Raw genomic sequence first — 230,686 nt, 5'->3', positions numbered from 1 at the left:
TAACACAGTTTAACTTCTTTATCTAATTGTATAAAGTGAAATATTTTTCATCATTTCTTGTCTGAAAGGGCAGCAATAAATGCATAATAAAAGGTTATATTTTTTTATCTTTGACCATCTAATAAAAATTGAAGATGGTAGGAATTATTATGGGCAGCCAAAGCGATCTGCCAATCATGGAACAGGCTGCAAATTTTCTGAAAAGCCTTGATATTCCATACGAACTGACAGTAGTTTCGGCACACAGAACTCCTGAAAGAATGTTTGATTATGCGAAAACAGCAAAGGATAGGGGTCTTAAAGTAATTATAGCAGGAGCAGGAGGAGCTGCACACCTTCCGGGAATGGTCGCCAGTTGCACAACATTACCCGTGATCGGAGTTCCTATTCTATCGAGTAATTCTATTGACGGATGGGATTCTGTATTGTCTATCCTTCAGATGCCGGGTGGAATTCCTGTGGCAACAGTAGCCTTAAACGGAGCTTTGAATGCGGGAATATTAGCCGTGAAAATCTTAGGAAGTGCAGATGAAGTGATTGCTGAAAACCTTCAGAAATACCAGGACTCTTTAAAAGATAAAGTATTGGGAACGGTGGATGATATTAAAGCAAAGCATCCTAACCAGTATGATAAATAGGGGCAATTGTGAATAGTCAACTGTGAATTTTTTAAGTCACGTGGGTTACTATTATTTGGTCAACAGAAATGAAATATAAAAACGCTCCGGATTTGGAGCGTTTTATTTTATTCCTGGATCATATTGTCTCTGGTATTTTTCTGAACGGAAATGGCACCGAAGAGAGCAAGGAGAAACGCAAATGCATAAAATCCTTTTTCACTCGGAAGGATGGTGGCATTCCAAAGTCCTACAGCCAGCAGCACAATGGAAGACAGGGTAGCAAACCAGCATATTCCGTAATAAATATCTGTTACCGGAATGTTTTCTAACCGGTCACGAACTGCTTTCTGCAAAGAAACTACGGCAAACAGACCATACAGCAGTATGGTAAAATAGTATCCTTTTTCATTTAGCTGCATTTCTGCTCTGGCAAGACCTACGATAAAACCTATCATTCCTGCTCCTAATGCTATCCAGGATGCGGCTACGAATGCATTCGAGACTTTTTGTTTTTTCATTGATTATGATGTTTTTGTTTAAGGGGCTAAATATATTCATTTTTTAAAGAATTAGCCGCAATACAGTGAAAAATATGGGTAAAATACGGAGAATTGCCGATGTGTGATTGCCGTCTTAGCCCCGATAGGAGCGGTTACCCCGCAGCAGAACGGCTGGGGTTGGGCGCGAGGAGTAAGAGCGGATAGCGGGAAACAGCTCCTTAAAAAAGAACTGATTAGTAAAGAAATATTTTTTGACGCAAAGGGTTTTATGAAAGACAGCTCTTATTTTGAGAAAGCAAAGAGTAAGGCTACGCCGTGATTAAGCAACTGAAATAGAGCGTCCGCTTAACTGAATCAACTTGTTGATTCCTTCTTTGCTTCCTCAAATTTACAACATAATATTGGTCCTTTGCGTTAAAAAATAGCAGAAAAAATAAAAGACTTTCCAGAAACCTGAAAAGCCTTTTATTATATTAAGATTAAAAAATATTAGTATCTGTAGTATTCAGGCTTAAATGGCCCTTTTACATCTACACCAATATATTCAGCCTGTTCCGGAGAAAGAGTTTCCAGTTCAACGCTTAATTTTTTAAGGTGTAAAGCAGCTACTTTCTCATCTAAATGCTTAGGAAGCATATACACTTCATTTTTGTAAGCAGCAGAGTTGTTCCAAAGCTCAATCTGAGCCAAAGTCTGGTTAGAGAAAGAGTTCGACATTACGAAACTTGGGTGTCCTGTTGCACATCCTAAGTTAACAAGTCTACCTTCTGCAAGGATAATTACTTCTTTACCTTCGATCGTATAGATATCTACCTGAGGCTTCACTTCAGATTTTGTAGAACCGTAGTTTTTGTTTAACCAAGCCATATCGATTTCATTATCGAAGTGACCAATGTTACAAACGATTGCCTTGTCTTTCATTTTAAGGAAATGCTCTCCTCTTACAATGTTGAAGTTCCCTGTAGTAGTGATGATGATATCAGCATTGTCTACCACTGTATCCAGTCTCTTTACTTCGTAACCGTCCATTGCAGCCTGAAGCGCACAGATTGGATCGATTTCAGTAACGGTAACAATAGAACCTGCTCCTCTGAAAGATGCAGCAGTACCTTTACCAACGTCTCCGTATCCGCAAACTACCACTCTTTTTCCGGCAAGCATAACGTCTGTAGCTCTTCTTACAGCATCTACTGCAGATTCTTTACATCCGTATTTGTTGTCGAATTTAGATTTAGTTACTGAGTCATTTACGTTGATGGCAGGCATTACCAGAGTTCCGTTCTTCATTCTTTCGTACAGTCTGTGTACTCCTGTAGTGGTTTCTTCGGAAAGCCCTTTGATATCTTTTGTGAATTCAGGGTATTTATCAAACACCATGTTTGTTAAATCTCCACCGTCATCCAAAATCATGTTCAACGGCTTTCTGTCTTCACCGAAGAATAAAGTCTGCTCAATACACCAGTCAAACTCTTCTTCGTTCAGACCTTTCCAGGCATAAACAGGAATTCCGGCAGCAGCAATAGCAGCAGCAGCATGGTCCTGAGTAGAGAAAATATTACAAGAAGACCAAGTAACTTCAGCTCCTAAAGCCACCAAAGTCTCGATAAGCACAGCAGTTTGGATCGTCATGTGAAGACATCCTGCGATTCTTGCTCCTTTCAGAGGTTGGGATGGTCCGTATTCTTCACGGATAGACATCAAACCTGGCATTTCTGCTTCGGCAAGGGTAATTTCTTTTCTTCCCCATTCTGCTAGGGAGATGTCCTTCACTTTGTAAGGAACGTATTGTGTTGTAGTACTCATATGTAATGAATAAATTTAAATTCAGTTGATAACGAAATGCAAAATTACAATTAATAATTAAGATAAAAAAACGGCGGATCAAGTTCAAATGATGAGATTAAACAGTTATTAATATTATTTAGTCTTAATATAAATAACTATGTTTGTTCGGATAAAATTTTATATTATGAACCATACCCATACTCAGGAAGAAATTAACAGAAAAGCAAAGCCGGTAACTCCAAAAGTAAAAGAACTGATAGAACGTACCGGAAGTGTGATTTTGGCTACGGTAGATCCGGAAGGAAACCCTAATTCCAGCTATGCCCCTTTTGTACAGATAGAAAATACACTCTATATTTTGGTTTCTTTTATGGCAAAACACACGAAAAATCTTGCTGACGGAAGAAAAGCTTCAGTGATGTTCATCGAGGATGAATCGGCTACCAAACAGATTTATGCCCGTGAAAGATTAACCCTTGAAACAATACCTTCACAAATAGAAAGAGATTCGGAAACCTGGAATACAGTTGTTGACAAACTAAAGAAAACTCACGGAAAAGTCGTTGATGTTATTGCTGAAATGGGGGATTTTATCCTAATTGCTTTGCAGCCGGTAAAAGGTTCTTATGTAAATGGCTTCGGAAGCGCCTATTTTGTAAATGAGAATCTTGAGATCCTTGAGCATAGAAATGATGTGAATCATCAGTCGAAATAAAAAGAAGGAAGAAGGGAGACGGATGCGGGAAGATGGAAGTTTATAAAGATTAAGCTAAGGAACTTCTGTTTTTTTGATAAAAAATTCTATTAATTAAAGTCTAAGGTTGTTTTGTAGGCTGTAGGGAATTTCCATCTTCTGCATCCGTCTCCAATCCCTTTCAACTTCCACATCTTTTCACTACTTTTATCGAATAAAAAAACGATGCCCCTTTACCGAGATTTTTCAGATGATAATGCCACAATCCTCGTATGGAAATATGATGACAGCGAAGAACTTGATATCCACGAGCTCCTGGAACCTGAAAATGCCGAAAAGGTAAAAGATTATCATCCTAAAAAACTTCTGGAAGTATTAATGGTGCGTAAACTTTTAAAAGGTTTAAAGCCGCATTCAAAAATTTTATACAAAGAAAGGGAACCGTTCCTGGCTCCTCAAGATGCAGAGATTTCCATTACCCATTCATTTCCTTTTGCTGCGATTGCCATTTCCAAAAATAAAATAGGGATTGATATCGAAAAATTCAATCCTAAGATTTTAAGGGTTATCGATAAATTTACCTACGAAAATGAAAGAGGTTTCATTCCTGAAAATAATTCTGTGACGTTTTATACTATTATCTGGAGTGTAAAGGAAAGTATGTATAAGATTCATCACTCGAAATACTGGTCTCTGAAGAAAAACTATGAAGTAAAGCCTTTTGAGCTTAAGCACCTTCATAAAATAAGCTGCAGGGTTTATGATGAGCAGTTTTCAGACGAGTTCAAAGCGAGAGTGGAATTTTTTGATGATTACTGCTTTACGATTGTGGAGGAGTAGGATCGGTTTCGTTTTTGTATTTTTCGATGACTTTTCTCTGTTCTTTAGCCACATCATAGATCAGCTCCAGAATATCATGGATGTTTTTAAGTTCCGTTAAATGTGAAATTTTATCCGGATCTCTTCGGTCAACAACATCGTTTTCCTCTATTTCCGTTTTTCTTTTCAAAATCATGTCTTCAATGGAAGAATCTTCCGGTTCGAGACGGCTTTCCATTTTTAACGCTTCATTGATCTCATTCCCGTTCAGCAAAACAGAGGTCTGCTGCATTTCTGCTTCTATCTTTCTGCTCCAGCTTTCAGCATCTATCTCAGGATATTTTTCATTGTTTTTAGAATACTGGGATAAAGATGCGGTGTAGGCTGTAATCAGATGCGAAGTGGCAACAAACTGATGTACCACTTCCAGTTTTTTCTGCTGATTTTTAGGCTCAGAGATCATTCTCTGGAAGTTATCAGAGAGGTTGGCCAGGGAAATGATGGCATTTTTCCGCTTTACCTTATAATCTTCAATATCAAAATTTCCATCTAAGAATTTGGAGATCACACTTTCAAAATAGATCAGGTTATCTGCCGCAGATTTCTTCATCAGATCCAGATTCTGAGTATGCTCCCACACCGGAAGAACAATATAAGACACGGCAAAAGCAATCACACCGGCAATGAAGGTATCAAGAATTCTGTCTTTAAAGATCACATTTACATTTCCGGGATTTAAAAAATTAAAACTCAGGAATACGTAAATCGTCATGAACAGGACCGCCCAAAAGTAACGGCCTTTCAGAAAACTGAAACACATAATCATGCTCAAGAGCAAAATAGAAAATAATAGCCCCTTGATATCAATAAAATGTAAAATCGCATAGGCAATAACAGCTCCCGCAATGGTTCCGTAAAGCCGGAGAAGGTTCCGCTTTTTGGTAATAGAGTAGGCGGGCTTCAATATGGCGGTAATGGTAATAAGTATCCAGTACGTATGGCCAAGTCCCAGGAAATCGAACATCGAGAAAAGATATCCTACCAGCAGGGCTGTGGTAATCCTTATCGCGTGCCTGAAATGGGATGATGAAAGCGATATATTATTCCTTAAAACCTTAAAATTCAGCTTCTCCTCATTAGGCATGAACTTTTTTAAATCTAGCCCTGTGGAAAGACTTTTTGCCAGCTTTATATTCTGTGAAAATACTTTATAGATCTCGTTGATCTCCTTGGTGATTTCATTAATTCGCATCAGGATCTGGCGCAGGATCATGAAGTTTTCCAGATTATCAGGAGTCAGCTGTTTGTTGCGGAGTTCAAAATAATGATAGTTGAGGTTTTTCAGTTCAAGCTCCAGATCGGCCATAGGTTTTGCTCTCGTTCCTATCTGAAGCGAAATCCCGATATTGGTAATTTCATCAGCAAGCAGGTTGAGGTAATCATGGATGTTGACAAGGATCATACTGTCTTCAAAGCTCTGCTGCAGCTTCTGGTAATCACTTTCCGAAGTCATCAGCTTTTCATGAAGGTCCATGGAATTCAGGAACATCAGCATTAAAAGACGGCTGGTTGTTGTAGATTCGTTAACAATGGTTCTGGTCTTGAAAACGGTTTCCCTAGTTTCTTCCTGAAGGTTTTTAATTCCGACCTGCTTGGCAATAACCTGGATGGTCAGCCTGTCGAAGTCCGGATTTTTCTGATAATAATTGGCTTTTATTTTTAAAAATTCAGCAAGCTGAAGGTAATTTTCACCAATCATCTGGCTGGCAAGTTTGTAGGGCTGAATGGTAGTAACTACCAGGAAAATCAGAAGGAACCAGGTACAACCGGATGCAAAAATGAGCAGGCTCTTAAAAATATTACTTCCGGTGAGATGTCCGTCGATAAAAATAGCCAGCACGACAAGAGATAATGATCCCACAGCGGCAAGCCTCTGCCCATAAACACCAATGAGGGAGAAAAACATTCCGAATATTATGATTTCCAGAATGACCAGCACTTTAAAGTTCATGACGAGACTGGCAATAAGCGCTACAAAAACAAAACAGAAAATAGCAAATGTAAGTGCGTTTCTTCTTCTGATAAAAGGGCCGGGCTGGTCACAAAGCGCCACAAAGCTGGTTCCCAAAGGAAAAAGAAAATATTCTTTAAGGATCCCGAAATGGGCGAGGACTAAACAGGGCAGAACGGTTGCCAGCGTAATTCTGATCGCAGAATATACATATTGGCTGGTAACGAATTTTTTGAGTTCTGCTGAATAGTTCATCCTACAAAATTAATTATTGAAAATAAGAAAAGCCTTATAAAAATAGGACTTTTGCAAACTTATATATTATATTTCTGTAATCAATTGTTAATGGGTAATTGAAACGAATGGGGTAATACAAATTTAATGCTGAAATTGGAATGTTTGCCGTTTGAAAAGTGAATTGTGAATCTTGCTTCGCAAGTGAGTGGTGAATTTAGGAGATTAGGTTTACATTAAAATTGATATGATGGATTGTACTATTTGTTTGTTAAGGTGAATAGTGAATTTTGCTTCGCAAGTGAATAGTCAATCTGGAAGAACATAAGCGGTTTATAACTGAAATAAAATTATTGATTATTGTCCATTGATCATTCACAATGTAATTTCTATTTTACAGATTCACTGCGAAGCAAACTGACAGCGTAGCTCATTCACTATTGACATAAAAAAAGCCTCATCAAATGAGGCTTTTTTTATATTGTATAATATTCTTAATAATCTACATTGGATGTTTCATCACCAATGTTCCAGGTAAGACCGAAACGAAGGGTGTTATCCAAAGCAGTATTTACTTTTGACATATTGATCAGATAAGAAATATCAAGTCCGAAAGAACGGTATTTTAATCCGATACCTGCTGTAGCGAACTGTCTTGCTCCCTGCTCTTCACTTTCGTGGAAGTAACCTGTTCTTACTGCAAACGCATTGTCATAAGAATATTCCAAAGCACCGCTGTACATGATACTGTTCTTGTTTTTGAAAGATTTTCCGATTCCGGCCATTACACCTACGTTAGGAATTTCATATCTCGGCTGTCTTGTATTAGGGTCTATTCCTACATACTCGGATCCCGGAACCAGGATTTTTGAACCTTCTACACTAAGACCGATTTTGTTCAAATCATCCAGATACATATCATATCCAATACCTAATCTGGCCATTGTAGGAAGATAAGATCTTGATTCTTCATTTCCGGTATAGTCTAGTTTAGGACCTAAGTTCTGAACAGCAAAACCGGCATTTACTTTACCGTCATATCCTCCGAAACTTGAGAATTTTGGAGAGGTATAGTATCCTGAAACGTCTACTGCAAAACTGTTGGCAGCTTTAAGGGTGGTGTCTGTATTGAAACCTCCGGCTAAATCTGAACGGATGAATCTACCGGTAACGGCCATGGAGTACGAATCGGAAAGTTTCAGACCGTAGGCAACGTCGATGGAGAATTCATTAGGTTTTGAGGTACCCATAGAAGTTACTTCTGAACCTACCAATTGGGTTAGGTCTACTTCACCCATATTGAAATAATAGATACTTGCAGAAATTGTAGATCTTTCTTCCTGTCCTAAAAATTTATGGAATGCACCATATAGTAAAAATACATCATTGGTAAGTTTTCCCATATAAGGCGTGTAGTTAAGACCAATGGAAGAACTTGTTCTGCTAAAAGGATATTTTGCCGCATTCCAGAATTGTGAAAATGCATCCGGTGATGTTACCACCCCTTGGTCTCCCATACCTCCAGATCTTGCATCTGGCGCAATTCTCAGGAAAGGAGCCCCGGTTAATACTGGATTTATTTTACTTAAATCTTGCGAATAGCCTAAAAAACCAGCACTTAAACCAAATCCCAAAAGCAGTTTAGTAGTTAAATTCATATGTTGTCTTTTATATATTATCAGTTTTTTATAACAATTATTGTCTATGTATTATTTAATTTATTTCAAAAGTACCATTTTTTCTACAGCTGTAGCACTTCCTTTGCATTTTTCTTGATTTTGACTTTTTGCAAATATCTTAAAAATATACGTACCTTTTGCAACAGTTGCCCCAAAATCATCTCTTCCGTCCCATTCTATTGCCTGACGTGGCGTTCTAAAGCCCTGTAGGAATGGTTCTGCAACTACCGGCTGAGATAATGTTCTTACCAATTTTCCTGTAATTGTATAAATTTGAACATTTACATCTAGAATATCATCGCAGTTGTGCTCAAACTGGATGTAGGTTTTATTGGTAAACGGATTCGGCCAGTTCAGCGGTCTGTTGATTATAAGATGCTGGTCGGTCTCGTCCTTAACTTCAAAGTTTAACGTAGCAGTTGTCGAATTATTGTTTATATCCCAAACTTTAAATGTTAATTGGTGCTGGCCTATCGCAAGGTTCCTGAAAGGGTAGGTCACATTTCCTTTCTGATAGTCTGCAAGGCCCGGGTTCAGACATCCGTTTCCTTCACCTGAAGCAAAGAAATCATTCAAAACAACCGTGTTGATAATCTGCCCGTCAAGATAAACCGTAATGTCGTGGCCTACGCCGGATCCGGTAGAGTTTATTCCCGTATCATCGGTAACGCAGGCTAAAAGCATCGGATTCTGGTTGGTAATTCCGCCATCAGCAAAGTTGGTGTTATTCATATACAGCTTTACTTTTGGAGGTTCATTATCATTGATTCCGTTCGGGTTGATATCACCTACCTGTACCGGCTGGTTATTGAATACATCGGTTACTCTATTGTCTGCATATCCAAGTATTCTTCCTTGCCCCACGGCATAGTTGATGTCTTTAGGAACATAAAATTCTACAGTGAATACTCCGTTTACCGCTGTTCCGGAAGCTTTAACAATAGCACTTCCTTCTTCCGTGTAATCCATAACCGGAGCTAATACGCCGTCGTTATTCAACGTTTTTTTGTTTAATCTCTTATCAAAGATATTGATGGAAACCCGTCCGTTGAATGTAGTGTTCACCGTTCCGTTCGGATTGTTGATGTGTCCTTTTACTTTAATAAAATCCAGACCTCTGATCAGTCCCGGAACCGGAGATTCAATATTGTCTATCACAAGCTGTCTCTGAGGTCTGCTCAGTTTCATGGCAGGATCCCCAAGGAAGTTTACCTTCAGGTGGTCAATGCTGGCTCCCTTTTGCTTTTTAGCATTTAAATGGGCATATCCTAAAGTTTCAAAATCATCAGCGGTCAGCTTGAAAATATTTTTAGTGTAAAGATCCGTAAAGTTACGTCCGTAATCCACCCCGATAGCACGGCTTGAAGTGATCATAGCAGCAGCTCCTCCCTGTTTAAGCTTAATGAACTGTTCTCCTGCAGAAGAAGTATTCGGCTCATCCCATAATGTGAATTCACAGGTAATGGTAGATACAAACGGGAATCTGCTGTATACATTGGAAAAATTATTGGAGTTCTGAATCTCAGTACTTGTTAAGACCCTTTCCTGTGCCCATCCGTTAATACCTCCATGCCCGAAATAGAATAGGTAAAGGCTGTTACCGATATCATTGGAGATCGCCTGGGTCACCTGAGGGAACCTTTGTCCTGCTGCCGTACTTTGAGCCGGAAAAGCATCCAGATATAATTTTCTGACATTATATTCTTTCAGATCCTGTTGACCCGGAACCTCAAAAATATTGACAAGCGTATTATTGGTCACTTCGTGGAAAGGGCTTCCGCCGTCTTTATCATCGTCCACGACAAAATCAAGCTTCATTCGCCATTCTCCGAAAGGGGAGGACTGTCCCGGAAGGGCATTGTAATAAGCCAGCGTTTTACTGATCATGTTCCCTGCTTCCGTTACATTGGCTGCAGGAATTCTGCCTACAGGAATATCCGGAAGGTTGTTTTCAATGGTAGATGCTGTTTGCGGCTGTGTCATTACAATATAATCGTCCGTTACAAAAGAACCAACGAAATCTGCCGAGTTCTCACCCTGGTAACCGGAAACGATATTGGAGTTGCCGGAAATTCTGTTTTTATAATCATAAGAAGCATCTCCTAAAATGAATACATATTTAAGTCTTCCACTGTTGTTAAGCTTAGTGACGAAATCCCTTATTGCAGTAAGATCCCTGCTTCCGCTTCCGAATTCATTATAAATTTTAGCTGCGTCTACGATTTCTACCGTATAATTGTTTTTGGTCTGATGGTAGCTGGCCAGTCTCTGTGCCTGTCCCATCATTTCAGGAACCGTAATGATCAGGTAATCTACATTCTGAAGTCCGGAAAGATTCTGATTGGCCACTCTTTCCACAAACTGTGGATTATAAGCTGCATCAGCACGGAATGCTACAAACTCATTGTTGAAATTCGGATCAGAAGTAATATAACCGAAATTGAAGCTGCCAGCGCCTGCTTTGTTTACCCTTCTGTTGGCATTGGTAATGTCCGTTACATCCCATACCTGCTCAAGGTTTGCAGCATTGGAAATGCTGAAGCCGTAATTGGTATTGGTTCCGCTGGTAAGCGAAAAGTCTCTGAAGCTAAGCTGTGAACCATTAAAAGTCAGGTTTTCTTTATACTGTACCTCTGCATAATCAAAATGAAAAACGCCATTTGGATTTACAGAAATATTGGGTGCATAATTAATGGTAATCTGATTTCCGCTCAGGTTGGATATCGTTCCGTCATACTTCAGCTGATAAAAATCAAACCCGTAAGTAGGAGTATTGGCCGGGACAGTCTGGGTGACCGGATTTTGGTTGTTGATCTTAAACTCAATAGTATTCTGCTGGGCTCTGTAACCTACGACCTGTGTTCTGTATTTTATAACATCTCCACCCTGTATTGGTGAGTTGGTAGTGAAGGTCACTGCTTTATCTGTTGTAAAAGGTGCTTCTTCCACCCAGATTCTACCTACTTTTAAAAGATTCTTCTGATCGTTGTTGATTACCTGATAATTATCAAACCTTGTGATCAGGTTACCGGCAGGCAGGTTTACATCAACAGGCTGTACTCTTTTACCTAAACCTTTATCAAAATTGATGAAGTAGTAAGAGAAATCATCATATATATTTTTAAGATTGTTGCTTCTGTCCGTTCTTGTGTCGATTCTTTTAAACCCGTTTCCATTGGACGTATCATAAAGATTGTATCCGTTCGGTCCCTGAGCATAAAACAAGGCATAGTCACCGTCGTTCCATACGCCATCTTCTTCACCTACCACCTGAATGGCATTTTCCTGAAGCGCGCTGTATTTCGTATCCTGATTATGTTCCGGAAGCATGATACCGCCATTTCCATAAATCCTGAAATTTTTCGGATTTACAGAAGCCGGATTAATACCGTTATCTTTTAAAAACTGGGTGGTGATTTTAAATATTCCCGATCTGTCTACTTTAATCTTATAAAAGTTGCCGCTCGAAAGGGGATTGGCAGTAGTTCCCACTTTATTGGCATTTCCCGATCTAAAATCGTTGGGAGCTGATGTTTCAGAAATATTAAATGAAGAAAGTCTTTGAACACGTCCTTTTACATTCTTAAACAAAGCAACGCTGATGCTGGCATATCTTTCTCCTTCCAATGTATAATAAGCAATATCTGCAATTTCATAATCCGGCAGTCTGCCTTTGTCCAGATCATACAATTCCTTGCCGGAAACGCTTTCCCAGGCCAGATCCGAAACTTTTAGCTGCTTTTCTCCTATTTTTTGTTTAGTTATAATAAAAACATTATTTTGGCTGAACGAAAAACCTTCATTTTTGAAATTTGGAAGATTTAATTTTGTGTCACCAAAATCTTGGATTTTAGAGCCTTCCCATTCTATGGCTTTTCTCTGAGCCCAAAGTGTTGATACAAAAGAGATTAGTAATAAAAAGGTGATTTTTTGTTTCATGTTTATTATTGAAATTTCTGAATTACAAATAAAATGAAAATTTTAGAATTAAATTGTGATACAATAAAATTAATTTGTTAACGTTTTTCAAAAAAATCAAATGTTTACTTGATTTATTGAATAATTTATTTTTTCTTTGTACTTTGAAAATATTTATATCGACTATGAAAAAACTAAAGTTGTTTTCATTAATAGCATTAAGTTCTACACTTGCATTAACCAGCTGTGGCGGATCCGGGACCAGCAAAGGAGGCGGTACTAAAAAATTTGTCAGCAAGACGGGTTGGAAACCAAACGAAAAACAAGGTTGGTTTTTTGCAGGAAAGCAACAAAAACAGAAGGGGTGGCCAGGAATGGTATATGTAGAAGGTGGAACTTTTACAATGGGATTAGTGAAAGATGATGTTATGCATGATTGGAATAACACGCCGCGCAGAATGCAGGTAAGTTCATTCTTCATCGGAGAAACAGAAATTACTAACTACGAATACCGCGAATACCTGACATGGTTGAAGTATGTATTTCCACCAAGTGACCCTAGCTTTAAGGAGATCTATAACGGCGCTCTGCCAGATACTCTTTTATGGGACAACAAATTAGCAAGAAACGATTATAATGAAACGTATCTTCGTTCTCCGGAATTCGATTACTACCCGGTAGTAGGCGTTTCCTGGACTCAGGCGAACAGATATTGTGAATGGCTTACAGACAGAGCAAACGAAAAAGCTCTAATGCAGGCCGGAATTATTGCCAAAGATTTGTATATCAACGAATCCAATAACCAGGGCGGAACTGCTTTCAACATGGATAAATTCAAAGCGAATGATCCGGAAATGCAGGGATATATCAACGAGAAGAGAATGCAGCAAAAATCTGGTATGAAAACAACCAACCAGAGACTTCTTTCTGCAAACAGAGCTCCAAATGCTTCAATGGTTCAGAAGTTCAGACTTCCTACCGAAGTGGAATGGGAATATGCAGCTCTTGGTATGGCTAAAAACAGAGAATACAACCAATACCTAGGTAAAAAACCTGAAATCGAAAGATTAAGAGGTACCAAAGGAAGAGATAAAGGAATGTTCCTTGAAAACTTCAAAATGGGAAGAGGTGACTATTCAGGTATTGCAGGATGGAAAAACGATGGAGCTGCACAAACAGCAGACGTAAGACAATATCCATCTAACGACCTTGGAATCTACGGTATGTACGGAAACGTGTCTGAATGGACCGCTGACGTTTACAGACCAATCATTGATGAAGATTTTAACGACTTCAACTACTATAGAGGAAATATGCCTCAGGCTATTGTAAGAAACGGTGACGGAACTTACAAAATGATCGACGAAGGTTCAATCAAATATGATACTTTAGCAGACGGAAGATTAGTTTATAAAGGTTTACCTGGACAGTTTGAAAGAGAAACCGTTGCTGATCTTAGAAACTTCAGAGATGGTGACAGACAGTCTTCTTTAGAATATTACAGAGCTTCAGACTCAGCTTCTTCATTTGATATGTACAATTCTCCTAAGAGAAGGTTTGTTGTAGATGGAAGTGGAAGAGTAAAACTTCAGAAAGATACGAGAGACAGAACTTCTGCAGTATCTAATGATGTAAGAGTTGTAAAAGGTGGTTCTTGGCAGGATACAGCATATTGGCTGGATCCGGGACAAAGAAGATACAAAAACCAGGACAGAGCTTATGGATGGATCGGTTTCCGTGTTGCACAGGATGCCAGAGCTAACGATAAGGGCAGAACTAGAAGATAATATTATCAAAAAATACTTAAAAAAACCTTCCGGATTTCCGGAAGGTTTTTTTATTTTTGACGTATGAAATCGCTTTAGCTAAAGAGCCTAAAAAACATTTGTATAGATTTGGCGATTGCATGTGACTTTTAAAAAAAATATATATTTCCACATGAATATAGAACAGTTTTATCCTTTATTTTTACAGTCAGATAAAGTGACTATCGACAGCAGAAAAGTTGGCAGGAATGATATTTTCTTTGCCTTTTCCGGTGAAAACTTCAATGCTGCCACCTTAGCAGAAAAAGCTGCAGATGATGGTGCTCTTGCCGTAATCGTAGAAAAGCAGGAGTTCGAAAATAAAGGCAGAAATATTTTCTATGTTCCTTCCACACTGGAATTTCTTCAGCAGCTGGCCATTCATCACAGAAACCAGCTTAAAATTCCTGTGATAGGACTTACAGGAAGTAACGGGAAGACAACAACCAAAGAAATTATCCATGCGGTACTTTCAGAGAAATTCAATGTGCAGTATACTTCCGGGAACTTAAATAACCATATCGGTGTTCCTTTAACTATCCTTTCCATAAAACCGGAGCACGAAATGGCTGTGGTAGAAATGGGAGCCAATCATCAGAAGGAAATTGAATTGCTATGTACCATTTCCCAGCCTGATTTCGGATACATTACCAACTTTGGGAAAGCTCACCTGGAAGGCTTTGGCGGGTTTGAAGGTGTAATCAAAGGGAAATCCGAACTCTATGATTACCTGAAAAGCCACGGTAAAACCATTGTCGTTAATGAAAATGATCCTATACAGGCAGAAAAGACCGAAGATTATACTCCCAAAATCACTTTCGGGAAAGAACATTCGGATTATCATTTCGGACTTCTTTCCGAAGAACACTTTGTAGGACTGGAATACCAGGGAATACAGGCAGTTTCAAAACTGACAGGTGAATATAACTTTACCAATTTATGCGCAGCAGCCAGCCTTGGCCTGTACTTCGGAATCAGCTTTGAAAAAATAAAACATGCTGTCGAAAATTATACGCCAACCAATATGCGTTCGCAGGTTGTAAAAAAGGAAGGGACTACATTGGTTTTAGATACCTACAATGCCAACCCCAGCTCTATGAATGCCTCACTGCATAATTTTGCCACTTTTGAGGGGCAGAAAACCGTCATCATCGGCGATATGCTTGAGTTAGGGGAGGAGAGTGGAAAAGAGCATCAGAATATCCTGAATTTGGCCCGTGAGCTGGCATTTGACCAAATCATTACAGTCGGAAAATACTTTAAGGCTGTTAATCCTTCATCACTTTCCTTTGAAAATACTGCGGAATTAATAGCTTATCTTCAGGAGAATAAAATTCATTCCGAGAATATTCTTTTAAAAGGTTCACGCGGAATTGCGCTTGAGAAATCCATCGAATTTATTTAATAACTTCTTTGAAAAAATAAAGAAGTCTGAAGCTGGAAGATAGAAGTTATTGAGCTTATAAGAACAACTATATTCCAGCTTTATGATCAATTTTTTATGGGGAACTGCCGGAGGTGGAAGGTCTGCTATAGCTTCCAGTTTCTCTCTTCCAGCTTCCAACTAAATATCCTATTTAGAATTCCAGAACTCTTTTACAATCAGTTTAATATTCTGGAAAGTGCTCGGGAAAACTTCATCTTCAATCTGCGCTGTGTTTTTCCAGGCTACTTCAGTAATTCCTTCTTCTATCTGTGGTTTTGAAGTGTCTTCACCATTAAAGTTCATTTCAAACCAATGCGTGCATTTAAGAATTTTTTCACCGTTTCTTTCAATATAAATATGATAGGTGGTATTGATAAATTTTACTAGCTCTACATCTTTTAATCCGGTTTCTTCCTCAATCTCCCTCACAGCCGATTCTTCACGGGATTCGCCTTTTTCCATTTTACCTTTGGGAAGATCCCATTTGCCCAGTCTTTTAATGAAAAGCAAATCTCCCTCAGGATTATTGACCAGGCCGCCGGCAGCTTCTATGATCCTGAAAAGCTTTTGGAACTCGTCCCAGATTTCTTCAATATTCTCACCAAAAACATTCAGTTCTTTTACCGAAGTGTTCTCCAAAAGATCCAATGCAATCTCTAAAGTTGTGAAACTTTCGTACCTAAGCTCTTTTTCAAGATTCTCAGGATGCTTAGACACTAATAATTTTTTTCGTTCACAAAAACTTTATACATTTGTAAGAATTAAGAATTTAAATACAAAAATAAAAAATGAATTTAGAAGGACGAAAAATTATTGTCAATAAATCATCTAAAGAGCTGGCTGAAATATTGAAATATCCAGAAAACTACAAAGATTTTATGCCGGACGGTCTTCAGAAATTTGAAACAAGAGATAACGGCTTTAAATTCGGACTTCAGGGAATGCCGGAAATTGCTTTGAAAATAGATGAAGTAGATGAGCAGAAAGCAGTTTTGAAGTCAGCAAGTTCAAGCCTTGATTTTTCATTAACTGCTACTTTAAACCCGGTTAGCGAAAATCAAACTGAAGTTCAGATGCTTTTTGAAGGAAAATTCAATCCTTTTATCAAAATGATGGTAGAAAAGCCGCTTCAGAACTTCATCAATACCTTAACAGACAAGATCGAAGCCTACAAATAATCAAAACCTTCAGAAATGGAGGTTTTTTTATGCCCATACCCCTGAACAGTGATCTTCAGTACTGCCGGTTGCAGAAGAAAGGACATTGATCTCGTTGTTCATCCTTAAAACTCCCATAAAGGCAAAGATCAGTGCTTCTTTATGATCAACGATCTGCTTCTCAGGTATGATAATCATGGACGCTGTTTTTTCTCTGATCTTTTCAATAAGGCAGGTATTGTAGCTTCCTCCTCCGGTGCAGAGAACTTTTTTAAACCGTTCTGATTAATGACATTGGAGATCTGCTGCGCCACATGTTCTGTAAAAGTGGTAAGGGCATCCTCAGCCTGAATATTTTCCAGAAGGGGAAAACAAATTCATTGCACCATTCAATTCCTAAAGATTTGGGATGAGGCCGGCTGTAAAAATCCAGGGTATTCAGTTTTTCTAAAAGTACATCATTAAGTCTGCCTTTCCTTGCAAGATCACCGTTTTCGTCAAAATTTTTATTGAATTTCTGAGCAAGCCTGTTTAAAACAATATTGGCAGGTGCGATATCAAAAGCTATTCTTCTGTTATCCTGTTTCAAAGAGATATTGGAGAAGCCTCCCAGATTCAGGCATGCATCATATTCGGAAAAAAGCAGTTCGTCCCCGATTGGAACCAGAGGAGCTCCGTTTCCTCCCATCAGTACATCCTGGCTTCTGAAATCGTAGACCACAGGAAGTCCCGTTTCTATTTTTATGGCTCTGCCATCACCAATCTGCAGCGTAAATTTCTTTTTTGGCTGGTGAAAAACAGTATGGCCGTGAGAGGCAATGAGGTCAATATTCTGAAGATGGTTACGGTCGATAAATTCCCTGACTTTCTGCCCGAGATAAAAACCATAATCCGAATGAAGTTCCAGTAATTCTTCTGATGATAAATGAATGGAGTTTCTGAGCTTTTTTCCCATTCCTCCGGATAAGAAATGGTCTCGGCATGCAAGATCTGAAAGTTCCACCCATTGTCTTTTTCAAAGGCGGCAAAACATATATCCAGACCGTCCAGACTGGTTCCGGACATGAGTCCGATAGCCTGAACTCTCATATTACTGTGGTGTTTTTTCTCTTCGAGCCTTTTTGTACTGAAATCTCCTGAATTATTAAAGAAAGTATATTCCGAGAAATCATCCTTTGCCGTCATACCATTGGCGCCAACCAGTGTAGACCCGTCTTCCATGGTAACGTATACCGTATCTTTCGTAAAAATCCTGTTCTTTTTCTGATCCCAGTAAATACTCTGCATTGCGAATCGCTGGCCTTCATTGGTGGTAATTCTTACATCACCTTTAGCTTCGTAGAATTTTTTATATTCAAAAATGCGGGCATATTTAGCGGTAATTTTACCCGGTACCTTTGGCTTCTTTTTATCGTAAAACTCGATCATGATGCCTTTTCTGGCTACAATATAAGGGCTGTCTATCAGCTCATACTTTTCAATGATCTTAGCCTTGGCTTTTAATGATATAAAACCGGAATCCCGCTGTATAATATTGGCATTATTAATGATCTGTGAAGGGAAGTTCTTGCTTTTGTTGCCGTTGGCTTTGGTAAGATCCTCTTCACAGGAGGTCAATATAAAAAATATAGCACAACTAAAAAGGCATGCTATAATTTTATATGATATTTTATTTGACAAATTCATTTTAGTTGTACAGAGCCTTTCTGAACCATCTGTCAGCAAAATTAAATCCTACTTTCAGGTTGATGTAATTCTGATTGATCAGGTTGTTTTTAAGCGTTCCTCTCTTTCCAACTTCAATGCCTAATTCCAGACCGCTCATCCTCGTAATGCTGCTTGTTTTGAACGGAAGCAATACTCCTCCGGAGATCCCGAACTTATTAATGCTGGTTCCGTTTATTTTAAGACTTCCTCTTTCGTAGAAAGCTCCGTATCTATAGGTTACCCTTGAAAAATAGCTTCTGAAGTTATTATAGTTTGGCAGATACCATCCTCCGGCAGAAATTCTGTACGTATCCTGGAAGTCAAATGTCTTCCCGAAATAAGAAATATCTTCTCCTTTTTTATAATCAAGCTGTCCTGAAAAGAACCAGTGGTTCTCACTTCCGTATCCAACTCCAAGAGATGCCTGTAACGGAAGAAGGTTTTTAGAACTTGTGCTTTTTTGATCTATAATGGTTTCAAGAGCTTTAACCGACTGTGCAGCATCAGAATATACATAAGTACTGTTGACGTAATCTGTAGTCATGTTGCTGGTATTCCCAAATGTAGCTGTAGCACCAATAGTCAGTTTCTTGTCTGTACGGGTATTCAGACTCTGGTAGCTACCCCCAAGGGTGAAGTTAAAGTTTTTAATGCTGTTTTTGGTTTCATAACCGTTGATATATTCAGCGTTGAGAACTTTATCTTTATCTAGAGTTGTAAGCTCATTACGGTCATAAAGATTTCCAAAGTAAAGATTAGCTCTTAAACCTACGGCAAAATTCTGATTGATTTTATAAGAAATAGCTGCCTGGGCAGTATTCAAAGTTCCACTTCCTTTAAAATGGTTTACATTATATCCGTCTAATGTTTTAACACCATCTACAATGCTGTATCTTTCAGTAGTATTTACAATATCATAGCTCTTGGAGCTGTAAGGCTGATAGGAAAGACCCATCTTCACTTTTGGAGACAAAGGAAAAGCTAATGATATATTGGAAAGATACGTAGAATGTTTGGTAGACTTCGTATTGTTGTAATCTGTTTTGAAGTAATTGTTTTCGTTGGTAGCTTCCAGCTTGATGCTTGTAAGCTCGAAATTAGAGTTATTCGCAGGGTTTGCGAAATTGAAGCTGCTTGTGAAATCACTGATATAAGCAGTAGATATACCACCCATAGAGGCAGTCTCAATCGTATTATCATATTTTACATCTCCAATTCCATAAGTTGCATACGGAGAGTTACTTATACTCTGTGCATTTAGGAAGTATCCAACTGATATGAATGATACCGCAAAGATTTTTTTCATTCTTTATTTTTAAAACAATGCGCAAATATCTTAAATATTAATGAATTGTAAAAATTATATGTGGTTAAAGTTTGTTAAGGGGGATGGATAGCCATAATTATGATGATTTGATAATTGTCAGTATGCTTTGCCTGCATTTTATGATCTTTATAAATTATATTACTAAAATTCACAACTTACTTGCGTAGTAAAATTCACATTTCAGAAATCATCCGTTCTAAAAATTCTTTATCTTTGGAGCATGAATTGGGAGAACATCGCCGGACAGGAAAATCTGAAAAAACTTCTTCGTGAGAGTATTGCTGAAAACAGAGTAAGCCACGCCCAGCTTTTTTAGGAAAAGAAGGTTATGGGACATTTCCTATGGTTTTAGCTTATGCCAAAGAAATCTTTAGCCGGGAAAATGAGCACGCCGCTTCCAAGGTGGAGCATTTGAATCACCTGGATTTGCACTTCAGTTTCCCTGTTTTTACCGATAATAAAAATTCTTTAAGCAAAAATAAATTTGAGGATTTCAGGGAAATGATCCTGGATTCTCCTTATTCAAGTTATGATGACTGGACTGCCTTTCTGGAATCTGAAAATAAGCAGCTATTCATTTCTGCTGATGAAATTGACGAGCAGAACCAAAAATTTGCCCTGAAAAGTTTTGAAGGCGGAACCAAAATTCTGATCGTTTGGCGGGCAGATAAGATGAATATTGCGGCAGCCAATAAATTCCTGAAATTTCTGGAAGAACCGCCGGCCAAAACCCTTATTCTCCTTACAGCCGAAACAGCGAATGATATTCTCCCTACCATTCTTTCCAGGACACAGATTGTAGAAGTTCCGAGAATCAGCGATGAAGACCTGGAAAACTATTTTAAAAAGAACTTTCAGATTTCTGAGGGAAAAATAAGAGAAATTGTTCATGAAGCACAGGGAGACCTGAATGAAGCCCTGAAAATTTTAAATTCCGGACATAAAAGTGACGAATTTGAAAAGCTTTTTATCCAATGGGTAAGGGATGCGTTCATGGTGAAAAAGAAGCCCCAGTTTTTGAAAAGTATTATCTTCTGGGCCAGAGAAATTGCCGGCTGGAATAGGGAAAAACAGAAAAACTTCCTGAACTACTGTTCGGAGATCTTCAGGCTTGCCCTTCTGCAGAATTACCAATCCGATAACCTGGTCTATAAAAAGATCAATGCAGAAGGTTTCAACTGGGACGGATTTTCTAAATTCATAAGCGGAGCCAATATTGAAAGTATTCTGGAAGAAATCAATACGGCAGACCTTCACCTGACAAGAAACGGAAACCCGAAAATTGTCTGGACGGATCTTGGTATCAAGCTATCGCGCTATATTCATAAAAATTCGTAGTTTGAGTAATTCAATCGTTGAAATTTATAATATTTAATAAAATGAAAGTCCGGATCTGTTCCGGATTTTTTCGTTTAAGGTTCAGCACTGGTGAAATTGATTCTTATTTATTAAGTTTTATTAATTTTTTACAATTCTAATGGTGTTAATAATCAGTGATTTACATTAGCAAATATTAAAAGAAGATTAAAAAATCAATCAATCGTTTGATTTTTTAAAAATCTTGTGTAAATTTGCGCCCTGAAAAAGAGAGATGCTATGGTTTCAAAAGAAGAAAATATATTATTTGCTGCAGAAAAACTTTTTGCTGAAAAAGGTTTCGAAGGGACTTCCACCAGGGAGATTTCCAAGGCAGCAAATGTAAATATCTCTATGATTTCTTACTATTTCGGTTCAAAGGAAAAACTGTATGAGAAGTTGGTGGAATATCGAATGAATGAAGGACAGTTTTTTTCAAAAGACATTCTGGAAAGAACAGATATCAACGAGTGGGAGAAAATAGAAAAAATTGTAGACCAGTTTTTGGGAAGGGTAAGACATCATAAATGTTTTTACAGGATCATGCAGAGAGAGCAGCTTCATACGGAAAATCCTCAGATCGTGGAATTTCTGAAGCAGACTAAAATGGGCTTTATCTCCATGTATTCACAAGTCCTGGAAAGCGGACTGAAAAAAGGGATTTTCACCAAAAAACCTCCTATCTATTTACTTCATGCCACCGTAAGCGGGACTTTATTTTATGCATCCAACGCCAAAGAAATGTATAAAGAATTCCTTAACGATACTACGGATGATGAAGTTTTTGATGAAAAATACTACACAGAACTTAATAAACATATAAAATATTTACTAAAAGACCTTTTAGGTTATGAAGAGAATAAATAATTCGGTGTTCGCATTATCCCTGTTTATGGGAATTGCAGCCATAAATGCTCAGGAGAAAAAACAGCTCACCCTCGATGAAGCCGTGCAGCTGGGAATCCAGAACAGTAAAAGCCTTAAGATAGATGCCGCTAAAATTGAAGAAGCAACGGCAGATCTTTTGGAAGCCAAAAACAGACAGCTTCCGGAGCTTAAAGTTTCGGGAAGCTATATGTACCTTCCGCTTAAACCCAATGTTGATCTGAAGCTTCCGGGTGTTTCAGCAGCAGGTGGTCCGGAAGTGCATCAGGTTGCTTATGGATCGGCTAATCTTAGCGTTCCTATCTACAGCGGCGGAAGAATCAGATACGGGATCCAGTCTGCAAAATACCTGGTGGAAGCATCAAAATTAAGCACTGAAAATGATAAAATAGCAATTGCTTACAATGTGGCTCAGGCTTATAATAATTTGTTTAAAGCCAACCAGGCTATCAAAGTTTTAGAAGAAAATCTTACCGCTTCTCAAAAAAGGGATGAAACTTTTCTGAAGCTTGAAAATAATGGGGTTATCGCAAGAAACGACCGTTTAAAAGCAAACCTTCAGACATCCAATATCGAGCTGCAATTGTTGGAGGCTAAAAACAACTACAATATTGCCAACATCAATATGGACCTGTTACTGGGTATTCCGGAAACTACGGAAATTGAAGTAGACCCTAATTATATTGACGAAGGTTCTGAAGTAAGAACGGTGGATTATTATGTGAATGAAGCTAAAGAAAACCGTAAAGACTTACAGGCTCTGGCTCAGCAGAGAAAAGCAGCAGAATTGGGAACAAAATCGGCAAAGGCTGAAAATCTTCCTTCAATTGCATTTACAGGCGGATATGTGGCAGCAGACATCCCGAAATTTCTTACCATATACAATGCCATAAATGTAGGAGTTGGAATTTCTTATAACCTATCCAATATCTGGAAAGAGAACTCTTCATTGAAGCAATCCCAGGCAAGAGAAAAGCAGCTGGCGGCCAACGATGAGTTGCTGAATGACAACATTAAGCTTGACGTGAACAGGGAGTACCAGAATACAGATTACTCTAAAAAGAGAATCGCTGTGTATGAAAAAGCAGCTGAACAGGCCAATGAAAATTACAGAATTACCAAAAATAAATACGACAACGGGCTTGCCACGATGACAGAACTCCTCGATGCAGATGCTGCCCAGATAGCAGCTAACGTAGGCGTAATCAATGCAAAGGCAGATGCAGCTTTGGCTTATAGAAAACTATTACAGACAACAGGAACTTTAACAATTAAATAATCAGACTCAAACCAAAATGGAAAATAATAATACACAAGCAGAACCTAAAAAGAAAAAAAGTTTAGTTTTTCCCATCATCTTAGCCGCTGTAGTAATCGGCGGAGGGATCTACGGATACAGAGCTTTTACTTACGGACAGTATCATGAAGAAACCGATGATGCACAGATTACTTCCAATATGGCACCGGTAATTTCTAAAATTTCCGGATACGTAGCAGAAGTAAAAGTAAAGGATAACCAGTTCGTAAAAAAAGGAGATACTTTGGTGATCCTGGATAACAGAGATCAGAAAATGGCTCTTGAACAGGCTCAGGCTGCTTTATCAACAGCTAAAAGCAATATCTCAAATGCAGAAGCAACTACAACCGCAACTTCAAAGAACATCAGCTCTTCCCAGGCGGCGGTAACTACAGCCAACGCACAGATAGAAGCAGCAAAAGTAAACGTTTGGAAAACCTCTCAGGATCTGAAAAGATATGCTAATCTTGTAAAAGACCATTCTATTACGGAACAGCAGTACGAGCAGGCTTTGGCCGCTAAGCAGTCTGCAGACAGACAGCTTCAGGTTTTGGTTGACCAGAGAAACCAGATCGCACAGCAGACTACCATTGCCTCTTCTCAGACTGCAGCCAGTTCTCAGCAGATCAGTGTGGCGGGTTCTGTAGCAAAACAAAGAGAAGTAGATGTAGAAAATGCCAAATTAAACTTGTCATATACCGTAATCCTTGCTCCGGAAGACGGATATGTTGGAAAAGTTTCTACTCAGCCGGGACAATATCTTCAGGCAGGATCACAGCTTTTTGCTTTGGTTAAAAACGATCAGAAATGGGTGGTGGCCAACTTCAAAGAAACTCAGGTAGATAAAATGGTGGAAGGACAGAAAGTGAAAATTGAGATTGATGCTTTCCCTGACCAGGAGTTTGATGGAGTAGTGAGTTCATTCTCACCTGCAACAGGAGCTACTTTTTCCATATTGCCTCCGGATAATGCCAGCGGTAACTTCGTAAAAGTGGTTCAGAGACTTCCTGTAAAGATCGATTTTGTAAATCTTGACAAGAATATTGCAAAAAGACTGAGAACAGGAATGAACGTGAAGGCAGAGGTATCATTGAAATAGTATGAATGTATTCACGTACAATGTATTGATGAATGACTGATTGAAAAATTGCAGAATTTAAAAATTTAAATCTTCAATAGAGCGGGCTTTAGCCCGCTTACTTAAAACAATTACCCATTGGCTTTAGCCAAATTCAGTTTCATGAATACATTCTACATTTTACATTAATACAAACTATTCGTACAAAATATTATGCAAGATTCATTAGTAGAATATGGAGCCCGGAGAGTGATCATTACGATCACGGCGATCCTTTGTGCTCTGCTTGAAATTGTGGACTCCACGATCGTGAACGTTGCCCTGAACGAGATGAAGGGGAACCTTGGAGCCACACTTTCTGAGGTAGGCTGGGTGATCACAGCTTATGCAATCGGTAACGTAATTATCGTACCGATGACGAGCTGGCTGTCACAGCAGTTCGGACGTAGAAATTACTTCGCGGCTTCCATTATCATATTTACCGTGTTTTCCTTTTTATGCGGAAATGCCACCAATATCTGGGAGCTCGTATTTTTCAGGCTGATGCAGGGGATAGGCGGGGAGCGCTTCTCGTAACTTCACAGACGATCATTACCGAGTCTTATCCTATTGAGAAAAGAAGTATGGCGCAGGCCATCTATGGTCTGGGAGTAATTATCGGCCCAACCTTAGGCCCGCCATTGGGAGGATATATTGTAGATAATTTCAGCTGGCCATATATTTTCTATATCAATATTCCGATTGGGATTGCCGCAACGCTGATGACTTTACAGTTTGTAAAAAGTCCGAAATATGCAGAAAAACGAAAAGTTTCGGATGTAGACTGGATAGGAATAGCTTTACTGGCGGTTACAGTAGGATCTTTACAGTTTATTTTGGAAAGAGGCCATGAAGAAGACTGGTTTGAGAGCGGAATGATCGTAACCTTTACCGTATCGGCTATTTTAGGGTTTATACTGTTCCTCTGGAGAGAGCTTACCTTCAAATATCCTATCGTGGAACTCAGGGTGCTGAAGAACGGAAACCTGAGGATCGGAACGGTAATGTCCTTTGTTTTAGGATTCGGGTTGTATGGATCTACATTTATTGTACCGCTGTATACCCAGAGTATTTTAGGATGGACAGCCTTACAGTCGGGAGCCCTGATGATTCCTGCGGCGCTGACGACAGCCTTTATGATGCCGATTATCGGCAGACTGCTTTCAAAAGGGGCAAAACAACAGATTCTGGTGTCGTTGGGACTGTTCATCTTCTTTATCTACAGCTTCTGGGGGTATAAGATCCTAACTCCGGATACCAGTAAAGATGCCTTTTTCTGGATGCTGATCGTAAGGGGAGCCGGTTTGGGACTTCTGTTTATCCCGATCACTTCACTGTCATTAAGTACACTGAAAGGACAGGAAATCGGTCAGGGGGCAGCATTTACCGGGATGATGAGACAGCTCGGAGGTTCATTCGGGATTGCAGCAATTACTACATTTATTGCCAATGCAGGCCAGAAATACAGGCTCAACCTGATTTCGCACCTTGATGAAAACAGTTTTGATGTTCAGCAGCGTCTGAACGGGTTAAAAGCCAGCTTTATCGCAAAAGGTATGACTCCCGATGCAGCGATGAATGCAGCTTATAAAATGCTGGATCTGTCGGTAACCAAGCAGGCTACGGTACTTTCATACATGGATGTCTTCCTTTATTTAGGGGTTATCTTCCTTGTGTGTATCCCGTTCATTCTTTTCATTAAGGAAAGAAAAAGCAAAGAAAAAATAGATTTGAGTGGTGTACACTAAACTGATCTGAATAAATACAAAGCCTCCGGAATTTCCGGAGGCTTTTTTGTGGGAAATGATTTCTGAAAATTAAGCCTTATCATAAATGTCATGCTGAGCAGAGTCGAAGCATCTCAACTTAATAATCTTAAAAAACTTAAATCCCCTTACTGGTTCAAAGTTGCACTCCACTCAATCCCGCTGATATCAATCAGCTTTATAGTATGGATTTTTTCTTTTTCCGTTAAAATACCATTAAGGCTCACCGTAAGATCAGCCTTTGAGCCGAGTGGAATAACCAGACTGTGTTTTCCCGGCTTCACTTTGGCTACATAATGATTGCTGATATTTTCTTTCGGGAACTCCGAAAGTTCTTTGTGGTTAAGCTTTTTTAAAATATTCCCGTTCTGATCCAGAATATGGATGCCGATCAGGAAAGAACCGTACACATCTGCACCTTCAGTTCTGTATACTTCAAACTTTAAATCTGACTGATCAAGAGAAATATTTGAAATTTCAATCTTAGGTTTTACAGATTTGTTGTGCAATTTTCCCCAAACGCCTCCATGAAAGTATTGGTTGGTATACAGCGTAAGTCCGAAAATAAGTACCGAACCCGCCAATACAACGATTTTAGGTTTTAATAACGGAAGAATACCCGATGCTAACCATAAAAACCACTTTTTGTGGACGAAATTTTTATTATTCTTAATGAAATAATGATCTAAAGAAAAAGGACCGCTTCCCGTAAGGAATAAAACAAATCCTCCCGCGATTCCCAAAACCCCAATCTGCCATTCATCAAGGCAGGTTGTTCCTATCCAGCCTGAGCCTAGTAGAATTCCCAGGGCAAGACCAAAAATTCCTATACTCATTAACCTTGTCAATAGTCCTAAAATGATGAATAATCCTACAACGGCCTCAACGATTGTAAAAGTTATCATTGAAGTTTTAAGGATATCCGGATGAGTGACCAGATATTCAATGAGAGGTTTTATGCCTAAAGCATTGGGCAGGAAATGATTGAATTTTTCCCCGATATATCCTGCTTCCTCAGGAATAAGCTTGTTTTCGAGAACGAGTCTGCGCCAGAAAGCTGAAAAATAAGTCCATCCGATCACAAGACGGAGTGATAAAGTATATAACCCGGCCAGATCATAAGACCGGCTGTCAGAAGTATGTTTCATTGAAATTGTATTGTATTAAAAGACTTTGTTTAAAATGGTTCCGGTTAAAACCTTAAGCCGGACTCAGTTTCAGTCTTTTAAATAGAATATACTTTGGGGGCTGCTTCCGGAAGTATGTCCGGAATATTTATTGAATGTAATTTTTAGCTCTGAGAAACTGAGAGCTGTATCTGAATGGAAAAGAAAACCTTTGTTTTTAAGCTTTACCTCTGCTTTTGAAATACGTATTCCTGAAGATGAGGTTTCATCTGAGAAAGTACAGGATGCAGTACTGGTGGTGGTTTTTACTTTATTTAAACCACTGATGTGCTGAATGTCAAAAATACTGAGAAAATCTCTTTTTAAAGAGCATGGTGATAATGAAAATGCCAATACAAACACCAGAAATAGTGCTTTGTAATTTTTTATATGGATTCCCGATATAGGCATTTTTACAAAACTACACTTTTATTTGAGAGATAAATTGATGAATTGCAGAAATTCCTTCTGCTGATCTACGAATAAATAATGTGAACAGTTGTCTATCAGCTTAAAATGATCTTTCCCGACTATATTTTTTATATCACTGAGCTGTTTCGCCGAAAATATTCCATCATTTTTTCCATAGACAGCGAAAATAGGGACGCCTGCTTTTTTGATTTCTTTTAACACGGCAGTATTATCAAGATTGTTCTGATTTTCATTCTTATAAAATTTTAAAGGTGATTCCGGATTTCTGAAATTAACAGTATAAAATTCGCCGGACTCATATTCGGATCTTAGTTTCTGGCTTTCCGCTGTAGGTGAAGGCATGCTGAATAATTTCATATCGCTTGCTAAATTGTAGCATCGTTTCCTGTAATCTGCTGAGTTTTTACTTAAATGTTCAATCTCCGAAATCTCTGCCAGTTTTGAAGGATTATTTTTAAACTTTTCTTTGGCCTGTTTTAAAATATGATCGTAGGTTTCCTGCTGGGAAAATAAAGCTCCTGCCAGAGTTAACGAGCTTACTTTTTCAGGGAATTTTTTTGTGAACAATGTTCCTATTATTCCTCCAAAGCTGTGAGCAATAAGGTTAGCTTTGTTAATCCCGTAGGTTTTATAGATTCCGTTAAGGTCCTCAAAACTTTCTGTGAAAGTCATGGAAGCGTTTTCGTCTTTGGATCTGCCTTCACCGCGCCTGTCGTATACAATTACATAAAATCCTTTATCTGCGAGTTTCTGAGCTGTGGTTGCTTCAAATAAAGTGGCATTTCCGCTCGGTCCGCCATGAATGAAAATTATAGAAACGTCTTTTGGATTACCGTAAGCCTTGGAATATATTGTCTGAGCATTAAAGGAGATAAAAAGCAGGACAAAAAGAAAAGAAAGAAAATGTTTCATGTATGGGTATCTTGAAGGCTCTAATTTATGATTTTATAAAATTCTGTAATTAAAAATTTTAAATTAAAAGGACTACTGACAAACAGTTGTCACGATATTGATTTATCTTTAACCTGAATATCTGATATTAATGACAAAAGATGGATCAAAATAACTTTGATAAGATTATAAAGCGCTCCCTAGCAATCAGGGAAAAGTATCATCAGCTGGAAAAACAGCATCATGGTTCGGAATGGACCTTGGAAGAAGATGCTCTTGCCTACCTTACGGATGCCGGATTAGTAGGAAGAAATATCATGTCGCATCAGAAAAGATGGCTGAAAAAAGATTCTGCTGTGGAGCTGGAACATAAATTGGGCGAGAATATCTGGTGGCTTACTGTATTGGCAGACCGTACAGGGATTGATATTAAAGAAGCTTTGGAGAAATTTTTAAACAAAACAGAAAATTTATTTAAATGAGTTATTGTTCAGCAATAGAAGGAATGAAGCCTGAAAGCAGGAAGGAACTTCATAAACACTACCACGATAATCATTACGGATTTCCGATCCATGATGACAATGAACTTTTCGGACGGCTGATCCTGGAGATCAACCAGGCAGGGCTGAGCTGGGAAACCGTATTAAAGAAAGAAGAAAGCTTCAGAAAGGCATACAGCAATTTCGATATTCAGGCTATTGCTGCCTATACGGAAAAAGACCGTGAAAGACTGCTGAATGATCCCGGAATTATCAGAAATCGCCTGAAAGTGAATGCTGCCATTGAAAATGCTAAAACCGTTATAGCCCTACAGGAAGAATTCGGCTCATTTGAAAGATGGCTGGAGCATCACCATCCGAAAACGCTTCAGGAATGGATGAAACTCTTCAAAAAAACATTCAAATTTACCGGCGGGGAGATCGTGAATGAATTTTTAATGAGTACAGGATATCTGAAAGGGGCGCGTGCAGAATATTGTCCTGTTTATAAGGATGTTATAAAGCAGGAACCGCTTTGGATGAAGTAGGTGCGGTCTTAGCTCACTAAAGTTACAGATTAATCCTGCATATTAAAATAAACCAGAAAATTATTTTCCTCCCCTTCAATATAAAAATAGCCAAAATAGATACCCAGCTGATATTCATAATGCCCTTCATTCACATTCTGAAAGTGATAAATCCTTTTTCTTTTGGTCTCAGATGCTAAAGACTGATAAAAGCTTTCTACATATTCCGTATTTTCTGAAGGGTTTGTATTGGCATTTTTTGAACCTTCACATTCAAAGAACCAATGATATATGGCTTTTTTGAATTCAGATTCGCTTATTTCATGTACAGTCAATGTATCGTTGTATTTTAAATGAAAATGGGTTCTCATAAAATCCGGTGCATGGATAGAAGTGTCAAAAGGGACGATTTCAAATTCATAGTAATAGTTTGCGGGAGGGTTATTTCTGAATGCCTGGGCCGATAAAATTTTCCTTAACGAATCTAATGTAGCCATCGTTGTATATTTTTAATAGTGAATAAGAGTTAGTTTTTAGCTAAATTGAAAATGGGGATGCTTCGAAACCACCCCGTCAAAAATTCATAGAATTTTTGCCACCCCTCCAAAGGAGGGGAATACTACCTGTTCAGGATAATAATCCTTTTATTTTAATAGGTTTGATGGCTTTTTGTTATTCTTTTTCCGGTTTATTATTTCTCATTATTTCCTTATGTTCTTTGCCCCATTTTTCAAATTCCAGGATAATGGGTTTTAGTTTATAACCGATTTCAGTAAGTTCATATTCCACACGAGGCGGAACTTCTGCGTAAACAGTCCTGGTAATGATTCTGTCTTCTTCCAGCCTGCGGAGCTGCAGCGTAAGCATCCGTTCCGTGATATTGTTTAACTTTTTTCTAAGTTCTCCAAATCTTAATTTTCCGTTGATCAGATAGCAGCAGATCGCCAGTGCCCACTGTCCACCAATCGTATTGGAGGTATAGATCTCGGGGCATTCGTCGGCCAGGGCTTTTTTATTGGCAAAATTGGTTGATGTTTCTTTTATTTTAGTCATTACTTACATTTTTTATAGTACCATACAATTGGGTATCAATGGTAGAAATGTAAGTTACGTATATTATTTTTGCTGAAGAAATTTAAAACAAATGAAAACATTAATTATCATTATTCACCCGGAAATGGAAAAATCGGTGATCAATAAAAGATGGATGGAAGAATTGAAAAAGTATCCTGAAAAATATACCGTTCATTCGTTATACGATGCTTATCCGGACGAAAAAATTGATGTAGCGAAAGAACAGCAGCTGATAGAATCTTATGACAAAATTGTTTTCCAGTTTCCGTTTTACTGGTTCAGCAGTCCGCCACTTCTGAAAAAATGGTTTGATGAGGTGCTTCTTTACGGCTGGGCTTACGGAAGTAAAAGCGGCTTCAAAGCAGGAGGGAAGAAAATGACATTAGCCGTTACAGCGGGAATTGACGAAGAAGGGTACAGCGCTTCCGGAAAATATAAATACACCATGAATGAGCTTTTCCGGCCTTACGAACTGACTTTCGATTATATCAGGGCAGAGTATAACGAACCTTTCGTCTATTACGGAATCGAAAACGATCCTTCAGAAGAATGGGTGGAAAGGAGTGTGCCGATGTATCTGGAGTTTTTGGAGACATTATAAATTAATAGGAGTTATCTTTATAAATTAAGCCCTGATAACTTCCAAGATTTCTTTTAATATCCAATACTATTCCCGGAATATAGGTGTAGCCGTCTTCAAAAAGATGTTCCATTATGCTGCGGTTATTTTCACTTCCGTTAAGGTAAGATTCCAGATGTTTCCATGTACTTATCTGCATATTCGGATCATTTCTACTATCAGAAATAATAAAGTTTTCTTTGATATCCTGTTGGCAAGGATCTTTTTTGTATCCGGCAATATTAAAGCATAATACAACAAGGTAATCGATCATCAGCTTTACTTTCCGGGTATTCAGATAGGATAAATCATTGTACCATTCGAAATCTGTGGAATTTAGAAGCGGTAAATAAAAATCCCTGATTCCGTCATCGGTAAGTGCAAAAAATATTGGAACTTCATATCGTATATTAAGGTTTCCGATTCTAATCAGACCATGTTCTGCAAAAATATTTTCATCACCCTGATGTTTATCCTGATAATACCAGGTAAACCAATCAAAAATGGCAGAAAACTCATGATGTTCCAAAGTGAATTTCTCTGTCTGAAGCTTTTTGAGAACGGTTTCATAGGAAGTATTGAGGTAATCCAGGTTATTTTTGTGGTCGATCAGATAATTTTGAAAGGTTCCGAAGCTTGTATTTAGATTGTTGTTGTATATTTCAGGAAGGGCTGTATCAGAAAGTTTGGGATACAGTCTTTCTTTGATTTTGGTTTTATCGATTTTGTAAAGTTCTATGAATCCGCCCATAGTAAGTTTTTTATTCTTTATAATCTGTATTTTCAATCTTCCAGCTCATTAATGTTGAATCACTTTTGTAAATCAAATGCAGATAGGTGATTGAATCAATCATGTTTTTCTATTCTCAAAATTCCTTAACCTACCGTTTTCGTATCCTCCTCCTTCAGAATCTTTTTCTCCTTCATCGAAAGCATCATTCTTTCATACTTATATTTTTCCCAGTCAAACTGATTCAGGAAGTCAAGCGCAGCCTGAAAGCCTCTGTTGAAAAGATCCTCTTTTTCTTCTCTTTTCATGAAGAAATTCAGCCAGCTGCTCGTTCCGCAGTTCACGGTCTGGATACTGTAAAGACGGTAAAAACTGTGTTTGGTCAGAAAAGATTTATCATTAAAGCCTTTTAAAGTACTGATGATATTTCCGGCATATGAAAAAGGGGTTTTGAGAATTTCTTCACTGGTTTTTCCTTTTTCTGAAAGAAGATCCGAATCGCTCGTAAGCTGCACCCCGAAAAGTGGCATCCTGGGATAAAATACATCGCTTGCGTGAAAAATATCAATCGGAAAATTGGAAATACTTCCGCCATCGATAAAAAGTCCGGCAGGGTAGATGCCTTCCGGTTTCGTATTCATCCAGAATTTCCAGGCATATTTCACAGAATCATCATCCTTATTAATCCTCTTCTGAAATGGTTCAAAAAAGAACGGAACGGACATGGATGCTCTGACAAATTCAGCAGGACTGATGTGCTTCAGTTCCTCTTCCGACCAGTATAAATTGGCCATGGTAGGAAGCTCAACCTTGATCTTGGCATTAATATCGGTAGTAATCACAACATATTCCGAACGGAGCTGGTAAAAAGGATTGTTCTTGTAATAATCGTTACCCACAGCACTTTCATAGAATATCCTGTAGCTTGTCTGATCAATATGCTCAATATTTTTATCCTTGATGGCTTCAATGCTTTTCAAGGCAATCGTATAATATTCCTGGTTGTTTCCGTAGCGGTAATTCAGGTTCAGGTCATATTCTTTCTGGATAAATTTTTCATTAAGATTCGCCACTGTTTTGATTCCGAACCCGTCCAGGACACTTTCCATCGTATGCAGGAACGTATTTCCGGGATTGAATCCGCTGTTTTGCTTTCTGAAATCATTATAGAACTTTTTGATGCAGAAAAAAGCAATGATGACAGGAATTAAAGGAACCAGAAAAAGCAGCTTGGCATTGAGTGTCGTTTCCGGCCGGGCAGCAAAAGGAATAATCACCAGAATGATCATGATAACGGCCAGAATGATGGCATTGATCTTAAAGAAATTCTTATTGTTAAGAATCGCATGAATGGTCGTTTTCACATAATCTTTTCCATCCATGAAATCAGCAAAGTTCCAGCTGAAGAGAATATCTTTGATGATTTCACTTTTAGCTTCCTCCTTCGTTTTGCAGGCGGCAATAAGCATGGTGTTGATGGCTCCTGCACTGGTTCCTGCCACTTTCAGAAAACGGATTCCGAATATTTCCAGCCCGTAAAGATAACCAACCAATGCGCTTCCCCAGACACCGCCTCCTTCCTGAACAAACTCTACATACTGATTTCCACTGGCATCCAGCAGGTCGGAGAATTCCTTGGAAGAAATATTTTCATGCAGTGCCGACAGTTTTTCTTTAGACGCTCCGGAAAGTACATTTTCCTCAAGGATTTTATCTAAAATTTCAGTTTTCATGGTGGTTGGGTGTTTTAGCTGGTTTAATTAAATGTCAGGATCCAAAGGTTTACTTTTTATTGTCAGAATCATATAAATATTCAGATGCCTTTCTGTTATCAACAACATTACCAACTTTTTCCCGGTGAATGTCTTCCGGGAGTTACCACTGCTTACGTCTGGCATAAATAAAGGTGCAGATCACTACCAAAGCCATAATGCCTAAAGTTATAAAATAGCCGTATTTGTGATGAAGTTCCGGCATATTGTCGAAATTCATTCCGTAAACACCGGCAATAAAGGTGATAGGTAAGAAATAAACCGAATAAATGGCAAGCACTTTCATCACCTGGTTGGCCTTTTGGTCCGAAAGCGCCAGGAACATCGAAATAAGGTTGGTAATCTGGATATTCAGATGATCAAAATCTGCCACTACATCCTTATGTTTATCTTTTAAATCGACTATTTCGGAGTCCTGGAGGTTTAACAATTTAAATTTATCTACAGCATCCGTGGAAATCGTCAGCACCCTTGAATTCAGCCCCGATTTTCTTTTCAGCTTGTACAGCCTTCTGATCTGGTTGGTATGGTTGGTGTTTTTAAGAAAGATCTCATTTTCAATATTGTCCATAGTTTCCATAAGGCTGATGGATTCATCATCAAAGCTCTTCATAATCAGAAGGGCAATGGCCAGAGCTATTTTTGAAGGCGGAATATCTGCCTGCATCGAAGAGACCTGTTTCTTCGTCTCTGTAATGCTTCTGGTCTTCATCCTGTGAATGGTGATAATCGTATGATCCACCAGGAAAATCCCGATTTTAGTACTGATATCGCTTATCGTATTGAGATTTTTCCGCTCCAGTTCTGTACTTTCACGGAGGAGATAGAATTTGATGTTGCCATCCTCTTCATACTTGGGAAGGTGGTTCGGATCCATCGTATCTTCCAGAAGAAGATTGTTGATTTCATATCTTTCGTGAAGAAATTTCAGGTCTTCCGCTGTGGGAGCCTCTACATCTACCCATTCACATTGGGAGTCTCTGTATATCGTGTCGATTGGCATACAATAAAAATACTAATATTTTGAAAAACTATGTGTTAAATAATTTTATCTTTGCCAAAATTAAAAAAACTATATGATTAAAAGTACAATAAAAGGGATCGGATTTTATGTTCCAGATAATGTTGTTACGAATGATGATTTAGCAAAACTGATGACCACCAATGACGAATGGATTACGGAAAGAACAGGCATCAAAGAAAGAAGACACAGAAAAAACAGAAATGATTCTCAGGAAACCACTGCTTATTTAGCATTTAAAGCTTCTGAAAAAGCTCTTGAAAAAGCGGGTCTTACCGCTCAGGATATAGATTATATTGTTTTTGCAACACTTTCTCCGGATTATTATTTCCCGGGCTGCGGGGTATTGCTTCAGGACATGTTGGGCTGCGATACTATCGGTGCTCTGGATGTCAGAAACCAATGTTCAGGATTTGTGTATGCAATGAGTGTTGCCAATGCTTTTATCAAATCAGGAACTTATAAAAACATTCTTGTGGTAGGAGCAGAAATTCATTCTTTCGGACTGGATTTTTCCGATGAAGGAAGAGGGGTTTCCGTGATCTTTGGAGATGGGGCAGGAGCGATCATACTTTCTGCTACTGAAGATGAAAATGCAGGAGATATTTTAGCCGTAAATATGCATTCGGAAGGGAAATATGCAGATGAACTATGTACCCAGTTTCCCGGTTCCAAATTCGGATGGAGCGACAGGATGAGAAAAGAACCTGAAAATGTAACGAATAAAGAAGTGTATCCTATCATGAACGGTAATTTCGTCTTCAAGCATGCCGTGACAAGATTTCCTGAAACAATGATGGAAGCCTTGAACAAGGCTGGAAAAACAATAGAAGATCTTGATATGTTTATTCCTCACCAAGCCAATCTTAGAATTGCCCAGTTTGTACAGCAGAAATTCGGACTTCCGGATGAGAAAATTCATAATAATATCCAGAAATACGGAAATACAACGGCAGCTTCTATTCCTATCGCATTAAGCGAAGCAATTGAAGAAGGGAAAATCAAAAGAGGTGATCTTGTTCTTCTTTCAGCTTTCGGAAGCGGATTTACCTGGGGAAGTGTGTTGTTTAAATATTAATGTTTTTCAATTATTAGTGAATAAAAGCAGGTGGTTTTCTACCTGCTTTTTGTTTTTAATAATATTATTTTGATTTTATTAAAAAAACATGAAAAAAAAATAAATTGTCTTTCTTAATTCATTAACTTTGAGATGCTTAATTTATAAAACAAAGAAAATGAGAAAAGATTTATTACTCGGGACTTTACTATTTCCCTTAATTATCTGTGCCCAAGTAGGCATAAACATTCCGATGCCTGCGGCAACATTAGATGTGACTGCTAAAAATGCTACAGGAACAACCACTGATGTTGATGGGTTACTTGTCCCAAGAGTTGATCGTCAGAGAGCCCAAAGTATGACCTCAGTTCCGACTTCCACATTGATTTATGTAAACAGTATCGCTACCGGAACACAAACCGGAACTGCTGCCGGCATAGATGCCATTGGATATTATTATTTTGATGGTACAGTGTGGACGAAACTCAATTTGCCTGTTAATATCTATACTTCTAATGGTACCCTTGCAGGAACCAGGACAGTTACCACTGCAGGAAATTCACTTAGTTTTACAAACGGAGCAAATATTGTAACAATCGGAACTACGGGTACTCAGGGGATTGTTTCGGCAACAGGTTCTACAAGAGGAGCATTTCAGGCGACTGGAGGGGCAGGTATTTTAAGTATGTTTGTGGATAATGCTTCAACAGCTCAAATTACTACAACAGGAAACACTACAGGGATGAACTTGACTACGATTTCTGCAAATCCTATCAACCTGCTTACTAATGGTGCCAATAGAATGACTTTAACCGGAGCTGGTAATGTAGGGATAGGAACTACGACTCCGCAGAAACTTCTGCATGTGAACGGCGCGTTACAGGTGACCAATGAGATCAATGTAGGAGGTAATGCTACTACAGCAGGAAGTGCTGGAACTACAGGACAGATTCTTACCTCCAACGGAGCAGGCACTGCACCTACCTGGAAAACATTGAATACCTCCAGCGGAACTATTTCTTCAGCCAACTATGTGCAGGGAACTACTGCAGCGACTATTAACTCAGGAACTACCGGAGATGTTCCGGGAGCTGCCATAACCTTAACGGTTCCTGCAGGGATAACTCAGACTTTTTTGTTTACCATTTTAGGATATGCTGTCCTTCTTGATGGTAATTCTTCCCAAGGAGTATTTTCTTTATTGCAAGACGGGGTTAAAATATCTTCGGCTTTTGCTTCTAAGGCTGGAAATTTCCCTGGGGGAACTACTTTAAGCAGTATGCCGGTTCCGGTGACTTTTCTTAAGTCTGTTACTTTACCTGCCGGAACATATACTTTTAAGGTACAATACAGTGCATGGAGTGGAAATGCAACAGTGAACTTTGTTCCTTCTACTTATTTAGGATATAACGGCGATACGGAAGCGATGCTTACCAAAATGCAGGTTTTAGTATACAATAACTAATAGACAGTATATATAGTTAAAAAAAGAATCGCCAGTTTTTACTGGCGATTCTTTTTTGTATTAAAGACTCTTCAACAATTTCTCAGTATCCGTAGAATCCTGACCAGTACTTTTAGCCAGCTGAACAGATTTTTCAGCCCAGATCTTGGCATTCTTTTTATCGCCTATTTTGTTGTAAAGATTGGCTAATGTATCTGTATTCGCATAGTTTTCATCTTTCTTTACAGATTCCTGGGCCCAGCTTACTGCTTTTTCCAGGGAAGCTTTATTGCTTACGTTTTCAAAAAAGTTCCACGCCAGGGAATTTAGTTCTTCTGAACTTGCTGCGGAATAATCTTTATACAGCTCCAGCGTCAGTTTCTCATAAGTTGGGATATCTTTATTCTTTAAAGCTCTGTTTGCTTTTGCTCTTTTCAGTGTTTTTTCAGCTTCGTCTTTAGACATGAATTTTTGTGACTCTGTAAGGAAGTAGCTGTCGTTCCATGATTTGGTATCTGCATTATAAGACTTCTTAAGAACAGTATTCAGTTGTATACTCTTGTCTACCTTTGCATATCGGTCTTCCGGCAGAATTTTGATGATATCGGCTTTTCTTGACTGGAAGGTCTTGTATAACGGACTTTCCGTGCTTTGTATTCCTGAAAGCAGCATTTGTATATCTTCCTGGTCCATTACGGTCTTTTGCTGGAAATAACGGTCAAGTACTTTACCTGCAAATTCGGAATCGTTGTAAATGGTAAGGCCTGCAAGGTTCTTCAGAAATTCAGGATCCTTTTCTCCGTTTTCAAATTTTTGCTTCAATGCGGTAAGTCTTTTACTTGGATCTTCAGCATCTTTGGCAAACTGGATAAAATCTTTTTCCTCTACATAACCTAATGTTCTGTGCACTTCTTCTCCGTCACCATTAATGAAAAGATAGGTTGGAAATGCTTTTACATTGTATTTTTTGGCAAGACCAATTCCTTCTCCTTTTTCCATATCTATTTTTGCATTGATGAAATGGGAATTGTAAAAATCTCCAACGGTCTGAAGCGGAAAAATATTTTTCACCATCAGTTTACAAGGACCGCACCATGATGCATATGCATCTACGAATACAAGTTTATTCTCCTTTTTGGCTTTTGCCAATATCGCTGAGAAATTACTGTCTTCAAATTTAATTCCCTGTGCCAATGCCAGAGTTGCTATAAATAAGGAAGAGAATATTGCTAATTTTTTCATAAAAACTTTTTATTGATTACAAATGTAATAATTATGTTAACAATAAGTCGGCATGGAAAGAAAATAGTTACGGATATTTTATTTTAATATGTAATAAATATATTTAAGATAAAACCACTTTATGGATATGTTATTAAAATAAATGAAATTTGTTTTTTTAGTTAAAAAAATTAAATAATAAAAGAATGTTTTAATAAAATATAAAATATTAGTAGCTTTGTAAAAACAAAAAGACAACCCATGAGAATGATGAATTATTATAAAATAAAAATAATAATTTACTTTTTTATGTCTAGAAGTCTACTAAAACTTTTGTTTTTGTTCATTACTGCTGTGCCACTTCTGGCCCAGAAAAAATATAATTTTGACCAGATCTGTGAAAGAACATCCGTTCAGGTAGACCCAAAAGATATTCCCCAGGCCCTGAAAACAGCAGATTCATTATATATGAAGGCACAAAAGCCTCTGGATAAAGTGAAGAGCCTTTTACTTTCTGCAGAACTGTATCATTCGGCAGGTGAATTCAAAAAATCTCTATGTTATGGAGAAAATGCCCACTCCCTGCTCAACCAGATTGATGATGCAGAATGGCAGTCGCGTGTCAATGGTTTTTTAGCCAAAGAATACCGGCTGGTAGGTCTTTTTGAAAGATCAAAAAATATACGCTGCAGAGTATGGAAGCAGCAAAACGAATTAGTGATATTCAGGAAAAAGGAGAAATACTGGGACTGCTGAGTCAGGAAATGGCTTATTATGAAATTGAGCAGAGCAGCTACCCTGAAGCGGTAAAGTATATTGAACAGTCATTGGGTTTCTTTGGAAAAGATGATCAGGATAATAAACGGGCAGTGGCCGCCTCTTACCAGATTCTTGGCGATATATATCTTAAGCTTAAAGATTACACGGCTTCCGAAAATCATTACCGGAAAGCAGAATCTCTGCTTACAACCCAATGCTGTGTTCTGGGCCTGGTCTATAACGGGCTGGGTGGAATCCGTCTGAAACAGAAAAACTGGAAAGATGCTGAATTCTACCTCAGAAAAGCTGAAAGTATAGCCGACAGTTCGAGGAGTCTCAAGCTGAAAAAAGCAGTATATTCCAACATCAATGATTTTTATGAGGGAACCGGGGATAATTTTAAAGCTTCCCTGTATGCTGTAAAATATGTAAGGGCCTATGACAGTCTTACAGCAAGAAACCGCGAGTTTGTTCTTAAAAGTCCTGAAACAGCAGTAAAGCCAAATAAAAAAAGTGCCCGGATCAGCATTGTTAAAAATACAGCAATTGTTGTACTGCTTGCAGCCTTAGTTGCCATCCTTGTTTTCTTTAGAAAAAAGCAGAAGAAACAACGGGCCAAATTCAGAAATATTATAAGAACCCAGCTGCAGATGATCGGTTCCCGCAGTCAATCGCTTCCTTTAAAAACAGAAATTCCTGATTTCTCAAATATCTCTGTTGAAGAGGTGGATGACAGGGCAGGAGAGGACGACAAAAGAAAAGGTGAATCCCTGATGACCTCCGAAACAGAGTCGAAGCTTCTGGAACTTCTCGAAGAGTTTGAGAAGGGAGAGCTGTATAACAATAAAAATATGTCTTTATCGTTCCTGGCTGCAGAACTTAACACCAATACAAAATATCTGTCTTACGTCATTAACCGGCATAAAAGCTCGGATGTAAAAACCTACGTTAACCGTTTAAGGATTAATTATATTGTAGATAAACTTATCAATGATGATAAATACAGGCAGTATAAAATAAGTATTCTGGCTGATGAATGCGGTTTTTCCTCGCACAGCAAATTTGCTTCCGTATTTAAGGCGGTGACTGATTTTTCCCTTCAGCCTATATTAAATATCTCGACTCTGGAAACCAGTCAGATAAAAGTACTCATTTTCACGAAAACAATTAAAAACAGCCTCTTTTTTAGCATTCTGTCTTTTCATTTTCATGAAAATGGCTAACCTATTGTTTTACGTAAGACCTTCACATCTATATCTTTGCGGCAGCTTTACAGTAACAGGCATACTGCATGTGTCACTCTTTTAATCTTTGATTTCTGTAAAGCAGAACAGCGTTCACATTTAAATGCAAATCACTAACCGTATAAAATACTGCAGTTATTTTATGCAAACCATGAAAATTTTTATTTAGTTAATGATGAAGGGGTCGTATCGGCATATGCTTTTTCCAATACTGCCTTTTGGAAAGATAATGATCAATGCAGCAGTGCCGATTGCGACTTTACTCCGAAGGATCATGAAAAATTTGTGATCAGGATTAATATTTCCTGATGCAATAGTATAGTACAATCGGGGTTGATTGCCCGGTTTTTTTCAGTCAAGTTTTTTAAGTGCAAATCCGCAGCTCTGCTGCGGATTTGCTTTTTATTTTGCTTTTAAAGTATCGGCTTTTATTTTAGAAGAATCCTGAACTGTTGCGGCTGGCTCGGAATTGGCTACTGCTGAATCTCCCATTTTATTCCTCAGGGAATCCTTATTGTGTTCATCCTTGAATTCTTCTCTTTTTTCTTTATTCTGGGCACAGCTTCCTAAAAACAAAACTCCCAGAACAGCCCCTATCCATAATTTTTTCATAATAATTAATTTTGATGTTTATGTAATCAAATATAAAAAATATTAAGCTCTTTTTATAGATGTATAGTATATATTCTGATAAAATTCTTGTTCTATTCAATATCTAAATTGAATTGTTAATACAATAAAAAAATCCGCAGAGCTTTCATCTGTGGATTTTCCATTTTTAGATTAAACTTATTGTATCTATTTTGCCGGAGGTGTGGTTGCCATTGAATCCACTTTCATCTTGATCGTATCAGGGTTGGTCACCTTCACAGAGTCTGTTGGAGTTACGGTTCTGTTCGGTGTCGCGGTTCTGGTAGTATCTACTGCCGTTGAATCGGTAGTACTGGATGACATGGAAGATTCCTTGGTTCCGCAGCTCACAACTATGATTCCTAAACCTATGGCTGCTATCAAAAACTTTTTCATAATACTTTATTTTGGTGTATTTATTAAAGTTCAATAATTATTCCTAAGTAATATTCAAAAGTATTAAAACATAGATAAAGTTTGTTAAAAGGTGTTAGGAGATCAGGTGGCAGATTGCAGGTAACCGGGTTGCAAGTTTTGGGTTTCGGGTTTCCTTGTTTCGGGTTTTGAAAAATAAAATCGATATTGTTCTTTTCAACATCGTCAACTCTACACCAGAAAAAATCCCCGAAAACTATGTTTTCGGGGATTTTATAATTACTCATTGCGCATTACCGATTACTCATCATGAGCAAGATTATTATCCTAGATACGGGTATTTGTAATCTTTTGGAGAAACGAAAGTTTCCTTGATACTTCTTACAGACGTCCATCTTAACAAGTTCATTTTGGAACCTGCTTTATCATTCGTACCGGAAGCTCTGCCTCCTCCGAATGGCTGCTGGCCTACTACTGCTCCTGTTGGCTTGTCATTGATGTAGAAGTTACCGGAAGCATTTTCAAGAGCTTTGAAAGCCTCGTTGATTGCATAACGGTCTTGTGCAAAAACAGAACCCGTTAATGAATATGGAGAAGTGGAGTCTACCAATTTTAAAGTTTCTTTCCAATCCTGATCTTCATAAACGTATACAGACAGGATAGGGCCGAATATCTCTTCAACCATGCTTTCATAATGAGGATTAGTTGTTTCAATTACGGTTGGGTGTACGAACCATCCTTTAGAATCATCATATTTCCCACCGATTGCAACTTCAGCTTCACCGGAAGCATTGGCTCTGTCGATATATCCTCTGCATTTCTCAAAAGAGTTTTTATCAATTACTGCATTCACAAAGTTAGACGGATCTTCAGGAGAACCTATTTTAATAGAATTCATCTGGGTTTCCATTACCTTTTTCACATCAGCCCAAAGAGACTTAGGAATATAAGCTCTTGACGCTGCTGAACATTTCTGTCCCTGGTATTCAAAGGCACCTCTTACCAAAGCAGTAGCTACAGCTTCTACATTAGAAGAAGGGTGAGCAATAACGAAGTCTTTTCCGCCTGTTTCCCCGACAATTCTTGGATAAGTTCTGTAGTTATGGATATTATCACCGATCATTTTCCACATTCCCTGGAATACTTTCGTAGAACCTGTGAAGTGAAGACCTGCAAAATCAGGATGTGCCAATACTTTTTCAGCAGTTTCTTTTCCGTCTGTAAAGATCATGTTGATAACCCCGGCAGGAAGACCCGCTTCAGTTAATACATCCATGATTACTTTGGCAGAATAAACCTGCTTATCAGAAGGCTTCCAAACCACAACGTTCCCAAGCATGGCCATACAAGTTGGTAAGTTTCCGGAAATCGCTGTAAAGTTGAACGGAGTTACTGCAAAACAGAAACCTTCCAATGGTCTGTACTCCACACGGTTCCAGATTCCGGCGTCAGAAACCGGCTGCTCAGAATACATTTCAGTCATGAATTCTACGTTGAATCTCAGGAAATCTATGAATTCACAGGCAGAATCAATTTCAGCCTGGTGAACATTTTTAGATTGACCGATCATCGTTGCTGCGTTGATCACATCTCTGTAAGGCCCTGCCAAAAGATCAGCCGCCTTTAGGAAGATAGCTGCACGCTGTTCCCAGCCAAGCTCGTTCCATTCTTTTTAGCTGCCAGTGCCGCATTGATAGCGTCATCTACATGCTGCATAGTACCTTTATAGTAAAACCCGAAATCATGAGCATGATCCTGAGGAGACTGAAGCTGAACTTTTTCAGCAGTTTTCACTTCCTTTCCATTAATGATCATTGGAATTTCCATCTTCTCAGCCCACATCTTTTTGTAAGTAGCGATCAGGCTTTTAACTTCTGGAGAACCCGGTACATAAGAATTTACCGGTTCGTTTACTGCAAATGGTACTTGCGAAATTGCTTTTGACATATTATGTTGTATTATTTTAAAAATTAATCAATATGTTGGTATACAAATTTACAATAATTAACGCAAAGAAAAAAACTGCTCATCCCTATCAAGTGAAGAGCATTACTTATTAATATTTAAAAAAACAGGACTTTGATTATATTCTATACTATATCTGGCTAATTTTTCATCAGACTTTATAAAATTCGCAAAAAAGCTGCTTTAAAATAATCAGTTGAAAAAGAACAAATAGTGTTCTACCATTAAAGGAAGGGAGAAATGGGATAAGCTGATCCTCAATATCTTCGAAAAAGCTAAGAATTGGTAATTCAAAAAGCAATCAAAATAGAAAAATTGTTACCCTATTTTCGTTTTATATTGTCGCTACATCTTTTCGTTCTCCAGGATTTTCAGTACCAGTTTTTCTTCATGGGTAAGGCCGGCCTTTCCATCGTTTTCCTCGATCTGTTCCAGCTCATCAAGGTATTTTTTGATCGTATTGTTTTCGTATAGATTAATGACCAGCGGATGTACATAATATTTCCTGCAGACCGTACTGGTATTTCCAAGGTGTTGCGCAACAATTTCCAGGGCTTCTTTTACCTTCTTTTTATACTGGCTGTTATTTTCAGCATAACCGATTTCTTTAAAAGCGATCAGGGCACTTACCGTTCCCGACCATGTTCTGAAATCTTTTGCGGTAAAATCTTCACCGCTTATCTCTTTAATGTATTCATTCACCATCCCTGAATCTACGGAATGACGGTTTCCTTCATCATCAAAATACTGGAAAAGCTCTTTTCCGGGAATATCCTTGCACTTCTGCACGAGCCTCGATAGTCTTCTGCTTCGAAGGTCAATAGTATGCATAATCCCTTTCTTGCCTTTAAATGAAAAGGTGATCTTCTGACCTTTGATTTTTACATGCTTATCTTTTAAAGTTGTAAGTCCGAAAGAACCATACAGCTTTTCATATGCATTGTTGCCGATGCGGATGTTGGTATGCTGCATTAAACTTACGATTAATGCCAGTATTTTTCTTTTCTCAAAATTCCTCAGAGCCAGATCCTGCTCTACTTGAAGCCGTATATTGGGCAAAGCATACCCGAACTGAAGCATTCTGTAAAATTTGGTGTGGTTTCTTAAAGCGCTCCACAAAGGATGATAGCGGTATTGTTTCCGGCGTTTTGCATCAAACCCTGTGGCCTGAAGATGGCCGTTTTCCAGGGCGCAGATCCATACGTTTTCCCATGCAGGAGGAATAACCAGCTTGTTGATGCGGCTGATTTCATCCTTATCCTTAATTTTCTCGCCTTCCCTGTAATAAGAATACTTCTTTCCGGTTTTCTTACGGGTAATCCCCGCAGTTTCCGCATCGGTGGTATAAATAAGATGTACCGCCTTTGCGGAGGCTTCGGGATCCTTCATGATCTTTACAATTTTTGAAGGCTTTAAGTGGGAAATAATTTCCAGGTCAGTATTCTTCTCCATAAAAAATGGTTAAGAGTTCTTACCCCTCGAAAAGATCAGAAAAAGGATTACTACAACTGCAACGACTAGGAGAATTCCCCACCACATTCCAGCCTTGAAAATGGTTTCTATTGCTTCACAGCTTGTTAATGTTAACAACGTGAACAGGGTCATACTGTATAAAGTCAACTTTTTCATGATATAAATATTTTGGTGTTATATTAGATTCTTTGGTGGTCGGCTCTCCAGTTTTTGATGGAGCGCTTTATCTCATCGCCGGAGATGTTTTCGTGAAGTGCTTTGTACAAAAGCTCTTTGAATTCATCATCATAGGCAAATCTCAATGCTGCGATCTGGTCAAATTTCAATTTATCGGCAACTTCATCAGACCTTTGTCCGAAAATTTCAAAATACCGCTGTTTAAATTCAAGTACTACCATGCGGTTTTGAAGTCCAAGGGCATAATGCTGTCGCGTCATAAAAGCCAGATAGAAAAGCAGAAATATGACGATAGAAAATAGTATCCAGACCAGCCGGTTTTCCATATCATCCCAGATCTTGTAAACTCCATAAATTTCCAGCAGGATTAGCAGCGGAAGATAAATGAAATGATGCGGCGGATAAAACTTTCTGTGGTTTTTGTAATTCTGCTCTCTCATACGGTGAATAGTAGCAATAATCTTTCCAAAACTTTATATGTTTAATGATAATATTGTTTTTGTGGTATGTAAATCGTTATTGAAATTGATAATGCAGATTATTTTAATTAAATCGTAAAGTTCAAAGAACTTATTCAAACTCCATCTTAGCAATTGGGAAATTTGCTTGTGTGAAACTGTTTGTGAAGAAAAAATAACAGATTATTAACGAAAATACGCTTCGGATTTCACTTCTGAACCTCAATTTTTTGTAACTTTCGGTGTTTAAAAAAAGAAAGAATGACTTCAAAGGAAAAAGTGGCTGCGCTTCGTGAAGAAATGCAGAAAAATAATGTTGATGCATTTATAATATATTCTGCAGATCCGCATATGAGCGAGTATTTGCCTGAAGAATGGCAGGAAAGAGCCTGGCTGTCGGGATTTTTAGGTTCTGCAGGTTTTGTGGTAATTACAAAGGATAAAGCAGGACTCTGGACAGATGGAAGGTATTTTACCCAGGCAGCTCTTGAACTGGAAGGTTCAGGAATCGATCTTTTCAAAGACGGCATGGAAGGAACTCCCAATTATATAGACTGGATTATTTCCGAAATTCCTGCCGGAGGAAAAGTAGCCGTTAATGCTGTTGCCACTTCAAATGCCAATTGGGAATTGCTTTCACAGAAATTGCAGTCAAAAAACATAACCCTGGTTGATCTTCCGCTCTTAAAAGAGATCTGGAAAGACCGCGGAACCCCTTCAAAAAATCCAATTTTTGTACATCCTGTAGAAAGAGCCGGAAAATCTGTTACCGATAAGCTGGCAGCGATCCGTCAGAAAATGGAAGACCTGGGAACTACCGTTCATATTGTATCAAGCCTTGATGATGTAGCATGGACCCTGAATTTAAGAGGAAGTGATGTACAAAGCAACCCGGTGTTTTTAGGATATGTAGTCATTACCAAAAATGATGCAGTGCTTTTCACCGATCTTGAAAAACTGGAAGTGGAGGCAAGAAAACAGATGGATGATTCCTTTGTGAAAATGATGCCTTACGAAGAGTTTTACAATTATCTGAAAACGTTCAGAAATGAAAATATTTTGGTTTCTCCCAACAGTAACCAGATGATTTTCGAAACCCTGAAAGAAAACAATCAGTTTACAAAAGCTCCGGTTCCCGGCAACCTGATGAAAGCCCAGAAAAATGAAGCTGAGCTGGAAGGCTTCAGAACCGTAATGGTAAGAGACGGTGTCGCTATGGTTAAATTCCTTTACTGGCTGACTCACAATGCAGGAAAAGAAAGAATGAATGAATACGCCATCGGGGAAAAGCTGAGAGGCTTCCGTGCAGAAGGGGAAAACTTCGTGGGAGAAAGCTTCGGAAGCATTGTAGGATACAAAGATAACGGTGCTATTATGCATTACTCTGCCAAAAGTGAGGGAAGCAAAGAGGTGACCAATGAGGCTACCATTCTGGTGGATTCAGGAGGACAATACCTTGAAGGAACTACCGATATTACAAGAACTTTGGCCTTAGGAGCAGCTTCTGAAGACTTCAAAAGGAATTCTACACTGGTGCTTCAGGGTCTGATCCGTTTATCGATGGTGAAATTCCCGAAAGGCACAAAAGGAGTTCATCTTGATGCTATTGCAAGACTTCCTTTATGGATGGAAGGGAAAGACTTCAACCACGGAACAGGTCATGGAGTGGGAAGCTTTATGAATGTTCATGAAGGACCTCAGAACATCAGAAAAGATATTAACCCGCAGGATCTTCTTCCGGGAATGGTATGCTCCAATGAACCGGGGTATTATCTGGAAGGGGAATACGGAATCCGTCATGAAAATCTAATCGCTGTAAAAGAAGCCGAAAAAACAATCCACGGAACCTTCTACGAGTTTGAAACCCTTACTTTCTGCCCGTTCTTTAAAGATACAATTGTGAAAGACATCCTTTCTGAAAAAGAAATTGCATGGCTGAACGACTATCATAGAACCTGTGAAGAAAAAATAGGACCGTACCTTGAAGGAGATGTTAAAGCTTGGTTCCTTGAACTGGTAAGTCCGCTTTAAAAATGTAATGTAAGTAATGGTCAGGCTATAATAATTGCCTGGACATGAATATTGAATTTAAACTCAAAATTGAACATTATAATTGTTAGATAAATTTTTGAAGCCCTGCAGAGAAATCTGCAGGGCTTTTTTTGTAAATGCAACCGTATTTTTACGGAAATAATTGTAGGGATTCCCCTGACAGCAGATTGTACGGCACCTTATATCTTTGTATCAACAAAACATCATTCATATCTTCATATACTTAGTAAATTCAAAGCAGGTAAAACCATTTCGTTCTGAAGTGGTTTTATTTTTTCAACGAATCATTCAAATAATAATCTGATTATATTTTAGTTTTACTTAAATACAGATCCCCAATGTTTGCAATGAACTTTGTATTTGTTTATTTTCGCTGAAATATTCAGAATTCCAGTATAATTTGAAATATGATAGAAAACTATTTCCGAAGTTTTAATATATTCTCAGAAAATGAGATCCGGGATTTCCTACAGCTTTTTGAAGCCAGAAAAGTATATAAAAATGATTTTTTTGTGCAGGAAGGTGACAAATGCCGTGAAATAGCATTTATTGTATCCGGGATTTTTCGTTCCTATTATATTTCAGATACGGGAAAGGATATGACCTATTGTTTCAGGTTTCCCGATCAGCTTATGGCGGGTTATTCTTCTTTTATTTCAGATTGCCCAAGCAGAGAAAATATGCAGGCCATAACCGATGCCGATCTGATGGTTTTAAAAAAGGATGTTGTGGATAGTCTGGTAAAAGATGATCTAAACTGGACCAAGTTTTTAAAAATAATTGCAGAACAGGAATATCTAGAACTTGAAAAAGATTTTTTCAGCTCCAGAGAGACAGCGCAGCACAGCGGTATGAGGCTTTGCTTGGCCATCAGCCTGACTATGTTCAGAAAATTCCGCTGCAATACTTAGCTTCCTATTTAGGAATTACCCAAAGACACCTGAGCAGAATCAGGAAAGAAATTATCATATAACTCATCGAGAGGTAAAAAAACATATCTGAGATCTCCGTTTTAGACATTTGTCCTACACTACCGTAATGGGGCTCTATAATTTTGTAAAAAATATATGGAGCACAATATTCTGGTCGTTGGAGGGAACGGCCTTGTAGGGAAAACAATCATTCGCATTCTGAAATCAAGAAACCCGGATGTCAATATTTTTATTGGCGGAAGAAAAGGAGGGACAGGTAATCATCTTAAAATCAATGTAAACGATCCGGGTACTTTTCAAGTAATTAAGGAAAAGGAAATTGATCTGGTTATTCTTTCCGTGAATGATAAAGAAGACCATATTCTTCGTTTCGTTATAGAAAATAACATAGATTATCTGGATATCACAAAACCAACTCCCGATCTTGTAAAAGCCTATGCCATTGCAAAAAATAAAACCATCAGGAGCAGGATTGTATTCAGTTCCGGATGGATGGGAGGTATCGTCAATGGTCTGGTAAAAACGCTGGCTGGCAATATGCAGGATATTCAGGAGGTAAAACTTTTTGTGTATTATTCTGTAAAAGATCTTGCGGGAGAGAGTTCGGCTCACTTTATGGCTGAAAATGTGGCGAAGCCTTTCATCAGATATGAAAATAACCGGTCGGTTCCTATAAAACATTTTTTAGATTCGGAGGATTTTGATTTTTCTTTCGGGATCGGGAAAAGGGAAGCTTATAATTTTGATGTGCCGGATTTATATATCCTTAATCAGATTGAAAAAATTCCCAATGTGAGCGTTAAGATGACGTACAATTCAAAATTTATAACATGGCTTTTGGGTGCATTTCAAAAAATCAGGCTTTTTAATATCCTGTCTCTGAAAGAACGAAGAATGATTTTCGGATCAAGTGGGAACGGTGACCAAAGTGTATTTGAGATTATCATTAAAACTAAAAGTGGCAATGAAAAGTTAAGTTTACAAAGTGCAAGAGGTCAGGCTGAACTCACGGCCCTTTCTGCGGTACTTCATACGGAAGAACTCTTGAAAAAGCCCCATGAGAATAAGGTATATTTCAGTCATCAGCTGCATCAGCCTTCTTCTCTTCTGGAAAAGCTTAAGGCTTATGAAACCATTAATATAAAATCATCACGATGAAAAAAATAGCCGTTATCAACGGGCATCCCAATAAAAGTTCCTTCAATTTCGGAATTGCGGATGCCTACAGAAAAGGAGCTGAAAAATCAGGAGCAGAAGTCAGAGAAATTATAATAGCTGAACTGAATTTTGACCCTATTCTGCACTTCGGATACCAGAAAAGAATGGAGCTGGAACCCGACCTGTTGAATGCATGGGAAACGATACAATGGGCAGATCACCTGGTATGGATTCATCCGGTCTGGTGGGGAGGGATGCCTGCGCTGATGAAAGGGTTTATCGACAGGCTTTTTCTTCCTGGATTTGCTTACCGTTACAGGGAAAATTCGGTTTGGTGGGATAAGCTGCTGAAAGGTAAAACAGCTCATATCATCACAACCCTTGATCAGCCGGGATGGTATTACCGGCTTTTTTACGGAAGGCCTAGTATTAATCAGCTGAAAAAATCAACTCTGGAATTCTGCGGGGTAAAACCGGTAAAGATTACTTATGTGGGTATCATAAGAGGTTCTACAGAAATTCAGCGCTCGAAGTGGCTTCAAAAAGCAGAAGAATTAGGAAGGAAGCAAAAATAGACTTCAATTTCTGAGGATAAAGTGATGAAGCAACCTTTATTTAAAATCCCACAGATTTCACGAATGACACAGATTGTTTTTAAGAAAAAATTTAATCAACTTTAAAATAGTTATTCATTGAGATTGCTTCATTGTTTATCCTTTATTATTTTAAATTTTTACGCATCGAAAACCTTCAATCGGAAGCATAGACAATGTGTATAAAAGACTCCTTCAGAAATTAGTATGAAAAAGCGTAAATTTGCACCATGAATAACGATACGATTTGCGCACTGGCTACGGCCAATGGAGTAGGAGCTTTAGGAATTATCAGAGTTTCAGGGAACGATGCTTTACCGGTTGTTCAGAGAAGTTTTCCTTCCAAAAAACTGGAAAAGCAAAAGTCTCATACCATTCACTACGGTTATTTTATGGATGGTGAAGAAGCTATTGATGAAGTCATGCTTTCTATTTTTCTGGCTCCGAAAAGCTTTACGACAGAAAATTCTGTGGAAATAGCTTTTCACGGTTCACCGCATATCGGAAAACGTATTCTGGAAACGCTGACCAAAAATGGGGCTAGAATGGCAAAAGCGGGAGAATTTACCCTTCGTGCCTTCATCAACGGGAGAATAGACCTTTCGCAGGCAGAAGCGATTGCGGACGTCATTGCTTCCGAAAATGAAGCCTCAAGAAAAGTAGCGATCAATCAATTGAAAGGTGGAATTACCAATGAAATATCAATTTTAAGAACGGATCTTCTGAATTTCGTTTCCTGATCGAACTCGAGTTGGATTTTGCTGAAGAAGATGTGGAATTTGCAGACCGATCGGCTCTTAAAGGATTGCTGGATAAAATTGAGTTAAAATTAGAATCTCTTATTGAAAGTTTCCAATATGGAAATGCCATCAAAAACGGAACTGCGGTTGCCATCATCGGGAAACCGAATGCCGGAAAATCTACCCTGTTAAATGCTTTACTTAAGGAAGAAAGAGCTATTGTCAGCAATATTGCAGGAACAACAAGAGATACGATTGAAGAAGTGCTGCATATCAAGGGGCATGCATTCCGTCTGATTGATACAGCCGGGCTTCGTGAAACCCAGGATGAAATTGAGGCTATCGGAGTGAGAAAGGCCAAGGAAAAAGTAGATAACGCCAATATTCTGGTTTACCTTGCAGATGCTGCTACAGAAGATTATTCTGAGGATATTGAAATGATAAAATCTTTGCAGAGAGACGATCTGAAGCTGATCATCTGCGCTACAAAAATAGATGAGGTGCTTCCTCCAAAATATGAAGCAGTAGAAGATATTTTCAGAAAAGAAATTGAACAGGATTTTGATTTTATCAGGATATCTGCAGTGGAAAACCAAAATATCCAGGACCTTAAAAACGAACTCTCTTCCTACGTTGAACAGCTAAAGTCCCAGGAAAATAATGTGGTTATTACCAATCAAAGGCATTTTGAAGCTCTTCGTAAATCTTTAGAGGCAACCCATAAAGTGAAAGAAGCCATTTCTTTCCAGATTTCTACTGAGCTGCTTGCTTATGAACTAAGAAATGCCCTGGAGCATCTTGGTGAAATTTCAGGCGAAGTGACGAATGATGAGGTTCTGGGGAATATTTTTTCTAAGTTTTGTATCGGAAAGTAATTTATATTTGAGTAATAAACTCTAGTAGTTCAGGGATATAGAAAGATAGCTCTTTCAAACAAGTGATACTTCCAAAATTTAATCGTACCTGATGAATCTTTTGTTGTATGCAGTAATTATCTTCTTAAATACTCCCTTGCTTTAGCATTAGAGGGATTTATTTTTAAGCAATTGTCAAAATTTTTCATTGCTTCTTTTGAATTTTTTATACTTAAGTATACTTCCCCTAACTTGAGATATGCATTTTCACTCTCAGGATAAAGGAGAGTATTAAGTGTATAAATTTCAATTGCCTGTTTGGTTTTCTCTTGCTTCATCAAGTCATCTGCAACATCATTAACGAGCTTTTCGTTTATCCTGAATCTTGGAAAGTTTTGCTTTGCTTTATTGACAAGTTGCAGTAGCTCGCCGCTTGTCTCATGTGACATTTCATCTTGAATACCCCTTAAAGTCGCAGGATAAGTAAAAAGCTTGCCAACAATGTCATAAGCGACTTTAATTCCTGCATCATTGCCTTTGTTGCTTATTGCGATTATTGTAAAATTGCCAATTCGTTGTAAGGAAGTTGAGAAGTCAGTAACACCACCATCGTGATAGAAACGTGGGTTTTGTCCAATCGAACTGAGATCCCAGCCCAAGCCATAATTACTATTTGGTGCCTTTGTTAATATTTCCTTTCTAATTTTATCTTTGAATAAAACATCGGAATCAAATACGTTTGCCCATTTTAATAAATCATTTGCAGTTGAGTAAAGCCCACCAATCGCAAAAGAGTTGTCCATATTTATATTAAATGTGTTTACAAATAAACTGTCATTTACCTGATGATAACCAGATGCCCGATTTATAATCAAAGTCTCTTTTTTGTCGACCCCGGTATTTTTTAGTTGCAAAGGAATAAAAAAATTGTTCTGCAAATACTGTTCGAGAGGACTTCCAGACACTTTTTCAATGATAAGACCTAGCAAATAATATCCTGAATTATTGTAATTATATTTTTCCCCAGGTGCAGACTCTAATTGTTTTGTCCTAAAGAGATCGACAATTTCTTTCGATGTATGTTCCAATAGAAGGAAATTTCCTTTTGCTTCTGGCAAACCCGTAAAGCTAACGATCCCCGAGGTATGTGATAATAGTTGCCTTATAGTTATCTTTTCCCAAAATGCTGGACAATCATCTAAGTATTTGCAAATGGAAGCATCCAGATCAATTTTATTTTCCTGATATAATTTCGTAATGGCAGCAGCAGTAAATGTTTTACTCACTGAGCCAATTCGAAATTTAGTATCCAATGTATTTGGCACTTCTAGTTCGTAATTAGCCATGCCGTATGCTTTGGCAAAAACTTTTTTCCCATTATGGGAAACCAAAACAACACCACTAAAATTGTCAAATTTTACTGAAAAACCCATGTAGTTTTCTACCCATATGGCTATTTCCTTATCAGATAATTTAGAGCCGGTTTGAGATAAGGCAAAGCTGTTTAGCCCCAAAATTAAAAAAGCAATTAAAAATAACATCCTTCTCATCATTCTGAGTGAATTTTGCTGAGAGCTTATGTATCTGCATATAAATCTGCTCTCTTCGGATTCATTTAATATCCACGCTGTATTTTCTGTGTTAAGTGATTTGGTATCGTCAATTTCGGGATGTGCTAAACCGTTAGCAACCAACATAAGGAAAAATGAGGTCGTTTTAACCATGGTGTAATTTTGTTAGTTTTAAGTTATTAAATTACACTTTTTTATAATTTGTTCACTAATGGAAAAAGTTTAATATTGAATTTTATAATAGAACCTATAGTCAACTTTAAGACATACCAGGTCATAATAGAAGTTTTGATAAATTTATATGCAAAAACGTTTTGTTCGTTCTGCAACAGGATTTTAATAAGCACTTAAGAATCAGTACAATTCAGTTTCTGTATCGGAAGTAATGTAAATTAAATGCTGTAAATCAGTTAATTAAGTGGATTTACAAATTTACAACATACAATTAGAATCATAAAGCTTAATTCCGCAATTTTTGCTTCCCAATTTATAACTGAGGTTGAAATATTCCAAATTGTTATATTTGTACTTTGAAATAAGTTTTTGAATTAAAAAAACAATAAAGATATAGCGTTTCGCTTTAGATCCTGTTACGGAAATACGACCAATTTTTTTAAGTAACACCAGGAAGATAAAGTAGAGATGCCTGCAATTCTCGTGGGCATTCCTTTGCTTTGTGTTGCTGCCTTTGGTCGGGCTTCCGTAACATGCAAATGGAATTTAGCCCACGTTTTTATGTAAAGGTCCGATGAATAATGTTGGATATGATAACGGCTATTTATCCACAAAGCTTTGCTATTAAACTTTAAAAGTACCTTGGGATGAAAAATTTGATTTACTTCATATCTAATACTGTTTCTTATTTAGGGACTGATAAAGATACCTCGAGCACAGCCGATAATGATTCTATTATTATTTTGAATCAGTATATTTTTCTATTATGTCTTATATTTCTATTGCACGACATCTATAGTCTGATCTTTATAAGAGATCTGCCAACCAATATTCTGCTTTTTGCTATTTCGTGCGTATTTTTTCTTTGCCTCTTTATTCCCGTAGATATCAGGCTGAATAAATATTTTATTTCCTTTTTCTTTATGCTCCTAACCTCTGTGATCACTTATTATTCTTCTTTATGTGGAGCTGAAAGCGGAGTATTTCTTTTTTATTTCTCCTTAATCCCTGCATTACAAATTTTTTTTCGTGGAAAAAGCATAGATTCTTTATTTTATTCATACTGTTCTTTATTCTTTTACAGCTATATGTGTCGGCAAGCACAGGTTTTAAATTGGTGAATAATGGCAGTAAGTACATCAATTTCAGACATGCATTATTGTTGATGAATATCAGCTTTCTTTTGCTAAGCATGGCCCTTAATTCATTCTTTTTTTACAGAAAAATAAAAACCTATTATTTTATTTTAAATAGGGACGTGCATAAGAATATGCAGATCGATAATTTGAATCAGGAAGTTGTCCGGTTAAAAAGGCTATTAAATAAGGATGTATTTTCTGAAGAAACTTTAAAAGATCTTGTGGACTCGATCCAATTGAACGATACTGTCTTTCTTGAAAAATTTGAAGTATTTTTTCCTGGTCTTTTTGATAAAGTTCAAAAGATCAGCGAAAACCCTCTCACAGGTTCCGACCTTAAAATGTGCGCTATGCTCAAGTTGGGTTTTACAGCTAAACAAATTGCTATCTATACCAATTCTTCAATCAAGTCTGTAGAAGGAAAAATATACAGACTAAGAAAGAAATTGAATATCAGTACTGATGAGGATTCAAAGGCTTGGTTTATAGCATTATAGCTTATTTCTGGTGTTGTTCTGAAACCCCTCGATTTTCCCCGCGAGTGTTTTCGAGGTCAGAATTTTCTGCTTTTTTTTTGATTTTATGTCTTTTTGCATACTTAAAACTGATACCACAAGTTCAGTCTGAGGATCTAAAAAGCAAATGATGAGAAAAGGGTGCAGAAGAGTCAAGAAAATTATTTTTCTTTTTACGAACAGTGTAGTAACACTGTTCGGACTTATCTGCTATTTCTTCCCGGTTTTCCTCACTGCACAGGTTTATATTTCAGATAATGTACAATTAAATGTTAGCGAGCATACTCAATTCTATACCGGAGGAGAAATAATTAAATCTGAAAAAGTATTTGTAGCGGACGAGGCTACCGTCATAGGTGGGTTTAGCAGAGAGAAAAAACATATTCGCTCAGCCCGGATCACGAAAAAGGAAAGATCGATAGCCCGGAATCCAAAGAAAAGGGAAAAGAAGAAAGAAAAAATAGTTTCTAAACAAAATAGTCCTCGTTTTACATTCCACATCATTCCGGAAGAGCCCGGCTTATTTATGGTCAGTATCTCTAAGCGATGTTCATTTAGCATTCCAGGTGTTTATGTTTATAAAAATATCTATGCAGGTGGTCCGCTTCGAAATATAATAGCATACTTTTTTTCAAAAGAAAAGAAAATCACTTATGTATTTTATCGCTCGACAGAAAACTACTGGAAGGTGCATACTGAACGTGGGCCGCCATTAAATAGACATATTTAAAATGTTATTTACCCTATGTAGCTTCTGACAGCTCCTGAAGCGGGTGATGCAAAAACACAATCAAATTTAAACACAAACTTATGCATAAAACTTTATACGGTAAGCTTACTATGCTTTGCCTGCTTACTTTTTTACCCGTTTCTGTATTTTCACAGACCAACTATTATGTAAAATCGGGAGGAACCGGCAGTGGTACTTCCTGGGATAACCCTTTGGGAGCCATACCTGTTCTTGGTCAAATACTGAATAATGTTCATATTTATGTTGCTGAAGGTGATTATAATTTAGGAACAACCACTTATTCCTATACAGGGAATGATGTTCTTTTTCAGGGTGGGTTTCCAGCTGATGCCACAGGAACAGACCTCACAGGATACAACCCGGAAATGTATATTTCCAGGATTATCAAACCTGCTAATGACGGACTATTTGCCATTGGAACCACATCTGCCACTTTTAATGTAAATAAATTGACTATAAAAGGAATTTATTATACTAACACAGGAACCGGAAGTGCCGGTAATTTTTTCTCTGCTGGTGTAAATGGAAATTATCAGTTAAAAATTGAAGACTGCACGGTTCACGATGCAACAGCGACTGCCGGTTTTATAAGAACAGATACATTCACTTCTACAACTACGCCGGTTACCCAATGGATACACAACAACAAGTTTTACCGTAATACAATGGGAAGCACAGGTGTTATTGCTTATTCTGTAGTTAATGGAAATATTAAAGTTGTCTTCAGCAATAATTTAATTGGAGAAGGTAACTCAACCGATGGAACAGGATTTTATGCGACAACTGCCGGAAGTACAGCTACAAGCCAGGCACGCTTTTATATTATCGGGAATATATTTTCATGCGGAACGGCCAACTCTACAACCGGAGGGATTTATTTTACAACAGCCGGAAATCTTGTTGCTAAAAACAATGTTTTCCTCGGTGTAAGAGGAACGAATTATGGTGGAGCAATATTCCTGACAGCATCAAGAGGATTCCAAATCGATAGCAATTATTTTATACAAAACTACACCAGTAATACAACCGTAGGTGCCGGGGGAGCTATAGCCATTGAAGGTGCCATTGACGTTGGGAGTATGATCACCACCAATTATATCAAGAATAATTTCTTTTTTGAGAATAAGGTCAATACATCAACTAATGGGGGTAGCGCAATTTCCCTTGCAACAGCAACAGCGAGTACGACAGCAACGGGAGCGGTTGACATTACCGGGAACATATTTGCTTATAATTCAGCTCTTGCAGGTACGGGCACAAACCGTCAGGCAACTATCCAAACCCGCGGAAATAATATAGGAAATATTTCCAATAATGTATTTTATGGTAACCGTAACAGTGGCGGAGATCAGGATATTTACGCGGAGATAAGGGCTACTAATGCTTCTAATATAACAGGAGTTATTGACAATAATAAATTCCAGCTGCCCAATGCAGTAGCCTATACCGGAAACAATCTGCAACTGAAAATAGTCGCAGGTACAGGAAATACCTTCGGTACAACCAAAGCAGACATCGCAGACGTCAATGCAGGCGATTTTACAATCGATTGTTATACAGGAAGTGTGGGCTGTTTCAAAATAGACGACAGTGATGCCGCTACGGCAAAAATCTCAAAAATAGGCATATCCACCTTCAAATCCCAATCAAAAAGCTGGCCTCAAAAAGATATGGATGGCAATGATATTAATAGTGGTATTATGGTCTTAGATTCAAATACAAAACCATTGGTAGTTACAAGAGTAAAGAACCCTGCTAAAACACTCGGAACAGATGCATCATTGAAAGGAGCTGTGGCTTATGACACTGAAAGAAAATGTCTGATGCTCTTTGATGGTGACAAATGGGACTGCCTTGCCAAAGGCTGTGACAAGTCTATCTATGACGTCCTGGAAAGTATAAAAGCACAATTGGGAACCCCTTAAAAACTTAATAGTTATGAAAAAAATAATAGCATCAATATTGGTTACTGCAAGTTTTTCAGTAAAATCCCAGGTCATCATCGGTGATAATGCGGGCTCAGTACCGGCAAACAGCAATGCCATCTTGTCCTTTTCCTCAGAAAATATGGGAATTGTACTTCCTATCATCAATTCTGCAACGGAAACCGCATCATCCAACAATGTAGTGAGAGTTCCGGGAACGCTTTACGTCAGCCGTGCGGATAAACAGATAAAAGTTTATATGTTACCAACCACCCAAAACAGCACAGGGCTTTTACCCCTTACTCCAACGTTACCGGCAGCAGTTACTTTGCCTACCGCCAATACTGCAGCAGAATCCACACAAAATGCAGGAGTCATCATCGGGGCACAAACAACCAGCCAAAAAGGAATTCTTGTTTTGGAAAATGACAAGAAAACACTCGTTATGCCTTCGATTGGTACAAGAACTAATCCCCCTCATAAAGCTATAAAATCTCCATATATAGGTACAATAGGTTTCGCAGAAACCGATAATGTAGTTTTTCCGACCACAAAACCCAGTAAAAAGCTTTTATGGGTTTTTAACGGAGGGAATAAGAGCATTAACGGTGCCGGGCAGTGGCACTTATGGAGAGCCGGAGCTGAATTGCCACCAACCGGAGTTATAGACCAGAATTACCTGGATAATTTACCATAAAGGATGATTGTATTGATAAAGCCGGAAGCCTGACCAGCCCTTTGTTACAGAACGCGGAAGACTTTAATTAATCTATTTCTGCGTTTCTGTAACTTTTATTCTGTTCCTGATAACCGAATAGTTGCAGTTCATCGATCCGGTAATTTTTTTGAAAAATAAAATAGATAACCATGTCAATTAATCATGATAGATAGCTGACATTTATTTTGAAAGAATATAGCCAATAACAAGTCTGATCCAAGACCAGTTTTGTATAGAATAACATAAAAATAATTATAATGGGGTTTGCTAAAAAATGCTCTGTTGACTTAAAATAATGGAGTTCCTTTTATTTAAGACCACTATGATGAAAAAGAAGAAATATTAATGGACAATTATAAGAATATTCATCTAGGAAGCTTGATCAAACAAGCTATTGAACATCAGGAAATAGAAATGTTCCGTATTTGTAATTTTTTCAAATGTTCTGAAAACGAAGTAATAGAAATGTGTCAACAGGAAAGCCTCCCTACAGATGTTCTGCTGAGATGGAGTAAATTATTGGAATATGATTTTTTCCGGCTGTACAGTCAGCATTTGATTCTTTATTCACCTCCGGCTCGTAATAATCAGTCTGAGAGCCCGAAGAGCAAATCAAACAAACTACATCGTTTCCGCAAAAATATCTATACCAAAGAGATCATAGATTTCATTTTAGAGCAAATTAGTACAGGAAAAATGACCCGGGCACAGATAATAGAAAAATATAAAATCCCAAAATCAACGCTTTATAAGTGGATCAGTAAATACTAACATCTGGTTACAATCATAAATAACCTGATTCTTTTTTAAGATTAATCTGTTATAAAACAGGCTCATACAATATTTTTTAACAAGTTACAGTATGGAAAATAAACTCAATACACCAGATTATAAACAAATATTTATAGATATTATAGAACAGAAGTTTCCGGATAAAAACGATGAGTATGTTTCTGTTTTAAACAAAGAAAAATTCTCTGTTATGGACATCATTGAGATCAACAAAAAGATATTCGGAACTAACGAACAGAATTTGATATTTAACCAGAAACAACGTTCCTACAGCAAATCTGATATTCTTAAAATTTTGGATTATCAAAAAAAGAACCGATTAAACAATACCAAACTGGCGATGCATTTTAAATTAAGCAGGAATACGGTTGCTAAATGGAAGAAAACGTTTTTAGTATAATATTAAAGGCAATGTTTCTGTGCTTCTTATTCGTTTTCCAATATAATAAACGGGTTCACACTGATCTCAATCATCAGATTTTCAAAGTAAAAATAAAATCCGAAAGTATTCCGCATTTTTTTAGGAACGCCTTCAATCCTTAGATATGGTTCATCTTTAATCTTATGATAGATTTGGTGTACAGCATTTTCATCTTCCTGATAAAATCCAATGTGAAAGTTTTTCGGATAATCCGGTATTTTTTCTTCATTGTTCATTACCTGTCCCCAGATTACCAATGCGAAATTTTTATTATTTTCCATAACGGCCATTTTACTATTGCGATTGGTAATCAGCTCAAAGCCTATATGTGTTGAGAATAGTTCAACAGCTTTATCTACATCTTTTACAACCAGATTAATGTGATTTAATTCCATTTTTTGAAGTATTTCATTTTTTACAAAACAAAATTACTTATCAGATAATGTTGTCAATTGGATAAATCGGTCATTATCATTTTTTCTAAGGATATTGGGTTTTGAACCGGAAAATTTCTTAACTGCTCTGATAAAGTGGGACTGGTCCGCATAGTTCAGTTCAGGATAAAAATTTCCTTTTTTTAGCTGCTTAAGTGAATTGCAGAATTTGATGATATCAATATAGGATTTTAAAGTTATTCCCAGCCATTTTCTAAAATACCGATTAATTCCTCTACTGTTCCATCCGATTTCTGATGCAATTGCTTCAACTTTAATTTCTCCCTTTGAGCGGTTGACCAGATCAAATAGTAATATTTTACGGTTATCGATTGGTCCAGTCAATACCGACTGTATGGTCCGGCATGCTTTCTTGTAGAAGGCGTCAAAATCCTGCATATCCTCTCTGCAGAATTCCATAAAACCTGGTGGCAGAATAATTTTTTGATTAAGGGAATCAGCAAATGAGCGCTTAAATACATATTCCGCAGCTGTAGGATAAAAACTTACGGCAAACATTACTGATTTAGGAAAAGGTTGTTTTAGTATCGGTTCATTACAAATACCGCTTATAAAAATTTCGAATTGGCCCTCCTGATCCAAAAAAGAAAAAGATCGATCTTTCCGTCCGGAAGAACAATTGCTTCCACGCTTTCTTCAGAATGATTTCGTACCATCCATATGCTTTCAATAAGATGGCTTAAACATTCTTGCGGCGGCAAAGAGATATATTCCAGTTCAGTTTTCAAATGACACGATAAAATATATTAACAATTATCTTTTTCACTAACAAATATAGTGAATCTGCGAATCAGGTATATTTATTAAATAGTTTGTATTATATTGTTGATCAGTAGTTAATTTTTATTGCAAAGTCAGCTGGCTGCGAAGTGAACCTTTTTTTATCAAACGAATAATGTGAATGTAAATATAATGTTTCACTTCATTTTTTCTATTTTTAATGGCGTATAAAAAGGTGGATGTTATAAAAACCGTCCACCTTTCAATAAAGTCATAAAAATATACTTTCCAGAAGCTTAACTAGTTATTTCCAAACAATGCCTTTTTAAGAGCCAATGCTCCCTGCTCTGACGAAAACTTTACCGCTTCAATATGATCCAATGGGTTTAAAAGTCCATAATCATGGATAAATCCGTTATAAGTTTCAATCGTTGTCGGAACGCCGGCTTCATCCAGCTTTCTTGCGTATGCCAGACCTTCATCGAAGAGGATATCATTTTCGGCGAGCTGAACCAATGCAGGCGGAAGACCTTTAAGTTTTTCCAATGGTGCATTGAATGGGGTAGCATAGTATTCTTTACGTTTTTCAGGGTCCGGAAGATAATTATCCCACATCCATTTCATTAACGGAGCCGTAAGGAATCTTTCTTCTGCATATTTTTGCCACGATTCACGGGTAAAATCTGCGTCAGTCACCGGCCACAACAGCAGTTGGAATTTTATTTCCGGTCCGCCTTTATCTTTTGCCATCAGACAAAGAACTGCAGTCATATTTCCACCCACACTGTTTCCGGCTGCCGCCATATTTTTACCGTCAACACCAATTTCAGCACCATTTTCCGATACCCACTTTGTAGCGGCATATATTTGATTGATTGCTACCGGATACTGTGCCTCCGGAGAAGGAGTGTAATCAGTAAAAACTGCTGCTGCTCCGCTATGGACCACTAAATCCCTTACCAATCTTCTATGCGTCGGATAATCACCCAATATCCATCCGCCACCATGGGTAAACATGAATACCGGAAGGTTTTCGGAAGACGCATTGGCCGGTTTTACGATGTGGATGTTTACCGTAATTCCATCCTGTGTAATTTCTCTTTCATCTTCAACAATGCCGGAATAATCTACTTCAACGGAATTTTGAGCATCTACCAAAACCTGTCTGGCTTCCTGAGGAGTTAACGTTTCCAATGGTTTGCCGCCGCTATTATTTAAGCCCTTTAAAAATTCTCTGATGCCTGAAAGGATCTGCGGATCGTTTTCAGCTTTAATGTTGTTTGCCATAATGAATATGTTTATGATTTAAGAATGATTGTATGTCCTTTCGGATTATTTATTTTTTTCAAGTTCTTCAATAACCACCTTTGCCATTTCTTTTGAACTGAACGGGTTCTGGCCTGTAATCAGATTACCATCCACAACGACATTAGATGTCATAGGAATAAAGGCTTTTTTGAGATCGGCACCGCGCTCTTTAATGGCTGCCTCAAGATTGAATGGCACTTCCCGTTTTCGTCTGGCAATAGTTTCTTCAAACCAGTCAAAGCCGGTCATTGATTTTCCTTTGATCAGATATTCACCGTTACTAAGCTTTACATTCAATAATCCACCGACTCCATGACAGATTGCAGCAACCATTTTCCCACTTTCGTATTGTTTCCTGATGATTGGCTGGATATTCTCATCATCCGGAAAATCGTACATCGTACCATGGCCTCCGGCTAAATATACCAGATCATATTCTTGTTGACCAAGTTCAGATAAGCGCTTGCTATGGGCAAGCAATAACCGAAAGTCATTCTCATTCCAATATTGTTCAGAAATTTTATCCAGTGTAAAATACTTTAAGCTTTCAGGATCAATGGGAACGTTGCCACCTTGCGGACTTGCAATAGTAATATCATAACCTTTCTCTTTAGCAGCATGATAGATATGAGTAAGCTCACTAAGCCATAAACCTGTCTTCAGATTACCACTAGCATACATACCAATATTGGTTACTATAATTAAAATTTTCATCATGCCCATATTTTTTCTTTTGATATAACAAATTTGATAAGAAACCACCGACCGGGAGTAACTGAATTACGGGGAGTTGTAACCGAATCTCTGTATTTAAAAGTTTCCAGTAAAATAGAATAACTTAATTTAATGAGGATCTGAACTCTAATGGTGAAAGAGAGGTACGGCTTTTAAAAAGACGATGAAAAGACTGCGGATGCTCAAATCCAAGTTGATAGGCAATTTCAGAAACCGACATGGAGGTCGTGGAAAGTAATTCCTTTGCTTTTTCAAGCACCCTGTACTGGATATGTTGTTGCGTTGTTTGTCCTGTTTGCACTCTTAGCATATCGCTCAGATAATTGGCACTCAGATGCAGCTGTTCGGCAACGGAATGAACTGTGGGAATACCGTTGATAGTTAATTGGTCATTTTTGAAATAATCATCCAATAACGACTCCAGCTTTGAAAGAAGGTCACTATTTACTTTCTTTCTGGTCAGAAACTGGCGGTTATAATACCGGTCGCAATACTTTAACAGCAGATCAAGATTTGAAACCAGCAGGTCTTGTGAGAAGGTGTCCATGTTCCCATCTATTTCGCCTCCTATGTTATCGATTATATCAAAAATTGTTTTCTCTTCTTTTTCAGAAAGATACAATGCTTCATTCGCAGTATAGGAAAAATAGCCGTATTCTTTAATCTCGGATGCCAGTGCATATCCATGCAGGAAATCCGGATGTACCACCAGGACAAAACCTTTTACTCCGTTCAGAAGAATATCTTCAAACTGAAGGACCTGATGTGGGGCAGTAAAATACATAATTCCTTCATCAAAATCATAGTATTGCTGGCCATATCTGCACTTTCCCCCAGCACAGTCTTTCTTCAAGGCAATGGCATAAAAGTCTGTAATTATGGCACTGAGGATCGTTTCCGGTTCCAGTTTGACATCATCAAAATTAAATACACTGATCAGCGGATTCGCAGGTTTTTTCAAGCCTAAGAATTGATGAAGCATATTGATTGACGATATTTTCTCCGGAGTTTTCATATTCTGATTTTCGGATTTATACATGACTAATTTACTTATTTATTTTGTTCCCTGAAAGCTGTTCGTCTTTTATAATACCAATACCTTGTTTATACGTTGTGACCTGAAAATCGGGAAATTTCTTTCTGAATTTTGAATCATCAAATATATTTTCATGCTCATACCTGGGAAGAAGCTCCAGTAATTCCTTTACACTTTTGTTGAAAAATGAACCTATTTTAAACATCAATTTTGGTACTACGGAATATTTCAGATCTTTGCTGTAAATACCTGACGCAATTCCTATAAATTCTTTATAAGTGGGATGGCTTTTATCTACTGGAAGATGCCATGTCTGGCCGAATGCGTCGGGCGTGTTCCCGATCAAAGCAGTGGCTCGACTCGCATCAGGGGTCCATATCAGGCTTCTTTTCTTATTTGCGCTCAAAGGAACCTTCAGCTTTTTATTTTCTTTGATGTTATTAAAAATCAAGGTATTGGTAATGCTCTGAGTTTTACCGGGGCCATAAAATTCGGGGGCACGACAGATTACGGCTTCAAGTTCACCTGATTTAATTTCTTTCAGCACCATTTCAGCCATCTTTCTTCTGACTCTGCCTTTTCTTCCCACAGGCGCAAAAGCTGTTTCTTCTGTCAGAACACGGCCATCCTGGGGATACATATAGGTATTGTCGAAGAATACAAGTTTTGTTTTGTTCATCTTACAGGCATCAATCACGTTGCGGAGGATAAGCGGAAACTGTTTCTCCCAGAGATCTGAACTGATCGGAAGACCTAAGGTGAAATAGGCAATTTCGCTGCCTTTTACCGCTTCAATTGCTTTTTCACGAATTGACAAATCCGCAGAAAAGACTTCATCAGTATCATTTACTTTTTTTGCATCCCTGCTGACAATTCGTATAGATGAAGTAAAATTTCTCTTGAGCTCTTTTGCAAGCTCCTCGCCAATCTGTCCGTTGGCTCCTAATATTGTTTGCATATTGTAGTATTTTTTGAAACCGGCTGTATAAAGTTACATCACCTTTTTCAGCCAGTGCATTTTTTTATCTGTATAAGGAGGGTATTTCCAGTCCGGTTCACCCCAGTTTGTTTTTTCGATCACTGATTTCTGATGGGAGAATGTAAGAAAACCAAATTCGCCATGATAGTTTCCGATACCAGAGTTCCCGATACCTCCGAAAGGAAGATAATCGCTGGTAATGTGCATCAGGGTATCGTTGATACATCCACCACCGAAAGAAACCCATTTTAAAAGCTTATCTTTTTCTTCCTCATTATTACTAAACAAATAAGCGGCCAGGGGTTTTTCACCACCGATTATTTGATGAAGAACATTATCATAATCGCTATAGGTTATGACGGGTAAAACAGGACCAAATATTTCCTCCTGCATCACCGGGTCTTCCCAGGTTACACTATCCATGATGGTAGGTTCAATGTAAAGCGAATCAGCATTATATTTTCCTCCAAATATTACTTTTGACTCATCAACAAGGCCAAGAATACGATCAAAATTCCTTCTATTAATGATGCTTGTATAATGCTCCGCACCATCTGAATAATTGATTTCCTGAAGTTTTTCTTTAATCAATTGCAGGAGTTTTGGTTTTACAGATTCCTCTACCAGCAGATAATCCGGTGCAATACAGGTTTGTCCGCCATTTAGGAATTTTCCCCACACCAGCCTTTTTGCCGCAATATCAAGGCCTGCACTTTTTGTGACTATGGCAGGAGATTTTCCTCCAAGTTCCAATGTAACGGGAACCAGGTTTTTTGCAGCTGCCTCATAGACGATTTTCCCAACTTTTGGGCTCCCCGTGAAAAATATTTTATCAAACCGTAATTTTAAAAGCTCTGTTGTTTCAGAAATACCTCCCTGTACGACAAACAGATAGTTTGACGGGAAATGATCATTAATAAGATCCGCTAACAGATTCATCGTATTTTCCGGAAGTTCACTGGGCTTTATGATACAGGTATTTCCTGCTGCAATGGCGCTCACCATTGGGCTCAATGTCAGTTGATAGGGATAATTCCATGCCCCAATGACAAGTGTAACTCCTAAGGGATCGTAATGAATATAACTCTTTCCGGGTTGTAAACTCAGTGCTGTTTTAACTTTTTTAGGTTTGCTCAGCTTGTCCAGATTTTTAAGAAAAAATCTATTTCGTTGTATACCAGATTGAGTTCCGTCAGAAAGGTATCAAATTTTCCCTTGCGAAAATCTTTATAGATCGCGTCATAGAGCTGCTCTTCATTTGCTTTTAAAAGATTTTTTAGTTTTATCAGAGTTTCTTTGCGGAATGCAACATTTTTTGTCTGGTGCGAATTAAAAAACTCTTTTTGCGACTGAAATATTCCTGCAAAATCCATTGTAATAGTATTTAAAGATTCAACCGTTATTTTTTCGTGCCTTCTACCGGCTCAGGGGTATACAATGCAGCCTGAAATTCCGGCTGGTAATCGTATCTCATCAGCTTTCCCAAATCCAATGATTTAATGAATCTGGATAACGGACCCTCGGTTAGATTAAGTTTCACGTCTTCTTTCTTTTTACTGGTTGCTTTTTTCAGTGCCCGTACATCAGTATAGCCGTGGGTCAGTTTTCCGTTTTTATCCAGATTGATGAAATTGGAACGAACTATTTCAGGTTCTGTAGTCTCTATATCCAATTTCTTTCCACCTATCGAGAAATCCGGCTTACCTGATTCATCATAAAAAGTAAAATTTACAGAATCTCCTTTATCACTATAATCCATCGGGATCAGCCATTTAGGCAGGTTATATCCAACTACACCGCGAACTCTGGCAAGTTCTGTATCTACAGGAAGTTTTAAAACATATCCCCAAAGACTTTTATTTTTTATTTCTCCCAATAAAGAAAATACCCCCCAGTTTCCTGCATCTGGTTGGGTAGTGACAATGGAAATCGATAATTCGTTATAGGAATCATTATCACAGTAATGATAGGCATAAGCGGTTATGGCAATAAGACCTCTTCCAGGTGTGATGGAAATAGGTTTCACAATATCACGAACTTTGGCTGGAATAAGATTCTTCAAAGTTTTCATATCAGCGGTATAAATTGCCGTGATACTGCTGTTGCTGTAATAAAAGTTGGGAGAATACGTTGTAAATCCAACGTCTTTCCTCTGTTTTTGGATCGTTTTGAACCAGCTGAGATCAATATCCGGTCTTTCTTTTTCAATAACAGAAAGTGGCGGGTTTGAACGGAACCGATCATAAAGCCCATCCTTTAACACAGGAACCTGGTGTCCTGCAAGATCAATAATTGTCTGTTCAGGTTTGATAGTGTCCATAATTATCTGATTTTTTTGGTGTACAATTACAGTATTTGAATCAAAAGATTTTTGATAGGCAGCATTATCTAAACTGCCTGCTATCGCATGTGAGTACATACCTGCAAGCCCTGCTGTCATTAATATTTTAAAAATGTTCATCTTTTTTTATTTCTATGACAAAGTTCAGAACTATGAACACAAGGAAAGTAGCTGGATCAGGGTAAGTTGTAACAGAATCTCTGTTCTTACAAATCTAAATAACTCTGTTTGCTTTTTGTTTGTTTTATAATTTACTTAAGTTTGTAATAGTTTGTGGGATTCTGTTACCCATTATCCCTCGAAAAGTATAAATAAATGTTTATCAGGATAATTTACTTTTTTGTACCGGGAATAAATATATTTATTTAACCAAATCCATAAATAAACACTTTTGTATTTCTAAAGGCTAAAATAACAGCGATGTTTAAAAAGAAAAATATAATTACCATACAACATCCGGAATCCATTCATCATAAAAATGGTATGATTGGTTCCTGGACAGATTGGAAATTAACGGAAGCAGGAATTCAGCAAGCTGAAAATATTGCTGCCAATTTGAAATCGGAGTTTCAGAATACGAGCTTTTCATTGTATGCATCACCACTTAGCAGAACGCGCGAAACTGCTGAAATAATTGGAAAGAAAATAAATATAATTCCCCAATTCACTACGGCTCTAAAAGAAAGATATCTAGGAAGGGCGGTGGGCCAGTCCGTACTTTGGCTGAAAGAAAATATCGAGAACGAAGAATTAACTGTATACGATAAATGTTTTAGCGATGCTGAATCCAGATTTGATGTATGGCAAAGGTTGTGGACTTTCTATGAAAGCATTGTAGACAGTGAGGAAGAAAATATTATAATTGTCTCGCATGGAGACACCTTAAGTGTTTTTAATGTGATGTGGCTGGGTCTAAATGTGGAAATGCTCAATACAATTGATTTGTACGGAGTAAGTGGAGGAGTATCCTTTTTACAGCAGACAATTCATGGAAAAAGAATTATAAAGAAGATGAGCGATACGTCATATAAAATGATCAATGCACAAAAATTATTGTAAATCTAAAATAAATATTCAGCAAAACTTCAGAATTTTGAGTAAATCAAATACAACCAATGTTTGCCATTGGCAAACATTGGTTTACTAACATAATTAATATTAAACTTGATATTTTACGATCAATAGTCTATTACTTATTAAATAATCCTTTTTAATGAAATTCCGATAATAGTATTAGATGCTGCCGTGTTATAAGGGGAGTTGGTAGAATATGCTACAATTGACATCCTGTAATATTTTCCGTCAGGAAAAAGTATTTCCACAAGATCCTGCTCCATATATTCATTACTTGTAAATAACCAGTCATCTCCATCAATTTTTGTACTGTAATAATCAGGTAGGATAGTCATATTGGGAGAGTTTTGTAATGGATTGCTTGTAGACAATGTGGCAAAAGACATAATAATATTAGAATTGGTAGTGTTAAAAAATCTTGGTCTTAAAATACTATCATCACCACCCAAAACATCAATCCTTATTCCTTCAAAAAAGGAAGTTCAGAAACATTCACGAATTCAGAAAGAGCTTTTCTTGCTATTGTTCCTACATCTGAAGCATTTCTTCCGGTCATTTGTTTTTTATTCGTATTTCCTGAGCTGTTTTGGAAGGTTCCCGGTACTACAAACCGATACCCTCTTTCTTCTCCCACCTGGAAATTTCCGCTACCATCAGCAATACTTAATCTTGTCCACTTACTGCCATCCCAGTAATAATATCCTTTAGTTGATAAACTTCCTGCGCCAGTATTAAAAACCAAAAGTCCTGTGGCCGGATTCGGAATAGTTACAATATCTGTCACGGAGTTAAGATTTATCCTTGGAGGCAAAAAACCTTTGTTGGAAGCTTTTAAATCTAATATAGCCGACTGATCGGGACTGGCTGTCCCTATCCCTACACCTTGTCCAAACAGGGCTGCCCCTGTTAAAGAGGTTACTAAAAACAATATTTTTCTCATTTGTATTTTTTAGAATGCAAATTTCAATAATCTAAAAAATCAGAATATCTGCAAAAAGCCCAAATGAGTATTGTTAATAAGTTCAATCATCTTATATAGCCATGTTTACCACTGATAATGATGAGCAGCCATTATTAAAACGTAAGTAATAAAGGTGAATTATAGGATTTTGGAACCCATTGCCACTGATCCTGAAATCTGTCAATGTATCCTATTCCCGGCCATGGAAGGTGGGATGCGCAAAACATAATGTTTTGCTCATGGCATTGTTCCAGTATATTCTTTCGGGTGTTGATGCCCATTAAAAAATCAGCATCCCATTGCGTACCCCAGGCCGGATTTGAGATCAGCAACGGACTGTGTACCACATCCACCAGATGCGTAATAAGCAGTTTGCCTGAGTAAACCGTAAATATGATGTGTCCAGGGGTATGTCCCGGAGCTGCCTGAGTTTTAATACAGGAGAATAACTCATCACCTGCATCGAATATTTCTAAACGGGAGGTAATAGCACCTAATATTTGCTTAACCATGGAAATAGAATTATGACCCAACTCTGGTCTCCGGCTTCTGGAAAAGTCTGGCTGCTGTTTAAACCAGAATTCCAGCTCGGTTCGTGAAATATAGAACCTTGCATTCGGAAATACCCAATTACCCTCTTTGGTTAATATGCCTCCAATGTGATCACGGTGGGCATGGGTAATCAATACATCGGAAATATCGCCTGCTCTGAATCCGGCACTTTCCAGGCTATATAATAATTTGCCTGCATTTTTTTTATCATAAAAGCCTTCTCCTGTATCTACAAGTATGAGTTGTTCATTTTTCCGGATAAGCATTACATTAATAGGTGCTTCGTAAGCATCCGAAGGTAAATGAAGCCGCTTTAGCTCTTGTTGGATTTCTATAGGGGTTGCATCAGTAGCAATAATAGGCTGGTAAGATCCGATATCAAAATATCCATCGGAAAGAATGTAGATTTCTAATTCGTTGAATGGGATCTTAAGATAACCGTGCGCGGTATTTGAATTCATAGATTTATGGCAGGTACTAATGAAATTGTTTTTATCAATGATTTCCTTGTATTGTTCTTTCAATGTTATCTTCCTGTCGCTTTATCACCCCTCAAAGTCATGACAGTGCTTGTTACCACAGCAGCTTTTTTGCCGTCACTTCGAAAAATCTCACATAAATAATGACTTAAGTTTTTTCCACTGTGTAAGGGTGATGCTTTTGCAGTGAGCACATTATCGAAAACCGGTCTGTAAAAATTGATTTTCAATTCTACGGATGTAAAAGTTTCGCCTTCCGTAATAACGGTTGAATGTGCTGTACCGATTGCTGCGTCTGCCAATTCGCAAAGCAGGCCTCCATGAATGGTTCCCTGCTGGTTACTGTGTTTTTCCTTTGTTGTATTGATCTGTACAGTTGCTGTACCTGAACCGACTTCTATAATGTTTATGCCCAATGTCTTCGATATCTGTGTCGGGTAATTCATATGGGTATACATGCCGTCGGTAATTTCTCCTTTGATCATCTTATTCAGGTACTCCAGTATTGATAGTTTTGTCATAGGTATTATTCTGGTTATTTGCTAAGAAGTTTAGATCTTGGTATCTGTTGCTTTTTTAAGCTTTTAATAAAGACTGTGGTTTACTTCTTTCATTGATATAATTTCTAAAGGTTATTATTTATCCAATCATTGGTAGGTATTATCCACTCGTCCAGAGCCCTGAAAAGGAAGCCATGTTCCATACCTGTGTTCAGTGTAATTTCCTTAAAGGTTTTTAAGTTAGAATTTTTAAACCTGAGCTGTCTTGACAATAACTGGGCACCCACGTCGGTTTTTTCGTTAATTGACAGGATCTTCCCATATAAACGAAACTTTTTATCCTTATTCATCGAATCATTTTTAAAGCTAGAACCAATAAAAACAAATTTCAACATGGGATTTTTGGCATATCGGGATATATATTGGGCGATATAACCACCCTGGGAAGTTCCAACGATAGAAATATGATCAAAAGGTACTCCACATAGGTTTAAGCTGTCAATTTTCAGAATAATCTTTTTTGCATAAATTTTTGGATCTGTATCAGGCTTTCTCTTTTCAGCGATTATTAAAGTATTCTTTGATTGAAGTTTTTCTAAAATAGCTGTATAGGCTGCGATACCGTATTTAGGATGTGGTGCATCCAGTGAATGTCCCTCCAAAAATTTATTATGCAAAAAAATACATACTCTTTTTGGGTGGTATTTTGAGCACTAATGGCTAACGGAAGAAATAATAGATGAAGAAGTATTAACCTAAAAAGCATATAATTTAAATGAGCTTTGTTTCTTTTATTTTTCAGACAAATGTCAAATTTATTTTTTGTCCTGAAGAAGTTGATTCGAGGCGGCCAGAGCATAAACCATTGGAATCTTATTACCTAAATGAGCAATTCTGAACTTACCTGGTTCAGATTCTACCGAATGATTGAAATTATTGTACGGCGAATAATCAAATTCTTCAAAATAAGTTATTCTGAGCCCGTTTTGTATCAGGCTGTTGATTACTTCGCCCAGACTGTGGTTCCAGCCAACTGTTTTGACTTCTAATTCCGCTTCTTTATCTGCATACGTTCCTTTCTCTGATTCTATAATGGCGCCGGAATTAAAATAGCTGTATTCAATTTTCTTAAACCGGGCATCATACATCCATACAACAGGATGAAATTCCGCAAAAACAAATATACCGCCAGGTTTTAAAAATTTCGAAATGATCTCCGCCCAACGATTCAAATCCGGAAGCCATCCGATAGTACCGTAACTTGTAAAGACAATGTCAAACTGACGATCCAAATGATTGGGCAGGTCATAAACATCACTGCAAATAAACTCTGAAGAGGAATGAGTCTGTTTTGCCAATTCCCGGGCCTGAGCTATCGCCACATCGGATAAGTCTACGCCGACTACGTCAGCTCCCAGACGGCTTAAAGATATGCTGTCCTGCCCGAAATGGCATTGTAAGTGCAGAACAGATTTGTTGGACAGATTTCCAAGTAAATTCAGCTCTATATCATTCAACGAATTTTTGCCCTTTAAAAAACCGTCTAAATCATAAAAATCAGAGTTGATATGAGTTTCTGTTCTGGCATTCCACGACTGGCGGTTGATTTCTAAATAATTATCCTCGATATTCATTATTTCATTTTGATGGGTTGAATTCATTTTTTATCCATTCCTCGTAACTCAGGACTCCAAGTTCCGGCCTGCCTTCGCCTTCCAAAACATAGATAAACTCCAGCTGGTTTCCGTCCGGATCGTCAAAGTAGAGCGCGAGTGCCGGCATCCACGCAAAAACCATAGGTTCATTGCTGCCGTTTTTCAGAAAATTATAGGACTTTAACCCATTTTTTTCTAAAAAATATTTGCGTCTTTTAGGATAAAATCTTTGGAACAGCTGAATGCAAAATGCCTCTTGTGGATACTGCCTGACTGCTCCCACAAACCAAGCATTGCCTTTTTATTTTCCCCGATCCAAAGAAATGCAATAGGTCTGGTTTCATCATAATGTGCAAATTGTAATCCCAGTACTTCGGTATAAAACTGAACTGCGTTTTCCAGGTTACTTACCTGAATGTGTGTTTCATATAATCCTTCAATCATTTTTTATATATTTAGTTACTAATTATTATAAAGTAAAGATAAAATAGACATTTTTTTACTTTAGCATGTGAATAATAGGATAATTTTTGCCTGAGCCATCTTTCTCTGATCTCCCTGCTTTTCTGAATCCCAATTTTTCATAAAAGCCAATAGCCTGATGGTTCTGTTCGTTAACGTCGACCTTTGTAATCCTTTCCGTTTCATCTATGAAATGAAATAATATCTTTCCATAACCTTTATTGCGGTAGTCATTGTAGACAAACAGCATCTCCAGGTTTCCTTCTGATGCCGATGCAAATGCTATTGGTTGATCCTGCAGTATAAGAAGATATACGGTCAGCTGTGGGAGGTATTCAGTCGGGATGGCGCGTTTAAAATAGGAAAGGTCTTCCTCAAGCAGAAAATCGTGAGTTGCCCTTACAGAGGATTCCCAAATTTCCATGATTCTCGGATAATCTTCGGAAGTGGCGAGCCTGATTTGTTGTGACATAATTTTAAAATTGATATTACTTACTTAAATATTGAGTGATGGTCTTCCCGATGCAATGGTATAGGCTTCTTTCAGCACCTCTGAATAAGTTGGATGAGCATAGCAGATTGAGGCCATATCATTTGCTGTAACTTCGTATTCTAAGCCAACTACTGCCTGTGCGATCAGGTCTGCCGCTCTGGCACCTATTATATGTACACCTAAAAGTTCGCCATATTTCGGATCAGAAAGAACTTTGACAAAGCCTTCGGTTTCCATACCCGCCCTTGCCCTTGCATTGACTGCAAACGGAAATTTACCGATATTATATTCCAACCCCTGCTTTTTTAATTCTTCTTCTGTTGCCCCTACAGAAGCAACTTCCGGCCAGGTATAAACAACTGATGGGATGCGGCCATAATGTATGTGAGGCTTTTGGCCATTTATTCTCTCTACCACAAATACAGCGTCTTCTTCTGCTTTATGAGCCAGCATAGCACCCCCTATGACGTCACCAATAGCGAAGATATTGGGAGCGGTAGTCTCAAGTAGTTCGTTTACTTTGATGGTACCGTTCCCATTCAGCTCGACGTCTGTATTTTCCAGACCGAGATTAGCGACATAAGGCTTTCTGCCCACGGCTACCAGAATATAATCGGCGGTTAGTTCCTGTTCAGTGCCTTCCTTATCTTTAAAATAAACTTTGGCTTTGTCACCAAGATTCTCAGTCTTGTAAACCGCCTCGTTAAGCCTGATCTCTACGCCTTCTTTCGTTAAAATCTTAGTTAATGCGGTTCCTAATTCATGATCCATATTGGCAATCAGATTATCGGCATACTCTAAAATGGTCAGTTTTGTACCGATTCTGTTAAAGATTGAAGCCATTTCAACACCAATTACACCTCCGCCAATGATAACCATACTTTCTGGCTTCTCTTTCATAACCAATGCTTCAGTAGAAGTGATGATTCTTTTTTATCTATGGAAACGCCAGGAATAGTTGCCGGTTTTGATCCGGTAGCAATAATAAACTTACCTGACCTGATGACAGTTTGTGTCTGATCATCGTGTGTAACCTTCAACGATTCATTGTTGAGAAAAGCGCCTGTGCCTTTTATAACTTTGATCTTGTTCTTTCTCATCAGGAAGTCCAGGCCCTGTGTATTTTTAGCTACCACATCAGTTTTACGCCTAAGAACCTGTTCAAAATTGAGTCGAAGATCGGCAAATTCGATACCATGATTTTCAAAACTCTTAACTGCATCTGCATAATGATGGGTGGTATCCAACAGCGTTTTTGTAGGAATGCATCCTACATTGGTACAGGTACCGCCGAGTGTGCTGTATTTTTCGACCAGAGCTGTTTTATAACCCAGCTGGGCACTTCTGATTGCTGCTACATATCCGCCAGGACCTGATCCGATAACGGTAATATCAAATTCTTCCATTTTGTTCTTTTTCTAATACAATATTTATAAAATAAACCAATCGGTCTTTTTTTAAGCAAAAAAAATTATACTCCGAGATTTTTAATTAATTTTTCCAGGAATGACATTGCTATTTTGAGTTCTGCCATATGATTGTTGACCTTCGCCTGCATAAAGGCTCCTTCGATCATTGAAATCATGATCACTGCAATTTCGGTTGGGTCGGTATCTTCCTTTATTTCCTTTCTTTCTATACCGCGTTTTATCTGGTTTTCAATGGATGTCTTCCAAAAAATCAGTGCCTTTTGTACCCGATCTTTTAGCTTTGGATGCGTATCATCCGCCTCTGTAGCGGTATTTAAAATGGGGCAGCCAGCCTGTAAATAGGGATATCTGAAGTAATTTTTATACGTTTGGGGGTAAACCAGCAGTCTTTCTATTGAACTCTCCGTGGCTAAGATGCGTTCTTTCATATGCTGTGTCACCATACCGAAGTTGTGATCGAAAACGCTCAATGCGATTTCATCTTTGTTCTGAAAATTACCATATATGCAACCTTTTGAAAGCCCCGTGGCATCCATTAAATCATTTATTGATGTACCCGCATAGCCTTTCGTATTAAAAACTGATGCGGTTTTCTCGATAATCAACCGTTTGGTATTTTCAGATTTCGTCATTTTATCAACCGGAAATTTAATCCGTTACAAAATTATACAAAAAAATAAAACGATCGGTCTTTTTTTAATATTTATATTGAAAAGAATATTTTATTTAATGGATAGCTTGATTGATGTTCAGTTAGTACGATAGAGTCTGTTATTGTTTTTTAAATCCGTTTGAATGTTTGGATGATGGGTTGCATATAAAAATGGATAATTTGCATACGACAATCATGGATTTGCATACATCCGGGTTTAAATTTCTGCCCAATTTTGTATCAGTAAAAATCAACGATATGAAATTAAATCAGGTTAAATTAGGAAGTCAGGGATTATTGGTTCCCAATATTGGTTTGGGATGTATGGGAATGACGGGTTTCGGTGGTGCAGACATGTATGGAAAAACCGATGAGAAAGAAGCTGTTGCCACCATTCACCGTTCTCTGGAGTTGGGTGGGAATTTTCTGGATACTGCAGATTTATACGGCCCTTTTAAAAATGAACAGCTGATTGCAAAAGCTATTGAAGGTAATCGCGATCAGTATATTATTGCAACAAAATTTGGCTGGGAGATTGATGACAACGAACAGGTCACCTGGAAAATCAACGGAACAAAAGACTATGTAAAAAAATCGGTGGAACGTTCTCTGAAAAATCTAAAGACAGATTACATCGACCTTTATTATATGCACCGTCTTGATAAAAATACACCTGTTGAGGAAACTGTCGGAGCCATGAGTGATCTTGTAAAAGAAGGAAAAATCGGTTATATCGGTTTGTCGGAAGTGTCTTCTGAAACGGTGAAAAGAGCCCATGCAGTACATCCGGTTTCTGCAGTACAAAGTGAATATTCTCTTTTTGAAAGAACGGTTGAAGAGAAAGGCGTTATCAGGACATTAAATGAGCTGGGAATTGGCTTTGTAGCGTACTCACCTTTGGGCAGGGGATTCCTGTCAGGGAATATTAAAACTATCGATGATTTACCGGAAAACGATTTCAGAAGGGGAATCCCCCGTTTTCAGGAGCAGCATTTTCATAAAAATATTGAATTGGTGGAAGCGATTGAAGCTTTGGCCGGCGAAAAGAATATGACTCCCTCTCAACTGGCCTTAGCATGGATTATCAGTAAAGGAATTCTTCCTATCCCTGGAACGAAACGCAGAAAATACCTTGAACAGAACATTGAAGCGGCAGGAATTCAACTGAATGAATCTGAAATCCGGAAACTGGAAAGTATTGTACCTTTGGGAACAGACACGGGAGCAACCTATGATGAATTCGGGATGGGATTATTGGATTATTAATTTGTAATTTTAATTCATTAGGATGAAGATCAGCCTCATGGGTTGCCAGAACCCATGAGGCTACATCTAAAACTTAATAGGGTTGCCATCTAACTTGAACGGAATTCTTTTTGTGTAGATAAAACGGACAAAAAGTGGAGGAGGTGAATTATACAGGCACTAAAAAAATAAAAGTTTAAAATTATGAACACGATACAATCTATTTCAGCATTTCACAAGTTGCTTTCTCTTCCCGAGCCAAAGCATCCTATGGTAAGCGTGGTGAATCTTTTTGAAAGTGTTTTCATTGAAGATGAGGTATGGAAAGGCTTTGTGAGCAAGTACTATTGTGTCGCCCTGAAACGCAATGCAAAAGGCAAAATAAAATATGGCCAGCAGCATTATGATTATGACAAAGGAGTGTTAAGCTTTACTGCCCCCAACCAGGTTCAGTATCTGGATCTGAAGACGATGGATTGTGAAAATACCGGTTATCTGCTTATTTTTCATGAAGATTTCCTGCTCGGGTATTCTTTGGCGAAAACCATTTCATCTTATGGATTTTTCTCATACGCCGTGAATGAAGCTCTGCATTTATCTGAAGACGAAGAAAATGATCTGCTTGAAATTCTGCAGAAAATAGATAAGGAGTGTCAGCGTATCGACCATCATACTCAGGAAATTATCTTATCGCAGATTGAATTGCTGCTGAACTATTCTAAACGTTTCTATGAGAGGCAGTTCATCACCCGGAAAAGTGGCAGCCATCAGATTTTAACAAAGTTTGAATCATTTTTAAATGACTATTTTGACAAGAAAGTATCTGAAAAAGGTCTTTTAACCGTTCATCAAATTGCAGAAGCAATGAATTTATCTCCCAATTATTTAAGTGATCTTTTGAGGATTCATACCGGCCAGAATGCGCAGCAGCATATTCACGAAAAACTTATCAGCAAAGCAAAAGAGAAACTTTCGACGACAGAGCTTTCCATCAGCGAAATTGCATACGAGCTGGGATTTGAGCATTCGCAGTCTTTCAGCACATTGTTTAAAAAGAAAACCAATATGTCGCCATTGGAATTCAGGCAGTCTTTCAATTAAATGCAGTCAGATAAATTCTTGGAAATAAATTTTGGTTTACAGTATTAGGGGAGTTTAGCTGTAATTTAATTTTAACCAATCAAAAGCAATCTATATTCGCTATTTACTTCAACAGAAGCTCTGTGAATGCAAGACAAGACCTTTTCAATAGTTTACAACTTAATTGAGAGGGATTTAAGCTTTATTCTGTAAAGGATTATTAGTAGTAATAACAAACATAATCAAAGGCTCATCTCCTGTATTCTCAATAGAATGATAACCTATAGAGCTGATGGCTGTAATATCTCCTTTTTGAAGTATTTTTTTACGTTCCGGCCCATGGGTTCCGGTTCTTTCACGATACTCGCCGGTTCCATGAATAACGACATATAATTCCTCTTCATTTCTTTCGTTGTGAGTATGAAACCCGGATTCATCGCCTTTGTTCAATAAAACCATATAAGCACCCAGGCGATTATTGGTCAGCTCATTTTGATCGAACATTTGAATCATGTATACAGTTCCGTTTCCTCCGTACATATTTTCACGTTTATCGATGCGTGTAATGGTTCGTTCTTCTTTTTCAAAGGCCATTACATACAGGTGAATGTATTTTGAAACCTCATTTATAACGTGATCGAATTCTGTTCCTTCAGTTAATATAACGGTATCAGACATGTAGGTTAAGTATTAATTTATAATGTATTTCAATTGATCAAATTTATATAATGTGGAAGTAAATAGTACTTATTGAAGAATCGGTAATTAGCAAATCAACAATAATCTATATTCACCATCATTTTCAACAGGTGCCCTATGAATACAAGGTAAAGCCTTTTGAGCCGGATGATCTACTGCCAGGCGCCAAAGGTGTCCTGATCCTAAATTTACAGGCATTGCACCGGGTTTGGGCTGATAATGCAGGTCAAAAAAACAGTCTTTCAGGAAAGTTTCAAACTCAGTTTCCGGACCGTCGTGTAATTCTCTCAGTTTTTCACGGATTTCAGGGATCAGAACTTTTTGTTCAGCCTGGCTATTAGGCAGGATATCGCTTGCAGCCCCGTGATAGGTACATAAAAAAGTATCGGTTCCAATAGGTGACCGGTCCACATGATACGAATATACATCGGTGGAAATAAAATCAAACTCCTCATCCCGCTCGTAATTTTTAAGTAAATTGAGTGAAGGTAAGGCTCCGAAATCAGTTAATAACTGTAAATCATTGAAGATAATTTCCCTCGCCATATTACCTTCCCGGGATAATTGCAGCGCCGAAAGATCATCAACCGAAACTTCTGTAATATTCTCTTTCAACTGAAGCTTAGACACAATTTCTTTAAAATCTCCAGTTAAATTTCTGTGCCAGCAAATTGCATTCATAGCACCCTGGAAACCGGTATTTACCAGTTCGGTAAAAGTAGAGACCTTACAAATTTGATTGTTGCCGGGAAATTTATCGCACATAATGTAGAAGGAGAATTAGAGTTGCTAATTCTCTGCAAAAATAAGAAATACGGCAAAACATAGCAGTATGATAATTAAATTACTCAATGAAAAATAAGATAAGATTTAACATGAATTAATTTGATTTTCATGATGTTAAATAAGGGTAATGTGTTGGTTTAAAAATGATTATGACAAATTTTCATGAAATTTTGTCACTTTTTCTGAAAAAATTCACATTTTCACTGACGGTATTTTTTTTGATATTTATGCTATACAGCTGGCCGGCTGACGAGTTATTAAATAATTGTTTAACGTATTTAAAAAGACATTACTATGAATCTTATTAAAAGAAATTGGAATAACAGTTCGGCTCTTCCAAATCTCTTCGATGATTTTTTTAATCGTGAGCTTTTTAACTGGGGAAACAGCAATTATTCATCAACCAGTACTACCGTTCCATCGGTTAACATCAGAGAAAATGAAGACGCCTATGAAGTGGAAGTTGCTGCACCTGGCATGGAGAAGAATGATTTTGAGATTAAACTGGATGGTAACCTTTTAACAATCTCATCAATGAAGAAGAACAAAAGTGAAGCGAAAGAAGAAAACTTTACCCGCAGGGAATTCAGTTATCAGTCATTTCAGAGAAGTTTTGAGCTTCCTAAAGATGTTGTTGACCAGGATAATATCAATGCAAAATATGAAAACGGACTGCTTTCTTTGGTTATTCCTAAAAAGAAGATGCCAAACGTAAGCCTCCGCGACTTATTGAAATATCATAATACAGAAATGACTGCTGTCAGGCAGTCATTTTTTTGCTTAGCTGGAACATCTGGTTGAAAAAGTATGAGACGGATGCCCTTAAACCATACAAAGCAGCTTCATGGTTGAAAATGAGGCTGCTTTTATTCAGTATTCTCTTGATCTGTCATTCTGATGAACAGTCGGAAAAAATAAGTAAATGCTTTTAGTCTACTGGGTTTTGCACATAGCATCCCAGGTTGTCCAGAAATGGGCATTAATAGCTCCTGGAGCAGGGTTGATGCTGTCCGCAACGATCCCTACCATAGAAGCGCAGTTGGAATTGCAGCCTATTTCATTATAGCTTCCGGCCTGCGGAGGAATTTGTCTCCACGTACCGGTAGAGCCGCTTAATAATTCTACCTTAATCTCGAAGATTCCTGAAAGATTAGGAGTTTGAATTTGTTTGGTCGGATTTTCGCTTGAAATAGAATCGCTCCAGTTGCCCTGCGAGAATGTAACACGCCATGTAGAAATCATTTTGGCTGTATCGTTTTGTGGTGAAAGGTAAACCCAGAACTGAGCACCTCCGCCCAATTGAAGCTGGCCGGATGAATTCGCGGTTCCGCTTACGTTTGTTGTTTCCATGTTGAATTTATTTGGTTGGTTAGTTTTTGCTTGCTTTCCAGTGTGCCGGTTTAAGGATTAGCCTTTATTGATGGCACTTATTGGTAGTTCAAAGTAACAAAGAAGGATGCATTTCTTCTAGAGTATAAATGACCAATTACGGGTTTGGGTAGAAATACCTAATCAGCTTGTATCATAGAGATGTGCTGTAACGGATGAAAAGTTTTATCTTTGTTTTCCGGGGTTGATGATAAATATGAGCCGGAAATGCCTTTATGAATAATAATAGTTTCTTACCTTCTGCAAAAGGAATCCTTATTGCAGCCTTTCTTTCCTTTAATACAATGATGTATGCTCAGAAAACAGCAGATATATCAACCATTTCAGAAAAAACCTTAAGCAGTATTCTGGAAAAAAACAGAACCTATTACACACAGGGCAAGGTAGCCGATTATATTCCTGAATTGGGAAAAATGGATGCTAAGGCAATTGCTTTTTCAGTGGTAGAAAAAAATGGGAAAGTGTTTAATGTAGGGGATGTTCACAAAAAATTTACCATGCAGAGTATCTCCAAGATCATTGCATTAATGATTGCTGTCGCAGAGAAAGGGGAGGCCAATGTTTTTGATAAAATGGGTTATTTTGGAACCGATAAGCCTTTCAATTATTTTTCCAACCTCGAAACTACAGGTAAGCCGTTGAATCCAATGATGAATGCCGGAGCCATTCTTACCACCTCTTTAATTTCCGGAGATGGTGAAAAGCCATTCCTTAAAATACTGGATATGGTTCGGTATATTACCAAAAATCAGACAATTGACTATAGTACATCCGTTTATCAATCTGAAAAATCTACCGGGCACCGTAACCGCGGGATGTTCTATCTGATGAAAAATAACGGACTTATTTCAGGCAATGAAGATCAGCTGGATAATTATTTCAAACAGTGCTCCATTGAACTGACTGCCGAAGATTTGGCTAAAATAGGGTATTTCTTTGCTAACGAATGTGTACGTTTTGACGGAGATGCCCAATATAAAAACGCAGAAATGTCAAGACTGATCCAATCTCAGATGCTGATTGCCGGAATGTATGAGTTCAGCGGAGAATATGCCAGAACCGTAGGTCTTCCCAGCAAGTCAGGTGTTGGAGGTGGAATTACCGTAAGCGTTCCCGGGAAAATGGGAATTGGAGTTTTCAGTCCGGTCCTGGATCAGCATGGGAATTCTGCAGCCGGCTATCACATGATTCTGGATCTGGCCAAACAGTATGATCTGAGTCTATTTTAAAGAATAAGTTTTGCGTATCAAACCAGGCATCACACTATTTTATTTTTCAGATCTTTATATTTTGAGCGCCCTACAGGCAATACTTCACCTGTTTTAAGCAATGCTCCATACCGTGTTCCGGGATTGATAATGATTTTTTCAATCTGCTGAAAATTGACAAGATAAGACTTATGAATACGCTCAAACCTTTCAGGAAGAAGCTGCTGCAAATATTCAAGAGATTTATCATGCAGCTCACTCAGCCCGTTATTGAGATGGAGTTCTGTATAAATGCCCGCTCCTTTGATGTAGATTACCTCGGAAATATTGATCAGACGAACCTGTCCGGCCCTTTTTACGGCCAGGTATTTAATGCCTTCCTGTGGTTTCACTGCTGGGTTTATTAATCTTGTCAAAGCCTTAAAAAGCCTTTCCTGATCAAAAGGTTTGGGAACAAAATCAAGAACTCCATACGCAAAAGCGGTAATTGCTTTATCAGTATTGGCAGAAACAATGATCGTATGAAAAGAGGAGGCTACCATCTGCTCCAGGAGTTCAAAACCATTATCTCCGTTCAGGTTAAGGTCCAGCAGCACAAGGTCGGGAATCCGGCTTGAAACCTGGTCAAGTCCCTTTTGCAATGAGTCACAGATGATAATTTCATTAGGTTTACCTGTAAAGAACTCCGAGGCCATACGCTGCAAACGACGGGCAATTCTGGCCTCATCCTCTATAATTACTATATTCATGACTTTAAAATTTGAATGGTAGATATCCAGCCGTTTTCTGTAGGGCCCGATACAAGTTTCCAGTTTTGACCATAACTTTCAGTCAGCCTTGCTTTGATATATTTAAAGCCGTTTCCGCCTGCACGGTCAGTCATCACCGGCCGGTTCTTCGCAATAGTTTCAAAAGTATACTGATGAGCATCTTTTAACGATGTATAATGAAGTATAAATCGAATTGTATTTCCGGACTGTGGCTCGCTGTGGGTAATGCCGTTTTCCAGCAGGGTGTGAATGATCGCCGGAGGGATCAGCTGTGCTTCATCGATTCCTTTTTGTTCCCAGATATAATTTATTTCCTTCCGAAAACCCATGACCGACAAATGTTGGCGGCATAGCTCCAGCTCTTTTGTAACAGGGATCAGGGTCTGTTCAGAGATCTCGTTCATAATATCAAATTCTGTGGCCAGCGCCTGGATGAAGCGGGCTCCATCCTTGGGAGATTCTTCCACCCAATCCATCATCGAAGTCAGCGTATTTCTTAAAAAATGAGGCTGAATATTCTTTTTAAGCAATTCCAGTTGCAGCCTTGACGAAAGTAAAACAGCATTTTGATGCTCTGCCTCAATGACACTGGTACGGATAGAATGCAGATAAAGCATGGAGAGTACGATAATGGTAAAACTGATGAATAATCCATAATCATAAACCACAAGCCTGTTGACCAATGCACTCGCCAAAAGAGCTGCCAGAGCAATAAAGCCGCCTTTTTCCTTTTGAAGGATGCCATTCAGAACCACAATGAAGGCAGTTATCAGCATGGCCAGGCTGTAAAGACGGGCAGTCAGATCGTAGTGACCGTAATTGAACCAGTAGAGTCCAAGCAGTGTCAGCAACAGAGCCGACATCAGCCATTTTCCATATCTGAAGTTAAATTGGATAATAAAATACCATGGAACCAGCAGCGCATTGGCAAATGTCAGCCATCCGATGATTTCGAGGCGTACGAAGAATTCAGAATAGGGGAGCATCACATGGAACTTCAGATATTCCATGATCAGCAGGGTAAAAAAGAGAAGGCATATGGTTGCAAATATAAGGATGTCTTTCTGTCTTCTTTTGCTGTTCAGGTAGAGGAAGAAATAATAAACGGCTGCGATCAGAAAAGCTCCGGCCATCAGATTCATATAGGCCATTGTGATGAGCGGGTTTGTGAGTAATGTTTCGTAATTATTGATGGTGAAGCCAATGCTGCGCTGTACATCCGGATAAAGGGATTGGGAGCTGCGCATAGCAATAGTATGAAGACCAGACGAGATCAGATGGTTAGGGATTCTGTAATAACTGCATTCGGTTCCGGGTATTTCCGGTTTTCCATTTTTCGGAAGCTGTCCGTTTCTGCCGATCAGTATGCCATCCCAGTACACTTCAAAAGCACCGAAAGAATTGATCTGAAGGCCAAGAGGAACGAGTTCGTTTTCCACCGGGCGCAAATCAACATGGGTACGCGACCAGAATATTTTATCCGAAGTATTACCTCTGGTTTCAGACCAGTCCTTATCATTGTAATTCTTGCTCATCCAGGCCATATTGTCTCCGGTTTTATAAACCGGTACCGGGTCTTCATTGCGGATAACAGGGATGGCCAGCAGGTCAAGCAGTGTTAATAAAAATATTAAATAATGCATAATGTAAATATACAAGCTAATTTGAAAAACCGGATGTCATTGGAAAGCCTGTGGAGCAGTTCAGATGTTTCTTCTGTGAATGGCTGTTTCTTCAATTTAAATTTACATCATGAAACAATTAGCCATCATTTTTTTGATCATCTTTTCTGTTCAGTGTTCATTCGCACAGAAAAGTCGGATCACCGGAGTTATTCAGGAAAAACAGGATATCCCGATATCTTATGTAACCGTAACATTAAAGGACAGTGATAACCGGCCGAGTGCCGCCGGTATTTCAGATGCTAAAGGAATATTCAGGCTGGAAAGCATTGCTGCTGGAAATTATACCATCAGTTATGCTCTTGCGGGCTTTCAGACAATCAACAGGCCTGTAGAGATTAAGGCAGATGAAATGGTCAATGTAGGAACGGTTGTTTTAGAGCCTGATGCAAAACTATTACAGGAAGTGTCTGTCACAGGGCAGCGCTCATCTGTCAGCTTAAAAATCGACAAAAAAGTCTTTGAAGTTGGTAAGGATGTTCTTTCGCAATCAGGTACGGTAACGGATCTTCTCAATGTTGTTCCTTCTGTAAGTGTGAGCCCGGGGGAGAGATCAGTCTGCGGGGGAATCCTAATGTATTGGTATTAATTGACGGCCGCCGGACCGGGCTTACCCAGAGCAATGCTTTGGAGCAGGTACCTGCCGATCAGGTAGAGCGTGTGGAAGTGATCACCAATCCTTCTTCCAGATTTGATGCCGGCGGTTCTGCAGGGATTATCAATATCATCCTTAAAAAAATAAGAAGGCAGGATTCAGTGGGCAGCTGCGTCTGGTAGGTGGTATCCCCAACGAAACCCGAATCAGTTCCAGTCTGAATTATAAATCGGAAAAATTGAATTTGTTTGCGACTTATGGTATTCGATTGTCGGATTATGTGGGTCTGTACACGATGAAACAGTCAACCGTACTGTCGGGTGAAAGGGTTGATCTGGACCAGAGACAGGATGAGGACAGACATGATGATGCTAAGTTGCTCTATTTTGGGGCAGACTTTAAGATTAATGATCATAATACCATTACTGCGGCTTTCCTCAGAAATTCAACTCATGACCACGACAAGACCCGGCTTAATTATTTGTATTCAAATAAAAACGGATCTCTCGACAGCAGCCTCACCAGAAAGGGTGAATCTTGGGAAAGGCGCAGCTATAACCAGCTCGAATTCAATTATACCAAAAGCTTCGACAAAGCAGGCAGGAAGCTGACAGTAGATATGCAGTATGATTTCTGGGATAGTGACAAAGACTGGAACTTATCAACCAGCAAAGTATTTCCGGCTGCTGTAGATTTACCCATGATTAAAACAGGTTCAATGGGTGCAAGTAAGGATTTTATGATCAAAACAGATATGGTGCAGCCATTGGACAGTGCTTCCACCCTGGAATTCGGGTTGAAACTGGAAGACCGGAGAGTAAACAGTGACTTTATCGCGGAGCAGCAGGCTTCAGCGGGCTGGGAGATTATTGATCAGATTGATAACCATCTGTTATATAAAGAATTGATTGGAAGTGCTTATGTTCAGTTTTCCGGAAAAACCGGAGCTTTAAACTATCAGGCCGGTTTACGCGGCGAACTTACCCATATCGGAATCGAAGACCGTGCAGGCACTTATACCGATGAAAAAAATTATAACCGCCTGTTTCCAACATTAAATATAAGCTATCGTTTCAATGAGCGGACAACTTTGCAGGGAAGTTATAGTAAAAGAATCAACAGGCCAAGACTGGGCATGATTTATCCTTTTAATGAATTGACTGATCTGAGCAGTCGGTATTTTGGAAATCCGGACCTTAATCCTTCATATGCCAATGTATTTGAACTTGCTTTTCTTAAAAGCTGGAAAACACTTACTTTTAATCCATCCCTTTATTATCAGAGAAATACCGGGGTGATAGAAGATTATACGTTCCGTAATCCGGAAGGGTTTTTTATCACAATGCCGGTTAACATAAGCAGGGAAACCCGGCACGGTTTTGAGTTGTCGTTGCTTTATAATCCTGTCAAATGGCTGCAGGTTAATACAGAGCTTAATCTGTTTCATTATGCTGAAAAAGGCAGTTATAAGGATCAGAGCTTCGATTATTCCGGGAATACCTTAACCGCCCGAGTAAGTGCCCAGCTGAAACTGAAGAACAAGCTTTCCTTTCAGACGCTTTATAATTTCAGGGGAGCCAATGCTACCGCCCAGACGCATACAGATGCCCTTCATAGCATTGATTTTGGACTCAGTAAAACTTTTTTAAAGGATAAAGCAACAATTATGTTTGATGTAAGCAATCTGTTTGGATTAAGAAAATCCACGAGCAGGACTGTAGGAGCGGATTATGAAATCGAGCAGACTAACATTCCCAATGCTGCCCGCTATCGGTTGACACTGGTTTATAGATTCAACCAAAAAGATAATCAGTCGGTACGGCAAGCCAAAAGTGGAAACAGGGATTAATCTTGGATGGTCGGTTGTATGATTTTGTCCAATTAAATATAAAATAATTCTATAATTTACTTATTATCATAACGTTGCTTTCGGGTAACGTTATTTTTTTATTCAAATTTTATACAATTTTTGCCGCTCTTTTTTTGAAAATCTGAATTTCTGATTATTTTTTTACTGGATCTGAATATTCAGATTTTATAGATTTTATACGCATTTTAAGGTATGTTATATTTTTTTAATATTGGAAAAATAATTCTCTTATTATTGATTTATTATATTTTTTATTTCTATATTTGTCTCATGATATTCAATTATAAACATTTATAATTGAATTAGTTTAATTGTGCTGTCTCGTTTCTGAGAATGAAAACTAAACTCTGTTTTTTAATTTTATTTAAATTCATAATAACTTATTGTTAATAATTTATTATTAAATTTAATTTATGATTGAAAATATGGTATATATTTATTATTTTTATTCCATCATATTTTAACAAACACTCATTATGCCGTAAGGTTTGTGTCTTGTAATGTGAATTTCCCAATTATCATCAATATCATGAATGCAATGAAAAACTTAACCATTATTGGATTGACACCCTTTGAAAAGCCGGATGTTAAACTTATGCAAAAGTTGCACGGGGCGGGTGCATTTCCCATCTTAAGCTTAGGCCATGACTTGGCAGCCGCACAGACAGCGCTGGATCAAATTGCCCGGACAGACATCCCTTCTTACGGGATCTATCTGCCCAACGACAAATTTATTTCCCTCCAAATCCCTGAAAAAGTAAAATTTGCGATCCTTCCATCCGGAGTTTCTCTGAATATTGTGCCGGATCTGCCGGTGATCTATCAGGTAACCAGCTTGGATGAAGCCAGACTTGCCTGGCAGTCCGGAGCCGAAGGAATTATCATAAAAGGAAATGAAGCAGGAGGCCTGGTAGGCTATGAATCAACTTTTGTATTGTTTCAGCGCGTTATCAGAGAAATCCAGAACATACCCGTATGGGTGCAGGGCGGAATAGGGCTGCATACCGCTGCTGCTGTAAAATCTTTGGGAGCAGCCGGAGTTGTACTCGACAGTCAGCTGGCATTGTTCCCGGAAAGCTCGGTTCCTCAGGAAATCAAGGATTTAGCCTCAAAACTGAACGGTACCGAAACCAAAATTATAGCCAATCACAGGGTATTGGTGAGACCCAATTCACCTGCATTACCGGAAAATGTCGATGCAGAAGAGCTGAGACAATATTTCACCGATTTTGACCTGAACAATAGTTATATTCCGATGGGACAGGATATTTCATTGGCGGTAGACCTGTATGAAGATTTCAAAACCCTGAAAAAAATGATTTTTGGGTTCAAAGAAGCAATGTATGGTCACCTGAAGCAGGCTAAAGCGCTTAAAGTGATCAGCGAAAATAATGTGATGGCCCGGAAGCTCGGATTACGTTATCCTATCGCACAAGGTCCCATGACCCGCGTCAGTGATGTCCCTCAATTTGCCAATGCGGTAGCAGATGCGGGTGCCTTGCCATTCGTCGCTTTATCTTTACTTAAAGGAGAGCAGGCAAAATCTTTGGTCATGGAAACCAAAAAGCTGGCCGGTGAAAAAACATGGGGTGTAGGTATTCTCGGATTTGCACCTCAGGAATTAAGGGAAGAACAGACGTCATACATATTGGAAGCCAGGCCACCTGTGGTACTTATTGCCGGAGGAAGGCCTGCGCAGGCTAAGGTATTTGAAAAGGCAGGTATCACAACCTTCCTTCACGTTCCTTCACCTGCATTACTGGATATTTTCCTGAAAGAAGGTGCCACCAATTTCATCTTTGAAGGCCGTGAGTGCGGCGGTCACGTAGGTCCGCTTTCAAGCATGGTTCTTTGGGAAAAACAGATTGAACGTATTTTAAAAGAAGAGCATCCTGAAAAGATCAGTGTATTTTTTGCAGGTGGGATTCACAATGCATTTTCAACAGCATTTGTCTCTGTTATGGCAGCTCCTTTAGCAGCCAGAGGCGTAAAAGTTGGAGTATTGATTGGAACAGCCTATTTATATACAGAAGAAGCAGTAAGAACCGGAGCTATTCAGGAAGAATTCCAGGTTCAGGCTATGCAGGCAAAAGACACCGTTTTACTCGAAACGGCACCGGGACATGAAACACGTTGTTTGAATACAGCTTTTGCCAAACATTTCAGCACCGAGAAAACCAGGCTTCTGGCAGCAGGAATGGATAAAAAAGAAGTCTGGGAACAGCTTGAAAAATTAAATGTGGGCCGGCTTAGGATCGCTGCCAAAGGAATCGATCGGCAGGGGGATAAACTGGTAAATGTTCCTAAAAATGAGCAGCTGGATCTTGGAATGTACATGATAGGCCAGGTAGCCACAATGCAAAACCGTGTAATTTCCCTTGCATCACTGCATCAGAACGTAAGTATTGATAATTATAAATACATTGAAGAGGCGGCTTTACCGGAACAGCCGGTATCTACGGAAAAACCTCTGGATGTAGCCATTATCGGGATGGAATGTATTTTTCCTGGCGCTAAAAATCTTGAAGAATACTGGCGGAACATCATCCTCGGAAAAGACAGCGTTACAGAAGTACCTGATGAACGCTGGAATAAAGAACTGTATTACCATCCGGATTCAGAAGGACCGGATGTATCTCATTCAAAATGGGGCGGATTTATTCCAAAGATTGATTTCGACCCATTGGCCTTCGGAATTCCTCCACAATCCCTGGCCGCTATTGAGCCGACACAATTGTTGACCTTATTGGTGGCCAAACGTGCCATGGAAGATGCAGGCTATGGGGAGAAACACATCAACAGAGAAAATATTTCTGTCATTATAGGCGCTGAAGGGGGTAATGATCTCGCCAACAGCTATAGTTTCAGAGGATATTATAAACAGGTTTTCGGAGAACTTCATGAAGAAGTAAAACAGGCATTCCCACATACGACGGAAGATTCATTCCCTGGTATTCTGGCTAATGTAATCGCGGGGAGAATTACCAACCGTCTGGATCTTGGAGGAAGGAATTTCACGGTAGATGCGGCTTGCGCTTCCTCTTTGGCAGCTATTGATCTGGCTTGTCAGGAGCTTGTATTAGGAAAATCGGATATGGTTCTTGCCGGCGGTGCGGATTTACATAACGGAATCAATGATTATCTGATGTTTTCCAGTACACACGCCCTTTCCAGAAAAGGAAGATGTGCGACATTCGATGATGAAGCTGACGGAATTGCCCTTGGGGAAGGAGTTGCCATCCTTGTTTTAAAAAGATATGAAGATGCCGTTCGAGATGGTGACCGTATTTATTCTGTCATCAAAGGAGTGGGAGGATCAAGTGATGGAAAGGCATTAGGTCTTACAGCACCTAGAAAAATAGGGCAGGTCCGTGCATTGGAAAGAGCTTATACTCAGGCTGGTATCAGTCCTGCATCAGTTGGTCTTGTGGAAGCTCACGGAACCGGAACCGTCGTAGGAGATAAAACCGAACTGAGCGCGCTGACCAATTTATTCAGCCAATCAGGAGCCATACCGGGACAGACCCATTTAGGTTCTGTAAAAACGCAGATCGGGCATACCAAATGTGCGGCTGGATTGGCGGGACTCATCAAAGCTTCACTGGCAGTATATCATGGAGTGAAACCACCAACAATTCATTTACAGCAGCCTAATGCTTACTATAATGCCCAAACCAGTCCTTTTGCTTTTTATACGGAAAGTGGATTGTGGAGTGAGAAAAACCGGTATGCCGGAATCAGTGCTTTTGGATTTGGGGGAACCAATTTCCATACGGTTATTGCCAATCACCCTAAAGAAGATGATTCTGCCGTATTGCAATCGTGGCCGTCTGAATTATTTGTATTCCGTGGGGAAACGTATGAGGATGCCAGAATTCAATTGAATCAAATCAAATCTTTATTAGAGGTAAATGGTGATATTCCGTTAAAAGATATGGCTTACAGCCTAGCGGTTGGATCAGAAAAACCGATTCAGTTAACCATTGTTGCTGATACTGCTGAACATTTAATGATGAACATCGAGCTGGCCTTATCCGGCATTGAAAGTAAAGACACTTTTACAGTAAATAAACGCGACGGTAAAGTAGCTTTCCTTTTCCCTGGCCAGGGTAGCCAGAGAATCAATATGGCTCGTGATCTGTTCGTCGCTTTTCCGGCCATGCGTAACCTGATTGAAGGCTACCCTGAATTGGAGAAAGTGGTTTTCCCTTCAGCAACATTTGATGAAACTTCCCTGAAACAACAGAAAGAAACCATTAAAGATACCCGTCTGGCTCAACCTATTTTAGGTATTGTTGATCTGGCTTTAGCGAAATTCCTGAAATCACTGGACATCGTTCCGGATATGATGGCAGGGCACAGCTATGGTGAATTACCGGCCCTGTGTTTTGCCGGTGTTTTTGAAGAAGAAAAACTGGTTGATCTGAGTATTCAAAGAGCCCAGGCCATTCTGAATTCAGTAGAAGGTGGAGATCCGGGTACTATGATTGCGGTAAGCGCGACAAGAGAACAATTACAACCGGTATTAGACAAGACAGAAGGATGCTATCCGGTTAATTATAATGCTCCAACCCAATGTGTGGTGGCAGGAAGTACGCCGGCCATCAACAAATTAATGGAGATCCTTAAGCAGGAACGCATTTCTGCAAAGAAATTAGAAGTAGCCTGTGCATTCCACAGTCCTTTATTGGCCAAATCCAAAGGCTTATACGATGAGGTTTTAAAAGATATTCCTTTTAATGAAATGCAGATTCCGGTTTGGTCGAATACCACGGCGGAGATCTATCCCACAAACCCATCAGAAATTAAAGAGAGACTGACAGATCATCTGGTACAACCTGTGAGATTTGTAGAAGAACTCGAGGCGATGTACGCAGACGGAGCCAGAATATTCATCGAAGTAGGTCCAGGAAAAGTATTGACCGGACTGACGAATTCCTGCTTAAATAAAGATCAGATCACCCTGTATGCAGAAGACAGCAGCCGTAATAAAATGAGCCACCTTCTTTCTATGCTGGCCCAATATCTGGGAACAGGCCGGAGCTTCAGCATCGAAAAGCTTTTCGAAGGCCGCAATGCCCGATTGATCCAGATTGATCAGCCTGAACTGTATAAGAAAAATCCAGCCATCTGGCGTGTGAACGGACAAATGGCCCATCCAACTACAGGTAATCTGCCGGCTAATGGTGCATTACCAATATTAAATCCTATTCCAATGAACAATTTTACTAATAACCAACCAGCCCCTGCAGCCGAATCTCAGCCTGCTGCTGAACGCATGCTTCAGGAATATTTAAATACCATGAAACAGCTGATCCAGGCGCAGCGTGATGTGATGCTTTCTTTCCTGGGACAGAATCCACAGATTAATCCTGCTCCTGTTTATGCTGCGCCAATACACTCACCTGTAAATGATCGTTTGGTAGAGATTCCTGCACAACCTGTTAATGCAGATAAACCAGCTGCTATTACAGTAAAGCAGGCTCCTGTAAAAGATATTAAGACCTTATTGTTACAGGTAGTCAGCGATAAAACAGGTTATCCTCACGAAATGCTGGGAATGGAAATGGATCTGGAAGCTGATCTGAGTATTGACTCTATCAAAAGGGTAGAAATCATCGGAACGCTTCGCAGCGAACTGGGAGCGCTTACATCAGATCATGCCAATGAAGACACAATCATGGAGAAATTAGCATCCATCAAAACTTTAAGCGGTCTGGTTTCCTGGTTGACAGAATTTACAGGTAATCCGGCAGCTGCTCCTGAAAAAAACGAAACTACAGCAACACTACCATCAGAAGCACAAAGCAAATCTGCATTTTCTCTTGAAGAACTTCAAAATGTAATTCTGAATATCGTTAGTGAAAAAACAGGTTATCCGAAAGAAATGTTGGGTCTGGATCTTGATCTGGAAGCAGACCTGAGCATCGATTCTATTAAAAGAATGGAAATTATCGGCGATCTTAAAACCAAAATAGGTTTCGGGGAAGATATGGACCAGGCTGATGATCTGATGGAAAAACTGGCTGCCATTAAGACATTAAAAGGATTAGCCTCATGGATCAGCGAGATGAGCGGGAACACCGATGCTGAACCGGTACAGAACTTATTGTCACGTCTTCGTTTTGATCTGACTCCAACCGATATTTCTACAGAACAGAATACAGAAATCATAAAGGGAAAACGTTTTGCCATCACTCAGGACAACAGTCCGCATACGATGGCCATCAAAAACGCTCTTGAGAAGCATGGTGCTGTTGCAGAATTGGTCGATACAGAAAAAGATCTTAAGCATTTTGACGGGCTGATCATTCTGGACTTGTTCTCTTCACCTGTAAAGCACAGCATCATTGATCACGTGGATCAGATCAAGAAACTGGATCTTGATAAAACCAGATGGGTTTACCTGATTTCAGATATTCCGGCTCATATCCAGGAACTGACCGATACCCGTCTTTTACGCCATTACAAAGGTTATCCGGGACTTTTCAAAAGTCTGGCAAGAGAATTTGAGCAAACCTCCTGCAGGCTGATCAGTCTGAGCACACCACAGGAAGTTGATCAGATCACGGAAATTGCTTTAAAAGAAATCTTAACTACCGATAAACCTGCCGAAGTTGTTTACAAACATGACCAAAGGCATAAAATAGATATCATCCCTTCTCCATTGTCAACCAGTCTTGAAGAAGCGCATATCCAGCTGGATCAGGAATCTGTAGTCTTGGTACTCGGAGGCGGGCAGGGAATTACTTCTGAACTGGTGAAGCATATGTCCGGAGCGTATCCGTGCACCTATATTCTTGTAGGAAGATCGGCAGACCCGAGAGATTCGGCAGACTCGAAAGACGTAGAAGCTATGAAATCCAAGGACGAAATAAGAAGCTACCTGATTAAAACCGGAACATTCACTTCTCCTGCTGAAATAGAAAAAGAGACGGTAAGAATTTTCAAAAACAACCAGATCCTGAGAACCATCCGTGATATGGAGCAGCTTGGAAATAAGGTATTGTATCAATCCTTAGACCTTTGTGACGAAGAAGGATTATCAGATCTGATTAAAAATATTTACGAACAATACAACCGTTTGGACGGTGTTATTCATGGGGCAGGCCTTTTGGAAGATAAGTTGTTCAGACACAAAACATCCAGCTCATTTGAACGGGTTTTTGATACCAAAGTGAAGCCGCTTCGTGTACTGGCAGAACAGCTTCGTGCCGATTGTCAGTTTGTAGTGCTCTTCTCAAGCATTGCCTCAGTGTATGGAAATAAAGGCCAGACCGATTATGCTGCAGCCAACTCCGTACTGGATGATTATGCGAAAGCTTTAAACAAAAAATTAAAGGGAAAAGTAATCTCCATCAACTGGGGGCCATGGAAAGGTGCCGGAATGGTTTCATCAACACTGGAAACAGAATACGAACGCCGCGGCATTTCTTTAATTCCACTGGATCAGGGGAAAGAAATTTTTCTTAATGAGATCAGATACGGAACCGAAAGTCAGGTATTGATCATGTCAGGAAACAACTGGTAAACCTCTGTATACACTAATAACTATGAAAAAAACAGATGTTGCTGTTATTGGCTTATCCTGTGTCTTTCCAGGGGCACAGGATGCCAATACTTTCTGGCAGAATATTATCAATAAAGTAGATTCCACCCAATCGGCTCCTGCTGACAGGATTGATCCGGTACATTTCAGTGATGCTGCCAATCCCGTCGACAGATTTTACTGCCAACGCGGTGGATTTATTTCAGATTATGAATTTGATCCTACGGCTTTCGGGATTCTTCCGTTAGCAGTAGAAGGTACCGAGCCGGATCATTTGTTAACCCTCGATCTGGTGCAGAAAGCCCTGGAAGATGCCGGTGTGTTTCAAAAGGGAACATCTCTGGAGAAAACAGGAATTATTATCGGTAAAGGAAACTATACCGGTCCCGGAGCAACCCGCGCCATTGAAATCGTGCGTACCGGAGAACAGATTTCTTCATTATTACAGGAATTGCTTCCCCAGGTATCTTCAGCAGATATCGAAAAGGTGAAACATGCTTTCCAGGAGCGGAAAGGCCGTTTCGCAGCAGATACAGCCATGGGACTGATTCCTAATCTCGTAGCCTCATTAGTAGCCAACAGGTTCAATCTCGGAGGCGCGGCTTTTACGGTAGATGCGGCCTGTGCTAGTGCCCTGATAGCAGTAGACCACGCCGTTCAGGAACTGAACCGGGGCCGTTGTGATATGGTGATCGCAGGAGGTGTGCACACCGGACAGAATGCTGCTTTCTGGAGTATTTTTGCCCAGTTGGGAGCTTTGTCGCATCAACAGCAGATCAAACCATTCAGTACAGATGCAGACGGATTACTAATTGGGGAAGGCTGTGGTTTTGTCGTGTTAAAACGACTGGAAGATGCAGTCCGTGACCAGGATAAGATCTATGCTGTAATAAAAGGAGTTGGAGTAAGCAGCGATGGTAATGGAACGAGTGTGATGAGTCCGTCCGTTAAAGGTCAGCTTAAAGCTTTACAACAGGCCTGGATCAATGCAGACCTTGATGAAAAACAGATCGGTTATCTTGAAGCTCACGGCACAGGAACACCACTTGGAGATAAAACGGAACTTCAGACCTTAGCGCGGTTTTTTACCAAAGAAGAAACAACCCAGGCTGCAGGAATCGGATCAGTAAAATCCAATATCGGACATGCCATGCCGGCTGCCGGAATCGCAGGTTTAATCAAGACTTGTCTAGCACTTCATCATGATACTTTACCACCTACATTATATTGCGAAAACCCAATTGCAGATATGGAGCAGACCCGTTTTGCTCCGGTACAGGAACCGAAAAGCTGGTCAAAGACAGGCTTGCCGAAAGTAGCGGCAGTCAATGCCTTCGGATTTGGAGGAATCAATGCGCATGTTGTTCTTGAAGGCTATGATATGCCGAAAAAAGACCGCGTTTTGGTATTGGCAAGGCCTACTCATGAAGAACTTCTTTCTGCTTTAAAAAATAACGACAACAGAGTAGGAGACGGGGATTACCGGATTGCTTTATTCGACCCGACCCCTGAAAGAATAGAAAAAGCGATTAAAATTGTAGCTAAAGATAATCCCTGGCGCAATAAACAGGATATCTGGTACACCAATACGCCTTTGCTGAAGGACGGGGGCAAAATTGTTTTCGTATTTCCGGGGCTGGATGGCCTTGCCAAGGGTGAAGTGGACAGTGTAAGCCGTTACTTTGGACTAACCCAACCCATCGAAACAGAAGGAGAAGGTTTATTAAGCGATGCACTGGGAATTTTCAACAAATGCAGCATCCTTGATAACGCCCTGAAAAAGCTGGGAATTGTTCCCGATATGAACGCAGGACACAGCCTGGGAGAATGGCTGGCAGGATATTCCTCTGAACTGGCAGAAGTAAATTCTGTGAAAGCTTTGATCGATGTTCTTAACCCGGAAACCTTTGAATTAAAAGACTCCAGGTTTATTGCCATCGGAGCGGGGATTGATGCGGTGAAGCCTTTTATAGATACCATTCCTAATCTTTATATTTCCAATGACAATTGTCCTAATCAGGTGATCCTTTGTGGCAGTAATGCTGCTTTGGATGAACTGGTTCCATTGTTAAAATCAAAACAGGTCTTTCATCAGATTCTGCCTTTCCAGTCAGGTTTTCACTCACCATTTATCGCAGATAAGCTGGATGTGATTTTAGCAGGAATGGAAAAAGCACAGTTTCAACAGACGAAAATCCCGTTGTGGTCTGCAACGACTTTAGAACCGTATCCTGCCGATCAGGATGCCATCAGAAAACTAAGTGCCGAGCATTTGGTGCAGCCGGTCCGTTTCCGTGAACTGACGGATAAACTGTATGAAGAAGGAGCAAAATTCTTTATTCAGATTGGTACCGGAGGACTAATCGGATTTATTGATGATACTTTGAAAGGAAAAGCGTTCAGTACGATCGCTTCCAGCGTGGCCACAAGATCTGCATTGGCTCAGCTGCAACGTGTAGTAGCCGCATTATTCGTGGAAGGGAAAACCGTAGCTCTTGACTTTCTGGAAATACAAAGCCAATCTAAAAAACCAACAGGAAAAGGAATCAAATTACAATTAGGTTCGCCGATCATTCGTGATTTTAAAGAGATTCAGAATCTGGCTCAGTCTATTGATCAGCCAAGACAAAATACGGTTTCAGCGGCGGTAGCTAAGACCGGCCATCCTCTCGTTCAGGCTTTCCAGGAAAATATCACCGATATGATCCGGATGCAGGAAGAAGTGCTGACGCTGTTTCAAAACCGTCCGGAAATTGCACTTCCAAGACCTGTGGTTTCCAAACCTCCTGTCAGTAAGAACTTCTCGAAGCTTCTCTGTGTTAATTTAGATACTCATCCTTACCTCATCGATCACAGCCTATTGAGACAGCCGAAAGGATGGACCAATGTTTCTGATATGGAGCCGGTGATCCCGATGACCATGATCTTTGAGCAGTTAGCAGAAATCGCACAGGCGGAAATACCCGGGACCCGTGTTCATAAAATCATGAATGTGAGTGTGTTTCAATGGATGAATGTGGCCAAGCCTTTTGAAAAAACCGTCAAGGGAGAATGGCGATCCCCCAACCACGCTTATCTTGATATCGAAAACTTTGCCAATGCAGAAGTCTTACTGGCTTCATCTGCACCTGCTGTTCCGGCTTTTAATCTGTCGATCGGGGATCTTCTGCCAATCGAAAGAACACCTGAAGAGATCTATGACAAACATATGTTCCATGGGGAACTCTACCAGGGAATTACAGAAGTTTCAGCAGTAGGAACAAAAGGAATTATAGGAAAAATTAAAGGAAATGGCGGAAAAGGCTCCTTGCTTGATAATGCCGGACAGTTATTCGGGTTGTGGCTGCAGTTAACCCTGACCAAAGACCGTATTGCTTTCCCTGTGAAAATCAGGGATATTGAATTTTTCGGAAATATGGAAGATCAGGACGGCCTTTTTGAATGTACCTGCATCCTTACCGAACTCAATGAAGAATTTGCCATTGCAGATATCATCCTGAAAAGAGACGGAAAAGTATGGTGCGCCATTACAGGCTGGCAAAACCGCCGTCTGGAAATTGATGAACCCCTTTGGAACGTTTCCATGTCGCCTTTGCACAACCGTCTTTCGGAAGAAATAGCTCCCGGGATATTTTTCTTTCATCAGGCATATACCAGAGTGGCTTCGTGGGATTTTATCCTCAAAAGATATTTCAACCAGACCGAAAAAGAGTATCATCAGCAACTGCTTCCCAACAAGCGGAAAGAATGGATGGTGAGCCGTGTAGCCGTGAAAGATGCCGTTCGTAACCTTCTCCGTGACAAGAAAAATCATCCTTGCTTTCCCATCACTTTTGAAATCGGGAAAGAAGAGAGTGGAAAACCTTATCTGATCGGTGATGTTACGGAAGATATCCATATTTCTTTAGCCCATAAAGAAAAAGATGCGGTCGGTATTGCACGACAGGGCGGCCCGGTGGGCATCGACATGGAGATCATGGAAAAACGCAGCTCCGGATTTTATGACATGGTATTTACCGAACATGAATTAACCTTATTAAAAGACAGAGATCAGGCAGAATGGACCACCAGATTCTGGGTAGCCAAAGAAGCCTACGGAAAGTTTCTCGGTACCGGGCTGAAAGGAAATCCAAAAGCCTTTGAAATCACCCGTATTGAAGGAGATTATGTATGGATCAATCAAACTGAAATAAAAACTATTAAACATAAAAAATATATTATCGGATGGACACTATAAACAACACATTAAAACTGAATCACGAAGAATTGTTCACACTTTTAAAAGGTTTTATTACGGAAGTGATAGGCGCTGAATTTGTAGAAGAAATGGACATCACGCCGGACAGTTCATTCACCAAAGACCTGGAAATGGACAGCATAGAAATCGTTTCTTTTTCCGAGAAGATCAAGGCGCATTTCGGGGACCAGATTGATTTCACGGGATGGCTGTCTTCCATGGACCTGGACGAACTGATCAACCTTGACCTCCGTATGATCATCAATTATATCTACGAATGCCAATAATCAATGTAAACCATAAGCAGGTTCATATTCAGGAACTCAATAAAGGAGCTGAACAGACGGTGGTGCTTATCCACGGGATGTTCAGCAACCTCTCCATTTATTATTTTAATATTGCCCCGATTCTGGCGAAGCATTTCCATGTGGTGATGTATGATCTGAAAAGTCATGGTATGAGTGAGCGTTTTACAGACGGTTACGATCTGGAAAGTATGTCTTCTGATCTGCTGGCTCTGATGGACGTTTTGGAACTTAAAAAGTACACCTGGCCGGATACAGTTTCGGAGGACTTATTGCTCTGAAAACCGCATTGAAAGCACCGGAACGTGTCAGTCAGCTGGTGGTCATAGAAGCACCGGACCCGCAGGATGAAAAAGCCCGTAACATCATCGATGAGTACAGCAAAGAATTCCTCGAGCATTATGTGGCCAATTTTACAGATACTACCAAAGTTCAGATGGGTAAAAGGCAAATGGAGAAAAATCACCGGATGTATGAATTCCTGTTCGAAAAAACCAGCATCAAAGCAGATATGATCAGGGAAAAACATTTTCTGTGGGAAGCCAATTTTGCAGAACTTAATACTCCCACACTTTTGCTTTACGGATCAGAATCGAACTGTAAACCTACAGGGGAATGGCTGAAAACACAGATCATTTCATCTGAACTGGAATTGATCCCCGGCGATCACAATGTCCCGATACAGGAACCTGTTCAGATCGCAGAATCGATCGTTCATTTTTTATCTCAATCATTATCTAAACCATTAACACAAAATCATGGCTAAATTTGTATTTGTTGTTCCACCATTGACAGGCCATGTCAATCCAACCTTAAGCATCGGTGCAGAATTACTGCAACGTGGGCATAAAGTGGCCTGGATCAGTCTTGACCAAAATTTAAGTACAAAACTTCCTGTCGGGGGAGAACTTTTACTCATTCAATATGACCAGACCGACGAGGAAAAAAGAGAAAGTGAGAGCTATCTCGATATTATTTCTAAAAAAGTAGTGTATGGTATCGACAGCATCAAATTTCTTTACGATGACGTACTGATTCCTTTAAACAGACATTGCTACAGCGGGATCGTTACCCTGCTGGAACACTATCAGCCTGACATGGTGATTGGCGACCATCAGCTGTTTGCTGCCGCTATTGCCGCTAAAAAACTGAATCTTCCCTACAGCACCTCCGTTACCGCTCCGGCAGCCATTAAAATGATGGACGAATTGCCTAAAGTACACGAATGGGAAGTCAACAAGATCATTGAACTGCAGAAAGAACTGGGGATAACGGAAAACCGGTCATTAGCCTCTTCCGATCTGTTAACCCTTGTTTTAACCTCAGAATATTTCTTTGGCGAAATGGATCTGCCGGAAAACTATCAGTTCACGGGACCTGTTCTTACGGAACGCCGCATCTCCTGTGAATTTGATTGGGACAGATTGAAAAGCAGTCCCAACAAAAGAATTTTGGTAAGCATCGGAACGACTTTCGATCATGATCATAAGAAAGCTTTCTTTCAAAAGGTGGTGGATGCCTTTAAAGATGAAGACCTGACGGTTGTACTGGTTTCTGATCCGCAGCTTTTTGACAGCTGGCCGGAAAACTTTATGGTCTATAATCAGGTTCCGCAACTGGATCTGCTGCCTCATCTGGACGGAGTTGTATGCCACGGCGGTCACAATACCGTTTCCGAAGCACTTTCCAACGGTCTTCCGCTGGTTGTCATCCCGATTGCATATGATCAGTCGCATGTGGCAGGTCGCGTTGTGCGTACCGGAGCAGGAGATAGGCTTAATTTTAACCGGTTTAAATCCAATCACCTGAAAGATGCTGTGAACAATATTTTAAACAATTCAGAATATAAAGAAGCTGCCGAAGCGGTTCGCAGATCCTTCACCGAAGCCGGAGGTACAGCCACTGCTGCCAATTTGCTTGAAAAAGCATTAATTCCATCAAATAAAACAATAAAGCCAGGGTCTAAATTTTTATTTGTGATCCCGCCGTTTTTTGGACATATCAGCCCAACCTTAAGTGTGGGAGCCAGTTTGATTGCCCGCGGACACGAAGTAAAATGGTTTGGAATTACTCCGTTGGACAGCAAACATATTCCGGAAGGGGGAAGCTATTTTTATCCTGAAGAAGATTTGAGTCCTTTTCAGGAAGATATTCAGCGTATTTTAAAAAGACAGGACGACGGGCCGGCCTGTTCAGGACCTGAAGTGATGAAACTCGCACTGGAAGAAACCTATGTTCCGTTTGCCAAAATGATGATGCCCGGGCTGGAACGTCTTGTACAACAATGGAAACCTGATGTTCTGGTGAATGACTGTATCACTTTCGGAGGAGCTCTTTTTGCCCACAAACACAACATTCCATGTGTAACAACTACGCCTGTTCCTCCCGATGTAATGGGCGATACCGCGACTCATGCACCTAAAATATTCGAGTGGCAGCAAAACCTGATCAAAGACCTCCAAAAAGAAGTAGGGATTAAGGATGAAGGTATTTTTATCCATTCCAACAAGCTGAATCTGGTATTCACTTCGCAGTCTTTTGCCGATTTTGAAACCGTTCCTTCCCATATGAGATTTGTAGGCCCGGTAAAAGGACGTCCGAATCCTGCTCCTTTTGACTGGGAAAAACTGGAAGCCTCTACGACACCGAAAATATTTGTATCACTCGGAACCCTTTTGGTAGATATCCGGAAAGCCTTTTTTGAAAAAGTGATTGCCGCATTTGCGGACCAGCCTGTAACGGTTATTGCAGCCACTCCGCCGGAAATATTTGAGGAATGGCCTTCTAATTTTATTGTAAGCGGTTTTGTCCCGCAATCTGCATTAATGCCTCATATGGATGCGGTGATCTGCCACGGAGGTTTTAATACCGTTAATGATACCTTCACCAATGGATTGCCGATGCTCATCACGCCTATTGCCTACGACCATTTTCATATTGCCAAATTAATTGAAAAGGCAGGCTGCGGAATCAGCATCCGGTACAAGCGGTTACGTGTTGAAGCCCTTCGTGAAACTGTTTTTGAATTACTGGAAAATCCTGCCTACAGAAATGCAGCGAAAGAAGTTCGGGCCAATCTGCTGAATGCAGGCGGTAATGACCGTGCAGTGGAACTTCTGGAAGATTTTGTACAACAGCATCGTTCAACCTTAGTTACAGTATAAGCCTATGAGACGAAAATTGTTATTTGGCGAGCGTATGCTTTTAGGGGACGGAACAGAACCTTTCAATGCCGTGATTCCGTTCCGGCTGCGCGGTACTTTTCAGGAGAAAAATATCCAGAATGCCCTGGATCAGCTTCAGAGAAAACATCCATGGCTGAGAGCGTTCATCAATCATGATGAAGATGATATTCCCTGGTTTGAAGTACCGGAAACTTATCCGCCGATCCCGATACGGATCGTTTCCAGAAAAGGGGAAGACGACTGGCAGGAGGAATCCAGAAGGGAGTGGCAGACCTTATTTGATTTTGGGCAACAACCTCTTCTCCGATTCATCTGGATCAGAGGGGAAGAAGTATCAGAGATGCTTTTTTCTTTTCACCATTGCTTATGCGATGGGGGTTCTGCTATGGCTTTTTTATATGAATTTTTAACAATATTGGATAATCCGTCAGCTGAAATCGGGGTAGAACATCCTATCCTGGGAATTCATGATGTGGTTCCGGAAGCAATTCTGACAAACCGTTACCAAAAACTGAAAGCGAAAGTAATCGGCAGGGTGGCGGCAACGGCCATCAAATGCATTCCTGTCAGTAAGAAAGCCATTGAACGGCAAAATGATTACCTGATCCACTGGAAATTTGACAAAGAAACAAGTAAGGAACTGATAGCTTATTGTAAGTCGCAGGAGGTTACCGTTAATACATTTTTAAGTGCCGTGTTACTTCGTGCCTTTAAAAAGGTAAGAGGGGATGCCGCTTTCAATAAAGTGTCGTGCCCGGTAGATATCAGGCGTTTTGCGCCACAGATTAAAGACGATCATATCTTTGCTTTCGGGTTGATGATTGTACTTTCATCTGACGATAAAGTGAGTTTTTCAGACAATTTGTGGATGATGCAGGAGTCTGTAGAAAAGAAAACCTCCAAACTGAATCCTTACATTACCATGATGGTGATGGAGTCTGCTCATGATGCCTTGAAAAACTTCACGAAGCTGTTAAAGCATGGTAAATCTTCCAACGACTGTATGTTTTCCAATCTTGGACGCATTCAGATTCCTCATCAATACAAAGAATTTACACTGGAAACCATTTTCAGCCCGTCTGTGATTGGCCCTTTGGGGAATACCACAACGATGGTAACGTCAACGTTTCGGGGTGAAATGGATTTTTCATTTGTAGGAAGCGAAGGCTATTTACCGTATGCGGAAGCTTTGGCTATTCGTGATGAGGTGATTAAAACGGTGAAATTACAATTAGACCCCATAGCAGTATTATGATCAGGCGAAATTTAATGATGGTGGAGCGGATCATGTATGTTGATCCCGAAACTCCTGTCAATTGTGTATTTACGGCAAAAATAAAAGGGAATATCCCGGAGGAAAACTTTAAGGCTGCTTTAGAAAAAATCCAGCAGAAACATCCTTTGCTGAGAACCAGGATTGATAACACCAGTGAAAAGCATCCCTTTTTTATAGAGGAAAAAGACATTGAAATCATTCCGCTCCGTATTGTTGAACGAAGAACGGATGAAGACTGGTTGAAAGAATCCGAAACTGAATGGTTCCGGCTGTTTAAAGATGAAAAAAAGCCGCTTGCCCAATTGGTCTGGATCAAAGGACAAAATGTATCGGAAATCCTTTGGGTACTGCCTCATTGCATCTGCGACGGAACTTCTCTTGTCACCATGATGACGGAACTTCTTGCTTTACTGGATGATCCTGCTCTGGAGTTGCTGCCTTATGAGGTATTCAGTTCTGTGGACGATTTCCTGCCTTTGGATTTCGATATGAAAAGAAAGAAGCGCAAAGCCCGTTTTTATCTGATGATGGGCAGACTCTTTTTTCTCATGCAGCGGAAAAGTAAGACCAGAAACCTTGGTAGTAATTACGTTGTCCACTGGAAGCTGAATGCAGATACAACTGCACAAATAACGGAAAAATCGAAAGCTCATGGTGTTTCTGTACACGCTTTGCTTTGTTCTTCGTTTATGCAGGCTTTCCAGGATGTCCAGGGAAAATATGCAAAAGGGAAGGTGATCAGTCCAGTGGATGTGCGTCATTTTATTCCGGAGATCAGACAGGATCATGTATTTGCTTTCGCTCCAACCGTTGAATTGTCCTTAAAAAAAGAAACCCGGATCTACTGGAGAATGCCAGACATATCAAAAAAGATCTTACAGAAAAAATAGGAAAAATGGAAGCCAGGGAGCTTCTATGGATGGGTGAGCAGATGCATCCCGTTGTTGAACGTATGGTTTCCATGCTGAAATCCAGTAAAGGCGGTCATGATGTAACGCTTTCCAATATGGGAAGAATCAATATCCCGGGCGATTATAAAAATTTTAAAGTAGAAACCATCATCAGCCCTACGGTTGCCTTTCCATGGCTGAATTCGAATACTCTGGTCGCAACAACGTATAATCAGCAAATGGATTTCACGTTTATGTCCAATGAGCAATTCCTGCCCAAAGAAAAAGCCATAAAAATTAAAAACAAAGCCATTGAACTCCTGACCTCGTCGCTATGAAATTTAAACTGAAGCCGCCCCCTCCTAAAAAACTCAGGAAAACCACCCTGAAACGCTTTCTCATCAGGCGGACGATTTACTATGTCCTTCCGAATGTATTCTTCAACTTCATTATTGCTTACGCCAGTTTTCAGGAGTTAGGATACACACACTTCTTTTCCGGAACCCAGAATCTGGCCCGGCTTACCTTACCTATGGCCATATTTCTGCCCGTAGTGCTTACCATCGATATTATCAACAGGGTCATCATTGCTTCCGAACAGGGTGCCATTGAGTTCACTGTAGATGAACAGCTTAATAAAAAGAAGCTGATGACGAAACTGAGTATTTTGCACGGGATTATTACCGGATTGCTGGTGCTGTCTGTTTTACTTTTAGCACAATATAACTGGTCCGAATATTATAAGCTGGATGCTACGGCCATGGCTGTAGTGGTTGGGGTGCTGGCGGGGGTACTGTCTGTGGTGTTTGTGTATTTGCCGGTGTGGAGGTTGAAGAGGTGGATGGGGAGGAGAGCTCAAACGGTAATAGTAGATAAACATTAGATTCAATATTCATTCACTTATAATTTAATACATTACAATAAAGGCTTCAACATTACATAAAATTTCCGGTCCTATTCTTTTCTTTTTAATCTAAAATAAAATATCTTTAAAGCTTTTAATTAAGGATAAAATGTCAGAAGAACAGAAACGTCAGTTGCAACAGCAACTTTGGAATATAGCAAATACTTTACGAGGTAAAATGGATGCGGATGAATTTCGTGATTATGTTTTAGGATTTATCTTTTACAAATATCTTTCAGAGAAAATACATTTTACTGCTAATAAAATCCTATTAGATTCAGGAGAAGATGTTGATTATAATGACGTTGACGAAAATTCTGAATCTGGAAAAGAAATTGTTGAAGCCATCTATGAAGAAGTTGTTGAAGACTTAGGATATTTTCTTAAACCTTCAGAACTTTTCAGTAATATTGCTAAAAAAGGGTATCAAAAACAAGAAGGAAAATCCAATTTTATCTTAGCTGAGCTTTCTAAAATTCTTAATAATATTGAACAGTCTACGTTAGGAACCAGTAGTGAAGACGATTTTGAAGGATTATTTGATGATCTGGATCTTACTTCGTCCAAATTAGGAAGAACAGAAGACGAGAAAAATACATTAATTTCCAAAGTTCTTTATCATTTGGATGATATTGATTTTAATTTATCTGATACCAATGCCGATGTTTTGGGAGATGCTTACGAATATCTTATCGCACAATTTGCAAGTGGAGCTGGAAAAAAAGCAGGGGAATTCTATACTCCGCAACAGGTTTCTACTATTTTGGCAAGAATTGTGACGAGCAGAAAATCACAATTAAAATCCGTATACGACCCGACATGTGGAAGTGGGTCGTTGCTTTTGCGTGTAGCGCGTGAAGCAAAAGTAAGTGATTTTTACGGTCAGGAAATGAACCGTACAACTTACAATTTGGCCAGGATGAATATGATTCTTCACGGTGTCAATTACAGTAATTTTGATATCCGTCAGGAAGATACCCTTGAAAAACCTCAGCATCTTGATAAAACATTTGATGCTATTGTAGCCAATCCCCCTTTTTCTGCAAAATGGAGTTCTAATGAACTTTTTTATTGGATGAACGATTTTCACAATATGGAAAATTAGCACCTTCTTCAAAAGCAGATTTTGCTTTTATTCAGCATATGATTCATCATTTGGATGAAAACGGAATTATGGCAGTTGTAATGCCTCACGGTGTTCTGTTCCGTGGTGCAGCCGAATTGGTTATCCGAAAATATCTGATTAAAGAGAAAAATTATTTAGATGCTGTAATTGGTTTACCTGCCAATATTTTCTTTGGAACAAGTATTCCTACGTGTATTTTAGTCTTTAAAAAATGCCGTGAAGCAGATGAAGATATCTTATTTGTAGATGCCAGCAAAGAATTTGAAAAGCAGAAAAATCAAAATGTGTTGCTTAATGCTCATATCAATAAAATTGTTGATACTTACCAAAACCGTACGGTAACTGAAAAGTTCAGTCATAAAGCGACTTTACAGGAAGTAGCAGATAATGATTACAATCTAAATATTCCTCGTTATGTGGATACTTTTGAAGAAGAAGAGGAAATTGATATCCAGGCGGTAATGGCAGAAATTAAAGAGCTTGAAGCAAAGCGTTCTCAACTGGATGCCGAAATTGAAGTGTATTTGAAAGAATTGGGCTTAGTCAGCTAAAAAAATTTGCTTGTTAAAATCCTTAATGTTTATAGCTATAACAATAGATGACTAAGATGACAGAAGAAAATAAAAGTGTAAAGAATTTTCCTAATTTACGATTTCCGGAGTTTGAAGGGGATTGGAAAGTGAAGAAACTTCAAAATATTGTGAAAATTAATCAAGGTTTACAAATTCCTATATCAGAAAGATTGACGACCCCAATAGATGGTGCATATTTTTACATTACAAACGAGTTTTTGAAAGAAAATTCTGAAAAGAAATATTACATTAAAAACCCACCACTTTCAGTTCTTTGTAATAAAGAAGATATACTAATGACCAGAACAGGTAATACTGGAAAAGTAGTTACCAATGTGGAAGGTGCATTTCATAATAATTTTTTTAAAGTTTCTTATCCGAAAAATATTTCGAAAGGATTTTTGTATAATTTTTTAAAATTAACGAGCATACAAAATCAAATTAGTAAGTTAGCCGGAACTTCTACTATTCCAGACTTAAATCATTCAGATTTTTATAATATTAAGCTTTCCTTTCCCTCATTTCAAGAACAATATAAAATAGCAGAATTTATAGCCCTCTTAGATAACAGAATATTATCACAAAAGAAAATAATTGAACAATTAGAAACCTTAATGAAAGCAAGTCGTGAAAAGATATTTTCTCAGAAACTAAGGTTTAAAGATGAACACGGAAGCGATTTCCCGGCTTGGGAAAGAAAGAAAATAAAAGAAATATTAACGATAGGTAGCGGAAAAGATTATAAACATTTAAATGATGGTGCTATTCCTGTTTATGGGACAGGAGGAGTTATAACTTTTGTAGATTCTTTTCTTTATGATGGTGAAACAGTTTGTATTGGAAGAAAGGGAACTATAGATAAGCCATTATATTTCAATGGAAAAATTTGGACTGTTGACACATTGTTTTATACACATTCATTTAATAATTCAGTTCCTAAATTTATTTTTAATATTTTTCAAAATATAAATTGGAAAGAATATAATGAAGCTTCTGGGGTACCAAGCTTGTCTAAAAATACCATTGAAAAGATTGAAATATCAATTCCTTGTTTAAAGGAACAATATAAAATTACAAATTTCCTATCCTCCATTCAAGAAAAAATAGAAACTGAAAAACAAATTTTAGAAAAATTAGAGCGTCAGAAGAAGTTTCTTTTGGCTAATTTGTTTGTTTGAAAAATGAAGCCTTGTAATGGTATTGAACCTTTATGAAGGCTAATTAAAACTCCAATTCTCTAAACAAAAAGGTTTTGCAGTAAAAATTTTTTCTGGTTTTCGTATTGAGCAAGTAAATCAGCTTCTAAGTTGATTTTTTCATCAAACTTAGACAGAAAATGAGCTACTCTAGTTTGTTCTTTCAAATCAGGAAGATTAATTTTTATTCTTGAAAAATTTTCATAAAATAAATAATCTCTGACACCTCCTTCTACATTTCTTAACACTTCTTTTCTAAAAATATCAGTTCGGAGATACTGAAATAAAAACTCGTCATTGACTGTGTCTATAGTTTTAAAACAGACGTACAAGGAACTAATAATAATATTTTCCAAATTTCCACTATAACCTATTGAACCAACATTGATTCTTGCAGGATTATAGGCAAAGGTTTCTTTCTCTATTATTTTGTATAACGAAATATCATAACCTCTCTCATCACTATCAATTCCTTCAAACTGTTCAGACTGACTTATAAATCCCCTTTTATTGTTGATTGAATAAACTGGTAGTTTTAGGTTTTCCTTATTTTTTTTATTTACGATATAGGTTAAATCCCCTAATTTTTGGAAATTTCTTTTTTTGGATTCTGATGAGTTAAATCCTTCCTTGAAGAGTTTAAAAGATATTTCTTTTTTTGTTATTTGTAAATCCTCAATTATTTTCTTTTGGGTTTGGATTCTTTTGTCTATAAGTGATAAGAAAGATGAGATTTTTATTTGCTCTGCAATAGAAGGAAATATTATGGTTAATCTCCCTATTTCTTTTAAAGACAAAAATGGTTGTGCACCTCCAGATGTTAATTGATTAAATATTTTTTTGATTTCTTTCTTTGTACTTGTGCTAAAAAGCTTCCATTAATTATATTTTTATTTGGTTTTATTAAAGCTACATTCTTAAGACTAAACTCATAATCTACAATATTTAAGGCGCAAGTTCCAGTTCCTGCACCAATATTAACTATTAATAAATCATTTTTTTCAGGATTACATCTTTTGAAAATAGTATTATGTATTTCTTGTTCGAGGTAATAACAACTTTCATAATCCACAAACCCATCTTTAATATGAATTGCTGTAAGAAATGGAACACCTTTTTCAACAGGCTTCGGAGTATCGTGAGTACCATCTGTTATTTTCTCTGTAATTTCTCCCAACTTTTTCAATTCCCAATCCTTAAAAAAGCCATAAAATCTTAGCCTTGGTAATAAATTAGGAAAGGCAAAGATTGATTAAAACTCAGGTTAAAGCTCAATAACTATAAATCCCCAATGTTAATTCATAACTTTTGAGATTAGTTAGAAAATCATTTAAAAAATCAAAAAAATTATGACAAGAAAGAAGACATTGGCAGAAATTGCTGAACTATGGAAGAATGATAAAAAGATGTATGTGAAAAAATCAACCTTTTCAGCTTATGTGCTGTTGCTGGAAAATCATTTATTGCCTGTATTTAAAGACTATTCTGAGATTGTGGATGATGAGGTACAGAAGTTTGTATTTCAAAAACTTGAACAAGGATTAAGTCAGAAAAGTATCAAAGACATTCTCATTGTTTTGAAAATGGTGTTGAAGTTTGGTGCAAAGAATAAATGGATTGAGTTTATCAATTTTGATGTACAATATCCTACGGTTCGAGAAACGCATACGATTGAGGTATTGAGCAGAACGCATCAGAAAAAAGTAATGAGCTATATTCAGGAGCATTTTACCTTTAGAAATTTGGGTGTTTATATCTGTCTTTGTTCGGGAATGCGGATTGGTGAGATTTGTGCATTGACCTGGGAAGATATTGATACGGATAACGGAATTATCAATATCCGAAAAACCATCCAAAGAATTTACGTGATTGAGGATGGAGAACGAAAAACAGAATTGTTGATTGATTCCCCTAAAACCAAAAACTCTATCCGTGAAATCCCGATGTGCAGGGATTTGTTGAGAATGCTGAAACCTTTCAAGAAAATTGTAAATCCTGCGTTTTATGTATTAACCAATGATTCCAAACCCACAGAACCTAGAACTTACCGAAGTTATTATAAAAACCTGATGAAGTTTTTAGAAATTCCTGATATCAAGTTTCACGGTCTTAGACACAGTTTTGCAACCCGATGTATCGAAAGCAAATGCGACTATAAAACAGTGAGTGTTTTGCTCGGACATTCCAATATCAGTACAACTTTGAATTTGTATGTTCATCCTAATTTGGAACAGAAGAAAAAAGCTATTGACCAGATGTTTAAAGCACTAAAATAATTGTCGTTATCACTGATTATTTCTTACATTTGGGAAAACTATCAACGACTTTGTCAGAATTCATACTTCTGACAAAGTTTTTTAACCAAAACTAAGCACGAATGTCAAGTCAGCCGGAATATATTCTTGAACAAAAATTAGTGGAACAGTTACAACAGTTAGGTCATAAAAAAGTAGCAGTATATAATGAGGCAGACCTTATTAAAAATCTAAAGATTCAGCTCGAAATTCACAATAAAAAAACATTCTCAGATACTGAGTTTGAAAAAATCCTCAATCATCTTTCCAAAGGAAATGTTTTTGAAAAAGCTAAAATATTACGTGACCGTTTCCATTTTTTTAAAGATGACGGAACTTCAGAATGGATTGAATTCATCAGCCAAGACCATTGGTGTCAGAATCAGTTTCAGGTAACCAATCAAATTATTCAAGAAGGGAATTTTAAAAACAGATATGATGTAACCATCCTAATCAACGGATTACCTTTGGTACAGATTGAATTGAAACGTCGTGGTCTGGAAATGAAAGAGGCTTTCAATCAAATCAACCGTTATCACCATCAGTCTTTTAATTCTGGAAGTGGATTGTTTAATTATGTTCAATTGTTTATCATCAGTAACGGAGTTAATACAAAATATTACTCCAACAACGCAAAGCAGACCTTTAAACAAACCTTCTTTTGGTCTGATGAACATAACAATAATATAACGCAATTAGAGCATTTTGCACAAGCATTTTTAGAGCCTTGTCACATTGCTAAAATGATTACCAAGTATATCGTTTTAAATGAAACGAATAAATTACTGATGGTTTTAAGACCTTATCAATATTATGCGGTTGAGAAAATTGTTGATAGGGTAAGAACTACAGATAAAAATGGTTTTATTTGGCATACAACAGGTTCAGGAAAAACATTGACTTCCTTTAAGGCCAGTCAAATTCTAAAAGAAATTCCGAAAGTTGAGAAGGTTGTTTTTGTGGTTGACAGAAAAGATTTGGATTATCAGACCCAAAAAGAATTTGATGCTTTTGAAAAAGGAAGTGTGGACGCCACTGAAAATACAGCACATCTGGTTAAGCAACTTTCAGATAATACAAAGCTGATTGTTACCACTTTACAGAAGCTAAATACTGCGATTACCAAGGAAAAGCATGGCAATAAAATTGAGAAACTGAAAGATAAGAAAGTGGTTTTTATTTTCGATGAATGTCATAGAAGTCAATTTGGAGACACGCATCAGAATATCAAAAAATATTTTAAAAATTCCCAAATGATTGGCTTTACAGGAACTCCGATTTCTGAAAAAATTCAATTGGGAAAATAGATGGTGTTCCCGCAACAACCAACAGATTATTTGAAGATTGTCTGCATAAATATGTTATTACAGATGCTATTCGGGATGATAACGTTTTGAAGTTTTCTGTAGAATACGTTGGAAGATACAAGGAAAAAGAAGGAACTAACACTTACATTGATACTGATGTTGAAGCAATCGACACCCAAGAACTTCTTGAAAGCCCAAAACGTCTTGAAAAAATTGCAGATTATCTTATTGCAGAATACGGAAGAAAAACGCACAGCAGTACTTTTAATGCAATGTTTTGTGTAAGCAGTATTGATGTTTTACAAAAATATTATGACCTTTTCCAAAAGAAAAAAGAGGAAGGTCGACACAACTTAAAAATTGCAACAATTTTCAGTTACGGAACTAATGAAGAGTCCAAAGATGCGGATGGAATTTATGAAGAACCCGAGCTTGAAATGGTTGCAGAACCGAAGGCTCAATACGGAGATTCTCACAGTAGAAATGTGTTGGAAAGATATATCGGACATTATAATGAAATGTTTGGAACGAACTTTACAACCAAAGATAGCCAGAGTTTCTACAATTACTACAATGATATTGCTAAAAGAGTCCGCAATAAAGAAGTTGATTTAATTATTGTAGTCAATATGTTTTTGACAGGATTTGACAGTCCACAATTGAATACTTTATTTGTCGATAAAAACCTGAAGTATCACGGATTGATTCAGGCATTTTCACGTACCAACAGATTGTTAGGCGAAAAGAAATCGCAAGGAAATATTGTTTGTTTTAGAAATCTGAAATCTGCAACTGATGATGCTGTGACTTTATTTTCTAACAAAGAAGCAATTCAAGAGATTATTATTCATCCAATTGAAGATTATATTGAGCTTTTCAACTCTGCTTTGAATACATTAAAGATTGTCGCTCCTGAAATTAACAGTGTCAATAGTTATCAAACCGAGCAGGAAAAGTTTGAATTCATCACTGCTTTCCGTGAAGTAATGCGTGTTCTGAATGTCTTAAAATCATTTGCCGATTTTGAGTTTGATAAACTGGAAATGACTGAATATGAATTTGATGGGTACAAAAGCAAATATTTGGATATTTGGACTGATTTAAAAGGAAAAACAGGAACAGAAGGGAAAGCTAGTATTTTAGATGATGTTGACTTCGAACTTGAGCTGATTCATCGTGATGAAATTAATGTTAGCTATATTCTATCACTTTTAGCTAACCTTACTGACTCAAATCTGAAAGGCGATAAATTAGAGAAAAAGAAAAAAGAAATTCGTGATATTCTTTCTGGGGACGCCAAACTTCGAAGTAAAAAAGAACTAATAGAAAGATTCATAGAAGAAAACCTTCCACACATTTCTGATGGTGATAACGTCAACGAAGAATTTGAAAAGTATTGGAACAAAGAAAAGAACTCAGCCTTTGAAAAAATTGCAACAGAGGAATCATTAAATAAAGACAGATTCAGAGATGCTATTGACGACTTTCTTTTTACTTCCAAAACTCCTAAAATAAGTGATACACTAAAACTTCTTGAAATAAAGCCAAAGCTTACTGAACGTAATAATATTGGAAGAAGAATTATTCAGAAAGTGCAGGATTTTGTGGATGTGTTTATTGATGGAGTTAACGCCTAATCCAAACAAAGGTTCAGTAATGGGCTGAACCTTTGTTTGAAATTTCCTTCTCACTTTCAAAAACCCTATCTTCGCAACAATAAAAAACCTGACAAATGAAAAAAACAATATTCCTCCTTTCTGCTGTTCTAGTACTTAATTCCTGTGTAGTAAGAACTGCAACAAAAGTAGTGACAGGAGTTGCCAAAGTAGGCTATAAAGCTGTAAAAGGTACCGTAAACGGGATCAGCTGGGCCGTAAGCAAAGCCAAAGGAAAAATAGATGAAGACCGTGTAGACGGAACCTGGAAAGTGGTAGGCGTTTACAAAGGCTCTTTTGAAGAATTTTCAAACGATCAGAACCCGGAAAGTTCGTTCACTTCCGACTGTGCGGACGGCTACGACCAGATTGTTTTCAAGGCTAAAAAATCCAAATTCAAGCCCGTACACTGCAGCTCCGGCGATGAAGACTGGGTAAAATATTCTATGGAATTCGGGAAAAATCCTGTAACCAAAGAAAAGGAAAACTATATAGAATACAACTCCAACAATTATATTTCAGTAATTGATGTCAACAACAAAACGATGGTTCTGGAAGGAAACCTGATGCCTAAACTGGCTTTTTCCGGAGCTAAACTGTATCTGCTGGAAAAAGTAAAATAATGAGTTGTTTTTTATCAATTGTTCTTTTGTCTTGAAACAAAAGAACCAAAAATTCAAGGCTTGGAATCTTTCGCTAAAAAATAAAATTTGCTCCTAAAATTCCCAAAACTCGTGCGGATTGAATGTTTCTCCTTCGGCTCAATGTTCCGTCCGCACTCAAACAGTGGGAATTTTTTAACGGATCAATTTTTATTTTTTTTAACGCTACAGCTTCCCAGGCCGATAAAAAATGGACACCACGATCAGAACGAGGCATTCCTCTAAACTTAAACGTCAATCATAATACTTTAACAAACATTGTAATGTCCCTTCGATAAATTTTTGTTCTTTTGCAAAATAGTATTAATTTTAAATCATTCCATGTCGAAGTTCGATGAAATCAGGCCTTTTTATGATCATGAAGTAAATGAAGCATTGCGGGGAATCGCCCGTGATCCTATGATGACGGCACTGATGGGGTTCACCTTTCCTGATGTTGATAAGCAGGTCTGGAGGGAACAGTTTAAAAATATTCATTCGATAAGCGATTTCCAGCATCAGTTTATTGCCCACACAATTCGTCAGATCCTTGCGAAAAGCTCTGAGGGTTTAACGACTTCGGGATTTGAAAAGCTGGACCCAAATACACCCTATCTTTTCGTTTCCAACCACAGGGACATTGTTTTGGATACCTCGTTGCTGAATCTGGTGCTGCTTGAGAAAGGGTTTATCATGACCTCGTCCGCAATTGGGGACAACCTGGTTCAGAAAACATTTTTACACGTACTGGCCAAGCTTAACCGTAACTTTTTGGTCCAGAGAGGGCTTTCCATCCGTGAGCAGCTGAAGAGTTCCCAGACCATGTCCGAATATATCGAACAGCTTTTACATGTTGAAAAACGTTCCGTCTGGATTGCCCAGCGGGAAGGCCGTACAAAAGACGGAAACGATGCTACCCAGCAAGGCGTTTTAAAGATGCTGGCCATGGCAGCGGGCGACCTTTCTTTGACGGATTATTTTAAAACACTCAAAATAATTCCCATATCCATTTCTTACGAATATGATCCTACCGACTCCTTAAAAATGCCGCAGCTCCTGGCCAGGCACAGGGATGAGGAATACATAAAAGGCAAGGATGAAGATTTTATGACCATGCTGAGCGGAGTATTGGGGCAAAAGAAAAGAATCCACATCCATGCAGGAAACTTACTGGATACGGAACTGGACGACATAGCGCATCTTGAGAACAAAAATAAGCAGCTGCAGGCGATTGCCCAGATGATTGACGATTCCATCCTGCAGAACTATAAACTTTGGCCCACCAAGTTTATTGCTTATGATCTTCTCCACAATACCAATACCTATGCTTCGGAATATACAGAACAGGAAAAACAGCTGTTTGTACGCAGGCTCGAAATGAGAATTGACCCGTCCGATGCCGTTTCCAAAGAATATTTCCTGGCCATGTACGCCAACCCTCTGATGAATAAAATGAAATCCGGACAAAAATCCCTGGAATAATGTCTCACAGTAAACCAATCTACATTTAGCACTCTTATTAACCATCGGTAATATCAACGCTTCATCAGATCAACGAAGTTGATCCATCTTTGCTATCCTTAAAATAGGAGGCAACGTTAATCATTCTTTGCGTTAAAGAAAATTAATAATAAAAATGATTCGTAAAAAAGTAGATAAAAGAATTTTCTGTCTCCATAATATAGCTGATCTCACTGTCATAGCTCTGTCTGCTGGGATCTGCATCTGTCCCATACACATACTGAACTTCGCCGTCCAAATAAGTCTCTAATTCTAAACGGACCTTCCAGCGTATTTCAAAATCAGCAATTTTTTCTGCCATTGATTCCTTATCCCTCAGGATAATTTCCGAATTCTGTATATCAAACTCATCCGATCCTGAAGCTGCCATGGCCGAAATAATAAAGGAATGAATGTCCGGAATTTCACTTTTCCGGACTTTGATAAGGGTAAAAACAATTTCATCCTTATTGAAAACAGTTTCCACGATGTCTTTTTTCAGGATTAAAAAATCGTGGTCCCGCTTCTTTAATTTTTCCCTTAATATAGATGGATCAAATGGCATTTTTTTAATTCTTGCAATAAATATAAAATTAATATATTTATTAAGCTGAAACTAAGGCTGTTTTGTGGAATTTAATGTTGGAGCGGCAAGATAGTTGTAGTGAACTAAAAACCACACAAATTAAAACATATGAATTTACAGTTAAAACCACATTCAATGGTTGAGGACCGTCATGCCGGCAGTTTTCGTTCCGATGTCATGAATGGCTTAAAAAGCATTCCGAAAAGGTTATCTTCCAAGTATTTTTATGATAAAACAGGAGACCGCATTTTCCAGGAAATTATGGCTATGCCTGAATACTACCTTACCCAATGTGAACTTGATATCTTTAAAAATAAAACCTCAGATCTCGCCAGCCTTATCATCCCGGAAAATGAACCTTTTGATCTTATAGAATTAGGAGCGGGAGATGCTATGAAATCTACTTTTTTACTTAGATACCTCGTTGAAAAGAAAACCGATTTTACCTATATGCCCATCGATATTTCAGGTAATATTCTTTCCATTTTAAATGAAAAACTAAGCCGGGAATTACCAGATCTGAAAACAGTTGCCCTGGAAGGAGAGTATTTTGAAATGCTTCAGAAGGCATCCTCATTATCAGACAGAAAGAAGGTAATTCTGTTTCTGGGAAGTAATATCGGCAATATGGATATAGCGGAAGCTGAAAATTTCCTTTATCATTTGAACCAGAACCTGGCTTCAGGCGATAAGCTGCTGATTGGTTTCGATCTTAAGAAAAATCCTCATACCATCTTAAATGCCTACAACGATAAGAACGGAATTACTGCAGCTTTTAACCTTAACCTGCTGACCCGTATCAACAGAGAGCTCGGTGCAGACTTTGATCTTGAACAGTTTCAGCATTACCAAACTTACGATCCGGTAAGCGGAGCCTGTAGAAGTTTCTTGGTAAGCATGAAGGATCAAATGGTAACGATAGGAAAAGACCACATCTCATTTGAAGAAAATGAACTCATTGACATGGAAGTTTCACAGAAATTTTCCACAGAAAAAATAGAAGAACTGAGGGGAAAATCAGGTTTTAAAAGGGTAGGAGAAATCAAAGATTCAAAAAAATGGTTTGTAGACACCGTCTGGGAAGTAAAATAAATAATAAAAATCTCCCACAGATCCATCAGATTACACAGATTCATCCATTCTTGTAAAATCTGCTCAATCGCCTAATCTGCGAGAGCAAAAAAAGAAATAAGATCTCCCACAGATCCATCAGATTACACAGATTCAACCATTCTTTAAAAAATCTGCTCAATCTGCTTAATCTGCGAGAGTAAAAAAATAAATAAGATCTCCCACAGATCTATCAGATTACACAGATTCAACCATTTTTAAAAAATCTGCTCAATCTGCTTAATCCGCGAGAATGAAAAACATAAGAATCAATCATAACGTAACTACTAAAACTCAACAAAATGACTCCAAACATAGCAACATCAGATTTAGTAAAACAATATACCGATATCCGGAAACATTCCGAAGAAATATGTGCCCCTCTGGAAATAGAGGACTATGTTGTACAGCCCATTGTAGATGTAAGTCCTCCGAAATGGCACCTCGGCCACACCACCTGGTTTTTCGAAACGTTTATTTTGGAACCTAATTTTCCCGATTATAAAATTTTCGATCCGCAATATAATTTTGTTTTTAACAGCTATTACGAAACCATTGGAGCAAGAGTAATCCGTACCGACCGTGGGAACTTAAGCCGGCCTTCCGTCTCCGATATTTATAAATACCGCAGGTATGTGGACGAGCATATGAAAATCTTTCTTCAAAGCCGGTTTATGACTGAAGCCGTTGAACCGCTTTTAGAACTGGGTCTTAACCATGAACAGCAGCATCAGGAACTTTTAATTACTGATATCAAATATATTCTGGGACATAATCCGCTTTTCCCTGCTTACAGATCTGAAATGATTACACCGAAAGCTGGTCCCGGGAACATTGAAATGATTAAGTTTTCCGAAGGAGTTTATGAAATAGGCTTTAATGGGGAAGGCTTTTGTTTTGATAATGAGCTTGGCAGGCATAAAGTATATCTTCAGGATTTTGAAATTGCAGACCGACTGGTTACCAACAAAGAGTACCTGGAATTTATGGAGGCAGGAGGGTATACCGATTTCAGACACTGGCATGCCGAAGGCTGGGACTGGGTGAAGCAAAATAACGCTCAATCGCCGCTGTACTGGCATTATATTGATGGTCAGTGGATGACTTATACCTTAAACGGCTTACAGGAAATACACCTGAATGATGCCGTTTGTCACATCAATTTTTATGAAGCCTCCGCCTTTGCATCCTGGAAAGGAATGCGCCTGCCTACCGAGGCCGAATGGGAGACTGCTTCAGAACACTTCGATTGGGGAAGCCGTTGGGAATGGACCAATTCCGCATACCTGCCTTATCCCGGTTTTAAAAAAGAAGCCGGAGCAGTGGGAGAGTACAACGGAAAATTTATGGTTAATCAAATGGTTTTACGTGGTGCTTCGGATGCCACGCCTCCCGGTCATAGCAGGAATACCTACCGTAATTTTTTCCAGACCAATTTGAAATGGCAGTTTACAGGAATCAGGCTGGCCCGATAATTTACACCTATGATTACAGTAGAATCAGTTTCAAAGAATTTTAACGGAAAACCGGCAGTTGACCATATTTCCTTTCATGCCAATGATCAGGAAATTCTGGTGCTTCTCGGAACCAGCGGTTGTGGCAAAACGACAACGCTTAAAATGATCAATAGACTCATAGAAGCAGATTCCGGGAATATTTTCATTGACGGCAAAAATATCCGCGATCAGAAACCGGAAGAACTTCGAATGGGAATAGGCTTTGTGATGCAGCATTCCGGTTTGTTTCCTCATTATACCATCGGACAGAATATTGCGGTAGTTCCCGAACTCCTGAAATGGGACAAAAAAAGACCCAAAACAGGACCTTTGAACTTCTGCATAAGCTTCATCTTTCCGAAGACGTACTTTCGAGGTTTCCCGATGAGCTCAGTGGTGGACAGCAGCAGAGAGTAGGAATTGCCCGGGCTTTGATTGCCAATACTCCTGTTTTGCTGATGGATGAGCCTTTCGGAGCGTTGGATAATATTACCAAAGCTGATATTCATTCTGAATTTAAATCCCTGGAAGAGCTTAAAAATAAGACAACCATCCTTGTTACCCATGATGTGCAGGAAGCCTTTGAGCTGGGCCACCGGATTTGTTTAATGGATAAAGGGAAAATTATTCAGACCGGAACGCCAAAAGAAATGCTTTATCATCCTCAAAATGATTTTGTCACGGATTTTTTTGCTGAAAACAGGCTTTTACTTGAATATAAAATAGCAACATTGAAAGATACAGGTACTGTCCCAAACTCAGAATTGGGTTTTAATGAAAATACAAGTGTTTGGAATGCCCTTCAAAAATTAAGTTCGGATCATAAAAATACTCCGTATTACGAAAACCTGATCAAGGCATTTAATGATTACAGAAAATTACAGATTGTATGACGCAGCAAAGCCTTTGGCAGTTTATTATTGAACAGCAGGACAAACTTCTCACACAGATTGTACAACATCTGGGACTTACTTTTTTGTCGCTGGTTCTGGCCATTATCGTCGGTGTACCTTTGGGAATTCTGATTGCCAGGAAAAGAAAGCTGTCCAGCCCTGTTCTGGGGGCAGCCGGAATTCTGCAGACTATTCCAAGTATTGCCTTGCTGGGCTTCATGATTCCTGCTTTTGGAATCGGGGCTACACCTGCTATTGTTGCATTGCTTATCTACGCTCTTTTACCCATCATCCGCAATACCTATACAGGAATCACAGGCGTTAATCCAACCGTTATCGAAGCTGCAAAGGCAATGGGAATGAACAGGAGCCAGCTTCTTTTAAGGTGGAACTTCCATTGGCAATGCCGGTGATCATTGCAGGGATAAGAACTGCAGCCGTCATCAATGTCGGAGTGGCTACCTTAGCTTCGTTTGTGGCTGCAGGGGGGCTGGGTGAATTTATTTTCGGAGGAATTTCATTGAATAATACCAATATGATCCTGGCAGGGGCAATTCCGGCAGCATTACTGGCGGTTTTGCTGGATCAGAGTATTGCTGTGGTGCAGAGATCAGGATATCGCCTGTTTCGGAAATTAAAATATATTATCCCTGCCTTATTAATCCTTATTGGAGCAGTCTATCTGTTCAAATCTGTTTCAGGGAATAAAATTAAGGCTGGTTTTACTCCCGAATTTATGGGAAGGCAGGATGGAGACCTTGGCCTGCGGTCCGTGTACGGGCTTAATGTAAATCCTGTGGTGGTAAACGATGCTATTATGTACAAAGCAGCCTATGAAAAAGAGCTGGATCTCATCAGTGGATATTCTACGGACGGCAGGATCAAAGCCTTTGATCTGTATGTTTTGAATGATGATAAAAAAATATTTCCGCCTTATTTCGCTGCTCCGGTTATTAAAACCAAAACCCTGCAGAAATTTCCTGATCTGGAAAAAACACTGAACCTTTTGGAAGGTAAATTCAATGATTCCATCATGACCGATCTGAATTATAAATCCGATTATCTGAAACAGACCCCGGAAAAGATCGCAAAGGATTTTTTAGTTAAAAATAAACTCTATAAACCTTCAAGGAAAGGCAATTCAGGAACAGTACGCATTGGGTCAAAAATCTTTGGAGAACAGTACATTCTCACAGAAATGTATAAAATGCTGATTGAAGGCTATACCGATTATAAAGCGGAAACGAAGACCGGGCTGGGAGGAACCAAAATCTGTTTTGATGCTCTGGTGAATGACGCCATCGATTTTTATCCTGAATACACAGGAACCGGGCTTCTGGTGCTTTTAAAACCTACACCGGAAACGCTTAAAACAGTGACCCAAAGTGCTGATAAAACCTACCAATACGTCAACTCTGAATTCCGGAAACAATACGGAATTCAATGGTTGAAACCACTTGGATTTAATAATTCCTATGCACTGATGATGCGCAGAAAACAGGCTCAGGATCTTAAAATAGGAAGTATTTCAGATCTTAAGAAGTATTTCAATACAAACTGATGATTGTATAGATTATTGATAAAACAGTATTGGCTTAATGCAGAAAAGCTTTGTATTGCTTTGTATTTTACATCCAGCCAATACAATAGAATAATGGATTTTTACAGTTGAAGATCGGGCCATTTACTTAAAACAGCATCGATTGGGGAAGTCAGACCCAATCCGCTTGTAGCACCGGCTCCATAAAGTACACCGATCATTGTGGAATCACTTGTCTTAAAGACTGCTGCCCCTGAATCGCCCGGTTTTGAAAAAGCTCCTGCATCGCCTTTTATGGTAATGACATTATGGGCAATAACCTCGCTCCCGTCAAAATTTTTAGCTTTTAAGGACTCGGTAATACTTCTTACTTCACCTGTTGTAATTTCAGAGGTAATTCCACTCTTCATTACTTCTTCACCAATCAGGGCAGCGCTGATCTCTGCAAATCCTGTAATGGTATTGCCAACACCGTATACTTTTCCTATATCAGCATTCCTGAAATATCCTTTTCTTGCAATTGCACAGTCCAGCCAGGCATCTATAGTGACGGAATTTCTGTCGAAAAATACGTTTTCATAATAATATTCCTTTAACGAAGCGCAGTCATGGCAATAGTTTAAAGTCGTTTGCCACTTAGACTGCTGGCATACATCAGAATCCAGTTTGGTAGTGGTCCCAACCAATACGTGGGCACAGGTAACCATATAAGGATTTTTGTCTCCCTTTTTATTGACCATAACTCCCAGCGTGCCGTTACCCGCAATTGCCTTTCCGCCCTGCATCAGTTCTCCATTTGCTGAGATACTGATTCCGCCGATCAATGGATCTGTTTTTTCATTTCTGGTTGCATCTGCCACCATATCAGGTGTAGCCAGGTGATTGTCCTGAATTTCAAACTCAACTACATCTGTAGGAAATCCAAAAAGGGTAGAAGGAATAGCATTTTTAACCTGTGAAAGAGGAAGTTTCTTTTTACCCCGAAAGTGTAGCTTAAACTGTTGATTAATTTATCATTAACAGTCTTTAATGAAACGCCCAAAGAGGTTATTTCCGGTCTTTTGAAATATTCTTCAACAAGCTCGGGTAACTTTTCTGCCATTTTATCGTGCAGGATGATGTCTTCTTTACTTAGTTTCATGATTTTGTTGTTTATTGGTTGATAGATAAGTGATTAATCAATTTGTGAAAATTCGGAACGGCAAAGCCGTTCCGAATTTATTTCCTCACCAACTTAATATTAGTTCAGTTTAATAGTCCCCGAAGAAGGAGCTCCGCCACCAGCAGGAGGAGGACCGCCGGCAGATGCCTGATCAGCCAGCATACGATATTGTGCAGTACCTTTTTCAGTCTTGATTGTTCCTGAAACCGTATACAGATACAGATCTCCGGAAACTGCATAGTCATTAGCTGAATTATTAACATAGAAGTCAATATTTACAGTAGACATCTGCTTAGCTTTTTCAAGAAATGCATCCATTAATTGAGTGATCTGTTGTTCTGTAAGCCCCTTTGACTTCATTGTCTCTTTGGTTTTTTCATAAGAAGCAGAAGCCCCGCCGCCGCCGAAAAACCAGGTCCAGACAGATAAATTGGCACTGGCAGAAGTTTTCTCATACTCTTTTACCTGCTCTTTATAACTGGCATCCAGCATACCCATTGCCAGGTCATTTAGATTTTTCACATCCTGGCTGGACATGGCAGATACCTGAAGAGATGCAGTGATTCTTCCCTGAGTGAACGGAGGTACAGTATAAGATAATCCTGTAAGCTGCCCTTCACCTGATACTTCAATAGAATAAGATTCTTTAGATTCTCCTCCTGCTTTTTCAGAAAAAATAACGCGTTCGAACGGATCTTTGAATCCTACTTCAGTCTGTGTAATTTGAATTGTTTCCATGGGTTTTGTTTTTGGTTGTTTTTTGAAATTTTTTGTTATTGAACAATCCAAAGGAACGAAGAAAAAGAGATGAATTTTAGAGTGTAAATAACCAAATATCCCTTACAGTATAAATACGGATTATGTTTAAATTGCTGTTTACTAGATGATTGTATTTTTTACATTAAATTTTTACATTGCTGCAATATCGACATAGGAAACTGTAGCGTTAAGAAAATGAATCCTGTGAACGTTAAGAAAATTCTACTGTTTGAGTGCGGCACAAATATAGAACCGAAGCAACAATATTGAATCCGCACGAGTTTTAGAATTTTTAGAGAACAGGATTCATTTTTAGCAGAAGTTTCAAGTCCTCAACTTTTGATTCTTTTGTTTCAAGACAAAAGAATATAAGTCTCTCGCAGATTTTACAGATAACGCAGATTTTTGAGCTACGGGTTTTAAGGATCAACACAGATGTTTTGAGAATAATTTTTACATTGCTGCAATATCGACATAGGAAACTGTAGCGTTAAGAAAATGAATCCTGTGAACGTTAAGAAAATTCTACTGTTTGAGTGCGGCACAAATATAGAACCGAAGCAACAATATTGAATCCGCACGAGTTTTAGAATTTTTAGAGAACAGGATTCATTTTTAGTGGAAGTTTCCAAGTCTTGAACTTTTGATTCTTTTGTTTCAAGACAAAAGAATATATTTAAGTTTCTCGCAGATTTCACAGATTACACAGGTTTTTGCGTCAAATATTTATAGGACTGACACAGTTGATGAAGCTTTTCAACAGCGGCATATCGACATAGGAAACTGTAGCGTTAAGAAAATGTATCCTGTGAACGTTAAGAAAATTCTACTGTCTGAGTGCGGCACAAATATAGAGCCGAAGCAACAATATTGAATCCGCACGAGTTTTAGAATTTTTAGAGAACAGGATTCATTTTTAGCGGAGGTTTCCAAGTCTTGAATTTTTGATTCTTTTGTTTCAAGACAAAAGAATATAAGTCTTTTGCAGATTTTACAGATAACGCAGATTTGTATTCTTATGGTTAATAATTGAGCTTTAATAAATTAAGATCTAAAGAGAGAAAATCAATTGAGAACAAAACCTACTAATCATAGGAAACATCTATATTTGTCCGATGATTTTCTTTACAGAGGAAAAAATGGCTTCCAGAGATATTTTTAACTAAATGATTACAAGATGATTCCATTCCACGAACTCTTATTTTTTATCCTTGCAGCACTGATATTAGTGATAAGCCCCGGCCCAAACATGATCTATCTGATTTCCAAATCGATAACACAGGGAAAAAATCAGGAATGATTTCGCTGGCCGGAATAGTTTGCGGTTTTCTCTTTCATATCATTATGGTATCATTCGGGCTTACGGCAGTATTGCTGGCTGTCCCGCTCGCTTATACAGTTTTGAAAACACTTGGAACGGTTTATCTTTTGTATCTGGCATATCAGGCAATTAAGCCTAAAAGCAAGAATATATTTGAAGTCGATAAAAACGGTTCACATGACAGTTCCAGAAAGCTTTTCACAGTTGGTTTTCTGACGAATGTACTGAATCCGAAAGTTGCCGTATTTTACCTGTCTTTTTTCCGCAGTTTATTAAACCTGAATACGGTTCGGTACTGACTCAGAGCTTAGAACTGGGAGTGATCCAGGCTTTTGTGAGCTTCAGCATCAACTTTATCATCGTACTGACTGCAGCAAGAGTTGCGGCATTTTTTGCAGGAAATCCTTTTGGGTTAAGGTTCAGAAGTGGTTTATGGCAAGTGTCTTAATGTTTTTAGCGGTAAAAATGGCCTTTTCAAAAGCTAAATAAACTCAAATCAGGTAATGAAGCAGACCATCCCAACATATGATTTAAGCGGCATTACCCGGCATGGCATCCTGGTCGAAAGAATTGAGAAACGGACCATCAGCACGGAGGATAATCTGTTTGATAAAGGGATTCACCGGGACAGTCATTATATTTTTACTTTTCTGGAAAGTGGTGTGGCCAAAATGATGGTTGATTTTAAGATGATAGAAGCACAGGATAAAGCTGTTTTCTTTCTGCTGCCGGGACAGGTTCACGAAGGTATTCTTATGGAAAACGTCACCGGATGGTTTATTGCTGTGAAAGCAGAATTGCTTCCGGATTCTGTAAGATCTGTTTTTGAGGAAACTCTGGTCGATATCCAGCCTATTTCAATTGATAAAAACTGGACTGAAAAGCTCAGTGCATGTGCCGGGATGCTTCAAATGTCCTGTACAGAAGAAATGCTGGGAACCAAAGAAGGTTTTTTAGTCATCCGGTCTTTAATAAATGCTTATACAGGGATGTATGCGATGATTTTTTCAGCTGAAAAAATTCCGGGATATCCGGTGAAAGCCGGACGGTTCAGCTAGCAAGGAAATTCAGGGTTCTCGTAAGGAAAGAATTTAAAACCATGAAAAGTCCATCATCTTACGCAGAAGCTTTGAATATTTCCCGCGGCCATCTTACTGATGTCATCCGGGAAGTCACAGGAAGATCTGCACAATACTGGATTCATCAGGAAGTTTTAATTGAAGCTAAAAGGCTTTTATCTTTCACTCAGCTATCAGTGAAAGAAATTTCTTATGACCTCGGGTATAGTGATCATGCCTATTTCTCCCGATTATTTTCTAAGGCTGAAGGTTGCCCGCCGTCAGAATTCCGTAACAAAAAAGTGAATAGAGGATAACCCGCGAATTGTCCAACTAATTCCCTGAAACAGCTATCGGTTCATTTTCATTTTGAAGCTTCCTTTGTACTAAAATTTTTTTATGCCAAGCTTACCAAAATGGATCAATGATACTTTAGAAAATGTCATGTCCTCGAAATTTAAAGAATGTGCTGTTATCCATACCGAAAATATTTCAAAAGATCTTCGGCTTGTCCGTTTTGCTTCTGATCTGGAGGATGTCGCCTTTGAACCTGCTTATGCCATTGGAATGAGAGTTAACGAAAGGGATTACCGTAATTATTCACCTTTTAATTTTAATAAGCACGAAGGATTTTTCGATGTGCTTTTCCATCTTCATAATACCGATTCTGTTGGAAGCAGTTTTGCGTATCATCTCTCAGAAGGGGATGTTACGAAAATTTTAATGCCCCGGGGAAAACGTTTTTTTGAGCCGAATGCAGAAATTCATTTTTCGATAGGTGATGAAACTTCGCTTGGAAGTTCTCTGGCCATCAAAGAGGCAGCGGAAGAAACGGGAGGTTCATTTGCCTGTCTTCACGAACTGGAAGAATCTTCAGCCCTGAAAAAGCTTGGATTATATGGTTATCATGCTCCTAAAAATGATATACAGAACATTATAGAAGCTTTAAACGACTTTTTGAAGGAAGAAAAACAAGCCGTCCACCATAACGAAGCGGTTTTCTATCTTACCGGAAACGGAAATACAATGTCTGTAGTCCGGAAATTCCTCAAAACAAAGGGTGTGGATGCTAAGTGTATAAGATCGCAGGCGTATTGGATGGAAGGGAAAAAAGGGTTGTAACAGGATTTGGAGCTTATGAAATACAGATACTATTTAACCTTTTATGGAAACTATGAAAAGGGGGAAGGTACTTTATGCGTGGTTTTGTTGAGAAATTACGTTTTCCCGTAAAGAAGAGTTATATATTTTTCCTATCATTGTGGCTTAAAACAATACGAATGAAAGCATCATCCGCTAATTTATTAAGCGTTATTAAAGGGCCGAGGCAATTTGTGATCCCTATTTATCAGAGAACTTATAGCTGGCAGCTCACCCAATGTGACCAGCTTTTGAAAGATATTTTGAGAATCAGTAAAGACGATCAGCAGCAGGGCCATTTTCTGGGTTCTATCGTTTATTTTCAGGAAGATATTCATACGATTTCGGATGTCCCAAAACTTTTGGTCATTGATGGGCAGCAGCGTTTAACTACAGTTTCTATTCTGATGATGGCGTTGGCTCATTTTCTGAAGAAAAATAAGGTGGATATTGATACAAGTGCTAACAAACTTTTTAATTATTATTTACTGAATGCGGATGAAGATAATGATCTGCGCTACAAACTAATGCTCACCAGAGGAGATAAACAGTCTTATATTGATCTGCTGAATGAAGTTCCGCAGGAAGATGTTTTTAACAGGGTTGTAGAAAATTACAAATTTTTTGTTTCTAAAATTAATATAGATAATGTTAAAGATATTTACAATGGGGTACTTAGACTGTTTATTGTAGATGTTGCTTTGGAAAAAGATAAAGATAATCCACAATTAATTTTCGAAAGTATGAACTCTACAGGTCTGGATCTTTCCCAGGCAGATCTTATCCGTAATTATGTGCTGATGGGGCAAGAGATCACTTTACAGAATAAACTTTATGAAAATTATTGGTTTCCTATGGAGCAGGCGTTTGGGAATGAATATGCTTCAAGGTTTGACGGATTTATGAGAGATTATTTATCAGTAAAAACGGGCAGGATTCCTCGTATCAATCAGGTATATGAAGAGTTTAAGCTGTATGTGAATTCAGATAAATCTACAAACGATATAGAAGAGATTATTAAAGATCTTTTCATATATACCACTCACTATGCAAAAGTGGTTCTCAGAAAAGAGAAAGATAAGGACCTGCAGATTCTGTTTAATAATATATTAAGGCTCAGAGTAGATGTAGCCTATCCTTTTGTGCTGCCGGTATACAATGATTTTGTTCTGGGTATTCTTAGGAAAGAAGAGCTTATTATTATTTTGAAACTGGTTGAAAGTTATGTATTCAGAAGAGCTATCTGTGGCATTCCGACAAACAGTTTGAATAAAACCTTTGCTAATCTTTACAGATCGGTAAATAAAGAACAATATGTTATAAGCGTTCAGGCAGCATTCCAGTTACTGGATTCTTATAAACGGTTTCCGGATGACACTGAATTTAAAAAAGAAATTGTATCAAAAGATGTTTATAATTTCAGATCTAGAAATTATCTGCTAAGTCAGCTTGAAAACTACAAACGTAAAGAGTTTGTCAATGTTGATGAATATACCATTGAACATATTTTACCCCAAAATCCTAATCTTTCATCTGACTGGAAGAATATGTTGGGAGAGCATTGGAAAGATATCCAGAAAAACTATTTACATACATTAGGTAATCTTACTCTTACAGGCTATAACTCTGAATTGAGCGACCGCCCTTTTGCTCAGAAAAAAGTATAGACGGAGGTTTCGATGATTCTCCACTCCGATTAAATTCTTATTTGAGATCTGTTTCAACCTGGTCTGAAGGAGAAATTAACGAAAGAGCGACACAACTAGCTGAAAAAGCCTGTAAAATATGGGATTCTCCCGGACTGGATGAAAATATATTAAATACTTATTTGAAAACATCCGAAAAGGAACTTGTTCATTACACCAGAGAGCATTTCACTTTTTTACAGGGAGATGTATTAGAGCTGTATGAAGCTTTAAGAAAGCGCATTTTAAATATAGATTCATCCGTAAAAGAAGAGTTTAAAAAATTATATATAGCCTACAAAACGGTGACTAATTTCGTAGATATTGAACCTCAGAAATCAAGGTTGAGATTAATGCTCAATATGAAGTTTGATGAAATTAATGATCCTTTAAATCTTTGTAAGGATGTTACAGGATTAGGAAGATGGGGCAATGGAAATGTAGAAATCACAATTTCAAATATTTCTGAAATAGATGATGTAATGGATCTTATTCAGCAGTCATTTGATATACAGCTGGTAGAACAATAAATTTTTTATTTATTTCATAGATGAACTACACCATAGATGAGTTGAGAGAATCTGTTAATTCAATTCCTCAATTTATTTTTGATAAAGAAAAAAACATATTTGATATCGGAACCAGAGGCTTTTACGAGAACCCTTTTACTGATGTTTTAGCTTATATTCTGGATTCAAGATCTGAATATAAGGGACGAAGTTTATTTCTTAAATATCTTTTAAAAGATTCTTTTTCCCAAGAAATTGTTGATAGCTTTATTGATCAATGCAATACCACTACACAGCATACAACAAATCTGGGAAACCGTATTGATCTGATACTGTATAATAACAGGTATTTAATTCTGTTCGAAAATAAAATATTTCATACCCTAAATAATCCTCTGGATGATTATGCAGACGATATAAATTCAAAATATCCCCATCTGGAAAAGTTTTTTGTAATCATGTCTTATAAAACTGAACATGTACCCTCTGGTTGGAAGTACATCAATATTCAGTATACATTTTATAAGATACTGAATAATCCCTTGGTAAAACTAAATGACAAATGGGACTTTTTTGTAAATGATTTTTTATTACAATTCTCAGACAAAAATAAATTGAAAATGGAACAGAACATTACAGAATTCATTGAAGAAAATTTTTCCAGGATTTTAGAGGCTAAAGACAGACTGGATCATTATATTGAAGGATTGGCCGAGCAGATCAAAAGTGAAACGGCTATCAGAGGCTATCACATTAATAATAAGAATTGGGCCAGAAAGGAAATAGCGATCAGGTTTTATCCTTTTCCGGATGAAGATAATGTCACACTGATATTTCAGGCTGATGGAAAACTGAATGTATCATTATACTACTATGTAGATTTTACACAATACAGTGCAGATATTCATGCTTATTTGGGGTTGCATAAATTTACATTGTGGAAAGAAGGAAATATTTGTTGCTTTGCTCTTTCAGAAAATTTAAGATATAAGACCATACAGGATGCCATGTCGGAAGTGCTGGAACAAATTAAGAGCATGAGGACTTATTATGCAGATAAAATGCCTGAAAAGCTGTATTTTACAAACTGGTAGATAATAATCAAAACGAGCAATGGAAATCTCCATTGCTCATTTTTTGAAAATAATATATCAAGCATTTAATCCTCCAGAACCATTTTTTTAGAACCTGTAATTTTTCCGTCTGTCATCATGGTATACACATAGGTGCCGGATGGAAGATCCGAATTTGAAACCGTAACTGCTCCGCTCCCTTTTTCACGAAGCGGGAGAGATCTTACCAGCTGCCCGGAGATATTATAGATCTCAATAGAAGCTGTTTTTGTATTTTTTGGCAGGTAATAGCTGATGCTTGTTCCGTTTTTGGTGGGATTGGGAACATTCTGAGCTAACTTGGCTACATCAGCTGATGATATATCGGTTGATGAAATACCTTTATTCAGTAACAATTGCTTCAGCTCTTCTACCGTATTTTCAAGGTTTTTAATACGGTCTTCCAGTTTCAGGATGGTTTCATCAGGAGATGCCATTCTGTTAAGGGCGGTATTGGAAACCATTACATTTCCGTTGGGATCTACTACCAGGGCGCGGCCGCTTCCTGTAGGCAGGTTTTCATGTCTTACAGTTCCTACCGTATGGAAATTGGCGGTAGGAGTGAGTGTAAGAATACCCACACTTTTATCTTTGATCAGCATCGTTGATGTAGTCGATAACCCAAACATAATTGATAAAGGAATGTTATTCGTAAGCTTTACGCCTCCCGTTCCGGAGCCTATTACAAAAGAACGGTTTCCTGTAGCGGCAAGGTCAATTCCGAATCCGCCGGAATAAACATCTTTAAGGTCTATACCTACTCCCAATGCAAACTGGTTATGGTTTCTGATGATGTTTTTCCAGCCCAGAGCTACAGATTTGCTTGATCCATTCAGCACGGCGTTGGCCTGGCCGCCAATAACATTGGCACCTCCACCGTTAGCCAGATCGTTTTCCCAGCCGGCTACCAGGGAGCTTCCGGCGTTGCCCCCAAGAACATTGGAAATTCCTACAACGATGCTTCCCTTTGCTTTAGAGACGTTGGAATTATTCACGGCATCTACGATAAATGAGCCGGGTTCGTTAAGGATAGCCTGTCCCGGATTAGCTGAAGCTCCATTGGTTCTCAGGTAAAACGCGATCGGATCTGCTGTTCCTGCATAATTGGCCGGTGTGATACCTGCGTTTCCGTTGATGTCCCACTGTTGGCCACTTGCAACACCTGTTAAAAGGACCATAGCAGCAGCCAGGCCATTTTTCATGGATAATAATGATGTTTTCATAAATTTTGAATTTTGATGGTTTTAGTTATCACTAAAGTATGAAATATTTGTATTAAAAATGCATTTTAATCACGATAAAGTGATTTTAAAATGATGGTAATGGATTTAAAATCAATGATAAAGGGGTATTTTGAATTATTTTTAATATCTATATATTTTATTTGTTTGATCTAATTATTCCAAAAGCCTTTTTAATACAAAGGTTTCAACTTATTCAAGCTAAATTCTTTCAAACTGATAAAAATCCGTTTACGGTTTTCCGTAATTTTTCTTTCGGGGTTGTTTGTAGTTTCGGGCATTATAAAACGAAAACAAACAAACTCAATTATTATGAATAAGAAAATAACTCCTGCAGACCTCTTTTTGGGAATCCTTGCCTTGCTGCTCATCAGCGTAAGCTTTTACCAGACATGGCTCGGGCTTCAGCAGATCTTCGGCCCTGCATCATTCGTTATTGCTCTGGTATTATCCCTTTTACTTTTGTTCCTGTGCTGGATGCTTCGGAATGCCAAGCTTGAAGGGAAACCCACCGGAAGCCTTGTCGGAATCTACGTATTTATTGCTTCTTTTTGTTTCATTGCCAATTTTAATGCCCTCTATACCAGGTTTATGAAAACAGATATTTATACCGATGAACTACGGGATATTAATAAAAGCTTTATGGCTCTCGAAAACGATGTGGAATCCAAGCTGAGCTATAAATACAATAAAATCACCACCCAGAATATCGAGATCAAGAAAAAGCAGCTGATGGAACAGATCAAAGATCCCGGAAACAAAGGAATAGGAACCCGCGCCCAGTCATTGATCAGGGATATTGAAAAACTGACGGGCCAGAAAATAGATTTACTGACTCCCGTTGGAAATGATTACGAAGATCTCTCCGAAAGAATGGGCCATCAGATCGACAATATGATCTCTGACCTGTCTCCTGAAGAAAGAGCATTGAAGACAGACCTGAATAATGCCTCTTTAAAATGGAATAAAAACATTCAGGATTTGCTTCTTTTGTCTAAAAAAGAAAAAGATGACCTGTCGCAGGGCATTATCGATGAATCCCTTGCCGAATACAACAAATTGGGAAGCCGGGCACAAACCGTTTTGGGTAATGAGAAAATTCATTTTGAACCTTTGGTTTCCCAGACTCAGGAAGTGGGAAAGATCGGTTTTGCATTTGAACATGCCATCAAACACTTTGGAATGTATCAGTTTGTAGTACTTGCAGGATGTATTTTGCTGGATTTCATTATTGTGATTATCATCCTGCTGGTTACAAGCCCCGATAATAACAGAAACAACCGGGGAAGTGTTTTCAATAACAAAAGAAGCGGAAATACCTTAATTCCAAATAATTAAACAATGGAAAATTTTAACGAAAAATTTAAACCCCTCTCTTTTGATCAGGAAGCAGAAGAAATGCTGAAACCGCTGTCATTTGATCATGACCAGCAGATACAGGATGATTTCGTTCCCATTGCCAGAACCATTTCCAACGATATTAAAAATAAGGACAGCAACTTTGTATTCTTTTTCGGAACAGCAGATTCAGGAAAGTCTGTGATTTTATCCTCCATGCTTTACTATCTGAAATCTCATGCAGGGGTACTGAGGCCGAAACTTGGAACTCCCAACAGTAAAGAGGCTAACGTACTGCTGTCCGATTTTTTTGAAAACATACGACAAGGTATTTTACCGGGCCGGTCAACAAGAGATCAGGTGACCCGACTGGATCTGGTTTTCGAACCTAACAATAAATCAAAAAAAGTGGTTCCTATTGACCTTACCTTTCTGGAAACTTCAGGGGAAAACCATAATGAGATCAGAAGAGGCGGAAGCTATCACAGCAGTATAGAATCCTTTCTGAATGCCAATGTGCCGCTTACCTTTATTATTGTTACCAGCTACGATTCTGCCCATAAAGAAGACAGCCTGATCAATGAATTTCTGGATGAGCTGGAAAGAAAAGGGAAGAACCTGAAATCTGTAAATGCCGTACTGGTGATTTCCAAATGGGACAAATCGGGAAGAATGGATGTGGAAAGTGCTGAAGAGCTGGAAGGCTTTATTTCCGACCGTCTGCCGATGACTTTACAAAGGATTAATACCTATGGACTGAGCAAATCCTATTATACGATCGGGAGCGTCCAGAATTCCATAGGGCAGGAGCGGGTGAATCTGCTCAATCTGTCTACAGCGGAAGTTCTGTCCAAATGGCTGTACAGAAGCATTACCGGTTACGATCTGGATTATGAAGGAACATTTTGGGAACGTTTAAAATTTAGCTTTACCAACTGATGGGCAGTACTTATTTTTTTCTGCATTCGGGACTTTTGGGAACCCGAATGGTTTCAGGCAGTCTTATTTCCTGGGAGGTAATGCGGAAATAGCTAAAAATATCAGGACATTTGATTTAAAAACAGATGCTGTTAAGCTTTTCCCGGGCAGCCGGATCTATGGCATACGGATAGAGCCGGCGGGCAGCTCATCCCTGATTTCTTATACTGTATACACTTTTGCAAAAGAGCAGAACTCACAGCGTGGCGGGACATTTATAGGATCGAGTCTTATTTTTGTGGATAAGGTTGCTCCTGAAGGTCTTGTCATTGATGTTTTGAATGAATTCCATCAACATCTTGAAGATCATAATGTTGCAGATGGGACCATTACCATTAATCATTCCGATAGATTTTCTATTGATAAGCCGAAAGACTTTGACAAAATCAATTTGAATCTCCGTCAGATAGAAACCCTTGGTACTGCACAGTCCGGCAATTATCTGATGGTTTATATGGAGAAGAGCTCTTCCCAGCTGCAGTCTTTATTGAGTAAGGCAGCAGGACTTTTGGAGACATACGACATGATTTATTTCACAGAAAATCGTGAAGTTGCTGAATTTGTCCAGCAGAAAGGGATTTTTAAAATTGTAGATGGAAAAGGATTCGACCGTGAAATTCAAAAGTCGGATGAGGAAAAAGCAAGGCTTGTAAACAGCTGTATCCGGGAGCTGGAACAGGAGAAAGAAAACCTGAAAGCAGACAGGAAAAGCATTATTAATGATCTTGAAAAACAGATTGCTCAAAATGAAAGAAAGCATCAGGAAAATGAAAAGAAGATCATTGAATCAAAAGGAGGCATCGTAACCATCAATCAGGAATTTGATCAATATGCAGCGAAAATAGAAGATCTGGTTGAAAAATTAAAGTCAGACGGAAAAGTAGAATTCATCCGGAAGCAGCATCTGGAAAGCAGAAAGATATTTGCAGATAAGATCAGGCTGAGCAAGGATATTGGAACTGTCAGCTCAATTAGTGTAAGCCCTTTGATGAATCAGAATCATTCAAAACCCAGACTTGGAAACAGCCTGGAAGATTTCAGCCGGGAAAACGAAAGTTACAGCCATAAAGAAACACGGCTGAATGGGTATAAAATTGCCTTTTGGAGCCTCCTTTTATTATTGACAATAGGAGCAGTATGCTATATAATGTTTTTCGATGGTGGAAAAATTATTGGATTTCCGGAAGACTAGAGAGTTGATGGTAAAAAAATAACCATTAGAAAAGGTGTGCCAGTAAACACACCTTTTTAATTTTCTGAATATTCAGTTGTTGATTGAAATTAGCCATCGGCCCTGGTGCCTAGGAAAATAATCCGGCTGGATCTTGTTATTATTCACAGGTAAGTCGAGAAATCTTAAATTTCTTTAAGTGAGAACTATCTTTATAAAATGTGATACAGTTAAAAATAGTTCTCTTTCAGCTCAGGAAAAAATTCGTAAAAAAATACTTTTTTTAAACAGTTGTTTAAATTATTGTTGCTGTGTTAATTAAGGATTATAACTCCAATAATATTAGCTTAAATAGCTTCTGTAAATAAAATTTTGGTATGCAAATTGTTGATAGGTCCTGTATTTTGCAAAGCGCATTTTGGCTCTTAAAATGTGTAAAAAATCTTAATTTATTATAAAAGCGTATGAATTATTTAAATTTCGGCGCTATTAATGAGAAAGTGATTTTCTTGTTAATAGCTCTTTTTTATGGTATTGCAGGTGCTCAGTGCACAGCTTACACCGGCCAGGTAATGAATCCGGGAACAACCTATTGTCTTAACGGAAATCTTACATTAACCAATGATATTACCATTCCTCAGGGGGCAGTTTTGATTATTGAGCCGGGAGCTGCGCTTATTGTAAAAGGAATCAGGGCGAACGGTGATCTGGAAATCAGGGATGCAGCCAGTGTAAAATCAGAAGGATCTATTATAATCGGAGCTTTCGGAAGTCAGAAAAATTCAAAAGTGAAGTTGGGAACCAAAGCTTATCTTTCTCTTACAGGATCAGTTTCACAGGAAGATCCTTCCTTTATGGGAGCATTTCCCGGAGCGACTTCTACCATTGATATGGGAACGTACAGTGTTGTAGAGATATGCGGGACTTTCAATCAGCAGTCTGTTACCTATCCTTTTGTCAATTATATCGGGGCGCCTTTGGGAAAAGCCTACTGTATTGCCAAGGCACAGGTGAGCGGAGGAGGAGCTTCCATACTCAGCAACGACAGCCAGATTATTGCCATTGCAATGGATACGGTAACAGGTCTTGCGCCTGGAAATGCCAGTTTCTGCGGTCCGAATGCAACCAAGGCTATGTGCCCTTCTTTGTGGCCTGCGGGGCTTCCGGATGATAAACAGGTTTGTGGTTTTGCAGATGAAGTGGTTCACGAACTGGATGATTACTGTACCAAACCCGGAGCTTCAGGCATACCTGACACTTATACCAAAATGGGGATTACCGTGCAGCAGAAAACTTCCGGCTGGCCTGAGAATATTCCCAATGGATTTCTGGCATTGGAATCGAAAACCAAAGGATTTGTTATCACCAGAGTACAGCATGTAAGCCAGGTTCCCCAGTCGGGAGACGCCGTTTCGGAACCGAAAGAAGGAATGCTGGTATATGATATCCAGGATCGCTGTGTAAAACTATACAACGGAACTCAATGGAAATGTATTGAAAGAAGCTGTAATGATTAACCTAATGATAAAAAGTATGAAACATATAAAAAGTATAAGCATTATCCTGATCGTATTGGTTTCCGGTATTTTAAGTGCTCAGGTAGCTATAGAAAAGGAAACCATTGAAGGTAAAGACACAATATTAGGTTTTAACAACAGCCCTGCCAATACAAAAGGTCTGATTCTTCCTGCTACAAAAGGGCTTCCTGCCGGAAGTCCGGCCAACGGAACATTTATTTTTGATACCTCTGATGACAAAGTAAAAGTATATGAAAATAATAGTTGGAAAGCATTGAGCGATACGGGAAATTCTACAACAATTAAAGCAAATGATTCGGATGAAAAAGGAGCAGGAGTTGTAATAGGAGAGAAGGAGGGGAGTGCTGATGGAGTTCTTGTTTTAGAATCACCCGACAAAGCAATGATTCTTCCTAAAATATCTTCACCCCACCTCAATGTAAAAAATCCGTATCCCGGAATGATCTGTTATGATACGGCCAGTAAAACATTTGCTGTTTTCGACGGAACAGTTTGGAATTACTGGAAATAGTAACAGTATAAACATAAAAGTTGTTTAAACTTTACAACCACAAAAGTCACAAAAGCTTTCATTCTAAAACATTTTAGTTTACCTAAGTAAGTTTAAAATGATTCCGAAAAAAATTTCACATAAGATGAAAATCAAAGATTTTCCCAAGACTTAGGTGTACTTTTATGCATAAAGTCTGGCTCTAAAAAAACTTAAGTGGTTAAAATAATCAATATAAAAGTTTAGACAGTTTCATAATCAAAAAAGCCCTGCATTAATCGTAAGCAGGGCTTTTTTTATTTTTTTCTTCCGTACATCAATATTCTTTTGAAGGCATAAATCGCAGGAAGTTTTGGAAAATTTTTCTCAATACGGATTTTAAATTCCGCTGTGAAACTTTTCTGCTGTTCTTCATCAAGCCTCTCCAGGTAAGGAATTAAAGCAGATCCGGAAATAAAGTTGAATAAAGTTTCATGATCGTCGGCAATAATAGGATATACTTTCTGAAACAGATTTAAATCCTCAATCCCGTTATCGAACAGAATCTGTGCATATTCATCTATGGTAAGAACAGCTGACGGACGATTCCAGTCTTTAAGATGGGACCTGAACGGCTCGTCCTCCGCCAGTTCAGAAAGAATTTTGTTCAATGTATTCCCCGGCTGATAAGGCATCTGTACAGCAAGCTGTCCACCGGATTTTAACTTTGAGATGAGTTTGGGGAACAGTTCATGATGATTGTCCGACCATTGTAAAGCTGCATTACTGAAAATAAGATCCCAGTTTTCATCAGCGTTCAGCATTTCTTCCGTTGTGGCAAGCTTGAAATGAAGACGTTCGTTTTCCAGTGCTTTAGATTTTTCCAGCATTTCAGGAGAAGAATCGATTCCTGTAAACAGTGCCTTGGGAAATTTTTCAGTAAGAATGGCCGTCTGTTCACCCGTCCCGCAGCCAAGGTCTACCGCTTTCATTTCCTTTTCATCAGTGATGAGTTCAGCAAGATCATAAAAAGGTTGGAAACGGATATTTTTAAATTGATTGTAAACGTCAGGATTCCAGGGCATATTTGTGATATTAGAATGAAGCTTCAATTTAGTAATTCCCAAAAGAAATACTGAAAACCAAATGATAAAATATTCTTAAATATTCTGGTTTTTAAATTATGGAGAATAGATTCTCTCGCAGATTTATATTGGTAACTAATTGTTTAATTTGAGCTTATCAAATATTTGAAACCAAAAATCATTTTCATCATAATTATACATAAACATCTGCTCGATCTGCGAGAGACAAAAAAATATACAAACTCATTTGGTCTAAAAATATCTATAGGATCTGCGAACTTTCCTTAATGCTGTTCATCACAAAAATACTTTTCGTCTGCCCGATTCCTTCAATTTCAGAAAGCTTATTCACAAAAAATTCATGAAAATCATCCATATTCGGTGCAAGAATTTTAAGCATGAAATCAAAATCTCCGCTGATGTTATAAAATTCTACTACTTCCTTCAGTTTTCCCACCTCTTCTATAAATTTTCCGGCAGTTTTTTTATTATGAACATTCAGGGCGATCATACAGATCACCATCATGCCTTTGTTTACTTTTTTACGGTCCAGAACGGCGGTGTATTCCCTGATGATGCCAAGCTTTTCCATTCGCTTGATCCGTTCATGCGTAGGAGTCGGGCTTAGATTGATCCTGGCAGAAATATCACGTACACTCATTTTAGCATCCTTTTGGAGTAATCGCAGGATAGAAAGGTCTTTTTCGTCCGGAATGTAATGGTCTGTAGTCATTTGTTCTGTTTTTAAAGATTGATATTCTGTTATTAGTTTATTTGTTCTTATATATGGTGTTAAATAGTTTATTTGTTCCAAATTTACTATATAATTTTCAAATATGTTCTTTTAAAATTAATTTTGCAGAAAATTTGAATACATGAGTACGAGGAAAAATTTAATATTAATATTAGCATCGGTAGGAACGTTTGTGGAGGCTTTGGATATTGCCATTATTAATTTAACTATTCCTTCTATTCAGGAGCAGTTCAATATCGGATCTGCAACTGTACAGTGGCTTCAGACTTTATATGTGCTTTTTTTCGGTGGTTTTCTGATTATTGGCGGGAAGCTTTCCGATCAGATCGGGCGTAAGAAAATATTCCTTATCGGAGCTCTGATCTTTATGCTGACTTCGTTAGGAGCCGGACTTTCCCAAAGCTTTGAAACGTTAGCTGTATTCCGTGCTCTTCAGGGATTAGGAGCTGCATTTATCATGCCTTCTGCATTATCCATTGTGACCAACACATTCAGGGATGAGCAGGAACGTAACCGTGCCATCGGGATTTTCAGTTCATTTGCTGCCATTGGTTCTGGAAGCGGTCTTTCAGTGGGGGGATTATCAGTACTTACTTAAGCTGGCACTGGGTTTTCCTGATCAATGTTCCTATTCTTTTGATCACCCTGGTTTTTGCTTACCAATATCTGCCTGCAGACGAAAAAGATGAAGCGGGGCAGAAAACAGATCTTGTATCGGGAATATTGCTTGTTTTGGGACTTTTAAGTCTTACTTACGGAACGCATGAACTGGTTCATATAAAAGAGAATCCTTTTCTTATTATCGGTTCCCTGATACTTGCCGTTTTGCTTCTGGCAGCTGTATTGATCAGGTTAAAATCTGTCGAACAGCCGTTGATCGATTTGCAGATGTTCAGACACAGATCATTAGTGATTTCTAATGCTGTTTTCTTTACATTAGGGGCTTTTTTCATAGGATTTTTATTCCTTATTTCATTAATGCTTCAAAAGGATATGGGGCACAGTGCGGCTTCTGCCGGATTGATGCTGGTGCCTTTCAGTATTATGTCTGCACTGGCTGCAAAATTTGTTTTACCTTATATTTCCAGAAGGCTAAACTCTTCACAGATGGGAATTTTTGGCTGGAGTTTTATGCTTGCCGGAGCGTTATCTTTATTGATTGCGGTTTATACAGGTCATCCATTGACGGTTGTATTATTGGGAGCAGCCTGTATTTCAGGAATCGGAATGACGTTTTGCTTTACTGCGCTTTCGGTAATGGGAATCCAGGATGTAGCGCCATCTCATTATGGAGTGGCTTCCAGTTTAAGCTCAACCAGTTACTTTTTAGGAGCAGGGATCGGACTTTCGTTCATGACTCTAATGAGCCAGATTTTTCCTTCTCAATATGCCGTGGGCGATTTAAGTCTGATCATTCTGGTCGGGTACGCTTTGCTGGCTCTTGGATTGCTCCTTTATTTCATCGTTAAAAGTTCAAAAATGAAACATACAGAAATAGCTGTTTCATAAGTTTGATTAAAAATATACAACTATATGAAAAGGGATCGGCATTATTGTGCCGGTTCTTTTTATTTTAGCAAAATGAAAATACAGATTATCAGCGATCTTCATCAGGAATTCGGCTCGACTGATTTATTTTTTGAAAATGCAGATATTGTTGTTTTGGCCGGAGATATTAACCTGGGTACAAAAGGAATCGAATGGATCAAGTCGAAGATAGAAAACAAGCCTGTCGTCTATGTTCTGGGAAATCATGAATATTACAAAGGTTCATATCCGAAAACCTTAAACAAAATTAAGCAGGCTGCTGAGAATTCAAATGTCTTTGTTCTTGAAATTGAATCTGTGGATATTGGTGGCATTCGTTTTCACGGTGCTACGCTTTGGACAGACTTTTCTATTTTTGGAGATCCGATGTATTATGGAATGATTTGTCAGCCCAAAATGAATGATTATAAAAAAATCAAGCGGGATCCATCCTATTCGAAGATGAGAACCCTTGATACTTTTAAAATACATCAGTTCTCAAAACTTTGGTTAAAAGAAAGCCTTGAAAAATCTACTGATTTAAAGAATATTGTAGTGACGCATCACGCACCGAGTATTCAGTCTGTTCCTGATTATTATAAAAAAGATCCTTTAACGGCAGCTTATGCATCCGATCTGGAGGATTTTATCATGGAATATCAGCCAAAATACTGGATTCACGGACATATTCATACACCCTGTAAGTACAAGATCGGGGAGACTGAAATAATTTGTAATCCTCATGGCTATATTGACGAAAAATATAATGGTTATGAGAAAGAATTAATTATTGAGATATAAAGAACAGCAAAGAAAGTTAATTTTTCCCTCTTCATAAAGTAAAATAAATTCTTCTTCGTCTATGATGATGAAAGCTTAAACGATCTCATCATGAAGAATACAAATATACATGCAGGTGTCATTCTTATTCCCGATTTCAGCGGGTTTACTGAATTTGTGTTCAATACAAAACTTTATACGGGAGAATATATTGTAAGACAACTATTATCTATCCTGATCGATATGAACGATCAGTATTTTGAAATTTCAGAGATTGAAGGGGATGCTATTTTATTTTACAGGTATGATAATAATCCTTCCTATCAGCGTATTTCCAGGATGCTTTGGAAGATGAGGAATGCTTTTAACCAAAAGATTAAAGAATTGAGTAAGGAGCTGAGCATTCCTATCGATATGTCACTCAAATTTATTGTACACTATGGGAAGTTTTCACAGTATACGATCGGGAATTTTAAGAAGCTGTATGGCAAAACAGTAGTTGAAGCCCACCAAATGCTTAAAAATGACTTCGCTGAACAGCCTTCATATGCCCTTTTCAGTAACTCTTTTCTGGAAAACAGCGGAAGCAGGGAGTCTGAGATCGGTACGCAGGAATACTATCTTCCTGAAGGAGAGATGATCCATTATTTTGAGAATGCTCATTAATATATCTATTTTTTAATAATATCATTTGATACTATCAGACAATGGGGTACTTTAAAACAGTTTCCATAAAACATTTTTTTCATTTAAAACTTAGTATACGAAATAAAATATTATATTTATTTTCACACTTATTGCATGAAAATAAAATCAAACTATCCAATAAACGAGGAAGCTTTTTCTAATTTACAAAAATTAAGTGAAGAGTATGAAATTATTGATTCTATTGAAATTCAGGAGAATGATTCGAATAATAAAAGAGTTTTAAAAGGTGCGAAAGAAAAAGAATGTAGATTTTGTAAAAAACAATTTCCTGAGGTTAAATTTAAAAATGTATCTCATACAATTCCTGAATTCTTAGGTAACAAAAATTTAACTTCAGATTTTGAATGTGATAATTGTAATAAATATTTTTCTGCATTTGAAAATGAACTTGCTAACCTTTTATTACCATTAAATACTCTTTCAAGCACTAAAAATAAAAAAAACAAGACACCTAAATTTAAAAATAAATTAGAGATACATCAAGATGATAAAAATGTGTTCCACATTACGAACTTTCCTGATGATCTTATAAACAGTAAAAAAGAAATAAATTTTACAATAGAAACAGCTTCATATATTCCAGAATATGTGTATAGAAGCTTAATTAAAATTGGCCTATCGATAATTAATGAAGAGATAATTAAGAATTATAATGAGACTATTGAATGGCTCATGTCATTAAAACAAAATGTGATTATTCGTCCATGTTTGGCTTTTACAATTTTTCCATTTAATAGTCCAACAGATAAAATTAGATGTGCGATTTTTGATAGAAAATTAAATGTTACTAGACAAATTCCTAAAACATTACTGATATTAAGCTATAAAAACTTTGCTATTCAAACTTTTTTTCCAGTTTTTCCTTTTGAGGGTTTCACTGAATTATCACCTTTTCCTCATGTGATTCCAACAGCTTTAGACTTAAACAATAATTTAAAGAATAAGAAAGAATATGGATTGATTTATTTGGATAAAAATATAAGAGTTAAAGGCGAAAAAATAGAGGTTAATATTAGATCAGTAGAAGAATAATTAATAAAAGAAATGATTTAAAAAAGCAGGCCCCTTAGAACCTGCTTCAAAATTAAATATACTAATATGATGACTACTTCAACGTAAACTTCACCTTTGTCTTAATGGCATCAGAAGAATTACCAATCTGTGCTTCAAAATCTCCGGGTTCAGCTACCCAGTCATGTTTTTCAGCATCAAAATAGCTCAATGCTGTTTTATCAATGGTAAAGGTTACTTCTTTTTGTTCGCCGGGATTTAAGAATACTTTTTCAAAGCCTTTTAATTCTTTTGTGGGACGTGGTACGGAAGCTTTCATATCGCTGATGTAAAGCTGGGCTACTTCAGCACCTGCTTTTTTCCTGTATTTTTTACGGTTACGGTGAAAGTGATCTTGTCATCCTGAGACATCACTGTTTTATCAGCCGTTGCTTTTCCGAATTCAAATGTGGTGTAGCTCAATCCATGTCCGAAGCTGAATAAAGGTTTTATTTTCTTCGTGTCATGCCAGCGGTATCCTACGAAAATACCTTCATTGTAGGTAATATTGATCGGGTTTTTCTGGTCTTTACCTTTTCCGGCTGCCAGTTCGTCTTTCTGTCCGGGATATTCTCCCAATCGGTGCGCTGAATTATCTTCAAGTTTCACAGGGAATGAAAACGGAAGCTTTCCGGAAGGGTTGGCATCACCTGCCAAAACAGAAGCGATAGAATTACCGGCTTCAGATCCAAGATACCAGGATTGAAGTACGGAAGGAACCTCCTTGATCCAAGGCATGGCGACTGCATTTCCGGAAACCAGAACCACTGCAAGGTTTTTATTGGCTTTTGCCAATGCCGAAATCACATGGTCCTGATTGTAGGGAAGCTCGTAGCTTTTTCTGTCGTTACCTTCGCTGTCTTGGAAGTCAGATTTATTCAGTCCTCCCACGAAAATCACGTAATCGGAATTTTTTGCCAGTTCTACAGCTTCTTTGAGTAATTCTTCTGCAGAACGGTCGTCTTTCAGGTTCTGTCCGGATTTTACCCCGTTGTATTCTCCACCGATATCACCCACATAACCTCTTGCATACTGTACATCGGCCTGTTTTCCAAATCTGCTTTTGATTCCGTCTAAAGGCAGGGTTTCATATTTTACTTTTAGTGATGAAGAACCTCCGCCGACCGTCATTACTTTAATGGCATTTTCACCGATAACGGCAATTTTTTTAGTTTTATTAATATCAATCGGAAGTACGTTTCCTTGATTTTTCAGCAGTACAATACCTTCTTCCCCGATTTCTTTGGCTACCGCCTTGTGTTCCTCAGAAGCAACATTCCCGAAAGGTTTGTTTCTGTTCATTGTGGTTTTATAGGCCAGACGCAGAAGTCTCGTTACCTTATCGTCAAGCTCCTGAGTTCCTACTTTTCCGGATTTGATAAGGTCTAAATAAGGTTTTGCCAGATAATAATTATCGTAAGCGTTTTTAGTTCCTTTAGAAAGCCCGTTGGTCCAGCTGCCGAATTCAAGGTCCAGCCCGTTGTGGATGGCTTGTTCCGTATTGTTTACTGCTCCCCAGTCGGATATCACAACACCTTTGTAGCCCCATTCCTTTTTCAGAATATCATTCAAAAGATATTGATTCTGGCTGGCATATTGGTTTTTGTACATATCATAAGCCCCCATGATCGTCCATGAATCACCTTCGGTTACTGCTGCTTTGAATGGCGGAAGATAGATTTCATAAAGTGTTCTGTCATCTACATTCACGTTACTGGTATGGCGGAACATTTCCTGGTTGTTTAAAGCAAAATGCTTCACAGAAGTAGCCACTCCGTTAGATTGAACCCCTTTGATATAAGGAACCACCATTTTTGAAGTTAAATAAGGGTCTTCCCCCATATATTCAAAGTTTCTTCCATTCAGCGGAGTTCTGTAAATATTAACCCCGGGTCCAAGAAGAATGTCCTTTTTTCTGTAACGGGCTTCTTCCCCAAGAGCTTTTCCGTAATTCCATGACATTTTTTTGTTCCATGTTGCGGAAAGTGCCGTGAGGGCAGGGTAGGCAATGATCGAGTCATTGGTCCATCCAGCCTGATCCCATTCATCCCACATCACTTCAGGTCTTACCCCGTGAGGACCGTCTGTTGTCCAGAATTCAGGAATTCCCAATCTCGGAACGCCGGGTGAGCTGAATTTGGACTGTGCATGCAGCATCGCCACTTTTTCTTCAAGCGTCATTCTTGAAAGAGCATCCTGAATACGCTGTTCTACAGGTTTTGATTCATCTAAATAAACGGGTTGAGTATGAGTCTGGGCCATATATGAAGCAGCAATAAGAGTGAATAAACTTACAATGGCGGTTTTCTTGAACATAAAATACCTTTTATTGATTAACAACAAAAGTAAGTAAAATTTTTATTATCTCAAATTGAGAAAATAAAATTAATTAGTTTAAGAAGTTTGAGAGTTTGAGAGTCTTAGGGTTGCGGGGTTCGGGTTTCGTGTTTTAAGATAAGGATTAATAATTCATCAATATTAATGAAGGAAAATATCTGGTGGCTGAGGCACTCGAAGCCACCAGTTTCTAGTTGAGCTCTTTCTGCTGCGACGTACAACCCGGAACTTGAAACTTGAAACTCGAAACTCAAACCCCGAAACCCGAACTCACATCACTCATGATCCACCCATCCCTTCACTGCACCGCCTTTAAAAATTTCTTCTGCTTTTTTAACCACAGCCTCTGACTGGTAAGCTTTTACGAAATTTTTGACTTTTGCAGAATTTTCATTGTCATGGGTCGTAACAATAACATTCACATATGGTGAGTCTTTATCTTCACTGAAAACACCCTGCTTTTCTGCATCTAACCCGGCCTGTGAAGCAAAATTATTATTGATGATGGCAATAACCACTTCTCTGTCATCCAAAACTCTTGGTAACTGGGGAGCCTCTATTTCAAGGATTTTCAGCTGTTTTGGATTTTCAGTAATGTCTGTGACTTTAGGTAATAACCCGACACCTTCCTTTAATTTTAAAAGTCCGTTTTTCTGAAGAAGAAGTAAGGACCGGCCTTCGTTGGTAGGATCATTTGGAATAACGATGGTGCTTCCGTTCTGCAGCTGGCTTATGCTTCTGATCTTTTTTGAATAAGCAACGATAGGATATACAAAAGTATTCCCGACCACAGCCAGTTTGTATCCTCTCTGTCTCGATTGCTCATTCAGGTAGGGAACATGCTGGAAGGCATTAGCTTCGATATCTCCGTTGTTTAAAGCTTCATTCGGAACCACATAATCATTGAACGGAATAAGCTCCACGTCAAGATTATATTTTTCTTTAGCCACTTTTTTTGCTGCTATGGCAATTTCCATTTCCGGTCCGTAAGTAATTCCTACTACAATATGGTTCGGATCATCTTTTTTCCTGAACATGCGTTGAATATGAAGAGTCCGGCTGTCAAAAAGCCTATAATATTTATTTTTTTCATTAGAATTCTGGGTGTTAAAGAGGTGGCTGAGGCACTCGAAGCCACCGGTTTATTGTATTTACCTGTGGTCAAATTTCTTTGCCAATCTGTCTCCTGCAAACTGTATGATGAATACCAATACGACAAGCAGTATCAGAACCACATTCATAATCACAGCATCATAGCCGATATATCCATACTGATAGCCGATCTGTCCTAAACCGCCAGCGCCCAGTGCACCTCCCATTGCAGAATAACCTACTAATGTGATTAAGGTGATCGCTGCGTTGTTGATCAGGGAAGGAAGTGCTTCAGGAAGCAATACTTTCTGAATGATCTGTAATGGTGATGCGCCCAAAGCTCTTGCGGTTTCTATCAAACCATGGGGAACCTCGAGAAGACTGTTTTCCACCAACCTCGCAATAAACGGAGCAGCTCCTACGCTCAGCGGAACCAGGGCTGCATTCATTCCTATTGAAGTTCCAATGATTACCCTTGTGAATGGAATCATCCAGACAATCAATATAATAAAAGGAATAGAACGGAAAATATTAACCAAAACAGAGGTGATTCTGTAATAAGCGGTGTTTTCCAACAGCTGTCCCTTTCTCGTTAAAAACAACAGAATTCCAACCGGAAGACCTAAAACAAATCCAAAAAATCCTGAAACAAACGTCATATAAACCGTTTCCCAAAGTCCCTTTCCCAAAAGAGAAATTACCGAATCACTAAGCATATCCTTTTACTGTATTTTGAATTTTATTCTGGTTAAAATAATAGATCGCTTTCTGGTTGTCTTCGGTTTCACCCTGGAGCTGAAGCAGGAGTTTTCCGAAATTAGAGTCACCAAGATACTCTACATCGGCTTTTAAAAGCTTGTAAGGTATTTTATATTGGTCATAGAGCGTAGAAAGAAGTTTTTCAACACTGATGTTTTCATTGAGCTCTATTTCAACCAGCGGAAATAAGCCGTCTTGCGGTTCTTTCTGCAGTTTTTTATTAAGTTCCTGAGGTATGGTCATGATATCTGAATTTATAAATTGGCGGATCACCGGATTTTCCCTGTCCGAAATGATCTCGCTTAATGTTCCTTTTGCTAATAATTTTCCTTTGTCTATTACCGCTACATGATTGCAGACAGCTTTGATAACTTCCATCTCGTGGGTGATCAGGAGAATAGTAATACCAAGTCTTTGATTAATATCCCTTAAAAGCTGCAGAATCGATTGTGTGGTCGCAGGGTCCAGTGCACTGGTGGCTTCATCACAGAGAAGGAGATAAGGATCGTTGGCCAGTGCCCTTGCGATGGCCACCCTTTGTTTCTGTCCTCCGGAAAGGCTTTTAGGATAGTCGTTGGCCTTGTTTTCCAGTCCTACGATCTTCAGGAGTTCATTTACTTTTTTACTGATCTCATCTTTACTGACATGATCAAGCTCAAGGGAAAGGGCTACATTGTCAAAAACCGTTCTTGACGAAAGCAGATTAAAATGCTGGAAAATCATCCCGATTTTTTTTCGTTCACCGGCAAGCTGTTTTGGGCTTAACTTAGTGAAATCCTTTCCGTTGATAATGATCTGGCCTTCGTCAGGTCTTTCCAGAAGATTTACGGTACGGATCAGGGTACTTTTTCCGGCACCGGAAAACCCTATGATCCCTACGATATCTCCCTTTTCTATGCTCAGGCTTACCTGATCCAAAGCTTTGAAGGACTGCTTTTTCTGATGAAATGTTTTTGAAATGTTCTTGATTTCTATCATTTTTAATAGTATAGTTTAATTTTAAATTGGCTGATACGGTCTTACGGTTTTATTGAAGAACCTTTTCAGTCTTCTGATCTTTACTTTTGAGCGTTTCGAAAGCCTGAAGTATTTGGTCGTATTGGTAAGAAGTACTCCCAACAATATCACAGATAAGCCGTACAGCTGGCTCCCGTTAATAGTTTGCCCGGCTATGATCCAGCCTGCGAATACCGTAACGATCGGGTTAATATAAGTATGGGTACTTACTAGTGCAGCCGGTTTTACAGACAGCAGCCATATGTAAGACAAATAAGCGACTATCGATCCGAAGAACACCAGGAACAATACTCCTGCCCAAGCCGATACAGGAATATTGGAGAATGAAAAACCGTGCCATTCTCTTCTGAACGATGCAATAATAAAGGAAGCCACTCCGGCTATGATAAGCTGCTGGGCAATATTCATAAACGTGGACTGCGAGGCCGGATTTTTCTTTGAATATAAAGATCCAAGAACCCACGCTACAGAACTTAATGCCAGGACAATAAATGCAGAGATTCTGAGTTTTCCGTCAGCTGTTGTATGATGGGTACCGGCAACGCTTCCGTTCAGGAATAATATTAAACCCGCAAATCCAATAATCAATCCGATTGGAATGAATTTATCTGAGAAATAATATTTCCAGTTTTTTTATCGATTGCAATAAACCAAAAGGGACCTGTTGCAATAGCAATGGCTGCCTCAGAAGCGGATACATATTGTTCACCCCAGGCTACAAGGCCCGTTCCTCCTGTAAGAATCAGTATTCCGGTAATCCCGTTTTTTTCCAGTTGGTTAAAGAATTTGCTTTTTCACCTTTAGCACTCAGCCATCCCAGCATCAGAAGTCCTGCTGCTAAAAACCGGAATCCGGAAAGGATAAAAGGAGGAAATCCTTTAAGACCGAAAGAAATGGCGAGAAATGTAACTCCCCAGATCACGTAAATATTAATAAATGCGAGTGGCACCAGCCAGCTGTTTTTAGAAGTGCTCATTGTATGTTTTTGTATGATTGTATTTTAAAATAAAAAGGCCCTACAACGTGGTAAGGCCTTTAGAATATGGTATATTTAAATCAAGGTCAGCCACGGAATTTCTGATGCACAGGCATACAGTTGCACATCATCATAGTTTTGATGGTCTGTTTATTTACGGACTGATGTTTTAATTCCTTTTCCATTTTATTTCATTTCCTGAATACGGTTGCAAATATAGGACATATATTTTTATTAGTCCACTAAAATAATAGACTTTTTAATATTTTTTACCTCTAATGTTTTTAATGAATTGTATTTCAAGTGATTATATTATTTTAAGTTTTGTTAATACTCTGGTTAGGCATTTAAAAATTTAATTATCAATAACTAAAATTCCATCCGACAATATATACTTACTTATTGATCCTTATTTCAGGTACTTATACTAAAAAGGCAAGTGCCGACTCCTAACTAAATTAGCAAAATCCAAAAAAATCCCGACTTTTGTCCCCCTTCAATAATTCCGAAATTCATGAAACTTTGTATTGCCGAAAAGCCGAGTGTTGCCAGAGATATCGCCAAAGTATTGGGTGCTACAGTGCCTAAGCAGGGCTATATGGAGGGCAACGGATACTGTGTGACCTGGACGTTCGGACACCTTTGTACTTTAAAGGAGCCACACGATTACGGTCCTCAGTACAAATCCTGGAATTTGTTTTTACTGCCTATAATTCCAAGCAGTTTTGGGATCAAATTAATCCCCAATAAAGGCGTGGAAAACCAGTTCAAAGTGATTGAGAAATTAGTGGAGGAATGTGATGAGGTCATTAACTGTGGTGATGCCGGGCAGGAAGGAGAGCTGATCCAGCGATGGGTTTTGCAGAAGGCAAAATGTAATAAACCCGTTCAGCGTTTATGGATCTCATCCCTTACCGAAGAAGCTATTAAAGAGGGTTTTGCCAATCTGAAGCCTGCTGAAGACTATAAAAACCTGTATCTGGCCGGAAATGCAAGAGCAATCGGCGACTGGCTGCTGGGAATCAATGCCACAAGGTTATTTACCAAAAAATTTGGTGGCAATAAGGCCGTTCTTTCCATCGGAAGAGTACAGACGCCGACTCTGGCGATGCTTGTTCAGCGTCAGAAAGAAATTGATGCTTTCACCACCGAAGAATATTGGGAGCTTAAAACAAAATACCGTGACGTTATTTTCAATGCGGCAATTGACCGTTTGAAAACCTTAGACCGGGCAGAAAAAGGACTTGAATACCTGAAATTGAATCCTTTTGAGATTGTTTCTTTTGAAATTAAAGAAGGAAAAGAGAAAAATCCAAGACTTTTCGACCTTACCGGACTTCAGGTGGAAGCGAATAAAAAATATGGATATTCTGCAGAAAATACCTTGAATTATATCCAAAGTCTCTACGAAAAAAAGCATGTAACCTATCCGCGTGTTGATACCACTTATTTATCAGATAGCTTATATCCGAAAATAGCTGGCATTCTTCAGAAAATGTATCCTTATCAGGATCTGATTGCCCCGTTACTGGAAGCTCCGATTCCAAAATCAAAAGCCGTTTTTGATGATACAAAAGTAACCGATCACCATGCAATTATTCCAACAGAAGTTCCGCCTTCCCAAAATCTGAGCAGGGAGGAAAAACTGATTTATGACCTTGTTGCAAAACGTTTTATTTCTGTTTTTTATCCGGAATGTAAAATCTCAAATACACTGGTGGAAGGAAAAGTAGGAACCATTCCTTTTAAAACCAGCGGCAGACAGGTTCTTGAACCGGGATGGAGAGCGGTTTATGCCAAAGAACCGAAAGAAGAAGTTGCTGATAAGGAGAAGGAGAAAGAAGAGGAACAGACCATTCCTGAATTTAAAGTAGGGGAAAGTGGTCCTCACGATCCTATGATCCATCAGGGAAAAACCACACCGCCGAAACCATACACCGAAGCAACCCTGCTGAGAGCTATGGAAACTGCAGGAAAACAGGTGGAAGATGAGGAACTTCGTGAACTGCTTAAAAACAATGGGATCGGAAGACCGTCCACCCGCGCCAACATCATCGAAACCCTTTTTAAAAGGAAATATATAGAAAAGAAAAGAAAAAATCTTATCGCTACCCAAACCGGCATTCAGTTAATTGATACCATTGAGGACGAACTTCTGAAAAGTCCTGAACTGACCGGAGAATGGGAACAAAAGCTGCGAAAAATCGAAAAAGGGGAATATGAAGCCAATCAGTTTAAAGAAGAGCTGATCCAGATGGTTTCCGATCTTACCCGAAAAGTAGTTGACGGGAAAGGAAAAGTAATCATGCTGCAGGAAGAAGAAAAACCGGAGGAAAAGAAAAAAGAGAACCTGCACAGAAAAAAGAACTTCAATCCTGGGAAGAAACAAAGTGCCCGAAATGTAAAGAACACCACCTGATCAAAGGAAAAGCAGCAGTAGGATGTTCAGATTTTAAAAATTGCGGTTTCAAAATCACCTTTGATATTTTCGGGAAGAAGTTGTCTGACAAACAGCTTTTAGACTTGGTTTTAAAGGGAAAAACTTCAAAGCTGAAAGGTTTCAGTACCCATTCAGAAGCTTTAACGGAAGGAGTTCTGACGCTTGGAGAAGATTTTCAGGTACAGCTTAATTAAATTTAACGGAATAATTTATCGTACCATCCACTGAGGTCTTTCTTTATCGACTCGTGGTATTTACATAAGATCTGGGCCATTTCAAGCTCAGATTTTTCTGATTTGTATGTATTTAAAGTAAGGTAGCCGAAAAAATTCCCGTCCTGATCCACAATTGCCGGAGGATATGAAGCATAGCTGCTCCACGGAGAATAGGTGCTGTATGAACTCCCATAGTTGCCGTTTCCGTTCCAGATGGATTTTGAGCTGAACACATTTCCGTAATCACCGTAGGAATTCCAGATTGAATTTTTATCAAACGTATCACAGTTTAAGCAGCCAAGATATTGATCCTGATCAGAGCCGCCGTACAGATGCAATGTCTGGGCCTGAAAAACAGAGAATATCAGGAGGCTTAGTAATGTAAAGCTATTTTTGATGGTCATGTAGGCTGTTTATGCAAAGCTAGTATTTTTGTGAGTGCTTTAGGAACCACCCCGTCAAAAATTCAAAGAATTTTTGCCACCCTCCAAAGGATGGGAATAATCACCCAATCAATAATGAACATCATGAAAACCAGAGATTATAAAACTTAAGTGTACTTTTTCACGGTATAAATATTAACTTCAAATCACTTAAGTGTTAAAAAATACTCTTTTGTGGTCAAAGCTTGTTGACGTGTTTAAATCTCATCATCAGCAAATAAACTTATTGTAAATTTTCTGGTATTTCTGAAAACATTTGTGTACTTTGTGTTGTATTCAGATTAAATAAAACAATTCATGACCCCGGAAAAAAGAAACTCATTACAGACAGCTTTGAACGTTCGGAAACCCTGAAATTCTACAATGCCGAATTGTTGGAAGTAGATACTGATTTCGTTTCCATCAAAATTCCTAAAATGGAAATGATGACCCGGAAAGCGGGAATGTTCAATGGTGCGATGATCGCTTCCCTTGTAGATGTTTCTTCCGGTTATGCTTCGGTAAGCCATTATAAAGACGACTGTTATGTAGTGACGGTGGAACTGAAGGTCAATTACCTTCGTCCTGCCCTTGGAGACGCCCTGATATCACGGTCTTACGTTATAAAAGGAGGTGCAAAAATTATTGTGGTAAGGACTGAGATCTATGTGCTGGATGAAAATACAGGGTCTGAAAGTCATGTAGCCACTTCACTGGTAACCATGATGAGGATCAAATAAATAGAACTGTGGGAAATAAAAATATCCCTGAATAAAGGAGTTTACAGGAATTTTTTGACCTGAATGGAACAGGATTTGCAAAGTTAAAACCATAACATTAAAAAATATAATATGAACTTAATTATCAGGCTGCTGATTACAGCAATTGTTGCTTACCTTTTGACTAAGGTGCTTCCGGGTGTACATTTCGAAGGATTTTCTTCGGCGATTATTTTTGCCATCGTTCTCGGGGTATTAAATATTTTTGTGAAACCTATTCTGGGACTTTTAGGGTTACCATTAACCATTATTACTTTAGGTTTGTTTGCTTTGGTAATTAATGCATTGATTATTTTGATTGCAGATTATTTTATAGACAGCATGGTTGTCGACGGGTTCTGGTGGGCACTGATCTTTAGTGTACTGCTGTCCTTTGTGACCTCGCTGGCCAATTCCATGTTCTCTGATGGAGATTAATGGATCAGAAATAAAATTATATCAGTCTGCTGTTTTTACGGCAGACTTTTTTATTTCAAAACTTAAATGTTAATTCTTTCGGTCATTTTTATTTTAAATATTAACTTTGGCAATCTTTGAATTAAACTAAAAGGAATGTATGAAATCCGCAAGATTCCATATTTTCCGTTAAAAAAGAATATCAACATATGAAACTTAAGTACAGTCTGCTGGCTCTGGCAGCTCCGCTTTTAATGAATGCACAACAGTTAATGACGCCTGAAATCCTTTGGACTTTGAAAAAAGTGGGAGTACAGGCAGTTTCACCGGATCAGTCTTCACTGATCTATAAAGTAGGACAGGTAGATCTGAAAACAGAGAAAACAAAGAATGAGAACTATTTTCTGAATGTTCTTAATAACCAGTCTTCCAAAATAGATTTCGGGAAAAAAGCCCTTATCCAGTGGGATAAGAATGGAATTTATGCTCAGGAAGGAGATAAAATCTTTCTTTCAAAAGATAATGGGAAAACCTGGTCTGAATTTTATACCATCGGGGAAGTCGACAATATCGTCATCTCTCCTGACGGGAAAAAATTGCGTTCAGTAAGCAGGTTCTTGTAGAGAAATTAATGGGGAAAGACAAATACAGCGATACTCCTAAAACCACAGCCCAGGTATATACGGACCTGAATCACAGACACTGGGATTATTTTAATGAAGGAAAATATAACCACGTATTTGTAGTCAATACCACGGACAAGGCAGAATCTGCAAAAGACCTCCTGGAAGGTAAAACATGGGATTCCCCGCAAAGACCTTTCGGTGGAGCCGAAGACTTTATCTGGAGCCCGGATTCTTCCCAGCTTTTATATGTTACCAAACCTAAAAGCGGAAAAGAATATTCTACAAGCACCAATACGGATATTTTTGCCTACGACATGGCTTCAGGAACAACAAAAAACCTTACAGAATCCAATAAAGGATACGACGTTAATCCAAAATTCAGCCCGGACGGAAAATCCTTAATCTGGCAGAGTATGGCCAGAGACGGATATGAAGCAGATAAGAATGATGTGAAAATCATGGACTGGAAATCTGGAAAAACGACAAACCTTACAGCCGGATGGGACGAAAGTGTTTCCGGAGACGTATTCTGGAGCGGAGATTCCAAATCGATCTATTTTACAGCAGCATTCAGAGGAACAAAACAGCTTTTCTCTTTAGATCCTAAAACATCAAAAGTTCAACAGATCACAAAAGGGGATTTTGATGTCAACGAAATTTTCACCGACAATAAATCTTCACTTCTAGTAGGAAGAACAGATATCAACCATGCAACGGAATTATTCTCTGTCAACCTGAAAAACGGTGAGATGAAGCAGGTTACCGAAGCCAATAAAGATACTTATGCCAAGCTGGCGCAGGGTAAATCCGAACTGAAAATGGTAAAAACAACGGACGGTAAAGAAATGGGCGTATGGTTCCATTATCCGCCGAACTTTGATCCTAATAAAAAATACCCTACACTGGTATACTGTCAGGGAGGTCCTCAATCTGCACTGACCCAATTTTTCAGTACAAGATGGAACTTTGCGCTGATGGCAGCCAACGGATATATCATCGTTGCTCCAAACAGAAGAGGAATGCCGGGATGGGGAACAAAATGGAACGAAGACATTTCCAAAGACTGGGGTGGCCAGCCGATGAGAGATTATCTTGCAGCAACAGATTATGCAAAAACATTACCTTATGTAGATGGTGAAAGAGTAGCAGCAGTAGGGGCAAGCTATGGAGGATACAGCGTATTTATGTTAGCCGGAATCCATGAAAACAGGTTCAAAACATTTATTGCTCACGATGGATTATTTGATATGAAATCCTGGTATCTTACCACAGAAGAACTTTGGTTTGCGAACTGGGATCTTGGTTCGCCATGGGAAAAACCCCTTCCTAAGGCTTACACAGAATTCAACCCAAGCAATTTTGTTGAAAAATGGAACAAGCCTATCATGATTGTTCAGGGAGGCATCGATTTCCGTGTACCTTACGAGCAGGGGCAGGAAGCATTCCAGGCAGCAAAATTAAGAGGATTGAAATCTAAACTGGTTTATTTCCCGAACGAAAACCACTGGGTACTTCATCCGCAAAACGGATTGGTATGGCAAAGAGAATTCTTCGATTGGCTGAAGGAAACTTTATAGATCAATAAAAATAAAATATCAATAGGAGCGGGCTTTAGCCCGCTTTTTGTTTTCAACAGGAAGGAAGGCTTTAGCCAAATTTTATATATTTGAATATGCAAAACAGAATTTCCTCGTTCCCTCCGCTCATTGATCATCAGTCTGAAATTTTAATTCTGGGCTCAATTCCCGGAGTAAAATCTTTGGAAAAACAGCAGTATTATGCTCATCCTCAAAATAAATTCTGGAACATTATTTTTCATCTGTTCAATGAAGAATTTACAGAAGATTATACCGAAAGAAAAAAGGTTTTAAAAGAACATCAAATAGCAGTCTGGGATGTCATTGATTCCTGTGAAAGAAAGGGAAGTCTGGATTCTGAAATCAAAAATGAAGAAGCCAACCGAATTGCTGAGCTTTTAGATGAGCATCCCAATATCAAAGCTATTTTCTGTAACGGAGGAAAATCATATAAAAATCTACAGAAGCTTTTAGGGAAAAACTATAGGTTACCTGTATTTCAGCTTCCATCTACGAGCCCGCTTCATACTGTTTCATTCGATAGGAAACTGGAAGAATGGAAGAGCATTTTAAAGTTCTTGAAATAAATTTTTTTCTCGCAGATTAAGCAGATTACGCAGATGTTTGCGCATATGACAGAACATAAATACATTTCTGTGATCTAAAAAGACTCATTCGGAGCTCAAAACAAAAGATTGACATTTAAAAATCTGCTTAATTTGCACAATCTGAGAGAGTTTTGTATTAATCATCTTTCAAATATTTTCTCAAACCTTTCAGCAGCTCCAGTTGATTTCTGGTCCTGTCAAGATTGTGTTCAGCATATTTTGTAGAGTAATAAATGCTTCCATTCAGATAATCAGTCAGAAAACGGACAGCCTGGATATAAATGACAACCTGTGCGGCATAATCCAGATTTTCAAGCTCTTCAAAAGTCAGTTTTTCTTTTAAATACAGCAAAAACCCATCTTTTACAGTTCTGTAAATTTGGGAATTGAAATTATCAGCTGCATTTCCATCATCTTCATCCAGCATATTCGTATAAGATCTCGCCATATCGCCGAAGTCATACAGAATGGTAGAAACCGTTACCGTATCGAGATCAATAACAGCCAGAGGACTTGAATTCTTATCAAAAAGTATATTTCTTACATTAGGATCTCCGTGGATAATTCTTTTAGGCAAAAGGCTTTCTTTTTCCATTTCAATCCACTTTTGGGGAAGAAAAAGCAGCTCATTCGTGGACTCTATTTCTGACCCGGCATTTCTCAACAGGTCTTCATTGGCGTTCTGTAAAGAAATCTGATAATCTGAAATCCTTTTCTCAAAATTAATGAAATCGGGAATCGGAATCCGGATATCAGGAAGATCTGCAGGATTTATGGTATTTAAAAAGCTTCCGACAGCCTTTGCAGATTCATAAGCTGTTTTTAAATCGGGAATTTTAAAGAAAGTCTTTGTATTTTCAATGAAACTGAGCATTCTCCACGACTCTCCCTCGTCATCCTGCATCATCAGGTTGCCGGATAAAGTTTTCTTTATATTGACCAGCTGCAAAGGATAATTTCCGTTTTCAAGCAGGGTATTGATCAGTAAGTGATTATGGGTAACAATTTCGGGAAAATGAAAAACCTGTCTGTTGATTTTCTGAAGGATAAATTTTTCTTCAGAATCATGATCTTCCACCAAATAGGTAGTATTGATCAATCCATTGGTAATAGGAGTTATCGTACAGTTTTCAGTTCCGGTGAATCCGGTTACGATTTGTTTTAATTCCATAAATCTTCAGGGTATCTGTTTTTTGCGATTTCTGATGCCAGAAAATCTTTAATACTGCTTTTGTCATCTGCGTAAGTAACTCCCATCCATTGGGAAGGGGATGCTTTCACCAGAACCTTTGCCTTTTTTCATCAATCATTATCTGTACGGCAGAAGGAACATAAAATTCATCGGATGGTTCCGGATTTGACTTGATAAAATCATAAAAATAATTTTCCAGATCAATAAAAACAGAAGGGTGAAAAATGAAAAAATTCATCGATACCAATGTATCGGGAGCTATTTCAATATCATTCCCGTTTTTGGTATAAACAATTGAGTTTCCTTCTCTTCGGATTGAAGTCTGTTCTTCTATTGTTATCAGATAATGATCTGCATCTAGGGTACATATTCCTCTTGCTACATTTCCGTTTCCGCTCAAAGTGGATTCTACCGGATAAGCGGCCATCCCAAACTGTGATTCTGAAATGTGCAGGTCAATTTCTTCAGACGCCAGCTGATAAACCTCTTTCCCGTAAAAATCATCTGCATTGATCATGACAAAAGGTTCCTGTATAACATTTTTTGCACAGAGAACGGCATGGCCTGTTCCCCATGGTTTCTCTCTTTCTGATGCATCATAGTCCCGGGGCAGGAAACTCTCTTTTTCCTGATACACCCAGTGAAGTTCAAACTCTTCTTTTGGGGATATTGTATTTAATCTTTCAATATAACTTTCCGGAATAAGTCTATTGACAATAATAACAATTTTGCTGAAACCTGCTCTCAAGGCATCATAGATGGAATATTCAAGGATTGGCGATCCGTTATCCAGGATTCCGTCTATCTGCTTCAGTCCTTTGTAGCGGCTTCCTAAACCTCCGGCTAGTATCAGTAGTGTCTTTTTAGAATTCATCAGTCATTCCAAATACAGGTTTACGGGTCTTCCATTTTCCATTGGTAAAATCCGGAATGTCTACGGCCTGACCACCTTTAGCAATAGATTCCTCGCTGAGTGGAGTGATAGAATACCATAAAGCAAGATCATACACATCCATCGGGAATTCTATATTTCGTTTGATGCATTCAATGAAGGTATTCATGACAAAAAAGTCCATACCGCCATGTCCTGCACCTGCAGCTGTACTTTCAAATTTTTTCCAGATAGGATGATCAAATTCTTTCATCCATTTTTCAGTATTTTCCCACCGGTGAGTATGGTTCATAGTTTTCTCAAAATAAATATGCCCCTGGTTGAAATCTCCCCAGCCGAAATCCTGCCACAAGCCTTCAGTTCCCTGTACTCTGAATCCAAGATCATAAGGTCGCTGTAAGCTTGTGTCATGGGTTAAAAGGATCGTTTCCCCATTTGCACAGGCAATCTGGGTAGTGACAATATCTCCCTGGTTGAACTTAACTTTTGCATTAGGATGGTTTTCCCCGCCTTTCGGGTGCTCTGTAATATACTTGTGAAGCCCCACAGACTTTGAAGAGAATGAGGAAAGCCTTGTTAAACGGTTACCACGGTTGATGTCCATCATAACGGCTACAGGACCCAATCCATGGGTAGGATAGAGCTCACCGTTGCGTTTTACATAATGTTCCGTTCTCCAATGAGCTTCGCTGAACCCTTTTTCGCCAAATTCAGCGCCGGAATTATAAGGCGTAACCCCGTCATTGAAAAGAACACCCCTTAAATCATGCTGGTAGCCGCCTCTTCCATGAACCAGTTCGCCAAACATTCCCTTACGGACCATATTCATAATAGCCATGATATCCCTGCGGTAGCATACATTCTCCATCATGAAAATAGGAACTTTTGTTTCCTCATACACCTTTACAAATTCCCAGCAGTCCTGCAGCTTTATAGCTCCTGAAACTTCCATGCCGACGATTTTTTCGCCCTCATTGCCTCGGTACCTTGCGGAAGGTGCCATTCCCACGGAGTGGCTATTACGACGGCATCAATTGTTTTAAGCTTCAAAAGATTTCTGTAATCATATTCGCCGTTTGAAAACTCCTGGGCGGCAGATTTGTTATTGTCTTGTAATATTTTCTGAGAAGCAGCAAGCATTCTTTTGTCAGGATCTGCAAACGCTACAATTTCTACATCATTACGTTTTGCCAGCAGTTTTACGTGTTCCTGTCCGCGGAGTCCTACACCGATAAAGCCGACGCGGACTTTTTTATCTGATTTAAAATCATCGGAATAGGCAAATAAAGAATTAGGTAAAACCAATGCACCAAAACTGGCCAGAGCAGCGGTTTTAATAAAGTTTCTACGTGAAGAGGTGGTGTCCATTAAAATTTTTTCCTAAATATATTAAAAAGTTGCGAGGTGAGGGGTATGGATGCGGGATACGGGGTTGGAGAGTCGGAGAGTTTTAGAGTTTTAGGGTTTGAGATTCGAGGTGCGTTGTATGGGAAAATAAAAAACAGCTGCCCCGATAGAAGACAGCTGTTTTACAATTATTTATCATATAGAATGGATAAGTTCAAATGACAGATTGTTAAGTCTTAAAATAATAAGCTTTTATTATTTTAAAACCAATTCATCAAATTTCAGGAGACTATTAAAAAGTAGCACTACATAGTAGCTTCAGGCCTCCTGCTTATAGCTTCAAGCTCAATACTATTTTTCTGTGAAATATACTTCTTCATAAGGCTGGATCAGCACCCATCCGTTTCCTGAAAATTTCATCTGAAACTCTTCTCCGCTCCCTCTTCCGATCAGGCTTTTAAAGGAAACATTTGTTTTCAGATCCGGACTTAAGTTACCTGACCATGCTACTGTAGCGTTAGGATCCGTAAAAACAGGACTGTCCGGTGTTACCATCAGGGTCAGCGGTTCACCATGGGTAGTTATGGCAATGTGTCCCGTTCCGGAAAGCTTTACCTGGAAAAGGCCGCCGGCCATCATACCCGCAATACTTTTAAGCATGGTAATATCACTTTTTACATTCTGTTCATGGGCCAGTACATCATTTCCGTTTACACATACCGATTCGTTATTCAGATAAAGGATGCGTACTTTTTTACCGGAATCTGCCACATATAATTTACCGTTTCCTTCAGCTTTCATCAGTTTTGCTCCTTCACCGCTGATCGCTTTCTTTAAAAGATTCCCGATTCCTCCTGCCAGCATTCCCTGTCTTTCAAAATTAATCCCTCCTACATAAGCTACCATGCTTCCTCTTTTGGTCCACACTGCCTGGTTATTAAGGTTAATTTCCAGCATATGTGGCGTTTCAAGTTCAAAATAATCCTTCTGCTGTGGATTTTCTTTAGTTTCGTTAACGAAGGCTTCCAATGAATATTTGCTCATAGTGTCAATTTTTTAATGTCTTCAAAAATAATATTTTTTCCCTTCACAGATCACCGTAGAATTACGGTTTTAAATTGATTTTAAATAATACTTGACAAAGGGGTATTCAATGTTGTATATTTGCACTCCGAAAAATTACACTTGTAATTTGAATAATTTTTAAACCGTAATTTAAAAAAATGAAAACATCAGATTTTAATTTTGATCTTCCTGCGGAATTATTGGCAGAACACCCATCCGAACACAGAGACGAAGCCAGATTAATGGTTCTTAACAGAAAAACAGAAACCATTGAGCATAAGCTGTTTAAGGATGTTGTTGACTATTTCGATGAGAATGATCTTTTTATCTTCAACAATACTAAAGTTTTCCCTGCACGTCTTTATGGAAATAAAGAAAAAACAGGAGCTAAAATTGAGGTTTTCCTTTTAAGAGAGCTTGATAAGGAAACCAGAGTATGGGACGTTCTTGTAGATCCTGCAAGAAAAATCAGAATCGGTAACAAACTATTCTTTACTGAGGACGAATCTTTGGTTGCTGAAGTTATCGATAACACAACGTCAAGAGGAAGAACATTGAGATTCTTATTCGATGGTTCTTATGACGAATTCAGAACAAAACTGAAAGAACTGGGAGAAACTCCGCTTCCAAAATACATCAAAAGAGCAGTAGAGCCGGAAGATGCAGAAAGATATCAGACCATCTATGCGAAAGTAGAGGGAGCAGTAGCTGCACCTACAGCTGGTCTTCACTTCTCCAAGCATTTGATGAAAAAGTTAGAGATCAAAGGAATCGATTTTGCTGAAGTAACCCTTCACGTTGGTTTGGGAACTTTCAACCCGATCGAGGTAGAAGATCTTTCCAAGCACAAAATGGAATCTGAAGAAATCATCATTGACGAGAAAAATGCTGAAATCATCAATAAAGCGGTAGAAGCTCACAGAAGAGTTTGTGCAGTAGGAACCACGACTATGAGAGCATTGGAAACTTCTGTTTCTTCAAACAAAAAAATCTCTGCTTTCAATGGGTGGACAAATAAATTTATCTATCCGCCTCACGAATTTGGAGTGGCCAACTCGATGATTACCAACTTCCACACGCCAAAATCAACATTATTGATGATGATTGCTGCGTTTGCCGGAAAAGATTTCATCATGCACGCTTACGAAGAAGCCGTAAAAGAAAAGTATAAATTCTATTCTTACGGTGATGCAATGTTAATTTTATAAAAAAGATATCAGGTAAAAGGTTGCAGGTAGTAGTTACCTGCGACCTGAAACCTATCATCTGCAACCTTACTAATGAAAGATATCCGAGTTTTATCACTGGACCAGCTTAAAGATTACTTTGTAACTTTAGGAGAGAAACCGTTTCGTGCGAAGCAGGTTTATGACTGGCTATGGAGTAAAAACCTCCATTCGATTGATGAAATGACCAATCTTTCGAAGTCTCTCCGTGAAAAAATTTCCGAAGAGTATACCATTAATCCTGTTTCTGTCGACCAGCTTCAGAGAAGCACAGATGGAACAGTCAAAAACGGAGTGAAGCTCCATGACGGATTATTGGTAGAATCTGTTCTTATTCCAACAGAAACAAGAACTACTGCCTGCGTTTCCTCACAGGTAGGATGTTCCCTGAACTGCGAATTCTGTGCAACGGCAAGACTCAAGAGAATGAGAAATCTTGAAGTTGCTGAGATTGTAGACCAGGTTGCCCTGATCGACAGCCAGAGCAAAATGTACTTCAACAGACCTCTTACCAACATTGTCTTTATGGGAATGGGAGAGCCGATGATGAATTACAAGAATGTAGTGGAAGCCATCAGGAAAATTACCCAGCCGGAAGGTTTGGGAATGTCACCAAGAAGAATTACCGTTTCTACATCCGGAATCCCGAAGATGATCAAAATGCTGGCAGACGATGAACTTCGTGTAAAGCTGGCCCTTTCACTTCACTCTGCTATTGAATCCAAGCGGAATGAAATTATGCCTTTCTCTGATAAATTTCCACTCACGGATATTATGGAGGCTCTTCAATACTGGTATCAGAAAACAGGCTCTGTGATCACTTTTGAGTATTGCGTATGGAAAGGAATCAATGATGGTGATGAGGACATTAAAGCTCTGATTAAATATTGTAAGCAAGTTCCTTCCAAGGTAAATCTTATCCAGTATAACCCTATCGGAGACGGAAAATATGACCAGTGTAATAAGCAGGCGGAAGAAAATTATGTACGTCAGCTTGAAAATGCCGGAATTACCGTTATGATCAGAAAAAGCCGTGGTGGCGATATTGATGCTGCATGCGGACAGCTTGCCAATAAAACACCGGATTAAAATTTCCTTAAAAACCTTAAATTTTTTCTTAAAAATTCCCTAAAAGCTTAACTTTACATAAAGAAAAGTTATTATGGACTTCTTTATGAGCGAGGACGGTCTTGAGAACGTATACGCATGGGCTATTCCATTCCATGCTGCCGTTATTTTGGCAGAAATGATTTACAGCCATGTTTCTGAAGCCAAGTTGTATAACGGAAAAGATGTTGCGACAAGCGTTTATCTGGCCCTGATGAACTTTGGCCTGGATCTCATTATGAAGACTTTCGCGATGGGAGTGATGTTCTTTTTTTACAACCACAGGCTTTTCACTTGGGATTTTACAGTTTGGTATTGGCTTATCTGCTTTGTGATCACAGATTTTGCTTATTACGTGCTGCATTATGTAGATCACCATTCCAGGGCATTCTGGGCAGTTCATATTACCCACCACAATTCGGAATACTTCAATCTGACAACCGGATTCAGAAGTCCGGTACTGCAGCCGCTTTACAGATATCTTTATTTTTCGCCTCTGGCTTTTTTAGGCTTTAATCCTTGGCATATCATGGTTGTGTATGCGATAGGACAGGTATATGGCACCTGGGTACATACACAAACTGTGAAAACTATGGGAATACTGGAATATATCCTGGTAACCCCTTCCCATCACAGGGTACATCATGCCTGCAACATCAAATATCTGGACCGGAATATGGGCATGTGCCTCATTATCTGGGATAAAATCTTCGGAACTTTTGAGAAAGAAGATCCAAATGTACCTGTCAAATATGGAATTTACCCTAAAATGCCTGATAACAAACCGGATACTGTTCTTCTTTACGAATGGAGAAAGATCTGGAAAGATATCAGACAACCAGGACTGAAATTTTCAGACAGAATCAATTATATCTTCAATTCACCAGGCTGGAGACATGACGGGACAGGAAAAACGGTAAGACAATATCAGAAAGATTATCTACAGAAACAGGCTGGAAAACAGAAAAGGAAATCTGCCTAAGGTGTTTTTGTATTGTGAATCATAAGTTCTTACAATAACAATCTGTCGGATCCAAATTCCCCTCCTTTGAGGGGTGGCAAAAATTCAAAGAATTTTTGACGGGGTGGTTCTAAGCAAAACACTTCTCAATTTTCCCAATCATCTGCAAACCCTTACCTTTGCTCTATGAAAAAACTCCTCCTTTTCTCTGCTTTTATCATTTTCCAATGCTCATTTTCACAACAAACTGATTTTTTTAAAATAAGAAAATTCAGAGTTGCTTATTTAGATGATAAGATCCAGGAAACTTCAGGACTAAGCCTTCTGAATGGGAAACTTTATACCTTTAACGACAGTGGTAATGCTCCTGAAATTTTTGAACTGGACGAAGCTTCCGGAAATATCAGAAATACATTCACAATCAATGCTAAAAATAAAGATTGGGAAGCGCTTACCAATGACGGCAAGAATTTCTATATAGGAGATTTCGGTAATAACGGAGGGACAAGAAGAGATCTGGAAATTTATAAGCTGCCTTTTCAGGATGAGCCAAAGAATGATTCCATTACTAAAATATCATTTTACTATCCGGAGCAGACAGAGTTTATTCCCCGGTATACCAACAATGATTTTGATGCCGAAGCGATGATTTATCTCAACGGAAAGCTTCACCTTTTTACCAAAGAATGGAAATCAAAGTCTACATCCCATTATATTATTGACCCCAATATACCGGAAAAACAGAAAGCTGAGAAAACAGAATCCTATAAGACCAATTTTGTAGTGACCGATGCTTCTTATTATGACCGGAAACTTTATCTGATAGGATATACCAAGAAAACGGAAGTATTTCTGAATATATTTACAGAAACAGAACCAGGAATTTTCTTTAAAGAAATCCCAAAGCATTATTATCTCGGAAGTGCTCTGGCCATCGGGCAGATCGAAGGGATTGCCGTAAATGATACAGGAATGTACATTTCAGGGGAAAAATTTAAGTCGAGATTGGGAGGATCACAGCCGGCATTGTATTTTATTCCTAAAGAACAATTCAAAGATTAATTTTGTTCCGAAATTGCGTGAAAAAAATTATCTTTGTGAGAATTAATAAGTATTTACCTTTCATTCACAGATTTTGGCAAATATCGTAGAAGAAATCAAACGACCGATCAATGAGGAAATGAAACTTTTCGAGCAGAAGTTTTATGAATCGATGCAGAGCAAAGTGCCTTTATTAGATAAAGTAACCCGTTTTATTGTTACTACTAAAGGAAAGCAGATGCGTCCTATGTTCGTTTTCCTTTGTGCAAAGCTGATCGGTGAGGTTAATGAAAAAACGTACCGTGGCGCTTCTATGATTGAGCTTATTCACACGGCGACCCTGGTGCATGATGATGTGGTGGATGAAAGTTTCAAGCGCCGTAATTTCTTTTCCATCAATGCCTTGTGGAAGAATAAAATTGCTGTTTTGGTAGGAGATTATCTTTTATCAAAATCAGTACTCCTTTCTACGGATCATAAAGATTATGACCTTTTAGGGGTCATCTCAAGGACAATTCGTGAAATGTCCGAAGGCGAGCTTCTTCAGTTGGAAAAGGCCCGAAAACTGGATATCACGGAAGATGTATACTATGAAATTATCCGTCAGAAAACAGCCACTCTTATTGCAGCCTGCTGTGAAATTGGAGTTTTATCCAATAATGCGGACGAAAGTCTTGCTAAAAAAATGATGAATTTCGGAACTTACACCGGGATGGCTTTTCAGATTAAAGATGACCTTTTCGACTATTTAAGTTCAAATGTAATCGGGAAACCTGTTGGGATAGATATTAAAGAACAGAAAATGACCCTTCCTCTGATCTATACCCTGAAAAATGCCAGTGAAAAAGACAGAAAGTACTACTTCAATACCATAAAGCGTTATAACAATGATCAGAAACGGGTAAAAGAACTGATCGAGTTTGTAAAGAGCTCCGGAGGTATGGATTATGCTATAAAAGTGATGAAAGATTTTCAGCAGAAAGCTAAAGATATTCTGGAGGAATTTCCGGATTCTGAAGCCAGGAAATCATTACACAGTATGCTTGATTATGTAATTGAAAGAAAATTCTAAGGATTAGAATTAAGGATAAAAAAAGGGATGTCGCGCGACATCCCTTTTTATTCTTAAGATTAAATCTTTTGTACTGTAACATTGGTTACATTTCCACTTCCTGTACTTCCGGTTTCAGTAGACAAAACTGTACAGTTTTGATTAGGAGCAGCTGTAAAACGAATCTGGTAGCCTGCTGTTGGTATTACCAGCACAGTGGTATAGTTCATCAGCTCTCCTACCGTTGCGCTGGTTGCTGTTGCATTATAATGACTGCCTCTTCCCAGGTAATTGGCATCCGGATTAGGTCTTACCCCAATCAGGAGCTGAGTTCCGGCCGGAGCATTCGCAAAGCTTGCTTGTAGCGTAACCAGGTAATTTCCGGGCTGATTGAAAGTTAATACACCAGTGGTTGCATTGTAAGAATAGAACGGTGAAGTTGCCAAAGGAGTAGAAAATAATAGAGTAGTAATTGTGCTTGATGTCAAATTCTGATTGGCTGCCAAGCGGGCATGGAATAATGAATAAGCCGTAAAGTCTATCGTTTTTAATACACCGTTTCCATCAGCCACAACAACCCTGTCCGTACCTCCTATTCCCACATTCGAATTGATGTTACGGATTCTAGCATTTCCTGAAGCCACATCCAGTTTGTCTGTTGGACTTGTAGTTCCGATACCTACATTGGCGGTACTTGTCACAACAAAATCATTAGCCTGCTGTGTAGCTGAAGGCACACCTGACGACGGATTGTCTTTTGCTGCATCAATATGAAAACTGGCTTGTGGATTATTTGTGTTGATACCTATTTGGGCACAGAGAATGCCTGACGTTAAAAAAACGCCACATAACGAAATAATTTTTTTCATCTTTTAATTTTTTTCTTTTGTGTGTTAAAATTACTCAATATTTCAATCCAATTAACAATTTTCATACCATTATAGAAATAATGATTAACAATATGATAATTTTAGGTAGTTTTTTTAGACTTTTTTATTAATAATGTAAAAAATCCCTTTTGTTTGAAATAATTTATACGTTGAAATGTGTTGTTCTCTTACTACAGCAATAACAAATAAGTGAATTATTGACAGGAAAAAATATTATGCCGACAAATTGTATGGTTAGAATAATAGATTTAGTCAATTATTTTCACGGTCACAATAATAACTGCCAAAACAATACAAAATAAAGCGATTAAAAATAGATAATCCGCAATGGTCTCATATTTATGTTCCCGTCTTTCGCTTTTCGTCCGGATAGCCAGGAATGAGAAAAAACAGCTGCAGGCGAAAAGCATGCACGAAACGCCGGCAAATTCGTCCAGATGTGTATGCACACTGATTTTTGTGATTTTTAGTGAAGTGATGATGATCAGGGAAAAACCCAAAAGATTGCTGGATGCATTCAGGATATGAGGTGACTTTTTTTCCATCATTTACAATTTTTCACAAGATAAAACACATTTTTTTTATTATCAAATTTTTAAAAAAATTATTGAAAATTAAAATTAATTTAAAAATTGTATATTAGCGCAATACTTGAAGAATAAAAACTTTTATATCTAGCTATGCAGACAACCTATATTGAAACACAGCAAATTTCTTTCCAGGATTTTAAAAATCAGATACTTGAAGATTACAGGTTAGGAAGGATATCGCGCGAAATGTCTTACCTTGGAAGGAGAGAAGTACTGACAGGAAAAGCTAAATTCGGAATTTTTGGGGATGGTAAGGAACTTCCTCAGCTGGCAATGGCGAAAGTTTTCAGAAATGGAGACTTCCGTTCAGGATATTACAGGGATCAGACTTTTGCATTAGCGGTAGATGCTTTAACGGTTGAAAGCTTTTTTGCACAGCTGTATGCAGATACAAGTGTAGAAAGAGAGCCGGCATCAGCAGGTAGACAGATGAACGGACACTTTGCAACAAGAAGTTTAAATGAAGATGGTAGCTGGAAAGACCTTACAGCACAGAAAAACATCTCTTCCGATATTTCGCCTACGGCAGGACAGATGCCAAGACTTTTAGGATTGGCTCAGGCTTCCAAAGTGTATAAAAGTGTAAAATTTGAAGGTTCTGAAAAGTTTTCAAAAGAAGGAAATGAAATTGCTTTCGGTACTATCGGGGATGCTTCTACAGCAGAAGGACACTTCTGGGAAACCCTGAATGCGGCGTGTGCTCTTCAGGTTCCAATGATCGTTTCTATCTGGGATGATGGCTACGGAATTTCTGTTCCGACCAGAAATCAGAGAGCAAAAGCGGATATTGCTGAAATGCTGAGCGGTTTTCAGAGAAAAGAAGGTGAAAATCAGGGTTGCGAGATCATTCAGGTAAAAGCATGGGATTATCCTTCATTACTGGATGCTTATGCAAGAGCAGAGCATTTTGCCAGAACGGAAAGCATTCCGGTGGTGGTTCACGTTATTGAAGTAACCCAGCCTCAGGGACACTCTACATCAGGATCTCATGAGAGATATAAAAATGAAGAGCGTCTTTCGTGGGAGGCGGATTTCGACGGTTTGGTGAAATTTAAAGAATGGATCCTGAACTATTCAATTGAAATTGAAGGGAAAGAAGAAATTATAGCTTCAGCAGAAGAATTGGATGCGATTGATGATGAAGCTAAAAAAATAGTAAAAGCAGGTCAGAAAAATGCCTGGGAAAATTACCAGAAGACGATTACTGATCTCACTCAGTCGGTTCTTCCTTTAGTTGAAAACCTTAAAGGACAGAATGCTGAAATCGAGGGCTATATCGCTCAGTTTAATAAGCTTGTTTCCAAAGCTAAAAAAGATGTTTTTCATCTGACAAGAAAAGTATTGTTAGCTACAAGAGGGACAAATTCTGCAGAAAGAACCCAGCTGATGCAGAAATACAATGAAATCTTTGAAAAAGAAAAAGACAACTATTCTTCCCATTTATATTCCCAATCTCAGTGGAAGGCTGAAAATGTGAAAGAAATCAAACCTGTTTTCTCAGACAGCTCTGAAGAGGTGGACGGAAGAGTAGTGGTAAGAAATAACTTCGACAAAATTTTCGAAAAGTATCCTCAGACTCTAGTATTTGGTGAAGATGCCGGGAATATCGGTGACGTTAACCAGGGATTGGAAGGAATGCAGGAAAAATACGGTGATGTGCGCGTTGCAGATACCGGAATCCGTGAAGCGACCATTCTTGGTCAGGGAATCGGAATGGCTATGAGAGGTTTGAGACCTATCGCTGAAATTCAGTACTTAGACTATATCCTTTACTGTTTACAGGGAATGAGTGACGATCTGGCAACAGTTCAGTACAGAACAAAAGGAGGCCAGAAAGCTCCGGTAATTATCAGAACCAGAGGCCACAGACTGGAAGGTGTATGGCATTCAGGCTCTCCGATGGCAGGAATTCTGAACCTTTCAAAAGGTATTCTGGTATTGGTTCCGAGAAACTTAACGAAAGCTGCCGGATTCTACAATACAATGCTTCAGAGTGACGACCCGGCTGTGATTGTTGAATGTCTGAACGGATACAGGTTAAAAGAAAAACAGCCTGATAACTTGGGTGAATTCACGGTTCCTGTAGGAAAAATTGAAGTAACCAAAGAAGGAAAAGATGTTACGTTGGTCACTTACGGTTCCACATGGAGAATTGTAATGGATGCAGCAGAGCAATTGGAAAAATTAGGAATCTCTGCGGAAGTAATTGATGTACAGTCTTTAATTCCTTTCGATTTAACTCACGAAATTGCTGAAAGTGTGAAGAAAACCAACAGATTGGTGGTGATTGACGAAGATGTGGAAGGAGGAACGTCAGCATTTATCCTTCAGCAGATTTTAGAGAAACAAAAAGCATTCAGATATCTTGATTCAGATCCGTTAACAATTGCTGCCAATGATCACAGACCGGCTTATGCAAGTGACGGAGATTATTTCAGCAAGCCATCTGCAGATGATATGGTGGAAAGAATCTATGCCATGTTCAATGAGACAAATCCTCAGAAATATCCTGCGATATTTTAATTGGGATTTCAGATAAAATGAAGCCGCTTTCTTTTGGGAAGCGGTTTTTAATTTATATTTGTTAAACCATTTTAGCTATAAACCATGAAGTTCAAATTTTTCTTTATATGTCTTTTATTAATAATTACGGGTTGTAAAAATGAAAAGAAAGAAGTTCTTTTGGCCGACAGAGAAGCTCCTGTAGGTCAGGTTTATCTGAAAATGTATGATGATAAAAGTTTTGAATTTATTTCACAAGGAATGTTGAGAGATAAAGATATTTATACAGGAAGTTATGAATTTGAAAATGATACTCTTTATTTTAAATATAGTGATTCAATTCCAAAAGCAGGTACAAAAGCCATCATTGAGAAAGGTTTTATAAATTATATTGATGGAAATTACCCGGAAAGTGTAGAAATAAAACTTAATAAATTACATTTAAAGCAATAAAAAAGACCATCAAACGACAGCCTTTTTTGTATTCTTTTGTTCCAAAAGAGTTTTGCAATCTTTCTCTTTCTCAGGATCATACACATGATATTTCGTTTCCCACTCTTCCAGCTGGTATAAGATGGGTAACAATGCCAATCCTTTTTCCGTCAATGAGTATTCTACTCTTGGAGGGATTTCTTTAAACTCTTCACGAATTACCAGTCCGTCGGCTTCCATTTCACGTAACTGGTCGGTTAAGACTTTTCTGGAAATTACATTAATTCGTACCGCAAGTTCTCCAAAACGTAATTTTCGGTCCTTAATCACCAATACGATGATCGGTTTCCATTTGCTTCCTAAGGCTGACATTGCTTTTCCTAAAGGACAGCTGTATGCCATTAATTCATTTTGCTTCATATGTTACTTTTACGTTACTAATGTAAGTTACTGCAAAGTTACCACTTTTTTAAATTTGAAAGATACAAAAATGAACTATTATTAGTTACTTTGTGTAACAATTATAAAAATACCAATTTAAAAATGAGTACAGAATCATTATTTAAACCATTTACTTATAAAAGTCTTGAACTTAAAAATAGAATTGTAATGGCTCCTATGACCAGAGCCCAATCTGATAATGGAGTTCCAACCCAGAATATTGCAGAATATTATGCCAGAAGAGCTGCCGCAGAAGTCGGATTAATTCTTTCCGAAGGAACGGTAATCAACAGAACGGCTTCAAAAAATATGCAGAATATCCCGGATTTCTATGGCAATGAAGCATTGGCAGGCTGGAAAAATGTGATTAATGCAGTTCATCAGAACGGAGGTAAAATGGGTCCTCAGATCTGGCATGTGGGAGATACAAGAATGTCTGAAGATTATCCTCTGGCACCAATGGAGAAGGCTTCAACAATGACTTTGGAAGATATTCAGGATACCATTGCGCAGTTTGCAGCTTCTGCAAAATCTGCAAAAGATTTAGGTTTTGATGTTGTTGAAGTTCACGGAGCACACGGATACCTCATTGACCAGTTCTTTTGGGATGTTACCAATACAAGAACCGATGAATATGGCGGAAAAACAATCAAAGAGAGAAGCCGTTTCGCAATAGATGTGATTAAAGCGATAAGAGCAGCAGTTGGCGAGGATTTCACCATTATTCTCCGTCTTTCACAATGGAAGCAGCAGGATTACAGCACCAAATTGGCTTTAACACCAACGGAAATGGAAGATTGGCTGTTACCTTTAAAAGAGGCCGGAGTAGATATTTTCCATTGCTCACAGCGTCGTTTCTGGGAACCGGAATTTGAAGGTTCAAACTTGAATTTTGCAGGTTGGGCAAAGAAAATTACAGGCCAGCCAACGATCACTGTTGGTTCCGTAGGTCTGAAAGGAGATGTTATGGGAGCTTTTGCAGGACAGGGTACTGAAAAAACAGATCTAACTGAACTCATCAAAAGGCTTGATAATGAAGAATTTGACCTTGTTGCAGTAGGACGTGCCCTTTTACAGGATCCTCAGTGGGCTCAAAAGATAAAAACAGGAAATACCGCAGAACTGCTGGACTTTTCAGCAGAAAGCATGGGAAAACTGTATTAAAATAGTGAATGGTTAATTGTGAATTCGCTTTACTGTCAATTTTTAATTTCTGGGAATAATGATTATAATTCACTTGCGAAGCAAAATTGAACATTGACTATTCACTTAAAATATTAAATTTTTCACCTACTTATTATTTAAGAAACCCGCTTTCAGAACTTCTGAAAGCGGGTTTTGATTGTTATTAATATGGACATTCCATTGTGTTTGAAATACATTTCCAGCGGGAAGGGAATCCGTTTTGAGGCGGAATATAGCATGCCGTTGTTCCTTCAGGACAATCAGGAGCATTTCCTCCGTTGATTTTTTCAAATCCGGTTTTGTTAATTTTTTCAGATTTTTCATATTTTTAGATTGAGTTTAAAATGTAAGGTTTGCCTAATCAGATCTTAGTTTGGACATCCGACACCCGGCTCACAGGTCCAGTAACTTGGAATACCGTTTTGAGGACGGTGATAGCAAGCAGTTGTTCCCTCCGGACATTCAGGGGCACTGCCTCCATTAATTTTTTCAGATCTGATTTTACTAATTTTTTTAAATTTTTCATAGATAATAATTTGTTTGATACTTAAAAGTAAAATATTTTCACTTAACAGCGAAATAATTTAGAAAAAAGTATGAAAATAAAAACAACAGCGCTCCGAAAATATTTCGGAGCGCGGTTTTAACAGATTTAAATATCTAAAATTACCGTCAGAGACAGTAACAGTGATTTATTGATTATAAACCAATATTTTTGGTAGGCTTTAACTGCTTCAGAATGCTTTTCGGAACAGCGTTCTTATGAATCAGGATAGCTGTCGATTTGTATTCCACATAAGGTCTTGTTACATAAATATAACCCTCGAAATCGTTGGTTACACCCCAGGAATTCTTTACCATATAATATTCCTTACCCGTCTGGTCTTTGGCAAGTCCTACGATGTGCATACCATGGTCATCAGTTGTTGAAAGATTGTTAAGGCCTTTTTGACGCATATCTTCCGTGATGGTTTTGTCTTTTTTAGATTCGGTGAATAAAGACTGTTTGTTCTCATCAGTGATCGTATTCAGGTCGATATCAGGAACGTAAGCTACCCCGTTTTTGTAAGAGAAATAAGGTTCGGTAACGTCTGTTGCCCATCCTACGGAATATCCTTTGTTTACAGCATTGTCAATAATAGCTGTAAGGTCTTTCATCGGAACATTCCAGTCAGAATCATGGCTCCAGTTATCCGGTATCGGAACTACGAATTTCTGGTAATACGGATAATCTTTATAAGAAGAGATTTCGATATAATCTTCAGGGTTGATTCCTACCACTTCTTTTGCAAATGTTTTAGGAGTATAGTTCTTTCCTTCGTAAGTAAAGTTAGCCGGTACTTTTCCAAGATATTCATCCAGAATGGAATCTACAGAATCCATCCAGTTATCCGTAAGTTTCCCCTTTGAACCTGCCTGTACAAGGCTGTCTAAAACAGGCTTAATTTTCCCCTGCATTTCTTTGAAATTGTTCAGGGTTTGTCCTGCTTTCAGTCCTGTATACACATCCTGTGGAACAGCACCGTATTTTTTATACATATTGATAACATCATGCAGCTCACCACCGTCGCCCCAGCTGATAGCTCCGTTGTTCAGAACATATAATTTAGCTTTATCATGATAGGAATTCCTTGCTGTGAAGATTTCAGCAAGATCTACAGGTTTTTTACCCATTCTCTGCATTTCAGATTCAAGGAAAGAATTCCCTGAGTAGCTCCAGCAGGTTCCAGATGAACCCTGGTTTTTTACTGAAGTAGCTCCTACGTCCTTTAACGTTGTGAACTGGAAATTAGCATTTTGAGATTGATTGTTTTTTAATTTGTTGATCAAGTCATCTTGGGCAAACATCATACTTCCTGCAGACAAAACAAAAAGTAATGAGGCAATTTTGGTATTTTTCATTACTATAAAAGATTATTTATATGAATAGTCGTTCATATTACAGATTTGTTACAGAGGGAAAAGTTAAATTTGGATGAATAAAAAAGATGAAAAGGTAAAAAGGCTATTGCGAAACTTGAGAAGTAAAATTGCAGTTCGATTATTTGCCTTTTCGCTGTTTAGCCATTTAGCTTTATCAGCCTTTTTGCAAAAAAACAACCATTTCCAACCCATCTTAAAGTTTAGGCATCTATAAGAGTATAAAGCCTGACTATGGAAAGAGAATTACTATTAGAATGCCAGCGTAGCAGCCGCAGTGCACAGCGGAAAGTATACGAGAAAATGGCGGGCAAGCTGTACTCAGTCTGCAGACGCTACCTGAAAAATGATGAAGATATTGAAGAAGTATTAGCCGATACTTTTTACAAAATATTCACCAGGATTACTCAGCTCCAGAATCTGGATACTTTTGAAGCCTGGGCCAGAAAAATTGCCGTGAATGAGTGTCTTCAAAAGCTGCGGGCCACCAAAGCCCAGTTCATCTCTATGGATGACAGCTTTGTGGAAACTTCAGGAAACTTATCGGAAAGTATTTCATTTGAAAAGGATATTCTGAGTCTACTGAACTTTCTTCCCGAAGGCTGTAGAGCAATATTCAATCTTTTTGCGATCGAAGGATACCCGCATAAAGAAATTGCATCCATGCTTTCCATCAGTGAAGGAACATCGAAATCCCAACTCAATTTTGCAAGGAAAAAATTACAGGAACTTTTGATCAATCAGAACATTTAAACTTTAGAACAATGGAAAATAATCAAGATATAGATAAAAGATTCAATGAGGCCTCCAGGCTTTCAGAAGAACCGGCAGTTTTTCCGGGTTTTGATAAAGTCTGGGCAAAAGTTGAAGAGAAATTAGATAAAAAAGAAGAAAATAAGAGAATACTGCCTGTTTGGTTCCCATATGGAGTTGCGGCAAGTTTAATTATTGGTTTGGGAGCATTTTATTTTATCAGTAAAAATAAAACAGTTGACCCTTCAAAACCTGTCATTGTTGAAAACAGAGTGAAAACCAGCCCTGGAAAGAATGCAGTCCAGGCAGTTGACAGTACGGTAAAATCCAATATTGAAAAAGAAGTTGAAGCTTCAAACTCTTTACAAAAAGAACCTGTTTTAGCTTATGAACCTGAAATCGCTAAAAAAGCAATTGATAGCAAATACAATGAAATCTATTCCTCAAGGAAAGCTGATTATTCAACGGATGAATTTTTTATTAAAAAGAAAAATGAAACAGTAACACCGGTAACTGAAAAAAGAAGGGGACAGTGGAAAGATACTACGAAAACGCAAGAGATTGAAGAAGTGGTGATGGTAGGAGCTATGGGAGTCAAGAAAAAAGTGGATATGGTAACATCTTCATCGGCTATTACAGTTACTTCAACAGAGAAACCAGGCAGTATGTCAGTGGCTTCTTTAAGCGGTAAGGTAGCAGGATTGAAAATTTCATCAGGTCCGGAAAGATCTTCAGAAATACGGATAAGAGGTTCAAGAAGCATTAGCGCAGGGAAACCTTTATTTGTAGTAGATGGAAAGGTGTTTGAATCAGATTTGTTCAGTGTATTGGATGCTAAAAATGTCAAAGAATTAAGAGTTATTAAAGGAGCAGAAGCTACCGCTTTATATGGAAGCAAGGCAAGTGAGGGAGTGATTCTGGTAACCACTAAAGGATTATCAAAATCTGATCTGGAAAAACTGAAAGAAACGGCATCCAAAAAAGCTGAAGAAACTATAAAAGAGCCGGAACCGGAGCTTCCTAAAGCAGGGCAGCTGACAGCTGGAGAAGTCAATGATTTCTCAAAATGGGATTACTGGAAAGATATTGCCGTTCCCACTCTTGATGAATATAAAAATACCTGGAAGTTTTTTCCTGAGAAACGTGTATCCGTACAGTTGGTGAATAAAAACAGAAAACCGGTAATCGGGGAAAAACTAAAATTACTAAATGATAAAAAAGAAATTATCTGGGAAGCTGTCTCCAATAATCTGGGAAATGCAGAATTGTGGATAGATCCTATGAAAAGTGGTAATCCGGTTTCCGGAAAATATTATCTGGCTGACGGTTCAGGCCAGATCATCAGCAGCAATATCAGGGATTTCAGGAACGGGCAGAACCTTATTATTCTGGATAAGCCCTGTATTAGGCACAGAAATCTGGATCTCGCATTTGTAGTGGATGCAACAGGGTCTATGGGCGATGAGATTTCCTACTTGCAGTCTGAGCTTCTTGATGTTTTGAGAAAAGTTGAAAGCAATCTGAAAAATACAGCCGTAAGATATGGATCTGTTTTTTACAGGGATCAGGGTGATGAATATGTGACCAGAAAATTCGATTTTTCGGATAAAGCAGAAGATCTGGTTAGTTTTATTAAAGATCAGAAAGCTGCTGGAGGGGAGATACCCCTGAAGCGGTCGTAGAAGCCCTACAGGTTTCCATTGATGATCTGAAATGGAGTAATGAAAATTCAGCTAAAATAATGTTCCTGATTCTTGATGCACCGCCACACCGTTCGGATGAGAATATCAATAAGCTCTATGAAAAGATAAAACTGGCGGCCCAAAAGGAATTACAGTTATTCCTCTGGCAGCAAGTGACACCGATAAACAGACGGAATATCTGATGAGAACTTTTGCATTGCTTACCAATGGAACCTACACCTTCCTTACCAATGACAGCGGAATCGGGAATGATCATATAAAACCGACCATTGATTCCTATGAAGTTGAAAAACTGAATGCCCTGCTATTGAGATTAATCCTTCAGAGGGCCACCCTTCCGGAATGCAGTGACGGCATCTCCAACGATTACCTGAACAAAAAGCTTGAAACGGAAGTTAATAGCCAGCAGGAATCCAGAACCGTGATTTTCCCTAATCCGACAAAAGGAATCATCAATATAAAATCCGGGAAACATATAGATGAGCTGTTCTTATACGATCTGGCCGGAAAGATCATCATGAGAAAAGAGAATCTGAGCGAAGGTAAAAACACAATTGATATCACTTCCTATCCCCAGAGTATTTATCTCCTGAGATTAAGAACAAAAGATCAGTGGGAAACTTTTAAAGTGATCAAAAATTAATAATCACAATACGTAAGATTAATAAATAAAGTCCATCCAAAATAGCATCAAAACAGACATTACTTCAAAATGTCTGTTTTATTTTAAAATTAATTTTCAAAAATTATTGAAAATTCAAAAAATATAATTACATTTGTTATAGAAATAAAATATCAGAAAAATGAAACTTTCAGAAGCAAAAGAAAAATATGTACAGACCTGGGGAACATTCGCTACAAACTGGGGAATCAACCGTACTATGGCACAGGTTCATGCACTGCTTCTGTCAAGTGGAAAGCCTTTATCTACGGATGAGGTCATGGAGCACCTGGAAATTTCAAGAGGAAATGCCAACATGAATCTGCGTGCGCTGATAGACTGGGGAATTGTCAGAAAAGAATTCATCAAAGGCGATCGCAAAGAATACTTCGTCGCAGAAAAAGATATCTGGTATCTGTTCAAACAAATTGTGAAAGAACGCAGAAAAAGAGAAATAGAGCCTGTCATTTCTTTTTTGGAAGAACTGAAAAATATTGAAGATAAAGATTCAGGAGAAGCAAAAGAATTCATAAAGCTGATGGAAGATTTCAGTGCAGTGACGGGAAAGATCAACAATATTATGGATCTTGCGATTAAAAGCGACGATCACTGGCTGGTAGGGAAAATTACCAACCTGTTGAAATAGAAAAATAGAAGAGGAGCTAAATCCTTTTTTATTTGAATTTAATTTTCAAAAATTACTGAAAATATAATACATACAAAATGTTCAATATAGTATCATATGTTATTTTTCTTGCAGTGAGTTTTTACATCACCATAGATGTGGGCAGAAGATGTTTCCAGGCCGGAAAGTCCTATCTGGAATATCTCCTTCACGATAAAGGAATGTGTCTTACGATCAACCGGATACTTCTCGGATGTTACTATCTGCTGAACCTGGGGTATATTGCTGTCAACCTTGCATTTTGGGACAAAGTCGGCTCTGTAGAACAACTTATTTCGGTAACGGCAGCCCGTATCGGATGCATCGCTTTAATCCTTTGTGTACTGCATTATATGAACATTTTTACTCTTTACTTCTTAAAAAATAAACTAACCTTAAAATAACACAGTTATGAACACAACAATTTTAACCACCACAACGTACAATTTTTCAGCGTACATGATTTATCTGCCAATTGTTATTGCTCTTACCGTATTCGTATCCCAGTTTCTGTTCAAAAATTCAAAAACATTTATGATTGATATTTTTCACCAGAAAGAAGACATTGCCATGGCAACAAATTCCCTCTTTAAAATTGGCTTTTATCTTCTGAATATTGGCTTTGCTCTTTGCATCATTGAATTTTTCCAGATTGAAACCGTAGAAAGATTAGTTGTTGCTTTAAGTAAAAAAATAGGCGGTTTCTCTATTTATCTTGGAATGATGATGCTTCTCAACCTCCTGTTTTTTCTGAAAGGCCGTAAACATGCCATGAACAAAGAAAAACATATCGAAAATGAAGACACTGATATTTAAAATCTGGATGTATCTGACCTTCAGATCCTCCAATAAAAGAACAAGAGGAGATTTTTTAACCTTTTAAAATTAACGATCATGAAAACCTTTGTAAAATACGATTTCTATATCCAATTAGTGATTTTAATTATAGGAATTATCTCAATCTTTACAATGGATAATTCTTTTATTGGAGGATTGTCATTTCACTTTATAGTAGGAATTTCTCAACTAATAAGCTATATAATCAAGCTTTTTTTAAGGAAGAAAAATCTATACTTTTCATTATTTACGGAGTATTTATTATGCCCATCTGGATTTCTTTATTATTACTCGTCATTTTTAAATCGCAGGCCTATAATCTGTTCATAGTGATCCCATTTTTCGGAGTTTATTATAGCCCAATTTTAGCTCTGGTTTATATTTTTGACACTTATAAATTCTATCAATATCAAAAATAAATATCTCATCCTGAACCTCGTATCCCGAACCACGAACCTAAAAACTTAAAAATGGCAACAATATATTTAGAAACACCAATCAAAGCAGATATTCATAAAGTTTTCGACTTGGCCAGAGATATTGATCTGCACCAAAAATCAACATCCAAAACCAATGAAAAAGCAATAGCTGGAAGAACGTCCGGGCTGATTGAAGAAAATGAGACCGTAACCTGGAAAGCCAGACATTTAGGAGTGGATCAAACCTTGACAACAAAGATTATCAGCATGGAAAAACCCTCCCAATTCACGGATGTAATGCTTAAAGGAGCTTTTAAATCAATGAAGCATCAGCATATTTTCAAGCAAAAAAAGGCAGTACGGTAATGATTGATATCTTCGAATTTGAATCCCCGCTGGGATGGGTGGGAAAACTTTTTAACCACTTTTTCCTGAAAGATTATATGAAGAAATTCCTGTTGGAAAGAAACGAATTAATAAAGAAAATGGCAGAGTAAGTATTTAGTATAAAATGAAGGACAAATCTGCATGAAAAAACAATAATTTTAAAACTCTAAAACTCTAAAACTCAAAACACAATGAAAATAATAATGGCTGGCGGAACCGGATTTCTCGGGGAAAGCCTTGAAAAATATTTTAAAGAAAAAGGCGCTCAGGTACACATTCTTACAAGAAAGCCAAAACGCAGTAATGAGATATATTGGGATGCCCGATCATTGGGTGAATGGAAGAACAGCATTGAAGGAGCCGATGTACTGATCAACCTTACAGGAAAGTCTGTAGACTGCAGGTACAACGAAAAAAATAAAGAGGAAATATATAAATCCAGAATTGAAAGTACAAAAGTGCTTCAGCAGGCAGTCGACCAATGCATCACTAAGCCTAAGGTCTGGCTGAATGCCTCTTCAGCAACTATTTATATACATTCCGAAACCCAGCTGAATACAGAAGAAAACGGAATTATCGGCGACGATTTCTCCATGAATATCTGCAAAAGCTGGGAAAAAGAATTTTTTAAGATGAATAACGAAGAAACAAGAAAGGTTGCTTTAAGAACCTCTATTGTTTTAGGGAATAATGGCGGGGCATTTCCGAAATTGCGCACGATCACAAAATTAGGTTTAGGAGGAAAACAGGGGCGTGGACAACAGAAAGTAAGCTGGATCCATATTGATGATTTCTGTAAAGCTGTTGAATGGATCATTAATCATGAAAATATATCAGGGACCGTCAATGTAACCGCTCCAAACCCTGTGTCCAATGAAGATCTCATGATAAAAATGAGGAAACACCTTAAAATTCCTTTTGGATTAAATGCTCCCGTATGGCAACTGGAAATAGCCTCCCTCTTTTTGAATACGGAAACCGAACTTTTATTAAAAAGCAGAAATGTATATCCCGAAAAACTGCTTAAAGCCGGATTTCAGTTTTCTTATCCAGAACTGGACAAAGCATTGCAGCATTTATTGAAAAATTAAGGTTTGCTGATTAGTGGCAGGATGTTTAATTTAGCAAAAACGAACCTCATATGCTCATTAAACAGAAAACAAAAAGCTTTATTCTTTCATCTTTTCTTATTTCTACTGCTTTTTTTCACAGGCTCATAATGTATCTGCAGGCTATCAGAAACCGGATGATCCGCTTGTTGTTCAAAATCTTGAACAGTGGCAGGATCTGAAATTCGGGCTCTTTATGCACTGGGGAACCTACAGCCAGTGGGGAATTGTTGAAAGCTGGAGCTTATGCCCTGAAGACGAATCCTGGACCCGGAGAAAGCCTGAACATGGGAAGTCTTACAATGAGTACGTAAAAAACTATGAAAACCTTCAGACTACTTTTAATCCCACAGGATTTAACCCTCAAAAATGGGCTGATGCAGCAAAAAAAGCAGGAATGAAATATGTGGTTTTTACCACAAAGCACCATGATGGTTTTGCCATGTTTGATACCAAAGAATCGGATTATAAAATAACCTCTTCCAAAACGCCGTTTTCAAAAAATCCTAAGGCAGACGTTACCAAAGAGATTTTCAATACGTTCAGAAAAGACGGTTTCAAAATCGGAGCCTATTTTTCAAAGCCGGACTGGCATTCGGAAAACTACTGGTGGCCCTATTTTCCACCCAAAGACAGAAATGTAAATTACGATCCGAAAAAATATCCCGAACGATGGGAAAGCTTTAAAACATTCACTTTTAACCAGCTTAATGAAATTACGTCCAACTACGGAAAAATAGATATCCTGTGGCTGGATGGAGGCTGGGTACGCCCTTTCAGAACCATTGACCCATCTGTGGAATGGCAGAGAACCATCAAAGTAGAACAGGATATTGATATGGATAAAATTGGGACGATGGCCAGGAAAAACCAACCGGGAATTATAGTCGTAGACCGTACCGTACCGGGAAAATGGGAAAATTATGTGACCCCGGAGCAGGCTGTCCCGGAACATCCGCTTTCTATTCCCTGGGAAAGCTGCATTACGATGGGAGATTCTTTCTCCTATGTTCCTGACGACAATTATAAATCCTCTCAAAAAATCATTGAAACACTCATTAAAATTATCTCCCGCGGCGGAAATTACCTCATGAATATTGCTCCGGGTCCCAATGGAGACTATGATGCAGTGGTTTATGAAAGATTAAATGAAATTTCGGATTGGATGGAGAAAAACCAGTCAGCTGTATTTGCAACAAGAAGTGCAGAACCTTATCACGATGGAAACTTCTATTATACCCGATCTAAAGACAGCAAAACCCTTAATGTTTTCCATATTGACGATCAGAAAGACTACCAGGCTCCTGATGTACTCAGCTTTTCACTTCCGGAAAATTTTAAAGCGAAAGCATTGAAAGTTCTTGGGATCAATTCAAAAGTGAAGTGGAAACAGACAGGAACTACGGTAGAAGTAAAGCTGCCGGAAGACAGGAAAAAATTGAAATACGCCACCGCCATTCAAATGACAAACTAATGAAGTTGAATTGTATTAAAGCTGCGGTTATTGCGCTTGTTCTGAATTCCACATTCCTGAGTGCACAGAAAGAAAAGCCTTTGTATAAAGATCCCAAACAGCCTGTAGAAGCAAGAGTTCAGGATCTGTTGAAAAGAATGACGCCGGAAGAAAAATTCTGGCAGTGTTTTATGATCCCTGGAGATCTGGATAATGTTCCTAAAGATCAATACAGGCACGGAATCTTTGGTCTGCAGGTCAGTGCCGGAAATCAGGGTGGCGGGGCAGCAGGCCAGCTTTTGAAATATAACTCCGGTGAAGATGCGGAAAGGCTCGTAAGGAAAATCAATGGTATTCAAAAATATTTTGTTGAAGAATCCAGGCTGGGAATTCCGATTATTCCGTTTGATGAAGCTTTACACGGATTGATGCGTGATGGCGCAACAGCTTTTCCCCAGGCTATCGGGCTTGCGGCCACATTCAATCCCGAAATGATGAAGCAGGTTTCCTCTGCTATTGCAAAAGAATCAAAATTAAGAGGAATCCGCCAGATCCTTACCCCTGTAGTCAATCTTGCCAGTGATGTGAGATGGGGACGGACAGAGGAAACGTATGGTGAAGATCCTTTTTTAACCTCTGTGATGGGCGTTGGTTTCGTAAGTTCATTCGAAGATCAGGGAATTATTACTACTCCAAAGCATTTTTTAGCCAATGTAGGAGAAGGCGGAAGAGATTCTTATCCTATTCACTGGAGCAGAAGATATCTGGAAGAAACCCATCTTATTCCCTTTCATAAAGCGTTTACCTCGGGAAAAAGCAGGTCGGTAATGACCTCCTATAATCTTCTCGACGGAAGACCTTCTACCGCCAATCATTGGCTGCTCACGGAAAAGCTGAAAAAAGAATGGAACTTCAAAGGCTTCGTCATTAGTGATGCCAGTGCCGTAGGGGGGCCAATGTGCTTCATTTTACGGCAAAAGATTATGATGATGCCTCTGCACAGGCTATGAATGCAGGGCTTGATGTCATATTCCAAACAGAGTACCAACATTATCAGCTGTTTATTCCTCCGTTTTTGGATGGACGGATTTCACAGGAAAGGATAGATGATGCGGTAGCAAGAGTTTTAAAAGCAAAATTTGAACTCGGGCTTTTTGAAAATCCTTATGTCTCTGAACGCGAAATTCATGAATTGAAAATGATCAATCATAAGCCGTTAGCCGAAAAAGCAGCACTTGAATCTATTGTGTTGTTACAGAATAATCAGGGAACACTTCCTGTTTCTGACCATGTAAAAAAAATAGCTGTGATCGGTACAGATGCCGTGGATGCAAGGCTTGGAGGCTATTCCGGGCCGGGAAACCATAAAGTGAGTATTCTTGATGGAATCAAAAATTTCACGAAAGATAAAAATGTAGAGATTCTTTATTCAAAAGGTATTACATGGGATCTGAAAGACTTTAAAACGGTTCCTGCTGACCTTTTATCATCCGAAAATAAAAAAGGCTTAAAAGGAACTTATTTTGCAAACACCGGTTTACAGGGAAAAGAGGCTTTTCAAAGGCAGGACGAGCAGGTTAATTTCAAATGGACCCTTTACTCGCCGGACCCTGAAAAATTACAGCTGGATAACTATAGTATCCGATGGACAGGACAACTGAAAGCTCCCGGCAGTGGAAAATACCAGCTCGGACTTCGTGGAAACGATGGTTTCAGGTTATATCTCGATGGAAAATTAATTGTTGATCAATGGGAAAAGCTGGGCTATTCAACAAAAACAGCTGCCATAGACTTTGTTAAAGACAGGCAATACAATCTCGTTATAGAATTCAGGGAAAGCAGGGGAGAAGCTCATATTGAGCTGATCTGGAATTATGATATCGACGATGCTCAGAAAGAATTTAACGAAGCTTTAAAAACAGCAGAAAAGGCAGATCACATTATTATTGCTGCCGGCATTCATGAAGGCGAATTTCAGGACCGTTCTTCTCTGAGCCTGCCCGGAAATCAGGAAAAATTTATTCATGAAGTTTCAAAACTGAATAAACCTTTAACTGTAATTTTAGTTGGAGGTTCTGCCATTAAAACTACAGCGTGGAAAGATAAAGCAGGAGCCATTCTGGATGTTTGGTATCCCGGAGAAGAAGGAGGAAATGCGGTGGCAAAAATCCTTTTCGGAGCGGAAAATCCCTCAGGGAAACTGCCTGTTACATTCCCGGCCGAAGAAGGCCAGCTGCCATTGACCTACAATCATCATCCTACAGGAAGGGGAAATGACTATTATGATTTGAGCGGCGAACCGTTATATCCTTTTGGTTTTGGCCTTAGCTATACCACTTTTGAAATTTCCGATCTGCAGCTCAATCAATTGAAATATTCTGAAAATGATACGATTACTGCCCGGGTTAACATCAGAAATACAGGAACAAAAGGAGGAAGTGAAGTTGTTCAGCTGTATGTGAAGGATCTGCTGGCATCAGTTTCAAGGCCTGTCATTGAGTTAAAAGGTTTTCAGAAAGTGTATTTAAATCCCGGGGAATCAAAGCAGGTGACTATTAAAATTCCGGTCCGGGAACTTCAGTTTTTAGATGAAAAGATGAACTGGGCAGTAGAAAAAGGAACGTACAGAATTATGGTTGGAAATTCCTCTAAAAACCTTCCTTTAAAACAGAATATTGAAGTAGAATAATTTTTTGTGAATGTGTATTATCCTTTTGTAAAGCCTGATGACAGAAGATCAGTAATGAAAGTTATAAACTCTGGTATGATATATGTAATATGTATTGCAAAACCTGAATGAATTGAAGATATTAATTAATCATTTTTAAAATCATTCTTAAAAATAAAAATGTCATGAAAAAGTTTTTTATATCAACCGTATTGTTATTAGGTTTATCAATGAGTGTGAATGCCCAGAAACGACCACCGGCTCCTCCACATCCTTCCAAAAGTGAACTGATCAGCATTAAATCGCGTGAGCTGGACAAAAAATACAATACAGAAAAGAGATTGATTATGAATCATCCGCTTGCTACAAAAAAGATGAAGAGAGATCAGATGAAAGCTTTAAATGAAAGGTACCGTACCGAGAAAAGATTACTTAAAAAAATGTAATGTTAAGATTACTGATATTAAAAATCCGTTTTACTGTTTGTAAAACGGATTTTTTAATTCTAATATAATTTTCTTGCCAGCAGCAGATTCAGAAGAAAAGTTCCCGTCCAGTTACTGTTGTTTACATTGCTTCCTATAAAATCTATACGGGAAACCGAAACAGTAAGCCTTGTTCTCCCTAAAGTTCCGTTATTGGCCAAACTTACAAATGAAGCCGTGAAAACATCCGGAAAGCTGGAATTGTTTCCTGCCGTTAAAATTGGATACATATTGCTGACATTAAAAGGAGTTCCCTGATATTCATAAACAAGAGTCATACGGCTCGCATTGGAATAAGTGGAAGTGTGGGCGTAGGTAACAGAGGCTTTGCTTATTACCCACCATGCATCCGTTCCCGTTCCTGTATCATAGGTTGATACTGCATGATTGCTCCAGTCTCCAACAGGGGAGGAGCCATTGGCATGCGGAGGAATCAGAAGCTGTATTCCGTAAATCTCTACATTGCTTGGCTTGGGAAGAACGGTAAAAGAAAGGTCCCATGTTCCCCCACTGGTATTACTGTTGTTCACAACTTCAGCATATGCCCCGGTGGGAATTACAAAGGATGAAACAGGATTATTATCGATCCTTAATGTATTACCACTCGATGCCTGAAGCGTAATACTGGAAGTTGAAATATTTTTAATCTTATAAATTCTTCCTGAATAACTCGTTGTACCAGTTCCGATGACAGGAAGGGTGAAAGTCGTATTACCCGTTCCATCGTATGTCAGGTAATGATCTGTGGCAGTGATGGCATACGTTGCTGCTGTAATTTGCTTATAATCGGCTCCCAAAGACCCGGCGACAGCTAAAGTACTGTTAGGTGTTGATGTTTTAATACCTACCTGTGCATTAAAAAACAAGGTCATTATAAAAAAAACGGGAATAAAAATCTTGGTTTTCATTTTACTTAATTTTGTATAAACTTATGAAATTATTTTAATATATTGATTTATAATTAAATATTTTTTACTTATTATATTGAATTAGCTGTATAATTTTAAATATTGTTTTAATTGTTTAATGCAATACATAATTCCATTTAATTTGAAAAGAGATAACATCACGATATAAATTAAAATAGTTGGTACAATGAAGTTAACCTTCAGTGAAATATGAATGGCAGAACATAGAACATCCAATATTTTTCCTTAAATTCGCATAAAATTTTTAAAATAATGAACTACGATATCATTGTCATCGGAAGCGGTCCTGGCGGTTATGTTACAGCGATCAGAGCAGCACAATTGGGTTTCAAAACTGCAATTATCGAGAAAGAAAACTTAGGGGAATCTGCCTGAACTGGGGATGTATTCCTACGAAAGCTTTACTGAAATCTGCTCAGGTTTTTCATTATATCAACCATGCTGAAGACTATGGTCTGAATAAAGTGGAAGGAAGCTTTGAATTTCCGAACGTAATCCAGAGAAGCCGTGGCGTAGCCAACAAAATGAGCAAAGGAATTGAATTCCTGATGAAGAAGAACAAGATTGATGTAATTCTTGGGACAGCTAAGGTTCAGAAAGGTAAAAAAGTTTCTGTTACAGATAAAGAAGGTAAAGTAACTGAATATGCAGCAGAAAATATCATTATTGCAACGGGTGCACGTTCAAGAGAGCTTCCTAACCTTCCTCAGGACGGTAAAAAAGTAATCGGTTACAGACAGGCATTATCTCTTCCTGAGCAGCCAAAATCTATGATCGTAGTAGGTTCAGGAGCTATCGGGGTAGAATTTGCTGACTTCTATAATACAATGGGAACCAAAGTAACCATTGTAGAATTCATGCCGAATATCGTTCCTGTAGAAGACGAAGAAATCTCTAAACACCTGGAAAAATCCCTTAAGAAAACAGGAATCGAGATCATGACCAATGCGTCAGTAGAAAGTGTTGATACAAGCGGAGAAGGCGTAAAAGCAACGGTAAAAACAGCAAACGGGAACATTACCCTTGAAGCTGATATTTTACTTTCTGCCGTAGGTATTGCTGCCAATATTGAGAATATCGGATTGGAAGAAGTGGGAATCCAGACAGATAAAGGAAGAGTTTTAGTCAACGAATGGTACGAGACTTCAGTTCCGGGTTACTATGCAATCGGTGATCTTATTCCTACACAGGCTTTGGCACACGTTGCTTCTGCTGAAGGAATCACTTGTGTAGAAAAAATCAAGGGACTGCATGTTGAGAAAATCGACTACGGCAATATCCCTGGATGTACATACTGCCACCCTGAAGTAGCCTCTGTAGGTCTTACGGAAAAGCAGGCTAAAGAAAAAGGATACGAGATCAAAGTAGGTAAATTCCCACTTTCTGCAAGCGGTAAAGCTACAGCGAATGGAAATACAGACGGATTTATCAAAGTAATCTTTGATGCCAAGTACGGTGAGTGGTTAGGATGCCACATGATCGGTGAAGGAGTTACAGATATGGTTGCAGAAGCTGTAGTGGCAAGAAAACTTGAAACAACAGGTCATGAGATCATCAAATCGATCCACCCGCACCCGACTGTTTCTGAAGCAATTATGGAAGCTGCAGCAGCAGCTTACGGTGAAGTAATTCACATCTAAGATCAATCTTAGGATATAATAATTAAGAAGATCTATTTCTTTATATACCAACCACAGGCGTTTGTCTGTGGTTTTTTTGTAAATTCAGGCAAAATTAAAAAATGAAGAAACACTATATTATTCTTACCCTTGCATTGGCCGGGCTCCTGTCCGCCCAGACAAAAAATGAATTTGTAAGTCCTAATGAGAATCTTATTGCAGAAAATATCCTGCCTATTCCGAAAAGCCTGAGTCAGGCTATTAAAAAGTATTCAGAAAGCAGAAATGCAGGTATTGCAGGCATTCATCCCAACGGGAAAGAAATCATTGCGGTGACCCGTTTTGCTTCCACCAATCAGCTGCACAGGATTTCTGTACCCATGGGGGCCAGAAAACAGATCACTTTCTTTGATGAACCTGTTAATAATGCATCTTATGAGCCTGTAAAAGGAGAATACCTCATTTATACAAAAGATACAGGCGGCAACGAATTCGGGCAGCTTTATAAGCTCGACCTGAAAACACTGGAATCCAAACTGCTTACCGATGGCGGAAGATCCCAGAACGGCGGGGTAACCTGGAAAAAAGACGGTTCAGGGTTTTATTTTACATCCACCAAAAGAAATGGCGGCGACAGGGATATTTATTATATGAATCCTTTAAAACCGGAAGATACACAGCTTGTTCTTGAAGTGAAAGGCGGCGGCTGGGGAATTTCCGATCTTTCCGAAGACGGTAAAAAACTCCTGATCTCGGAATATGTTTCAGCCAACGATTCCTATCTGTATCTGTATGATTTGGAAACTAAAAAGCTGGAACCCATCACAGACCGCAAAGAAAAAGGAGTCGTGCAAAGCGCTGGTGTTTTCAGCAAAAATCCTGATGAAATTTTCTACATTACAGACCGGAATAATGAATTCAGCAGGCTGGCAGTTTTAAATTTAAAAACCAAAAAAACAGAATATCTTACCTCTTCCATTCCCTGGAATGTAGAAGATTATAACCTTTCTGAAGATAAATCCACCCTGGCATTTGTAACCAATGAAAGCGGAATCAATAAACTGTATATTCTTGATACAGTGACCAGGAAATATATGCCGGTAAGCCAGTTACCTGTTGGACTGATCGGTGGAGTAAAGTTTTCCAACGACGGGAAATTCCTTTATTTCTCAAGATCATCAGCCGATTCCGGTGCAGATATTTATAAAATGGATATGGCGACCCGCAATATAGAAAGATGGACGGAAAGCGAACAGGGCGAAATGCAGCCCGCCGATATGTCCGTCCCAAAACTGATAGAGTGGAAGAGCTTTGACAATATGAAGATCTCAGGGTTTTATTATCCGGCATCATCAAAATTTACAGGAAAAAGGCCGGTGATTATTAACATCCACGGAGGACCGGAAGGTCAGTCTATGGCATCTTCTCTGGGGTCTTCCAATTATTTTACCAATGAAATGGGAGTGGCTTTGATCTATCCGAATGTAAGAGGCTCATCCGGTTTCGGGAAAACATTTATTGCCGCCGATAACTGGGATCTGAGAATGAATTCAGTGAAAGATATAGGTGCCCTTCTGGACTGGATCGCCAAACAGCCTGAGCTGGATAAAGACAGAATCATGATTATGGGCGGAAGCTACGGAGGTTTCATGACCTTAGCGACAGCCTATGAATATGCTGATAAGATCAGATGCTCTGTGGATATTGTGGGAATTTCCGATTTTAATACTTTTCTTAAAAATACCGAAGAATACCGGCGAGATCTGAGAAGAGTGGAGTATGGTGATGAGAGGATTCCCAAAATGGCAGAATTCTTCACCAAAATTGCCCCTCTGAATAATATCGATAAAATCAAAAAGCCAATGTTCATTATCCAGGGTACTAATGATCCCAGAGTTCCTGTTACGGAAGCCGTTCAGATGCGAGACAAGCTGAAAGCCCAGGGAAAAACGGTTTGGTATCTGGAAGCAAAAAATGAAGGCCATGGATTCAGGAAGAAAGAAAATGTGGATTTTCAGCGTCTTGCCGTGATCCGGTTTATGCAGGAATATCTGCTAAAATAATTTTAACATAATATTTATAAAATTTAATCTGAATTTCTCGCCCTGTTTTCTTACATTTATTCTATGAATTTTGAGAGAACAGGGCTGGTTTTGTCAGGAGGCGGTACCAAAGGGATTGCCCATGCAGGAGTTTTAAAATTCTTGAAAGAAAAAAATATAGATATCGATGTGCTTTCCTGCTGCAGCGCCGGATCTATTGTGGGTTGTCTTTATGCTGTGGGGAAAACACCGGATGAGATCCTGGAGTTTTTCAATTCGGTTTATTTCTTCAACTGGAAACATTTTACTTTCAACCAACCGGGACTGGTTTCTTCCGTTATTTTCAGGAATTATCTGAAGCCGATTTTTCAGGATATGAAGCTTGGAGACCTGGAAAAAGAAGTGAAAATTGTAGCTACAGAACTTGTCTCCGGAACCCAGAAAATATTTGATGAAAACTTCGAAGTAGTGGATGCCATCATTGCTTCATGTTCCATTCCGGGAGTTACAACACCGTATATCATCGGCGATGAAATGTACTGTGACGGAGGTGTTCTGAATAACTTTCCCGCAGACATCATCAGGGACGAATGTGACAAGCTTATCGGGGTTTTTGTTTCTCCTCCCCATGATATTGATATCAAAGACCTGAAGTCCATCAAAGCTATTGTCTCCCGTTCATATGATCTCCTTTCCTACAGGATAGAAAAAGGAAAATTCGATTATTGTGACTGGTTTATCTCTTCCCAAAAACTTTCATCCTACGGAACGTTCGAACGCAGAAAAGATCGTCTGGAAGAAATTTTCAATGTAGGCTATAAAGCTGCAGAAGAAAGCTACGAATCAAGCCGTTTTAATACACATCTGAGACAGGCCGGAACATAATTCCTTTCCTCAAATTAATTGGTTTAAATTTTTTAACCAAAAATCCCACAGATTACGCAAATTTCACAGATCTATACCTGGAACTTTATAATCTGCAGGATAAATATCGTTTACAGCTTTAAATATTGTTACGACTTTGGATTTGGCCGTTTTTTATTGTTTAACGACAAGTCCGTCCTGGCGTACCACTTCATTACCGTTTTCATCCGTCACCGTAAGGGTATAAGGAGCTTTGGAAGCGGAATCCGTCAGGTAGTTTCTCCACACCTGATAAGTATATCCTTTATTCACAAAGTTGAAATAGTAATTTCCTCCGGTACCGTCCGGGATCAGTTCTCCGTCACTGATAATCATGCTTGGTTTCGAAGTGATCCTGGCATTGGCTGCCCAGGACTGGTAAAGGTACTTTCCGTTAGGCTGTTTATCAATCCTTATTTTAAATTTTTTAGTCTTAATAATGACTGTTTTAGGGACTTTCTGTAATGCTTGGATATCATTGGAAACAGTAACTGTACCAGGTATTAGGGATGGTTTTTCAGTGGCATAAGCTAAAGAAAACTGAGCCGTACAAAAGGCTCCCAGTAAAATCTTTCTGATCATTGCATATTAGGTTATTGGTTAGGCTTACACCCAATCAAATATGAAGCCATTTGATGCTTATTGTAAGATCGTCTCATTGATCCATGTATTCAGTTCCATTGTATTTCTAAGGGTTTTCAGGAACCAGACATTTGCTTTATAATCTTCGATATATTGACTCGAATATAAGTTTAACCCTTTTTTTCATTTAAAGTATCAAGGTGAATGTTTTTCCTTAAAAATTCAAGACGTTTATCTAACCATTTTCTGTCATCTTCTGAAGCGGATTGGTGATGCCTGATCAAAACTTCAATAATGGAAACATCAATTCTTTCCGAAGTTCTCAGCATGGTATCCAGGGCATTGGTCAATATTTCATCATTAACAAAATCTATATGGGGCAGATTGTTATCGTTGTTCTGAAACAGGTGCTCAAACTCAATATCGTCCAGAAGTTCACAGGCTCGGTGCATCAGTTCGGAGGCAGGAGTGTACCCTTCGTTATCCCTTGCGATAAATACAGCAGGAATATCCATTTTTAGCCGGGTATAGGCTTCTATTTTATGATGTCCGTCCAGTACGAAAGCATTGCTCATCTGCGGATCCAGATTGTACAGACTATTAAGGATAATGGGTTTCGGGCGGCTTCCTTTTTTAATGAGTTCCATATAATATTGTACTCTTTCAGGATTGATGCTTTTATTTTCCAAAGTATACAGATAATTAAAATCTTTGAAAGGGTAGAACCATCCGGAAAATCTTCGGTTGCGGGCATTTTCATCATCAGGCAGCGGTATGGCCATATGAAAACTGGAATTATCAAACGGAATTTTACCCAGATTCACCTGATAGGTTCCATTTTCAAAAAGGGTAAGAAAATCTTTGATTTCTGACATGATTTCAGCTTCTGTTCCCTCCGTAAGGGAACGGTTAAGACGGTCGGCTAATATTATTTTCTCGTCTTCAGCAAGCTCGGATACTGCATAATACTCACCCACACTTCCCCGGGAGTCCGGCCAGTTAACGGCTACAGGACGCCTGATGATTAAGCAGCCGGCAAAGCCATCGTACAGAACTTTGATAATGTTCTGTCCGTGAGTAATGTGGATTTCCATGAAAATTAATTAAGATACGGCTGTATAGCTTGCAAAAGCTTCTTCCAGACTGTCGAACCTGCCTTTAAATTCGTCAATAGGGCAGTCCTGAAGGATATTCCCTTTATGAATAAGGATAACACGGGAGCATAATGCTTCCACTTCCTGCATAATGTGGGTAGAAAGCAATACTGTTTTCTGCTGCCCGATCTCTTTTACCACATTTCTGATCTCGATGATCTGGTTCGGATCCAGGCCGTTGGTCGGTTCATCCAGAATCAGCAGGTCCGGCTGATGAATAATAGCCTGGGCAAGTCCCACCCTTTGTTTGTATCCTTTGGAAAGCTGGCCGATTTTTTTGGATTTTTCAGGAGTGATGCCTACCAGTTCGATCACTTCATCTACCCTAGCAGGAGAGATTTTGTGGATATTTGCGACAAACTGAAGATATTCTTTCACATACATTTCCAGGTACAGCGGGTTGTTTTCGGGAAGAAAACCTATTTTTTCTTACTTTCTATTTCATTTTCGGAAATATTCATTCCGTTAAAGATAATTTCGCCCTGATCAATTTTCAATGCGCCGACAATGGATTTCATAAGTGTGGATTTTCCGGCTCCGTTTGGACCCAAAAGGCCAATGATCTCATTTTTATCAATAGAAATATTAATGTTGTCCAATGCAGTCTGTTCCCCAAATTTTTTGGTTAAATTGATTATCTGAAGCGGCATAATAAGTAATGTCTTTCTGCAAAAGTAAAAATAAAAAAACTCATTCGGATGAATGAGTTGGGTAATATTGAAAAATATTATGATTATTTTTTTGATTTTTTGTTTTTGCTGTTGGTACTGGAAGCAGGCATTGCAGTAGATGCCTGGCTTGAAGAGGATTTTGTACCGTTGATCTGATGCATGGTACCCGGTTTTTCATACAGAGCCGATTTTCCGTTCGTTTTACCAAACACTTTATCTACCTGTTTTCTGTTTAAAAACTGAGACTTTCCAACATACTTACGGTTTTTATTGATGTACTGGATAAACTGTACGGTAGGCTGCCCGTAATTTTTTTCGTAATGAAGCTCAATGATATCATTAGGAAGTTCCAGAATGATGTTTTCATCCGGAGTGGATATAAAGCCGTCCATGATCAGTTTATACAGTCCGGATACGTCACTGTCCAGATTCTGAAAAGAAAAAGATCTTATGGTGTTCAGGTTACTGGTATTAAGATCCTGATAGTTGATGGTAAATTTATCTTCTTTTTTATATAAACCTACGGAATTATCTTTGCCAATTTCCACCAGGCTTTCATTTTTCAACACTTTGATCTGTGAGAAAACTGAAATACCGAACATGCATGTAATGAGTAGAATTATTTTTCTCATGTGGAGGGATTTTAATGTTTTATAAATTTGTGTCTTAAAGTTACTAATAAAAAGCTCTTAAACCAATCTTGTTAGTTAAAGCAAAAGTAATACTTTTTTTAATATCCGTAAGGAGTGCTCCGCTGATATTATGTATGCCATTGTATGTGAGAAGGTTCGTATATTATTTATTTAAAGCTGTTTTGGGAAATATCCGTTATATTTTCAGTCGCTTTAAGTTAATTTAACAGAGTTTTTATATTGCTTTAAATATTAAATTTAAATATTAAAAATCTTTTTAGTGAAGATTTTCGGAATTTAATCTAAAGTTTACCCTTTCATATATTGCAGACGGATATATAATCGTACATTTATTTCTCATTTATTATACGTTTTTAATATGCGCATTCTGCACCACGACCAAAATATTATTATCCGAGAATTCTTAATAGAAGAAAAGAACCTGTTTTGCGATCTTTTTGAAGATCCGGACGTTATCAGATATCTTCCGTACCGTTCGCCTGAACAGTTTATAGAAATGTTTGAAACCGCTTTGGAAGATTATCGTATGGGCCCGTTTGGACGTTTTGGAATATTCGATGCTGAAAACAATGATTTTATCGGAATGTGTCTTGCCAGAAATTTTGCAGATGTACCCGGCCAGATTGAAATAGGATATACTTTGAGCAAAAAATATTGGGGAAAAGGGATTGCGACGGAAGTCAGCCGTGCTTTAGTGAAATATTGTTTCTTAAATACTGACGGAAATGAGATTGTAGCTGTAACGGACCTGGATAATACCGGTTCACAGAAAGTACTGGAAAAAGCAGGCTTTACACGGGTGGATAACCTGCAAAGGAGTGATCGGGAAATGGCTTATTTCATTATTAAACAAGCAAGTCCCAGGCCGGCATAGAAAAGAACTATCGAAAAATCCCCGGGAAAACGACCCGGGGATTTATAACTGATTAGAAATCAGCTTCTGTTTTATTTTTAAATTAATAGCCTGTACACTTACTGAAAGAAATAGCAGGATAATCAATATACCCTTCATCCCCGCCATGATAAAATGTTTCTTCATCCCAATCAGCCAGCGGGAAATCATTTTTTATGCGTTCCACCAGGTCCGGATTTGAAATATATAGTTTCCCAAAAGCGACCAGGTCCACAAGCCCGGTTTGCAGTATTTCTTCAGCTGTTTCCACGGTAAAGCCGCCTGCAATCATGATAATATTTTTAAAACGTCGTCTGGCATTTTCTAAAAAACTATCAGGGATTGAAGATCTTCCGTCATTTACAGCATTAGAAAAATGAACATACAGAATATCCAGCTTTTGTAATTCATCAAGGATGTATTCGTGTGTTGCCAGTTCTTCAGGATAAGTTTTTAAATCATAAATTTCGCGGAAAGGGGAAAGTCTTATTCCTACCTTATTTTTACCAATAGCTTCAATAACTGCTTTCATCACTTCAAAAAGGAACCTGGTCCTGTTTTCAATGCTTCCGCCATATTCATCTGTTCTGGTATTGCTTAAAGGGTTAATAAACTGGTCGATCAGAAATCCATGGGCCGCATGAATTTCAACACCGTCAAATCCTGCTTCAATTGCACTGACGGCTGCCTCTTTAAAAACATTTACCCAAACCGGGATTTCTTCAGTGCTTATGGCAACGGGTATTGTCATACTTTGATAGCTGTTGTCGGGAATACGGATGGTTTCGTTCACCGGTAGGGCAGACGGGGCTATCAATGCTTCGTTGTTCTGAATGGCAGGATGCCCGACACGGCCGGATTGTACCAATTGGGCAAAGATCTTTCCACCCTTTGCATGCACGCCCTCCACTACTTTTTTCCATGCCTGTTTTTGCTCTTCATTATATATTCCGGGAGTATTCATGTAGGCACCGCCGTTGGAAGAAACAGCAATATTATCCGATATCAGTAATCCGGCGCCGGATCTTTGCTGATAATAGGTAATCATGGAAGGTGAAGGAATTCCTTTAACGGCTCTGCGACGGTTCATTGGAGCCATTACAACCCTGCTGGAAAGAGAAAGTTTTTCACTGATAAACGGGGTGGTTAATTTTTTCTGTGACATCTTTTTTTAACAAAATTAACATGAACAGGGAGGCAAAAACAGGAATATCGGACGGTTTTTTTGTACATTTCGGGTAATGAAAAATAAACATTTACATAAACCTTTAGATATATTGGTGTCCGATATGGAGCACTGGCATGAACGTCCGCTGATCTATCAGTTCTTCGAGATTGTGCAGATCATGGAAGGTGAAGGCACCAGGATTGTTAATGAAAACAGGTTTCCCTATACTAAAGGCAGTATTTTTTTATTTACCCCGCTGGACTGCCGGGGTTTTGAGAGCATTACCAATACCCGTTATTGTTCCATCCGGTTTTCCGAAGTCTTCCTCGAACAGTACAAAACCAAACACGAAAAAGAAAAAGTGATAGAATGGTTAAAACAGTTGGAAGCCATTTTTACGCATCACAACCGTTTTGAGCAGGTATTGATTAAAGAGGAAAGGGACTGCAATATGATCGCTTCACTCATTGAGAATATGATCACGGAATACACCAATAAACCTTCCTATTTTGATGAAAATCTCCAGCATCTGGTCATTCTTGTTTTAAATATTATTTCCCGTAATGTGAACCCCCAGCAGGTCATATCAGATACAACAAGGGATGAACCCCTGATCAATAAAATACTGGTTTACCTGCACCAGCATATACACTGTCCCAGGAATTTAAGAATAAAGCATCTTGCAGAGCAGTTCAACCTGTCTGCCAATTATATCGGCGAATATTTTAAAAACCTTACCGGAAGCAGTCTGCATTGTTACCTGACCCAGTATAAAATGAATATTGTTGAACAGAGGCTCATCTACAGTGAATATTCAATAGGGCAAATTGCGGATGACCTGGGATTTTCCGATGAAAGCCATTTAAGCCGGCAATTCAAAAAACATAAAGGAATAACTGCGGCGGCTTTCCGGAAACAGTTTAAGAACTAAAAAAGATCTATTGCCGTAAATACAAAAAAGTCTGTCATAAATTTCCTTTTCGTATCACAAAATTTCTTTTTCGTATCATCCGGTGATAAGCATAATATTATTTTTGAAAGAATAGAATCTCATGATTATGAATATGAAAAAATATAGACTGTTCCTGTTAATTTTTCTGATTCCGGGCTGGTCAATGGCACAGCAGTACCACTCACTTACCCTTCCGGAGGCAGAAAAAAGATTGCTGCCACAGTTCAGACCTTTGATCAATGGCCGTATTTATGATATTACGTTTGAAGAAGTGAAAAAAGAACGTAAAGCCCAGGCGCAGCTGCCTTGGCCGGAACTCAAAAATAAAGACAGCGTAGAGGTGGTTCAGTCTAAAATTCCCGGCCTGAACCCAAAAGACCCTGAAATTCCGGTAACCATTTATAAGCCTAAAAATGCGAAGAATCTACCCATATTTCTTTGGTTTCATGGAGGCGGTTTTGTGTATGGAACCCCAAAATGGGATCATCAGAGATGTGCAGATTACGCCCTGAGAGGAAATGCTGTGGTGATCAATGTAGATTACCGTTTCGCTCCTGAATATCCTTTTCCTGCAGCACTTCATGATGCTTACGCTTCTCTGTTGTGGGCCAGCAGAAATGCAGGAAGCCTTGGTGGAAATCCAAAGCTCATTGCAGTAGGCGGGGAAAGTGCCGGAGCCGGCATATCAGGAAGTCTTGCACAATATACAAGAGATCATAAAGGCCCGGAAATCAGTTTGCAGGTTCTGGAAATTCCTCCGGGCGATTTCAGGATGGACTATCCGTCAGTTATTGAATTTAAAAGGATTCCCGGTTTTAAAAGCGATGATATTCCGGTTTTAAAAGACTTTTATATTGGGAAAAACGGAAATCCAAAAGAGAAATATGTATTGCCCGGCAATATTGATGATGTCTCAAATCTTCCTCCGACCGTAATTTTTGTAGCCGGAGCAGATCCTTTACGGGACAGTGGGCTGGTTTATGCAGACCGTTTAATAAAAGCAGGGATTTTCACAGAATTGCATCTTTTTGCCGGATATGCCCACGGAATGCCGCTCCCGGAAAATGTAGATATTACCGTAAGATTGATGAAGCAATTCCTTAAATAATTCGATTCATATACTTTAAAACCAAAATAATGCAGTACTCCCAAAAAATATCTTTAGTTTTCGTTTTATGCTCTTCCATCGTATTTTCCCAGGATTATAAAACCTCATCAACGGCTTTGCCGGGAAAAGACTTTCCGAGAATAAATCCAGAGAGAAAGGCAGAATTCCGGGTCTATTTTCCGGAGGCGAAAACCGTAACCTTGGATGGTGGTGACGGAATGAAAAGTATAAAATCTTCAGCTTCCAAAGATAAAAACGGCTTCTGGAATATCTCTGCTGTGCCTATGGAAATTGGATTTCATTACTATTGGTTCAATGTTGACGGGCAGCGGACCAATGATCCCAATACGCAGCTCTATTTTGGATACAGCCAGCCAACCAGCGGAATTGAAGTGCCTTCAGGAGAAGACTTTTTCTCAGAGAAAGATGTAAAGCACGGGAAAATCATTAATGACAGCTTAAACTCACAGATTACCAGGGGTAAGCGGAACTTTAAAGTATATCTTCCCCCAAATTACGGTGCCAAAAAATTACCCGTTCTGTATCTGTACCACGGAACCGGAGAAGATATCACGGGTTGGGAAAAGCAAGGCTATATCGTTAATATCCTTGATAACCTTTTCGCAGAAAAAAAGCTCAGGAAATAATAGTCGTAATGGACTACGGAGTTGCACTGAATCCCGAACAGGAAAAAATGCCTGACAATTATCCAAGAACCGTCCTTTCTTCCAAAAATCTTGATCAGATAGTTACCCGGGAACTGATTCCCTATATTGAAAAAAATACAAAACTTCCGGTAAAAGGGCTATTGCAGGACTTTCCAGAGGAAGCTACCAGGCCATGCTTATTGGAGTTTCCCATCCCGAAATATTTTCTGCCATCGGAGCATTCAGCCCGGTGATTTATGAGGGAACTGAAAAAGATCCGTTTAAAGAACTTCCTATTGGAAATTTACTGAAGTCGAAGAAAAAACCTTATTTCTTTATCGGAATCGGGGAAAAAGAAGATGTCCTGTTTTTTAAATTTAACCAGCTGCTGACCGATTTTTTTAATCAGAATAAATATCCTTATACCTTATATAAATCTCCCGAAACCCGCCATGAATGGCTTACCTGGAGAAGATCGCTGTATCAGTTTTCACAACAGATTTTCAAATAAAAACATGATATTTGTCATGTTTTAGAATTTTATTAACTTACACTCAATAAATTACCGTTTTATGGAATTACTCCTTCCTTACCTGGAATCAGATGGTTTTAAACAAGGTCTGATTCAGGATTACAGATTTTGTGATCAAGATTTTCTGAACTCTACTGTTCTGGAAATGCCGGAGGATTTGGGGAGCGGGAAGCTGATTCTTTTCAGCAAGAAGAATTTTCATTTTTTCCGTGGAAAATGGAACTTTCATGAAGAAACTATTTTTCATTCCCCGCATAAAGTAGGAGACAATGGCATGATGGATTTCAGGATCAATAAAGAAGGGAAGATCAGCAGTAATTTTATTAATAACGAAAAGGAATTTGAACACAATACGACCGATATCGATGGTATAAGGATTTTTGTACCCAAAACCATGTTTTCCAAAGATAACGGGCTTCTGAAAGAAAAGCTGGAAAACGCAGAGCGCAATTACCTGAGTCAGGAAAAGCTTAAAACCATTTTCGATACTCCTTTTGACGATGCTTCATGCAGCATCATTCTCGAAAGCCGGATCCTGGAATTTTTAAGCTATTGGATCCATTACCTGCTATCTGATGAAAAAACTTTTGAGCACAAAAAGGCGTTTGAAGATAAAATAAAGCTTGCCAAAGACTTTGTCGATACCAATGCGTTTCAAAGTCTTGCCATCAGGGAGATAAGCCGGTATTGCGGACTCAACAGCAGTGATCTGAAAAAAGGATTTAAGGATTATACCCGATTGCCCATCCATCAGTATATTATCAAAACCAGAATGGAAACAGCCCGTGCAATGCTCCTGGAAAGTGAAAAATCGGTGGGAGAGATCAGTGATTTTATCGGGTACAACAACCGCGGACACTTTTCACAGCTTTATCTCCGTCATTTCGGAAAGCTTCCTTCTGAAGAACGTCAGTAGAATTTCGGATAATTTTTCTTATTTTTTGATGATCCTGTAATTATTCGTTTTTTCGTCTTTTTTTATAGTATAATCGTCTTTTAAGAGGAGCATCCAGCCATCTCCTTCAGCTTTTTGTTCTTCAGTTTTTGTTGGCACGCTTACAGACATTTTGCTCCAGTCAGGACTCATTAATGCTCCGTTCTTCACTTCAAGGATGCCCCAGTTGTCTGTGACTCTGATGTTAGGATAAACAGTTCCTTTATCTGGAATAGGCAGGATATTTCTGGGATCAAAAGAAACGTTCATTTTCTCAAAATTGATTTCCAGGTGAGGTTGCTCAATCAATTTGGACTGATATTCAATAATCTGTTTTTTAATTTTATTTTCCCTGACCTGTTCTTCTTTGAAAATTTGAATTCCGTTATAATGATGAGAATTTTTTTCAGCAGCAGCTTTTAAATTGCCAGGGATATTAAGACCAAATTTTTTAATAAAAAAGTCGGTAATATCAGTATTCGCCGAAATCTCCTGATTCCATAAATTATTCTTTAAGCTCAATAAATATCCATAAACAGGAACGGTATGATAAGCAAAGGATCTCACATAGGTAGGGTTTGAAAAGAAAGTATCAATAGAGCTGATAAAATGTTTTTTAGCCTGCTCTTTGCTTCTGCCACTAATGATAAACCCTGTATATTCGGCAATTCCCTCGTTAAGTTCCAGTTGGTTTTCAATACTTGCAGTTTCTGGAAAAAGAGTATTTCTGTATTTTCTGAAAATGAAGGCATTCGCTAAATGTATTTTCCTTTCTTTTTCTGAATCGGAGCTGACGGCTTTTTTCAGAGCTTCCAATTCTAACCGAAGGTATATTCTCCCATCTTTTTGATCTAAATGATTACTTTCCTTATTGCTTTGGGTGAATCCCAGAGAAGGCTGCGCCTTGTGAAACAGTTCGTGAGCCAGTAAATTGACCCGCTCGTCATGATTTCCGGGTAAAGGCAGCATGATCATTGCCCAGCTTTTGCCACTCCATTGAACAGAAGTGTTGGCAATATTCATACTATCCGGTAATTGACCAATGTAGATTTTATTTTGAAGTTTTAAGCTGTTATCCACATTGGGCTCGTTACTATAAACCTGTCGTGTTTTAGGATCAACTAAAAGGATACCTCCATATAAATTTTTGTTCCACAATTTAAACTCTTTTTGAGTTGCATTTTGAATCTCTTCGAAATAAGTGGGAATATTAGCGGGATTTACAGGTTCCGGCTGTTGTCCTAATAGAAATAAACCCTGAATTGAGCATAAAAATCGTAAAATAATTTTCATTATTGCAGCTTTATCTTAAAATTAAAAATCTTCAAATAACCTTTGTATTAATTTTTTAAATATAATCAAAAAAGTCTGACGATAACGAGTTTAAAGCAGGAACATCGGTTTCTTAAGATTGTACATCACAAGCCTGCTCTTAAAGAATGACTTAAAACTTAAACACTTTTGAATGAAAAACTGTAAATATTGATTGCATCGTTGTTTACAGAGGATTGTATTTTTATACACCTTGAAAAAATTTCTTTTTCGTATCACGGAATTTCCTTTTCGTGTCAGCACCTGTTCAGCATATTATTAATTTGGAGTTAAGATTAATTCATATGAAATTTCCTTTAATCAAGGCAGTTTTTCCTATGAATATTAACTTAATGTGAACAAAACTATGCTGAACTTATCAATTTTAGTGGAAGAAAGCGCAAGAAGGAATCCGGAAAAGGAGGCCTTAAGCCTCGGAGAAACCACGATCAACTATAAAAATTTTCATGAAAGAGTTTGCCAGGCAGCCAATGCTTTCGCAAAAAAAGGAATTGGCTATGGTGATAAGGTTGCCTTACTGTGCCCTAATATTCTACAGTTTCCGGTTATTTTTTTCGGAATATTAAAAACCGGGGCAGCAGTTGTTCCGTTTAGCATTTTTCTTAAACCTGAAGAAATAGCTTATCAATTGTCCGATTCTGACAGTAAAATGTTCCTGTGCTTTGCAGGAACTCCGGAAATGCCTGTTGGAAAGTTCGGAAAGGAAGGATTTGATAAAAGCGGCTCATGCAAAAACTTTATCAGTATAGGAAATCTTTCTGAAGAGGTGGAGAGTTTTGATAATTTAATTAAAGATGAAGAAACACAATTTGAATCTCATATTACCTCATCAGAAGATACAGCCGTTATTATTTATACCTCGGGAACTACCGGAAAACCGAAAGGCGCCGAGCTTTCACACATTAACCTGTTTACCAACTCGGAAGCCAGCACCTCTATCATTGGATCTACCGAATTTGAAGCCCAGCTTGTTGTTTTACCTTTATTTCACATTTTTGGTTTAACGGTGATGATGCTTGCAGGAATCCGGAGATCACTTCACCTTGTCCTGATGCCGAAATTTGACGCCAAATCGGTTTATCAACTTATTATCCGTTTTGATATCCGAATTTTTGCCGGAGTTCCCTCCATGTACTGGGCTCTTCTGAATGAGGAAAACACTGAAGAAAATACAAAAAGCATTAAAAACCTGAGAATCTGTGTTTCCGGTGGAGCATCCCTTCCTGTAAAAATCATTGACGAATTTGAAAGCCGTTTCGGAGTTCCCATTATCGAAGGATATGGCATGTCCGAAGGTTCCCCTGTGGTCACTTTCAACCAGCTGCAGATAGGCCGCAAGCCAGGCTCCATCGGAACTCCGATCTGGGGCGTTGAGGTAAAGATTGCAGATGATGACGGTAATGAGCTTCCGGCAGGTGAAAAAGGCGAACTCATCTTCCGTGGTCCCAACGTAATGAAATCCTATTATAAAAAGGAAAAAGAAACCCGGGAAGTCCTGAAAAATGGATGGTTGTTTTCCGGAGATATCGCGGTAAAAGACGAAGACGGTTTTTTCTTTATTGTAGACCGTAAAAAGGAAATGATTATCAGAGGCGGAATGAATGTCTACCCACGCGAAGTAGAAGAATTGATGATGAGGAACCCGGATATTTCTATGGTTGCCGTTATCGGCATCGCTGATGAAAAACTGGGCGAAGAAATAAAGGCTTTTGTTGTAAAGAAAAAGAAAGTCAGGTATCTGAGGAAGATATAAAGCGATGGACAAAAGAAAGAATTGCCCAATACAAATATCCCCGGATTATAGAATTTATTAATGAGTTGCCTATAAGCGCAACAGGAAAAATACTTAAAAAAAATTTAAAAACCAGCTGAAATGAATTATTTTAAAATAGCAGTGTTGTCCATCGGATTATTGGCAACAGGCTGCGCCACACAGAATAGTGGAAGCGTTCAGGCGGTCTCTGCAAATCAAAAGCAGGAAAAGCTTACCAACATACAATACGGCTCGCACGAAAGGAATGTGATGGATGTTTACCTTCCTGCAGACAGAAGCCCGAAAACCGCATTTCTTGTTTATATCCACGGAGGAGCGTGGACGCAGGGCGACAAAACTTATGATACTAAAATTTCCGAATACCTTCTTTCGCAGGGAATTGCCGTTGCCAATCTGAATTACCGGTATGCCAATCTTACGGACACCCATCTGCCGGAGCTTCTGGATGATATTGATAATGTTGTAAAGTACCTGTCTTCCCATTCCAAAGAGTGGAATACGAGGGAAAAAGGCTTTTCAATTTCCGGAGGAAGTTCGGGAGCGCACGTTTCGCTGATGTATGCCTATACAAAGAATCCCCAGATCAAAACAATAATAGAAATGTGCGGCCCCGTAGACTTTACAGATGTTCAGACTTTGCAGTATGTAAAAGCAGCAAACCTTCTGGAAGTTTTGGATAAAATGTCCGGAAACAAAGTGGTCTGGAGTCCGGGGGATAAGATTCCCGACGCCTACGCCAAAACGAGTCCTGTAAAGTTTGTGAATCAGATTCCCACTATGATTATTCATGGTGATAAAGATGAGGTAGTTCCCATTCAGCAGGCCTATATCCTGGAAAACGCCCTGAAAGCGAAAGGTACTCCATACAAAATGTTAGTTATTCCAGGAGCAGGGCATATGATTACAAAATTACCTGCGGATGAACAGACCGTATTCACCAACGTGGCGGAATGGCTTAAAAAATATGGTACAAATTAACTGTTAAACATATGAAGACTAGATTTTTAAATACAAAAATAACTGCAGCCATACTTTTTCTGACCGCCTCCTCAAATCTGTTTGCCCAGAAAAAAGAAGCTGATACAGCGAAAGCAAAAGATATCGATGAAGTGATCGTGACCGGGGTATTTGATAAAAGAACAAGGATGAATGCTCCTGTGGCTATCTCTGTTCTGAAAAGCGAGGTCATTGAGAAGCAGGTCCCTGTAAGTGCCGCAGATCTCCTGAAAAACGTTCCCGGTGTCTATGTGAACTCATCATTAGGAGAAATCCGGAACAATGTAAGCTCAAGAGGGATCAGCGCCGGTTCTGCGGACGGTACTTTTGCTTATGAATATATATCGATGCAGGAAGACGGTTTGCCGGTAACCAATACCACTTATTATAATTATGGCCCTGACTTTTTCCTGAGAGCAGATGCCACGATTTCCCAGATTGATGCGGTAAGAGGAGGACCTGCCTCTATTACGGCTGCCAACGCACCGGGAGGAATTTTCAATTATATTTCCAAAACAGGAGGCAATAAATTCGAAGGGGAAATCCGTGCGAAATATGGAATTCAGGGAGCTAATAACTCAGGGTATCATAGAATAGATGCCGACTTTGGAGGACCTTTGGGAAATAACTGGTTTTTTAACATTGGAGGGTTTTACCGATATGATTTAGGGGCCCGGTATGCAGGCTATCCGTTTAACAACGGAGGCCAAGTAAAAGCCAATATTGTAAAAAAATACAATAAGGGAAGCCTTAAAGTTTTCCTTAAATATCTGGATGACAGAAATGGCTATGCCCAACTGATTCCTACCAGAAACTATACGTCTCCCGAACCGGCAGAAGGGTTCAGCAGCAGTTCGTCTATGCTTATTCCGGAGCTGCAGTACAATTCTCCGGATTTTATTCATGGAGGCAATGTAGATTATAATTCAGGTCGCCTGGTAAGCAATAAATACCGTTCCGTAGGACTCAACTGGGATCATAATCTGGGAAATGACTGGAAACTGTTCTTCGCAAGCAAATATTCTGATAATGATGTGGTACAGAACAGTGTGGGAAATTCTTTTCTTACCTCACTGGATGATATGACCTCTTATTTTTTGGTCGGCGGACTGGGAATCGGGACTTACTCCTTTAAAGATGCGCTTACGGGGCAGGAACTTGCGAGTGTGAATTCTACCCTTGGAGCCGGAGGACTGCCGGTTTACCAGATCACCAGGAACCAGCTTCCGGGTCAATCGATCCAGAATAATTCATTTGTAATGTCTGTGCTTAATTTTTATGAAAATAAAGTGAAAGAATCCATGAATCAGCTGACCATCAATAAAAAATGGAACAATATGAATTTCTCGTTTGGAGGTTATTACGGCTATTCGGATGTATGGCGTTTTTCCGGAATCAACGGGATAGGGCTTACGACTTTGGAGAACAGGCCCAGAATGCTCACTGTAAGCCTAACAGGTGTCACTACTTTGGATTTTACAAAGCCGGGCGTTTATCAGCTGACCAATAATGATGGTTTTGCACAGGCAGCAGGCAGTACGGGAGATTTGATTGAATTTAGAGTCAGGCAGCAGCAGGGAGCCGTATTTTTTGGACATACCTGGGATATCACAGATCACCTGACTCTGGATTGGGGAATCCGGTATGAAAAAGTATGGATCAAAGGAGATAATACCAGAACCTATCTGTTTTCAGATAAAAACGGAGGAACGGATGGTAACATCTTTACCCTGTACAATAACAATGCTTTAACGAAGCTTACCAATGTAGCCTACAGCAGGCAGCTGGAAAACTTTTCTTATTCGGCGGCATTGAATTATAAGTTCAATAATAATGTAGCCGTATATGCCAGATATTCCAAAGGCAGCAAGTCTCCGGATCTTGACATGTTCTTTGCAGCCAACAGGCCGGAAACCATCGATTTATTAAATCCGCAATCCAGAAAAACACAGCAGGTGGAAATGGGTTTTAAAACCAAAACTACTTATTTTGATGCCTTTATAACCCCGTTTTACAGTTTGCTGAGCAATATTCCTTACAGCTTTATGGCTGATGACGGCAAAGGCGGGTTCTATACTACACCGTCCCTGTACAATAAAAACGAAACCTTCGGTATTGAATTGGAAACCAATATAAAGCCTGTTGATAATTTTAATATCAGAGCGGTGCTTACCCTGCAAAATCCGAAAGTTAAAGAAGGATATTTATGGAATCTGGGAAATGCCGGCCCTTCGGATGATACCGTTTCCTCGTATTCGGGAACTACAATTGCCTATACTCCAAAAATTATGGCCAACGTTACTCCTAATCTGAAAATCGGCAAAGCATACGGATTTGTAACCTGGAGCTATATGGGTAAAAGGGAAGGAAGCAATACCAATGTTTATAAACTGCCCGGATTTTCCCAGTTTGACCTTGGATTAGGATATAATTTAAGCGAAAACATCAGCATGCTGGTGAATGTGAATAATGTGTTTAATAAGTATGGGGTGATGAGTTATCAAAGACCAGGGACGCTTCAGCAGCAGCTTGCCGGTTTCGAAAACTTTACCCAGGCAGAATATAATTCGGCAGTAGCCAATAATACACCTTACTTCACTATTGCCATTCCGCCTACTTCCGCTTATCTTACGGTAACCTATAAATTTTAGCATGATGAAAAAGTTTTTAACTATATTTTTTGCCGTTTTGCTCTTCATTATCCTGTCGTTACTGGTTATTCCCATGATTTCGGTGTATCTGAAAACGCCGATGCTCCTGAGCGGTTACAGCAGTTCGTTTACCATTCAGTTCAATTCCCAGTTTGTGGTTTTAGGGCTGGTATTACTAGTGATCTGTTTCTTTTTTTATAGATATGGAAAGTATTGGCGGAAGCTACTGAGGGTTAATCTGATCCTTTCGGTTCTGTTTTTTCTTGCCCAGGTTTATTTCACGGCGGTAATGTTGTCTACTGCCAGAAAATATAAAACCCATGGTTCATTTTCTCAGGGGCTAAAAAGTCAGAAAGAACCCGTAAAGCCTGATGAAACCTATTCTTATCTTACTGTTTACAACGAAAAACAGCATATGGATGTTTTCTATCCTGAAAAGAAATCTTCAAAACCCACAGTTCCCGTTATTCTTGTTCATGGGGGTGCCTTCGTTGAGGGAAACAGAACACAGGTGGGGTATGCAGCCAATTGGTTTAAAGATCACGGCTATACTGTTTTTTCTATCGATTATCCTTTGGGAAAATATGACCGCCAGAATTGGGAATCTGCCGTTAATTCCGTAGTGACTTCCATGGGATTTATTGCAAAAAATTCAAAGAAGTTCAATGTTGATCCGGATAAACTGGTATTGGTTGGCGGTTCTGCGGGAGCGGCTTTAGTGATGCAGGCAGATTTAGGATTAAGAAAAGGTTTTGCAAAGCCTTATGATTCCCTGCAGGCTCCGGTTCCGGCGGCAGTTATTGCCATTTATCCGCCTGTCAGCTTATCTGAGCTATGGCAGAAAATAGATGAGAAAAAGAATATCGACCTCAAAGATGCGGCGAGAAAATATCTTGGAGGTTCTCCTTCAGAATTTCCACAGCGGTATGCGCAGCTTAATTTAATAGACCAGCTTTCGGAAGGGATTTCTCCAACATTTATTATTGCCGGAGAAATAGACCACGTTGTGAATGTAGAAGCTACCAGAAAGTTCGTAAAAAGAGCGGAAGAGCTGAAACTGCCTGTTTCCTATGTTGAAATTCCTTATGGTGAACATGTTTTTGATGCAAATTCCAATTCCATTGCCGGGCAGATTGAATGGAACAAAATAGGGGAGTTTTTGAAAAATAATCATCTGGAAAACTGATAACTGTATTCATAACCAGTTTGAAAAGCATTGTATAGGATCATTACAATGCTTTTTTGAGCCCATTTTTGTGAAATATCCTGATAGAATTGCGTGGTATGCATTAACTTTGTAGCTTTATTGAAACTTTTCAGCAGAATTGTTTTAATGATAAGTGCATCACCTATGCAAACAAGTTCCCACATTAATATGAAAAGACAACTTACTTATATTTTACTCCTTGGATTTCCTTTTTTCGGCGGTCAGAATAAAATGGCCGGACAATCTACCTATGCCCAGGACTGGAAATCATCCGAACAGAAGAACGAAGCTCTTGCTTTTGATGCAGATATAAAATTATCAGATGCAGAAATGGCCTTGAATAAAAAATTATTTCAGCTGAGAAAACAAGTCCTTACCGAAGCAGAAGCACAAAAAATATCCCTGTTCAACAGTTCTTTTAATGAATTAAAACCCCTGATTGAAACCACCGGATTGTTTAAAATCATCCTGACAATGCCGAAAGGAGGCTTGCTGCACAGCCACAGCGGAGGGCTGGCAGATGCTAAATGGGTGATTTCGGCGGCAAGAAAATATAAGGAATGCTACGTTTACGATCAGAAGGATAATGACCGGTATATTTTTGGTCAGCTGGCCTTTTTGCAAAAGAAAATGTTCCGGCAGGATTTGTAAGCCTGGATAAGAAACTGGCTTCGGACCCCGGCTTTGAAAAAGAACTGCAGGATCTTCTTACCTTAAAAAGGGATAAGCTGTGTACCTATACGGATTACTGGGTGGAGTTTGAGAAGCGCTTTAAACGCATCAATCTCCTGCTGCCTTACCGTCCTTTCTTCAAAGAATATTATCTGAAGGGTTTTAAGGATCTGACCAAAGATCATGTACAGCATGTGGAGATCAGGTTTATATTCGATGAGCTTTACGATTTTCAGCATGGAAAATATCCTTTAAAAACGTCAATTACAGATTTGCAGGAGGTTGTTAAGCAGGTCCGCCAAACCAATCCGGAATTCAGCTTAAAATTAATTTACTCCAGCTTTAAATTCCTGGATCCGGAAAGTGTGGAAAAGCAGCTTGAAACTGCTTTTGAGCTCAAAAAAGAATTCCCGGACATGATTTCGGGTTTTGATCTTGTGGCGGATGAGGCTGCCGGAAACAGCATTTATTCCTTTCAGAAAGACTGGATGAAGCTGAATGAACTTTCTAAAAAATATGGGGTAGAAATGCCGCTTTTCCTTCATGCCGGCGAAAGCAATTCTGTTTTCAATAAAAATATCCTGGATGTTACTTTACTCAATAACCGGCGGATAGGGCATGGCCTTAACCTGATCTATTTTCCGGCCACAATGGAACAGGTCAGGAAGCAAGATAAGCTGGTAGAGGTAAGTCCTATCAGCAACCAGATTCTGGGCTATGTAAGCGACTTAAGGAACCATCCCGCAAGGGTTTTGCTGAGCAACGGTGTGCAGTGCTCCATTAACAGCGACGATCCGTCGGTATATGGCTACGAAGGCCTCAGCTATGATTTCTGGGTGGCTTTTATGTACTGGGAGCTGGATGTGAAAGCACTTAAAAAGCTTGTCTTTAACTCCGTTAATTACTCTTCTTTGAATAAAGACCAGAAAAAGGACGCCCTTGTCTACCTGAACAAGCAGTGGAATGATTTTGTTCAAAACGGAAATAAAAGTTTGAACTAAATGCCCGGATAAGGATACTCATTCGAGGTTTTCCATGTGTCGTGTCCGGAATATGGACGGGATTGCTGTTGATTCAATTAGTTTATTGCCGGGAAAAACAGTACCAGACACTTACCGATCCGGGATTTACCCAAAATGTTGCTTTCCCGTTTTCGTCTGCTGTAATTTCGTCGTTTCGGTGTTCCAGAAAATCCCTGTATTGGAAATGGGCATATTCTTTTCCGAGGTTGATTTCCTTAAAGCCTTCATCACCATTGGAAAGGATCACGATGCATCCGCAGTTGTCCTGATTTCCTTTACGAACCCAGGCAATGCAATTAGGATGATCAAAATAATTAATTTGTTCACCATGCGCAAACTTTTGTCTTGCTTCCAGGAGTTTGGGCAAAGCTTCCACTTTCGGCATTGTAATGTTTATTTCCTGATCGTCCCGAGTATCTGTATAATCTGCCCCGAAAAGGTCAGGATAAAATACGCAGGGATAAGCATCTTCCGACAAGAGGATAACGGCATAGGCCAATGGTTTAAACCAGTCCTGTACTGATGATTCCAGGGCCTGAAGCTGCTGCGTATCATGGTTTTCAACAAAAGATACGGAGAAGACCGGTTTTTTTTCAAGGAAGCTTCCTTTTAAGATTTGGGTGAGGTCGTAATTTCGTCCTTTTTTTGAAGCTTCAAAGAAATTATAGTGTAAAGGCGCATCAAAACAGGAGATAAGATCATCCATTTTATCTGAAAAATATGAAATTTTTTCAGCTTCATCTTTCCAGAATTCGCCTAAAATATAACAGTCGGGATTGAGTTCTGTTTTAATATAGGTGATCCATTCTTTAAGGAAACCGGAAGAAATATGCTTTAGGGCATCCAGCCTTATTCCATCCACTTTTGTTGTTTCAAGATACCATTGGATCCAGTTTTTCATTTCCTGTACTACATAAGGATTTCTGTATTCTATATCTGCACCCATCAGATAATCATAGTTTCCAAACTGGTGACTTACTGCGTCCGTCCAGTCTGTTCCGTATTCATTATGAATTTTGAAGATGCCTTCTTTCTTTTCTCCATTTTGGCTGATGGTATCTATTCCGCTGAAACACTGGTGATCCCAGATGAAATCGGAATATTTTCTTTGTCTTCCGGGAAAAGTAAATCTTGTAAAGGCCGAAACTTCCATTGGATCTGTGAGAATTTCATTCCGGTTTTCATTGTTTACCTCATGCACTGTAATATTTTCCTCTTCATCTCCTCCCATCCTGTGATTAAGTACAATATCCGCATATACGGACAAGCCGGCTTCATGAGCTTTCCGGATAGCGGCCAGGTATTCTTCTTTTGTCCCGTATCTGGTGGGGATTCCTCCTTTCTGATCAAATTCGCCAAGATCATAAGGGTCGTAGGTGTCATAGCCCCTTCCATCTTTTCCCAGACTGCATTTTGTAGCAGGCGGGAACCATACGGCTGTGAATCCGAGATTTTTTAGAAATTCTGCCTGTCCGGAAAATTCGTTCCAGAGACTCCCTGAATAATACCAGTGAAAGTATTGTATAATTACGCCATTCATTATTATTTATATTTTGTAAAGTGCTTTCTTATATTTTGAAATTATATTTTCTGCTGCTGTACGGATTGCTTTTCCATTTCAACTTTCAGACATTCGAGGATAAATTCGCTGTAGCATAGCTGGGCATCTATGGATTCTTTTCTGTGGTATAGATCCATTTTCCTGGAAAGAATAATTTCGCTTTTGTAGGCAAAAGAGAAGTAAGCAAAAAGCTTGTGGCCTGATTCTTCAACGGGAGTTGCATATCCGGTGACGGCAATTCCCCAGTCTGTATTGAACAATTGGGAGACATTCAATGCCATGGTCTCAGCAATCTTAGGGGATACGCAGTCATACAGCCTGGCTTCATGCTCATCTACATGCAGCAGCTTCACCTTTTCTTCAAGAGTATATGCAGTAATGCCGCCTTTAAACAGTTCTGAAGCATCTTTGATCTGTGAGAATGAAAACTGTAAAAAGCCGGCTGTTACGCTTTCGGCAATCGAAACGGTTTCGTTGTGCTTCTGTAAATGCAGGCCAATAAATTCCAGTAAATCTTTCTGAAGATTCATAATTTAAATTGATTTTAACAGTTCCGGTCCGGGATTTTAACCAAGGGATTTTCCCTGGTTTTATCAAATTGAGGATTCCTTAGGTTCATATTCCGTAAGTCCTCTTTAAAAAACCTAATTTCGGGAATAAACAGGGAAATTAATATGACTTAAGTCAATTGATGACAATAGTTACCAGCCCTTTTAATCAAAGGTATAAAGTTCTGATCAGCTCCTTTATGATTGGCATCATAATCAATCTGCAATAATAGGCTGGAGGCGGAGAAACCTTTAAAATGCAAATACTGACTGTATCAGAAACTATTATTGTGTATTCATGTAACCGGAATCAATAATGAATTATTAATTGCTGTAATGTGGTCCAGATCATAAAAATACAGTTTTTAATTATCTAAGTTTGAGGTAACCAAAACTATATTCTTATGAAACTATCTTTTATATTCATTCTTTTTGTTTTTGCAGGCTGTACCAAATCTGAAACCCAATACAGAAATGAGGCTGACAAGAAATCCACAGTGAACGATAGAAAGTCTGATACCATCCACGTAATACCTGAAGTTTCCGATACCTCAACCGTTGCTAAAGACAGTGCTGATGTGCATTAAAACTAACGGGAAAGAAGACAAATTCCAAAACGATTACAGATATGCTGAACAGGAACCTGATTTTCTTTTATAATCCGTACTTTACATTACTTGTTTTTTTAAGTATAAAAAATTAAAAACCATGAAAAAAACTCTATTGATCTGTTTCGTTTTACTGAATCTTTCCATTGTGTGTGCACAAACTATAGAATCGGGAAGCCGGAGTACAACGGGCTACATCAAGCCGGACGGAACTATTGAAAACAGCAGCCGATCGACCGTAGGGTACATCAGGCCAGACGGGACGATCGAGGATAAAAGCCGCTGGACCATCGGTTACATTAAAAGTGATGGCACCATAGAAGATAAAAGCCGTTCTACCGTAGGTTATGTAAAAAAAGACGGGACAGTAGAAAACAGCAGCCGTTCCACCATTGGTTACATCAAAGACGATGGAACTGTTGAAAACAACAGCCGGAGTACTATTGGCTATGCTAAAGGCATCAGAAAAGAGTGGGCGGCGGTAGTGTATTTCTTCTTCATGTTAGATTGATCATTTTTTTGTTTAATGATCTTATCAGATGTATCTATACCCAGTTCACAACCGTCTTCAGGTAGTGTAACATGGGTTATAGGTTCTTAATAACGGTCTGAAGCCCGTTTCATAAGCCTCGGGAGACCGTTATGCAAGTGGTTTTACCCCTTGGGTAAGGGGGATCGGCCGTTCCTTAAGGGGTGTCGGCAGTTGGGCAAGTGCCTCCGGACGGTTGGGGAAGTGCCTTGAGACGCTTTGGTAAGGCCTACAGGCTTTGTAAGCGGCTTTTTTGTTATTTCCCGGAATGTTTTTCCAGATTGTTTTATTAAAAATTAGCGCACAAGAAGATAAATTCCGACACCAATGGCGGCATAAGCCACAACCGTAATAATATCAGCTATAGGCTGCGAAAAGCGTTTTTCTGCAATTTTCTCACCATTGATCTGGTTCTTATGGAATTTCAGGATTTTTTAGGATTATGAACCGGGTGGGCTACCAGACTGTCGCTTTCCCACTTGTCAACGATTACTTTGTAACTCCTGCCATCCACGTCTATTTTCACATTTTTACCGGTGGCAAGTTTCTCCTGAACATTTACCGGGGCAGGCATTGGCTGTGGGTTCTGGGATTCAGCAGCTGCATTTTTCATTGGATTGGCAGTAGTATTAGCCATTGCTGCATTATTTTTAGACTGCTTATCGTTGGCCGCCGGATCCGCCGGCTTTTTTACCTGATAAGTATAGCAGCTGGTAAGGGAACATAATATAATGATGAAATAAAGATTCTTTCGCATGAGCCAAATTTAAGAATTAAACGGAATATTTGGTGTTTTCTTTTGAAAGATGATCGTTTTTGTTTTGATACTATTGTTGAGGAGATTTTGGAGAATAGAAAAAGTAAGCCTTACTTTTCAGCAGAGAGTATGGAATTTATTATTCACACAATAAAGAATTTATGTATATTTAGCCTTCAACAAATTAAAATTTAAGCATGAAAAAATTCAAAAAACTCTCAAGAGAAAATTTAAAAGCAATTAAAGGTGCTGGTAATCCAATTGTGTGTCCAGCTAAATACTATCTCAAATGTGAATCAATATACGTATGCGATCCAGACCAGGGTATTTACGACTGCCTATGTTCTTGCGTTCCAATTGGCTCTTAAAAAACTAACACCCTAACTAAAGGGTGTTTTTTCTTTATTCAACTAATTCTTAAAATTTTGGAGACATGATAATAAGCCTATTGAGTTATGAAGCAACAAGGTGATTGCTCAGAAAATTAATTATGTACATCAAAATCCGGTAGAAGCAGGTTTAGTTTTTCGTGCGGAAGATTATAGATACAGCAGTGCAATAGATTATTCTGATGAAAAAGGACTTTTAGATCATATTGTTGTTTTTAGAATGTTTGATTTATAATGCTAGAAACCACACGAAAGGATTCGTGCAGTAGCGGCGGGCTAATTATAAATTAAACTTTGCTGAATGTTTCAAATTTATTATTCTGATTAATAAATCCCGGTATAATTTTCACATTATTATTAAAGAAATCTACAGATTTTATAATTCTCAAGCTTCTATCAATAATTTTTGTAGCATTAGGAAAATGATTATAAACAATAATAAAATTTATTTTTTTATAGCGACTATTAAAGCTGTTTATTTTTTTTACTTTTTGGTCTAACATTGTTGCAAATTTTTCAAAACCATTAAATTCAAATATTTCAAATCCAATTTGGGTTCCGTCTTTATCGGTACAAAATAAATCTGGATAATATGATAAGTTTTGAAAATGAGAGACATTTTTATAATAATCCAGTACCCATTCTTTCACTTTTTCCTTAACATCATCTTCAATAATCAGATTCCCATTTTCTTGTTCTTCAATTTCTAGCTCTTTTACAACTTTCTCATCAGCACCATAAAGCTCTAAAAGCTCGGAAAGTTTTATAATACTGAATGATTTATTAGGAGCTTTACCTCTAAACTCTGTAAGTAACTCAAATTTAGGATATAAACTTTGTTTGTCAACCTGGTAAAACCAGTCTTTTTTTCATCACTAGAAATAAAGATTATGTCCTTTTTATATTTTTCTGCTAACTCTAAGATTGTAAGCCAAATTAATAAATCACCAATTCCTCCGTCCTCTTTATTTTTATCTTCATAGCCTGGAGGAATTTTATTTTCATATCTATAATCTAAATCTTGTTTTATTTTAATCTCATCTAATGTAATATCATAAATTACTTCTTCTGTGAATAAGGTCTTATAAAGTTGGCTCACAGGGTCATTCCATGACCACTCTTTTACATGTTCTATAACTTTGCCTAATTGTTTTGCATACTCTTGTAATTGAGAATTAATTTTATCTTCTTTAGCAAATAATCCATCATATTCTTTTATACCACTTAATAATGGATATCTACCTATATTCAGCTTTGGTATACTATTCCTTCTTAGATTCAATTGTTGGAAAACTTCTTTTATTTTTTCAGGTCTTATTCTGGCAAATTCCCGTGCTACTTGACCGGGAATAAAAAGCCTGTTTTCTCCAATAATTTTCGTATAGACTTTTTTTATTTCATCAAGACTTTCTGAGCTAGTTGTATAAGGGATTATCAAAGAATTTGTGTCAAGTATAAACAGACAGTCATTTTTTATTTCAGAAATAGGTTTACCAGATACACCGAAAATATCCTTTGCGTTCGGGTAAAGCTTATTTATGATAAATATGTCTTTATTATTGCTCATTTTGATAAATTTTAATGGAGTTTATTTTATGCTAATAATACTGTATCTGCAGTTTATAGTTTCCTATAAACAACAAAAATAAAAATCATTATAAAATTTTGTATCCGTATTTTCCCTGAATTTTTACAAATTCATCATAGCAATAAATCCCAACAATTGTTGGGATTTATTGTTTTAACTATAAAAAATCCAGCTTACTTACTTTGCTGTTTCTTAGGTGGTTTTAAAGACGGTGTATTTCCTGGTGTCTCCTTATTATCACGCTGGCGTTTATCTGGTTTGCCAGTTGATATTGCTGTTCTTTTTGGTCCTGGTTTAAGCGCCATAATATTAATATTTTGTTGTTAACTAAGTCGAATTTACAAATGATAATTTATATTACTTTACGGCTTTCCGTAAAGCACAAAAAAATCCCAACTCTCGTCAGGATTTTTTTGTTTTAATTTCTTTAATATCGTATTTCTTCTCTTTAATTGGTTCATCAGGTAAGAAGTCTTTGATTGAACACCCTAATGCTATGGCAATTAAATTTAAGTGAATTAAATTATATTTAGCTTTTTTAGAAGGGGCTTCTATCTGTGAAATGAATCCGATATTCTTACCAATCGAAAGAGAGAGTTCTTCTTGAGTAACCCCTTTTGTTTCGCGGATTTCTTTTATACGTTTTATAACAAATCTTTCTATTTCGTCTAATGATTCATTCATAAGTCAAAGTGAATGAAAAACATCAAAAAATATTATGTACTATAGTACATATTTGAAGAATTGTTTTATATTTGTAAAATAAGCTACAAAAAAGTAGCTTTGCGATACTTCAAAGAATAAAAGAAGCTATTGCTTAGAATCTCGTATCAGAAAACTGGTAATTTTTAGCACACGAGAAGATAAGCGGAAGGCTCACGACCTAGGCGTGGGCTCTCTTATCTGTGTGCACGGTATACCAGTACCTCTGATTCAGATATTGTAGAGTCCCATGCCGTTTTATTTTCATGCTGTTCTGTTTTCTACAATGATCTTTTCTAAGCCACTTCATCACATAAAGTATCATGATAAGGTACAATGGAGTGTACAATCCATTGCGGCTTCAGGGCTTTCACGGGAACACAGATTTTATTTTTATAAACCATTAAGAAAAATCATTTTAAACCATTAAGGGAAATGAAGATATAAGATAAGTTAAGTTCCATCAAAGATGGATGAAGCATTTGGCTAAATAAATAGCTTCAGCTATGGTCTTAATGATTCTTAATCCCTAAAACCTATTAATGGTAAAGAATTTATTTTAAACCATTAAGGTAAATGAAGATATTAAGATAAGTTAAGTTCCATCAAAGATGGAAGAAGCATTTGGCTGAATAAATAGCTTCAGCTATGATCTTAATGATTCTTAATCCCTTAAAAATTCTTAATGGTTAAGAAAAAATTCACCTATTAAAAAAATACAAACGCATGAAAAAAGCAAAAACACATTTTGAACCCCGGCTTTGGGAATGCGGCAAGAAGCGCTCCGGACTGCAGCTGATGGAGACGTTTTTCCAGTTCAACGATCTGGCATCCTCTAAAAAACAGTTAAACAGCATTATGAATTACGCTGTAAAAAGAAATACATGGATCAAAGAAGATTCGTCCGTTATTTTTCAGTTTCACCAGTCTATGCGGTCGTTTGTGCGTGCAGGCTATTTCATGATGCTGAAGGAAAAGAAACAGGCGGTAAATACTCAGTTGGAAAATGCTTCTCCATTGGCTCTCGGCCTGCTTTCGGAGAAGGAATACCAAAATCCGCTGCTGGTATTCAGGAAAGCATTCAAAGATTACAGCATACAGGAATTCGATTATTTTATGTCCGGGATGGTTTATTTCTCACTGGGAGCCTACGATAATCTGCCGGAAAGAAATATCGTTATCCCGTACATCCACCTGCTGAAAATGCTGGATGCCGCCCACCTTATTCTTGAGAGGAAAGGGAAGAAGATAAGTACAACTTAGGAAGAGAAATTTTATTAACGCAAAGGCTTATTTTAATAATGCAAAGTTTAGGAAGCAAAGAAGGAATCAATCGAGGATTGATTCGATGAAGCGAACGTTTTATCCATCCGCTTCATCAGCGGTGAAACCGCCACCCTTTGCTTTCTTAAAAATCATCAGGATCTTCAAAAAAACTTTGCGTTAAAAAAGCAATAAGCAAGCGTTTATAAGAGTAGAAATTTTAACGCAAAGGTTTATTTTAATAATGTATAGTTTAGGGAGCAAAGAAGGAATCAATCCTTGATTGATTTGATGAAGCGAGTGTTTTAATAGGCTGCTTCATCAGCGGTGAAACCGCATCCTTTGCTTTCTTAAAATGATAAAGGTGTGATTGGGCCTTTGCGTTTAAGAAAATAAACTTTGTGTACTCTCTAAGCTAAAAAGCCTTTCAGGGAAAACTGAAAGGCTTTTTAATCCGGAGATTTTGTTATTTAAAAATTTCCTGATCGTAAAGAAGATTGTCATCTTCATCGAAACTTATGATCAGTACTCTGTATTGTTTGGCGCTGTCGTTATTAAAGAATTTAATTCTTGGAGGAACGTAATCGCTGTCGAATAAATTGGGATTCCAGTAAAGGGTTTCCCGGGTATCGTTTTCAATTTTCTTTGCAGGATCATCATTATCCAGCATTTCGACAAGAAATTCAGAAGGCTTATCATATCCTTTTATGACCGATGAATTGTTTTTCTGCGCTTCTTTTTCATTGCTTTTGGATTTCATATTCCCTTTCATGGTATAGATGAGTACTGCATCACCAATTAATCCGGCTCCTTTAAGAATTTTTACCATAGCGATATTGTTGACCGGAAGGTTGGCAATCATGGAAGGATCCGTAGGCGTTTCGTCTAAATACAGCTTAGCCTGCTGATTACGGATATAAGGGACGTTAACCCCTGAATTATTCCGTTGAAACGTTAAGCCGGCCGCCCGTCCCTGCAGCCAGTCAAATATATTACTGGATCCGGCAATATGCTGGTCTTCATTCACGAAGTCGAATATAGTGGAATTCATAGAGCTAAACATTCCTGTGGACAATTGTTTGTCCAGCTCTTCTTTGGGATCCTGCTTTTTGCCTACCAGTTTTACTTCTTCAATCTGTACATCAGCATTCTCGATTTTTTTGTGTTTTTCTGAGTGTTGATAGCCCTGGAAATGGTTGAAGAAACGGTTTTATTTTCACCGGCTTTTACTAATTTATATTTTGTCCCCGGGAAACTGCCTTTAAAGGGTACGGGATTTACCAATGGTTCTACAGTGACGAATAAATTATCAGTACCGGATTCTTTATCATTTTCTGAATTCACGAACAACGAAACATTCAGGGGTTCATCATTGTTAATGTTATTTAAATAAGCATATCCGTTTTGATCTGTCATAAACTGATTAATGGAAGGTTCATTTTTACCTAATCTCAATACTAAGTTTACAGGCGTGTTGATCAGCATGGAGCCGTTTTTAATGGGCTTTACCCTGTAAGAAAGATAGGGTTGAGAAATAGTTTTAATGGTGGGCGCAGCTCCGCCAAGTAAGGAATTCCAGTCAAATCTTTGCCAGCTTTCAGAAATAAGGAGTGCATCCAAAGCTTCAGTATTGGCATTTTGATAAAAATATTGTGCGGGACTGTCTATTTTTGAAGTAAAATCTCCCGTTAACCAAAGTGCGCTCAGTATATTTTCTTCTTCCGGGTTCTGGGTGCCGTCGTCTTCACTTACCAAAACGCTATAATGCTTAAAATAAGACTCGGGGGAAAGATCAATGCTGTTAAAAGATCTTGGGGTTTGTTTTATGTTCTGGCCTACAATTTCTGCTTTCTCAATCTTTAAGTTGCCGGGTTTTATAAAACAAAGCCTTTTGGCAACCAGATTGTCCTGGTCATCAAAAATGGCTAATTGCAGAATACCGTTAGCTCCATTGCTTATTTTTGTAGGAATAAGACTTGAAGCTTCGTTGGTTAACTGATTGATATTGGCTTTATACGCCAGGTGATTATTAATGGTTCCTATAATCTTATAATTTTGAAGCTGTTGTTTCAGGTTGACGCCTTTTAAGGTATATTTAATCCCTTCTTTAGAGCTGTACACCTGCAAATTGAGGCCGCTGTCTGCAACCTGAGGTAAATCTATAGTCTGGCTTTTACCTGCATTGTCCTGGATAATTACCTGGTATTTTTTTCCTGAAGCAGGCGTTATTTTAAATGAGGCAATATTTCTGTCAAAAGATTTAAATGTAGTGACAGGGACGTTGGGATTTTGGGTATCTATTACTTTTCCGGACCAGTTTTCCGGCAGGGAAGTGTTGCTGGATAATCTTACGGCAAATTTCGAAGGAACCCCGTTAATGAAAGTTCCGCCTTCCGGAAAGGCTTTTGCAGACCAGTCGGAGCTCTTAGAAATAACCAAAGATTCTTTGGAGCTGGGATTGTACACCGGAATGGTTTTCACCACCTGAAAATCTTCGTTAAAATTGGTCATATAAGGCGTATAAGCTCTTACAAAATACACCTGTTCGGGAAGGTCTTCTTTCAGTTGGAAATCTCCGCTTCCTTCACCATTGGTCAGGAGTACCGTTTTCCAGTCTATAATTTTTTTATCAGAATTGTACAGTTCAACAAATAGAGTAGTAGATAATGCAGAACGGTTGTACCCATCAAATACAAAACTTTTGAACCATATTTTGTCCCCGGCTGCATACTGTGATTTATCGGTAAGTAAGTATACTTTTTCCTGTCCGTAATTATTCTCAAGACTGGTAAGTGCTTTTTCAAGTTTAGTTTGTGCCAGTACAGGCTGTACCATTGAAATAAGCAATACAAAGAACATATTTTTCATAGAAATCTCAACGCATTTTAATTCGGTGCTAATGTAGCAATTTAAAGGGTTTGGGCGTTGATATTTTAGCTTCTTATTTATGAATAAAGAATAATCATATCTTCCAGAATTGATTTTCTGAAACTGGAAACAGGATTCTTTATAACCTTTGGTTTTTGTGCAATTGAAAAGGATATTGTAAATATGACGTTAATCGTCTATGATACCACTTCCGTTGATGACTGCTCTTGATTGAGAAAAGGCTTACCTCTGCCTGTTTCCAGGTACAATTTCAGGCTTGCAGTGAATTGTTTCCATCCGTCTGTGCAGATCTCATAACATTCAATATCGGGATGTAACCCGAGATGGGTAAGATGTAATCCTGTTCCGCCGTTGTTCTCAGTGATTTCCCAAATAATGGTTGTGCCGATCCATTCTTTTTGATTTTTTAATCCTGGAATATTTAACAATGAATCTTCCACATACCATACTACTTTTTTACCGGGAATCAGTTCCTTTACTTTAAACTTTTTAAAAATTTGTTCCCCAAAATGAATGGTAAAAGATTTATCCTGTTCATTTGAAGACCCTTCAAACATCTCTGTCCACCAAAAGGGTATGCCATTGGTCAGGGCACCAAATACGCTTTCCGGGTGAGCATCCAGTTGTACTGTATTATTGTAATTTTCCATATAGATATTTTTAGTTTCCTTAAGGATGTCAGTTTATTTTAAGCAAAATATTTAATGATTGCCTTACAGGGGTTAATTGGCGATATACTGACTCGAATTTATGTTTTAATTTTTTTGTACATCTTGGCATATGGCAAGATTTTATTTTCTAATTTTTTCCCACAAACATAAAGCATCTGTGTAATCTGTGAGATCTGTGGGAATAAAAAACAAGTTGAATCACATAATGGTTTTCTAATTTTTCCCACGGATTTCACAGATTACACGAATGATTGGTTTATAATTTTGTACTCTGAATAAAGCATAGTATAAACATTTGTGCAAATTCGTGAGATCTGTGGCAATAAAAAACGAATGTCGAATCACATAATGGTTTTCTAATTTTTTTCCACGGATTTCACAGATTACACGAATGATTACTTCATAATTTTAGTATTTTAAATAAAGTATAGCATAAACATTTGTGCAAATTCGTGAGATCTGTGGGAAATAAAAACGGATGGTGAATCACATAACAGTTTTCTAATTTTCTTGCCACGAATTTCACAGATTACACGAATGATTGATCATGATTTTGTATTCTGAATAAAATATAGCATAAACATCTGTGCAAATTAGATCTGTGGGAAAATAAAAAAAGGCGAATCACAAGATTCACCTTTTCTATAATATAATAAGTTCGTTACGCCTGGATAAATTCCAAAAGGTCCTTATTGATGGTTTGATGCTCTGTAGTCGGCATACCGTGTGGGAAACCCGGATATGTAATCAGCTTCCCGTTCTTCAGTAATTTTGCAGATTTGATGGCCGAATTTTCAATCGGAACAATCTGATCATCTTCTCCGTGAAGAACCAATACCGGAATATCTACAGCTTTTAAATCCTCAGTTAAGTCTGTTTCTGAAAAGGCTTTGATTCCATCATAATGAGCTACGATTCCTCCCATCAGTCCCTGTCTCCACCAGTTTCTCTGGATGCCATCTTTTACATCAGCACCTTCTCTGTTGTATCCGTAGAAAGGAAAAGTCAGGTCATAATAAAACTGGTTTCTGTTATTCATGGTTTGTTCCCTGATGTTGTCGAAAACTTCCATCGGAACACCGTCAGGATTGTTTTCGCTCTTAACCATTACCGGTGGAATAGCACTGATCAGTACTGCTTTTTTCGCTCTTCCGTTGGAATATTTATTGACATAACGGATCACTTCACCACCACCTGTAGAGTGGCCAATGTGAACTACGTCTTTCAGATCCAGAAATTCTACCAGCTCAGCGGCATCAGAAGCGTACTGCTCAATCGTATGATTGTAAATATTCTGGCTGGAACGTCCGTGGCCTCTTCTGTCGTGTGTTACCACTCTGTATCCTCTCTGAAGGAAGAAAATTACCTGTGCATCCCAATCGTCTGATGACAATGGCCATCCGTGGTGAAACATTAGTACAGGACCTTCTCCCTGGTCTTTATAAAAAATTTCTGTTCCGTCTTTTAATTTTAATGTGCTCATAATTTAATTTTTTTAAGTTGTTGATAATATTTATTTGTTTTCTTTCTTAATTCTTTAGCAAATTTAGTGAGGTTTTCTTTTGTAAAAATTAAACTAGATTAATTTCCGTTCATTTTGACGAAAAAAATTGCAAAATGTGGAATTATGCTCTTAAACCTTGATAAGAGCCTTCACTTTTCTATTCTTTATATGTTTTGGTCTTCGCATGTCACTCTGAATTTGTCGAAGAATCTTTTAAATAAGGTTGTGGGAGATTCGTTATACTTAAAATTGAATATATACTATATAAAGAAGATTCATCATATAGAAGAACCCCTTTACCTATTATTCTAAATATTTTCTATATAATAAATACCGGCTCACATCTATATTATTCTGAGTTTGAAGATGTTTAAACTTTCATTTTAAAACACTTTAGTTCACTTAAGTAAGTTTAAAATGATTCCGAAGAAAAGTTCACAGGATGAAAATCAAAGATTTTCACAAAACTTAAGTGTACTTATTATGCATAAAGCCTGGCCCTAAAAAAACTTAAGTGATTAAAAATAATCAATATGAAAGCTTTGTGACTTTTGTAAAGTTTAAACAACTTTTTAAAAAAAACAAAACCACCCAAAATGTAATTTATTAAACTAGTTAAATGTGCAGCATTTCCTGTCGCCATACATTTGTCATATAAAAATTAAACAATCAACAAAATGGAAAATAGAATATTAGGACTGCACCATATTACAGCAATTGCAGACAACGCAAAAAGAAATTTAGATTTTTACACTCAGGTTTTAGGCGTAAGGCTGGTAAAGAAAACCGTTAATTTTGATGATCCGGGAACGTATCACTTTTATTTTGGAAACGAAGAAGGCACCCCGGGAACGATCCTGACTTTCTTTCCGTGGGAAGGAATTGGTAAGGGAACCAACGGCTCCGGTCTGGCAACCCACATCGGATATTCCGTTCCAAAAGGAAGCCTGGATTTCTGGAAAAACAGGTTGACACAATTCAACGTTGCGGTTGAAGAAGGTGAAATTTTCGGCGAAAAACTGATTTCATTCACAGATCCTGATGGCTTACAGCTACAGTTCATCGAATCTTCAACACCTGATGACAGAAAAGTCTGGACAACAGATGATATTAAGGATGAAAATGCTTTGAAAGGATTCCACAACATCACTTTAACCCTGAAAAAAGCAGATCCTACCATTAAAGTTTTAACGGATATTTTCGGATACGATTTACAGAAACATGAAGGTGAAAGATATCGTTTTGCCACAGATGCCATTGAAACAGCCAATCTTGTTGACATCATCGAAAATGATAAGATTTCAGCAGGAAGAAATGCGGCAGGAACCAACCACCACGTTGCATTCAGGGTAAAAGACGACAATGTTTTAATGGAATTCCGTGAAAAAGTATTGTCTGCAGGACTAAACATCACTCCGAAAATCGACAGAGATTACTTCTACTCCTTGTATTTCCGTGAACCGGGCGGTGTTTTATTTGAAATTGCAACAGATAACCCCGGATTCACAGTAGACGAACCTTTAAATGAATTAGGAACAAATTTAAAGCTTCCAAAACAGCACGAAGGATTACGTGAAAAAATAGAAGAAGTATTACCGAAGTTATCATAGGTCATCCCTCAATTTTTATAAGTTTTATATTTTAGCAATAAGCAATAAGCAATAAGCAATAAGCAATAAGCAATAAGCAATAAAAAAAACAAATGGAAACAACAAAAGTAGTTTTAGGAAACGTAAAAGGAGAAGTTCAGCTTTTCTCAGATGATAAAAAAATAGGTAAAATGGACATCTCGGTCATTGGAAATAAGCTAACCGTTTATCACACTGAGGTTGATGATGAATACGCAGGAAACGGTTTTGCTAAATTATTACTCAACCAGCTGGTATCATATGCCAGAGAGAATGATTTGAAGATCGTACCACTGTGTCCTTACGTTCACGCCCAATTCAAACGTCACCCAGAAGAATACAATGATGTTTGGTTAAAAGAAGATTAATCTAAACATCTATAACATTAAAAACCCAAAACTTTAAGCCAAAACTCGGAACCCAAAACCCGGAACCCGCAACATTAAACCCGAAACCCCAACGACTATGTCACTCATCACAGGCCTTCACCACGTTACCGCCGTTACCGGCGACACCCAGGAAAATATAGACTTTTACACCGGAGTTTTAGGACTTCGGCTGGTAAAAACAACTGTCAATTTTGATTATTCCGAGGTTTACCATTTCTATTTCGGAGACGAATTCGGAACGCCCGGAACCATTATGACCACTTTTCCTTACGGTAAAGGATTGGTGAACGGAAGGCATGGAAAAGGAATGCTGAATACAACGGCTTTTTCACTGTCTATCGATGCTTTGGATTACTGGACGAACCGTTTGGAGCAGTTTAATATCCCGTTTAAGCAGCCTCAGCAAAGATTTTCCGGTGAAGTTTTTATGTATCTGGAAGATTTTGACGGATTGGGTCTCGAATTGGTTTTCAATGATAAAGATGACAGAAAGGGCTACTACAACGGATTTATTCCGAAAGATTATGCCATTAAAGGAATTCACCACGTTGAAATCTGGCTGGATGCCTACGAAAGGACAGCAGCATTGTTAACCACTCAAATGGATCATCAGTTAATAGCCGAAAGCTCAGACAGATTCAGGTTCGGAACGGAAAATAAACCCGGGAAGTATGTTGATCTGCTTTGCACGCCCAATGCATTGAAAGGTCTGGCGGGAAGGGGAACAGTTCATCATGTTGCTTTTGCCACGCCGAATGCAGAAACCCAGCTTGAAATGATTGAAAAATTAAATAAATTCGGATTGCAGCATACCGAAGTGAAAGACAGGAAATACTTTACATCCGTCTATTTCAAAGAACCGGGCGGGGTTTTATTCGAAATTGCCACTTCAGGTCCGGGCTTCGACATAGATGAGGAATTGGCCTCTTTGGGAGAACATTTAAGCCTGCCGTCACAATTTGAAGAGAAAAGAGAACATTTGGTGGAAGTTTTACCAAAATTTAATTATCCAACAGAAAAATACAGATAAAATGAGCCATATTTTAGATATAAAAACAGGAGGAAAATCATTGAATGAAGCTGAAAAAGTTTTAATAATGATTCACGGCAGAGGCGGAAGCGCACAGGATATTTTGACTTTGTCGCAACATTTGAATGTGGAAGATTATGCATTATTGGCGCCACAGGCCACCAATGGAACCTGGTATCCTTTTTCATTCATGGCTCCTGTTGAGCAAAACGAGCCCTGGTTATCATCAGCTGTTGAAACTGTCGGAAAAACTGTTCAAACTGCTTTGGATGCAGGAATAAAAGCTGAAAATATTTACTTTTTCGGGTTTTCGCAGGGAGCATGTTTAACACTTGAATTTTTGGCAAGAAATGCGCAGAAATTTGGTGGTGCGGCAGCAATTATCGGTGGAGTGATCGGTGAAAAAATCAACCGTGAACATTATAAAGGCGATTTTGCCCAGACTCCGGTTTTCCTGGGAACCAGCAATCCGGATTTTCATGTTCCGGTGGAAAGGGTGTACGCAACTGCCAATATTTTAAAGGAAATGAATGCCGATGTTACGGAAAAGGTGTATGCTAATTTCGGGCATTCTATCAATCAGGAAGAAATAGAACTGGCGAATTCTATTGTTTTCAAATAATTAAATTATCTGCCACGAATACACGAATTAAATTATTAGTGCATTCGTGGCATAATAAAAGAAAGTATATTAGCATGAAAATCACAAGAATCTTCAGCGACATTAACGGCGATTCTCACTTTGAAGACATTGAAATCCCATTGGTCAATCAGGGAGACATTGGATTTTTGTCTGATGATATCAGTGTCAGAAAACTACAATTCAGAAAAGTTTCTGCCGGCTATAATTACGATTTTCATCATGCACCTCAGAGGCAATACATTGTACTTTTAGATGGTGGTGTCGAGATAGAAACCTCGTTAGGAGAAATCAGGCGGTTTCAAACCGGAGAAATCCTTTTGGTAGAAGATACTTCCGGTAAAGGCCATAAAACCAAAAATCTTGAAAAGAAGGAAAGAACCTCAATCTTTATTCATTTGTAAAAGAAACAAGAAACAAGAAACAAGAAACAAGAAATTGAAGCTAGACATCAAATTATAATTTAACTTCGACATCGGAGATCTAACAAAAAACCATGCACGAACAACTTCTTTTAATTCTCGGACTTTTAATCATTGTAATGCTTCTGGTAATGCTTGCACAGCGTATCAGGATTGCTTATCCTATATTCCTGGTACTGGCAGGCCTGGGAATCAGCCTTATTCCGGGTGTTCCGGTTCTGCAGCTGGATCCCGATATTATTTTCCTGATTTTCCTGCCGCCATTATTGTACGAAGCCGCCTGGTACACCTCTTGGAACGATTTCTGGAAATGGAAACGCACCATCGGATTACTGGCTTTCGGATTGGTTTTCCTGACGTCCATTGTGGTAGCATTCGCTTCACAGGCGCTGATTCCGGGCTTTACTTTGGCAATGGGATTTTTGCTGGGCGGAATTGTTTCTCCACCTGATGCAATTGCAGCAACAACGGTTTTAAAAGGCCTGAAAGTTCCGAAACGTACCATCGCAATGCTGGAAGGCGAAAGCTTAATCAATGATGCTTCTTCACTGATCGTCTTCAGGTTTGCTTTAGCAGCTGTCATGACGGGAATGTTTTCGATGCAGGAAGCAACGGGGCAATTTTTCCTTGTAGCAGGAATGGGAGTTGTGGTAGGAATTGCAGGAGCCCACGTTTTTTACGCCATTCACCGGTTTTTGCCGACAACTCCGGCAATTGATGCTGCGCTGACGGTAATTACGCCTTACGTTTTATTTTTAGCAGCTGAACATTTTCATTATTCGGGAGTAATGGCCGTGGTAAGCGGCGGACTGTTTATGTCGTTCCGTTCCCATGAAATTTTCAAAACCGGAATGACCAGAATCAATATGACAGGCGTTTGGAATACCTTAATTTTTGTGATGAACGCTCTGGTTTTTGTACTGATCGGTTTGGAACTTCCGGATATTATTAACGGTTTGGGTAAAACCTCTTTGATGGAAGGAATAAAATATGGCCTGATTATCAGTTTCATCGTCATCGTAGTGCGTCTTTTATGGATTTACCCTGTAGCGCATGTACCAAGATGGCTGAGTAAAAAGATAAGAAAAGATCCAAGCCCGGGATGGAAAAACCCTCTGATCATCGGTTGGGCAGGCATGCGTGGCGTTGTTTCACTGGCAACAGCCTTGTCGATTCCGGTAATGATGAATGATGAAACCGCTTTTCCGATGCGGAATCTGATTATTTTTATCACCTTTGTTGTTATTTTTGTTACTTTGGTTTTCCAGGGATTGACACTGCCATTGATTATCAGCCTGACAAAAATCGGGGAAATAGACCCAATTTTGCCGGCTCATGAACAACAGGCCAGTATCCAGATCAGGCTGGATAACCTTGCCGTCAACCGGTTGAATGAAAAATACCAGTCCAGTCTGGAAACCAACAGCCTGGTGGAGAATTTTAAAAATGCCATTGAAAACGATATTGTACAGCAGCAAAGTCACCTCGAATCATTGGAAATGTGCACCAACAGGCGAAATGACCTGAATGAATACCACGAAATCATGCTTGATATTTTTGCTTTGCAGCGAAAAGAACTATTTAAGATTAAGCGGGAAAAAGAGTTCAGCGACGATGAAATCCGGAAAGCAGAATCCCAACTGGATCTGAATGAATTAAGGATTACCGGAAACAAACATTTGTAAAATAGAGCTGTTTCTTAGCCCTGATAGTAACGGCATCCTTTTTTCGCGGATGGAATAAGGCAGCTGGAAAAAAGATAGAGTGGATAGCAGGAATCAGCTCCTAAAAAAATAACTTTGATACAACCATTAAAAATGAAGACATTAAATTTTTTAGTCATTGGAAAAAATCAGGAAATTCTTGAAACATTAAAGAGAATCATCGAAAATAATGACGGCTGGAAAGCGGAAATCCAGAGTGATGAAACGGTTTGCCAGGATTATATTAAAGAAAATGAGGTAGATATTGTTTTGCTGAGCTCAGGATTGGATGAGGAGTTTGAAAATGAGATCAAAACTTTTTGTGAAAACATCAGCAAAGATGTAAAGGTAATTGACCATTATGGCGGTGGTAGCGGGCTTTTGAAGAACGAAGTTTACACACTTTTCCCTAATTTGCAGCCGTAAAATAAATTTATGTTTCAAAATATCATCAAAAACATCTCGCGATTTGTCACGCTAACCCCGGAAGAAGAAAAAATTTATGAAGACCTGCTGACGCTTCAGAAATTTCCCAAAAAGACACTTTTGCTTCGTGAAGGAGAGATTTGCCAGTTCGAAGGCTTTATAAAAGAAGGCTGTGTACGTACCTATTATCTTGATGAAAATGGTTTTGAAGTGACCCTTCTGTTTGCCGTTGAAGACTGGTGGATTACCGATATCGCTTCATTTAACAACCAGACACCGTCTAAAATTTTCATCGAGACCCTGGAAGACACCGAAATTTATATGCTCAATCCGCAAACAAAAGAAGAACTGATGCAGAAAGTTCCGAAGTTTGAGAGAGCCTTCCGATTGATGATGCAGCGGTATGTAGTTACCCTGCAAAACCGCTTGGTGAACACTATTTCCCAGCCGGCGACAGACCGTTACCTGGAATTTATCAGGGTATATCCCACCATTCCGCAGCGTGTGGCGCAATATTATATAGCTTCCTATCTTGGAGTTTCTAAAGAATTTGTAAGTACGATCAGAAAACGTCTTGCCAATAAAAATAAATGATACATCCTCAAATTTCCCCTCCAGTGGAGGGTAGTGAAAATTCAAAGAATTTTTGACGAGGTGGTTTATACGTACAGTGTAGGCCACCTTTTTGTTTGTGAACTTTGAATTTAGCCAAATTTCAAATAATTTCATTTATTAAACTGGTTAAATTTCTAAGATTTCTTACTGTTTTACATTTGCTTTATTAATTTAAACAATAAAAAAATGTCACAGGAAAATAAAACAGCAGAAGGCTTCGGAATGCCTTGGGAAGATATTTACGGATACGCACAGGCGGTAAGAAAAGGAGATACAGTGTGGATTTCCGGTCAGTTAGGTCACAACGAAAAAGGTGAATTGGTTGAAGGAATGGAAGCACAGATGAAACAAACCTATACAAATATCAAAGAATTATTGTCAAGATATAATATGACGATGGAAAATGTGGTAGAAGAAGTGATCTATGCAATGGATATGACGACAGCATTTGAGGCGAGAAAAAATCTTAAAGCAGATGTATATACCAATCCCAAGTCTGTTGCCAGTACAATGGTCGGAGTAAGCGGACTTGCATTGCCGGGACAACTTGTCGAAATTAAAATTGTGGCGACTGTATAAGTTTTCAGCCTTGAATTTTTGATCCTTTTGTTTTTAATACAAAAGACTTATTATTTTCTAAAGAGCATTTATTAAACTAGTTAAATGTATATTATTTTCTATCATCCTAAATTTGCTTCATCAAAACAAAATAAACAACAACAGATATGGACAGAAAAGATTTTTTAAAGAAAGGATTATTGGGAACAGGAATGTTTGTAGCCTCCGCTTCATTGGGCAACACAATGAAAAACGAGATCGACGAAATTGAACCGCTAGAACCTATCGGGTATAACCATTTACCGAATACCGATTCAAAAATTAAAGACAATTCTGTACTTCACAAGGCAGATTCCAGAGGAAAAGCTGACCATGGCTGGCTGGTAAGTAACCATACGTTCAGTTTTGCCAATTATCACAACCCGGAAAGAATGCATTTCGGAGTTTTACGAGTTCTGAATGATGATAAGGTGGAAGCTGGAAGAGGCTTCGGAACACATCCGCACGATAATATGGAAATCATCAGTATTCCGCTGGAAGGCGATCTGGAACATAAAGATAGTATGGGAAATTCGGCAATTATCAGGAGCGGAGACATACAGGTTATGAGCGCCGGAACCGGGATCATGCACAGCGAATTCAATAAAAATAATGACAGCCTGGTGAAGTTTCTCCAAATCTGGGTATATCCTAACAAGAGAAATGTAACCCCGAGATATGATCAGATCACTTTAGATAAAACAAAAGGGCAGAACGGGTTTCAGCAGATTCTTTCTCCGAATGCTGATGACGAAGGAGTATGGATCCATCAGGATGCCTGGTTCCACTTGGGGAATTTTGAAAATA

General features: G+C 38.5%; 206 protein-coding genes and 20 pseudogenes (1 of these 226 cut by a window edge). 135 read left to right on the top strand and 91 right to left on the bottom strand.

What is annotated here, in order from left to right:
- Nucleotides 1-134 precede the first annotated feature (134 nt).
- On the top strand, nt 135-638 hold the full coding sequence (gene purE, locus N4G44_RS14245; protein ID WP_474927847.1) for a 5-(carboxyamino)imidazole ribonucleotide mutase: 504 nt from the start codon (nt 135-137) through the stop codon (nt 636-638).
- 107 nt (nt 639-745) lie between these two features.
- Here the strand turns inward: purE and yiaA are convergent, their stop codons facing one another.
- Nucleotides 746-1,138: an inner membrane protein YiaA gene (yiaA, locus tag N4G44_RS14240; RefSeq protein ID WP_474927846.1), complete on the bottom strand. Its 393-nt coding sequence runs from the start codon at nt 1,136-1,138 to the stop codon at nt 746-748.
- Nucleotides 1,139-1,241: 103 nt separating this feature from the next.
- Here yiaA and N4G44_RS14235 point away from each other — a divergent pair, with 103 nt between their 5' ends.
- Nucleotides 1,242-1,439 carry a hypothetical protein gene (locus N4G44_RS14235; RefSeq protein WP_474927844.1) on the top strand — a complete coding sequence of 66 codons (198 nt, stop codon included), beginning with the start codon at nt 1,242-1,244 and terminating at the stop codon, nt 1,437-1,439.
- 170 nt (nt 1,440-1,609) lie between these two features.
- Here N4G44_RS14235 and ahcY read toward each other — a convergent pair whose 3' ends face one another.
- Entirely contained in the window at nt 1,610-2,923 is a 1,314-nt protein-coding gene (gene ahcY, locus N4G44_RS14230) for an adenosylhomocysteinase (protein ID WP_474927843.1), read from the bottom strand.
- 166 nt (nt 2,924-3,089) lie between these two features.
- Here ahcY and N4G44_RS14225 point away from each other — a divergent pair, with 166 nt between their 5' ends.
- Nucleotides 3,090-3,620 carry a HugZ family pyridoxamine 5'-phosphate oxidase gene (locus N4G44_RS14225; RefSeq protein WP_474927841.1) on the top strand — a complete coding sequence of 177 codons (531 nt, stop codon included), beginning with the start codon at nt 3,090-3,092 and terminating at the stop codon, nt 3,618-3,620.
- A gap of 204 nt (nt 3,621-3,824) precedes the next feature.
- Nucleotides 3,825-4,439 carry a 4'-phosphopantetheinyl transferase superfamily protein gene (locus N4G44_RS14220; protein ID WP_474927839.1) on the top strand — a complete coding sequence of 205 codons (615 nt, stop codon included), beginning with the start codon at nt 3,825-3,827 and terminating at the stop codon, nt 4,437-4,439.
- Here the strand turns inward: N4G44_RS14220 and N4G44_RS14215 are convergent.
- From N4G44_RS14215 to porU, 3 genes are all read right to left on the bottom strand, one after another.
- Nucleotides 4,420-6,684 carry an FUSC family protein gene (locus N4G44_RS14215; protein ID WP_474927837.1) on the bottom strand — a complete coding sequence of 755 codons (2,265 nt, stop codon included), beginning with the start codon at nt 6,682-6,684 and terminating at the stop codon, nt 4,420-4,422. The genes N4G44_RS14220 and N4G44_RS14215 overlap by 20 nt on opposite strands.
- 473 nt (nt 6,685-7,157) lie before the next feature.
- Nucleotides 7,158-8,321: a type IX secretion system outer membrane channel protein PorV gene (gene porV / locus N4G44_RS14210; RefSeq protein ID WP_474927835.1), complete on the bottom strand. Its 1,164-nt coding sequence runs from the start codon at nt 8,319-8,321 to the stop codon at nt 7,158-7,160.
- 60 nt (nt 8,322-8,381) lie between these two features.
- On the bottom strand, nt 8,382-12,281 hold the full coding sequence (gene porU / locus N4G44_RS14205) for a type IX secretion system sortase PorU (protein WP_474927833.1): 3,900 nt from the start codon (nt 12,279-12,281) through the stop codon (nt 8,382-8,384).
- Nucleotides 12,282-12,445: 164 nt separating this feature from the next.
- On the opposite strand from porU, the gene gldJ reads away from it, so the two are divergent.
- Together gldJ and N4G44_RS14195 are read left to right on the top strand one after the other, a co-directional pair.
- Nucleotides 12,446-14,047: a gliding motility lipoprotein GldJ gene (gldJ, locus tag N4G44_RS14200; RefSeq protein ID WP_474927831.1), complete on the top strand. Its 1,602-nt coding sequence runs from the start codon at nt 12,446-12,448 to the stop codon at nt 14,045-14,047.
- Nucleotides 14,048-14,198: 151 nt separating this feature from the next.
- Nucleotides 14,199-15,470 (top strand): UDP-N-acetylmuramoyl-tripeptide--D-alanyl-D-alanine ligase, encoded by a 1,272-nt coding sequence (locus N4G44_RS14195; RefSeq protein WP_474927829.1) that lies wholly within the window; start codon nt 14,199-14,201, stop codon nt 15,468-15,470.
- Between the two features lie 168 nt (nt 15,471-15,638).
- Here the strand turns inward: N4G44_RS14195 and N4G44_RS14190 are convergent, their stop codons facing one another.
- Nucleotides 15,639-16,208: an NUDIX hydrolase gene (locus tag N4G44_RS14190; RefSeq protein WP_474927827.1), complete on the bottom strand. Its 570-nt coding sequence runs from the start codon at nt 16,206-16,208 to the stop codon at nt 15,639-15,641.
- A gap of 71 nt (nt 16,209-16,279) precedes the next feature.
- Between N4G44_RS14190 and N4G44_RS14185 the strand changes: the two genes are divergently transcribed.
- Nucleotides 16,280-16,669, top strand: coding sequence for a hypothetical protein (locus tag N4G44_RS14185; RefSeq protein ID WP_040998816.1), 390 nt, complete (start codon nt 16,280-16,282; stop codon nt 16,667-16,669).
- 27 nt (nt 16,670-16,696) lie between these two features.
- Here N4G44_RS14185 and N4G44_RS14180 read toward each other — a convergent pair whose 3' ends face one another.
- The 4 genes and pseudogenes from N4G44_RS14180 to bamG form a co-directional block, all read right to left on the bottom strand.
- Nucleotides 16,697-16,867 carry a hypothetical protein gene (locus N4G44_RS14180; protein ID WP_474928343.1) on the bottom strand — a complete coding sequence of 57 codons (171 nt, stop codon included), beginning with the start codon at nt 16,865-16,867 and terminating at the stop codon, nt 16,697-16,699.
- A gap of 52 nt (nt 16,868-16,919) precedes the next feature.
- Complete coding sequence (locus tag N4G44_RS14175; protein ID WP_474927825.1) at nt 16,920-17,603, bottom strand: anhydro-N-acetylmuramic acid kinase; 684 nt, start codon at nt 17,601-17,603, stop codon at nt 16,920-16,922.
- A gap of 146 nt (nt 17,604-17,749) precedes the next feature.
- Nucleotides 17,750-18,334 (bottom strand): annotated as a pseudogene (gene lptC, locus N4G44_RS14170) (LPS export ABC transporter periplasmic protein LptC); the annotation flags it as partial.
- Between the two features lies 1 nt (nt 18,335).
- Entirely contained in the window at nt 18,336-19,661 is a 1,326-nt protein-coding gene (gene bamG, locus N4G44_RS14165; RefSeq protein ID WP_474927822.1) for a BamG family beta-barrel-assembly machinery protein, read from the bottom strand.
- 241 nt (nt 19,662-19,902) lie between these two features.
- On the opposite strand from bamG, the pseudogene N4G44_RS14160 reads away from it, so the two are divergent.
- From N4G44_RS14160 to N4G44_RS14140, 5 genes and pseudogenes are all read left to right on the top strand, one after another.
- Nucleotides 19,903-21,020: pseudogene (locus N4G44_RS14160) on the top strand (DNA polymerase III subunit).
- Nucleotides 21,021-21,278: 258 nt separating this feature from the next.
- On the top strand, nt 21,279-21,905 hold the full coding sequence (locus N4G44_RS14155) for a TetR/AcrR family transcriptional regulator (protein ID WP_474927821.1): 627 nt from the start codon (nt 21,279-21,281) through the stop codon (nt 21,903-21,905).
- Nucleotides 21,889-23,202, top strand: a complete 1,314-nt coding sequence (locus N4G44_RS14150) for a TolC family protein (protein WP_474927819.1) — start codon at nt 21,889-21,891, stop codon at nt 23,200-23,202. Before N4G44_RS14155 ends, N4G44_RS14150 begins: the two co-directional genes overlap by 17 nt.
- Nucleotides 23,203-23,218: 16 nt before the next feature.
- Complete coding sequence (locus N4G44_RS14145; protein ID WP_474927817.1) at nt 23,219-24,319, top strand: HlyD family secretion protein; 1,101 nt, start codon at nt 23,219-23,221, stop codon at nt 24,317-24,319.
- A gap of 192 nt (nt 24,320-24,511) precedes the next feature.
- A pseudogene (locus tag N4G44_RS14140) lies at nt 24,512-26,085 on the top strand (DHA2 family efflux MFS transporter permease subunit).
- 146 nt (nt 26,086-26,231) lie between these two features.
- On the opposite strand, the gene N4G44_RS14135 reads toward N4G44_RS14140, so the two are convergent.
- From N4G44_RS14135 to N4G44_RS14125, 3 genes are all read right to left on the bottom strand, one after another.
- Nucleotides 26,232-27,251 carry a TQO small subunit DoxD gene (locus N4G44_RS14135; RefSeq protein WP_474927816.1) on the bottom strand — a complete coding sequence of 340 codons (1,020 nt, stop codon included), beginning with the start codon at nt 27,249-27,251 and terminating at the stop codon, nt 26,232-26,234.
- Nucleotides 27,252-27,320: 69 nt separating this feature from the next.
- Complete coding sequence (locus N4G44_RS14130; RefSeq protein ID WP_474927814.1) at nt 27,321-27,680, bottom strand: hypothetical protein; 360 nt, start codon at nt 27,678-27,680, stop codon at nt 27,321-27,323.
- Between the two features lie 18 nt (nt 27,681-27,698).
- Nucleotides 27,699-28,613, bottom strand: a complete 915-nt coding sequence (locus tag N4G44_RS14125) for an alpha/beta fold hydrolase (RefSeq protein WP_474927812.1) — start codon at nt 28,611-28,613, stop codon at nt 27,699-27,701.
- Between the two features lie 140 nt (nt 28,614-28,753).
- On the opposite strand from N4G44_RS14125, the gene N4G44_RS14120 reads away from it, so the two are divergent.
- Together N4G44_RS14120 and N4G44_RS14115 are read left to right on the top strand one after the other, a co-directional pair.
- Entirely contained in the window at nt 28,754-29,074 is a 321-nt protein-coding gene (locus N4G44_RS14120) for a MazG-like protein (protein ID WP_474927811.1), read from the top strand.
- Nucleotides 29,071-29,619, top strand: a complete 549-nt coding sequence (locus tag N4G44_RS14115) for a DNA-3-methyladenine glycosylase I (RefSeq protein ID WP_474927809.1) — start codon at nt 29,071-29,073, stop codon at nt 29,617-29,619. The genes N4G44_RS14120 and N4G44_RS14115 overlap by 4 nt, the downstream gene beginning before the upstream one ends.
- A gap of 29 nt (nt 29,620-29,648) precedes the next feature.
- Here the strand turns inward: N4G44_RS14115 and N4G44_RS14110 are convergent, their stop codons facing one another.
- Both N4G44_RS14110 and N4G44_RS14105 read right to left on the bottom strand, forming a co-directional pair.
- Complete coding sequence (locus tag N4G44_RS14110) at nt 29,649-30,095, bottom strand: hypothetical protein (protein WP_474927806.1); 447 nt, start codon at nt 30,093-30,095, stop codon at nt 29,649-29,651.
- 175 nt (nt 30,096-30,270) lie between these two features.
- Nucleotides 30,271-30,651 (bottom strand): winged helix-turn-helix transcriptional regulator, encoded by a 381-nt coding sequence (locus N4G44_RS14105; RefSeq protein ID WP_474927804.1) that lies wholly within the window; start codon nt 30,649-30,651, stop codon nt 30,271-30,273.
- Nucleotides 30,652-30,742: 91 nt separating this feature from the next.
- Here N4G44_RS14105 and N4G44_RS14100 point away from each other — a divergent pair, with 91 nt between their 5' ends.
- Entirely contained in the window at nt 30,743-31,273 is a 531-nt protein-coding gene (locus tag N4G44_RS14100) for an NAD(P)H-dependent oxidoreductase (RefSeq protein WP_474927802.1), read from the top strand.
- Between the two features lies 1 nt (nt 31,274).
- Here N4G44_RS14100 and N4G44_RS14095 read toward each other — a convergent pair whose 3' ends face one another.
- The 3 genes from N4G44_RS14095 to N4G44_RS14085 all read right to left on the bottom strand — a co-directional run bounded on the left by N4G44_RS14095 (nt 31,275) and on the right by N4G44_RS14085 (nt 34,796).
- Nucleotides 31,275-32,042, bottom strand: coding sequence for a hypothetical protein (locus N4G44_RS14095; protein WP_474927800.1), 768 nt, complete (start codon nt 32,040-32,042; stop codon nt 31,275-31,277).
- 125 nt (nt 32,043-32,167) lie between these two features.
- The gene (locus N4G44_RS14090) at nt 32,168-33,754 is read right to left on the bottom strand and encodes a patatin-like phospholipase family protein (protein ID WP_474927799.1); all 1,587 of its coding nucleotides are present in this window, start codon (nt 33,752-33,754) and stop codon (nt 32,168-32,170) included.
- Nucleotides 33,755-33,896: 142 nt separating this feature from the next.
- Nucleotides 33,897-34,796 carry a magnesium transporter CorA family protein gene (locus tag N4G44_RS14085; RefSeq protein WP_474927797.1) on the bottom strand — a complete coding sequence of 300 codons (900 nt, stop codon included), beginning with the start codon at nt 34,794-34,796 and terminating at the stop codon, nt 33,897-33,899.
- A gap of 73 nt (nt 34,797-34,869) precedes the next feature.
- Here N4G44_RS14085 and N4G44_RS14080 point away from each other — a divergent pair, with 73 nt between their 5' ends.
- Nucleotides 34,870-35,892 carry a 3-oxoacyl-ACP synthase III family protein gene (locus N4G44_RS14080; RefSeq protein ID WP_474927794.1) on the top strand — a complete coding sequence of 341 codons (1,023 nt, stop codon included), beginning with the start codon at nt 34,870-34,872 and terminating at the stop codon, nt 35,890-35,892.
- Between the two features lie 157 nt (nt 35,893-36,049).
- Entirely contained in the window at nt 36,050-37,336 is a 1,287-nt protein-coding gene (locus N4G44_RS14075; protein WP_474927793.1) for a hypothetical protein, read from the top strand.
- A gap of 60 nt (nt 37,337-37,396) precedes the next feature.
- Here N4G44_RS14075 and N4G44_RS14070 read toward each other — a convergent pair whose 3' ends face one another.
- Nucleotides 37,397-38,557 (bottom strand): thioredoxin family protein, encoded by a 1,161-nt coding sequence (locus tag N4G44_RS14070; RefSeq protein WP_474927792.1) that lies wholly within the window; start codon nt 38,555-38,557, stop codon nt 37,397-37,399.
- A 288-nt stretch (nt 38,558-38,845) separates the two neighbouring features.
- Between N4G44_RS14070 and N4G44_RS14065 the strand changes: the two genes are divergently transcribed.
- Complete coding sequence (locus N4G44_RS14065) at nt 38,846-39,292, top strand: hypothetical protein (RefSeq protein WP_474927790.1); 447 nt, start codon at nt 38,846-38,848, stop codon at nt 39,290-39,292.
- Complete coding sequence (locus N4G44_RS14060) at nt 39,232-40,518, top strand: hypothetical protein (RefSeq protein WP_474927789.1); 1,287 nt, start codon at nt 39,232-39,234, stop codon at nt 40,516-40,518. Before N4G44_RS14065 ends, N4G44_RS14060 begins: the two co-directional genes overlap by 61 nt.
- A 423-nt stretch (nt 40,519-40,941) precedes the next feature.
- Here the strand turns inward: N4G44_RS14060 and N4G44_RS14055 are convergent, their stop codons facing one another.
- The 5 genes and pseudogenes from N4G44_RS14055 to N4G44_RS14035 form a co-directional block, all read right to left on the bottom strand.
- Nucleotides 40,942-41,151: a hypothetical protein gene (locus N4G44_RS14055; RefSeq protein WP_474927788.1), complete on the bottom strand. Its 210-nt coding sequence runs from the start codon at nt 41,149-41,151 to the stop codon at nt 40,942-40,944.
- A gap of 186 nt (nt 41,152-41,337) precedes the next feature.
- Nucleotides 41,338-41,565 carry a cytochrome C551 gene (locus N4G44_RS14050; RefSeq protein ID WP_474927787.1) on the bottom strand — a complete coding sequence of 76 codons (228 nt, stop codon included), beginning with the start codon at nt 41,563-41,565 and terminating at the stop codon, nt 41,338-41,340.
- Nucleotides 41,566-41,866: 301 nt separating this feature from the next.
- Nucleotides 41,867-43,491: pseudogene (gene pruA, locus N4G44_RS14045) on the bottom strand (L-glutamate gamma-semialdehyde dehydrogenase).
- A gap of 363 nt (nt 43,492-43,854) precedes the next feature.
- A complete protein-coding gene (locus N4G44_RS14040) occupies nt 43,855-44,961 on the bottom strand; it encodes a DNA topoisomerase IB (RefSeq protein ID WP_474927786.1) in 1,107 nt (368 codons plus the stop codon).
- A 200-nt stretch (nt 44,962-45,161) separates the two neighbouring features.
- Nucleotides 45,162-45,599: a DUF6526 family protein gene (locus tag N4G44_RS14035; RefSeq protein ID WP_474927785.1), complete on the bottom strand. Its 438-nt coding sequence runs from the start codon at nt 45,597-45,599 to the stop codon at nt 45,162-45,164.
- A gap of 279 nt (nt 45,600-45,878) precedes the next feature.
- Here N4G44_RS14035 and N4G44_RS14030 point away from each other — a divergent pair, with 279 nt between their 5' ends.
- From N4G44_RS14030 to mnmE, 5 genes and pseudogenes are all read left to right on the top strand, one after another.
- Entirely contained in the window at nt 45,879-47,648 is a 1,770-nt protein-coding gene (locus tag N4G44_RS14030; RefSeq protein ID WP_474927784.1) for an aminopeptidase P family protein, read from the top strand.
- A gap of 428 nt (nt 47,649-48,076) precedes the next feature.
- Nucleotides 48,077-48,642: pseudogene (locus tag N4G44_RS14025) on the top strand (Crp/Fnr family transcriptional regulator).
- A gap of 94 nt (nt 48,643-48,736) precedes the next feature.
- Nucleotides 48,737-49,759, top strand: a complete 1,023-nt coding sequence (locus N4G44_RS14020) for a saccharopine dehydrogenase family protein (RefSeq protein ID WP_474927783.1) — start codon at nt 48,737-48,739, stop codon at nt 49,757-49,759.
- Entirely contained in the window at nt 49,756-50,334 is a 579-nt protein-coding gene (locus N4G44_RS14015; protein ID WP_474927781.1) for an NAD(P)H-dependent oxidoreductase, read from the top strand. Before N4G44_RS14020 ends, N4G44_RS14015 begins: the two co-directional genes overlap by 4 nt.
- Nucleotides 50,335-50,582: 248 nt before the next feature.
- A pseudogene (gene mnmE / locus N4G44_RS14010) lies at nt 50,583-51,967 on the top strand (tRNA uridine-5-carboxymethylaminomethyl(34) synthesis GTPase MnmE).
- Between the two features lie 116 nt (nt 51,968-52,083).
- On the opposite strand, the gene N4G44_RS14005 reads toward mnmE, so the two are convergent.
- Nucleotides 52,084-53,670, bottom strand: coding sequence for a serine hydrolase (locus N4G44_RS14005; RefSeq protein WP_474927780.1), 1,587 nt, complete (start codon nt 53,668-53,670; stop codon nt 52,084-52,086).
- A 1,111-nt stretch (nt 53,671-54,781) separates the two neighbouring features.
- Between N4G44_RS14005 and N4G44_RS14000 the strand changes: the two genes are divergently transcribed.
- From N4G44_RS14000 to N4G44_RS13975, 6 genes are all read left to right on the top strand, one after another.
- The gene (locus N4G44_RS14000; protein WP_474927778.1) at nt 54,782-55,327 is read left to right on the top strand and encodes a helix-turn-helix transcriptional regulator; all 546 of its coding nucleotides are present in this window, start codon (nt 54,782-54,784) and stop codon (nt 55,325-55,327) included.
- A 145-nt stretch (nt 55,328-55,472) separates the two neighbouring features.
- Nucleotides 55,473-56,075 carry a hypothetical protein gene (locus tag N4G44_RS13995; RefSeq protein WP_474927775.1) on the top strand — a complete coding sequence of 201 codons (603 nt, stop codon included), beginning with the start codon at nt 55,473-55,475 and terminating at the stop codon, nt 56,073-56,075.
- A gap of 80 nt (nt 56,076-56,155) precedes the next feature.
- Complete coding sequence (locus tag N4G44_RS13990) at nt 56,156-58,021, top strand: autotransporter outer membrane beta-barrel domain-containing protein (protein ID WP_474927773.1); 1,866 nt, start codon at nt 56,156-56,158, stop codon at nt 58,019-58,021.
- A 13-nt stretch (nt 58,022-58,034) separates the two neighbouring features.
- On the top strand, nt 58,035-58,718 hold the full coding sequence (locus N4G44_RS13985; protein WP_474927771.1) for a hypothetical protein: 684 nt from the start codon (nt 58,035-58,037) through the stop codon (nt 58,716-58,718).
- Nucleotides 58,719-59,084: 366 nt separating this feature from the next.
- Complete coding sequence (locus tag N4G44_RS13980) at nt 59,085-59,510, top strand: transposase (protein WP_474927770.1); 426 nt, start codon at nt 59,085-59,087, stop codon at nt 59,508-59,510.
- A gap of 91 nt (nt 59,511-59,601) precedes the next feature.
- Complete coding sequence (locus N4G44_RS13975; RefSeq protein WP_474927768.1) at nt 59,602-59,931, top strand: helix-turn-helix domain-containing protein; 330 nt, start codon at nt 59,602-59,604, stop codon at nt 59,929-59,931.
- 26 nt (nt 59,932-59,957) lie between these two features.
- Here N4G44_RS13975 and N4G44_RS13970 read toward each other — a convergent pair whose 3' ends face one another.
- From N4G44_RS13970 to N4G44_RS13935, 8 genes and pseudogenes are all read right to left on the bottom strand, one after another.
- Nucleotides 59,958-60,347 carry a VOC family protein gene (locus tag N4G44_RS13970; protein WP_474927767.1) on the bottom strand — a complete coding sequence of 130 codons (390 nt, stop codon included), beginning with the start codon at nt 60,345-60,347 and terminating at the stop codon, nt 59,958-59,960.
- A gap of 33 nt (nt 60,348-60,380) precedes the next feature.
- Nucleotides 60,381-60,905, bottom strand: coding sequence for a helix-turn-helix domain-containing protein (locus N4G44_RS13965; RefSeq protein ID WP_474927766.1), 525 nt, complete (start codon nt 60,903-60,905; stop codon nt 60,381-60,383).
- A 522-nt stretch (nt 60,906-61,427) separates the two neighbouring features.
- Nucleotides 61,428-62,414: an alpha/beta hydrolase gene (locus N4G44_RS13960; RefSeq protein ID WP_474927764.1), complete on the bottom strand. Its 987-nt coding sequence runs from the start codon at nt 62,412-62,414 to the stop codon at nt 61,428-61,430.
- A gap of 45 nt (nt 62,415-62,459) precedes the next feature.
- Complete coding sequence (locus N4G44_RS13955) at nt 62,460-63,152, bottom strand: type 1 glutamine amidotransferase domain-containing protein (protein WP_474927763.1); 693 nt, start codon at nt 63,150-63,152, stop codon at nt 62,460-62,462.
- Between the two features lie 121 nt (nt 63,153-63,273).
- On the bottom strand, nt 63,274-64,185 hold the full coding sequence (locus tag N4G44_RS13950; protein WP_474927762.1) for a helix-turn-helix domain-containing protein: 912 nt from the start codon (nt 64,183-64,185) through the stop codon (nt 63,274-63,276).
- 31 nt (nt 64,186-64,216) lie between these two features.
- Nucleotides 64,217-65,164 (bottom strand): NAD-dependent epimerase/dehydratase family protein, encoded by a 948-nt coding sequence (locus N4G44_RS13945; RefSeq protein ID WP_474927761.1) that lies wholly within the window; start codon nt 65,162-65,164, stop codon nt 64,217-64,219.
- 33 nt (nt 65,165-65,197) lie between these two features.
- Nucleotides 65,198-66,558: pseudogene (locus N4G44_RS13940) on the bottom strand (aldehyde dehydrogenase).
- A gap of 26 nt (nt 66,559-66,584) precedes the next feature.
- Nucleotides 66,585-67,505 carry an acetoacetate decarboxylase (ADC) gene (locus N4G44_RS13935; protein ID WP_474927759.1) on the bottom strand — a complete coding sequence of 307 codons (921 nt, stop codon included), beginning with the start codon at nt 67,503-67,505 and terminating at the stop codon, nt 66,585-66,587.
- A gap of 441 nt (nt 67,506-67,946) precedes the next feature.
- Here N4G44_RS13935 and N4G44_RS13930 point away from each other — a divergent pair, with 441 nt between their 5' ends.
- Nucleotides 67,947-68,585, top strand: coding sequence for a histidine phosphatase family protein (locus tag N4G44_RS13930; RefSeq protein WP_474927758.1), 639 nt, complete (start codon nt 67,947-67,949; stop codon nt 68,583-68,585).
- Between the two features lie 137 nt (nt 68,586-68,722).
- Here N4G44_RS13930 and N4G44_RS13925 read toward each other — a convergent pair whose 3' ends face one another.
- From N4G44_RS13925 to N4G44_RS13875, 11 genes and pseudogenes are all read right to left on the bottom strand, one after another.
- Entirely contained in the window at nt 68,723-68,935 is a 213-nt protein-coding gene (locus N4G44_RS13925) for a hypothetical protein (RefSeq protein ID WP_474927757.1), read from the bottom strand.
- A 125-nt stretch (nt 68,936-69,060) separates the two neighbouring features.
- Nucleotides 69,061-69,540, bottom strand: a complete 480-nt coding sequence (locus N4G44_RS13920) for a hypothetical protein (RefSeq protein WP_474927755.1) — start codon at nt 69,538-69,540, stop codon at nt 69,061-69,063.
- A gap of 134 nt (nt 69,541-69,674) precedes the next feature.
- On the bottom strand, nt 69,675-70,574 hold the full coding sequence (locus N4G44_RS13915) for an MBL fold metallo-hydrolase (protein ID WP_474927754.1): 900 nt from the start codon (nt 70,572-70,574) through the stop codon (nt 69,675-69,677).
- 65 nt (nt 70,575-70,639) lie between these two features.
- Nucleotides 70,640-71,113: a PaaI family thioesterase gene (locus N4G44_RS13910; RefSeq protein ID WP_474927752.1), complete on the bottom strand. Its 474-nt coding sequence runs from the start codon at nt 71,111-71,113 to the stop codon at nt 70,640-70,642.
- A 104-nt stretch (nt 71,114-71,217) separates the two neighbouring features.
- Nucleotides 71,218-71,769 (bottom strand): alpha/beta hydrolase, encoded by a 552-nt coding sequence (locus tag N4G44_RS13905; protein WP_474927750.1) that lies wholly within the window; start codon nt 71,767-71,769, stop codon nt 71,218-71,220.
- 138 nt (nt 71,770-71,907) lie between these two features.
- A complete protein-coding gene (locus N4G44_RS13900) occupies nt 71,908-72,726 on the bottom strand; it encodes a class I SAM-dependent methyltransferase (protein WP_474927748.1) in 819 nt (272 codons plus the stop codon).
- A 4-nt stretch (nt 72,727-72,730) separates the two neighbouring features.
- On the bottom strand, nt 72,731-72,889 hold the full coding sequence (locus N4G44_RS13895) for a hypothetical protein (RefSeq protein WP_474927747.1): 159 nt from the start codon (nt 72,887-72,889) through the stop codon (nt 72,731-72,733).
- A gap of 53 nt (nt 72,890-72,942) precedes the next feature.
- On the bottom strand, nt 72,943-73,191 hold the full coding sequence (locus N4G44_RS13890; protein ID WP_474927746.1) for a VOC family protein: 249 nt from the start codon (nt 73,189-73,191) through the stop codon (nt 72,943-72,945).
- A 55-nt stretch (nt 73,192-73,246) separates the two neighbouring features.
- On the bottom strand, nt 73,247-73,681 hold the full coding sequence (locus tag N4G44_RS13885; protein ID WP_474927745.1) for a GNAT family N-acetyltransferase: 435 nt from the start codon (nt 73,679-73,681) through the stop codon (nt 73,247-73,249).
- 24 nt (nt 73,682-73,705) lie between these two features.
- A pseudogene (gene lpdA / locus N4G44_RS13880) lies at nt 73,706-75,108 on the bottom strand (dihydrolipoyl dehydrogenase).
- A gap of 65 nt (nt 75,109-75,173) precedes the next feature.
- Nucleotides 75,174-75,764 (bottom strand): TetR/AcrR family transcriptional regulator, encoded by a 591-nt coding sequence (locus N4G44_RS13875; RefSeq protein WP_474927743.1) that lies wholly within the window; start codon nt 75,762-75,764, stop codon nt 75,174-75,176.
- A gap of 278 nt (nt 75,765-76,042) precedes the next feature.
- On the opposite strand from N4G44_RS13875, the gene N4G44_RS13870 reads away from it, so the two are divergent.
- Both N4G44_RS13870 and N4G44_RS13865 read left to right on the top strand, forming a co-directional pair.
- On the top strand, nt 76,043-77,050 hold the full coding sequence (locus tag N4G44_RS13870) for an aldo/keto reductase (protein WP_474927741.1): 1,008 nt from the start codon (nt 76,043-76,045) through the stop codon (nt 77,048-77,050).
- Between the two features lie 183 nt (nt 77,051-77,233).
- Nucleotides 77,234-78,130, top strand: coding sequence for a helix-turn-helix domain-containing protein (locus N4G44_RS13865; RefSeq protein WP_474927739.1), 897 nt, complete (start codon nt 77,234-77,236; stop codon nt 78,128-78,130).
- A gap of 174 nt (nt 78,131-78,304) precedes the next feature.
- Here N4G44_RS13865 and N4G44_RS13860 read toward each other — a convergent pair whose 3' ends face one another.
- Both N4G44_RS13860 and N4G44_RS13855 read right to left on the bottom strand, forming a co-directional pair.
- Nucleotides 78,305-78,787, bottom strand: coding sequence for a cupin domain-containing protein (locus N4G44_RS13860; RefSeq protein ID WP_474927738.1), 483 nt, complete (start codon nt 78,785-78,787; stop codon nt 78,305-78,307).
- Between the two features lie 87 nt (nt 78,788-78,874).
- Nucleotides 78,875-79,573 carry a DUF1826 domain-containing protein gene (locus N4G44_RS13855; RefSeq protein ID WP_474927737.1) on the bottom strand — a complete coding sequence of 233 codons (699 nt, stop codon included), beginning with the start codon at nt 79,571-79,573 and terminating at the stop codon, nt 78,875-78,877.
- 315 nt (nt 79,574-79,888) lie between these two features.
- Here N4G44_RS13855 and N4G44_RS13850 point away from each other — a divergent pair, with 315 nt between their 5' ends.
- Entirely contained in the window at nt 79,889-80,395 is a 507-nt protein-coding gene (locus tag N4G44_RS13850; protein WP_474927736.1) for an Hsp20/alpha crystallin family protein, read from the top strand.
- A gap of 132 nt (nt 80,396-80,527) precedes the next feature.
- Here the strand turns inward: N4G44_RS13850 and N4G44_RS13845 are convergent, their stop codons facing one another.
- Complete coding sequence (locus N4G44_RS13845; RefSeq protein ID WP_474927734.1) at nt 80,528-80,944, bottom strand: hypothetical protein; 417 nt, start codon at nt 80,942-80,944, stop codon at nt 80,528-80,530.
- A 254-nt stretch (nt 80,945-81,198) separates the two neighbouring features.
- Between N4G44_RS13845 and glsA the strand changes: the two genes are divergently transcribed.
- Entirely contained in the window at nt 81,199-82,212 is a 1,014-nt protein-coding gene (gene glsA, locus N4G44_RS13840; RefSeq protein ID WP_474927732.1) for a glutaminase A, read from the top strand.
- A 29-nt stretch (nt 82,213-82,241) separates the two neighbouring features.
- On the opposite strand, the gene N4G44_RS13835 is transcribed toward glsA, so the two are convergent.
- Both N4G44_RS13835 and N4G44_RS13830 read right to left on the bottom strand, forming a co-directional pair.
- Nucleotides 82,242-82,940, bottom strand: coding sequence for a LytR/AlgR family response regulator transcription factor (locus N4G44_RS13835; protein ID WP_474927731.1), 699 nt, complete (start codon nt 82,938-82,940; stop codon nt 82,242-82,244).
- Entirely contained in the window at nt 82,937-84,604 is a 1,668-nt protein-coding gene (locus N4G44_RS13830; RefSeq protein WP_474927729.1) for a histidine kinase, read from the bottom strand. Before N4G44_RS13830 ends, N4G44_RS13835 begins: the two co-directional genes overlap by 4 nt.
- 109 nt (nt 84,605-84,713) lie before the next feature.
- Here N4G44_RS13830 and N4G44_RS13825 point away from each other — a divergent pair, with 109 nt between their 5' ends.
- The 14 genes and pseudogenes from N4G44_RS13825 (at nt 84,714) to N4G44_RS13760 (ending at nt 108,330) form a co-directional block, all read left to right on the top strand.
- Nucleotides 84,714-85,232 (top strand): carboxypeptidase regulatory-like domain-containing protein, encoded by a 519-nt coding sequence (locus tag N4G44_RS13825; protein ID WP_474927727.1) that lies wholly within the window; start codon nt 84,714-84,716, stop codon nt 85,230-85,232.
- Nucleotides 85,223-85,420: a TonB-dependent receptor plug domain-containing protein gene (locus N4G44_RS13820; protein WP_474927725.1), complete on the top strand. Its 198-nt coding sequence runs from the start codon at nt 85,223-85,225 to the stop codon at nt 85,418-85,420. The genes N4G44_RS13825 and N4G44_RS13820 overlap by 10 nt, the downstream gene beginning before the upstream one ends.
- A 113-nt stretch (nt 85,421-85,533) precedes the next feature.
- Nucleotides 85,534-87,087 carry an outer membrane beta-barrel family protein gene (locus N4G44_RS13815; protein WP_474927723.1) on the top strand — a complete coding sequence of 518 codons (1,554 nt, stop codon included), beginning with the start codon at nt 85,534-85,536 and terminating at the stop codon, nt 87,085-87,087.
- A gap of 616 nt (nt 87,088-87,703) precedes the next feature.
- The gene (locus N4G44_RS13810) at nt 87,704-94,639 is read left to right on the top strand and encodes an SDR family NAD(P)-dependent oxidoreductase (RefSeq protein ID WP_474927721.1); all 6,936 of its coding nucleotides are present in this window, start codon (nt 87,704-87,706) and stop codon (nt 94,637-94,639) included.
- 22 nt (nt 94,640-94,661) lie between these two features.
- Nucleotides 94,662-98,894, top strand: a complete 4,233-nt coding sequence (locus tag N4G44_RS13805; protein ID WP_474927720.1) for a beta-ketoacyl synthase N-terminal-like domain-containing protein — start codon at nt 94,662-94,664, stop codon at nt 98,892-98,894.
- Nucleotides 98,882-99,181, top strand: coding sequence for an acyl carrier protein (locus N4G44_RS13800; RefSeq protein ID WP_034728171.1), 300 nt, complete (start codon nt 98,882-98,884; stop codon nt 99,179-99,181). Before N4G44_RS13805 ends, N4G44_RS13800 begins: the two co-directional genes overlap by 13 nt.
- Nucleotides 99,172-99,965, top strand: a pseudogene (locus N4G44_RS13795) (alpha/beta fold hydrolase). The gene N4G44_RS13800 and the pseudogene N4G44_RS13795 overlap by 10 nt, the downstream one beginning before the upstream one ends.
- Nucleotides 99,958-102,363, top strand: coding sequence for a glycosyltransferase (locus N4G44_RS13790; RefSeq protein WP_474927717.1), 2,406 nt, complete (start codon nt 99,958-99,960; stop codon nt 102,361-102,363). Before N4G44_RS13795 ends, N4G44_RS13790 begins: the two are co-directional and overlap by 8 nt.
- Nucleotides 102,364-102,367: 4 nt before the next feature.
- Nucleotides 102,368-103,639: a condensation domain-containing protein gene (locus N4G44_RS13785; RefSeq protein WP_474927715.1), complete on the top strand. Its 1,272-nt coding sequence runs from the start codon at nt 102,368-102,370 to the stop codon at nt 103,637-103,639.
- A complete protein-coding gene (locus N4G44_RS13780) occupies nt 103,636-104,550 on the top strand; it encodes a condensation domain-containing protein (RefSeq protein ID WP_474927712.1) in 915 nt (304 codons plus the stop codon). The genes N4G44_RS13785 and N4G44_RS13780 overlap by 4 nt, the downstream gene beginning before the upstream one ends.
- 5 nt (nt 104,551-104,555) lie before the next feature.
- Nucleotides 104,556-104,888 (top strand): hypothetical protein, encoded by a 333-nt coding sequence (locus tag N4G44_RS13775; protein ID WP_474927711.1) that lies wholly within the window; start codon nt 104,556-104,558, stop codon nt 104,886-104,888.
- Nucleotides 104,885-105,433 carry a hypothetical protein gene (locus tag N4G44_RS13770; protein ID WP_474927708.1) on the top strand — a complete coding sequence of 183 codons (549 nt, stop codon included), beginning with the start codon at nt 104,885-104,887 and terminating at the stop codon, nt 105,431-105,433. Before N4G44_RS13775 ends, N4G44_RS13770 begins: the two co-directional genes overlap by 4 nt.
- A 130-nt stretch (nt 105,434-105,563) precedes the next feature.
- Nucleotides 105,564-107,131: pseudogene (locus tag N4G44_RS13765) on the top strand (type I restriction-modification system subunit M).
- Between the two features lie 56 nt (nt 107,132-107,187).
- On the top strand, nt 107,188-108,330 hold the full coding sequence (locus tag N4G44_RS13760; protein ID WP_474927705.1) for a restriction endonuclease subunit S: 1,143 nt from the start codon (nt 107,188-107,190) through the stop codon (nt 108,328-108,330).
- A gap of 59 nt (nt 108,331-108,389) precedes the next feature.
- Here the strand turns inward: N4G44_RS13760 and N4G44_RS13755 are convergent, their stop codons facing one another.
- Nucleotides 108,390-109,145: a restriction endonuclease subunit S gene (locus N4G44_RS13755; RefSeq protein WP_474927701.1), complete on the bottom strand. Its 756-nt coding sequence runs from the start codon at nt 109,143-109,145 to the stop codon at nt 108,390-108,392.
- Between the two features lie 23 nt (nt 109,146-109,168).
- Complete coding sequence (locus tag N4G44_RS13750; RefSeq protein ID WP_474927699.1) at nt 109,169-109,534, bottom strand: restriction endonuclease subunit S domain-containing protein; 366 nt, start codon at nt 109,532-109,534, stop codon at nt 109,169-109,171.
- A 163-nt stretch (nt 109,535-109,697) separates the two neighbouring features.
- On the opposite strand from N4G44_RS13750, the gene N4G44_RS13745 reads away from it, so the two are divergent.
- From N4G44_RS13745 to N4G44_RS13725, 5 genes are all read left to right on the top strand, one after another.
- Nucleotides 109,698-110,624 (top strand): tyrosine-type recombinase/integrase, encoded by a 927-nt coding sequence (locus tag N4G44_RS13745; protein ID WP_474927698.1) that lies wholly within the window; start codon nt 109,698-109,700, stop codon nt 110,622-110,624.
- A gap of 101 nt (nt 110,625-110,725) precedes the next feature.
- Nucleotides 110,726-111,949, top strand: coding sequence for a type I restriction endonuclease subunit R (locus N4G44_RS13740; protein WP_474927696.1), 1,224 nt, complete (start codon nt 110,726-110,728; stop codon nt 111,947-111,949).
- Nucleotides 111,937-113,586, top strand: a complete 1,650-nt coding sequence (locus tag N4G44_RS13735) for a type I restriction endonuclease subunit R, EcoR124 family (protein ID WP_474928342.1) — start codon at nt 111,937-111,939, stop codon at nt 113,584-113,586. Before N4G44_RS13740 ends, N4G44_RS13735 begins: the two co-directional genes overlap by 13 nt.
- 95 nt (nt 113,587-113,681) lie before the next feature.
- A complete protein-coding gene (locus tag N4G44_RS13730) occupies nt 113,682-114,227 on the top strand; it encodes a hypothetical protein (protein ID WP_040999751.1) in 546 nt (181 codons plus the stop codon).
- A gap of 360 nt (nt 114,228-114,587) precedes the next feature.
- A complete protein-coding gene (locus N4G44_RS13725; RefSeq protein ID WP_474927695.1) occupies nt 114,588-115,727 on the top strand; it encodes a 1-acyl-sn-glycerol-3-phosphate acyltransferase in 1,140 nt (379 codons plus the stop codon).
- 142 nt (nt 115,728-115,869) lie between these two features.
- Here the strand turns inward: N4G44_RS13725 and N4G44_RS13720 are convergent, their stop codons facing one another.
- Nucleotides 115,870-116,310, bottom strand: coding sequence for a hypothetical protein (locus N4G44_RS13720; protein ID WP_474927693.1), 441 nt, complete (start codon nt 116,308-116,310; stop codon nt 115,870-115,872).
- Between the two features lie 129 nt (nt 116,311-116,439).
- Here N4G44_RS13720 and N4G44_RS13715 point away from each other — a divergent pair, with 129 nt between their 5' ends.
- The 6 genes and pseudogenes from N4G44_RS13715 to N4G44_RS13690 all read left to right on the top strand — a co-directional run bounded on the left by N4G44_RS13715 (nt 116,440) and on the right by N4G44_RS13690 (nt 121,391).
- Nucleotides 116,440-117,423, top strand: a complete 984-nt coding sequence (locus tag N4G44_RS13715; RefSeq protein ID WP_474927692.1) for an L-histidine N(alpha)-methyltransferase — start codon at nt 116,440-116,442, stop codon at nt 117,421-117,423.
- A 320-nt stretch (nt 117,424-117,743) separates the two neighbouring features.
- Entirely contained in the window at nt 117,744-118,916 is a 1,173-nt protein-coding gene (gene egtB, locus N4G44_RS13710; RefSeq protein ID WP_474927691.1) for an ergothioneine biosynthesis protein EgtB, read from the top strand.
- Nucleotides 118,917-118,925: 9 nt separating this feature from the next.
- Nucleotides 118,926-119,354, top strand: a complete 429-nt coding sequence (locus tag N4G44_RS13705; RefSeq protein ID WP_474927689.1) for an ATP-binding cassette domain-containing protein — start codon at nt 118,926-118,928, stop codon at nt 119,352-119,354.
- Nucleotides 119,237-119,830 (top strand): ATP-binding cassette domain-containing protein, encoded by a 594-nt coding sequence (locus tag N4G44_RS13700; protein WP_474927688.1) that lies wholly within the window; start codon nt 119,237-119,239, stop codon nt 119,828-119,830. The genes N4G44_RS13705 and N4G44_RS13700 overlap by 118 nt, the downstream gene beginning before the upstream one ends.
- Nucleotides 119,827-120,377 (top strand): annotated as a pseudogene (locus N4G44_RS13695) (ABC transporter permease); the annotation flags it as partial. The gene N4G44_RS13700 and the pseudogene N4G44_RS13695, both read left to right, overlap by 4 nt.
- Nucleotides 120,366-121,391, top strand: a complete 1,026-nt coding sequence (locus tag N4G44_RS13690) for a glycine betaine ABC transporter substrate-binding protein (protein ID WP_474928341.1) — start codon at nt 120,366-120,368, stop codon at nt 121,389-121,391. The pseudogene N4G44_RS13695 and the gene N4G44_RS13690, both read left to right, overlap by 12 nt.
- Nucleotides 121,392-121,492: 101 nt before the next feature.
- Here the strand turns inward: N4G44_RS13690 and N4G44_RS13685 are convergent, their stop codons facing one another.
- The 3 genes from N4G44_RS13685 to N4G44_RS13675 all read right to left on the bottom strand — a co-directional run bounded on the left by N4G44_RS13685 (nt 121,493) and on the right by N4G44_RS13675 (nt 123,270).
- A complete protein-coding gene (locus N4G44_RS13685) occupies nt 121,493-122,233 on the bottom strand; it encodes a chymotrypsin family serine protease (RefSeq protein WP_474927685.1) in 741 nt (246 codons plus the stop codon).
- Between the two features lie 41 nt (nt 122,234-122,274).
- A complete protein-coding gene (locus N4G44_RS13680; protein ID WP_474927683.1) occupies nt 122,275-122,511 on the bottom strand; it encodes a hypothetical protein in 237 nt (78 codons plus the stop codon).
- 99 nt (nt 122,512-122,610) lie between these two features.
- On the bottom strand, nt 122,611-123,270 hold the full coding sequence (locus tag N4G44_RS13675; RefSeq protein WP_474927682.1) for a hypothetical protein: 660 nt from the start codon (nt 123,268-123,270) through the stop codon (nt 122,611-122,613).
- Between the two features lie 1,198 nt (nt 123,271-124,468).
- Between N4G44_RS13675 and N4G44_RS13670 the strand changes: the two are divergent.
- From N4G44_RS13670 to N4G44_RS13640, 7 genes and pseudogenes are all read left to right on the top strand, one after another.
- Nucleotides 124,469-125,101, top strand: a pseudogene (locus N4G44_RS13670) (LysE family translocator).
- A gap of 14 nt (nt 125,102-125,115) precedes the next feature.
- The gene (locus N4G44_RS13665; RefSeq protein WP_474927680.1) at nt 125,116-125,670 is read left to right on the top strand and encodes a hypothetical protein; all 555 of its coding nucleotides are present in this window, start codon (nt 125,116-125,118) and stop codon (nt 125,668-125,670) included.
- A gap of 41 nt (nt 125,671-125,711) precedes the next feature.
- A complete protein-coding gene (locus tag N4G44_RS13660) occupies nt 125,712-125,987 on the top strand; it encodes a helix-turn-helix domain-containing protein (RefSeq protein ID WP_474927679.1) in 276 nt (91 codons plus the stop codon).
- A gap of 82 nt (nt 125,988-126,069) precedes the next feature.
- Nucleotides 126,070-126,792, top strand: coding sequence for a siderophore-interacting protein (locus N4G44_RS13655; protein ID WP_474927677.1), 723 nt, complete (start codon nt 126,070-126,072; stop codon nt 126,790-126,792).
- 158 nt (nt 126,793-126,950) lie between these two features.
- Nucleotides 126,951-128,477 carry a DUF262 domain-containing protein gene (locus N4G44_RS13650; RefSeq protein WP_474927676.1) on the top strand — a complete coding sequence of 509 codons (1,527 nt, stop codon included), beginning with the start codon at nt 126,951-126,953 and terminating at the stop codon, nt 128,475-128,477.
- Between the two features lie 41 nt (nt 128,478-128,518).
- Complete coding sequence (locus N4G44_RS13645; RefSeq protein WP_474927675.1) at nt 128,519-129,025, top strand: DUF5655 domain-containing protein; 507 nt, start codon at nt 128,519-128,521, stop codon at nt 129,023-129,025.
- Nucleotides 129,026-129,045: 20 nt separating this feature from the next.
- Nucleotides 129,046-130,098, top strand: coding sequence for a PD-(D/E)XK nuclease family protein (locus N4G44_RS13640; protein WP_474927673.1), 1,053 nt, complete (start codon nt 129,046-129,048; stop codon nt 130,096-130,098).
- A 65-nt stretch (nt 130,099-130,163) separates the two neighbouring features.
- On the opposite strand, the gene N4G44_RS13635 is transcribed toward N4G44_RS13640, so the two are convergent.
- Complete coding sequence (locus N4G44_RS13635) at nt 130,164-131,339, bottom strand: T9SS type A sorting domain-containing protein (protein WP_474927670.1); 1,176 nt, start codon at nt 131,337-131,339, stop codon at nt 130,164-130,166.
- Nucleotides 131,340-131,669: 330 nt separating this feature from the next.
- On the opposite strand from N4G44_RS13635, the gene N4G44_RS13630 reads away from it, so the two are divergent.
- The 5 genes from N4G44_RS13630 to N4G44_RS13610 all read left to right on the top strand — a co-directional run bounded on the left by N4G44_RS13630 (nt 131,670) and on the right by N4G44_RS13610 (nt 136,893).
- Nucleotides 131,670-132,695, top strand: a complete 1,026-nt coding sequence (locus N4G44_RS13630) for a hypothetical protein (protein WP_474927669.1) — start codon at nt 131,670-131,672, stop codon at nt 132,693-132,695.
- A gap of 3 nt (nt 132,696-132,698) precedes the next feature.
- A complete protein-coding gene (locus N4G44_RS13625) occupies nt 132,699-133,634 on the top strand; it encodes a hypothetical protein (protein WP_474927668.1) in 936 nt (311 codons plus the stop codon).
- A 277-nt stretch (nt 133,635-133,911) separates the two neighbouring features.
- Complete coding sequence (locus tag N4G44_RS13620) at nt 133,912-134,865, top strand: coiled-coil domain-containing protein (RefSeq protein WP_474927667.1); 954 nt, start codon at nt 133,912-133,914, stop codon at nt 134,863-134,865.
- Nucleotides 134,866-135,308: 443 nt separating this feature from the next.
- Nucleotides 135,309-136,361: a hypothetical protein gene (locus N4G44_RS13615; protein ID WP_474927665.1), complete on the top strand. Its 1,053-nt coding sequence runs from the start codon at nt 135,309-135,311 to the stop codon at nt 136,359-136,361.
- Between the two features lie 16 nt (nt 136,362-136,377).
- Nucleotides 136,378-136,893, top strand: coding sequence for a hypothetical protein (locus N4G44_RS13610; protein ID WP_474927662.1), 516 nt, complete (start codon nt 136,378-136,380; stop codon nt 136,891-136,893).
- Nucleotides 136,894-137,168: 275 nt separating this feature from the next.
- Here the strand turns inward: N4G44_RS13610 and N4G44_RS13605 are convergent, their stop codons facing one another.
- A complete protein-coding gene (locus tag N4G44_RS13605) occupies nt 137,169-137,936 on the bottom strand; it encodes a methyltransferase domain-containing protein (protein ID WP_474927660.1) in 768 nt (255 codons plus the stop codon).
- Between the two features lie 262 nt (nt 137,937-138,198).
- On the bottom strand, nt 138,199-138,669 hold the full coding sequence (locus N4G44_RS13600; protein WP_474927658.1) for an Lrp/AsnC family transcriptional regulator: 471 nt from the start codon (nt 138,667-138,669) through the stop codon (nt 138,199-138,201).
- A gap of 142 nt (nt 138,670-138,811) precedes the next feature.
- On the opposite strand from N4G44_RS13600, the pseudogene N4G44_RS13595 reads away from it, so the two are divergent.
- From N4G44_RS13595 to N4G44_RS13580, 4 genes and pseudogenes are all read left to right on the top strand, one after another.
- Nucleotides 138,812-140,199: pseudogene (locus N4G44_RS13595) on the top strand (MFS transporter).
- A 72-nt stretch (nt 140,200-140,271) separates the two neighbouring features.
- Nucleotides 140,272-141,018, top strand: coding sequence for a metallophosphoesterase (locus N4G44_RS13590; protein WP_474927657.1), 747 nt, complete (start codon nt 140,272-140,274; stop codon nt 141,016-141,018).
- A gap of 90 nt (nt 141,019-141,108) precedes the next feature.
- The gene (locus N4G44_RS13585; protein WP_474927655.1) at nt 141,109-141,663 is read left to right on the top strand and encodes a DUF2652 domain-containing protein; all 555 of its coding nucleotides are present in this window, start codon (nt 141,109-141,111) and stop codon (nt 141,661-141,663) included.
- 135 nt (nt 141,664-141,798) lie between these two features.
- Nucleotides 141,799-142,737 (top strand): HNH endonuclease, encoded by a 939-nt coding sequence (locus N4G44_RS13580; RefSeq protein WP_474927653.1) that lies wholly within the window; start codon nt 141,799-141,801, stop codon nt 142,735-142,737.
- A 73-nt stretch (nt 142,738-142,810) separates the two neighbouring features.
- Here the strand turns inward: N4G44_RS13580 and N4G44_RS13575 are convergent.
- The 6 genes and pseudogenes from N4G44_RS13575 to N4G44_RS13550 form a co-directional block, all read right to left on the bottom strand.
- A pseudogene (locus tag N4G44_RS13575) lies at nt 142,811-145,071 on the bottom strand (glycoside hydrolase family 3 C-terminal domain-containing protein).
- Nucleotides 145,072-145,367: 296 nt separating this feature from the next.
- Nucleotides 145,368-146,129 carry a methionine ABC transporter substrate-binding lipoprotein MetQ gene (gene metQ / locus N4G44_RS13570; RefSeq protein ID WP_474927652.1) on the bottom strand — a complete coding sequence of 254 codons (762 nt, stop codon included), beginning with the start codon at nt 146,127-146,129 and terminating at the stop codon, nt 145,368-145,370.
- A 114-nt stretch (nt 146,130-146,243) separates the two neighbouring features.
- Nucleotides 146,244-146,900, bottom strand: a complete 657-nt coding sequence (gene metI / locus N4G44_RS13565) for a methionine ABC transporter permease MetI (RefSeq protein WP_048502029.1) — start codon at nt 146,898-146,900, stop codon at nt 146,244-146,246.
- Complete coding sequence (locus tag N4G44_RS13560) at nt 146,893-147,921, bottom strand: methionine ABC transporter ATP-binding protein (RefSeq protein ID WP_474927650.1); 1,029 nt, start codon at nt 147,919-147,921, stop codon at nt 146,893-146,895. The genes metI and N4G44_RS13560 overlap by 8 nt, the downstream gene beginning before the upstream one ends.
- A gap of 21 nt (nt 147,922-147,942) precedes the next feature.
- Nucleotides 147,943-148,548, bottom strand: coding sequence for a DMT family transporter (locus N4G44_RS13555; protein ID WP_474927648.1), 606 nt, complete (start codon nt 148,546-148,548; stop codon nt 147,943-147,945).
- A gap of 154 nt (nt 148,549-148,702) precedes the next feature.
- On the bottom strand, nt 148,703-148,936 hold the full coding sequence (locus tag N4G44_RS13550) for an EamA family transporter (RefSeq protein ID WP_474927646.1): 234 nt from the start codon (nt 148,934-148,936) through the stop codon (nt 148,703-148,705).
- A 514-nt stretch (nt 148,937-149,450) separates the two neighbouring features.
- On the opposite strand from N4G44_RS13550, the pseudogene N4G44_RS13545 reads away from it, so the two are divergent.
- Nucleotides 149,451-151,570: pseudogene (locus N4G44_RS13545) on the top strand (type IA DNA topoisomerase).
- Nucleotides 151,571-151,572: 2 nt separating this feature from the next.
- Here the strand turns inward: N4G44_RS13545 and N4G44_RS13540 are convergent.
- Entirely contained in the window at nt 151,573-151,995 is a 423-nt protein-coding gene (locus N4G44_RS13540; RefSeq protein WP_474927644.1) for a hypothetical protein, read from the bottom strand.
- A 281-nt stretch (nt 151,996-152,276) separates the two neighbouring features.
- Between N4G44_RS13540 and N4G44_RS13535 the strand changes: the two genes are divergently transcribed.
- The 4 genes and pseudogenes from N4G44_RS13535 to N4G44_RS13520 all read left to right on the top strand — a co-directional run bounded on the left by N4G44_RS13535 (nt 152,277) and on the right by N4G44_RS13520 (nt 155,978).
- Nucleotides 152,277-152,753, top strand: coding sequence for a PaaI family thioesterase (locus N4G44_RS13535; RefSeq protein ID WP_474928340.1), 477 nt, complete (start codon nt 152,277-152,279; stop codon nt 152,751-152,753).
- Between the two features lie 111 nt (nt 152,754-152,864).
- Nucleotides 152,865-153,209, top strand: a complete 345-nt coding sequence (locus N4G44_RS13530; RefSeq protein ID WP_073060222.1) for a phage holin family protein — start codon at nt 152,865-152,867, stop codon at nt 153,207-153,209.
- Nucleotides 153,210-153,397: 188 nt separating this feature from the next.
- Nucleotides 153,398-155,391: pseudogene (locus N4G44_RS13525) on the top strand (S9 family peptidase).
- A 95-nt stretch (nt 155,392-155,486) separates the two neighbouring features.
- Nucleotides 155,487-155,978 carry a DNA-deoxyinosine glycosylase gene (locus N4G44_RS13520; RefSeq protein ID WP_474927642.1) on the top strand — a complete coding sequence of 164 codons (492 nt, stop codon included), beginning with the start codon at nt 155,487-155,489 and terminating at the stop codon, nt 155,976-155,978.
- A gap of 157 nt (nt 155,979-156,135) precedes the next feature.
- Here N4G44_RS13520 and N4G44_RS13515 read toward each other — a convergent pair whose 3' ends face one another.
- The 4 genes and pseudogenes from N4G44_RS13515 to N4G44_RS13500 all read right to left on the bottom strand — a co-directional run bounded on the left by N4G44_RS13515 (nt 156,136) and on the right by N4G44_RS13500 (nt 160,474).
- Entirely contained in the window at nt 156,136-157,170 is a 1,035-nt protein-coding gene (locus N4G44_RS13515; RefSeq protein ID WP_474927639.1) for a phosphotransferase enzyme family protein, read from the bottom strand.
- A gap of 106 nt (nt 157,171-157,276) precedes the next feature.
- Nucleotides 157,277-158,065, bottom strand: coding sequence for a sugar phosphate nucleotidyltransferase (locus tag N4G44_RS13510; RefSeq protein ID WP_474927638.1), 789 nt, complete (start codon nt 158,063-158,065; stop codon nt 157,277-157,279).
- Nucleotides 158,055-159,451: pseudogene (locus N4G44_RS13505) on the bottom strand (Gfo/Idh/MocA family protein). The gene N4G44_RS13510 and the pseudogene N4G44_RS13505 overlap by 11 nt, the downstream one beginning before the upstream one ends.
- A 330-nt stretch (nt 159,452-159,781) precedes the next feature.
- The gene (locus N4G44_RS13500) at nt 159,782-160,474 is read right to left on the bottom strand and encodes an AIM24 family protein (protein ID WP_474927637.1); all 693 of its coding nucleotides are present in this window, start codon (nt 160,472-160,474) and stop codon (nt 159,782-159,784) included.
- 179 nt (nt 160,475-160,653) lie between these two features.
- Between N4G44_RS13500 and queA the strand changes: the two genes are divergently transcribed.
- The 5 genes from queA to N4G44_RS13475 all read left to right on the top strand — a co-directional run bounded on the left by queA (nt 160,654) and on the right by N4G44_RS13475 (nt 165,902).
- Nucleotides 160,654-161,703, top strand: coding sequence for a tRNA preQ1(34) S-adenosylmethionine ribosyltransferase-isomerase QueA (gene queA / locus N4G44_RS13495; RefSeq protein ID WP_474927635.1), 1,050 nt, complete (start codon nt 160,654-160,656; stop codon nt 161,701-161,703).
- A 72-nt stretch (nt 161,704-161,775) separates the two neighbouring features.
- Entirely contained in the window at nt 161,776-162,810 is a 1,035-nt protein-coding gene (gene rlmN, locus N4G44_RS13490) for a dual-specificity RNA methyltransferase RlmN (protein ID WP_474927634.1), read from the top strand.
- Between the two features lie 73 nt (nt 162,811-162,883).
- The gene (locus N4G44_RS13485) at nt 162,884-163,810 is read left to right on the top strand and encodes a sterol desaturase family protein (RefSeq protein ID WP_474927633.1); all 927 of its coding nucleotides are present in this window, start codon (nt 162,884-162,886) and stop codon (nt 163,808-163,810) included.
- 165 nt (nt 163,811-163,975) lie between these two features.
- Nucleotides 163,976-164,851 carry a hypothetical protein gene (locus N4G44_RS13480; protein ID WP_474927632.1) on the top strand — a complete coding sequence of 292 codons (876 nt, stop codon included), beginning with the start codon at nt 163,976-163,978 and terminating at the stop codon, nt 164,849-164,851.
- 73 nt (nt 164,852-164,924) lie between these two features.
- Nucleotides 164,925-165,902, top strand: coding sequence for a polyprenyl synthetase family protein (locus N4G44_RS13475; protein ID WP_260543716.1), 978 nt, complete (start codon nt 164,925-164,927; stop codon nt 165,900-165,902).
- A 59-nt stretch (nt 165,903-165,961) separates the two neighbouring features.
- On the opposite strand, the gene N4G44_RS13470 is transcribed toward N4G44_RS13475, so the two are convergent.
- Together N4G44_RS13470 and N4G44_RS13465 are read right to left on the bottom strand one after the other, a co-directional pair.
- Complete coding sequence (locus N4G44_RS13470) at nt 165,962-166,750, bottom strand: hypothetical protein (protein WP_474927631.1); 789 nt, start codon at nt 166,748-166,750, stop codon at nt 165,962-165,964.
- Nucleotides 166,751-167,019: 269 nt separating this feature from the next.
- Entirely contained in the window at nt 167,020-167,319 is a 300-nt protein-coding gene (locus N4G44_RS13465) for a hypothetical protein (RefSeq protein WP_474927629.1), read from the bottom strand.
- A gap of 132 nt (nt 167,320-167,451) precedes the next feature.
- On the opposite strand from N4G44_RS13465, the gene N4G44_RS13460 reads away from it, so the two are divergent.
- Both N4G44_RS13460 and N4G44_RS13455 read left to right on the top strand, forming a co-directional pair.
- Nucleotides 167,452-169,884, top strand: coding sequence for an alpha-ketoacid dehydrogenase subunit alpha/beta (locus tag N4G44_RS13460; RefSeq protein ID WP_474927628.1), 2,433 nt, complete (start codon nt 167,452-167,454; stop codon nt 169,882-169,884).
- An 84-nt stretch (nt 169,885-169,968) separates the two neighbouring features.
- Nucleotides 169,969-170,316 (top strand): hypothetical protein, encoded by a 348-nt coding sequence (locus N4G44_RS13455; protein ID WP_474927627.1) that lies wholly within the window; start codon nt 169,969-169,971, stop codon nt 170,314-170,316.
- 9 nt (nt 170,317-170,325) lie between these two features.
- Here N4G44_RS13455 and N4G44_RS13450 read toward each other — a convergent pair whose 3' ends face one another.
- Nucleotides 170,326-170,715, bottom strand: coding sequence for a winged helix-turn-helix transcriptional regulator (locus N4G44_RS13450; protein WP_040994066.1), 390 nt, complete (start codon nt 170,713-170,715; stop codon nt 170,326-170,328).
- Nucleotides 170,716-170,838: 123 nt separating this feature from the next.
- On the opposite strand from N4G44_RS13450, the gene N4G44_RS13445 reads away from it, so the two are divergent.
- Nucleotides 170,839-171,900, top strand: a complete 1,062-nt coding sequence (locus N4G44_RS13445) for an NADH:flavin oxidoreductase (RefSeq protein ID WP_474927625.1) — start codon at nt 170,839-170,841, stop codon at nt 171,898-171,900.
- 126 nt (nt 171,901-172,026) lie between these two features.
- On the opposite strand, the gene N4G44_RS13440 is transcribed toward N4G44_RS13445, so the two are convergent.
- Nucleotides 172,027-172,245: a hypothetical protein gene (locus tag N4G44_RS13440; protein ID WP_474927624.1), complete on the bottom strand. Its 219-nt coding sequence runs from the start codon at nt 172,243-172,245 to the stop codon at nt 172,027-172,029.
- A gap of 375 nt (nt 172,246-172,620) precedes the next feature.
- Complete coding sequence (locus N4G44_RS13435) at nt 172,621-173,823, bottom strand: C1 family peptidase (RefSeq protein ID WP_474927623.1); 1,203 nt, start codon at nt 173,821-173,823, stop codon at nt 172,621-172,623.
- Between the two features lie 252 nt (nt 173,824-174,075).
- Here N4G44_RS13435 and N4G44_RS13430 point away from each other — a divergent pair, with 252 nt between their 5' ends.
- The 14 genes from N4G44_RS13430 (at nt 174,076) to N4G44_RS13365 (ending at nt 184,941) form a co-directional block, all read left to right on the top strand.
- The gene (locus N4G44_RS13430; protein WP_474927621.1) at nt 174,076-174,594 is read left to right on the top strand and encodes an RNA polymerase sigma factor; all 519 of its coding nucleotides are present in this window, start codon (nt 174,076-174,078) and stop codon (nt 174,592-174,594) included.
- Between the two features lie 11 nt (nt 174,595-174,605).
- Nucleotides 174,606-176,276: a TonB-dependent receptor plug domain-containing protein gene (locus N4G44_RS13425; RefSeq protein WP_474927620.1), complete on the top strand. Its 1,671-nt coding sequence runs from the start codon at nt 174,606-174,608 to the stop codon at nt 176,274-176,276.
- A gap of 59 nt (nt 176,277-176,335) precedes the next feature.
- Nucleotides 176,336-176,479, top strand: coding sequence for a hypothetical protein (locus tag N4G44_RS13420; protein ID WP_474927618.1), 144 nt, complete (start codon nt 176,336-176,338; stop codon nt 176,477-176,479).
- Nucleotides 176,479-176,940, top strand: a complete 462-nt coding sequence (locus N4G44_RS13415; RefSeq protein ID WP_474927616.1) for a T9SS type A sorting domain-containing protein — start codon at nt 176,479-176,481, stop codon at nt 176,938-176,940. The genes N4G44_RS13420 and N4G44_RS13415 overlap by 1 nt, the downstream gene beginning before the upstream one ends.
- A 160-nt stretch (nt 176,941-177,100) precedes the next feature.
- Entirely contained in the window at nt 177,101-177,604 is a 504-nt protein-coding gene (locus N4G44_RS13410; RefSeq protein WP_474927614.1) for a GbsR/MarR family transcriptional regulator, read from the top strand.
- 77 nt (nt 177,605-177,681) lie between these two features.
- Nucleotides 177,682-178,026, top strand: a complete 345-nt coding sequence (locus N4G44_RS13405) for a hypothetical protein (protein WP_474927613.1) — start codon at nt 177,682-177,684, stop codon at nt 178,024-178,026.
- Between the two features lie 7 nt (nt 178,027-178,033).
- The gene (locus N4G44_RS13400) at nt 178,034-178,438 is read left to right on the top strand and encodes a hypothetical protein (RefSeq protein ID WP_474927611.1); all 405 of its coding nucleotides are present in this window, start codon (nt 178,034-178,036) and stop codon (nt 178,436-178,438) included.
- A gap of 491 nt (nt 178,439-178,929) precedes the next feature.
- Entirely contained in the window at nt 178,930-179,244 is a 315-nt protein-coding gene (locus N4G44_RS13395) for an SRPBCC family protein (RefSeq protein ID WP_474927610.1), read from the top strand.
- Nucleotides 179,244-179,375, top strand: coding sequence for a hypothetical protein (locus tag N4G44_RS13390; RefSeq protein ID WP_474927606.1), 132 nt, complete (start codon nt 179,244-179,246; stop codon nt 179,373-179,375). The genes N4G44_RS13395 and N4G44_RS13390 overlap by 1 nt, the downstream gene beginning before the upstream one ends.
- Before the next feature lie 81 nt (nt 179,376-179,456).
- Nucleotides 179,457-180,356, top strand: coding sequence for a TIGR01777 family oxidoreductase (locus N4G44_RS13385; RefSeq protein ID WP_474927604.1), 900 nt, complete (start codon nt 179,457-179,459; stop codon nt 180,354-180,356).
- An 88-nt stretch (nt 180,357-180,444) separates the two neighbouring features.
- Nucleotides 180,445-181,848 (top strand): alpha-L-fucosidase, encoded by a 1,404-nt coding sequence (locus N4G44_RS13380; RefSeq protein WP_474928339.1) that lies wholly within the window; start codon nt 180,445-180,447, stop codon nt 181,846-181,848.
- On the top strand, nt 181,848-182,837 hold the full coding sequence (locus N4G44_RS13375) for a glycoside hydrolase family 3 protein (protein ID WP_474927602.1): 990 nt from the start codon (nt 181,848-181,850) through the stop codon (nt 182,835-182,837). The genes N4G44_RS13380 and N4G44_RS13375 overlap by 1 nt, the downstream gene beginning before the upstream one ends.
- Entirely contained in the window at nt 182,786-184,516 is a 1,731-nt protein-coding gene (locus tag N4G44_RS13370; protein WP_474927600.1) for a glycoside hydrolase family 3 C-terminal domain-containing protein, read from the top strand. Before N4G44_RS13375 ends, N4G44_RS13370 begins: the two co-directional genes overlap by 52 nt.
- Nucleotides 184,517-184,680: 164 nt before the next feature.
- Nucleotides 184,681-184,941 carry a hypothetical protein gene (locus N4G44_RS13365; protein WP_474927598.1) on the top strand — a complete coding sequence of 87 codons (261 nt, stop codon included), beginning with the start codon at nt 184,681-184,683 and terminating at the stop codon, nt 184,939-184,941.
- Nucleotides 184,942-185,000: 59 nt separating this feature from the next.
- On the opposite strand, the gene N4G44_RS13360 is transcribed toward N4G44_RS13365, so the two are convergent.
- Entirely contained in the window at nt 185,001-185,888 is an 888-nt protein-coding gene (locus N4G44_RS13360) for a hypothetical protein (protein ID WP_474927597.1), read from the bottom strand.
- A gap of 273 nt (nt 185,889-186,161) precedes the next feature.
- On the opposite strand from N4G44_RS13360, the pseudogene lpdA (N4G44_RS13355) reads away from it, so the two are divergent.
- From lpdA (N4G44_RS13355) to N4G44_RS13345, 3 genes and pseudogenes are all read left to right on the top strand, one after another.
- A pseudogene (gene lpdA, locus N4G44_RS13355) lies at nt 186,162-187,549 on the top strand (dihydrolipoyl dehydrogenase).
- A 101-nt stretch (nt 187,550-187,650) separates the two neighbouring features.
- Entirely contained in the window at nt 187,651-189,591 is a 1,941-nt protein-coding gene (locus N4G44_RS13350; protein ID WP_474927595.1) for a S9 family peptidase, read from the top strand.
- A 63-nt stretch (nt 189,592-189,654) separates the two neighbouring features.
- Nucleotides 189,655-190,455 (top strand): patatin-like phospholipase family protein, encoded by an 801-nt coding sequence (locus N4G44_RS13345; RefSeq protein ID WP_474927594.1) that lies wholly within the window; start codon nt 189,655-189,657, stop codon nt 190,453-190,455.
- A 153-nt stretch (nt 190,456-190,608) separates the two neighbouring features.
- On the opposite strand, the gene N4G44_RS13340 is transcribed toward N4G44_RS13345, so the two are convergent.
- The 4 genes and pseudogenes from N4G44_RS13340 to N4G44_RS13325 form a co-directional block, all read right to left on the bottom strand.
- On the bottom strand, nt 190,609-191,055 hold the full coding sequence (locus N4G44_RS13340) for a hypothetical protein (protein WP_474927593.1): 447 nt from the start codon (nt 191,053-191,055) through the stop codon (nt 190,609-190,611).
- 170 nt (nt 191,056-191,225) lie between these two features.
- On the bottom strand, nt 191,226-192,149 hold the full coding sequence (locus N4G44_RS13335) for a hypothetical protein (protein WP_474927592.1): 924 nt from the start codon (nt 192,147-192,149) through the stop codon (nt 191,226-191,228).
- A 9-nt stretch (nt 192,150-192,158) separates the two neighbouring features.
- Nucleotides 192,159-192,859: pseudogene (locus N4G44_RS13330) on the bottom strand (ABC transporter ATP-binding protein).
- A gap of 83 nt (nt 192,860-192,942) precedes the next feature.
- Nucleotides 192,943-193,512 (bottom strand): hypothetical protein, encoded by a 570-nt coding sequence (locus tag N4G44_RS13325; RefSeq protein ID WP_474927590.1) that lies wholly within the window; start codon nt 193,510-193,512, stop codon nt 192,943-192,945.
- A gap of 379 nt (nt 193,513-193,891) precedes the next feature.
- Here N4G44_RS13325 and N4G44_RS13320 point away from each other — a divergent pair, with 379 nt between their 5' ends.
- Nucleotides 193,892-194,407 (top strand): GNAT family N-acetyltransferase, encoded by a 516-nt coding sequence (locus tag N4G44_RS13320; protein ID WP_474927588.1) that lies wholly within the window; start codon nt 193,892-193,894, stop codon nt 194,405-194,407.
- 82 nt (nt 194,408-194,489) lie between these two features.
- Here the strand turns inward: N4G44_RS13320 and N4G44_RS13315 are convergent, their stop codons facing one another.
- Nucleotides 194,490-195,590: an alkene reductase gene (locus N4G44_RS13315; protein ID WP_474927586.1), complete on the bottom strand. Its 1,101-nt coding sequence runs from the start codon at nt 195,588-195,590 to the stop codon at nt 194,490-194,492.
- 76 nt (nt 195,591-195,666) lie between these two features.
- On the opposite strand from N4G44_RS13315, the gene N4G44_RS13310 reads away from it, so the two are divergent.
- The 6 genes from N4G44_RS13310 to N4G44_RS13285 all read left to right on the top strand — a co-directional run bounded on the left by N4G44_RS13310 (nt 195,667) and on the right by N4G44_RS13285 (nt 199,748).
- On the top strand, nt 195,667-196,524 hold the full coding sequence (locus N4G44_RS13310; RefSeq protein ID WP_474927585.1) for an AraC family transcriptional regulator: 858 nt from the start codon (nt 195,667-195,669) through the stop codon (nt 196,522-196,524).
- 133 nt (nt 196,525-196,657) lie between these two features.
- Nucleotides 196,658-197,653, top strand: a complete 996-nt coding sequence (locus tag N4G44_RS13305; protein WP_474927583.1) for an alpha/beta hydrolase — start codon at nt 196,658-196,660, stop codon at nt 197,651-197,653.
- Nucleotides 197,654-197,682: 29 nt separating this feature from the next.
- Nucleotides 197,683-198,300: an alpha/beta hydrolase-fold protein gene (locus N4G44_RS13300; protein WP_474927581.1), complete on the top strand. Its 618-nt coding sequence runs from the start codon at nt 197,683-197,685 to the stop codon at nt 198,298-198,300.
- 8 nt (nt 198,301-198,308) lie between these two features.
- Complete coding sequence (locus tag N4G44_RS13295; protein WP_474927580.1) at nt 198,309-198,554, top strand: hypothetical protein; 246 nt, start codon at nt 198,309-198,311, stop codon at nt 198,552-198,554.
- Complete coding sequence (locus tag N4G44_RS13290; protein ID WP_474927578.1) at nt 198,494-198,811, top strand: hypothetical protein; 318 nt, start codon at nt 198,494-198,496, stop codon at nt 198,809-198,811. The genes N4G44_RS13295 and N4G44_RS13290 overlap by 61 nt, the downstream gene beginning before the upstream one ends.
- 61 nt (nt 198,812-198,872) lie before the next feature.
- Nucleotides 198,873-199,748, top strand: a complete 876-nt coding sequence (locus tag N4G44_RS13285) for a helix-turn-helix transcriptional regulator (RefSeq protein WP_474927577.1) — start codon at nt 198,873-198,875, stop codon at nt 199,746-199,748.
- A gap of 18 nt (nt 199,749-199,766) precedes the next feature.
- Here N4G44_RS13285 and N4G44_RS13280 read toward each other — a convergent pair whose 3' ends face one another.
- Entirely contained in the window at nt 199,767-201,059 is a 1,293-nt protein-coding gene (locus N4G44_RS13280; RefSeq protein ID WP_474927575.1) for a hypothetical protein, read from the bottom strand.
- 385 nt (nt 201,060-201,444) lie between these two features.
- Between N4G44_RS13280 and N4G44_RS13275 the strand changes: the two are divergent.
- The 6 genes and pseudogenes from N4G44_RS13275 (at nt 201,445) to N4G44_RS13250 (ending at nt 209,399) form a co-directional block, all read left to right on the top strand.
- Nucleotides 201,445-202,970 (top strand): annotated as a pseudogene (locus N4G44_RS13275) (long-chain-fatty-acid--CoA ligase).
- Nucleotide 202,971: 1 nt separating this feature from the next.
- Nucleotides 202,972-203,850, top strand: a complete 879-nt coding sequence (locus N4G44_RS13270) for a prolyl oligopeptidase family serine peptidase (protein ID WP_474927574.1) — start codon at nt 202,972-202,974, stop codon at nt 203,848-203,850.
- An 11-nt stretch (nt 203,851-203,861) separates the two neighbouring features.
- Nucleotides 203,862-206,519, top strand: coding sequence for a TonB-dependent receptor domain-containing protein (locus N4G44_RS13265; RefSeq protein WP_474927573.1), 2,658 nt, complete (start codon nt 203,862-203,864; stop codon nt 206,517-206,519).
- A 1-nt stretch (nt 206,520) separates the two neighbouring features.
- On the top strand, nt 206,521-207,705 hold the full coding sequence (locus tag N4G44_RS13260; protein WP_474927572.1) for an alpha/beta hydrolase: 1,185 nt from the start codon (nt 206,521-206,523) through the stop codon (nt 207,703-207,705).
- A gap of 189 nt (nt 207,706-207,894) precedes the next feature.
- Entirely contained in the window at nt 207,895-208,377 is a 483-nt protein-coding gene (locus N4G44_RS13255; protein ID WP_474927570.1) for a hypothetical protein, read from the top strand.
- A gap of 101 nt (nt 208,378-208,478) precedes the next feature.
- On the top strand, nt 208,479-209,399 hold the full coding sequence (locus N4G44_RS13250) for an amidohydrolase family protein (protein WP_474927568.1): 921 nt from the start codon (nt 208,479-208,481) through the stop codon (nt 209,397-209,399).
- Nucleotides 209,400-209,481: 82 nt separating this feature from the next.
- Here N4G44_RS13250 and amyA read toward each other — a convergent pair whose 3' ends face one another.
- On the bottom strand, nt 209,482-210,960 hold the full coding sequence (gene amyA / locus N4G44_RS13245; RefSeq protein ID WP_474927566.1) for an alpha-amylase: 1,479 nt from the start codon (nt 210,958-210,960) through the stop codon (nt 209,482-209,484).
- Between the two features lie 41 nt (nt 210,961-211,001).
- Nucleotides 211,002-211,511 (bottom strand): CinA family protein, encoded by a 510-nt coding sequence (locus N4G44_RS13240; protein ID WP_474927563.1) that lies wholly within the window; start codon nt 211,509-211,511, stop codon nt 211,002-211,004.
- Nucleotides 211,512-211,933: 422 nt separating this feature from the next.
- On the opposite strand from N4G44_RS13240, the gene N4G44_RS13235 reads away from it, so the two are divergent.
- The gene (locus N4G44_RS13235; protein ID WP_474927560.1) at nt 211,934-212,116 is read left to right on the top strand and encodes a hypothetical protein; all 183 of its coding nucleotides are present in this window, start codon (nt 211,934-211,936) and stop codon (nt 212,114-212,116) included.
- A gap of 121 nt (nt 212,117-212,237) precedes the next feature.
- Nucleotides 212,238-212,648, top strand: coding sequence for a 5-fold beta-flower protein (locus tag N4G44_RS13230; protein ID WP_474927558.1), 411 nt, complete (start codon nt 212,238-212,240; stop codon nt 212,646-212,648).
- Between the two features lie 442 nt (nt 212,649-213,090).
- On the opposite strand, the gene N4G44_RS13225 is transcribed toward N4G44_RS13230, so the two are convergent.
- Entirely contained in the window at nt 213,091-213,423 is a 333-nt protein-coding gene (locus N4G44_RS13225; protein WP_474927556.1) for a hypothetical protein, read from the bottom strand.
- Nucleotides 213,424-213,620: 197 nt separating this feature from the next.
- Here N4G44_RS13225 and N4G44_RS13220 point away from each other — a divergent pair, with 197 nt between their 5' ends.
- Nucleotides 213,621-213,791, top strand: a complete 171-nt coding sequence (locus N4G44_RS13220) for a bacteriocin-like protein (protein WP_409515112.1) — start codon at nt 213,621-213,623, stop codon at nt 213,789-213,791.
- 100 nt (nt 213,792-213,891) lie between these two features.
- Nucleotides 213,892-214,047 carry a hypothetical protein gene (locus N4G44_RS13215; protein WP_474927553.1) on the top strand — a complete coding sequence of 52 codons (156 nt, stop codon included), beginning with the start codon at nt 213,892-213,894 and terminating at the stop codon, nt 214,045-214,047.
- A gap of 52 nt (nt 214,048-214,099) precedes the next feature.
- Here N4G44_RS13215 and N4G44_RS13210 read toward each other — a convergent pair whose 3' ends face one another.
- Together N4G44_RS13210 and N4G44_RS13205 are read right to left on the bottom strand one after the other, a co-directional pair.
- Nucleotides 214,100-214,462 carry a hypothetical protein gene (locus N4G44_RS13210; RefSeq protein WP_474927551.1) on the bottom strand — a complete coding sequence of 121 codons (363 nt, stop codon included), beginning with the start codon at nt 214,460-214,462 and terminating at the stop codon, nt 214,100-214,102.
- Between the two features lie 113 nt (nt 214,463-214,575).
- Complete coding sequence (locus N4G44_RS13205) at nt 214,576-215,379, bottom strand: PIN domain-containing protein (RefSeq protein WP_474927549.1); 804 nt, start codon at nt 215,377-215,379, stop codon at nt 214,576-214,578.
- Nucleotides 215,380-215,535: 156 nt separating this feature from the next.
- Here N4G44_RS13205 and N4G44_RS13200 point away from each other — a divergent pair, with 156 nt between their 5' ends.
- Nucleotides 215,536-215,727 carry a hypothetical protein gene (locus N4G44_RS13200; protein ID WP_474928357.1) on the top strand — a complete coding sequence of 64 codons (192 nt, stop codon included), beginning with the start codon at nt 215,536-215,538 and terminating at the stop codon, nt 215,725-215,727.
- A 75-nt stretch (nt 215,728-215,802) separates the two neighbouring features.
- On the opposite strand, the gene N4G44_RS13195 is transcribed toward N4G44_RS13200, so the two are convergent.
- Complete coding sequence (locus tag N4G44_RS13195) at nt 215,803-216,084, bottom strand: helix-turn-helix domain-containing protein (RefSeq protein ID WP_265130081.1); 282 nt, start codon at nt 216,082-216,084, stop codon at nt 215,803-215,805.
- Between the two features lie 744 nt (nt 216,085-216,828).
- On the opposite strand from N4G44_RS13195, the gene N4G44_RS13190 reads away from it, so the two are divergent.
- A complete protein-coding gene (locus N4G44_RS13190) occupies nt 216,829-217,365 on the top strand; it encodes a hypothetical protein (protein ID WP_474927547.1) in 537 nt (178 codons plus the stop codon).
- A gap of 466 nt (nt 217,366-217,831) precedes the next feature.
- Here the strand turns inward: N4G44_RS13190 and N4G44_RS13185 are convergent, their stop codons facing one another.
- From N4G44_RS13185 to N4G44_RS13170, 4 genes are all read right to left on the bottom strand, one after another.
- Nucleotides 217,832-218,416, bottom strand: coding sequence for a hypothetical protein (locus tag N4G44_RS13185; RefSeq protein WP_474927545.1), 585 nt, complete (start codon nt 218,414-218,416; stop codon nt 217,832-217,834).
- 71 nt (nt 218,417-218,487) lie between these two features.
- Complete coding sequence (locus N4G44_RS13180) at nt 218,488-220,233, bottom strand: hypothetical protein (protein ID WP_474927544.1); 1,746 nt, start codon at nt 220,231-220,233, stop codon at nt 218,488-218,490.
- A gap of 197 nt (nt 220,234-220,430) precedes the next feature.
- Nucleotides 220,431-220,904: an SRPBCC family protein gene (locus tag N4G44_RS13175; RefSeq protein ID WP_474927543.1), complete on the bottom strand. Its 474-nt coding sequence runs from the start codon at nt 220,902-220,904 to the stop codon at nt 220,431-220,433.
- 682 nt (nt 220,905-221,586) lie between these two features.
- Entirely contained in the window at nt 221,587-222,408 is an 822-nt protein-coding gene (locus tag N4G44_RS13170; RefSeq protein ID WP_474927542.1) for an alpha/beta fold hydrolase, read from the bottom strand.
- A gap of 698 nt (nt 222,409-223,106) precedes the next feature.
- On the opposite strand from N4G44_RS13170, the gene N4G44_RS13165 reads away from it, so the two are divergent.
- The 10 genes from N4G44_RS13165 to N4G44_RS13120 all read left to right on the top strand — a co-directional run.
- A complete protein-coding gene (locus N4G44_RS13165; protein WP_474927541.1) occupies nt 223,107-224,039 on the top strand; it encodes a ring-cleaving dioxygenase in 933 nt (310 codons plus the stop codon).
- Nucleotides 224,040-224,131: 92 nt separating this feature from the next.
- A complete protein-coding gene (locus N4G44_RS13160) occupies nt 224,132-224,425 on the top strand; it encodes a GNAT family N-acetyltransferase (protein ID WP_474927540.1) in 294 nt (97 codons plus the stop codon).
- 97 nt (nt 224,426-224,522) lie between these two features.
- Nucleotides 224,523-225,476 carry a VOC family protein gene (locus tag N4G44_RS13155; RefSeq protein WP_474927538.1) on the top strand — a complete coding sequence of 318 codons (954 nt, stop codon included), beginning with the start codon at nt 224,523-224,525 and terminating at the stop codon, nt 225,474-225,476.
- Between the two features lies 1 nt (nt 225,477).
- The gene (locus N4G44_RS13150) at nt 225,478-226,098 is read left to right on the top strand and encodes an alpha/beta hydrolase (RefSeq protein WP_474927535.1); all 621 of its coding nucleotides are present in this window, start codon (nt 225,478-225,480) and stop codon (nt 226,096-226,098) included.
- A gap of 74 nt (nt 226,099-226,172) precedes the next feature.
- Complete coding sequence (locus tag N4G44_RS13145; protein ID WP_474927533.1) at nt 226,173-226,520, top strand: cupin domain-containing protein; 348 nt, start codon at nt 226,173-226,175, stop codon at nt 226,518-226,520.
- 92 nt (nt 226,521-226,612) lie between these two features.
- On the top strand, nt 226,613-228,223 hold the full coding sequence (locus tag N4G44_RS13140; RefSeq protein ID WP_474927531.1) for a Na+/H+ antiporter: 1,611 nt from the start codon (nt 226,613-226,615) through the stop codon (nt 228,221-228,223).
- A gap of 132 nt (nt 228,224-228,355) precedes the next feature.
- A complete protein-coding gene (locus tag N4G44_RS13135) occupies nt 228,356-228,667 on the top strand; it encodes a hypothetical protein (RefSeq protein ID WP_260543814.1) in 312 nt (103 codons plus the stop codon).
- A gap of 9 nt (nt 228,668-228,676) precedes the next feature.
- Nucleotides 228,677-229,261 (top strand): Crp/Fnr family transcriptional regulator, encoded by a 585-nt coding sequence (locus N4G44_RS13130; RefSeq protein WP_474927530.1) that lies wholly within the window; start codon nt 228,677-228,679, stop codon nt 229,259-229,261.
- A gap of 207 nt (nt 229,262-229,468) precedes the next feature.
- On the top strand, nt 229,469-229,861 hold the full coding sequence (locus tag N4G44_RS13125; protein WP_474927528.1) for a Rid family hydrolase: 393 nt from the start codon (nt 229,469-229,471) through the stop codon (nt 229,859-229,861).
- 146 nt (nt 229,862-230,007) lie between these two features.
- Nucleotides 230,008-230,686, top strand: partial view of a pirin family protein gene (locus N4G44_RS13120; protein WP_474927527.1) — the 5' portion only. It continues 197 nt past the right edge of the window; the window shows 679 of its 876 coding nt (coding positions 1-679); it begins with the start codon at nt 230,008-230,010; the stop codon falls past the right edge of the window.

The sequence above is a fragment of the Chryseobacterium sp. GTID13 genome, from assembly GCF_056172655.1.
Note: the sequence above shows the minus strand (reverse complement) of the source record. Positions and strands in the feature narration are given on the sequence as shown.

Bases quoted from the DNA above. Each gene is read 5' to 3' on its own strand.
- N4G44_RS13515 (WP_474927639.1), bottom strand. From the start codon at position 157,170: ATGGAATTAAAACAAATCGTAACCGGATTCACCGGAACTGAAAACTGT.
- N4G44_RS13500 (WP_474927637.1), bottom strand. From the start codon at position 160,474: ATGAGCAAATATTCATTGGAAGCCTTCGTTAACGAAACTAAAGAAAAT.
- N4G44_RS13685 (WP_474927685.1), bottom strand. From the start codon at position 122,233: ATGGTGGCAGATGCAACCAGAAATGAAAAAACAGATCCATTGATCGGC.
- N4G44_RS13415 (WP_474927616.1), top strand. From the start codon at position 176,479: ATGAGAACTTTTGCATTGCTTACCAATGGAACCTACACCTTCCTTACC.
- N4G44_RS13680 (WP_474927683.1), bottom strand. From the start codon at position 122,511: ATGAAACTAAGTAAAGAAGACATCATCCTGCACGATAAAATGGCAGAA.
- N4G44_RS13550 (WP_474927646.1), bottom strand. From the start codon at position 148,936: ATGAGCACTTCTAAAAACAGCTGGCTGGTGCCACTCGCATTTATTAAT.
- N4G44_RS13280 (WP_474927575.1), bottom strand. From the start codon at position 201,059: ATGAAAATTATTTTACGATTTTTATGCTCAATTCAGGGTTTATTTCTA.
- N4G44_RS14110 (WP_474927806.1), bottom strand. From the start codon at position 30,095: ATGGCTACATTAGATTCGTTAAGGAAAATTTTATCGGCCCAGGCATTC.
- N4G44_RS13900 (WP_474927748.1), bottom strand. From the start codon at position 72,726: ATGAATATCGAGGATAATTATTTAGAAATCAACCGCCAGTCGTGGAAT.
- N4G44_RS14220 (WP_474927839.1), top strand. From the start codon at position 3,825: ATGCCCCTTTACCGAGATTTTTCAGATGATAATGCCACAATCCTCGTA.
- N4G44_RS13455 (WP_474927627.1), top strand. From the start codon at position 169,969: ATGAAGTTCAAATTTTTCTTTATATGTCTTTTATTAATAATTACGGGT.
- N4G44_RS14085 (WP_474927797.1), bottom strand. From the start codon at position 34,796: ATGCCAATCGACACGATATACAGAGACTCCCAATGTGAATGGGTAGAT.
- N4G44_RS14040 (WP_474927786.1), bottom strand. From the start codon at position 44,961: ATGGAGAAGAATACTGACCTGGAAATTATTTCCCACTTAAAGCCTTCA.
- N4G44_RS13955 (WP_474927763.1), bottom strand. From the start codon at position 63,152: ATGATGAAAATTTTAATTATAGTAACCAATATTGGTATGTATGCTAGT.
- N4G44_RS13865 (WP_474927739.1), top strand. From the start codon at position 77,234: ATGAACACGATACAATCTATTTCAGCATTTCACAAGTTGCTTTCTCTT.
- N4G44_RS13340 (WP_474927593.1), bottom strand. From the start codon at position 191,055: ATGATCAGAAAGATTTTACTGGGAGCCTTTTGTACGGCTCAGTTTTCT.
- N4G44_RS14095 (WP_474927800.1), bottom strand. From the start codon at position 32,042: ATGGGCGGATTCATAGAACTTTACAAAATCGATAAAACCAAAATCAAA.
- N4G44_RS13480 (WP_474927632.1), top strand. From the start codon at position 163,976: ATGAAAAAACTCCTCCTTTTCTCTGCTTTTATCATTTTCCAATGCTCA.
- N4G44_RS14225 (WP_474927841.1), top strand. From the start codon at position 3,090: ATGAACCATACCCATACTCAGGAAGAAATTAACAGAAAAGCAAAGCCG.
- N4G44_RS13125 (WP_474927528.1), top strand. From the start codon at position 229,469: ATGTCACAGGAAAATAAAACAGCAGAAGGCTTCGGAATGCCTTGGGAA.
- N4G44_RS13190 (WP_474927547.1), top strand. From the start codon at position 216,829: ATGAAAAAAGCAAAAACACATTTTGAACCCCGGCTTTGGGAATGCGGC.
- N4G44_RS13665 (WP_474927680.1), top strand. From the start codon at position 125,116: ATGAAGCAGACCATCCCAACATATGATTTAAGCGGCATTACCCGGCAT.
- N4G44_RS13305 (WP_474927583.1), top strand. From the start codon at position 196,658: ATGAAAAAATATAGACTGTTCCTGTTAATTTTTCTGATTCCGGGCTGG.
- N4G44_RS13405 (WP_474927613.1), top strand. From the start codon at position 177,682: ATGTTCAATATAGTATCATATGTTATTTTTCTTGCAGTGAGTTTTTAC.
- N4G44_RS13815 (WP_474927723.1), top strand. From the start codon at position 85,534: ATGAAACAGTCAACCGTACTGTCGGGTGAAAGGGTTGATCTGGACCAG.
- N4G44_RS13310 (WP_474927585.1), top strand. From the start codon at position 195,667: ATGAAAAATAAACATTTACATAAACCTTTAGATATATTGGTGTCCGAT.
- gldJ (WP_474927831.1), top strand. From the start codon at position 12,446: ATGAAAAAACTAAAGTTGTTTTCATTAATAGCATTAAGTTCTACACTT.
- N4G44_RS13965 (WP_474927766.1), bottom strand. From the start codon at position 60,905: ATGTTTGCCGTAAGTTTTTATCCTACAGCTGCGGAATATGTATTTAAG.
- N4G44_RS13290 (WP_474927578.1), top strand. From the start codon at position 198,494: ATGCTTATTGGAGTTTCCCATCCCGAAATATTTTCTGCCATCGGAGCA.
- N4G44_RS14130 (WP_474927814.1), bottom strand. From the start codon at position 27,680: ATGCCTATATCGGGAATCCATATAAAAAATTACAAAGCACTATTTCTG.
- N4G44_RS13935 (WP_474927759.1), bottom strand. From the start codon at position 67,505: ATGGACACTATCAAACCTGAACAGACAATTATTGATCTTGCAGGACAC.
- N4G44_RS13790 (WP_474927717.1), top strand. From the start codon at position 99,958: ATGGCTAAATTTGTATTTGTTGTTCCACCATTGACAGGCCATGTCAAT.
- N4G44_RS13185 (WP_474927545.1), bottom strand. From the start codon at position 218,416: ATGAATTCCACTATATTCGACTTCGTGAATGAAGACCAGCATATTGCC.
- N4G44_RS13220 (WP_409515112.1), top strand. From the start codon at position 213,621: ATGAAAAAATTCAAAAAACTCTCAAGAGAAAATTTAAAAGCAATTAAA.
- porU (WP_474927833.1), bottom strand. From the start codon at position 12,281: ATGAAACAAAAAATCACCTTTTTATTACTAATCTCTTTTGTATCAACA.
- N4G44_RS13760 (WP_474927705.1), top strand. From the start codon at position 107,188: ATGACAGAAGAAAATAAAAGTGTAAAGAATTTTCCTAATTTACGATTT.
- N4G44_RS13295 (WP_474927580.1), top strand. From the start codon at position 198,309: ATGGACTACGGAGTTGCACTGAATCCCGAACAGGAAAAAATGCCTGAC.
- N4G44_RS13375 (WP_474927602.1), top strand. From the start codon at position 181,848: ATGAAGTTGAATTGTATTAAAGCTGCGGTTATTGCGCTTGTTCTGAAT.
- amyA (WP_474927566.1), bottom strand. From the start codon at position 210,960: ATGAATGGCGTAATTATACAATACTTTCACTGGTATTATTCAGGGAGT.
- N4G44_RS13720 (WP_474927693.1), bottom strand. From the start codon at position 116,310: ATGCCATTTGATCCATCTATATTAAGGGAAAAATTAAAGAAGCGGGAC.
- N4G44_RS14050 (WP_474927787.1), bottom strand. From the start codon at position 41,565: ATGAAAAAGTTTTTGATAGCAGCCATAGGTTTAGGAATCATAGTTGTG.
- N4G44_RS13425 (WP_474927620.1), top strand. From the start codon at position 174,606: ATGGAAAATAATCAAGATATAGATAAAAGATTCAATGAGGCCTCCAGG.
- N4G44_RS13785 (WP_474927715.1), top strand. From the start codon at position 102,368: ATGAGACGAAAATTGTTATTTGGCGAGCGTATGCTTTTAGGGGACGGA.
- N4G44_RS13885 (WP_474927745.1), bottom strand. From the start codon at position 73,681: ATGTCACAACAAATCAGGCTCGCCACTTCCGAAGATTATCCGAGAATC.
- N4G44_RS13460 (WP_474927628.1), top strand. From the start codon at position 167,452: ATGCAGACAACCTATATTGAAACACAGCAAATTTCTTTCCAGGATTTT.
- N4G44_RS13990 (WP_474927773.1), top strand. From the start codon at position 56,156: ATGCATAAAACTTTATACGGTAAGCTTACTATGCTTTGCCTGCTTACT.
- N4G44_RS13235 (WP_474927560.1), top strand. From the start codon at position 211,934: ATGAAACTATCTTTTATATTCATTCTTTTTGTTTTTGCAGGCTGTACC.
- N4G44_RS13345 (WP_474927594.1), top strand. From the start codon at position 189,655: ATGAATTTTGAGAGAACAGGGCTGGTTTTGTCAGGAGGCGGTACCAAA.
- N4G44_RS13315 (WP_474927586.1), bottom strand. From the start codon at position 195,590: ATGTCACAGAAAAAATTAACCACCCCGTTTATCAGTGAAAAACTTTCT.
- N4G44_RS13130 (WP_474927530.1), top strand. From the start codon at position 228,677: ATGTTTCAAAATATCATCAAAAACATCTCGCGATTTGTCACGCTAACC.
- N4G44_RS14015 (WP_474927781.1), top strand. From the start codon at position 49,756: ATGAAAAAAATAGCCGTTATCAACGGGCATCCCAATAAAAGTTCCTTC.
- N4G44_RS13145 (WP_474927533.1), top strand. From the start codon at position 226,173: ATGAAAATCACAAGAATCTTCAGCGACATTAACGGCGATTCTCACTTT.
- N4G44_RS13830 (WP_474927729.1), bottom strand. From the start codon at position 84,604: ATGCATTATTTAATATTTTTATTAACACTGCTTGACCTGCTGGCCATC.
- N4G44_RS13135 (WP_260543814.1), top strand. From the start codon at position 228,356: ATGAAGACATTAAATTTTTTAGTCATTGGAAAAAATCAGGAAATTCTT.
- N4G44_RS13195 (WP_265130081.1), bottom strand. From the start codon at position 216,084: ATGAATGAATCATTAGACGAAATAGAAAGATTTGTTATAAAACGTATA.
- N4G44_RS14080 (WP_474927794.1), top strand. From the start codon at position 34,870: ATGATTAAAAGTACAATAAAAGGGATCGGATTTTATGTTCCAGATAAT.
- N4G44_RS13410 (WP_474927614.1), top strand. From the start codon at position 177,101: ATGAAACTTTCAGAAGCAAAAGAAAAATATGTACAGACCTGGGGAACA.
- N4G44_RS13725 (WP_474927695.1), top strand. From the start codon at position 114,588: ATGTCGAAGTTCGATGAAATCAGGCCTTTTTATGATCATGAAGTAAAT.
- N4G44_RS13420 (WP_474927618.1), top strand. From the start codon at position 176,336: ATGTTCCTGATTCTTGATGCACCGCCACACCGTTCGGATGAGAATATC.
- N4G44_RS14115 (WP_474927809.1), top strand. From the start codon at position 29,071: ATGAGTTATTGTTCAGCAATAGAAGGAATGAAGCCTGAAAGCAGGAAG.
- N4G44_RS14125 (WP_474927812.1), bottom strand. From the start codon at position 28,613: ATGAAACATTTTCTTTCTTTTCTTTTTGTCCTGCTTTTTATCTCCTTT.
- N4G44_RS13160 (WP_474927540.1), top strand. From the start codon at position 224,132: ATGGAAACAACAAAAGTAGTTTTAGGAAACGTAAAAGGAGAAGTTCAG.
- N4G44_RS13895 (WP_474927747.1), bottom strand. From the start codon at position 72,889: ATGGTTTTTGCGTGGATGCCGGCACTCGCGCTCTACTTTGACGATCCG.
- N4G44_RS14055 (WP_474927788.1), bottom strand. From the start codon at position 41,151: ATGAAAAAATTATGGATAGGGGCTGTTCTGGGAGTTTTGTTTTTAGGA.
- N4G44_RS14020 (WP_474927783.1), top strand. From the start codon at position 48,737: ATGGAGCACAATATTCTGGTCGTTGGAGGGAACGGCCTTGTAGGGAAA.
- N4G44_RS13635 (WP_474927670.1), bottom strand. From the start codon at position 131,339: ATGAAAACATCATTATTATCCATGAAAAATGGCCTGGCTGCTGCTATG.
- N4G44_RS13625 (WP_474927668.1), top strand. From the start codon at position 132,699: ATGGAAAATTTTAACGAAAAATTTAAACCCCTCTCTTTTGATCAGGAA.
- N4G44_RS13920 (WP_474927755.1), bottom strand. From the start codon at position 69,540: ATGAGAAAAATATTGTTTTTAGTAACCTCTTTAACAGGGGCAGCCCTG.
- purE (WP_474927847.1), top strand. From the start codon at position 135: ATGGTAGGAATTATTATGGGCAGCCAAAGCGATCTGCCAATCATGGAA.
- N4G44_RS13985 (WP_474927771.1), top strand. From the start codon at position 58,035: ATGAAAAAAATAATAGCATCAATATTGGTTACTGCAAGTTTTTCAGTA.
- N4G44_RS14135 (WP_474927816.1), bottom strand. From the start codon at position 27,251: ATGAAACATACTTCTGACAGCCGGTCTTATGATCTGGCCGGGTTATAT.
- N4G44_RS13440 (WP_474927624.1), bottom strand. From the start codon at position 172,245: ATGAAAAATCTGAAAAAATTAACAAAACCGGATTTGAAAAAATCAACG.
- N4G44_RS13845 (WP_474927734.1), bottom strand. From the start codon at position 80,944: ATGGAAACAACAAACGTAAGCGGAACCGCGAATTCATCCGGCCAGCTT.
- N4G44_RS13780 (WP_474927712.1), top strand. From the start codon at position 103,636: ATGATCAGGCGAAATTTAATGATGGTGGAGCGGATCATGTATGTTGAT.
- N4G44_RS14035 (WP_474927785.1), bottom strand. From the start codon at position 45,599: ATGAGAGAGCAGAATTACAAAAACCACAGAAAGTTTTATCCGCCGCAT.
- N4G44_RS14150 (WP_474927819.1), top strand. From the start codon at position 21,889: ATGAAGAGAATAAATAATTCGGTGTTCGCATTATCCCTGTTTATGGGA.
- N4G44_RS13930 (WP_474927758.1), top strand. From the start codon at position 67,947: ATGTTTAAAAAGAAAAATATAATTACCATACAACATCCGGAATCCATT.
- N4G44_RS13520 (WP_474927642.1), top strand. From the start codon at position 155,487: ATGCAAAACAGAATTTCCTCGTTCCCTCCGCTCATTGATCATCAGTCT.
- egtB (WP_474927691.1), top strand. From the start codon at position 117,744: ATGACTCCAAACATAGCAACATCAGATTTAGTAAAACAATATACCGAT.
- N4G44_RS13600 (WP_474927658.1), bottom strand. From the start codon at position 138,669: ATGACTACAGACCATTACATTCCGGACGAAAAAGACCTTTCTATCCTG.
- N4G44_RS14155 (WP_474927821.1), top strand. From the start codon at position 21,279: ATGGTTTCAAAAGAAGAAAATATATTATTTGCTGCAGAAAAACTTTTT.
- N4G44_RS14005 (WP_474927780.1), bottom strand. From the start codon at position 53,670: ATGGTTAAAACGACCTCATTTTTCCTTATGTTGGTTGCTAACGGTTTA.
- N4G44_RS13450 (WP_040994066.1), bottom strand. From the start codon at position 170,715: ATGAAGCAAAATGAATTAATGGCATACAGCTGTCCTTTAGGAAAAGCA.
- N4G44_RS13660 (WP_474927679.1), top strand. From the start codon at position 125,712: ATGAAAAGTCCATCATCTTACGCAGAAGCTTTGAATATTTCCCGCGGC.
- N4G44_RS13170 (WP_474927542.1), bottom strand. From the start codon at position 222,408: ATGAGCACATTAAAATTAAAAGACGGAACAGAAATTTTTTATAAAGAC.
- N4G44_RS13285 (WP_474927577.1), top strand. From the start codon at position 198,873: ATGGAATTACTCCTTCCTTACCTGGAATCAGATGGTTTTAAACAAGGT.
- N4G44_RS13860 (WP_474927738.1), bottom strand. From the start codon at position 78,787: ATGTCTGATACCGTTATATTAACTGAAGGAACAGAATTCGATCACGTT.
- bamG (WP_474927822.1), bottom strand. From the start codon at position 19,661: ATGAAAAAAATCTTTGCGGTATCATTCATATCAGTTGGATACTTCCTA.
- N4G44_RS14145 (WP_474927817.1), top strand. From the start codon at position 23,219: ATGGAAAATAATAATACACAAGCAGAACCTAAAAAGAAAAAAAGTTTA.
- N4G44_RS13975 (WP_474927768.1), top strand. From the start codon at position 59,602: ATGGAAAATAAACTCAATACACCAGATTATAAACAAATATTTATAGAT.
- N4G44_RS13465 (WP_474927629.1), bottom strand. From the start codon at position 167,319: ATGATGGAAAAAAAGTCACCTCATATCCTGAATGCATCCAGCAATCTT.
- N4G44_RS13605 (WP_474927660.1), bottom strand. From the start codon at position 137,936: ATGCCCTGGAATCCTGACGTTTACAATCAATTTAAAAATATCCGTTTC.
- N4G44_RS13530 (WP_073060222.1), top strand. From the start codon at position 152,865: ATGAACTTAATTATCAGGCTGCTGATTACAGCAATTGTTGCTTACCTT.
- N4G44_RS13915 (WP_474927754.1), bottom strand. From the start codon at position 70,574: ATGAATTCAAATACCGCGCACGGTTATCTTAAGATCCCATTCAACGAA.
- N4G44_RS13300 (WP_474927581.1), top strand. From the start codon at position 197,683: ATGCAGTACTCCCAAAAAATATCTTTAGTTTTCGTTTTATGCTCTTCC.
- N4G44_RS14065 (WP_474927790.1), top strand. From the start codon at position 38,846: ATGTCTAGAAGTCTACTAAAACTTTTGTTTTTGTTCATTACTGCTGTG.
- N4G44_RS13615 (WP_474927665.1), top strand. From the start codon at position 135,309: ATGAATTATTTAAATTTCGGCGCTATTAATGAGAAAGTGATTTTCTTG.
- N4G44_RS13430 (WP_474927621.1), top strand. From the start codon at position 174,076: ATGGAAAGAGAATTACTATTAGAATGCCAGCGTAGCAGCCGCAGTGCA.
- N4G44_RS14195 (WP_474927829.1), top strand. From the start codon at position 14,199: ATGAATATAGAACAGTTTTATCCTTTATTTTTACAGTCAGATAAAGTG.
- N4G44_RS13580 (WP_474927653.1), top strand. From the start codon at position 141,799: ATGAAAATAAAATCAAACTATCCAATAAACGAGGAAGCTTTTTCTAAT.
- N4G44_RS13810 (WP_474927721.1), top strand. From the start codon at position 87,704: ATGCAAAAGTTGCACGGGGCGGGTGCATTTCCCATCTTAAGCTTAGGC.
- N4G44_RS13805 (WP_474927720.1), top strand. From the start codon at position 94,662: ATGAAAAAAACAGATGTTGCTGTTATTGGCTTATCCTGTGTCTTTCCA.
- N4G44_RS13945 (WP_474927761.1), bottom strand. From the start codon at position 65,164: ATGCAAACAATATTAGGAGCCAACGGACAGATTGGCGAGGAGCTTGCA.
- N4G44_RS13700 (WP_474927688.1), top strand. From the start codon at position 119,237: ATGGGACAAAAAAAGACCCAAAACAGGACCTTTGAACTTCTGCATAAG.
- N4G44_RS14175 (WP_474927825.1), bottom strand. From the start codon at position 17,603: ATGGGAAAAAAGCTCAGAAACTCCATTCATTTATCATCAGAAGAATTA.
- N4G44_RS13745 (WP_474927698.1), top strand. From the start codon at position 109,698: ATGACAAGAAAGAAGACATTGGCAGAAATTGCTGAACTATGGAAGAAT.
- N4G44_RS13950 (WP_474927762.1), bottom strand. From the start codon at position 64,185: ATGAAAACTCCGGAGAAAATATCGTCAATCAATATGCTTCATCAATTC.
- N4G44_RS13485 (WP_474927633.1), top strand. From the start codon at position 162,884: ATGGACTTCTTTATGAGCGAGGACGGTCTTGAGAACGTATACGCATGG.
- N4G44_RS13835 (WP_474927731.1), bottom strand. From the start codon at position 82,940: ATGAATATAGTAATTATAGAGGATGAGGCCAGAATTGCCCGTCGTTTG.
- N4G44_RS13400 (WP_474927611.1), top strand. From the start codon at position 178,034: ATGAACACAACAATTTTAACCACCACAACGTACAATTTTTCAGCGTAC.
- N4G44_RS13230 (WP_474927558.1), top strand. From the start codon at position 212,238: ATGAAAAAAACTCTATTGATCTGTTTCGTTTTACTGAATCTTTCCATT.
- N4G44_RS13180 (WP_474927544.1), bottom strand. From the start codon at position 220,233: ATGAAAAATATGTTCTTTGTATTGCTTATTTCAATGGTACAGCCTGTA.
- N4G44_RS13925 (WP_474927757.1), bottom strand. From the start codon at position 68,935: ATGACTATCCTACCTGATTATTACAGTACAAAAATTGATGGAGATGAC.
- N4G44_RS13435 (WP_474927623.1), bottom strand. From the start codon at position 173,823: ATGAAAAATACCAAAATTGCCTCATTACTTTTTGTTTTGTCTGCAGGA.
- N4G44_RS14030 (WP_474927784.1), top strand. From the start codon at position 45,879: ATGACTTCAAAGGAAAAAGTGGCTGCGCTTCGTGAAGAAATGCAGAAA.
- N4G44_RS13155 (WP_474927538.1), top strand. From the start codon at position 224,523: ATGTCACTCATCACAGGCCTTCACCACGTTACCGCCGTTACCGGCGAC.
- metI (WP_048502029.1), bottom strand. From the start codon at position 146,900: ATGCTTAGTGATTCGGTAATTTCTCTTTTGGGAAAGGGACTTTGGGAA.
- porV (WP_474927835.1), bottom strand. From the start codon at position 8,321: ATGAATTTAACTACTAAACTGCTTTTGGGATTTGGTTTAAGTGCTGGT.
- N4G44_RS13655 (WP_474927677.1), top strand. From the start codon at position 126,070: ATGCCAAGCTTACCAAAATGGATCAATGATACTTTAGAAAATGTCATG.
- N4G44_RS13205 (WP_474927549.1), bottom strand. From the start codon at position 215,379: ATGAGCAATAATAAAGACATATTTATCATAAATAAGCTTTACCCGAAC.
- N4G44_RS13590 (WP_474927657.1), top strand. From the start codon at position 140,272: ATGAAAATACAGATTATCAGCGATCTTCATCAGGAATTCGGCTCGACT.
- N4G44_RS13365 (WP_474927598.1), top strand. From the start codon at position 184,681: ATGAAAAAGTTTTTTATATCAACCGTATTGTTATTAGGTTTATCAATG.
- N4G44_RS13350 (WP_474927595.1), top strand. From the start codon at position 187,651: ATGAAGAAACACTATATTATTCTTACCCTTGCATTGGCCGGGCTCCTG.
- N4G44_RS13980 (WP_474927770.1), top strand. From the start codon at position 59,085: ATGGACAATTATAAGAATATTCATCTAGGAAGCTTGATCAAACAAGCT.
- N4G44_RS14075 (WP_474927793.1), top strand. From the start codon at position 36,050: ATGAGAAAAGATTTATTACTCGGGACTTTACTATTTCCCTTAATTATC.
- N4G44_RS13960 (WP_474927764.1), bottom strand. From the start codon at position 62,414: ATGGCAAACAACATTAAAGCTGAAAACGATCCGCAGATCCTTTCAGGC.
- N4G44_RS13640 (WP_474927673.1), top strand. From the start codon at position 129,046: ATGAACTACACCATAGATGAGTTGAGAGAATCTGTTAATTCAATTCCT.
- N4G44_RS13650 (WP_474927676.1), top strand. From the start codon at position 126,951: ATGAAAGCATCATCCGCTAATTTATTAAGCGTTATTAAAGGGCCGAGG.
- N4G44_RS13740 (WP_474927696.1), top strand. From the start codon at position 110,726: ATGTCAAGTCAGCCGGAATATATTCTTGAACAAAAATTAGTGGAACAG.
- N4G44_RS14100 (WP_474927802.1), top strand. From the start codon at position 30,743: ATGAAAACATTAATTATCATTATTCACCCGGAAATGGAAAAATCGGTG.
- N4G44_RS14105 (WP_474927804.1), bottom strand. From the start codon at position 30,651: ATGACTAAAATAAAAGAAACATCAACCAATTTTGCCAATAAAAAAGCC.
- N4G44_RS13225 (WP_474927556.1), bottom strand. From the start codon at position 213,423: ATGCGAAAGAATCTTTATTTCATCATTATATTATGTTCCCTTACCAGC.
- N4G44_RS13775 (WP_474927711.1), top strand. From the start codon at position 104,556: ATGGAAGCCAGGGAGCTTCTATGGATGGGTGAGCAGATGCATCCCGTT.
- N4G44_RS13270 (WP_474927574.1), top strand. From the start codon at position 202,972: ATGAATTATTTTAAAATAGCAGTGTTGTCCATCGGATTATTGGCAACA.
- N4G44_RS13560 (WP_474927650.1), bottom strand. From the start codon at position 147,921: ATGATAGAAATCAAGAACATTTCAAAAACATTTCATCAGAAAAAGCAG.
- N4G44_RS13445 (WP_474927625.1), top strand. From the start codon at position 170,839: ATGAGTACAGAATCATTATTTAAACCATTTACTTATAAAAGTCTTGAA.
- N4G44_RS14185 (WP_040998816.1), top strand. From the start codon at position 16,280: ATGAATTTAGAAGGACGAAAAATTATTGTCAATAAATCATCTAAAGAG.
- N4G44_RS13320 (WP_474927588.1), top strand. From the start codon at position 193,892: ATGCGCATTCTGCACCACGACCAAAATATTATTATCCGAGAATTCTTA.
- N4G44_RS13690 (WP_474928341.1), top strand. From the start codon at position 120,366: ATGATCCTGGCAGGGGCAATTCCGGCAGCATTACTGGCGGTTTTGCTG.
- N4G44_RS13335 (WP_474927592.1), bottom strand. From the start codon at position 192,149: ATGGAAATCCACATTACTCACGGACAGAACATTATCAAAGTTCTGTAC.
- N4G44_RS13395 (WP_474927610.1), top strand. From the start codon at position 178,930: ATGGCAACAATATATTTAGAAACACCAATCAAAGCAGATATTCATAAA.
- N4G44_RS13175 (WP_474927543.1), bottom strand. From the start codon at position 220,904: ATGGAAAATTACAATAATACAGTACAACTGGATGCTCACCCGGAAAGC.
- N4G44_RS13390 (WP_474927606.1), top strand. From the start codon at position 179,244: ATGATTGATATCTTCGAATTTGAATCCCCGCTGGGATGGGTGGGAAAA.
- N4G44_RS13910 (WP_474927752.1), bottom strand. From the start codon at position 71,113: ATGACAAAACTATCAATACTGGAGTACCTGAATAAGATGATCAAAGGA.
- N4G44_RS14120 (WP_474927811.1), top strand. From the start codon at position 28,754: ATGGATCAAAATAACTTTGATAAGATTATAAAGCGCTCCCTAGCAATC.
- N4G44_RS13770 (WP_474927708.1), top strand. From the start codon at position 104,885: ATGAAATTTAAACTGAAGCCGCCCCCTCCTAAAAAACTCAGGAAAACC.
- N4G44_RS13470 (WP_474927631.1), bottom strand. From the start codon at position 166,750: ATGAAAAAAATTATTTCGTTATGTGGCGTTTTTTTAACGTCAGGCATT.
- N4G44_RS13890 (WP_474927746.1), bottom strand. From the start codon at position 73,191: ATGATTGAAGGATTATATGAAACACACATTCAGGTAAGTAACCTGGAA.
- yiaA (WP_474927846.1), bottom strand. From the start codon at position 1,138: ATGAAAAAACAAAAAGTCTCGAATGCATTCGTAGCCGCATCCTGGATA.
- N4G44_RS14090 (WP_474927799.1), bottom strand. From the start codon at position 33,754: ATGAAAACTGAAATTTTAGATAAAATCCTTGAGGAAAATGTACTTTCC.
- N4G44_RS13995 (WP_474927775.1), top strand. From the start codon at position 55,473: ATGATGAGAAAAGGGTGCAGAAGAGTCAAGAAAATTATTTTTCTTTTT.
- rlmN (WP_474927634.1), top strand. From the start codon at position 161,776: ATGAAAGATATCCGAGTTTTATCACTGGACCAGCTTAAAGATTACTTT.
- N4G44_RS13970 (WP_474927767.1), bottom strand. From the start codon at position 60,347: ATGGAATTAAATCACATTAATCTGGTTGTAAAAGATGTAGATAAAGCT.
- ahcY (WP_474927843.1), bottom strand. From the start codon at position 2,923: ATGAGTACTACAACACAATACGTTCCTTACAAAGTGAAGGACATCTCC.
- N4G44_RS13730 (WP_040999751.1), top strand. From the start codon at position 113,682: ATGAAAAAAACAATATTCCTCCTTTCTGCTGTTCTAGTACTTAATTCC.
- N4G44_RS14060 (WP_474927789.1), top strand. From the start codon at position 39,232: ATGGAAGCAGCAAAACGAATTAGTGATATTCAGGAAAAAGGAGAAATA.
- N4G44_RS13165 (WP_474927541.1), top strand. From the start codon at position 223,107: ATGGAAAATAGAATATTAGGACTGCACCATATTACAGCAATTGCAGAC.
- N4G44_RS13715 (WP_474927692.1), top strand. From the start codon at position 116,440: ATGAATTTACAGTTAAAACCACATTCAATGGTTGAGGACCGTCATGCC.
- N4G44_RS13610 (WP_474927662.1), top strand. From the start codon at position 136,378: ATGAAACATATAAAAAGTATAAGCATTATCCTGATCGTATTGGTTTCC.
- N4G44_RS13675 (WP_474927682.1), bottom strand. From the start codon at position 123,270: ATGGAAACAATTCAAATTACACAGACTGAAGTAGGATTCAAAGATCCG.
- N4G44_RS13705 (WP_474927689.1), top strand. From the start codon at position 118,926: ATGATTACAGTAGAATCAGTTTCAAAGAATTTTAACGGAAAACCGGCA.
- N4G44_RS13540 (WP_474927644.1), bottom strand. From the start codon at position 151,995: ATGACCATCAAAAATAGCTTTACATTACTAAGCCTCCTGATATTCTCT.
- N4G44_RS13140 (WP_474927531.1), top strand. From the start codon at position 226,613: ATGCACGAACAACTTCTTTTAATTCTCGGACTTTTAATCATTGTAATG.
- N4G44_RS13510 (WP_474927638.1), bottom strand. From the start codon at position 158,065: ATGAATTCTAAAAAGACACTACTGATACTAGCCGGAGGTTTAGGAAGC.
- N4G44_RS13150 (WP_474927535.1), top strand. From the start codon at position 225,478: ATGAGCCATATTTTAGATATAAAAACAGGAGGAAAATCATTGAATGAA.
- N4G44_RS13325 (WP_474927590.1), bottom strand. From the start codon at position 193,512: ATGAGAAAAATAATTCTACTCATTACATGCATGTTCGGTATTTCAGTT.
- N4G44_RS14070 (WP_474927792.1), bottom strand. From the start codon at position 38,557: ATGAAAAAATTAGCAATATTCTCTTCCTTATTTATAGCAACTCTGGCA.
- N4G44_RS14215 (WP_474927837.1), bottom strand. From the start codon at position 6,684: ATGAACTATTCAGCAGAACTCAAAAAATTCGTTACCAGCCAATATGTA.
- N4G44_RS13360 (WP_474927597.1), bottom strand. From the start codon at position 185,888: ATGAAAACCAAGATTTTTATTCCCGTTTTTTTTATAATGACCTTGTTT.
- N4G44_RS13255 (WP_474927570.1), top strand. From the start codon at position 207,895: ATGAAAAGACAACTTACTTATATTTTACTCCTTGGATTTCCTTTTTTC.
- N4G44_RS13585 (WP_474927655.1), top strand. From the start codon at position 141,109: ATGAAGAATACAAATATACATGCAGGTGTCATTCTTATTCCCGATTTC.
- N4G44_RS13870 (WP_474927741.1), top strand. From the start codon at position 76,043: ATGAAATTAAATCAGGTTAAATTAGGAAGTCAGGGATTATTGGTTCCC.
- N4G44_RS13260 (WP_474927572.1), top strand. From the start codon at position 206,521: ATGATGAAAAAGTTTTTAACTATATTTTTTGCCGTTTTGCTCTTCATT.
- N4G44_RS13800 (WP_034728171.1), top strand. From the start codon at position 98,882: ATGGACACTATAAACAACACATTAAAACTGAATCACGAAGAATTGTTC.
- queA (WP_474927635.1), top strand. From the start codon at position 160,654: ATGAAAACATCAGATTTTAATTTTGATCTTCCTGCGGAATTATTGGCA.
- N4G44_RS13855 (WP_474927737.1), bottom strand. From the start codon at position 79,573: ATGTGCGATAAATTTCCCGGCAACAATCAAATTTGTAAGGTCTCTACT.
- N4G44_RS13850 (WP_474927736.1), top strand. From the start codon at position 79,889: ATGAATCTTATTAAAAGAAATTGGAATAACAGTTCGGCTCTTCCAAAT.
- N4G44_RS13875 (WP_474927743.1), bottom strand. From the start codon at position 75,764: ATGACGAAATCTGAAAATACCAAACGGTTGATTATCGAGAAAACCGCA.
- N4G44_RS13385 (WP_474927604.1), top strand. From the start codon at position 179,457: ATGAAAATAATAATGGCTGGCGGAACCGGATTTCTCGGGGAAAGCCTT.
- N4G44_RS13240 (WP_474927563.1), bottom strand. From the start codon at position 211,511: ATGAATCTTCAGAAAGATTTACTGGAATTTATTGGCCTGCATTTACAG.
- N4G44_RS13825 (WP_474927727.1), top strand. From the start codon at position 84,714: ATGAAACAATTAGCCATCATTTTTTTGATCATCTTTTCTGTTCAGTGT.
- N4G44_RS13265 (WP_474927573.1), top strand. From the start codon at position 203,862: ATGAAGACTAGATTTTTAAATACAAAAATAACTGCAGCCATACTTTTT.
- N4G44_RS13630 (WP_474927669.1), top strand. From the start codon at position 131,670: ATGAATAAGAAAATAACTCCTGCAGACCTCTTTTTGGGAATCCTTGCC.
- glsA (WP_474927732.1), top strand. From the start codon at position 81,199: ATGAATAATAATAGTTTCTTACCTTCTGCAAAAGGAATCCTTATTGCA.
- metQ (WP_474927652.1), bottom strand. From the start codon at position 146,129: ATGTTCAGGAAAAAAGATGATCCGAACCATATTGTAGTAGGAATTACT.